The organism is Saccharothrix sp. AJ9571 (genome assembly GCF_021725495.1).
In the GTDB taxonomy this organism is placed as follows: Bacteria; Actinomycetota; Actinomycetes; order Mycobacteriales; family Pseudonocardiaceae; genus Amycolatopsis; species Amycolatopsis magusensis.
Window position 1 is genome coordinate 7,212,443 of record NZ_CP091382.1, and the last position, 230,686, is coordinate 7,443,128.

At 69.0% G+C, this 230,686-nt stretch carries 179 protein-coding genes, 4 tRNA genes and 10 pseudogenes (2 of these 193 cut by a window edge); 108 read left to right on the forward strand and 85 right to left on the reverse strand.

The annotated features are described in order from the left end of the window. The 4 genes and pseudogenes from L3Q67_RS32575 to L3Q67_RS32590 all read left to right on the forward strand — a co-directional run. A pseudogene (locus L3Q67_RS32575) lies at positions 1–1,816 on the forward strand (SDR family NAD(P)-dependent oxidoreductase); its annotated part reaches 3,691 nt to the left of the window's first position; the annotation flags it as partial. Between the two features lie 91 nt (positions 1,817–1,907). Further along, positions 1,908–6,749: pseudogene (locus L3Q67_RS32580) on the forward strand (type I polyketide synthase); the annotation flags it as partial. A gap of 59 nt (positions 6,750–6,808) precedes the next feature. Next, positions 6,809–17,026 (forward strand): annotated as a pseudogene (locus L3Q67_RS32585) (SDR family NAD(P)-dependent oxidoreductase); the annotation flags it as partial. A 1-nt stretch (position 17,027) separates the two neighbouring features. Continuing rightward, entirely contained in the window at positions 17,028–17,804 is a 777-nt protein-coding gene (locus L3Q67_RS32590; protein ID WP_499185259.1) for an arylamine N-acetyltransferase family protein, read from the forward strand. Here the strand turns inward: L3Q67_RS32590 and cynS are convergent. Together cynS and L3Q67_RS32600 are read right to left on the reverse strand one after the other, a co-directional pair. After that, entirely contained in the window at positions 17,801–18,247 is a 447-nt protein-coding gene (gene cynS / locus L3Q67_RS32595) for a cyanase (protein WP_499185260.1), read from the reverse strand. The genes L3Q67_RS32590 and cynS overlap by 4 nt on opposite strands. Positions 18,248–19,322: 1,075 nt before the next feature. Then, positions 19,323–20,603: an MFS transporter gene (locus tag L3Q67_RS32600; protein WP_499185261.1), complete on the reverse strand. Its 1,281-nt coding sequence runs from the start codon at positions 20,601–20,603 to the stop codon at positions 19,323–19,325. 585 nt (positions 20,604–21,188) lie between these two features. Between L3Q67_RS32600 and L3Q67_RS32605 the strand changes: the two genes are divergently transcribed. The 8 genes from L3Q67_RS32605 to L3Q67_RS32640 are packed head-to-tail and all read left to right on the forward strand — an operon-like array spanning position 21,189 to position 36,796. Next, complete coding sequence (locus L3Q67_RS32605) at positions 21,189–21,413, forward strand: MbtH family protein (protein ID WP_499185262.1); 225 nt, start codon at positions 21,189–21,191, stop codon at positions 21,411–21,413. Positions 21,414–21,428: 15 nt separating this feature from the next. Beyond that, positions 21,429–26,519, forward strand: coding sequence for a non-ribosomal peptide synthetase (locus L3Q67_RS32610; RefSeq protein WP_499185263.1), 5,091 nt, complete (start codon positions 21,429–21,431; stop codon positions 26,517–26,519). Beyond that, entirely contained in the window at positions 26,516–30,976 is a 4,461-nt protein-coding gene (locus L3Q67_RS32615; RefSeq protein ID WP_499185264.1) for a MupA/Atu3671 family FMN-dependent luciferase-like monooxygenase, read from the forward strand. The genes L3Q67_RS32610 and L3Q67_RS32615 overlap by 4 nt, the downstream gene beginning before the upstream one ends. 26 nt (positions 30,977–31,002) lie before the next feature. Further along, positions 31,003–33,450 carry a type I polyketide synthase gene (locus L3Q67_RS32620; protein ID WP_499185265.1) on the forward strand — a complete coding sequence of 816 codons (2,448 nt, stop codon included), beginning with the start codon at positions 31,003–31,005 and terminating at the stop codon, positions 33,448–33,450. Beyond that, positions 33,450–34,304 (forward strand): 3-hydroxyacyl-CoA dehydrogenase family protein, encoded by an 855-nt coding sequence (locus L3Q67_RS32625; RefSeq protein WP_499185266.1) that lies wholly within the window; start codon positions 33,450–33,452, stop codon positions 34,302–34,304. The genes L3Q67_RS32620 and L3Q67_RS32625 overlap by 1 nt, the downstream gene beginning before the upstream one ends. Next, positions 34,301–34,597: an acyl carrier protein gene (locus tag L3Q67_RS32630; protein WP_499185267.1), complete on the forward strand. Its 297-nt coding sequence runs from the start codon at positions 34,301–34,303 to the stop codon at positions 34,595–34,597. Before L3Q67_RS32625 ends, L3Q67_RS32630 begins: the two co-directional genes overlap by 4 nt. Then, positions 34,590–35,723: an acyl-CoA dehydrogenase family protein gene (locus L3Q67_RS32635; RefSeq protein WP_499185268.1), complete on the forward strand. Its 1,134-nt coding sequence runs from the start codon at positions 34,590–34,592 to the stop codon at positions 35,721–35,723. Before L3Q67_RS32630 ends, L3Q67_RS32635 begins: the two co-directional genes overlap by 8 nt. Further along, positions 35,720–36,796: an HAD-IIIC family phosphatase gene (locus L3Q67_RS32640; protein WP_499185269.1), complete on the forward strand. Its 1,077-nt coding sequence runs from the start codon at positions 35,720–35,722 to the stop codon at positions 36,794–36,796. The genes L3Q67_RS32635 and L3Q67_RS32640 overlap by 4 nt, the downstream gene beginning before the upstream one ends. 5 nt (positions 36,797–36,801) lie before the next feature. Here L3Q67_RS32640 and L3Q67_RS32645 read toward each other — a convergent pair whose 3' ends face one another. Further along, entirely contained in the window at positions 36,802–37,461 is a 660-nt protein-coding gene (locus L3Q67_RS32645; RefSeq protein ID WP_499185270.1) for an O-methyltransferase, read from the reverse strand. 90 nt (positions 37,462–37,551) lie between these two features. Here L3Q67_RS32645 and L3Q67_RS32650 point away from each other — a divergent pair, with 90 nt between their 5' ends. The 5 genes from L3Q67_RS32650 (at position 37,552) to cysC (L3Q67_RS32670) (ending at position 40,269) form a co-directional block, all read left to right on the forward strand. After that, positions 37,552–38,229, forward strand: a complete 678-nt coding sequence (locus L3Q67_RS32650) for a sulfotransferase family protein (RefSeq protein WP_499185271.1) — start codon at positions 37,552–37,554, stop codon at positions 38,227–38,229. Between the two features lie 71 nt (positions 38,230–38,300). Continuing rightward, a complete protein-coding gene (locus L3Q67_RS32655) occupies positions 38,301–38,432 on the forward strand; it encodes a hypothetical protein (RefSeq protein ID WP_499185272.1) in 132 nt (43 codons plus the stop codon). Between the two features lie 69 nt (positions 38,433–38,501). Beyond that, positions 38,502–39,227 (forward strand): 3'(2'),5'-bisphosphate nucleotidase CysQ, encoded by a 726-nt coding sequence (locus tag L3Q67_RS32660; protein WP_499185273.1) that lies wholly within the window; start codon positions 38,502–38,504, stop codon positions 39,225–39,227. Beyond that, the gene (locus tag L3Q67_RS32665) at positions 39,224–39,388 is read left to right on the forward strand and encodes a sulfotransferase (protein WP_499185274.1); all 165 of its coding nucleotides are present in this window, start codon (positions 39,224–39,226) and stop codon (positions 39,386–39,388) included. Before L3Q67_RS32660 ends, L3Q67_RS32665 begins: the two co-directional genes overlap by 4 nt. Before the next feature lie 218 nt (positions 39,389–39,606). Next, positions 39,607–40,269 (forward strand): adenylyl-sulfate kinase, encoded by a 663-nt coding sequence (gene cysC / locus L3Q67_RS32670; RefSeq protein WP_499185275.1) that lies wholly within the window; start codon positions 39,607–39,609, stop codon positions 40,267–40,269. 529 nt (positions 40,270–40,798) lie between these two features. On the opposite strand, the gene L3Q67_RS32675 is transcribed toward cysC (L3Q67_RS32670), so the two are convergent. Continuing rightward, positions 40,799–40,966 (reverse strand): hypothetical protein, encoded by a 168-nt coding sequence (locus tag L3Q67_RS32675; RefSeq protein WP_499185276.1) that lies wholly within the window; start codon positions 40,964–40,966, stop codon positions 40,799–40,801. Between the two features lie 603 nt (positions 40,967–41,569). Next, a complete protein-coding gene (locus L3Q67_RS32680; RefSeq protein WP_499185277.1) occupies positions 41,570–42,226 on the reverse strand; it encodes a response regulator transcription factor in 657 nt (218 codons plus the stop codon). Between the two features lie 138 nt (positions 42,227–42,364). Between L3Q67_RS32680 and L3Q67_RS32685 the strand changes: the two genes are divergently transcribed. From L3Q67_RS32685 to cysC (L3Q67_RS32715), 7 genes and pseudogenes are all read left to right on the forward strand, one after another. After that, entirely contained in the window at positions 42,365–46,255 is a 3,891-nt protein-coding gene (locus L3Q67_RS32685; RefSeq protein ID WP_499185278.1) for an nSTAND1 domain-containing NTPase, read from the forward strand. 760 nt (positions 46,256–47,015) lie between these two features. Then, positions 47,016–47,966, forward strand: a complete 951-nt coding sequence (locus tag L3Q67_RS32690) for a sulfotransferase family protein (protein WP_499185279.1) — start codon at positions 47,016–47,018, stop codon at positions 47,964–47,966. Positions 47,967–48,019: 53 nt separating this feature from the next. After that, positions 48,020–48,490 carry an SET domain-containing protein gene (locus L3Q67_RS32695; RefSeq protein ID WP_499185280.1) on the forward strand — a complete coding sequence of 157 codons (471 nt, stop codon included), beginning with the start codon at positions 48,020–48,022 and terminating at the stop codon, positions 48,488–48,490. Then, entirely contained in the window at positions 48,490–49,719 is a 1,230-nt protein-coding gene (locus L3Q67_RS32700) for an ATP-grasp domain-containing protein (protein ID WP_499185281.1), read from the forward strand. Before L3Q67_RS32695 ends, L3Q67_RS32700 begins: the two co-directional genes overlap by 1 nt. Next, positions 49,716–50,912, forward strand: a complete 1,197-nt coding sequence (locus tag L3Q67_RS32705) for an MFS transporter (RefSeq protein WP_499185282.1) — start codon at positions 49,716–49,718, stop codon at positions 50,910–50,912. Before L3Q67_RS32700 ends, L3Q67_RS32705 begins: the two co-directional genes overlap by 4 nt. Further along, a complete protein-coding gene (locus L3Q67_RS32710; protein ID WP_499185283.1) occupies positions 50,909–51,985 on the forward strand; it encodes a GNAT family N-acetyltransferase in 1,077 nt (358 codons plus the stop codon). Before L3Q67_RS32705 ends, L3Q67_RS32710 begins: the two co-directional genes overlap by 4 nt. Before the next feature lie 2 nt (positions 51,986–51,987). After that, a pseudogene (gene cysC, locus L3Q67_RS32715) lies at positions 51,988–52,542 on the forward strand (adenylyl-sulfate kinase); the annotation flags it as partial. 340 nt (positions 52,543–52,882) lie between these two features. On the opposite strand, the gene L3Q67_RS32720 reads toward cysC (L3Q67_RS32715), so the two are convergent. The 7 genes from L3Q67_RS32720 to L3Q67_RS32750 form a co-directional block, all read right to left on the reverse strand. Continuing rightward, a complete protein-coding gene (locus L3Q67_RS32720; RefSeq protein WP_499185284.1) occupies positions 52,883–53,155 on the reverse strand; it encodes a hypothetical protein in 273 nt (90 codons plus the stop codon). A 29-nt stretch (positions 53,156–53,184) separates the two neighbouring features. Beyond that, on the reverse strand, positions 53,185–53,424 hold the full coding sequence (locus L3Q67_RS32725; protein WP_499185285.1) for a hypothetical protein: 240 nt from the start codon (positions 53,422–53,424) through the stop codon (positions 53,185–53,187). A 235-nt stretch (positions 53,425–53,659) separates the two neighbouring features. Next, positions 53,660–54,541 carry a sulfite exporter TauE/SafE family protein gene (locus tag L3Q67_RS32730; RefSeq protein ID WP_499185286.1) on the reverse strand — a complete coding sequence of 294 codons (882 nt, stop codon included), beginning with the start codon at positions 54,539–54,541 and terminating at the stop codon, positions 53,660–53,662. Positions 54,542–54,544: 3 nt separating this feature from the next. Continuing rightward, positions 54,545–55,921 (reverse strand): bifunctional sulfate adenylyltransferase/adenylylsulfate kinase, encoded by a 1,377-nt coding sequence (locus tag L3Q67_RS32735; protein ID WP_499185287.1) that lies wholly within the window; start codon positions 55,919–55,921, stop codon positions 54,545–54,547. Beyond that, positions 55,911–57,149, reverse strand: a complete 1,239-nt coding sequence (locus L3Q67_RS32740) for a sulfate adenylyltransferase subunit 1 (RefSeq protein WP_499191697.1) — start codon at positions 57,147–57,149, stop codon at positions 55,911–55,913. The genes L3Q67_RS32735 and L3Q67_RS32740 overlap by 11 nt, the downstream gene beginning before the upstream one ends. Positions 57,150–57,157: 8 nt before the next feature. Beyond that, complete coding sequence (gene cysD / locus L3Q67_RS32745) at positions 57,158–58,057, reverse strand: sulfate adenylyltransferase subunit CysD (protein ID WP_499185288.1); 900 nt, start codon at positions 58,055–58,057, stop codon at positions 57,158–57,160. Further along, positions 58,054–58,869 (reverse strand): 3'(2'),5'-bisphosphate nucleotidase CysQ, encoded by an 816-nt coding sequence (locus L3Q67_RS32750; protein WP_499185289.1) that lies wholly within the window; start codon positions 58,867–58,869, stop codon positions 58,054–58,056. The genes cysD and L3Q67_RS32750 overlap by 4 nt, the downstream gene beginning before the upstream one ends. Before the next feature lie 637 nt (positions 58,870–59,506). Between L3Q67_RS32750 and L3Q67_RS32755 the strand changes: the two genes are divergently transcribed. From L3Q67_RS32755 to L3Q67_RS32825, 15 genes are all read left to right on the forward strand, one after another. Beyond that, complete coding sequence (locus L3Q67_RS32755; RefSeq protein WP_499185290.1) at positions 59,507–61,759, forward strand: CarB family protein; 2,253 nt, start codon at positions 59,507–59,509, stop codon at positions 61,757–61,759. 3 nt (positions 61,760–61,762) lie between these two features. Beyond that, the gene (locus tag L3Q67_RS32760) at positions 61,763–63,484 is read left to right on the forward strand and encodes a carbamoyltransferase N-terminal domain-containing protein (RefSeq protein ID WP_499185291.1); all 1,722 of its coding nucleotides are present in this window, start codon (positions 61,763–61,765) and stop codon (positions 63,482–63,484) included. A 76-nt stretch (positions 63,485–63,560) separates the two neighbouring features. Further along, complete coding sequence (locus tag L3Q67_RS32765; protein WP_499185292.1) at positions 63,561–64,841, forward strand: MFS transporter; 1,281 nt, start codon at positions 63,561–63,563, stop codon at positions 64,839–64,841. Then, positions 64,838–65,995, forward strand: coding sequence for a GNAT family N-acetyltransferase (locus L3Q67_RS32770; RefSeq protein WP_499185293.1), 1,158 nt, complete (start codon positions 64,838–64,840; stop codon positions 65,993–65,995). Before L3Q67_RS32765 ends, L3Q67_RS32770 begins: the two co-directional genes overlap by 4 nt. 32 nt (positions 65,996–66,027) lie before the next feature. Beyond that, the gene (locus tag L3Q67_RS32775; RefSeq protein ID WP_499185294.1) at positions 66,028–66,993 is read left to right on the forward strand and encodes a sulfotransferase family protein; all 966 of its coding nucleotides are present in this window, start codon (positions 66,028–66,030) and stop codon (positions 66,991–66,993) included. Further along, positions 66,990–68,309 carry an ATP-grasp domain-containing protein gene (locus L3Q67_RS32780; protein WP_499185295.1) on the forward strand — a complete coding sequence of 440 codons (1,320 nt, stop codon included), beginning with the start codon at positions 66,990–66,992 and terminating at the stop codon, positions 68,307–68,309. Before L3Q67_RS32775 ends, L3Q67_RS32780 begins: the two co-directional genes overlap by 4 nt. 9 nt (positions 68,310–68,318) lie before the next feature. Further along, a complete protein-coding gene (locus L3Q67_RS32785; protein WP_499185296.1) occupies positions 68,319–68,579 on the forward strand; it encodes a YciI family protein in 261 nt (86 codons plus the stop codon). Between the two features lie 184 nt (positions 68,580–68,763). Beyond that, positions 68,764–69,999: an MFS transporter gene (locus L3Q67_RS32790; RefSeq protein ID WP_499185297.1), complete on the forward strand. Its 1,236-nt coding sequence runs from the start codon at positions 68,764–68,766 to the stop codon at positions 69,997–69,999. Then, positions 69,996–72,848, forward strand: a complete 2,853-nt coding sequence (locus tag L3Q67_RS32795) for a type I polyketide synthase (protein WP_499185298.1) — start codon at positions 69,996–69,998, stop codon at positions 72,846–72,848. Before L3Q67_RS32790 ends, L3Q67_RS32795 begins: the two co-directional genes overlap by 4 nt. Then, on the forward strand, positions 72,845–77,689 hold the full coding sequence (locus L3Q67_RS32800; protein WP_499185299.1) for a non-ribosomal peptide synthetase: 4,845 nt from the start codon (positions 72,845–72,847) through the stop codon (positions 77,687–77,689). The genes L3Q67_RS32795 and L3Q67_RS32800 overlap by 4 nt, the downstream gene beginning before the upstream one ends. Before the next feature lie 10 nt (positions 77,690–77,699). After that, a complete protein-coding gene (locus tag L3Q67_RS32805) occupies positions 77,700–78,707 on the forward strand; it encodes an LLM class oxidoreductase (protein ID WP_499185300.1) in 1,008 nt (335 codons plus the stop codon). A 21-nt stretch (positions 78,708–78,728) separates the two neighbouring features. Further along, on the forward strand, positions 78,729–78,932 hold the full coding sequence (locus L3Q67_RS32810) for an MbtH family protein (RefSeq protein WP_499185301.1): 204 nt from the start codon (positions 78,729–78,731) through the stop codon (positions 78,930–78,932). Then, on the forward strand, positions 78,911–82,744 hold the full coding sequence (locus tag L3Q67_RS32815; protein WP_499185302.1) for a non-ribosomal peptide synthetase: 3,834 nt from the start codon (positions 78,911–78,913) through the stop codon (positions 82,742–82,744). Before L3Q67_RS32810 ends, L3Q67_RS32815 begins: the two co-directional genes overlap by 22 nt. A 58-nt stretch (positions 82,745–82,802) precedes the next feature. Beyond that, positions 82,803–82,931, forward strand: coding sequence for a hypothetical protein (locus L3Q67_RS32820; RefSeq protein ID WP_499185303.1), 129 nt, complete (start codon positions 82,803–82,805; stop codon positions 82,929–82,931). Positions 82,932–83,124: 193 nt separating this feature from the next. Next, positions 83,125–83,247 carry a hypothetical protein gene (locus L3Q67_RS32825; protein ID WP_499185304.1) on the forward strand — a complete coding sequence of 41 codons (123 nt, stop codon included), beginning with the start codon at positions 83,125–83,127 and terminating at the stop codon, positions 83,245–83,247. Positions 83,248–83,511: 264 nt separating this feature from the next. On the opposite strand, the gene L3Q67_RS32830 is transcribed toward L3Q67_RS32825, so the two are convergent. Together L3Q67_RS32830 and L3Q67_RS32835 are read right to left on the reverse strand one after the other, a co-directional pair. After that, complete coding sequence (locus L3Q67_RS32830; RefSeq protein WP_499191803.1) at positions 83,512–83,745, reverse strand: SRPBCC family protein; 234 nt, start codon at positions 83,743–83,745, stop codon at positions 83,512–83,514. A 175-nt stretch (positions 83,746–83,920) separates the two neighbouring features. Next, positions 83,921–84,007 (reverse strand): annotated as a pseudogene (locus L3Q67_RS32835) (hypothetical protein); the annotation flags it as partial. 56 nt (positions 84,008–84,063) lie between these two features. Between L3Q67_RS32835 and L3Q67_RS32840 the strand changes: the two are divergent. Next, positions 84,064–84,324 (forward strand): hypothetical protein, encoded by a 261-nt coding sequence (locus L3Q67_RS32840; protein WP_499185305.1) that lies wholly within the window; start codon positions 84,064–84,066, stop codon positions 84,322–84,324. A gap of 189 nt (positions 84,325–84,513) precedes the next feature. On the opposite strand, the gene L3Q67_RS32845 is transcribed toward L3Q67_RS32840, so the two are convergent. Beyond that, on the reverse strand, positions 84,514–84,672 hold the full coding sequence (locus tag L3Q67_RS32845) for a hypothetical protein (protein ID WP_499185306.1): 159 nt from the start codon (positions 84,670–84,672) through the stop codon (positions 84,514–84,516). A gap of 29 nt (positions 84,673–84,701) precedes the next feature. Between L3Q67_RS32845 and L3Q67_RS32850 the strand changes: the two genes are divergently transcribed. After that, entirely contained in the window at positions 84,702–86,456 is a 1,755-nt protein-coding gene (locus L3Q67_RS32850) for a hypothetical protein (protein WP_499185307.1), read from the forward strand. Between the two features lie 593 nt (positions 86,457–87,049). Here the strand turns inward: L3Q67_RS32850 and L3Q67_RS32855 are convergent. Then, entirely contained in the window at positions 87,050–87,550 is a 501-nt protein-coding gene (locus L3Q67_RS32855; RefSeq protein WP_499185308.1) for a DUF3558 domain-containing protein, read from the reverse strand. Between the two features lie 641 nt (positions 87,551–88,191). Further along, positions 88,192–89,284: pseudogene (locus tag L3Q67_RS32860) on the reverse strand (IS630 family transposase). Positions 89,285–89,833: 549 nt separating this feature from the next. Here L3Q67_RS32860 and L3Q67_RS32865 point away from each other — a divergent pair. The 5 genes and pseudogenes from L3Q67_RS32865 (at position 89,834) to L3Q67_RS32885 (ending at position 92,603) form a co-directional block, all read left to right on the forward strand. Then, complete coding sequence (locus tag L3Q67_RS32865) at positions 89,834–89,962, forward strand: hypothetical protein (RefSeq protein WP_499185309.1); 129 nt, start codon at positions 89,834–89,836, stop codon at positions 89,960–89,962. A 103-nt stretch (positions 89,963–90,065) separates the two neighbouring features. Next, positions 90,066–91,211 carry a hypothetical protein gene (locus L3Q67_RS32870; protein WP_499185310.1) on the forward strand — a complete coding sequence of 382 codons (1,146 nt, stop codon included), beginning with the start codon at positions 90,066–90,068 and terminating at the stop codon, positions 91,209–91,211. Positions 91,212–91,472: 261 nt separating this feature from the next. Next, on the forward strand, positions 91,473–91,931 hold the full coding sequence (locus L3Q67_RS32875; RefSeq protein ID WP_499191698.1) for a helix-turn-helix domain-containing protein: 459 nt from the start codon (positions 91,473–91,475) through the stop codon (positions 91,929–91,931). 110 nt (positions 91,932–92,041) lie between these two features. After that, positions 92,042–92,245 (forward strand): annotated as a pseudogene (locus tag L3Q67_RS32880) (hypothetical protein); the annotation flags it as partial. A gap of 115 nt (positions 92,246–92,360) precedes the next feature. Continuing rightward, positions 92,361–92,603 (forward strand): hypothetical protein, encoded by a 243-nt coding sequence (locus L3Q67_RS32885; protein ID WP_499191699.1) that lies wholly within the window; start codon positions 92,361–92,363, stop codon positions 92,601–92,603. A 521-nt stretch (positions 92,604–93,124) separates the two neighbouring features. Here L3Q67_RS32885 and L3Q67_RS32890 read toward each other — a convergent pair. After that, positions 93,125–93,382 carry a hypothetical protein gene (locus L3Q67_RS32890; protein WP_499185311.1) on the reverse strand — a complete coding sequence of 86 codons (258 nt, stop codon included), beginning with the start codon at positions 93,380–93,382 and terminating at the stop codon, positions 93,125–93,127. A 198-nt stretch (positions 93,383–93,580) separates the two neighbouring features. Next, positions 93,581–94,189 (reverse strand): TetR/AcrR family transcriptional regulator, encoded by a 609-nt coding sequence (locus tag L3Q67_RS32895; protein WP_499185312.1) that lies wholly within the window; start codon positions 94,187–94,189, stop codon positions 93,581–93,583. A gap of 89 nt (positions 94,190–94,278) precedes the next feature. On the opposite strand from L3Q67_RS32895, the gene L3Q67_RS32900 reads away from it, so the two are divergent. The 3 genes from L3Q67_RS32900 (at position 94,279) to L3Q67_RS32910 (ending at position 96,910) form a co-directional block, all read left to right on the forward strand. Beyond that, a complete protein-coding gene (locus tag L3Q67_RS32900; RefSeq protein ID WP_499185313.1) occupies positions 94,279–95,532 on the forward strand; it encodes a cytochrome P450 family protein in 1,254 nt (417 codons plus the stop codon). A 28-nt stretch (positions 95,533–95,560) separates the two neighbouring features. Continuing rightward, complete coding sequence (locus L3Q67_RS32905; RefSeq protein ID WP_499185314.1) at positions 95,561–95,920, forward strand: helix-turn-helix domain-containing protein; 360 nt, start codon at positions 95,561–95,563, stop codon at positions 95,918–95,920. 351 nt (positions 95,921–96,271) lie between these two features. Beyond that, on the forward strand, positions 96,272–96,910 hold the full coding sequence (locus L3Q67_RS32910; protein ID WP_499185315.1) for a class I SAM-dependent methyltransferase: 639 nt from the start codon (positions 96,272–96,274) through the stop codon (positions 96,908–96,910). Here L3Q67_RS32910 and L3Q67_RS32915 read toward each other — a convergent pair. Together L3Q67_RS32915 and L3Q67_RS32920 are read right to left on the reverse strand one after the other, a co-directional pair. After that, positions 96,885–97,172: a hypothetical protein gene (locus L3Q67_RS32915; protein WP_499185316.1), complete on the reverse strand. Its 288-nt coding sequence runs from the start codon at positions 97,170–97,172 to the stop codon at positions 96,885–96,887. The two genes, L3Q67_RS32910 and L3Q67_RS32915, sit on opposite strands and share 26 nt — an antisense overlap. Then, a complete protein-coding gene (locus tag L3Q67_RS32920; protein WP_499185317.1) occupies positions 97,139–97,792 on the reverse strand; it encodes an ArsR/SmtB family transcription factor in 654 nt (217 codons plus the stop codon). Before L3Q67_RS32920 ends, L3Q67_RS32915 begins: the two co-directional genes overlap by 34 nt. A gap of 82 nt (positions 97,793–97,874) precedes the next feature. Here L3Q67_RS32920 and L3Q67_RS32925 point away from each other — a divergent pair, with 82 nt between their 5' ends. The 7 genes from L3Q67_RS32925 to ccsB all read left to right on the forward strand — a co-directional run bounded on the left by L3Q67_RS32925 (position 97,875) and on the right by ccsB (position 104,981). Then, positions 97,875–99,233: an MBL fold metallo-hydrolase gene (locus tag L3Q67_RS32925; RefSeq protein ID WP_499185318.1), complete on the forward strand. Its 1,359-nt coding sequence runs from the start codon at positions 97,875–97,877 to the stop codon at positions 99,231–99,233. Beyond that, on the forward strand, positions 99,230–100,534 hold the full coding sequence (locus tag L3Q67_RS32930) for an MFS transporter (RefSeq protein WP_499185319.1): 1,305 nt from the start codon (positions 99,230–99,232) through the stop codon (positions 100,532–100,534). The genes L3Q67_RS32925 and L3Q67_RS32930 overlap by 4 nt, the downstream gene beginning before the upstream one ends. Then, positions 100,531–101,694 (forward strand): cysteine desulfurase family protein, encoded by a 1,164-nt coding sequence (locus L3Q67_RS32935; protein ID WP_499185320.1) that lies wholly within the window; start codon positions 100,531–100,533, stop codon positions 101,692–101,694. The genes L3Q67_RS32930 and L3Q67_RS32935 overlap by 4 nt, the downstream gene beginning before the upstream one ends. Further along, the gene (locus tag L3Q67_RS32940; RefSeq protein WP_499185321.1) at positions 101,694–102,929 is read left to right on the forward strand and encodes a trans-sulfuration enzyme family protein; all 1,236 of its coding nucleotides are present in this window, start codon (positions 101,694–101,696) and stop codon (positions 102,927–102,929) included. The genes L3Q67_RS32935 and L3Q67_RS32940 overlap by 1 nt, the downstream gene beginning before the upstream one ends. Positions 102,930–103,319: 390 nt before the next feature. Continuing rightward, on the forward strand, positions 103,320–103,712 hold the full coding sequence (locus tag L3Q67_RS32945) for a hypothetical protein (protein WP_499185322.1): 393 nt from the start codon (positions 103,320–103,322) through the stop codon (positions 103,710–103,712). After that, complete coding sequence (locus L3Q67_RS32950; protein WP_499185323.1) at positions 103,705–104,109, forward strand: hypothetical protein; 405 nt, start codon at positions 103,705–103,707, stop codon at positions 104,107–104,109. Before L3Q67_RS32945 ends, L3Q67_RS32950 begins: the two co-directional genes overlap by 8 nt. Next, positions 104,106–104,981, forward strand: coding sequence for a cytochrome C assembly family protein (gene ccsB, locus L3Q67_RS32955; RefSeq protein WP_499185324.1), 876 nt, complete (start codon positions 104,106–104,108; stop codon positions 104,979–104,981). Before L3Q67_RS32950 ends, ccsB begins: the two co-directional genes overlap by 4 nt. Here the strand turns inward: ccsB and L3Q67_RS32960 are convergent. Beyond that, positions 104,935–105,600 carry an alpha/beta fold hydrolase gene (locus L3Q67_RS32960; RefSeq protein WP_499191700.1) on the reverse strand — a complete coding sequence of 222 codons (666 nt, stop codon included), beginning with the start codon at positions 105,598–105,600 and terminating at the stop codon, positions 104,935–104,937. The two genes, ccsB and L3Q67_RS32960, sit on opposite strands and share 47 nt — an antisense overlap. 368 nt (positions 105,601–105,968) lie before the next feature. On the opposite strand from L3Q67_RS32960, the gene L3Q67_RS32965 reads away from it, so the two are divergent. Together L3Q67_RS32965 and arsB are read left to right on the forward strand one after the other, a co-directional pair. After that, entirely contained in the window at positions 105,969–106,172 is a 204-nt protein-coding gene (locus L3Q67_RS32965) for an ArsR/SmtB family transcription factor (protein ID WP_499185325.1), read from the forward strand. After that, a complete protein-coding gene (arsB, locus tag L3Q67_RS32970) occupies positions 106,163–107,248 on the forward strand; it encodes an ACR3 family arsenite efflux transporter (protein ID WP_499191701.1) in 1,086 nt (361 codons plus the stop codon). The genes L3Q67_RS32965 and arsB overlap by 10 nt, the downstream gene beginning before the upstream one ends. A gap of 690 nt (positions 107,249–107,938) precedes the next feature. Here the strand turns inward: arsB and L3Q67_RS32975 are convergent. Genes L3Q67_RS32975 through L3Q67_RS32995 form a run of 5 tightly spaced genes read right to left on the reverse strand, consistent with a single transcriptional unit; the run spans position 107,939 to position 110,255 of the window. Continuing rightward, positions 107,939–108,220 carry a metal-sensitive transcriptional regulator gene (locus L3Q67_RS32975; protein WP_499185326.1) on the reverse strand — a complete coding sequence of 94 codons (282 nt, stop codon included), beginning with the start codon at positions 108,218–108,220 and terminating at the stop codon, positions 107,939–107,941. A 49-nt stretch (positions 108,221–108,269) separates the two neighbouring features. Further along, positions 108,270–109,202, reverse strand: a complete 933-nt coding sequence (locus L3Q67_RS32980) for a M56 family metallopeptidase (protein ID WP_499185327.1) — start codon at positions 109,200–109,202, stop codon at positions 108,270–108,272. Next, positions 109,199–109,561: a BlaI/MecI/CopY family transcriptional regulator gene (locus L3Q67_RS32985; RefSeq protein ID WP_499185328.1), complete on the reverse strand. Its 363-nt coding sequence runs from the start codon at positions 109,559–109,561 to the stop codon at positions 109,199–109,201. Before L3Q67_RS32985 ends, L3Q67_RS32980 begins: the two co-directional genes overlap by 4 nt. Before the next feature lie 20 nt (positions 109,562–109,581). Then, complete coding sequence (locus L3Q67_RS32990) at positions 109,582–110,052, reverse strand: DUF2269 domain-containing protein (RefSeq protein ID WP_499185329.1); 471 nt, start codon at positions 110,050–110,052, stop codon at positions 109,582–109,584. Between the two features lie 44 nt (positions 110,053–110,096). Further along, complete coding sequence (locus tag L3Q67_RS32995; RefSeq protein ID WP_499185330.1) at positions 110,097–110,255, reverse strand: hypothetical protein; 159 nt, start codon at positions 110,253–110,255, stop codon at positions 110,097–110,099. 115 nt (positions 110,256–110,370) lie between these two features. On the opposite strand from L3Q67_RS32995, the gene L3Q67_RS33000 reads away from it, so the two are divergent. Then, complete coding sequence (locus L3Q67_RS33000) at positions 110,371–110,952, forward strand: TetR/AcrR family transcriptional regulator (protein WP_499185331.1); 582 nt, start codon at positions 110,371–110,373, stop codon at positions 110,950–110,952. Here the strand turns inward: L3Q67_RS33000 and L3Q67_RS33005 are convergent, their stop codons facing one another. Next, a complete protein-coding gene (locus L3Q67_RS33005; protein ID WP_499185332.1) occupies positions 110,953–111,531 on the reverse strand; it encodes a class I SAM-dependent methyltransferase in 579 nt (192 codons plus the stop codon). It lies immediately after the preceding gene. A 71-nt stretch (positions 111,532–111,602) separates the two neighbouring features. Here L3Q67_RS33005 and L3Q67_RS33010 point away from each other — a divergent pair, with 71 nt between their 5' ends. Next, on the forward strand, positions 111,603–112,052 hold the full coding sequence (locus tag L3Q67_RS33010; RefSeq protein WP_499185333.1) for a MarR family winged helix-turn-helix transcriptional regulator: 450 nt from the start codon (positions 111,603–111,605) through the stop codon (positions 112,050–112,052). Positions 112,053–112,103: 51 nt separating this feature from the next. On the opposite strand, the gene L3Q67_RS33015 is transcribed toward L3Q67_RS33010, so the two are convergent. The 4 genes from L3Q67_RS33015 to L3Q67_RS33030 all read right to left on the reverse strand — a co-directional run bounded on the left by L3Q67_RS33015 (position 112,104) and on the right by L3Q67_RS33030 (position 115,861). Further along, a complete protein-coding gene (locus L3Q67_RS33015; protein WP_499191702.1) occupies positions 112,104–112,772 on the reverse strand; it encodes a DUF305 domain-containing protein in 669 nt (222 codons plus the stop codon). Between the two features lie 54 nt (positions 112,773–112,826). Beyond that, on the reverse strand, positions 112,827–113,231 hold the full coding sequence (locus tag L3Q67_RS33020; RefSeq protein WP_499191703.1) for a DUF6153 family protein: 405 nt from the start codon (positions 113,229–113,231) through the stop codon (positions 112,827–112,829). Positions 113,232–113,450: 219 nt separating this feature from the next. Beyond that, complete coding sequence (locus L3Q67_RS33025; RefSeq protein ID WP_499185334.1) at positions 113,451–114,725, reverse strand: MFS transporter; 1,275 nt, start codon at positions 114,723–114,725, stop codon at positions 113,451–113,453. Continuing rightward, complete coding sequence (locus tag L3Q67_RS33030) at positions 114,722–115,861, reverse strand: PLP-dependent cysteine synthase family protein (RefSeq protein WP_499185335.1); 1,140 nt, start codon at positions 115,859–115,861, stop codon at positions 114,722–114,724. The genes L3Q67_RS33025 and L3Q67_RS33030 overlap by 4 nt, the downstream gene beginning before the upstream one ends. A 756-nt stretch (positions 115,862–116,617) precedes the next feature. Between L3Q67_RS33030 and L3Q67_RS33035 the strand changes: the two genes are divergently transcribed. Beyond that, positions 116,618–117,733 carry a serine hydrolase domain-containing protein gene (locus tag L3Q67_RS33035; RefSeq protein WP_499185336.1) on the forward strand — a complete coding sequence of 372 codons (1,116 nt, stop codon included), beginning with the start codon at positions 116,618–116,620 and terminating at the stop codon, positions 117,731–117,733. Between the two features lie 97 nt (positions 117,734–117,830). Here the strand turns inward: L3Q67_RS33035 and L3Q67_RS33040 are convergent, their stop codons facing one another. The 8 genes from L3Q67_RS33040 to L3Q67_RS33075 form a co-directional block, all read right to left on the reverse strand. Continuing rightward, positions 117,831–118,355: a carboxymuconolactone decarboxylase family protein gene (locus L3Q67_RS33040; RefSeq protein ID WP_499185337.1), complete on the reverse strand. Its 525-nt coding sequence runs from the start codon at positions 118,353–118,355 to the stop codon at positions 117,831–117,833. A 29-nt stretch (positions 118,356–118,384) separates the two neighbouring features. Then, a complete protein-coding gene (locus tag L3Q67_RS33045) occupies positions 118,385–119,752 on the reverse strand; it encodes an MFS transporter (RefSeq protein ID WP_499191704.1) in 1,368 nt (455 codons plus the stop codon). A gap of 379 nt (positions 119,753–120,131) precedes the next feature. Beyond that, positions 120,132–121,307 (reverse strand): MFS transporter, encoded by a 1,176-nt coding sequence (locus L3Q67_RS33050; protein WP_499185338.1) that lies wholly within the window; start codon positions 121,305–121,307, stop codon positions 120,132–120,134. Beyond that, entirely contained in the window at positions 121,288–122,724 is a 1,437-nt protein-coding gene (locus L3Q67_RS33055; protein ID WP_499185339.1) for an MFS transporter, read from the reverse strand. Before L3Q67_RS33055 ends, L3Q67_RS33050 begins: the two co-directional genes overlap by 20 nt. A gap of 87 nt (positions 122,725–122,811) precedes the next feature. Next, entirely contained in the window at positions 122,812–123,528 is a 717-nt protein-coding gene (locus tag L3Q67_RS33060) for a TetR/AcrR family transcriptional regulator (RefSeq protein ID WP_499185340.1), read from the reverse strand. Positions 123,529–123,629: 101 nt separating this feature from the next. Beyond that, positions 123,630–123,794, reverse strand: a complete 165-nt coding sequence (locus L3Q67_RS33065) for a CDGSH iron-sulfur domain-containing protein (protein WP_499185341.1) — start codon at positions 123,792–123,794, stop codon at positions 123,630–123,632. A gap of 74 nt (positions 123,795–123,868) precedes the next feature. Further along, a complete protein-coding gene (locus L3Q67_RS33070; protein ID WP_499185342.1) occupies positions 123,869–124,075 on the reverse strand; it encodes a heavy-metal-associated domain-containing protein in 207 nt (68 codons plus the stop codon). A 217-nt stretch (positions 124,076–124,292) separates the two neighbouring features. Continuing rightward, on the reverse strand, positions 124,293–124,799 hold the full coding sequence (locus L3Q67_RS33075) for a DUF4396 domain-containing protein (RefSeq protein ID WP_499185343.1): 507 nt from the start codon (positions 124,797–124,799) through the stop codon (positions 124,293–124,295). Between the two features lie 306 nt (positions 124,800–125,105). Between L3Q67_RS33075 and L3Q67_RS33080 the strand changes: the two genes are divergently transcribed. Genes L3Q67_RS33080 through L3Q67_RS33095 form a run of 4 tightly spaced genes read left to right on the forward strand, consistent with a single transcriptional unit; the run spans position 125,106 to position 128,905 of the window. Next, complete coding sequence (locus tag L3Q67_RS33080; RefSeq protein ID WP_499191705.1) at positions 125,106–125,387, forward strand: metal-sensitive transcriptional regulator; 282 nt, start codon at positions 125,106–125,108, stop codon at positions 125,385–125,387. Positions 125,388–125,420: 33 nt separating this feature from the next. Beyond that, positions 125,421–125,627, forward strand: a complete 207-nt coding sequence (locus L3Q67_RS33085) for a heavy-metal-associated domain-containing protein (protein WP_499185344.1) — start codon at positions 125,421–125,423, stop codon at positions 125,625–125,627. Positions 125,628–125,654: 27 nt separating this feature from the next. Continuing rightward, a complete protein-coding gene (locus tag L3Q67_RS33090; protein WP_499185345.1) occupies positions 125,655–126,614 on the forward strand; it encodes a DUF8832 domain-containing protein in 960 nt (319 codons plus the stop codon). A 20-nt stretch (positions 126,615–126,634) separates the two neighbouring features. Further along, entirely contained in the window at positions 126,635–128,905 is a 2,271-nt protein-coding gene (locus L3Q67_RS33095; protein ID WP_499185346.1) for a heavy metal translocating P-type ATPase, read from the forward strand. A 56-nt stretch (positions 128,906–128,961) separates the two neighbouring features. Here L3Q67_RS33095 and L3Q67_RS33100 read toward each other — a convergent pair whose 3' ends face one another. After that, a complete protein-coding gene (locus L3Q67_RS33100) occupies positions 128,962–129,228 on the reverse strand; it encodes a C40 family peptidase (RefSeq protein WP_499185347.1) in 267 nt (88 codons plus the stop codon). Positions 129,229–130,217: 989 nt separating this feature from the next. Between L3Q67_RS33100 and L3Q67_RS33105 the strand changes: the two genes are divergently transcribed. Further along, positions 130,218–130,739 carry a MarR family winged helix-turn-helix transcriptional regulator gene (locus tag L3Q67_RS33105; RefSeq protein WP_499185348.1) on the forward strand — a complete coding sequence of 174 codons (522 nt, stop codon included), beginning with the start codon at positions 130,218–130,220 and terminating at the stop codon, positions 130,737–130,739. A gap of 50 nt (positions 130,740–130,789) precedes the next feature. On the opposite strand, the pseudogene L3Q67_RS33110 reads toward L3Q67_RS33105, so the two are convergent. From L3Q67_RS33110 to L3Q67_RS33125, 4 genes and pseudogenes are all read right to left on the reverse strand, one after another. Further along, a pseudogene (locus tag L3Q67_RS33110) lies at positions 130,790–130,994 on the reverse strand (transposase); the annotation flags it as partial. A 132-nt stretch (positions 130,995–131,126) separates the two neighbouring features. Next, positions 131,127–132,002, reverse strand: a complete 876-nt coding sequence (locus L3Q67_RS33115; protein ID WP_499185349.1) for an IS1380 family transposase — start codon at positions 132,000–132,002, stop codon at positions 131,127–131,129. Positions 132,003–132,035: 33 nt separating this feature from the next. Next, entirely contained in the window at positions 132,036–132,158 is a 123-nt protein-coding gene (locus tag L3Q67_RS33120) for a hypothetical protein (RefSeq protein ID WP_499185350.1), read from the reverse strand. Then, positions 132,148–133,029: a hypothetical protein gene (locus L3Q67_RS33125; protein WP_499185351.1), complete on the reverse strand. Its 882-nt coding sequence runs from the start codon at positions 133,027–133,029 to the stop codon at positions 132,148–132,150. Before L3Q67_RS33125 ends, L3Q67_RS33120 begins: the two co-directional genes overlap by 11 nt. A 367-nt stretch (positions 133,030–133,396) precedes the next feature. Here L3Q67_RS33125 and L3Q67_RS33130 point away from each other — a divergent pair, with 367 nt between their 5' ends. Next, positions 133,397–134,221, forward strand: a complete 825-nt coding sequence (locus tag L3Q67_RS33130; RefSeq protein WP_499185352.1) for a hypothetical protein — start codon at positions 133,397–133,399, stop codon at positions 134,219–134,221. Between the two features lie 26 nt (positions 134,222–134,247). After that, positions 134,248–135,102: a TRM11 family methyltransferase gene (locus tag L3Q67_RS33135; protein ID WP_499185353.1), complete on the forward strand. Its 855-nt coding sequence runs from the start codon at positions 134,248–134,250 to the stop codon at positions 135,100–135,102. 22 nt (positions 135,103–135,124) lie between these two features. Here the strand turns inward: L3Q67_RS33135 and L3Q67_RS33140 are convergent, their stop codons facing one another. After that, on the reverse strand, positions 135,125–135,769 hold the full coding sequence (locus L3Q67_RS33140; protein ID WP_499185354.1) for a class I SAM-dependent DNA methyltransferase: 645 nt from the start codon (positions 135,767–135,769) through the stop codon (positions 135,125–135,127). A gap of 149 nt (positions 135,770–135,918) precedes the next feature. On the opposite strand from L3Q67_RS33140, the gene L3Q67_RS33145 reads away from it, so the two are divergent. After that, positions 135,919–136,719 carry a DNA cytosine methyltransferase gene (locus L3Q67_RS33145; protein ID WP_499185355.1) on the forward strand — a complete coding sequence of 267 codons (801 nt, stop codon included), beginning with the start codon at positions 135,919–135,921 and terminating at the stop codon, positions 136,717–136,719. 6 nt (positions 136,720–136,725) lie between these two features. Here L3Q67_RS33145 and L3Q67_RS33150 read toward each other — a convergent pair whose 3' ends face one another. Beyond that, positions 136,726–136,890 carry a hypothetical protein gene (locus L3Q67_RS33150; RefSeq protein ID WP_499185356.1) on the reverse strand — a complete coding sequence of 55 codons (165 nt, stop codon included), beginning with the start codon at positions 136,888–136,890 and terminating at the stop codon, positions 136,726–136,728. A gap of 311 nt (positions 136,891–137,201) precedes the next feature. On the opposite strand from L3Q67_RS33150, the gene L3Q67_RS33155 reads away from it, so the two are divergent. The 3 genes from L3Q67_RS33155 (at position 137,202) to L3Q67_RS33165 (ending at position 141,163) form a co-directional block, all read left to right on the forward strand. Then, the gene (locus tag L3Q67_RS33155) at positions 137,202–137,630 is read left to right on the forward strand and encodes a hypothetical protein (RefSeq protein ID WP_499185357.1); all 429 of its coding nucleotides are present in this window, start codon (positions 137,202–137,204) and stop codon (positions 137,628–137,630) included. A 53-nt stretch (positions 137,631–137,683) separates the two neighbouring features. Further along, on the forward strand, positions 137,684–138,889 hold the full coding sequence (locus L3Q67_RS33160) for a DNA-methyltransferase (protein ID WP_499185358.1): 1,206 nt from the start codon (positions 137,684–137,686) through the stop codon (positions 138,887–138,889). 558 nt (positions 138,890–139,447) lie between these two features. Next, positions 139,448–141,163 (forward strand): recombinase family protein, encoded by a 1,716-nt coding sequence (locus tag L3Q67_RS33165; protein ID WP_499185359.1) that lies wholly within the window; start codon positions 139,448–139,450, stop codon positions 141,161–141,163. A 180-nt stretch (positions 141,164–141,343) separates the two neighbouring features. On the opposite strand, the gene L3Q67_RS33170 is transcribed toward L3Q67_RS33165, so the two are convergent. Further along, positions 141,344–142,549, reverse strand: coding sequence for an IS110 family RNA-guided transposase (locus L3Q67_RS33170; protein ID WP_209663709.1), 1,206 nt, complete (start codon positions 142,547–142,549; stop codon positions 141,344–141,346). A 264-nt stretch (positions 142,550–142,813) separates the two neighbouring features. Here L3Q67_RS33170 and L3Q67_RS33175 point away from each other — a divergent pair, with 264 nt between their 5' ends. After that, positions 142,814–143,947, forward strand: coding sequence for a hypothetical protein (locus L3Q67_RS33175; protein WP_499185360.1), 1,134 nt, complete (start codon positions 142,814–142,816; stop codon positions 143,945–143,947). 347 nt (positions 143,948–144,294) lie between these two features. On the opposite strand, the gene L3Q67_RS33180 is transcribed toward L3Q67_RS33175, so the two are convergent. Further along, positions 144,295–145,218: a PDDEXK family nuclease gene (locus tag L3Q67_RS33180; RefSeq protein WP_499185361.1), complete on the reverse strand. Its 924-nt coding sequence runs from the start codon at positions 145,216–145,218 to the stop codon at positions 144,295–144,297. Positions 145,219–145,454: 236 nt separating this feature from the next. On the opposite strand from L3Q67_RS33180, the gene L3Q67_RS33185 reads away from it, so the two are divergent. Beyond that, positions 145,455–146,279, forward strand: a complete 825-nt coding sequence (locus tag L3Q67_RS33185; protein WP_499185362.1) for a hypothetical protein — start codon at positions 145,455–145,457, stop codon at positions 146,277–146,279. Between the two features lie 554 nt (positions 146,280–146,833). On the opposite strand, the gene L3Q67_RS33190 is transcribed toward L3Q67_RS33185, so the two are convergent. Further along, a complete protein-coding gene (locus L3Q67_RS33190) occupies positions 146,834–147,025 on the reverse strand; it encodes a hypothetical protein (protein WP_499191706.1) in 192 nt (63 codons plus the stop codon). Positions 147,026–147,302: 277 nt separating this feature from the next. Here L3Q67_RS33190 and L3Q67_RS33195 point away from each other — a divergent pair, with 277 nt between their 5' ends. From L3Q67_RS33195 to L3Q67_RS33205, 3 genes are read left to right on the forward strand one after another with little or no spacing between them, the layout of a single operon-like run. Continuing rightward, positions 147,303–149,411 carry a hypothetical protein gene (locus L3Q67_RS33195; RefSeq protein WP_499185363.1) on the forward strand — a complete coding sequence of 703 codons (2,109 nt, stop codon included), beginning with the start codon at positions 147,303–147,305 and terminating at the stop codon, positions 149,409–149,411. Beyond that, positions 149,401–150,321: a hypothetical protein gene (locus L3Q67_RS33200; RefSeq protein WP_499185364.1), complete on the forward strand. Its 921-nt coding sequence runs from the start codon at positions 149,401–149,403 to the stop codon at positions 150,319–150,321. The genes L3Q67_RS33195 and L3Q67_RS33200 overlap by 11 nt, the downstream gene beginning before the upstream one ends. Before the next feature lie 21 nt (positions 150,322–150,342). Beyond that, positions 150,343–155,829 carry a DEAD/DEAH box helicase family protein gene (locus L3Q67_RS33205; RefSeq protein ID WP_499185365.1) on the forward strand — a complete coding sequence of 1,829 codons (5,487 nt, stop codon included), beginning with the start codon at positions 150,343–150,345 and terminating at the stop codon, positions 155,827–155,829. On the opposite strand, the gene L3Q67_RS33210 is transcribed toward L3Q67_RS33205, so the two are convergent. The 5 genes and pseudogenes from L3Q67_RS33210 to L3Q67_RS33230 form a co-directional block, all read right to left on the reverse strand. After that, positions 155,824–155,958: an IS3 family transposase gene (locus L3Q67_RS33210; RefSeq protein ID WP_499185366.1), complete on the reverse strand. Its 135-nt coding sequence runs from the start codon at positions 155,956–155,958 to the stop codon at positions 155,824–155,826. The genes L3Q67_RS33205 and L3Q67_RS33210 overlap by 6 nt on opposite strands. Before the next feature lie 128 nt (positions 155,959–156,086). After that, positions 156,087–157,019, reverse strand: coding sequence for a hypothetical protein (locus tag L3Q67_RS33215; RefSeq protein WP_499185367.1), 933 nt, complete (start codon positions 157,017–157,019; stop codon positions 156,087–156,089). A gap of 2 nt (positions 157,020–157,021) precedes the next feature. Beyond that, entirely contained in the window at positions 157,022–161,386 is a 4,365-nt protein-coding gene (locus L3Q67_RS33220) for an AAA domain-containing protein (protein ID WP_499185368.1), read from the reverse strand. A gap of 509 nt (positions 161,387–161,895) precedes the next feature. Beyond that, positions 161,896–162,322, reverse strand: a pseudogene (locus tag L3Q67_RS33225) (IS701 family transposase); the annotation flags it as partial. Positions 162,323–162,349: 27 nt separating this feature from the next. Then, a complete protein-coding gene (locus L3Q67_RS33230; RefSeq protein WP_499185369.1) occupies positions 162,350–162,619 on the reverse strand; it encodes a hypothetical protein in 270 nt (89 codons plus the stop codon). Between the two features lie 1,002 nt (positions 162,620–163,621). On the opposite strand from L3Q67_RS33230, the gene L3Q67_RS33235 reads away from it, so the two are divergent. Further along, a tRNA-Gln gene (locus L3Q67_RS33235) sits at positions 163,622–163,695 on the forward strand. Between the two features lie 200 nt (positions 163,696–163,895). Here the strand turns inward: L3Q67_RS33235 and L3Q67_RS33240 are convergent. Further along, complete coding sequence (locus L3Q67_RS33240) at positions 163,896–164,087, reverse strand: hypothetical protein (protein WP_499185370.1); 192 nt, start codon at positions 164,085–164,087, stop codon at positions 163,896–163,898. A 300-nt stretch (positions 164,088–164,387) separates the two neighbouring features. Here L3Q67_RS33240 and L3Q67_RS33245 point away from each other — a divergent pair. Both L3Q67_RS33245 and L3Q67_RS33250 read left to right on the forward strand, forming a co-directional pair. After that, positions 164,388–164,862, forward strand: a pseudogene (locus tag L3Q67_RS33245) (transposase family protein); the annotation flags it as partial. A gap of 290 nt (positions 164,863–165,152) precedes the next feature. Continuing rightward, positions 165,153–166,505 carry a recombinase family protein gene (locus L3Q67_RS33250; RefSeq protein ID WP_499185371.1) on the forward strand — a complete coding sequence of 451 codons (1,353 nt, stop codon included), beginning with the start codon at positions 165,153–165,155 and terminating at the stop codon, positions 166,503–166,505. A 31-nt stretch (positions 166,506–166,536) separates the two neighbouring features. Here the strand turns inward: L3Q67_RS33250 and L3Q67_RS33255 are convergent. After that, positions 166,537–166,620, reverse strand: a tRNA-Leu gene (locus L3Q67_RS33255). Positions 166,621–166,733: 113 nt separating this feature from the next. On the opposite strand from L3Q67_RS33255, the gene L3Q67_RS33260 reads away from it, so the two are divergent. Further along, positions 166,734–168,056 carry a M20/M25/M40 family metallo-hydrolase gene (locus L3Q67_RS33260; RefSeq protein WP_423575213.1) on the forward strand — a complete coding sequence of 441 codons (1,323 nt, stop codon included), beginning with the start codon at positions 166,734–166,736 and terminating at the stop codon, positions 168,054–168,056. Here L3Q67_RS33260 and L3Q67_RS33265 read toward each other — a convergent pair. The 6 genes from L3Q67_RS33265 to L3Q67_RS33290 form a co-directional block, all read right to left on the reverse strand. Further along, a complete protein-coding gene (locus L3Q67_RS33265; RefSeq protein WP_499185372.1) occupies positions 168,053–168,931 on the reverse strand; it encodes a Rossmann-fold NAD(P)-binding domain-containing protein in 879 nt (292 codons plus the stop codon). The two genes, L3Q67_RS33260 and L3Q67_RS33265, sit on opposite strands and share 4 nt — an antisense overlap. A gap of 137 nt (positions 168,932–169,068) precedes the next feature. Continuing rightward, complete coding sequence (locus tag L3Q67_RS33270; RefSeq protein WP_499185373.1) at positions 169,069–170,112, reverse strand: LLM class oxidoreductase; 1,044 nt, start codon at positions 170,110–170,112, stop codon at positions 169,069–169,071. After that, positions 170,112–170,615, reverse strand: coding sequence for an SRPBCC family protein (locus L3Q67_RS33275; protein WP_499185374.1), 504 nt, complete (start codon positions 170,613–170,615; stop codon positions 170,112–170,114). The genes L3Q67_RS33270 and L3Q67_RS33275 overlap by 1 nt, the downstream gene beginning before the upstream one ends. Before the next feature lie 58 nt (positions 170,616–170,673). Next, positions 170,674–171,180 (reverse strand): winged helix-turn-helix transcriptional regulator, encoded by a 507-nt coding sequence (locus L3Q67_RS33280; protein WP_499185375.1) that lies wholly within the window; start codon positions 171,178–171,180, stop codon positions 170,674–170,676. Positions 171,181–171,200: 20 nt separating this feature from the next. After that, positions 171,201–172,415: an SGNH/GDSL hydrolase family protein gene (locus L3Q67_RS33285; protein ID WP_499185376.1), complete on the reverse strand. Its 1,215-nt coding sequence runs from the start codon at positions 172,413–172,415 to the stop codon at positions 171,201–171,203. A gap of 69 nt (positions 172,416–172,484) precedes the next feature. Beyond that, positions 172,485–174,056, reverse strand: coding sequence for a PucR family transcriptional regulator (locus tag L3Q67_RS33290; RefSeq protein ID WP_499185377.1), 1,572 nt, complete (start codon positions 174,054–174,056; stop codon positions 172,485–172,487). Positions 174,057–174,145: 89 nt separating this feature from the next. Between L3Q67_RS33290 and pruA the strand changes: the two genes are divergently transcribed. Both pruA and L3Q67_RS33300 read left to right on the forward strand, forming a co-directional pair. Continuing rightward, positions 174,146–175,777 carry an L-glutamate gamma-semialdehyde dehydrogenase gene (gene pruA, locus L3Q67_RS33295; protein ID WP_499185378.1) on the forward strand — a complete coding sequence of 544 codons (1,632 nt, stop codon included), beginning with the start codon at positions 174,146–174,148 and terminating at the stop codon, positions 175,775–175,777. Positions 175,778–175,780: 3 nt separating this feature from the next. Continuing rightward, positions 175,781–176,707 (forward strand): proline dehydrogenase family protein, encoded by a 927-nt coding sequence (locus L3Q67_RS33300; RefSeq protein WP_499185379.1) that lies wholly within the window; start codon positions 175,781–175,783, stop codon positions 176,705–176,707. A gap of 272 nt (positions 176,708–176,979) precedes the next feature. Here the strand turns inward: L3Q67_RS33300 and L3Q67_RS33305 are convergent, their stop codons facing one another. The 3 genes from L3Q67_RS33305 to L3Q67_RS33315 form a co-directional block, all read right to left on the reverse strand. Further along, complete coding sequence (locus L3Q67_RS33305; RefSeq protein ID WP_499185380.1) at positions 176,980–177,198, reverse strand: DUF5703 family protein; 219 nt, start codon at positions 177,196–177,198, stop codon at positions 176,980–176,982. Then, a complete protein-coding gene (locus L3Q67_RS33310) occupies positions 177,195–178,190 on the reverse strand; it encodes a YncE family protein (protein ID WP_499185381.1) in 996 nt (331 codons plus the stop codon). The genes L3Q67_RS33305 and L3Q67_RS33310 overlap by 4 nt, the downstream gene beginning before the upstream one ends. 96 nt (positions 178,191–178,286) lie before the next feature. Then, entirely contained in the window at positions 178,287–179,252 is a 966-nt protein-coding gene (locus L3Q67_RS33315; protein ID WP_499185382.1) for an aldo/keto reductase, read from the reverse strand. A gap of 85 nt (positions 179,253–179,337) precedes the next feature. Here L3Q67_RS33315 and L3Q67_RS33320 point away from each other — a divergent pair, with 85 nt between their 5' ends. From L3Q67_RS33320 to L3Q67_RS33335, 4 genes are all read left to right on the forward strand, one after another. Further along, positions 179,338–180,381 (forward strand): LLM class oxidoreductase, encoded by a 1,044-nt coding sequence (locus L3Q67_RS33320; RefSeq protein WP_499185383.1) that lies wholly within the window; start codon positions 179,338–179,340, stop codon positions 180,379–180,381. Between the two features lies 1 nt (position 180,382). After that, positions 180,383–181,222: an undecaprenyl-diphosphate phosphatase gene (locus tag L3Q67_RS33325; RefSeq protein WP_209667002.1), complete on the forward strand. Its 840-nt coding sequence runs from the start codon at positions 180,383–180,385 to the stop codon at positions 181,220–181,222. 81 nt (positions 181,223–181,303) lie between these two features. After that, entirely contained in the window at positions 181,304–182,020 is a 717-nt protein-coding gene (locus tag L3Q67_RS33330; RefSeq protein WP_209667003.1) for a histidine phosphatase family protein, read from the forward strand. Beyond that, positions 182,017–184,068 carry a M3 family metallopeptidase gene (locus tag L3Q67_RS33335; protein WP_499185384.1) on the forward strand — a complete coding sequence of 684 codons (2,052 nt, stop codon included), beginning with the start codon at positions 182,017–182,019 and terminating at the stop codon, positions 184,066–184,068. Before L3Q67_RS33330 ends, L3Q67_RS33335 begins: the two co-directional genes overlap by 4 nt. Before the next feature lie 49 nt (positions 184,069–184,117). Here the strand turns inward: L3Q67_RS33335 and L3Q67_RS33340 are convergent, their stop codons facing one another. From L3Q67_RS33340 to L3Q67_RS33370, 7 genes are all read right to left on the reverse strand, one after another. Further along, positions 184,118–184,270: a hypothetical protein gene (locus tag L3Q67_RS33340; protein ID WP_499185385.1), complete on the reverse strand. Its 153-nt coding sequence runs from the start codon at positions 184,268–184,270 to the stop codon at positions 184,118–184,120. Between the two features lie 205 nt (positions 184,271–184,475). Continuing rightward, on the reverse strand, positions 184,476–185,465 hold the full coding sequence (locus L3Q67_RS33345; protein ID WP_499185386.1) for a malate dehydrogenase: 990 nt from the start codon (positions 185,463–185,465) through the stop codon (positions 184,476–184,478). A 49-nt stretch (positions 185,466–185,514) separates the two neighbouring features. Then, positions 185,515–187,632: an FUSC family protein gene (locus L3Q67_RS33350; protein WP_499185387.1), complete on the reverse strand. Its 2,118-nt coding sequence runs from the start codon at positions 187,630–187,632 to the stop codon at positions 185,515–185,517. Next, the gene (locus L3Q67_RS33355; RefSeq protein WP_499185388.1) at positions 187,629–190,877 is read right to left on the reverse strand and encodes a GH92 family glycosyl hydrolase; all 3,249 of its coding nucleotides are present in this window, start codon (positions 190,875–190,877) and stop codon (positions 187,629–187,631) included. Before L3Q67_RS33355 ends, L3Q67_RS33350 begins: the two co-directional genes overlap by 4 nt. 69 nt (positions 190,878–190,946) lie before the next feature. Further along, positions 190,947–195,257, reverse strand: a complete 4,311-nt coding sequence (locus tag L3Q67_RS33360) for a GH92 family glycosyl hydrolase (RefSeq protein WP_499185389.1) — start codon at positions 195,255–195,257, stop codon at positions 190,947–190,949. 212 nt (positions 195,258–195,469) lie between these two features. Further along, positions 195,470–196,777: a M20/M25/M40 family metallo-hydrolase gene (locus tag L3Q67_RS33365; protein ID WP_499185390.1), complete on the reverse strand. Its 1,308-nt coding sequence runs from the start codon at positions 196,775–196,777 to the stop codon at positions 195,470–195,472. Next, entirely contained in the window at positions 196,770–197,597 is an 828-nt protein-coding gene (locus L3Q67_RS33370) for a M55 family metallopeptidase (RefSeq protein ID WP_499185391.1), read from the reverse strand. Before L3Q67_RS33370 ends, L3Q67_RS33365 begins: the two co-directional genes overlap by 8 nt. Positions 197,598–197,810: 213 nt before the next feature. On the opposite strand from L3Q67_RS33370, the gene L3Q67_RS33375 reads away from it, so the two are divergent. From L3Q67_RS33375 to mptB, 5 genes are read left to right on the forward strand one after another with little or no spacing between them, the layout of a single operon-like run. Further along, positions 197,811–199,640 carry an ABC transporter substrate-binding protein gene (locus tag L3Q67_RS33375; RefSeq protein ID WP_499185392.1) on the forward strand — a complete coding sequence of 610 codons (1,830 nt, stop codon included), beginning with the start codon at positions 197,811–197,813 and terminating at the stop codon, positions 199,638–199,640. A 12-nt stretch (positions 199,641–199,652) separates the two neighbouring features. Next, the gene (locus L3Q67_RS33380; RefSeq protein WP_499185393.1) at positions 199,653–200,681 is read left to right on the forward strand and encodes an ABC transporter permease; all 1,029 of its coding nucleotides are present in this window, start codon (positions 199,653–199,655) and stop codon (positions 200,679–200,681) included. After that, positions 200,678–201,583: an ABC transporter permease gene (locus L3Q67_RS33385; protein WP_499185394.1), complete on the forward strand. Its 906-nt coding sequence runs from the start codon at positions 200,678–200,680 to the stop codon at positions 201,581–201,583. Before L3Q67_RS33380 ends, L3Q67_RS33385 begins: the two co-directional genes overlap by 4 nt. After that, entirely contained in the window at positions 201,580–203,259 is a 1,680-nt protein-coding gene (locus L3Q67_RS33390; protein WP_499185395.1) for an ABC transporter ATP-binding protein, read from the forward strand. Before L3Q67_RS33385 ends, L3Q67_RS33390 begins: the two co-directional genes overlap by 4 nt. 14 nt (positions 203,260–203,273) lie before the next feature. Continuing rightward, the gene (gene mptB / locus L3Q67_RS33395) at positions 203,274–204,794 is read left to right on the forward strand and encodes a putative hexosyltransferase (protein ID WP_499185396.1); all 1,521 of its coding nucleotides are present in this window, start codon (positions 203,274–203,276) and stop codon (positions 204,792–204,794) included. A 106-nt stretch (positions 204,795–204,900) separates the two neighbouring features. On the opposite strand, the gene L3Q67_RS33400 is transcribed toward mptB, so the two are convergent. Then, positions 204,901–205,308, reverse strand: coding sequence for a PNPOx family protein (locus L3Q67_RS33400; protein WP_499185397.1), 408 nt, complete (start codon positions 205,306–205,308; stop codon positions 204,901–204,903). After that, positions 205,292–205,888, reverse strand: coding sequence for a pyridoxamine 5'-phosphate oxidase family protein (locus L3Q67_RS33405; RefSeq protein ID WP_499185398.1), 597 nt, complete (start codon positions 205,886–205,888; stop codon positions 205,292–205,294). The genes L3Q67_RS33400 and L3Q67_RS33405 overlap by 17 nt, the downstream gene beginning before the upstream one ends. A gap of 29 nt (positions 205,889–205,917) precedes the next feature. On the opposite strand from L3Q67_RS33405, the gene L3Q67_RS33410 reads away from it, so the two are divergent. After that, positions 205,918–206,877: a prenyltransferase/squalene oxidase repeat-containing protein gene (locus tag L3Q67_RS33410; RefSeq protein ID WP_499185399.1), complete on the forward strand. Its 960-nt coding sequence runs from the start codon at positions 205,918–205,920 to the stop codon at positions 206,875–206,877. On the opposite strand, the gene L3Q67_RS33415 is transcribed toward L3Q67_RS33410, so the two are convergent. Beyond that, complete coding sequence (locus tag L3Q67_RS33415; protein WP_499191707.1) at positions 206,874–207,791, reverse strand: S66 peptidase family protein; 918 nt, start codon at positions 207,789–207,791, stop codon at positions 206,874–206,876. The genes L3Q67_RS33410 and L3Q67_RS33415 overlap by 4 nt on opposite strands. Beyond that, positions 207,791–209,740 carry an alpha/beta hydrolase gene (locus L3Q67_RS33420; RefSeq protein ID WP_499185400.1) on the reverse strand — a complete coding sequence of 650 codons (1,950 nt, stop codon included), beginning with the start codon at positions 209,738–209,740 and terminating at the stop codon, positions 207,791–207,793. The genes L3Q67_RS33415 and L3Q67_RS33420 overlap by 1 nt, the downstream gene beginning before the upstream one ends. A gap of 164 nt (positions 209,741–209,904) precedes the next feature. On the opposite strand from L3Q67_RS33420, the gene L3Q67_RS33425 reads away from it, so the two are divergent. Together L3Q67_RS33425 and L3Q67_RS33430 are read left to right on the forward strand one after the other, a co-directional pair. After that, positions 209,905–210,480, forward strand: coding sequence for a DUF3090 domain-containing protein (locus tag L3Q67_RS33425; RefSeq protein ID WP_209667021.1), 576 nt, complete (start codon positions 209,905–209,907; stop codon positions 210,478–210,480). Between the two features lies 1 nt (position 210,481). Next, complete coding sequence (locus tag L3Q67_RS33430) at positions 210,482–211,282, forward strand: SCO1664 family protein (RefSeq protein ID WP_499185401.1); 801 nt, start codon at positions 210,482–210,484, stop codon at positions 211,280–211,282. Here the strand turns inward: L3Q67_RS33430 and L3Q67_RS33435 are convergent. Further along, positions 211,185–212,216 carry a DMT family transporter gene (locus L3Q67_RS33435; RefSeq protein ID WP_499185402.1) on the reverse strand — a complete coding sequence of 344 codons (1,032 nt, stop codon included), beginning with the start codon at positions 212,214–212,216 and terminating at the stop codon, positions 211,185–211,187. The genes L3Q67_RS33430 and L3Q67_RS33435 overlap by 98 nt on opposite strands. A gap of 9 nt (positions 212,217–212,225) precedes the next feature. Here L3Q67_RS33435 and L3Q67_RS33440 point away from each other — a divergent pair, with 9 nt between their 5' ends. After that, complete coding sequence (locus tag L3Q67_RS33440; RefSeq protein WP_499185403.1) at positions 212,226–213,080, forward strand: helix-turn-helix domain-containing protein; 855 nt, start codon at positions 212,226–212,228, stop codon at positions 213,078–213,080. Between the two features lie 4 nt (positions 213,081–213,084). Here L3Q67_RS33440 and L3Q67_RS33445 read toward each other — a convergent pair whose 3' ends face one another. Then, positions 213,085–213,894, reverse strand: coding sequence for a Rossmann-fold NAD(P)-binding domain-containing protein (locus tag L3Q67_RS33445; RefSeq protein WP_499185404.1), 810 nt, complete (start codon positions 213,892–213,894; stop codon positions 213,085–213,087). A gap of 83 nt (positions 213,895–213,977) precedes the next feature. On the opposite strand from L3Q67_RS33445, the gene L3Q67_RS33450 reads away from it, so the two are divergent. The 4 genes from L3Q67_RS33450 to L3Q67_RS33465 all read left to right on the forward strand — a co-directional run bounded on the left by L3Q67_RS33450 (position 213,978) and on the right by L3Q67_RS33465 (position 217,329). Next, positions 213,978–214,511, forward strand: coding sequence for a TetR/AcrR family transcriptional regulator (locus L3Q67_RS33450; RefSeq protein WP_499191708.1), 534 nt, complete (start codon positions 213,978–213,980; stop codon positions 214,509–214,511). A 51-nt stretch (positions 214,512–214,562) separates the two neighbouring features. Then, positions 214,563–215,366 (forward strand): DUF3097 domain-containing protein, encoded by an 804-nt coding sequence (locus L3Q67_RS33455; RefSeq protein ID WP_499185405.1) that lies wholly within the window; start codon positions 214,563–214,565, stop codon positions 215,364–215,366. Positions 215,367–215,442: 76 nt separating this feature from the next. Beyond that, a complete protein-coding gene (locus L3Q67_RS33460; protein WP_209667027.1) occupies positions 215,443–215,871 on the forward strand; it encodes an NfeD family protein in 429 nt (142 codons plus the stop codon). A 72-nt stretch (positions 215,872–215,943) separates the two neighbouring features. Continuing rightward, the gene (locus L3Q67_RS33465) at positions 215,944–217,329 is read left to right on the forward strand and encodes an SPFH domain-containing protein (RefSeq protein WP_499185406.1); all 1,386 of its coding nucleotides are present in this window, start codon (positions 215,944–215,946) and stop codon (positions 217,327–217,329) included. 50 nt (positions 217,330–217,379) lie between these two features. On the opposite strand, the gene L3Q67_RS33470 is transcribed toward L3Q67_RS33465, so the two are convergent. Beyond that, on the reverse strand, positions 217,380–218,135 hold the full coding sequence (locus tag L3Q67_RS33470; RefSeq protein ID WP_499185407.1) for an SGNH/GDSL hydrolase family protein: 756 nt from the start codon (positions 218,133–218,135) through the stop codon (positions 217,380–217,382). A gap of 272 nt (positions 218,136–218,407) precedes the next feature. Between L3Q67_RS33470 and L3Q67_RS33475 the strand changes: the two genes are divergently transcribed. Further along, a tRNA-Arg gene (locus L3Q67_RS33475) sits at positions 218,408–218,480 on the forward strand. A 15-nt stretch (positions 218,481–218,495) separates the two neighbouring features. Beyond that, positions 218,496–218,567, forward strand: a tRNA-Arg gene (locus L3Q67_RS33480). 1 nt (position 218,568) lies between these two features. Here L3Q67_RS33480 and L3Q67_RS33485 read toward each other — a convergent pair. Further along, a complete protein-coding gene (locus L3Q67_RS33485; RefSeq protein ID WP_499185408.1) occupies positions 218,569–219,087 on the reverse strand; it encodes a CGNR zinc finger domain-containing protein in 519 nt (172 codons plus the stop codon). 224 nt (positions 219,088–219,311) lie between these two features. Here L3Q67_RS33485 and L3Q67_RS33490 point away from each other — a divergent pair, with 224 nt between their 5' ends. Next, complete coding sequence (locus L3Q67_RS33490) at positions 219,312–220,862, forward strand: MFS transporter (protein ID WP_499185409.1); 1,551 nt, start codon at positions 219,312–219,314, stop codon at positions 220,860–220,862. 40 nt (positions 220,863–220,902) lie between these two features. Then, positions 220,903–221,442 carry an NADPH-dependent FMN reductase gene (locus L3Q67_RS33495; protein ID WP_499185410.1) on the forward strand — a complete coding sequence of 180 codons (540 nt, stop codon included), beginning with the start codon at positions 220,903–220,905 and terminating at the stop codon, positions 221,440–221,442. Here the strand turns inward: L3Q67_RS33495 and L3Q67_RS33500 are convergent. Beyond that, entirely contained in the window at positions 221,430–222,248 is an 819-nt protein-coding gene (locus tag L3Q67_RS33500) for a TetR/AcrR family transcriptional regulator (RefSeq protein ID WP_499185411.1), read from the reverse strand. The genes L3Q67_RS33495 and L3Q67_RS33500 overlap by 13 nt on opposite strands. Positions 222,249–222,322: 74 nt before the next feature. On the opposite strand from L3Q67_RS33500, the gene L3Q67_RS33505 reads away from it, so the two are divergent. Then, positions 222,323–223,159, forward strand: coding sequence for a Rossmann-fold NAD(P)-binding domain-containing protein (locus L3Q67_RS33505; RefSeq protein WP_499185412.1), 837 nt, complete (start codon positions 222,323–222,325; stop codon positions 223,157–223,159). Further along, positions 223,159–225,414, forward strand: coding sequence for an excinuclease ABC subunit UvrA (locus L3Q67_RS33510; protein WP_499185413.1), 2,256 nt, complete (start codon positions 223,159–223,161; stop codon positions 225,412–225,414). The genes L3Q67_RS33505 and L3Q67_RS33510 overlap by 1 nt, the downstream gene beginning before the upstream one ends. Before the next feature lie 57 nt (positions 225,415–225,471). Here L3Q67_RS33510 and L3Q67_RS33515 read toward each other — a convergent pair whose 3' ends face one another. After that, positions 225,472–226,449, reverse strand: a complete 978-nt coding sequence (locus L3Q67_RS33515; RefSeq protein WP_499185414.1) for a hypothetical protein — start codon at positions 226,447–226,449, stop codon at positions 225,472–225,474. 182 nt (positions 226,450–226,631) lie between these two features. On the opposite strand from L3Q67_RS33515, the gene L3Q67_RS33520 reads away from it, so the two are divergent. Then, entirely contained in the window at positions 226,632–227,636 is a 1,005-nt protein-coding gene (locus L3Q67_RS33520) for a helix-turn-helix transcriptional regulator (RefSeq protein WP_499185415.1), read from the forward strand. Next, complete coding sequence (locus L3Q67_RS33525) at positions 227,636–228,910, forward strand: RNA polymerase sigma factor (RefSeq protein ID WP_499185416.1); 1,275 nt, start codon at positions 227,636–227,638, stop codon at positions 228,908–228,910. Before L3Q67_RS33520 ends, L3Q67_RS33525 begins: the two co-directional genes overlap by 1 nt. Here L3Q67_RS33525 and L3Q67_RS33530 read toward each other — a convergent pair. Together L3Q67_RS33530 and L3Q67_RS33535 are read right to left on the reverse strand one after the other, a co-directional pair. Continuing rightward, the gene (locus L3Q67_RS33530; RefSeq protein ID WP_499185417.1) at positions 228,907–229,926 is read right to left on the reverse strand and encodes an aldo/keto reductase; all 1,020 of its coding nucleotides are present in this window, start codon (positions 229,924–229,926) and stop codon (positions 228,907–228,909) included. The two genes, L3Q67_RS33525 and L3Q67_RS33530, sit on opposite strands and share 4 nt — an antisense overlap. Positions 229,927–229,947: 21 nt before the next feature. Continuing rightward, a protein-coding gene (locus L3Q67_RS33535; protein WP_499185418.1) for a helix-turn-helix transcriptional regulator crosses the window boundary here: on the reverse strand, positions 229,948–230,686 show its 3' portion. It continues 212 nt past the right edge of the window; 739 of the gene's 951 nt are visible here — the last part of the coding sequence; its start codon lies beyond the right edge, outside the window; its stop codon occupies positions 229,948–229,950.

Below are 230,686 nucleotides of genomic sequence, written 5' to 3' on the forward strand. Positions count from 1 at the left end.
CACCGTCGAATCCCTCGCGGTCCGCCCGCTGAAGTCCGCCACGGTCACCGACTCGCTGTATCGAGTCGACTGGATCCCTTGCCCGGCAACCGGATCCGGCCGAGTCGAACTGCTGGCCGTGGTGGGGCCGACGCCCAGGCTGACCGCCTCCTTGACCGATGCCGTCGTCCACCCCGATCTCCGGTCGCTTGCCGAATCCGTTTCCGCGGGCGCGCCGGTACCCGACCTGGTGATGGTGGAACTCGACGGCGACGCGCGTGCGGTGGCGCACCAAGCCCTGGAGCTGTACCAGGCCTGGCTTACGGAATCCAGCCTGGCATCGGCACGCCTGGTGGTCCTGACCAAGGACGCCGGCGCGCGTGCAATGGGCCGTTCTGTGCAGTGGGAGCGGCCGGACCGGATCGTGCTCGTCGACCTCGACGACCAGGAAAGCTCGCTGCACGCCCTGCCCGCTGTGCTCGCGACCGGGGAACCGGAACTGGCGATCCGATCGGGTGAACTGCTGGTCCCGAGGCTGGCGCGTGCCGGTGCCGGTGGATCAGCGCGTCCGCTCGACCCGGACGGCACGGTGCTGATCACCGGTGGCACGGGTGCGGTGGGCAGTGCTGTCGCCCGGCACCTCGTGGCCGAGCACGGCGTGCGGCACCTCGTGCTGGCAGGCCGTCGCGGGCCCACCGCGGACAGCGCCACCGGCCTGGCCGCGCTCGACGCGGACGTGCGGATCGAGGCGTGCGACGTCGCCGATCGTGACGCGACGGAGAAGCTGCTGGCCGGAATCCCGGAGGCACACCCGCTGAGCGCGGTGTTCCACATCGCGGGTGTGCTGGACGACTGCTCGATCGATGAACTCACGCCGGATCGCCTGGACGCGGTGCTCCGCCCGAAGGTGGACGGGGCGCTGAACCTGCACGAGCTGACCCGCGATCTAAAGCCCGCGGCTTTTGTCCTGTTCTCCGCGGCCGCCGGTATCGCCGGTCACCCGGGGCAAAGCGCGTTCGCCGCGGCCAACGCCTCTCTTGACGCGCTGGCACGGCAGCGGCGGGCACAAGGCCTGCCCTCTGTTTCAGTGGCTTGGAGCCCGTGGTCGCCGAACGGCAACGGCGCCCGGCCGATGACGGCGTCCGAGGGCATGCGCTTGTTGGACGTGGCACTCGGACACGACGAGCCGGTGCTGATGGCCGCCAAGCTGGACTTCGCCGGTCTGCGTGCGCAGGCGGTGTCCGGATCGGTGCCGCCGTTGCTGCGTGGCCTGGTGCGTCAGGGGAGGCGGGCGGCGCAGGCCGTGGCCGCGTCGCTGGTCCAGCGCCTTGGCGGGCTTCCTGCCGCCGACCAGGAACGGGAACTGCTGAACCTGGTGCGGGCCGAAGCCTCGGCCGTGCTCGGTTATGCCGCCGGGTCGGTGGTGCCCGCCGAACGGGCGTTCAACGAGATGGGCTTCGATTCGCTGACCGCCGTCCAGTTGCGCAACCGCATGACGGCAGCCACCGGGGTGAGCCTGCCGGCGACCCTGATCTTCGACTATCCGACCTCGGCCGCGCTCGCTCGCCTGCTGCGCACCGAACTGTTCGCCTCCGGCGGCGGCTCCACCCTGGCGGAACTGGACAAGGTGGCGGAACACCTGACGAGCATTCCGCCGGGCAGCGAACTGGAGAACGAGGTCGTCGTACGACTACAGGCCATGCTGTCGCGCTGGAAGGAACGGTCGGCGGCGGGCGAGAGCACCGAGGTGGCGGACAAGCTGCGGTCCGCGTCGACGGCCGCGCTTTTCGAGTTCATCGACAACGAACTCGGCGGCGGAAAGACAGGGGAGCGGTAGGGGGGCGGCAAAGGGGCTCGAGCCCGCGCCGCCGGACGAGAATCGGTGTCAGGTTCATTACGGAGAAGGTTGCCCTGACATGACGGAAGAAGAGAAGCTCGTCGATTACCTCAAGCGGGTAACCGTCGATCTGCACCAGACTCGATCGCGTGCCGCCGAACTCGAGGCCGCCGCCCGTGAACCGATCGCCATCGTGGGAATGGGCTGCCGTTTTCCCGGCGGGGTGCGCTCGCCGGAAGACCTGTGGCGGCTGGTTTCCGACGGCGTCGACGCGATTTCCCCGTTTCCGGAGGACCGCGGCTGGGATGTGCGGAACCTTTTCGATCCGGACCGCACCCGCTACGGGAAATCGTATGTGCGCGAAGGCGGCTTTGTGCACGACGCCGCGGATTTCGACGCCGGGTTCTTCGGGATCAGCCCGCGCGAGGCCGTGACGATGGATCCGCAGCAGCGGTTGCTGCTGGAGACCGCGTGGGAGACGTTCGAGCGAGCCGGGATCGCTCCGTCCGCTGTGCACGGCGGCAGCGTCGGTGTGTTCGCGGGCATGGCCTACCACGATTACGCGATGCGGCTGAACAAGGTCGCGGACGAGTACGAAGGCTATCTCGGCGCGGGCAGCGCCGGGAGTATCGCCTCGGGCCGGATTTCCTACACCTTCGGTTTCGAAGGCCCGGCACTGACGCTGGACACGGCGTGTTCGTCGTCATTGGTGGCGATTCACCTCGCTGTGCAGGCGTTGCGCCGTGGTGAGTGCTCGATGGCGCTGGCCGGTGGGGTGACGATCCTGTCGGCGTCCGGCACCTTTGTCGAGTTCAGCCGCCAGGGCGCGTTGTCGCCGGACGGCCGTTCGAAGTCCTTCTCCGCTACGGCCGATGGCGCCGGATGGGGCGAGGGCGTCGGCTTGGTGTTGCTGGAGCGGTTGTCCGAAGCACACCGACTGGGGCACCGGGTGCTGGGTGTGGTGCGTGGCAGTGCGGTGAACCAGGATGGTGCGTCGAACGGGTTGACCGCGCCGAATGGTCCGTCGCAGCAGCGGGTGATTCGTGCCGCGCTGGCGGATGCGGGTCTTGCTTCGTCCGAAGTGGACGCGGTGGAAGCGCACGGCACGGGCACCAGCCTTGGTGATCCCATCGAAGCGCAGGCGCTTCTGGCCACCTACGGGCAGGGTCGAGGTCGGCCGTTGTGGCTGGGTTCGGTGAAGTCGAACATCGGCCACACGCAGGGCGCCGCGGGTGTCGCGGGTGTGATCAAGATGGTCGAGGCGATGCGGCACGGGGTGCTCCCGAAGACCCTGCACGTGGACGAGCCCACGCCCGAGGTCGACTGGTCCGCGGGCGCGGTCGAGTTGCTGACCGAGCCGAAGGACTGGCCGGAGGCCGATCATCCCCGCCGGGCGGCGGTGTCTTCGTTCGGTATCAGTGGCACCAACGCGCACGTGATCGTGGAGCAGGCACCTGAGCCGGAACCGGTTGACGAAGGTGTTGCCGAATTCGGTGTGGTGCCGTTGGTGGTATCCGGTCGTGGTGTGCCTGGCCTGCGTGGTCAGGCGGCCCGGTTGAAGTCCTTGGTGGATGACGCCCAGCTGCCGGATATCGGGTTCTCGTTGGTGACGTCGCGGTCGGTGCTGGCCGATCGCGGTGTGGTGCTGGCGGCAGACCAGGAGGAAGCGCTCGCCGGACTGGGTGCGCTGGCTGAGGGCGCTTCGGCGGCTGGCGTGCTTTCCGGGGTCGCCGATGTCGAGGGCAAGACGGTGTTTGTTTTCCCTGGTCAGGGTGCCCAGTGGTGGGGGATGGGAGTGGAGTTGCTGGATGCTTCGCCGGTGTTCGCGGCCCGGTTCGCCGAGTGTGAGCAGGCGCTGGCTCCGTTGTTGGGCTGGTCGGTGGCCGATGCGCTGCGGGGCAGCCTGGACCAGGTCGACGTGGTGCAGCCGGTGTCGTTCGCGGTGATGGTCGCTCTGGCAGAGGTGTGGCGGTCGCTGGGCGTTGAACCGGATGCGGTGGTGGGCCATTCGCAGGGTGAGATCGCGGCGGCTTGCGTGGCGGGCGCGTTGTCCCTGGAGGACGCGGCCTGTGTTGTGGTTCTGCGCAGCCAGGCGATCGCGCGTGGCGTGGCTGGCCGGGGCGGGATGATGTCGATCGCGTCCTCGGCCGAGGAAGTCGCCAGCCGGGTGCAGCCAGGGGTTGAGGTGGCGGTGGTCAACGGCCCGTCATCCGTGGTGGTGGCCGGTGATCCGGAGGCCTTGGCGAAGTTGCAAGCGGAGTGCGAATCCGATGGACTCCGGGCCAGGATCATTCCGGTGGATTACGCCTCGCACACCGCACATGTCGAAGCGATCGAAGCCGAGCTGTTGGACGTGCTTGCCGAGGTCAAGGGCGCTCCGGTGAGCGTGCCGATGTGGTCCACCGTCACCCAGCAATGGCTGGAAGGCACCGAGCTGGGTGCCGAGTACTGGTATCGGAACCTGCGCAGCCAGGTCGGCTTCGCACCGGCCATCGAGGCTCTGCTGGAACAGGGACACCATGCGTTCATCGAGGTCAGCTCGCATCCGGTGCTCACCACCAGTATTCAGGACGTCCTCGATCAGGCACCCACCGTCGTGGTGGGAACGCTGCGTCGCGACGACGGCGGGATGCGCCGAGTCCTGACGAGTCTCGCCGAACTGCATGTCCGCGGGATCTCCGTGGACTGGGAAGCGTGCTTCACCGGCGGCAGGCGTGTTGACCTGCCGACGTATGCCTTCCAGCGTGAGCGCTACTGGCTGGAAGAGCTTCCCGCCGATGACGCGCCTCAGCAAGGAAGCGCGATCGACAAGGAATTCTGGACGGCGATCGAGCACGAGGACTTCGACGCTCTCGCCAACACCCTGTCCCTTGAATCCCCCGAACAGCAGTCCTCGCTCCGCGCGCTGGCGCCGATCCTGTCCTCGTGGCACCGGCAGCGCCGTTCGGAGTCCACTGTGGATGACTGGCGGTATCACGTCGGCTGGAAGCCGTTGGACGAACTGGCGCCGCCCGAATTCGCGGGTACCTGGATCGTGGTCGTGCCCGAGGGTGACGACGAGGCAGCGGTCGCGGTGTCCGACGGGCTCGCCGCGCGAGGTGCCTGGGTGGCGCGCCTGGTGCTCGACCCGACCGGCACCGATCGTGCCGGACTGGCCGAGCGGATCCAGGAGATCGTCACCGAGATCGGTGATGTGCGGGGCGTCGTGTCGTTCCTCGGGCTCGCTTCTGGGGCGCATCCGGAGCTGCCGGTCCTGCCCGCCGGAGTCGCCGGTGCGGTGACGCTGGTGCAGGCGATGGGCGACGCCGAACTGGACGCACCGCTGTGGTTCCTCACCAGGGGAGCCGTGTCGGTGGACAGCGCCGATCCGCCGAGCAGCCCCGCCCAGGCGATGGTCTGGGGAATGGGGCGCGTGGCGGCGCTGGAACATCCCGGCCGCTGGGCCGGGCTCGTGGACCTTCCCGCCGAAGTGGACGAGACCGCGGTAGACCGCGTTCTCGGCGTACTCGGCGGAGGGAGTGGTGAAGATCAGGTGGCGGTGCGGCCCTCCGGGGTCCTCGGGCGGCGGCTGCTGCCCGCGCCACCTGCGGACAGCCCCCTGGCGTGGACACCACGAGGCACCGTTCTGGTGACCGGTGGCCTCAGTGGTGTCGGCGCTCAGGTGGCCCGCTGGCTGGCAGCCCGTGGTGCCGAGCACCTGCTGCTGGCAGGCAGGCGTGGGATGACCACGGCGGGCGCACAGGAACTCGTGGACGAACTCACGAAGCTGGGCGCCCGGACCACCGTGGCCGCTTGCGACATCGCGGATCGCGAAGCGTTGCAGCGGATGCTCGACGGCGTGCCAAGGGAGACCCCACTGGCCGCTGTCGTGCACGCCGCCGGCGTCGCCACCACCGGAGCGCTGCAGGACACCACGCTGCCGGAGTTCGCCGAGGTGCTGTCCGGGAAGGTCGCGGGCGCGGCACACCTCGACGAACTGCTCGACGGCTACGACCTGGACGCCTTTGTGCTGTTCTCGTCGAACGCCGCGGTGTGGGGCAGCGGAGGCCAGGGCGCCTATGCCGCCGCCAACGCCTTCCTGGACGCGCTCGCCGAACAGCGACGCTCCCGTGGACTGGTCGCCACGTCGATCGCGTGGGGGGCTTGGGGTGGCGGCGGAATGTCGTCCGACTCGGCCGAGGTCGAAGAGCAGTTGCGCCGTACCGGCCTGCTGGCCATGGACCCCGAGCTGGCGTTGATCGCGCTCGCGCGGGCGGTCGAACACGGAGAGACGCATCTTGTGGTCACCGACATGGAGTGGGACCGGTTCGCCCCGGGATTCACCGCCCGGCGTTCCAGTGCGCTCCTCAGCGATCTGGCCGAGGTGCGCACCGCGCTGGGCAGCGACGACGACGATGCGGGCGGGGCTGACGACGAGTCGGTCTCGGCACTGGGTCAGCGGCTCGCCGGACTGTCCGATGAGGACCAGAACCGGGCGCTCGTCGAAGTGGTGCGGACCGAGGCCGCGGTGGTGCTCGGTTTCTCCACACCGGACGGCATCGATCCTGGCCAGGCGTTCCGCGACGTCGGTTTCGATTCGCTGACGGCGGTCGAACTCCGCAACCGCCTGGTCACCGCGACCGGTCTGCGGCTGCCGCCCGCGCTGGTGTTCGATTACCCCACCCCGGCCGCGGTGGCCGAATTCCTCCGGTCGCGACTGCCTTCGGACTCGTCCCCGTCGATCCTGCAGGAGCTGGAGCGACTTGAGACGGCCTACGCGGCGGCGTCGGCGGATCGCGCGACGCGAGCGAAGGTGACCACCCGGATGCGCGCGCTCGCCGCCGTCTGGGAGAAGGCGGGCGACGAGCCCGCCGATGACGAAGAGCTGGACCTCGACCTGGTGACCGACGACCAGATGTTCGAGCTGATCGACAACGAGTTCGGCACCTCCTGAGCCTTTCCGGAGCCATCAGGACGCGAACTTTCTCGAGCTAGGCAAGGAGCCAGGCTGCCATGCCCCAAGACGACAAGCTGCGCGACTACCTCAAGCGCGTGGTCGCCGACGCCCGACGCACCCAGAAGCGGTTGCGGGACATCGAGTCGGAGCCGATCGCGATCGTCGGCATGGGGTGCCGCTATCCCGGCGGCGTCGCCTCGCCAGAGGACCTCTGGCGGCTGGTCGCGGACGGCATGGACGCGGTCGGCGAGTTCCCGGACAACCGCGGCTGGGACCTGGCGGCGATGCGGGACCCCGAGCGCGACGGAACGTCCTATGTGGAGGAGAGCGCCTTCCTGCACGACATGGCGGACTTCGACGCGGGCTTCTTCGGGATCAGCCCGCGCGAGGCCGTGGCGATGGACCCGCAACAGCGGTTGTTGTTGGAAACCTCGTGGGAGACCTTCGAACACGCGGGCATCGACCCGATCTCCTTGCGGGGTAGCGACGTCGGTGTGTACGCGGGCCTGTTCTACCACGAGTACGCCGAGTTCCTCGGCAAGGTGCCGGAGGCGGGCCAGGGCTACATGGGCACCGGTACCGCCGGGGCCGTCGCGTCCGGCCGCGTGTCGTATTCGCTGGGCTTCGAAGGCCCGGCGCTGACGGTGGACACGGCGTGTTCCTCGTCGCTGGTGGCGATGCACCTCGCTGTGCAGGCGTTGCGCCGTGGTGAATGCTCGATGGCGCTGGCTGGTGGGGTCACGGTCATGGTACTGCCGGGCGCGTTCGTCGATTTCAGCCGTCAGCGCGGGCTGGCGCGCGACGGCCGTTGCAAGGTTTTTGCCGGTGCCGCGGATGGCACCAGCTTCAGCGAGGGCGTCGGCCTGGTGTTGCTGGAGCGTCTTTCGGATGCTCGCCGCCTGGGGCATCAGGTGCTGGGTGTGGTGCGTGGCAGTGCGGTGAACCAGGATGGCGCGTCGAATGGACTCACCGCGCCGAATGGTCCTTCTCAGCAGCGGGTGATCCGTGCCGCGCTGGCGAACGCGGGCCTTGCCGCAGCCGATGTGGACGTGGTGGAGGCGCACGGCACCGGGACGACACTGGGCGACCCCATCGAAGCGCAGGCCCTGCTGGCGACCTACGGGCAGGGCAGGCCGGAGGACCGGCCGCTGTGGCTGGGGTCGGTGAAGTCGAACATCGGGCACACGCAGACCGCCGCCGGGGTCGCCGGCGTGATCAAGATGGTCCAGGCGATGCGGCACGGGATGCTGCCGAAGACGTTGCACGTGGACGAGCCCACGCCCAAGGTCGACTGGGACGCGGGTGCGGTGGAGTTGCTCACCGAACCGCAGGAGTGGCCGGAGGTGGAGCGTCCGCGCCGGGCGGGGGTGTCGTCCTTCGGGCTGAGCGGGACCAACGCGCACGTGATCCTGGAGCAGGCACCGGAGCCCGAGCCCGCCGGTGAGGGCGATGCCGCGTTCGGTGTGGTGCCGCTGCTGGTGTCGGGCCGTGGGGTGAGCGGCCTGCGCGGTCAGGCCGCGTCCATCCGGTCCTTTGTGGACGACGACACGGAGCCGCTGGCGGATACGGGCTTCTCCTTGGTGACCACCCGGTCGATGCTGGCCGATCGTGGTGTGGTGCTGGCGGCGGACCGGGACGAAGCGATAGCCGGGCTGGACGCGGTGGCCGCGGGAGCGCCGGGTGTCGGCGTGGTGTCCGGACTCGCGGACGTCGAAGGCAAACGGGTCTTCGTTTTCCCCGGTCAGGGTGCCCAGTGGCTGGGCATGGGACTGGACTTGCTGGACGTCTCGCCGGTGTTCGCGGCCCGGCTGGCCGAGTGCGAGCGGGCGCTTGCGCCGTTGCTGGGCTGGTCCGTGCTGGACGTGCTGCGGGGCGAGGAAGGCGCGCCGAGCCTGGACCGGCTCGATGTGGTGCAGCCGGTGTCGTTCGCGGTGATGGTGTCGCTCGCCGCGTTGTGGCGATCGCTGGGTGTGGAGCCGGACGCGGTCGTGGGCCATTCGCAGGGTGAGATCGCGGCGGCCTGCGTGGCCGGCGCGTTGTCGCTGGAGGACGCCGCTCGTGTGGTGGTGATGCGCAGCCAGGTGATGGACCGGCGGCTGACCGGCCGGGGCGGGATCATGTCGCTCGCGGTTTCCGCCGAGGAAGCCACGCGGCGTGCGCAGGCGTGGGCGGGACGGATCGACATCGCGGCGGTGAACGGGCCGTCGTCGGTGGTGGTGGCCGGTGATCCGGAGGCACTGGCGGAACTGCACGCGGCCTGTGAGGCCGACGGCGTTCGCGCGCGGTTGATCCCGGCGGGCGTGGCCTCGCACACCGCGCGTGTGGAAGAGATCCGTGACGAACTGCTGGAGGCGCTCGCGGGGATCGAAGCGGTGGCCGGACAGGTGCCGATGTGGTCCACCGTGACCCAGGAATGGCTGGCCGGCCCGGAACTCGGCGCCGAGTACTGGTACCGGAACACCCGTCACCAGGTCGGCTTCGGCCCCGCCGTCGAAGGGCTGTTGGAGCAGGGGCATCGGGTTTTTGTCGAGGTCAGCTCCCATCCGGTGCTGACCACCAGCGTGCAGGACACGATCGAGGCGCGCGAGCAGGTACCCACGGTCGTGGTGGGCACGCTACGCCGAGACGACGGCGGTATGCCGCGGGTGCTGGCCAACCTCGCCGAGCTGCACGTCCGTGGTGTCTCCGTGGACTGGGCGCCGTGCTTCACCGGCGGCAGGCGGGTCGAGCTGCCGACATATGCCTTCCAGCGTGAGCGTTTCTGGCTCGACATCCCCGTGCAGACGGGGGACGTGACGGCGGCGGGCTTGTGGTCGCCGGAGCACCCGCTGCTGGGTGCGGCGACGAGCCTGGCCGCCGGTGACGGGGTGCTGTTCACCAGCCTGCTGTCGTTGCGATCGCATCCGTGGCTGGCCGACCACGCGATGTCGGGCGTGGTGCTGGTCCCTGGCACGGCGTTGGTGGAGCTGGCGATCCGCGCCGGTGACGCGGTGGGCTGCCCGGTGGTCGAGGAACTGGTCATCGAGGCCCCGCTGGTGCTCCCGGCGCAAGGAGCCGTGGCGATCCAGGTCGTGGCCGGTGATCCGGACGAGACCGGCAGGCGGCCGGTGAGTGTCTACGGGCGGGACGACACCGAGGACGGCGTGTGGATCCGGCACGCCGCCGGGACGCTCACCGCTACCGAGCCGGTGGCGGACTTCGATCTGGCGGTGTGGCCCCCGGCGGAGGCCGAACCGGTGGACCTCACCGGCTTCTACGAATCGCTGGCCGAGGCGGGGTACGAGTACGGGCCGATGTTCCAGGGGCTGCAGAAGGTGTGGACCCTGGGCGGGGAGGTCTACGCCGAGGTCGCTGCGACCGGAACCGCCGACACGACCGGGTTCGGGCTCCACCCGGCACTGCTGGACGCCGCCCTGCACAGCATGAACTTCACCGCGCTCGCCGAGACGGCCGGGCAGCGGAAGCTGCTGCCGTTCGCCTGGAGTGGGGTCGCCTTGTACGCCTCGGGCGCGTCCGACTTACGAGTCCGTGCGACGCACCTCGGCGGCGACAGCCTCTCCCTCGCCGTAGCCGACCAGACCGGTGCTCCGGTCGCCGCCATCGGCTCGCTGACCCTGCGGTCCGCGACGACCAGCGGCGTCACCGCCAGCTCCCTGTTCGAAGTCAACTGGACGACCGCGCAGCTCGCACTCCCGGAAGACCAGGGGAACTGGGACATCGTGGAGGTGGCGACGGAGCCCGGCGACCCGGCCGGGGTTCGCGCCACCACCGGCCGCGTGCTCGCGACCGTGCAGAACTGGCTCGCCGAAGAAAAGCCGGAAGACGCGCGGCTGGTCATCCTGACGCGGAACGCGGTCGCGGTGCACCGTCCGGACGAGGTGCGTGACCTGGCCGCGGCCGCCGCCTGGGGGCTGATCCGGTCCGCGCAGTCCGAACACCCGGACCGGATCGTGGTGATCGATCTCGACGACCACGACGAGTCGCGCGCGGTGGTGCCCGCCGTCGTCGCGTCCGGCGAACCGCAGGCGGCGATTCGTTCGGGAATGATCTCGGTACCGCGGCTGGCACGGACCGTCGCGGCCGACAACCCGCCGGTGGAATTGGCTCCCGAGGGCACGGTGCTGATCACCGGTGGCACCGGGACGCTGGGCGCCGTGCTGGCCCGGCACCTGGTGACCGAACACGGCGTGCGGAACCTGCTGCTGGTGAGCAGGCGCGGACCGGCGGCGGATGGCGCGGCCGACCTCACGGCCGAGCTGGCCGCGCTCGGTGCGCAGACGCGTATCGCGGCGTGTGACGCGGCCGATCGGGACGCGCTGGCGGAACTGCTGGCGACCATTCCGGCGGAGCAGCCGCTGACCGCGGTGGTGCACGCCGCGGCGACCTTGGACGACGGTGTGGTGTCCGCGCTGACCCCGGACCGCCTGGACACCGTGCTCCGCCCGAAGGTCGACGCGGCCGTGAACCTCCATGCGCTGACCGAGAAACTGGACCTCGCCGCCTTTGTGCTCTTCTCCTCGGGGGCCGGCGTGCTGGGCAATCCCGGTCAGGCGAACTACGCCGCCGCGAACGCGTTCCTCGACGCGCTCGCACAGCAGCGGCGGGCGCGGAACCTGCCCGCGGTGTCGCTGGCCTGGGGCCTGTGGGAACAGGTCACCGGGCTGACCCAGGGCCTCGAACAGACCGATCACGGCAGGCTGGCAGGCGGTGGCCTGAAGGCGCTGACCTCCGAAGAAGGCATGGCGCTCTTCGACGCGGGCCTGCGCGGCGACGAGGCCGTGCTGGTGCCCATGCACCTCGACTTCGCGGCGATCCGAGCCCAGCGGGGGCCGGTTCCGGCGTTGCTCCGGACCTCGGCAGGGCGCCAGGGCAGGCGAGCCGTGCAGGAGGCCGCCGCCGAGGCCGACTCGCTGGTCCAGCGGCTGGCCGGGATGCCGGAGAAGGAGCAGAACCGGGTTCTGCTGGACCTGGTCCGTGCGGAGGCCGCGGTGGTGCTCCGGCACCCGACCGCCGACCTGATCGAGCCGGACCGGGCGTTCAACGAGGTCGGCTACGACTCGCTGACCTCGGTCGAACTGCGCAACCGGCTGACCGCGGCGAGCGGCATCCGCCTGCCGGCCACGCTGCTGTTCGACCACCCGACACCCTCGGCCGTTGCCGCGTACCTGAAGGAAGAGCTGTCGGGCAAGCGCGTGGCCGTGGCTCCGGTGGCGTTCGCGGCTCCGGTGGACGACCCGATCGCGATCGTGTCGATGTCGTGCCGGTTGCCGGGTGGCGTCGCCTCGCCGGAGGACCTGTGGGAACTGGTGTCGTCCGAGGTCGACGCGATCACGGGCTTCCCTGCCGATCGCGGCTGGGATCTCGACCGGTTGTACGACCCGGACCAGGACCACCGCGGCACGAGCTATGTCCGCGAGGGCGGATTCCTCGATGGCGCCACGGAGTTCGACGCGGGGTTCTTCGGGATCAGTCCGCGTGAGGCACTGGCGATGGATCCGCAGCAGCGGTTGTTGCTGGAGTCGTCGTGGGAGGCGCTGGAGCGGGCGGGCATCGATCCGGCTTCGTTGCGGGGCAGCGATGTCGGCGTGTTCGCGGGCGTGATGTACCAGGGCTACCTGCCGGACGCGGGTTCGGCGCCGGAGGAGATCGAGGGCTACATCGGCACCGGCAACTCGGCCAGCGTGGTGTCCGGCCGGGTGTCGTATTCGCTGGGCTTCGAGGGTCCGGCGCTGACGATCGACACGGCGTGTTCGTCGTCGTTGGTGGCGATCCATCTTGCCGCGCAGGCTTTGCGCCGAGGTGAGTGTTCGATGGCGCTGGCCGGTGGGGTCACGGTGATGGCTACGCCGAGTTTGTTCGTCGATTTCAGCCGTCAGCGCGGGCTCGCGGCGGATGCCCGGTGCAAGGCTTTCGCCGGTTCGGCGGATGGCACCAGCTTCGGCGAAGGCGTTGGCCTGGTCCTGCTCGAGCGTCTTTCGGATGCTCGCCGGTCGGGGCATCGGGTGCTGGGTGTGGTGCGGGGCAGTGCGGTGAACCAGGATGGTGCTTCGAACGGGCTCACCGCGCCGAACGGTCCCTCGCAGCAGCGGGTGATCCGGGCCGCGCTGGCGAATGCGGGCCTTACGGCGTCCGATGTGGACGCGGTGGAAGCACACGGCACGGGCACCAGCCTGGGCGATCCGATCGAGGCACAAGCTGTGCTGGCCACCTATGGGCAGGATCGGGATCGGCCGTTGTGGTTGGGTTCGGTGAAGTCGAATATCGGCCACACCCAGGGTGCTGCTGGTGTCACCGGTGTGATCAAGATGGTCGAGGCGATGCGTCGTGGTGTGCTGCCCCGGACGTTGCACGTGGACGAGCCGACGCCTCAGGTCGACTGGTCCGAGGGTGCCGTGGAGGTGCTCACCGAAGCGCAGGAGTGGCCGGAACTCGAACGTCCCCGTCGAGTCGGCGTGTCTTCGTTCGGCATCAGCGGCACCAACGCGCACGTGATCCTGGAGCAGGTGCCCGAGTCGCGGGTCGATGAGACTGCTTCCGAGGTCGATGTGGTGCCGCTGATGGTGTCAGCGCGCGGTGCAACGGCCCTGCGGGCGCAGGCCGCCCGGCTGCGGTCCGTTGTGGACGATGGTCCGTTGGCGGACATCGGCTTCTCGCTGGCGACGACGCGTTCGATGCTGACTGATCGCGGTGTGGTGCTGGCGGGGGACCGGGACGAGGCGGTCGCCGGATTGCGTGCGCTGGCTGAGGGAACACCGGCGCCCGGTGTGGTGTCGGGGGCTCCTGTCTCCGGTGGCGTGGCGATGGTGTTCTCCGGTCAGGGGAGCCAGCGGGCAAGCATGGGGCGGGAGCTGTACGAGTCCTTCCCGGTGTTCGCGGACGCGGTGGACGAGGTGTGCGCCGAACTGGGCCGCTGGATGGACGGTGGCGCGGTGCGCCGGGTGATGTTCGACGGCGGTGGCGTACTGGACGAGACGGGATGGGCGCAGCCTGCGCTTTTTGTTTTCGAGATTGCGCTGTTCCGGCTCCTGGAGTCCTGGGGTGTTCGGCCGGATGTGGTGGGCGGGCACTCGATCGGTGAGGTGACGGCCGCCTGTGTGGCGGGAGTCCTGGAGGTGGCGGACGCGGCTCAGCTGGTGGCGGCGCGAGCCGAGTTGATGCAGGCGTTGCCGCCGGGTGGCGTGATGGTGGCGGTGGCCGCCGGTGAAGAGCGCGTGCGCGAACTGCTGGACGACCGGATGTCGGTGGCCGCGGTGAACGGCCCGGAGTCCGTGGTGATCTCCGGTGCGCAGGACGCAGTGCTCGCGGTCGCCGAGGTGTTGCGGGGTGAAGGGCGCCGGGTGCGCCAGTTGCGAGTCTCACACGCGTTCCACTCGCCGCTGATGGAGCCGATGCTCGAGGAGTTCCGCCAGGTGGTGGCGAAGATCGAGTTCTCGCCGCCGCTGATCCCGATGCTGTCGAACGTGTCCGGTGGGGTAGCCGACCCCGAAGTCGTGACCACGCCCGAGTACTGGGTGGAGCACGTGCGTTCCGCGGTGCGGTTCGCCGACGGCGTTGCTGCGTTGCCGGGGTTGTCGGTGTCGACAGTGCTGGAAGTCGGGCCGGGCGGAACCCTGACCGGTCTGGGCCCGGACTGCCTGCCCGCGGACACCCGGATCGGGTTCGTGGCGGGCGCTCGCGGTGGCGTGTCGGAGCCTCGTGCGGTGCTGACCGCGTTGGCCGAGCTACACGTTCGCGGGGTCGAGATCGACTGGCCCGCCTACTTCGCCGGTGGCAGGCGGGTGGATCTGCCGACGTATGCCTTCCAGCGTGAGCGTTTCTGGATCGAAGTCCCGGCCAAGACCGGGGACGTGACAGCGTCCGGGCTGGGCTCGGCCGGGCATCCGCTGCTCGGCGCGGTGTTGCAGGTGGCGGACGGCGACGGTGTGGTGCTGAGCGGCCGGGTGTCGCTGCGCTCGCATCCCTGGCTGGCCGATCACGCCGTGTCGGGTGTGGTTCTGGTGCCGGGAACGGCGTTCGTCGAGCTGGCCGTGCGTGCCGGTGACGAGACCGACTGCCCGGTCGTCGAGGAACTGCTGGTCGAGGCACCATTGGTGCTCGGTGACCAGGACGAGATCGCGATCCAGGTGGTGGTGGGCGACGCGGACCCGGCCGGGCGCCGTTCCGTGCGTGTCTACGGCCGCGACTCCGCTGGGGAAGGCGCGTGGACCCGGCACGCGACGGGAACGGTGACCGGACAGGAACCCGAGGCCGGATTCGATTTCACCACCTGGCCCCCGAGCGACGCGGAACCGGTGGATGTCACCGGCTTCTATGAGCTCCTGGCTGGTGGCGGCTATGCCTACGGCCCCGTCTTCCGGGGTTTGCAGCGGGCGTGGACGCGTGGCGACGAGGTGTACGCCGAGGTCGCCTTGCCTGCCGAGGTCACCGACGCGAGCGGATACGGATTGCACCCCGCGCTGCTGGACGCCGCACTGCACACCAACGCGTTCAACCCGCACGTCAATTCGGGAGGCAGCTCTCAACCGGCGAAACTGCCGTTCGCCTGGAACGGCGTCACCCTGCACGCCTCCGGAGCGACCAGCGTGCGGGTGCGGATGACGCCGACCGGACCCAGCAGCCTCGCGCTGCACCTGGCCGACCCGACCGGTGCGCCCGTCGCCACCGTCGAATCCCTCGCCCTCCGCCCGCTGAACCCCGGCCAGCTGCGGCCAGGCCGCGGAGCCGTGCGGGATCTGATGTTCCGGGTCGACTGGGTGCCGGTGTCCCCGCCGGAAGCCGCCATCGACACCGCACAGTGGACTGTTCTCGACTGCACGGAAGACGCCGCGGACGCCACGGAAGCCGCCACCGTCACCTCCGACCTGCTCGAACAGGTGCAGAGCTGGCTCGACGAACCGCAGGCCGACGCGGCGCGGCTCGTGGTACTGACCAGCGGCGCGGTCGCGGAGAACGGCCCGGTCGCCCCGGCCGCCGCCGCGCTGTGGGGGCTGGTTCGTTCCGCGCAGTCGGAGAACCCCGACCGGATCGTGCTGGTGGACGTCGACAACGCCGACTCCGCGCGGACGGCGATCGCCGCCGTGGTGGCCTCCGGTGAACCCCAGGCCGCTGTCCGGGCAGGGGCGGTGACCGTGCCGAGGCTCGTCCGCTCCACTGTGGACGGCTCGGAGCGTGCGTTGAGCCCGGGCGGAACGGTGCTCATCACCGGTGGCACCGGGGGTCTCGGCGGGCTGGTGGCTTGCCATCTGGTGGCGGAACACGGGATCCGGCACCTGCTGTTGACCAGCCGGCGGGGGCCCGAGGCCGACGGAGCGGCCGAGTTGGCCGCCGGTCTGACCGATCAGGGCGCGCAGGTGACGATCGCGGCCTGCGATGTGTCCGAGCGCGAGGCGGTCGAGTCGCTGCTCGCACTGGTGCCCGCCGAACACCCCCTCACCGCGGTGGTGCACGCGGCCGGTGTGCTCGACGACGGCATCGTTCCCGCGCTGACGGCCAAGCGGGTCGAAACCGTCTTCGCGCCCAAGGCCGACGCGGCTTGGCACCTCCACGAGCTGACCAAGGGCATCGACCTGGACGCGTTTGTGCTCTTCTCCTCCGCCGCGGGTGTCGTCGGAAGTCCTGGCCAGGCCAACTACGCGGCGGCGAACGCGTTCCTCGACGGGCTGGCGTTCCGGCGGCGCGCTGAGGGACTGCCTGCCGTGTCACTGGCGTGGGGCGCGTGGAAGCAGGCCAACGGCATGGCCGACCGCGTCCAGGAGACCGACCTCAGCCGCATGGCACGCAAGGGTTTCCGCGCGCTGTCCGCGGCGGAGGGGCTGGCCCTGTTCGATGCCGGGCTGGAATCACCGCATCCCGCGCTGGTGCCTATGCACCTGACCACGTCGCCGGGCGACGCGGTGCCACCACTGCTGCGCGCGCTGATCAGGCGAACCCGGCGGGGCGTGGAAAGCGCGACCGTGGACACCGAGTCGTTCACCGTGCGGTTGGCGGGACGCGCACCGATCGAACAGCGGAAGATCGTCCTGGGCCTGGTGCTGGAGGCCTCGGCAGCGGTGCTCGGCCACGCGGACGCGGGCTCGATCGACCCCGGTCAGGACCTCTGGCAGGTGGGTTTCGACTCGCTGACCGCCGTCGAACTGCGCAACCAGCTGGGCGCGGCCACCGGGGTGCGGCTGACCGCCGCCGCGGTGTTCGACTACCCGACCCCGGCGGCGCTCGCCGACCACCTGCTCGCCGGGATCGAAGACGCCCGCGTGGCGTGGGAAAGGAACGGATGAGATGTTCGATACGGACGCCTACCTCGACCGCCTCGGTTACTCGGGTGCGTGTGCGGTCACCGCGGAGACGCTGCGAAGGCTGCACAAACTGCACCTCAACGCCATTCCGTACGACAACACGAAGTTCGCGCCGGCCGGTGCCGAGCCGGTGCGCAACATCGCGGACATCGACTTCGACGCGACCTTCGACAAGATCGTGCTCAACGGTGCCGGAGGTATCTGCTTCGAGCTGAATCCGCTGTTCAACCGGCTGCTGACCGAACTCGGCTTCGACACCATGACGATCTCGGCCGGAGTGCGGCAGGAGGACGGCTCGTTCTCACCCGACCTGTCGCACCTGTTCACCGGCGTCCTGCTGGGAGACGACCTCTGGCTGGCGGACGTCGGCTTCTCCGGGCCCTCGTATCTGGAGCCGTTGCGCCTGAACTCCGAGGTGCAGCACCAGTTCGGTTGCCGCTACAAGGTGGTCGAGCAGGCGGGCTGGCAGACCCTGCACCGCCGCAGCCGGACCGGGCAGTGGCGGGCGGTCTACCGCTTCAAAACGGTCGGCCGCCGCGTCGAGGACTGGCATGGCTTCGCCGAGAAGATGCGGGACTACACCGAAGGCACGGTGCTCGCGACCGCGACCATCCGCGCGCGGTCCTCCGCCAACGGGCACATGCTGCTCGTCGGCAAGCGCTACCTGACCGTCGAAGACGGCCACGAGCAGGTGACCGCGCTGGTCGATCCCACCGAACTGGACCGGGCGCTGAGCCGCATCCTCTCGGGAAGCCGCTAGCCCCACTGGTACTTGAGGAACTTCCCGTCCATGGTGACCACGACGCGTTCGCCGCCCGGGTCTTCGCGGCGGTCCACGTCGAGCTTGAAGTTGATGGCGCTCATGATGCCGTCACCGAACTTCTCGTGGATGAGTTCCTTGATGGTGGGTCCGTAGACCTGGAGGACTTCGTAGAAGCGGTAGATGGTGGGGTCGGTCGGCACGGCGTCTTCGAGCGCGCCACGGGTGGGCTGGGCCTGCAACGCGGTGATCGCGTCGGCGTCCAGTTCGAGGATCGCGGCGAGTGTTTCGGCTTGGTCCTGGGGGATCGGGTGCTGGCCGAGCAGGGCGGCGGTGGTCCAGGCGAGCGGGGCGTCGATGGCTTCTGCGAGCGCTGCCCAGCTCAGGCCGAGCCGGGTCTTGGCCTCGAGCACAACCTGACCGGTTTCCTTCTTCGAGATCATGTCCCGACGGTATGCACCGCACGAGCGCGGGTAAAGCCGCGCGACCTGCCTCACTCAGTGAGCACCTCCGTGGACAGCACGTTCTCCCGGCCGCGTCCGCCGTCACGGTAGCGGCGTGCTGGATCTCCTTCCCACGAGATCTCCTCAGCGAACGGCCGAGGATGGAGCTGCTGGCGGGCTCGTGCACGAACATCGCACCCAACTCAACGTCCGGAAAGAGGCGGGACCGATCGGCTGACCGCCTGCTCGAGCCGCCATCGAGCACGCCGCCGCAGCTTCCCCGGTCGGTTCCTTCCGGCAGAGGTCGCGGAACTCCAGTTCGGCGGAGCGCCCTCCGGTGCGTCGGCGTGCACGGCGGGCGGGTTGTCGTTGAGCAAGTTGTGCACGGTGCCGATGGAGACCTTGGTGGGGCGTGCGATGGTCGACAGTTACTCAGGTCGGGGTCGAGCAGGACGGCTCCGGTGAGATCGAGGTTCACGGCGGGCCAGAAGGTATCGGCCGGGTGCTCCGGGCCGGAGGTGGGTGGCGAGGAAGGTCCGCGCGGTGAGTCGGACCTCCCGTTCCTGGATCGACTCGCGGTACTCCTCGCGTGTGGCTTTCTCCGCATCGGCCGCCGGGCACGTCGAAGGGACCGCGCAGGTAGGCGCAGAAGACGTTGACCACGATCTGGCGCAGAGTCGGGTGGCCTTGGGCCGAGTCGTTCGAGGTGGCGAAGAGACCGCCATGGCGGACGGGAGCCTTATCGGATCCGAGCTGCTCCACCGACTTCGCGTAGAGGTCGGTGATTCGCCGGGCCTCGGCATCGCGTTTCATGATCCACTCGCTTCGGCCGCCCTCCCGCAGGGACTCGCGATCATGACCGGCAGACCGCCCCCGCCCGCTGCGCCTAGTCCGAACGCCATCGACGATCGGTTATGCCACCCGAAGCGACTGGTCAGGCCGTTGCCTGCATGAAATGGAGCGGGCAAGACCACCATACGCCGTCCCGAAACTTGACTAAAACGTTCAGAATCCTGACCCCCACGCTCTAGTCGAGGTCTGTCGACGCCCACCGCCTGTCGAGGACGAGAACGTGTCAGCTAGTGGCTTCCGACCGCTTGCCGTCCGGCGGTGAGACGGTCGACGCCTCCGGAGGTAGTTCCCGTAGTGCGCGTAGCGGCGAGACGAAGACCGGCAGCCAGGACAGGGCGAGCCCGAAGGCGGCTACCCACAGCGCAGCGCGCGGCGTCGCGAGTTCCCCGATCAGTCCGCCCAGCAAGGCGCCGATCGGGAGCGTGCCCCATACGAGGAACCGAATCGTCGCGTTCATCCGCCCGAGCAGTCGCTCCGGCGTAACTCGCTGCCGCAGGCTGACCTGGGTGATGTTGTACCAGGCGATGGCGATCCCGGACAGCCCGAGCGACAGGCCACCCAGCCACAGCTGCCAACCCGACTCCACCAGCGGCACCAGGAATGCGAATGGTGCCGCGGCAACCATGGGGATCCAGATCGCCCGTCCGGGGTCCAGCCGGTCGGCGAACCGTCCAGCCGTCACCGCGCCAAGCAGACCGCCAATCCCCAGGAAGGACATCACCAGCCCGATCATGCCCGCTGGCAGACGAAGCTGCCCGGCCAGCACCACGATCAGCATCGGGTTCCGCATGTTGGCGAAGAGGTTGAACGTCGCCGTCGCGACCGCGATCGGCCGCAGAAGCGGATGCCCGAACACGTATCGGATACCCTCGGCTACCTCGCGGCCAAGGTGCCGACCGGGCGCGCGCTCGGGCCTCGGCTCCCGCTTCCGCACGGCCAGCACACACCCCGCCGAGAACAGGTAGCTGAGCGCGTCCACCACGATTGCCACCGGGGCGGTCAGGAGCTGGATCAGGTAACCAGCCAGTGCGGGGCCGCCGGCCCGTGCCGTCGAATCCACGGCCGTGACCCTGGAGTTGCCCTCCACCAACCGGTCACGGCCAACCAGGTGCGGCAGGTAGCTCTGGTGAGCCACGTCGAAGAACACGGTCAATGCCCCAGTCAGTAGCGCAACCACATAAAGCTGGACCATGCCCAGCACGCCGAGCCACCATGCCACCGGGATCGATGCGAGCAGCACGAACCGGCCCAGGTCACTCACGATCAGCACCTGCCGCCGCCGGGCCCGATCCACCCAGGCCCCGACCGGCAGCCCGATCAGAAGAAATGCCGCCGTCTGAGCCGAGGTCAGCAACCCCACCTGCAGTGGCGTCGCCTGTAGCGCCACGGCTGCGATCAGCGGCAGCGCCAACATCGTGACCTGGGTCCCGAGTTTGCTGGCTGTGTCCGCGCCGAACAGAAGCCGGAAGTCTCGGTCGGCGAACAGGCTCTTCCTCGCGCTCATGGTGTAAAGCTTTGGTCCACTCCGGGAACACTGTCAACCACGCACATCCTGTTGTTTTCTTCAGGTTGTGCATACACCAGGTGGAACAGTGCCAATACGCCGAACGCGCTAAGCATACTTACCTCCTTAGTGTTCCGTGCGGCCGTTGCAAACTGCCGGCTATCCGCCTGGATTGCTTGCATCGGCGAGTGGGGCAATCCATCTGAGTCCAGTGACCTTTTTGCCTGGAGCTCTAACCGTGAGAATTATCGTCCCAGGTCAGAGTTCACTTGCTTGTTCTCGGCTACGGCGGCCACATTTCTCATCCGGGCAACGTCGGTCCGTTTGCGAACTTGCACCCTAGCATCTCGTGCAACCCCTTCTTGATATTTCCATGAGTCGTGAGCTCATACACGCAGGCAGGCTCTCTCGCTGTCCGGTGAACACCCGACAGCGACACCGACATCTCCATGGGATCCTCGATTCGCTAACGGACAGCACCTGGGGTGATGCAAATAGCAGTGGCTGTGACCTCTCGTCGTAGAGGGACCGTGTCGCGGTGCTGGGCACGGTGTCCCACCACTTCCCGCTGAAACGGAGGAATCCATGGACGACGACACCCAGGTCTTTGTGGTTGTGCTCAACGATGAGGAGCAGTACTCGATCTGGCCTGCGGAACGCGCTCTGCCGCTCGGCTGGCGTGGCGACGGCGTCAGCGGTTCCAAGGAGGAATGCCTGGCCCACATTGGCGAAGTGTGGACAGACATGCGTCCGCTTAGTCTGCGTCGGGCCTTGGCGCAGGCTGGATTGCCGGACCCACTCTCACAGTGAAGGAAAACTTGCGAGATGGTGCTCGATGACTTCCTCGCCCGTGTGGCCGAGGCGCCGGACGCGGTCGCGGTGCAGGACGGCGACCTGCGGCTGACCTACCGGAGCCTTGCTGCACACGCGTCCGGTCTCGCGACCAAGCTCACCGAGCGAGGGGTGGGCCAGGAGAGCGTCGTGGCCGTCTACGCCAACCGGTCAGCGGAGTTGGTGGTCGGCGAACTGGCCGCCCTGCTGGCGGGCGCGGCCTACCTGCCGCTGGACCCGGCCCAGCCGGCCGCGCGGATCCGTCAACTGCTGGAACTCTCCGGCGCCGATACGGTCCTCAGCACCGGACCGCTGGTGTCTGGTGGGGCGCCGCTCGGGGATGACGTCCTGGTGGTGGACCTGACCGAGGAACCACCTGACGCGACCATCATGGAACCTCCCCGGCTGGATGGCGCGGCGCTGGCCTATGTGATCTACACGTCGGGTTCCACCGGCCGGCCGAGGGGCGTCGCGGTGACCCACGCGAGTCTGGCCAACCTGATGCGCTGGCACCACAGGACCTACCGGACGCGGCGGGAGGACCGGTCGACTCTGGTGTGCAGTCCCGGCTTCGACGTGTCCGTCCAGGACATCTGGTTCACCCTGACCGCCGGGGCCACCCTGGTGGTGCCACCTGCCGAGGTGCGCAGCTCACCATCCGAGCTCGCCGTCTGGCTGGCCGACGAGCAGATCACCGTGACCTTCCTGCCCACACCGTTGGCCGAGGCCATCCTCGACGAGGACTGGCCGGCGCACACGGTGCTCCGGTTCCTGCACACCGGTGGCTCGGCGATGCAGCGCGATGTGCCGGAAGGGCTGCCGTTCTCCGTGATCAACCTCTACGGGCCGACCGAAGCCACGGTGAAGGTGACTGCCGGCGAGGTGGTGCCGGGTGGACCACTGCCGCCGCCGATCGGGGTGCCCGTCGACGGCGTGCGCTGCTATGTGCTCGACGGGATCGACCCGGTGCCCGATGGCGAAGCCGGCGAGATGTGTCTGGCCGGTGAGTGCGTGGCGCGCGGATACCTGAACGACCCGGTGAACACGGCGGCGTCGTTCGTTCCGGACATCAACGTCCCCGGGCAGCGGATGTACCGGACCGGCGACAAGGTCCGCCGCCGGCCCGACGGGGTCTTCGAGTACATCGGCCGGTACGACGACCAGGTCAAAATCCGTGGGTTCCGGATCGAACCCGGCGAGGTGGCCACGGTCCTCAAGCAGCACCCGGCGGTACTGGACGCCTTCGTGGCGGCCGAACGTTCTAATCGTCCGGACGCGCGCCTGGTCGCCTATGTCGTCTCCGGCGTCGCGCCGGCCGAGCTGACCGAGTTCGTCGCGGCTCGGCTGCCCCACTACATGGTGCCGGCCGCGATCGTCGAGCTGCCCCAGCTGCCGCTGACGCCCAACGGCAAGGTCGACCGCGCCGCGCTGCCTGCTCCCGACCGGGTGGCGGCCGGCCTTGCCGACGTCGTCGTGCCGCCGAGCACCCCGACCGAGACGGCATTGGCCGGGATCGTGGCCGGGTTGCTCGGCACCGCGGAGGTCGGCGCGCATGACGACTTCTTCGCGCTGGGCGGGAACTCGTTGCTCGTCGCGCGGCTGGCGGCCCAGATCGCGGCGGAGCTGAACACCGTGGTGAGCGTGCCCGAGCTGTTCAACGCGCGTACCGTGGCCACCCTCGCGGCGATCATCGACCAGCGTGCCGCCGCGACCGAGGGCAACGGGCACGATCCCGTCGCCGCGGCAGTCGCGCCGGTCCCGCCGCCACTGCGCCGGTACGACCGGGACCGACCGATCCCGCTGTCCCTGCCGCAGGAACGGGTCTGGTTCTTCGAGCAGCTGTCGCCGGGCAACCTGGCCTACAATTTCCAGGCCACGGTGTCGTTGCACGGCTGGGTGGACGTCGACGCCCTACGCGCGTCGCTGGACGAGATCGTGCGCAGGCACGAGATCCTGCGGACCGCCTTCGTCGCGGTCGACGGGGTGGGGCAACAGCGACCGATGGCGGAAGCCAAGGCGCCGCTGAAGGTGCTCGACGTCCCGGCCGAGGACGCCGACGGGGTAGTCGCCGCGGAAGTGCGCCAGCCGTTCGACCTGACCAAGCCACCGCTGGCCCGCTGGGTGCTGCTGCGGCACGAGAACGAGCAAAACACTTTTTTGCACGTGGAGCACCACTTTGTCCACGATGGATGGTCGCTCTCGGTGTTCCTGTCCGAGTTGCGCACCCTCTACCCGGCCTTCGCCGCCGGGCTGCCCTCACCGTTGCCCGAACTGGCCGTCCAATACGCCGACTACGCGTGCTGGCAGCGGGACTGGATGCGTGGCGAGGTGCTGCGTGCGCACGTCGACCACTGGACCGCCCGGCTGTCCGGCGCGCCGGACACGTTGGAGCTGCCCACCGACCGGCCGCGGCCGCCGGTGACGACCTTCCGCGGCAGGGCGCCGCGCATCCTGGTCCCGGCCGAGCTGGCCCGGGAACTGCGGGCCTTCAGCCGAGAGCACCACGTGTCGTTGTTCTCCACGATGTACGCGGGCTTCGCGGCGCTGCTGTTCCGGTACACCGGGCAGCGGGACATGCTCGTCGGGACCGGCGCGGCGAACCGGAACATCCCCGAGCTCGGGCCGTTGCTCGGCATGCTCGTCAACACACTGGTACTGCGCACCAAGGTGTCGGCCGACCAGCCGTTCAGTGACCTGCTCGAGCAGGTGCGGCAGACGGTCGCTGAGACGCTGGCCTGGTCGGACACCCCGGTGGACGCGGTGATCGACGCGATCGATCCGTCCCGCGACCCATCGCGAAACCCGCTGTTCCAGGTCATGTTCAGCTTCCACGACTCCGCCGTGCCGGACATCGACTTCGGCGGGCTCTCCGGCAGGGTCACCGAACGCTCGAACCGCTCGGCCAAGTCCGACCTCAACGTGATCGTGATACCGCGCGCCGAGCAGCGCCTCGGCCGGGAGGCCAGTCCCGAGGACGACGATCTTGCCATTGTCTGGGAGCACTCGTCGGACCTGTTCGACGAGTCGACCATGTCGCGGATGGTCACGCACTACCTGACCCTGCTCGCCGACGCGGTTGCCAGGCCAGGGACCCGGGTGGGGGCACTGCGCCTGCTTCCGGACGAGGAGGCGGACCAACTCGAGTGCTGGAGCCGCGGACCCGAGGTGGCCGGCGCCGGTCCGGTGACCGAGCTGATCGCCGAGCAAGCCCGTACGCGACCGGACGCGGTTGCCGTGCGTTGGCAGGACGGGCAGCTCAGCTATCGGCAGCTATGGCAACGCGCCGACCGACTGGCCAGCAGGCTTCGCGAGACCGGCATTACCGCTGAGGAACCAGTAGCAGTGTGCGCCGACCGCTCCGCTGAGCTGGTGGTCGGCGAACTCGCCGTGCTCATCGCCGGCGGATGCTTCCTACCCGTGGATCCGAGCTATCCAACCGAGCGAACCACCTTCATGCTCCACGACGCCGGAGTACGGAAAGTTCTTGCCACACCCCAGATGCGGGCACAGTTGCCGGCGTCCAGCACTGGTCTCACCGTATTCGAGATGGACGGTGCCACCGCGGCTCGGCCGCTGTCTGCCGTCGGACCCCGAGAGCAGGTCGGCCCGAAGCGCCTCGCCTACGTCATCTACACGTCGGGCTCCACCGGCCGGCCCAAGGGTGTCGCGGTGGAGCACCGCGGGCTCGCAAACCTGATCGGCTGGCATGTGGCCGAACACGCGCTGGCCCCGGCGGACAAGACCACACTGTTCGCGAGCCCGGGGTTCGACGCCTCGATGCTGGAGATCTGGCCCACCTTGGCGGCGGGTGCCACCCTGTGTATTCCCCCGCGGGAGATCCGGGCGGCGCCGGCCGAGTTGGTGCGCTGGCTTGACGACGAGCGGATCACCGTGGCATTCCTACCCACCCCGGTCGCCGCGGCCGTGCTGACCGAACCGTGGCCAGCTGGCATCGCATTGCGTGCGCTGCTGACCGGTGGCGATGCGTTGCCGGGACCACCTCCGGACGGGTTACCGTTCCAGCTGTTCGACCACTACGGACCGGCTGAGAACACGGTGGTGACAACCGTAGGCCGTATCCCACCGGACCTGGCTGGACGGCGACCGCCGATCGGCCCGCCCATCAGCGGTGTCAACGCCTACGTGCTGGACCCTGAGCGGCAGCCGGTCCCCATCGGAATCTGGGGTGAGCTCTACCTGAGTGGCGTCGCGGTGGGCCGCGGCTACGTGAATCGTCCGGGACTTACGGCTGAGTGTTTCGTCCCCGATTCGTTCTCAGGTCACCCCGGCGGGCGTATGTACCGCACCGGTGACCTGGTCCGATGGCGGCCCGACGGCCAACTGGAGTTCCTCGGCCGTACCGACGAGCAGGTGCAGATCCGCGGGTTCCGGATCGAACCTGGAGAGGTGGCCGCATCGCTCCGGGAACATCCACAGGTGCGGGAGGCCGTAGTTACCGCCCGCCCGCCCACACCGCGAGCAGAGCCTTCGCTCGTGGCTTATGTCTGCCGTGAGAACGGCCATGAAACAAGCGCTGGCGCCGCCTTCGACGAGGAGTTGCTGGCGTTCCTGCGCGACCGGCTACCCGGCTATATGGTGCCGGCCGACGTCGTGGTGCTACCTGTTCTGCCACTGACCCAACACGGCAAGGTGGACCGTAGCGCGCTGGCCGGCCTGGCGCCGCGAACTCCGGTCGTACAACCGGCCGAGCAGCGCCCGCGGTCGGCGACGGAACAGCGCGTCGCGCAGATGGCTTCGGCGTTGCTCCACGGCCGGTCAGTGGGACGCGACGACGACTTTTTCCGCATCGGAGGCCACTCCCTGCTGGCGGCCCAACTGGTGGCCCAGGTGAACGACGCCTTCGGCGTACAGGTACCGACCGCGCTGTTCCTCCAGCGACCCACCGTGGCGAGCCTGGCGACCGCGGTGACCGCTGCGGCGGCAGGACGAGAGGTGGGACCCGGTCCGGTCGGGCCGAGCGGTCGCCGGACGGCCACACGACTGCTGGCCGGGCTCGACCGGCTCAGTGACGAGGAAGTCGAGTCGCTGTTGCGTGACATAGAGGGAACCGAGGTGGAGGAGTGAGCGCGGGGCAGATCACGCCTGGCACCGGATCGGTGCCCGACGAGCGGCGGGCGCTGCTTGCCGACTTGCTGCGGCGCCGGTCCGAGCAGGAGTCCGAGTACCCGCTGTCGTATGCGCAGCGGCGGCTGTGGTTTCTTGACCAGCTGCAGCCGGGGAGCGCGGTGTACAACGTCCCGCTCGGCTACGACATCACCGGCCCGCTGGACGTCACGGCGCTCGAACGGGCGATGACCGAAGTGGTTCGGCGCCACGAGATTCTGCGAACCGCCTTCCGCTCCTCGGGCGGCACGCCCTATCAGGTGGTCTTGCCGCCGGCCCCGGTGACGGTTGCCGTGGTCGACCTGACCGCACCCGGCCGCTCGGTGGACGAGGTGACGCGACTCGCCGATGACGAGGCCGGTGCCGCGTTCGACCTGGCAGCCGGACCGATGATCCGGGCCCTCCTGCTGCGTTTGAGCGATCACGTGCACCGGCTGCTGATCACCGTGCACCACCTCGCCTGTGACGCCTGGTCGGTGCGGGTGCTGGGGACCGAGCTCGAAGCCAGGTACCGTGCCGCCCTGACCGGTCAGGTTGGGCTGGAGCCCGATCTGACCATGCAGTACGCCGACTACGCCGAATGGCAGCTGAGCACGCTGGCCGGGTCCGAGCTCGACCGGCTGCTGGCGTACTGGAGGGCCAGGCTCGCCGGTATGCCCACGCGCCACCTGCCCACCGACCACCCTCGCCCGCCCGTGCAGAGCTATCGTGGCGCCGCGCTCGGGTTCGAGCTGCCGACTGCTTCGGTCCGGCGACTTGACGAGCTGGCCAGGGCGGAAGGCGTCACGCTCTTCAGCGTCCTGCTCGCTGCCTTCGCGGTGCTGTTACGTGCCCACATCGGCGAAGACGAAGTAGTGGTCGGTACCCCGGTCTCCGGTCGGGAACGACCAGAGCTGGCCGGGCTCATCGGGTTCTTCACCAACACCTTGGTGCTCCGCTGTGACCTCGCGTCCCGCCCCACCTTCCGCCAGCTCACCCGGCGGCTGTGGACCGAGGTCAAAGACGCGCTCGCGCACCAGGACCTGCCGTTCGAGAAGCTCGTCGAAGAGTTGCACCCCAACCGTGACCTCGCCCAGAACCCGTTGTTCCAGGTGCTGTTCAGCTACCGGCACGAAGAGGAGGAGGCGGGGCTTCGCCTGGATGACTGCCAGGTACGCCAGGTGCTGGGCGACACCGGCACGGCGCGGTTCGACCTCACACTGAGCCTGGCGCGCACACCCTCCGGCGTGTCCGGTCGGCTGGAGTACAGCACGGACCTCTTCGAGGCAGCCACCGCCGAACGGATCGCGGCTCGTTACGTCAGTGTGGTGAACGCCGCCGCGCAGGCACCGGACCGGTCCGTCGTCGAGCTGGACGTGCTGCCGGCGGCCGAGCTCACCACCTTGGGTGCTTGGCAAACCGGTGACAGGGCCGAGACCGCTGACGTTCTCGTGCACCGGCTGGTGGAGCAACGGGCCGCCGCGGCACCTGAGGATGTCGCCGTGGTCGCCGCTGACGCCACGTTCACCTATCGCGAGCTCGACCGGCTCGCCGACGGGATGGCCCGGCGCCTGCGTGAGCTGGGCGTGACACTCGACGAACCGGTAGGCGTCCACCTCGGCCGCTCGGCACAACTGGTGGTGGCCCTGCTCGGGATACTCAAGGCAGGGGCGGCGTATCTGCCGCTCGATCCGGACTACCCGCACGATCGGCTGTCGTTCATGGTCAGCGACGCCGGGGTGCGGGTGATCGTGGCGGACTCCCGGTCCGCCGCAACGGCTCGACGGCTCGGTGCCGCCGAGGTGGTGGTGCCAAACTCACTCGCGGAGGATGTCGACCCGGCCGCTGCCGACACGGCCGAGGCACCGGATGTCTCGCCCGTGGCGCCTACCGCCGACAACCTGGCGTACGTGATCTACACCTCCGGGTCCACCGGGCGACCGAAGGGTGTCATGGTCTCCCACCGGAGCGTGGTCAACCTCTTCGCGGGCATGGACGGCGTCCTCGGTGCTGACGAGCCCGGCAGCTGGCTTGCGGTAACGAGTGTCTCCTTCGACATCTCCGTGGTCGAGTTGCTGTGGACGTTGGCACGTGGCTACCGGGTCGTGGTGCGCGGTGACCCGCCCCGTCCGGCGTCGGCGACTGTCGCGCGGGCAGCCGAGGTCGACGCGGCACGCACCCGCCCGATCGACTTCGGCCTGTTCTACTTCGGTAGCGACTCGGAGGGCAGCCCGGGCGACCGATACCGGCTGCTGCTCGACGGTGCGAGGTTCGCCGACCGCCACGGCTTCACGGCGGTGTGGACTCCCGAGCGCCACTTCCACCAGTTCGGCGGGCTGTACCCGAATCCCTCCGTGACCGCAGCAGCCGTCGCCGGGCTCACCGAACGGATCCAGGTGCGCGCGGGCAGCGTGGTGTTGCCGTTGCACGACCCGCTGCGGGTGGCCGAGGAATGGTCCGTTGTGGACAATCTCTCGGGCGGTCGGGTCGGCATCTCCCTCGCATCCGGTTGGCACGCCAACGACTTCGCCCTCGCGCCGGACCGGTACGAGAAGCGCAAGCAGCTGATGATGGACGGTCTCGCGGAGGTACGGCGGCTGTGGCAGGGCGAGAAGGTGTCGCGGCGCAACGGCGTGGGCGCCGAGGTCGACGTCGGCGTCTTTCCCCGGCCGGTCCAGCCGGTGCTCCCGGTGTGGCTGACCAGTGCTCGACATCCGTCGACCTTCCAGATGGCCGGCGAGGCCGGCACCGGAGTTCTCACCCACCTCCTCGGCCACAGCCTGGACGAGTTGGCCGACAAGATCGCGCTGTACCGCAAGGCGTGGCGGGAACACGGGCACGGACCCGGAGAGGGCCATGTGGCGGTCATGGTCCACACGTTCGTCGGCCAGGACATCGACGAGGTGCGGGAACTGGTCCGGGAGCCGTTGAGCAAGTATCTGGAGACCTCCTTCGACCTGATCACGACGCTCGGCGAGACCACCGGAAGCGCCGCTGACCTGGCCGCGCTGCCGTCATCGGAGCTGCGGGAGCTGGTCGATCGTGCGTTCGACAGGTTCTTCGGCACCGCCGGCCTGTTCGGCACACCGGAGGTCTGCGCCGACATGGTGGACCGGATGAAAGAGGTCGGCGTCGACGAGGTCGCCTGCCTGATCGACTTCGGGGTCGACGAGGACGCGGTGCTCGCCGCGTTGACGCACCTGGCGGCCGTTCGGGACATCACCGAGGAACGCAGGAAGGCCGCGCTTGCCGTGGCTGAGCAGGCCGAGGAGCCGATCGCCGAGCAACTACGCAGGCACGAGGTGACGCATCTACAGTGCACGCCGTCAATGGCCCGCCTCCTGCTCGCGGACCCGGATGCGCGTGCGGAGCTGCACCGGCTCCGCCGGTTGCTTGTCGGCGGCGAGGCCCTGCCCGCAGACCTGGCTCGCGAGCTCACCAGTGTCGTCGGAGGCACGGTACACAACATGTACGGGCCGACCGAGGCGGCGGTCTGGGCGACGTCGTCCCAGGTTCCGCCGGCGGGAGGCCCGGTGTCCATCGGGCGGCCGCTGGCGAACGTGCGGGCCTACGTGGTCGATCGGCAGGCACGGCCGTGCCCGGCGGGCGTACCTGGTGAGCTGTGGCTCGGCGGACCCGGTGTGGCCCGGGGGTACCTGGACCGCTCCGAACTGACCAGCCGGCGCTTCCGGCCCGATCCGTTCGCCGCCGAGCCGGGCGCCCGGATCTATCGGACCGGTGACCTGGCGCGCTGGACGCCAAGCGGCGTACTGGAGTTTCTCGGGCGGTTCGATGACCAGGTGAAGTTGCACGGGCACCGGATCGAGCTCGGCGAGATCGAGTCCGCGCTCGCCGAACACCCGAATGTGGCGTCGGCGGTCGCCGTCGTCCGAGGTGAAGGCGCTGATCAGCGGATCGTTGGCTACTGTGTGCCGGCCGCCGGTCAGCCACCGGCCGGCCACGAGCTACGCGCCTTCCTCACCCTGCGGCTGCCGGGCTACATGGTGCCGAGCACCTTCCAGGTCATCGACGCCGTGCCGTTGACCCCGAACGGGAAGGTCGACCGCGGTGCGTTGCCCGACTCACCGGGTGCGCGACCGGAGGTTTCACCGGCATATGCGCCGCCGACGAGCGCGACCGAGCAGGTGGTCGCCGAGGTATGGCGGGAGATGCTCGGGGTGGATCGAGTGGGTGTGAACGACAGCTTCTTCGAGCTTGGCGGGAACTCGCTGCTCGTGGTGAAGACCAGGGCACGGTTGCTCGAACACGGCGGTCACGGGCTGTCGCTTGTGGACATGTTCCGGTACCCGACCGTCCGAGCACTCGCCGGTGCCATCGATCGCATCCCCGGCGAACAGTCCGATGTGGGTGCCGCCAGGGGAGTCGCGCGCCGCCGTGCGGCGCGAGGCACCGCCAGGCGAGCGGGTACAGCCCAGTGATACAGGGTGACCTTCCGGATGACGGCGTGGAGCCGATCGCCGTCGTCGGGCTCGCCGGACGGCTCCCGGGGGCAGCCACCATCGAGGAGTTCTGGCGCAACCAGCTGGCCGGCGTCGAGTCGGTGACTTCGTTCAGCGTGGAGGAGTTGGTCGACGCCGGGTGGCCCTCACAGATGGTGACCAAACCCGGCTACGTGCCAGCGTCAGCCGTGATCGAGGACGCGGACCACTTTGACGCGGACTTCTTCGGGTACAGCTCCAAGGAGGCGGAGATCAGCGATCCACAGCACCGGATCTTCGTCGAGTCCGCCTGGCACGCGCTCGAGGACAGCGGTCACGACCCGTCGCGATTCGACGGCGCCGTGGGTGTGTATGCCGGCTGCTTCGCCAACAAGTACTACCCACTGAACCTCCTGGCGAACACGAGCTTTCGGCGCTCCTCGCTGGCGTTCTCCGCGCGTCCTTACAACGACAAGGATTTTCTCGCTACCCGGGCGGCGTACCTGTGTAACCTCCGAGGCCCCGCGATCACCGTGCAGACGGCCTGTTCCACCTCACTCGTGGCGGTCCACCTCGCCTGCCAGGCCCTGCTGGGCTACGAGTGCGACATGGCACTGGCAGGAGGGGTGGCGCTGCCCGTCCCCCTGGCCGGTGGCTATGTCGTCCCGGAGGGCGGCCTGTTCGCCCCGGATGGCCATTGCCGGCCGTTCGATGCCGCCGCGGCCGGAACCGTTCCCGGGTACGGCGTCGCGATCGTGGTGCTCCGCAGACTGCGCGACGCACTCGCGGACGGCGACACCATTCGCGCCCTGATCCTGGGTACGGCGGTCAACAACGACGGCTCAGTGAAGTTCGGGTACAACGCCCCGAGCGTTCAGGCACAGGCTGAGGTGATCTCCACCGCCCATTCGGTCGCGGCGGTGGCGCCGGAGACCATCGGCTATGTCGAGGCGCACGGCACGGCCACCCCGTTCGGCGACCCGATCGAGGTGGCCGGGCTCACCCAGGCGTTCGCCACCGAACGACGCGGGTTCTGCGCACTGGGTTCGGTCAAGGCCAACATCGGCCATCTGGACGCCGCCGCCGGCGTGGCCGGCCTGGTGCGGGCGGTGCTGGCGCTTGAGCACGGCGAAATCCCGCCGAGCAACAACTTCGAAACGCCCAACCCGGCGCTGCGGCTGGACCACACACCGTTCTACGTACCGACAACCGCCCGTCCCTGGCCACGTGGCTCGACGCCGCGGCGCGCCGGCGTCAGCTCATTCGGGGTCGGCGGCACCAATGCTCATGTGGTGCTGCAGGAAGCGCCGGCGCCCGAGCCGGCCGCGTCCGACCGACGTGGATGGCAGCTGCTCGTACTGTCCGCGCGTACCGGGAAGGCCCTGGCGGACGCGGCCGCGAACCTCGCCGGGCACCTGGAAGGCCATGACAACCCGAACATGGCAGAGGTCGCCTATACCCTGCAGGCCGGCCGGCGTCGGTTCCCGCACCGCCGGCACCTCGTATGCCGCGACCGGACCGAGGCGGTAGCCGCCCTCCAGACAGACGACCCGCTGGGGGAGACGCACGACACGGGTGAGGCGGAAGCCCGGCAGGTGGTCTTCATGTTCCCAGGCAGCGCTTCGCACCACCCGGATGCGGGATCGGAGATATACCGCTCCGAACCAGTCTTCGCCGAGCAAGTGGACCGCTGTGCGGCACTGGTGCGGCCACGGCTCGGGTACGACCTGCGTGCGCTTCTCTTCCCGTCGACCTGGCAAGGATCCGACAGGAGCCATTCCGACGCCGACCCGCGCGGTGTGGCGGCGGCGGCCTTCGGTCTGCAGTGGGCCCTCGCGCGGCTGTGGCAATCCTGGGGCGTGCGGCCCATCGCGCTGATCGGCCATGGCGACGGTGAGTACGTGGCGGCTTGCCTGGCGGGCGTGATCGAGTTGGATCACGCCCTCGACGTCGCGGTGAGCGGATTCCCCGGCGTCGACCACTCCGAGCTCGCTCGGGTCGTCGCGCGCTACGAGTGCAAGCCGCCACAGGTGCCCTACATCTCCGCGGTGACTGGTTCCTGGATCAGCCCTGAAGAGACCATGGACCCGGTCCACTGGGCACGCCACCTCAGCGAGCCGACACGGTTCGTCGACGGACTGCGGAAGGTGCTCGGTGAGCCGGGCCGGGTCGTGCTCGAGGTGGGGCCGGGCAACACGCTGACCTCGCTCGCGGTGGCGCAGAACGGGCAGGCGCCGCAGCCGGTGGCGCTGTCCTCGCTGCCACCTTTCCAGGAGTCCCGGTCCGACCTGGCCCATCTGCTCGGCACCGTGGGCAGGTTGTGGCAGGCCGGCGTGGAGATCGACTGGGACGCCTTCCACGGCGCGCCGCGACCGCGGCGAACTCCACTGCCGGGTTATCCGTTCCAGCGGCGTCGTTACTGGGTGGAGCCCGACTCCGGTCGCTACGAGCCAATGGGTCAGGAGGAGGCGTGATGGACGATGCGGTCATCGCCGTCGTCGGCGCGGGTGTCATGGGTACCGGGATCTCGACGCTTGTCACCGGGCACGGCCTACCCGTTGTGTTGGTGGACGTCGACGAGGTCGAGTTGGAGCGCGCCCGGGTCGCCGTCGCCAACGGGCTGCGACATGCACAGCTGCTGGGGGCGCTGCCGGCCGAGTGTGCTCCAGCCGGGCTGAGCACGACCCTTTCGTTGGATGACGTCGCACCGGCCGCAGCGGTCATCGAAGCGGTCACCGAGCTGCCCGAGCGGAAGGCGGAGGTGCTCACCAGGATATCGGCCCTGGTCCGGCCCGGAACTCCGTTGATCTCCAACACTTCCGGGATACCCATCGACGAACTGGCGGCGTCGGTGCGACGGCCGGGTGAGCTCCTCGGTACCCACTTCATGAATCCCGCGTACCTGATCTCGATGGTCGAGGTGATCCGTGGTCCACGCACCACTGACAAGGTCGTCGAGTCAGTGCTTTCGTTGCTGGCTCGGCTCGCCCGACGCGCGGTGGTGGTACGTGACGCGCCGGGTTTCGTGACGAGCCGGCTCCTGCATCCGATGATCAACGACGCCGCGCGGGTGGTCAGCGAGGGCACGGCAACGGCCGAGGAAGTGGACACCCTGATGCAGGGCTGCCTCGGTCACCCAACGGGCCCACTGCGCACCGCGGATCTGATCGGCATCGACAACTTGGTCGACGCCTTGGCGGTATTGCACGTCCGGACCGGAGACGAACGGTGTCGCCCCGCCGAACTTCTCGCCGAGATGGTCCGGCGCGGCGAACTCGGACGCAAGAGCGGCCGTGGTTTCTACGTCTACCGAGAGGAGCCAACATGAGCTCGAAAGAACAGACCGAGCCGACCCCCATCAGAACAGGCGCCATCGAAGACGAGATCGCCGGCTTCGTGGCAGACGAGACCGGGACCAGGCCGGAGATCGGCCAGGACCTCTTCGCCACCGGGCTCGCCAACTCCATGTTCGCGATGAAGTTGGTCGTGTTCCTGGAAAAGACATACTCCGTGACGGTCGGCGGGGCGGACCTGCAGCTAACCAACTTCCGAACCGTCTGGAGCATGGCCGCACTCGTCGGCCGGCTCCGTGCCGAGGCTGCCGCGGGCAGGGATGTCTGACGGGCTCGCCGCCGAGCGGGTCACTCTGAGGCGCCTCGTCGGGGACGCCGCCGGCGCCTGGGACCTCGCCGGTGAGCTCCCGCGTGACGTTCTACAGGAGCTCGGCGCAGCAGGCGTGCTCTGCGCGGAGGCGCCGAAGGAGTACGGCGGGCGCGGTGTGGGGAGCCAGGAGAGCGGGGAGTTCACCGCCTACGTCGGGAGCCTGTGCAGCTCCTTGCGCAGCGTGATGACCTCACACGGCATGGCGGCATGGACCGTGCTGCGCCTTGGCAGCCGCGATCAGCGGACCGCGTTCCTGCCCAAGCTGGTCGGTGGCCAGTTGGCGGCCGTGGCTTTCAGCGAGCCTGACGCGGGTAGCGATCTCGGCGCGATGGGTACCGAACTGCGTTTCGTGGACGACACGGTGATCGTCGATGGCTCCAAGACGTGGATTACCGCTGCGGCCTATGCTGACCTGATCGTCGTCTTCGGCAGGACCGGCGACAACGCGGCGGCGGTCGTCGTGCCGGCCGACGCCGCCGGCGTCCACATCGAGAAGGTTCCGCACCCGCTTGGATGCCGCGCGGCCGGCCACGCGCATGTCCGGCTCGACGGCGTACGCGTGCCGGCCGCGAATGTCCTGGGCGGAACCGGACAGTCACTGCCGTTTCTGGTCACGACGGCTCTGGCCTATGGCCGGATGTCGGTGGCCTGGGGCTGCGTCGGCATTCTGCGCGCCTGCCTTGGCGCGGTGACCGGACACGCGCGATCGCGGGTGCAGTTCGGCAAGCCGATTGCAGAGCACCAGTTGGTGTCTCGTTTGGTCACTGAGATTTTCATCGCAGAGCAAGTCGCCACCAGGATGTGCCGGCACGCCAGCGAGTGCTGGGAGTCAGGTTCGCCGGACCTCGTCGTCGCGACCGTGCTCGCGAAGCACGTCAGTGCAACCCAGGCCAGGCATGGTGCCACGTGCGCCATGCAGGTCATGGCCTCGGCGGGCGCCTCCGATGGCCATGTGGTCGCCCGCGCCTACCGAGATTCGAAGCTGATGGAGATCATCGAGGGTAGTAGCGAGATATGTCAGCTCGAACTCGCACAGCACGCCCTGGCAACCGCGGGCGTCGTCAGCCGGCAGGTGCACCAGTGAGACATCCGATCGCGACCGTCAAATGCGTCGTCTGGGACCTGGACAACACGTTGTGGAGGGGAATCCTCCTCGAAGACGGCGACGTGGTCCTCGACGAGCATGTACGCGAGACCATCGCGGGGCTCGACTCCCGAGGCATCCTGCAGACCGTCGCCAGCAAGAACGACCACGACCTCGCGTGGGAGCGCCTGGAGGCCCTTGGCATCGCCGAGTACTTCGTGCTCGCCAGAATCGGGTGGCAGCCGAAGTCAGAGTCGGTCCGGGAGATCGCAGACCAGCTGAACTTCGCCCATGACACGATCGCCTTTGTCGACGACCAGCCAGCGGAACGTGCGGAGGTCATGTTCCATCTGCCGCAGGTGCGCTGTTATCCAGCCGAGCGCATCCCGGAGTTGCTGACACTGCCGGAGTACATCCCGACGACACAGACGGTCGACTCGCGCCGTCGTCGCCACATGTACAAGGCGAATCTGCGCCGCCGGGCCGAGCAGGAATCGTTCACCGGGCTGTCGGAGGAGTTCCTGCGCTCGCTAGATCTCGTCATGGAGATCAACCGGGCCACAGCTGACGACCTGTCGCGTGTGGAAGAGCTGACACTGCGCACGAGTCAGATGAATGCGACCGGTGTCCACTACTCCGATTCCGACCTGCGTGCACTCCTGGACGACCCCCGCCACGAGGTCCTCACGGTAACGATGAGCGATCGGTTTGGCCCGCACGGTGCGGTCGGCGTCGTACTCCTCCATCGCGACCTGGCGGTGTGGCATCTGAAGCTGCTGGCCACGTCGTGCCGGGTTGTTTCCTTCGGAGCTGGCGCCACCATCCTGAACTGGTTGATAGGCGAGGGGGCGGCCTCCGGCCGCCATCTGGTCGCCGACTTTCGGCCGACTTCGCGAAACAGGATCATGGAAATCGCCTACCGGTTCGCCGGATTCAGCGAGGAGCGCTGCGCATGCCTCACCACACTACCGGCCGCCGACGACGGGGATACGCAGCGACTGCACCTTTTGCCGCAACCGAGGCCCGCGTCCGCCACGACGCGCCTCACCGCCGTCCGGCTGACTGCGCCATGACGCGGCTACTTCTTGCGTGCGAGGGTTATGCCGTCGGCCATCGCGAGCAGCGAAATATCCACCCGCGGATCGTCGCGCAGCGACGCGTTGAGCGTTCGGATCGCAACAGTGTCCGGATCTTCGATGGCTGGATCAGCTACACGGCCGAAGAACAACGTGTTATCTATAACGATGAGACCCGCCGGCCGGACGAGGGTGAGCGCGGCCTCGTAATAAGCGCAGTAGTTGGTCTTGTCCGCATCGATGAACACGAAGTCGAAACTGTCGCGACCCCGCTCGTCGGTGAGGGTGGCGAGTGTCTGCCTCGCGTCGCCGATGCGAACGTCTATGCGGCTGGCCACTCCGGCGCGCTTCCAGTAGTCGACGGCGATCGCGGGCCACCGTTCACTGATGTCACAGGTGACGACTGTGCCGCCCGGTGGAAGTGCACGTGCCATGCACAGCGTGCTGTAGCCGGTAAAGGTGCCGATTTCCAGTACCGAGGTCGCGCCGGACAATCTCACGAGGAGCTCCAGCAGTTGGCCCTCCTCCGCCATGACCTGCATGGCGCCACCCGGCAGGTTCGTCGTCAGTTCCCGAAGCTCAGCCAGGACCGGATCGTCTCGAAGGGAAACATGGCGAACATAGTCGAGGATTTCTGGAGTCGCTGTGATCTGATCTGCCACGATGCGATCATATCGCTACTTCGACTCCGCCGGCCAGCAACGCTGGCTCTGCTCACATCTGTCCAATAAGAATGAGGAGTGTGAACGGGCGTGAAGGTAATCGGCGTCGGGGTCGCGCGTACCGGCACGGTGTCACTCAAGGCCGCGCTGGAACGGCTGGGGTTTGGCCCCTGCTTCCATAGCCGCTATGTGCTCGACCACCCTGAACGGCTTCGGTCATGGCACGCCGCTGCGGACGGCGACGCGATCGACGTGGGTACGCTTTTCGCCGGTTACGGGTCCAGTGTGGCTTGGCCGGGCGCGGCATTCTGGCGGGAGCTCTTGTCGTACTACCCGGAGGCGAAGGCGATCCTGACCGAGCGTGATCCGCAGCAATGGTACGACAGTGTGCGGAACACCATCTACGAGCTGACCGGCGGCAACGCCGGCAACGAGCTCGTCGAGGCGGCGCGCGAGCACGTTTCCAGTGTCAGAGCGATGCACGAATTCAATCGCAAGCTGATCTGGGAGAGGTTCTTCGGTGGACGTTTCACCGACCGCGCACACGCCCTGCGTGCCTACGCCGAGCACAACGCCGCCGTTCGCCGAGAAGTGCCGGCCGACCGGCTGCTCGTGTACTCGGTCACCGAGGGCTGGGAGCCGTTGTGTAGTTTCCTCGGCGTACCGGTGCCGGCCGAGCCGTTCCCCCGCCTCAACGATTCCGACGCCTTCTGGGGGCAGGTTCGCCACCGCCTGCACGAGAACACCGCCGCTCCAGAAGCGACGTGATCCTGACACGCTCACAGACGTGATCCTGACACGCTCACAGTCGTGTCTTCCACGCCGGTGAACTGGCGCCGGTGGCCACGGTCGCGAAGAACGGTCTCGAGACCGCGATCCCGCTCGCCCAGCGCGCGGACTATGTCGCCGTGCAGGCCCTGAGCGACACGGACACGGTGCTGGGCACTTCACCGGCCGCGCACCTCGGATGACATCGTCTCGACCACGAAAGAGTAAGCCAGATGCCGGAATCGAACCCTTCGGACGATGAGGACCTCGCCGTGCGGTTGGCGACCGCGGCGGGGAAGGTGCTGCTGGATCTGCGTACCGAGATCGGTTTCGACGATCCCGCCGCACTGCGGGCGCTCGGCGACCGGCGATCCCACGAATACCTGACCGCCGCGCTCGGACGGCAGCGCCCGGGAGACGCGATCCTTTCCGAGGAGGGGATCGACGACGCTACGCACCTCACCCGGCCGCGCGTCTGGATCATCGATCCGCTCGACGGGACGAGGGAGTTCGGCGAGTCCGGCCGGACTGACTGGGCGGTTCACGTGGCGCTGTGGGAATGTGGCCGACTCGTTGCCGGCGCCGTGGCGATACCGGCACGGGACACCGTGCTGAGCACCACGGATCAGAAGCTCGAAACGTGCCGGACCGGCGGTCTGCGCCTGGCCGTGAGCCGAACCCGGCCGCCTGCGCTCACCCGGCGGCTGGCGACCCTGCTGGGCGCCGACGTCGTCCCCATGGGCTCGGCCGGGGTCAAGATCGCTGCCGTTGTGCTCGGTGAGGTGGACGCTTACGTCCACGGTGGCGGGCAGTACGAGTGGGACTCCGCCGCGCCTGTGGCAGTGGCAGCGACGGCCGGGTGCCACGTTTCCCGGCTCGACGGCGCACCGCTGGTGTACAACCGCCCCGGGGCCTGGCTATCGGACCTCGTGGTGTGCCGGCCAGAACATCGGGATCTCATGCTCGCGGCGATCAGGGGAGCGGAGCACGTGTCATGAAGGTCATTGGCGCAGGTTTCGGCCGCACCGGGACGTTGTCGGTGAAGGCCGCGTTGGAGATGCCCGGTTTCGGGCCCTGCTATCACCTGCTCACGGCCTTCGAGTTACTGGTACTTCGGGCAGCCCCCACCCGGGACGCGAAACGTGCTCTACGTCGGTGAGGTTCCCGATCCGCTGCGCGGAAGCTGCGCCAGACGCGAACTGGTGGGGTCCTTCATGGACCCGAAGGACGACAACCCCGCGTCGAACAGGCAGCCCGTCACGCGGGTCCACCAGTGCTCGGATCTGACCGCGGAGCTGCCTGATCTGTGGCCACCACTGTTCCATCTGGACTTCCGGTCGATCGAACAGCCATCACCGGACGGAGGGGGAAGCTCACGTGGGGACGCGAGAACACCGTGGTGATTGTCAGTACCTGTCGAATACGCCGATCTCCTCGGACATCCACTGGCAGCGGGCGACCGTCGACAAGCCGGCGCGGGTACGGCTGATCGGGCACGGCCCGATGATCATCTGGTTCACGGGACTGTCCGGTGCCGGCAAGTCTGCCATTGCCGACCAGTTGGAAAAGCGCCTGCACGAGCAGGGCACGCACACCTACCTGCTGGACGGCGACAACATCCGGCACGGGCTGAGTCGAGACCTGGGCTTCAGCGACGCCGAGCGTCAGGAGAACATCCGGCGGGTCGCCGAGGTCGCGGCGCTCATGGCCGACGCGGGACTCGTTGTGTTGGTGTCGTTCATCTCACCCTTCGCCGCCGAACGTGAGTTCGCGCGAGGTTTGGTCGAAGAAGGCGAGTTCTGCGAGGTCTTCGTCGACACGCCTCTGGCGGTAGCCGAGGCCCGCGACCCGAAAGGGCTCTACCGCAAGGCGCGCAGCGGCGATCTGAAGGACTTCACCGGAATCGACTCACCCTATGAGCCACCCGCGCGTCCGGAGGTTCGGGTCGACACCACGGTGCGCACAGTCCGGGAAGCCACCGAGGAGATCCTGGCCCAGCTGCGGGACATGGGCGTCGTGACGCCGAGACGTCGGTCCTGAAGGACAGCAGCAGCGACACAGCTCCTAGCGCATGAAGTGGTCGTCGACGGCGAGGGCAATGCCTGGACAGCCACGCCAGCCGTGCCTCCGTCGCCGTGACGGGCATCTCGGAGAAGCTGTGGATGTTGATCGCCAGATCGATTCGCGGGGTGCCGAGTGTGTCGATCCGGTCCAGGGGGAGGGCGGTCGCCCGCTGGGACACGCCACGGTGGGCCAGGTAGTAGGAGCACACGAAGGTTGACTCCGGTACCGCGTCGACACAGTATTACTGCTCGACGTCGACCGGTGCCTTGAGGTGGTGGCCCTTGGCCAGGCCGTCGCGCTGATCCCCAAGTCCTTGGCGGAGGCGCACTCTCGGCCGCACATCGTCTTCCGACCGGTCGTCGAGGCCACCCCCTACAGTCTCCATCGCCTGGGCCGAAGGTGCCAGGGCGCCGCACCTCGCCCAGTTCGTGCGCACCGCCACCGATGTCCACCAGCCCCAGACCATCGCGAGCTGACCGCTGGTCGCCGGATCTGTTTCGGACGGTCACCGCGGGCTGAAGGCGTAGAAGGTGTCGTTGTCGACGCCTTCCGGGTAGTAGTAGCCGGATCCCCAGTAGACGGTGCCGTTGACGACGGCGGCGCCGGCGATGACGGTGCCGCCGCTGGGGTAGCGCCATCGGATGGTTCCGGTGGCGGCGTCGAGGGCGTACATGTTCTCGCCGTCGGGAGCCTGGGAGCCTGGGAGCCTGGGAGCTGGCGTAGACGATGCCGTTGGCGGTGGTGACGAAGCCGGCGTCGCCCGCGCCTTGTGGGTCGGCGGTCTGCCAGGGGATCCGGCCTGTGCTGGGGTCGAGTGCCCAGTACCGGCCGCTCTTCTGGCCGATGCCGAGTAGTTGGCGGCCGCTGGGTGTGGTGTAGAAGTTGGAGCCGAAGTCGTAGTCGGGACCGGTGGGGTCGCTGGCGTTGTATGCGTCCGCAGTCAGGGGCTTACGTGCCCACGCCACCGTGCCGGTCCGCTGGTCGAGGGCGAGGACGGCGTCGATGTAGTTGTCGTCGGCGGGTTCGGCGCATCCGGTCTCGATCGGTGTCTTGCACACCCCGTCCGGCACGGTGAACCGCGCCGGGTTCGGTAGAGACTCGTTACTGGGGGCAGGCGACCAGACTGGTCAGGTCGCCTAGCTCGTACAGGGTCTCGAACTCGGTCGGTGGCCGATAGCCACAGGCCTCATGAAGCCGTCGATTGTTGTACTTTCATTTGCCGGACGGCTTTCCCCGCTATCGAGCTACAGGATGCCCGGCCCGACCTCTGCGCGCCTCACAAGGCGGCCTGGTTGAGTTCGGACAGGGTGATGACGCCGTCGTCGAGTGCCCGGGAGATGAGGTCGCTCTTGGTGCGGGCGGGGCGCCCGGCCCTGGCGTACTTCTCCCGTGCCCTCATGATGTGCGTATCGACGGTCTTGACGGTGATGTGGAGCTGCGCGGCGACGAGCTGCTTGGACATCGAGGCGAACCAGGCACGCAGGACCTCCACCTCGCGCGGGGACAACCGCGGCCCGGGCGCGTCGCCCCCGCCGGACAGTGGCGGGGCGGTGTAGGGTAGGCCTCGCGCGGCCGCGCGGATGGCAGGCACGAAGTGCTCCGGCCCTTCTTGCTTCGACAGGTACGCGAGCGCGCCGATGCGGACGCACTTGATCGCGGTGGCGTGGTCGGCGTGCGGCGCGTACACCACCACCCGGCGTCCACTGTCGACCAGCCGGCGAAGCTCCCCGAACTCCGGCCTTCCCGGCAGTAGCTCCAGATCGAAGATCACCACGTCCGCGGCGGCGCCCGGCCCGGTCCACACGACGGCCAGCCGCGCCCCGGCGTCGATGAGCCGGATCGGCGGTTCGGCCCGCTCACACCAGTACCGCACGCCCGCCGCGATCGCCGCGTGGTCGTCCACAATCACCGCGGTGATCGATTCGGCTGTCACGAGGGCTTCCTCCCATGAGAGTGCGGTGCGGCGAACGCTACGACGCGGAGCCGGGTGCGCGGTGCCCCTGCGGCGCATCAGCGCAGGTCAGGCGATAAAGTCGGTTGTCCGGTCCGGCCGGGTGGAGAGGGTGCGGGGTTGACCGAACACGAACACGAGGCCCGTGAGTTGTTCACCGATCGGTTCACCTTGTTGCTGGCCACCGCCGGTGACCCGCCGCTGCGCCGGGTCGCGCAGTGGGTGGCGAGTTCACGCGTGACCGACGACCGGCGCCAGCCGGTGGTCGTCCCCGCACAGCGCATCAGCGATTGGCGTCGCGGTCGCAACGTGCCTGCCCGGTTCAGGCAACTGGCCGCCGTGCTGGTGCCGTTGATCCGGAAGGCCTCGTCGGCCACGCCGCGGCCGCCGGTGGACGGCTTGTACGACCTGCGGGCGTGGAAAGACTGGTGGCAGGCGGCCGCGTCGAGCCGGGTGAAGACGCCGGAACCCGGTGCGGCGCCGGAAGAGCCGCTGTGCCCTTACCGCGGTCTGGCTTCTTTCCGGCCGGAGGACGCCGGTTGGTTCTTCGGCAGAGAGAAGGCCACGGCGGAACTGACGGCACGCCTGGAGGAGGGCGCGGACACCGGCGGGCTGGTGATGGTCATCGGTGCTTCCGGCGTCGGCAAGTCCTCGTTGCTGCAAGCCGGTCTGGCTTCCGCCGCGGCCGGTGACCGGCGGGTCACCACCGTGGTGCCGGGCGCGGAGCCGCTGGCGGAGTTGACCCGCCGGATTCCCGAACTCCGCAGCGTCGTTTCGCGGGAGGGGCACGAAGCCGGGGCAGTGCGTGCCGCGGCCGTCGTACACGTGCGGCAAGCGGGTGCCGCGCGGCTGGTGCTGATCATGGACCAGTTCGAGGAGGTCTTCACCGAGTGCGAGGACGAGGACGAGGTGCGGGCCTTCGTCCAGGTGCTGCACGTCTTGTCCGGGAGCGGGGTCGTGCTGGTCGTCCTCGGCGTTCGCGCGGACTTCTACGCGCACTGCCTGGAGTACCCCGAACTCGCGGAGGCACTGCAGAACCGGTCGATGGCGCTGGGGCCGATGACAGTGTCGGAACTGCGTGACGCGATCACCCGGCCGGCCAGGAAGGTCGGCTTGAAGATGGAGCAGGGCCTGGTCGACCTCCTACTCCAGGACCTCGGTGTGAGCGGGGGCCGGCGCCAGGCCACCTACACCGCGGGCGCGCTGCCCCTGCTGTCCCACGCGCTGCTGGCCACGTGGCAACGCAGGCAGGGCGGCAAGCTGACGATTTCCGGGTATCGCGCCACCGGCGGTATCCGTGGGGCGATCGCGTCCACCGCGGAGCGGGCTTGGGCCGAGCTGGACGACACCGAGCGTGAAGCCGCGCGTTCGGTGTTCCTCCGGCTGGTGCACGTGGGCTCGGACACCAACGACACCCGCAGACGCGCCACCAGGGACGAACTCGTGGAGATCTCTCCGGACCGGGCGGCACGCGTCCTGGAGGTCCTGGCGCGCTCGCGACTGGTCACGCTGGACTCGAAAACTGTCGAGATCACCCACGAGGCACTGCTGCGGGCCTGGCCGCGGCTGTGTGAGTGGATCGACCACGACCGGGAGGGCAACCTGGTGCGCCAGCGCATCGAGAGCGACGCGCGGAGCTGGGACGGCCAGGGACGCGATGCGTCATCGCTGTACCGGGGCGCCCGGCTGGAAAGCTCGGTGCAGTGGACGGAATCGGTGGAACTGACCCGCACCGCCAGGGACTTCCTGGCGGTGTCGGCGAAGCATTGGCGAAGGAACACGTGGAGGGCGCGCGCCGCGGTGGCCGTCGTTTGCGTGTTCGCGCTGATCGCGGCGACCGCGGCGGTCGTGGCGTTCAACCAGCGCAACGATGCCGAGTTCCGCCAGCTCGTCGCCGATGCCGACCGGCTACGGGCCACGGACCCCTCGCTCGCCGCTCAGCTCGACTTGGTGGCCCACCAGCTGCGGCCGGCGGACGAGCAGGTTCGATCGAGACTGCTGGCCAGCCAGAACACCCCGCTCTCGACACCGCTGAAAGGCCACACCGGGGACGTCTATCAGACCACGTTCAGCCCGGACGGCCGGCTGCTCGCGACCGCGAGCCAGGACCACACGGTCCGGTTGTGGGATGTGCACGACCGCAGCCGCCCCCGTCCGCTCGGCGCGCCGCTCACGGGCCATCGCGGCTGGGTGTCCACGGCGGTGTTCAGCCCGGACGGGCGCACGCTGATCACCGCGGGCGACGACGAGACCCTGAGACTGTGGGACGTCTCCGATCCCCGGAACCCCGAGCCGCTCGGCGCACCCGTCGACGGCCGGGGCGGCACGATCTATCAAGTCGCCTTCAGCGCCGACGGCCACACTGTCGCCACCGCGAACGAGGACGCGACGGTCCGCCTGTGGGACATCCACGACCGCGCCAACCCGGCACCGGCCGGCGAACCGCTCACCGGAGCCGCGGGCCCGGTGCGAACGGTGGCCTTCGGCCCCGACTCCACGAAGGTCGTCGCCGGGAGCGACGACGGGACGGTGAGGTTGTGGACCCTCGGCGAAGCGGGCCGGCCGGTGTCGCCCGCCCTGGTGGCCCAGGCGCACAGCGCGACGGTGCACTCCGTCGCGTTCAGCCCGGACGGGCGCCTGGTGGCCAGCGGCGGGGACAAGGTGATCCGGCTGTGGCGGGCCGGGAACGACCAGGCGCTCGAAGAAGCAGGCCAAGCCCTCGTCGGCCACACGGCGTCGGTGTGGCAGGCGGTCTTCAGCTCGGACGGGCGGCTGCTCGCCAGTGCGGCATACGACGGCAGCGTTCGGTTGTGGAACGTCTCGGACCCCACCCGGGCGAGCCAGGTCGGGCAGCCACTCACCCAGCACGTCGGCGGGAACTTCTCGGTCGGGTTCAGCCCCGACGGCCGGTCACTCGCCACCGGCACCACCGACAACACCACCAACCTGTGGTCGCTGCCACCGGGGCTGCTGGTCGGGCACTACTCCTCCGTGAACGCACTCGGGCTCAGCCTCGACGGCCGGGTGCTGGCCAGCGCCTCGTCCGACACCACGGTCAGGCTGTGGAACCTGACCGGCTCGCGGCACCCGGAGCCGTTCGGCGGTCCGATCACCGCCCACACCAGCTACGTCAGCCACGTCGCGATCGACGCGCCGGGACGCACCTTGGTGACGGTGTCCGGTGACCGGACCACGAGGCTGTGGAACGTCGCCAACCCGGGACACCCCGCCGCGCTGGGCTCACTCCCCGTGGCGATCCGCTATGCCGGCGCGGTCGCCTTCCAGCCGGAGGGCACCCTCCTCGCCACCGGGAACGACGACTACTCGACCGTGCTCTGGGACCTGTCCAACCCGGCGAACCCACGACAGCTCCAGCCCGTGCTGGACGGCCACACGGACTACGTCCGCGGAACCGCGTTCAGCCGGGACGGCGGTCTCCTCGCCACGGCGAGTGCCGACAAGACCGTGCAGCTCTGGCATATCCGGTCGTCGGGAGCCGAACGCGCACAGACGATCCGAGGTCACACCGATGGGGTGCTGTCGGTGGCGTTCAGCCCCGCCGACACGGTGTTGGCGACGGCTTCCGACGACCGTACCGTCCAGCTGTGGGACGTCCGGGACCCGGACCGCGTCGTAGGACTCGGTGCCCCATTGGGGGGATTCCAGGCGTCGGTGACGTCGGTGGCGTTCAGCGCGGACGGCCGCACGCTGGCGACCGGAAGCGCCGACGGGGCGGTCCGCCTGTGGGACGTGCGGGAGCCGAGCAGCCCGGCCCTGCTCGCTGACCCGCTCACCACCACGAGCGAAGCACCCGTCCAGGTCGTCTTCGATCCCGTGAATCACCAGCTGGCCACGGGATCGGGCGATGGTGTCGTTCGCCTGTGGGACCTGGACGTCGCCCACGCAGCAGACCGCATCTGCGCCACGACGCGCGCGGTGCTGGACGCGGAGCTGTGGAAGTCGTACGTCCCCCAGTTCGACTACGCCCCACCCTGCCCGGCCGACGGGTAGCTTGCGCGGCGGCACACACCTCGTGAGGTGCGACGATACAAGGAAAGCTCGTCGAGCGGATGCTGAGCCTTTTCCCGGCAGGTGTGATCAGGTGACGCCTCAGGCGGGGGTGATGGTCGATATTGGGATCGGCTTCCCGGATTTTCGTACCGCTTCGCCGAAGTCTTGGGCCCACACGACCGATTATTCGGCGACCGGTGGACTCTCGATTTGTACGTGCCCATGGCATCCCAGCTCCAGAACACGATCTATCTGCTGCGTCAGGCTAAAAGCACCTACCAGGCGTGCTCTCCTGTTCCTGACGGCGGACACAGTCGCGGCCGGGCAGAAGCGCGACGTCGTGGCGGTCGGGGTCGGTGAAGATTTCGGTGAGGTAGTCCGTTGTTATATGAACTGTCAAGCTGTCGCAGCTGTGTGCATGTCGTAGCACGGCAGTGCCGCGCGGCGGCGAGCCTACGCACAACGGAACCGGCCCGCGAGCCGGGCACTCCTCGCCCAGCAACGGCCGCCACAGCACGGGGTCGACGCTGGCAGCGGCGGCCACCATACGATCTTGAATTGTCCCCGCAAACACCCATGATCACTGTCGTGGCCGTGCCGGGTTTCGGCTCACCCGACCAGCCACGTGACGAACTGCAGCTGGACTATTTGGCCGATGTGTGGTGACGAAGACCACCTGTCTGGCGGATTGTCTGCGCGGCGCGGCCACCGAAAGAATTGTCAGCAAAGGGTGGGGATTATCTAGGTCAGGGGAGAGGCCATGAGGCCGGAGCGTGATTCGGGGGCCGCAAGCCGTGTCATCGTCGTTGCACTGATGAAGTCGGGCACACATCTGATCCAAGAACTCATGATCGCGTTGGGGTATCAACTTTACGGGCAATCCCGGATTCCTGACGAGTTCCGTCCTGCGCTTTCCGCCGGGGAACGTCGGCGGATCGCACGGCTGGTCTACGGAGATGATCGCCACGACAATGCGGCCGACGACGCCTGGGAGGCACTGGGCTGGGCATGGCAGTCCCGGCTCGGCATGCCGTTGGTCAGCCGCTACGGATCGCAGCTCGTCAACAAGGAATTGATAGTTCAGGCGTTACGCTGTACGGCTTCGACGTCTTTCAGTGAAACCCCGGAGAATACGTGCTGGATCCTACCTGAACTGGATGTTACCCGGGTCGACGGTGCATTCCTCAAAGAGTGGCATGAGACCGGCTGCCCGAAAATAGTCTTCATGTACCGGGATCCCCGCGACGCTACTTTGTCGATGGTCAATTTCTTGCTCGGTAAGACGTCGAAAGGGTACGGGAAGTTCAGCGATTTCACCATGTTCCACGAGATCCTGGCGTCGAAGAAAACCCTGGCCGAACAGGTCAGCTACGCGCTCTCGGACCCGTCCTTCCCGGGTATTAATGATCACGAGCGTATGCTCTGGCTGCTGCATCACCCCAGGGTATGCACGGTTTCATTCGAGGATCTGATTGGCCCCTCCGGCAGCGGGTCGGCGTCGGCTCAGGAGGCGTCGGTGGCCAGGATCTTGGAATTCCTCGGTCGCGACGACGATCCGGAAAAGCTATGCACGTCGCTGTACCGGCGCGACTCCTTCACCTTCTACAAGGGCCAGATCGGGTCTTGGCGCGAGGAATACACGCCGGAGAACCGAGCGACCGCAGCCGCCCGCTTCGCCGATGTCCTCACATCATACGGATACGACCGCTAACTGATCGAAAGATGCCGAAACGCGAGCGTTCATCATGAATAAGGGGAGAGATCATGGAGTTCGCTGTGCTCACCGGACGGAACGCTGGTAATGGCCTAGCCGTCGGTTCGCCGGCAGCCGCATTTGACATCATAGCCGACCTGAGAGAATGTGAACTAAAGACGACAGTAACTAAGTACAGTATCTCGGTCGGAAACGGTCTTCACATCGACGAGCCGCCCTACTCCTATCTGAACCACTCCTGCGAGCCGAATATCTTCATCGACACGACGTCGATGCAGGTGCGAGCCATCCGGCCGCTGATCGGCGGTGAGGAGGTCGTGTTCTTCTACCCGTCCACCGAATGGGAGATGGTGACGCCGTTCGCCTGCGGATGTCAGTCGCCCAGGTGTATTCGCCTGGTGGCTGGCGCGGCGTTCGTTCCGGACATGCTGTTGGCTCAGTATGAGTTGAACGCGCACATCCGGGAACGGCTCCGCAGCGGGGTTCGCCCGGCGTTCTCAGCGTCTCCGGCGAGTGTCTGATGGCTGAGCGGCCGACGCTGCTCGTGCTGGTCGGCGGCCAGCGAGAGTACCGCGAGTACATGCTGATGCGGCTGTCGGCCCGCTACCGGCTGACGTTGCTCAGCCCGTGGCCGGTGACCTGGGAGAAGCGCTATATCGCCGACCACGCACTAATCGAACCGGACGAGCCCGAGCGGATCTTCGCCGCCGCCAGCAGGATCGCCGAGCGGCACTCGGTGTCTGGAGTACTGACGTACTACGAACCGTGCGTCGTGCTCGCGTCCGAGGTCGCGCAGCGGCTCGGGCTCCCCCAGTGTCCGCCGGAGGCCGCGCGCCGCTGTCGCGACAAGTACGCGACGCGGGCGGCTCTTGCCGAGGCGGGTGTACCGTCCGCCCGCTTCGCGCACATCACCTCGACCGAGCAGGGGCTCAAGGCCGCCGCGGAGATCGGGTATCCGGTTGTTGTGAAGCCACGGTCGCTATCGGCCAGCTTCGGCGTGTCGCTGGCTGCCGACCCCGGTGAGCTGGACCTGGCGATCGGCCGCGCCCAGGCCAACCACCTGACCGAGCCGTGGGAGCACCAGGCCGGGATCATGGTCGAGAAGTACCTGGACGGGCCGGAGATCAGCGTCGACAGCGTCGTCACCGGCGGTGTTGTCACCCCGCTCGTGTACGCGAAAAAGCTCAGCGGGTTCCCGCCGGCATTCGAGGAGCTCGGGCACGTCGTTGCTGCCCCGGAGCTGATTGTGTCGGACCCGGACGCAGTTCGCGAACTCCTCGTGCAGGCGCATGCCGCGCTGGGTATCGACAACGCCGTCACGCACACCGAGGTCCGGTTGACCAGCTCGGGCCCCCGCATCGTGGAGGTCAACGGTCGCTCTGGCGGCGACCTGATCCCTCAGCTCGCCGAGTTGGCAACCGGGGTGGACATCGCCCTGGCCTCCGGAGACGTCGCCGCCGGACGGACACCCGAGCTCGCGGCGACCCACTCCGGCGTCGCGGGTGTGCGGTTCTTCTACCCGGGCGGCCCCGGCACGGTCGTCTCCGTCGGCTGGCGTGCTGGGTTCGGCGAGCCGGAGTGGTTGCGGGACACGGCGTGGCTCCTCGAGCCCGGCGCCGAGGTGCACGCGCAGCCCGGACGGTTGTACCTCGACCGCTTCGGCTACGGCGTCGCGACGGCGCGCAGCGTGGAGGATTGCGTGTCGCGGCTGGAGACTCTCGCGCGTGAGGCCCGGGTCGAGCTGGCATGAAGATCACGATGCGGAGCACCGAACTCCCCGGCCGGGCCGCGGCGCTTTCCTGCGCGTTCTTCGCGCTCAGCACTGGGTATTTCATGATCGTGCCGCTGCTGGCCGTCTACCTGTCCTCCGCGCTGGATAACTCGCCGCAGCGGATCGGCCTTATCCTCGCCGTGTTCACCGTATCCAGCCAGGGTTCGCAGGTGTTCGCGGGAATCGTCGCCGACCGGTGGAGCGACCGTGGCGTCCTGGTCGCCGGTGTGATGCTCTCCTGCTGGGGATTCGTGGGGTTCGCCGTGACGACGGCGACCGCCGCGCACGTCCTCAACGCGCTGGCGCTTGGCTTCGGCAACGCGATTCTCACCGTCGTGGGCAAAGCGGTTCTCGCGGCGGTTTCCGGTGAGCGCCGGGTAGCCGCGTTCGCGTTGCGCAGCATGGCGGTGAATCTCGGCTCGGCTATTGGGCCGATGATCGGCGGGTTGCTGTTCGGCAGATTCGCCGTCGCGTTGTACGGGGCGGCGGCGATGTATCTTGCGCTCGGCGCGATACTCATCTGGCTGGCACAGCCCCGGGATGTCCGGGAGAACGCGGACGCGGGAGTCGGAAAGCAGTTTCGTGCACTGGCCGGTAACCGAACGCTCGTCGGACTGGCCGCGGTTAGCGCCGGATTCTGGTTCCTGTTTACCCAGTTCATGTTCACTTTCCCGCTATATGCCAACGACGAATACGGGCTGAAGGGCAAGGTCGGCTTCCTGTTCGCGGTCAACGCTGTGGTCGGCGTCGTGTTGCAGTATTCGCTGGTCACGAGCCTCCATCGGCGGCTGGACAGCTGGCGCATGCTCGCCGCCGGGACCGGGCTCGTCGGCGTGTCGTTCTTGCTACTCGGCCTGGGTGGCACGCTGTGGTGGCTGGTGCTGTTCGTCATCGTCTTCAGCTTCGGCGAGATTCTCGTCGTTCCGATGATAGACGTGGTGGCTGCCGAGGCGGCCCCGTCGGCAGGTTTGGCTGGTGCGCTCGGTTTCGCCTCGCTAGGCTGGACTGTCGGCGGCGTACTGGGCAACCTCGGCGGCGGCTTCCTTTATGCGGAGGCCAGCAGCCACGACTCGATGGGGCTGTTCTGGACGCTAAACCTCGTCGTCGGAATGGTGGCGGCGATGTGCTTTTTGCGCATCCGCCGCCAAGTCAGACGGGAGGCGGTGGCGTGAACGGCGACATCACCACAGTGAACTGCATGGCCGAGGTGTCTCCGGGCGACTGGAACGGGTTGTCCGGGGCCACTTCATTCTATCTCTCCCATGAGTGGTTGTCGTTTGTCGAACGGGACACCAGTGCCACCGCGAAATACCTGCTGCTTTCCGGCGGCAGTCGTCTGCTGGCGGCCCTTCCGCTTTACGCCGTGGAGAACGAAACCAACAGGTACTATCGCGTCGCACCGGATTATCTCATAGCGGGCACTAGGCAGGCGTACGTCAACGACGTGCTCGTGGACCCGAGTCTTTCCGATACGGACCGGGTATCCGCGTTGACCGCGCTGTTGGAGACGGCTGAGAAAGACTGCTTGGCCTTCCTCTATCTGAGTAGCTCCGGCGCGGAAGAACTCCGGCGGATGCGGCCGCAAGCGCAGCCGACGCTGCTAGCGATGGACGCCCGGATATCGCTGGTCGGAGACACTTTCGCCGACTACTTGGCGCACCTGGGGGCGCGGCGTTCGTACGCGGTGCGCAAGGAGCTGCGGCGGTTTGCCGAGACCGGACACGAGGTGGCCGTCGAACGGCTGAGCGACTGCTGGTACGAGGCAGGACCACTGGTGGCGAACGTGCAGCGGAAGTACGGCCACTCCGATACAGCGGAGACATGCAGGAAGGGGCTGTCCGCACAGGCAGACGCGCTGGACCCATTCACCAGGGTCTTCACTCTGCGCGTACGGGGCAAGCTGCGCGCATGCGCGTTGTTCTACAGTTGGCGCGACACGCTCTACGGCCGCATCGTCGGGTTCGACTACGCCAACGTAGGTGGCGCAGGCGAGTACTTCTCGCTCTACATGTACGAGCCGCTGCGATACGCCTACGACAACGGGTACCGGAGCCTGCATCTCGGGCGCGAGTCGTACACCGCGAAGGTGCGCCGCGGCGCGACGCTGCGGACGTTGTGGGGCCTCAATCTTCCCCCGGACAGTTCCGAGGGCTGGCGGGGCCGGAACGCGAGCGTCCTGCGCGACTGGCAGCGGGAGTACTCGATAGGGCAGTTGGACGTCCCGCCCGGCTGGGTTGAACCGTGACCGCCCCGAACGTGGTGTGGCACGAGTCGGCCGTCACCCGCGCCGAGCGCGCTACCCAGGGCATGACGGTGTGGCTGACCGGCCTGTCAGCTTCCGGGAAGTCCACCGTCGGCGCCGAGTTGGAGCGCCAACTGGTCGCCTCCGGACGTCCGGCGTACTTGCTCGACGGCGACAACCTGAGGCACGGGATCAACGCCGGTCTCGGCTTCACCGCTGCGGACCGCGCGGAGAACGTGCGGCGTACGGCCGAGGTCGCCCGCATGTTCGCCGATGCCGGGCTGGTTGCGGTCGTGTCCCTGATCAGCCCGTATCGAGCGGACCGGGACAACGCCCGCGCCATCCACGCGGCCGCCGGGTTGCGCTTCGTGGAGGTGTTCGTCGATACGCCATTGGAGGTGTGTGCCAAGCGCGACCCGAAGGGCATGTACGCCAAGGCCCGGCGTGGCGAGATCACCGGGTTCACCGGCGTGGATGACCCGTACGAGGCGCCCCACAGCCCCGACTTGGTGCTGCGGCCCGGCGACGGCGATCCGGCCGACCACGCCGCGATCCTTCTCGACGGGCTCGTCACAGACGGCAGACGAAGAGTTGACCGCAGACCTGGCCGAACGGGTGGGACGGTCGCTGCTGAACGCGCGCAACGGCGCTTCCCCTGACGCCGACCTGCGCGCCGAGGGCGACGTGTGCTCCAACGAGGTGCGATCCGCTCGACGGCACCGCGCGCTCGGGCTGCACGGACTGGGCGATCCACTCGGCGCTGTGGGAACGCGGCGCCCATATCACCGTGGCGGCCGTCGCCCGGCCGTGCTCAGCAGCGTCCATTCCACGGTGGAGACCAGGGCCCGCGAGGCCGGCCGGCCCCGTGCATCCTCGTCAGCGGGGTCCGACCGCCGGCGTTCACCAGGCCGTGGCCGGCGAACTGGGTGCGGATCTCGCCGACATGGGTCCGCCGGAGCGAAGGCGACGGCTGCGCTCCGTGGCGAGGCCGAAGTGCACCCAGATCAGCGCCAGAATCCGGGTGTGGTCGCGCAGGCCGCGTTCCACCGCACCGACGATCTCCTCCACGGTGGCCCGCCGCAGGCCCTCGTACAGCCGGATCGTCCGGTGCGCCGCACCGCTGGCCTCCGCCTTGAACCGCAGCAGCTCTGAGGCCGACCGCGCCGGAACCACTTGCTCATCGAGGATTCACCTCCCGGTGATCACCATGGCGGCTCGCCCGCCACTATAGGGCCTCGGCGAGCACGGCTCGATCTTTCCCGCCCACGGCCGGTGCCGCACCGGACTACGGCCGCCGCGTCCGCTGCGGTGAGCGCCTCCAACTGTCGCGCCGGTGCCGCGGTGGTGGCAGCGGCATAGCGGGCGGCGCGGCCGGCACCGATGTCGGGCTCGAAGCCAGCCGCGGCCTTGATCTGCTCGACCTCGGTCAGCCAGATCTTCAAGTTAACCCTGACTTGCCGCGACTCCAGCTGAGATCGATTCGGAATCGAGATCGAACTAGACCCCCCATGAACTCCAGCCGAAGCCGGTTGCTGAACGACGGCAGCACGCCCTTGGCGGCGCCAACGGTGCCCGCCGCCCGTCGACCTCGTGGGTTTCTCGTTACTCGTCATCGACTTAGTCCTGTGCGGCTGCGGTCCCAGCACCCTTTCCACCAGGACCCTCCTTAATGGACGGTCATGCCGGCGGCGGTTCGCTCGCCGTGGCCGGCTCGGGGGCGGCTTTCCGGGCGCGGGTGGTCCGGTAGACGGCGAGTGCCGCAGTGGCCGCACCGGCCGAGAGGATGATCGGCAGGTGGGCGGTGAGCAGGGACGTACCGGTCGAGGCGAGTAGGACGGCCAGCGAGTTCCGCAGCAACCGGGCGGGCAGGCGCGGGGCGAGCATGCTCCCGGCGATCACCGCCGGCACGCCGCCGAGCAGCAACGGCCAGGTGATGGGGAGGTGGAAGTCGCCGAGGACGGCGTGGCCGACCGCGGCGGTGAAGACCATCGGCAGCGCCTGCACGATGTCGGTGGCGACGAGGGCGGACATCCGCAGCGCGGGGTAGAGCAGCAGCAGACTCGCGGCCACGATCGAACCGGAACCGACCGAGGTGAAGCCGACCAGCAGGCCGGTGACCGCGCCGAGCGCCACCGTCCTGGCGCGCCGGACCGCCACCAGATCCGGCCGCCGGGCGCCGCCGGGCCGCCAGCGGTGCACCGCGAGCACGGTCACCAGCGCGACCACGAGCAGCACCACCCCGATGGTCGTCTTCAGTGCCGAGTGCAGCGCCGGGGCGGGGCCGATCAGCTTGGTAACCACCGGTCCGACCAGGGCCGCGGGCACGCTGCCCGCCGAAAGCCACAGCACGATCGGCCAGTGCACGTCGCCCCTGGCCTGGTGCACCGCGCCGCCGGTGAGCTTGAGCCCGAGCGCGACCAGCAGGTCGCTGGACACCGCGGCGGTCGGCGGCAGGCCGAAGACCAGCACGAGCAGCGGCGTGAGCAGGGCGCCGCCGCCGATCCCGGTCAACCCGACGAGCAGCCCGACCACCGCACCGGCGCAGATTAGCGACAGCACGGGTCAGCCGTCCGCTTCCCAGGCACCCCGGCGCACCCACCCGCGCTGGAGGAGCGGGTCCAGCACCCGCTCGACGGCGTTCTCCCCGGGTTCGGCGCCGACCACCACGTCCGGGTCGAATGGCACTTCGTACGGATCGTCCACCCCGGTCAGCCCGCGCAACTGCCCGGCGGCCGCGGCGGCGTAGAGCCCTTTGGGGTCTCGCCGCGCGCATTCCGAGACCGGCGTCGCGACGTGGACCAGCAGGAAGTTCGCCACCTGGGTGACCGTACGGCGGAACAGTTCACGGCCTTCCTCGTGCGGTGCGACTGGTGCGCAGACCACCACACCGCCGTGCCGGGCGCATTCGGCCGCGACGGTGGCCAGCCGGGTGAGGTTGCGCAGCCGATCGGCGCGGGAGAACGACAGATCGGGCGAGAGCGTGTTCCGCACGATGTCCCCGTCGAGCAGAGTGACCGTGCGGGAGGTCGAGCTGGTCAGCCAGTCGCGCAGGCCACGGGCCAGCGTCGACTTCCCCGACGCGGGCAGACCGGTGAGCAGCACGACCAGACCAGCGCTGTCGTCCGGTGGGCGGGAAGCGGCCGACACCGCTTCGAGGGCACTCCGCAGAGCCGGGTCCGGGTCCGGACCCTCCGGACAACGGCGCACCGCCGCCGCCATCGCATCGCCGGACGCGGTTACGGTGGGCCCACCGGTCAGCAGGACCTCGGCGCCGAACCGGTGTGCGGCCTTCGCGGTGAGCCAGCGCAGTTCCGGGGTCCGGGACCAACTCGGCGGCAACGGCAGCCCGGCGATCTCGACCTCGTCACCGAGCAGTTCGGCGGACGCGCGCACCGCGCGCACGGCGGCGACGGTCGCGGGGGAGACCCCGGTGCCTTCAGTGCCCAGTAACGGCATCAGCAGCAATGGACTGCCGCTCTCGGCTGCCTCGCGAAGCGCACCACGGACCACCGCGGGCTCGAGCGGTCCGTCCACCGCGAGCGCGACCCTGCCGGATCGTGGTGCGTTGTCCGGCGGGCGGCGCAGTGCCTGGAACGCGCCGGTACGCGGCACCGCGTCGAGCAGGATCGCGCCGGAGATCAGGTGCCCGTTCTCGGCGGCCCAGCATTCGGCGACCTCGACCGTGCCGAGGCGTTGTCCTTCGGGCTCGAGCAACGTGATCGCCGAGCCCTCCGGCACCGCGGCCTCGGAGCGCAACCGCCACGGCCAGCGCCACGGCGTGCCGTCGGCCAGCTGGCCGCTCCGGCGGACCTGCGCCAGGTTCCGCCGGGAGAGATAGCCCGGCAACGGGTCCAGGGCGCCCCAGGCGAACAGCTCGTGGACATCGCAGTCCATTGTGGACAGTTGGATCGGCACCTTCGTGCCCGGTTCAGCGAGCATCGTCAACCATGCCGGCACCCGCCGTCGCGGCGGTGGTCTCGTCGATGAGCACGAAGCTGCCGGTCACCCGGTTGCGGGCGTAGCGGTCGGCGAAGACCGGTTCGGACAGCTTCAGCACCACCGCGCCGATGTCGTTGAGGTCCAGATGGTCCGCGGGCACTTCGGTCAGCGCGGGCAGTTCCAGCCGGTGCTCGACGCGCTCCACGACCGCGCGCACCCACCGGCTGGTGTGGCGCAGCGCGTAGACCGCGCCCGGTTTCAGCGGCTGCTCGTCGAGCCAGCACACCGCGGCCCGCAGTTCGCCTGCCACCACGGGGCCTTCGTCCGCGGCGGCCAGCATGCCACCGCGCGAGAGGTCCACGTCGTCGGTCAGCGTCACCGCCACCGAGGTGCCGGTGTCCGCCGTGGCCACCTCGCCACCGCCGTCGCGCACCGCGGTGACCGTGGTGCGCGAGCCACCGGGCAGCACCCGCACCGGCGTGCCCCGGTGCACCTCGCCCGCCGCGAGCCGCCCGGCGTACCACCGCTCGATGCGGCCGTTTTCCTTCTGCTGCAACACGGTCTGCACCGGGAGACGCAGTGCGCTGCGGCTGCCGGACTCGCCGGTGCCCACCGTTTCGAGATAGTCGAGCAGGACCGGCCCGTCGTACCACGGGGTCCGCGCGGACCGTTCGACGACGTTGTCCCCGTGGCGCGCGGACAACGGCACGACCACCGGGACGGGCATGCCCAGCCGCCGGGCGGTCGCTTCGAGGGCGTTGCGCATTCGTTCGAAGGGCTCGCGGGCGTACCCGGCGAGATCGATCTTGTTCGCGCAGACGACCAGCCTGGGCACCCGCATGGTGGCAAGTACGGCCAGATGGCGCGCGGTCTGGGTGGTCAGTCCGGCGGACAGGTCGGTGAGCAGCAGTGCCGCGTCCGCGGTGGACGCCGCGGTGACCATATTGCGCGTGTACTGCTCGTGCCCGGGGGCGTCGGCGAAGACGAACGCCCGCCGGGCGGTGCGGAAGTAGCGGTGGGCGACGTCGATGGTGATGCCCTGTTCACGTTCGGCCCGCAGGCCGTCGGTGAGCAGGGCCAGGTCCGGCTCGGCCTGACCGCGCCCGGCCGCGGCGGCCCGGAGTTCGTCGAGGTGGTCGTCGGCCACCGAATCGGTGTCCAGCAGCAGGCGGCCCACCAGCGTGCTCTTCCCGTCGTCGACCGAACCCGCGGTGACGACGCGCAACATCTCCCCCACTAGAAGTAGCCCTCCTTCTTCCGGTCCTCCATGGCAGCGTCGCCGACCCGGTCGTCGGCCCTGGTCGCGCCGCGCTCGGTGATCCGGGCCGCGAGCACCTCCTCCAGCACCTCGGCGACGGTGCGCGAGGTGGAGAGCACGGCGCCGGTGCAGGTCATGTCGCCCACCGTGCGATAGCGCACCGACCGCACCACCGGGGCCGGGTCGTGCTCGCGTCGGGCGGGTGTGCCGGCGTCGAGCAGGATGCCGTCGCGCTCGAACACCGCGCGCTCGTGCGCGAAGTACAGCGGCGGCAGCGGTACGTCCCTGGCGGCGATGTAGGTCCACACGTCGAGTTCGGTCCAGTTCGACAGCGGGAACACCCGCATGTTCTGGCCGGGCGCGAGCCGGGTGTTCGGCACCTCCCAGAGCTCCGGCCGCTGGGCGCGCGGATCCCAGCGGCCGAAGGTGTCGCGCAGAGAGAAGACCCGTTCCTTCGCGCGCGCCTTCTCTTCGTCCCGCCGGGCGCCGCCGAGTAGCGCGTCGAACCCGTGCTGCCCGATGGTGTGCAGCAGCACCTTCGACTGGAACTTGTTGCGGCTTTCGCCGCCGAGCGCGGCGGCGGGCAGGACCCCGTCACGCACCGCGTCTTCGACCGAGGCCACCAGCAGCCGGGCACGGTGGCGGGTGGCGGTCGCGTCGCGGTAGCCGAGGACCTCGGGAAAGTTGTGCCCGGTGTCGATGTGCAGCAACGGGAACGGTAGCGGGGCCGGGGCGAAGGCCCGGCAGGCGAGTTCCAGCAGCACCGCGGAGTCCTTACCGCCGGAGAACAGCAACGCGGGCCTGCGGAACCCGGTGACCTCGCGGATGATCGCGATCGCCTCGGATTCCAACTGCCGCAGGCGCCGCCCGGGGGTCACCGCCGCTCCCCGGCACGCAGTTCGTCGAGCGCGGCCCACAACTCGTCCGCCGAGGACGGGCGGCAGATGACGATGTCCGGCATGGCCGGGTCCGGGTGGTTGTACCGCGGGGCCGAGCCGTCGAGGCGCCGCACGCGCAGGCCGTGCGCCAGCGCCACGGCGACCGGCGCGGCGGAGTCCCATTCGTACTGGCCGCCGGTGTGCACGTAGGCGGTACCGGCACCCTGGAGCACCGCCGCGGCCTTCGCGCCGGCCGAACCCATCGAGCGCACGGTCGCGCCCCACCGCTCGGCCAGCGGCACGGTCAGGTGCGGCGGGCGGCTGCGGCTGACCAGCAGCACGCGCGGATCCGGGTCCGGCGGCGGGGGCTGCGTCCGCCAGGTGGAGAAGACCCGGTCCTGCGCGGGAAGCGCCACCGCGCCGGCGATCAGCACGCCGTCACCCCAGAGCGCGACGTGCACCGCCCAGTCCGCCCGGCCGGGCTGGCCGAACTCTCGCGTGCCGTCGAGCGGGTCGATGATCCAGACCCGGTCGGCGTCCAGCCGCGCGTGGTCGTCGGCGGATTCCTCGGACAGCACGGCGTCGGACGGGCGCCGGTCGGCGAGGCGGTGCTGGAGGAACTCGTCGGCGCGGCGGTCGCCCTCGGCGCCGAGCGCGGAACCGGAGCCGGTGGCGCGCAGTTCGAGCAGCAGTTCGCCCGCTCCCCGCGCGAGGTCGTGGGCCAGCCAATGGTCGTCGGAGTCCGGCGCGGCCCGGTACGCCGGCCCCGCCGACGAGGTCGGCCAGCGGCCTGCCGAGGTTCTGATCATCATTCCCCAAAGTGCGGTTGCCGTTCTCGCGAAATGCGAAAACGGGACGGGAGAACGGGCCCTGCGGTGCCCGCGCGTGCCGTGTCTTGCTTTGGAATCCCCAGTGCGCGGCCGAACGGCCCTCGATGGGAGTCACCGTACTCGCAACTCGGCAGATATTCACGGACGTGGCCGCGATCTGTGCATATGTGCGCATTTTGCCGGGAAATTACCCCGTTTGCCAGGACAGGGTCGTGGGTTCGGCGGTGGCGGTACTCCAATCCGGTGTTCACGGGTGGAGTAGGGGCGGCGCCGGTGCTGCACCGGGTGCAAGTCAGCTGTCCGATAGTCTGGGTTCCTAAGCATCGTCAGCCTGCGGTCCTTCCGCTGTCCAGAAAGGCTTTCGTTGCGCTGGAGAGGTGAGCGGCCGGGTTCCGCGGCCCGTCGCGACCGCGTTCGGCCCCCGGATCGGGGCGTTGACAGATCACGAACAGATGGCGATAGTGGGCAAGTCCGCGAGTGGTCCGCGGCCAATTCGGGCTCAAGCCTACGTTTCACGCTACCTGGGGGTATTGCGTGTTTTTATACTGCAGTCTTTCTCTCAATCAGGAGTCACCGGTGTCCGGTGATCAATTCGAGTCGGGCTCGTGGAGGCCGAGTTGTGTCGCGTCGCGCTGATTTCGGGACGGCGCTGGTAATCGGCGCCGGCGGCGCGGAAATGGGCGGCGGGAACTGGGTCGGCCCGGTTTGCCGCGCGCTGCAGGCCGAGGGTTTCCGGGTGGTCCTCGCGGAGTCCGATCCCGAGCTGATCCCCGGCTGCCGCGAGGTGGCCGACGAGTGGTACGCCGGTGCGCTGGACGCTCCGGCTGTCCGCGCGATCACCGACCGGGTCCGCCCGCGGCTGGTCATGGCCGTGAACGGGTTGCACCGCGGGCTCGGGCCCACGGGCGTCCCCGTCGCTCCGGCGTGGGACGGCGAACTGGTGCTCTGCTACGAAAGCGGAGACGTGCTGGTCGCCGGAACCGCCGAGTACCTGGGCCCGGAACGGCTGCTCGCCGCACCGGCACCGTCACTCGACGAGCGCGGCCTGGAACGGCTGAAGTCGCTCGGCGCGACGGCGTTGCGCGAGGCGGGTGTCCCGCCGGGCGGGTACGCGATCGGCTTCGACCGCGACCCCGCCGGTGCGCCGGTCTTCCGCGGTATCGCCAGGCTGAACCCGAGATCCGCCGAGCTCGCCGCCGTGGCAGCGGGGTTCCCGCTGGTCGAGGTGGTGACCGGGCTGGTGCTCGGGCATCGGCTGAGCGACCTGCGCGAGCGGCTGTCGCCGCCGGTGGACTCCCCGGCGCGCACGCTCGTCCGGCTGGGCGAAGTGATCGCCGCCGGGCACGATCTGGAGTCGGCCCGCCGCCGGGTCGTGCGAGGCAGGACCGCGGCTCACGAGCGCGCGGGGGAGCTGACCGCGGAAGTGTTACGTGAAGCCAAAAAATCCGGAATGTCCGATGACGAGGTCGCGCACCGGCACGGACTCCGCGCGGAGACGGTGCGCGAACTCCGCCACGCCTGGGGCAACCGGCCCGGATTCCCGGCGCTCGGTGGCGGACTCCGCCACCTGTGCTACGGCGACGGGTCCACCCCTGACCCGCGAGTGAAAGCCGCGCTGCTGGTGGTCGGTGCCCAGCCCTCGGCGATCCCGCGGCTGCCGGACCTGGAAACGGTGGCGATCGGCTCCTCACCGGGACTCTTGCAGGCGAGCGCGGCCGACCGGCGGTACCTCGTGTCCGATGCGGTGGAAGACGTGCTCGCGGTCGTGCGCGCCGAAGCCGCGGCCGGACCGCTGGCCGGGGTGTTGCTCCGGAGCAGCGCGGAGAAGGCATGGGAAACGACCGTCGCGTTGCGCGAGGCCGGGTTCGAAGTCCTTGGCGCGCCCCGGGTTCCGCCCCTGGAGCAAGCGGGGCACGCGCCGCTCGGAGCGGTCGAAGTCGAGGTCGACGCGCTGTACGACGGCACCGAGGTCTTCGTCGGCGCGGTCACCGAATACCTGGACAAGGCTGCCGCCCGGCGCGGGCCCCGATCGCTCGGGTTCCCGGCGTTGACGCTGAGCGGAGACGACCTCCGCCGCGTGCGCGAGGCGGTTACCGACCTGGCGAGACGGCTGGACGTGCGCGGGCTGGTGCACGCGCGCTTCGCCCTCGTGGTCGAAGGCGTGCGCACCCTCGCCGTCGAAACCGGTGCGTCCCACACGCTCGCCTTCGCGGCGTCGTGCACCGGACTTCCGTTGGCCGAAGCGGCGGCGCGCACTGCGCTGGGGGAGAAGATCGCCCAGCTGCGTGCCGAAGCGTGGCTGCCGGAGACCGGTGACGCCCCGGCGTCCGGTCCGGTCGCCGTGCTGCGCCCCGACGCGCATTCGGGACGGCGCGTGGTGGGCGTCTCGGCGCACTTCGGCGGCGCGTTCGCCGAAGCCATGGCCGCCGCGCGCAGCCCGCTACCCGCGACGGGCCGGGTGCTCGTGTCGCAAGTGGACGGTGATCGGCGGGAGCTGGCGCTGCCGCTGCACGTGCTGGCGGAAACCGGCTTCGCCGTGCTGGCCACCGAACTGCCGGCGGCGATCCTGCGAAGACACGGCCTCGCCGTGCGCGAAGTCCCCGACAGCGCGGTCACCGGGTTGCTCACCCGTGGGCTCGTCCACCTCCTCGCCGACGTCCGTGCGGAGTCTCGTGACACCGCCGCCGAGCACGGAATCCCCTGCGTCACCACCATCTGCGAACTCATCGCCGCCGTGCGGGCCGTGCAGGCCCAGAACGCACGCGGAGCAGTCCGGCCGATCACTGAGTTCCCCGCCACCGGGAGGTCGCCGTGTGCCGACGGCGCCCCCCGGCGGCCCCAGCGCGTCATTGCTGACGCTACAAGGAGGTAGTCGATGATCACTGGTGGGCTCAAGCTCACGCAGAGCGGCGGTCTCGCTCTGCTCAACGACGGCAAGCTCGAGTTCAACATCGAAATCCAGAAGCTCGACAACAACAGACGCTACAGCAACGTCGATGACGTCGAAATCCTCGTCCAGATACTGGGAGACTACGGGTACGAGCTGGGCGACGTCGACGAATGGGTGCTGGACGGCTGGGACGGCGCGGTCAACGGGCACGTCTCCACGCTGAACCACGGTGTGCCGATGGACGTCACCGTCGCGCCGTACCGCGAGACCGACAAGGTGCCGAACCCGCTCCAGCCGGGGCACGTCGGCGAGTTCCGCATCGGTTCGGCGGCCAAGCCCTACCGCAGCTACGTGCACGTGGGCAGTCACCTCGCCGCCGCCTACTGCACCAGCCCGTTCGCCAGGCGGGGTGAGCCCTCGTTCGTGATGGTCTGGGACGGCGGCTGCTTCCCCCGGTTGTACTTCGTCGACGAGACGGGCCGGATCGAGCCGGGCGGGGAGGCCTTCCCGCTGATCGGCCACACCTATTCGATGGCGTCGCAGCACTGGGGCCCGTTCCGCCGCGACACCAAGTCGCAGAACGTCGACGACCTCGCGGTGGCGGGGAAGCTCATGGCCTACATCGCCCTCGGCGCGGTCAAGCCGGACATCAAGGAGGTGCTACACGAACTGTTCCGCAAGCACTTCACCGCGGACAGCCCGAGCGTGCGCGCCTACCGCGAGAAGATCATCGGCTGCGGCAGCACCGGTGAGCCTTCGCACGGCTACGTGCACGCGTTCCTGAACGAGGCGCGTGAACGGCTGGAGCAGATGGGAGCTTCGGACGACGACGTGCTCACCAGCTTCCACGAGTTCGTCGAGGAACTGCTGCTCGAACACGTCACCGCGAAGATCAGGGCGTGGAAGGGCGACGGCCCGTGGAACCTGTGCTTCGCCGGCGGGTGCGCGCTGAACATCAAGTGGAACAGCGCACTGCGCGCCCACCCGGCGATCAAGGCCATGTGGGTGCCGCCGTTCCCGGACGACTCCGGTTCGGCGATCGGCACCGCGGCGCTGCACTTCGGCAACGCGGCGGGCGGGCTGCAGGCGATCGAGTGGGACACGCGGATGGGGCCCGACCTGCTGCGCACCCCGCACACACCGGCCGGCTGGACGGTGGAACCCTGCCGTCCCGAGGAACTGGCGCGCCTGCTGCACCGCAGCGGCAAACCGGCGGTCCTGCTGCGCGGTCGCGCGGAACTGGGGCCGCGCGCGCTCGGCGGCCGCAGCATCATCGCCCCGGCGGTCGACCCGCGGATGAAGGCGGTGCTCAACGACGCGAAGCAGCGCGAGCACTACCGCCCGGTGGCGCCGATCTGCCTGACCGAGCACGCGCCGGAGATCTTCGACCCCGGCACCCCCGACCCGCACATGCTCTTCGAGCACCGGGTGCGCCCGGAGTGGGTCGACCGCATCCCGGCCGTGCTGCACCTCGACGGCACCGCGCGCCTGCAGACGGTGAGCAACGAGGACGACCCGAACCTGACCGCGATCCTCCGCGAGTACCACAAGTGGAGCGGGGTGCCGGTGCTGTGCAACACCAGCGCCAACTACAACGGCCGCAGCTTCTTCCCGGACGCGGCCTCGGCGATGGAGTGGGGTCAGGTCGACCTGGTCTGGAGCGACGGGGTGCTCTACCGCCGCGTCCGCCACGACGGCGAGGGCTGAGGCCCCGCCCGGCCGGTGGTGGACACGCCCGCCGGCCGGGCGGCCCATCCGGTTCACCATCAGGGAAAGGAGCACGGTGGCAGAAGGGACCCTCGCGCCGGCACCGGTCCGGCACCCGGCCAACTTCGGCGTGCTGTGGACGGCTGACCTCGGTGCCCGGTTCGGTTATCAGATCAGCGTCTTCCTGCTGCCGTTGATCGTGGTGACCGTGCTCGACGGCAGCGGTACCAGCGTCGGGCTGGTGTCGGCCTCGCAGTTCGTGCCGATCCTCGTGCTGTCGCTGGCGGTCGGGGCGTGGACGCACCGGCTGTCGCTGCGGCGGCTGCTGGCGGTGAGCAACCTGGTGCGCGGGCTGGCTTTCCTGTGCCTGGGCGCGCTGCACGCGGCCGGTGGGCTGGTGTACTGGGAACTGCTGGTGATCGCGGTGGTGATCGGTGCGGTCACGGTCTTCTACGACATCGGCCTCCAGGTCGCCGTGCCGCGCTTCTTCAGCGGTTCCCGACTGGTCTCGGTCAACGGTTTCCTGCAGGCGACCACGTCGGTGAGCCAGATGGCCGGGCCCGCGGTGGCCGGGTTCCTCGCGCAGCGCGCGGGAATCTCCGCCGCGGGCTTCATCACCGGCGGGGTGCTCTGCGCCGCCGCGGTGCTGTTCACCTGCCTGCGGGCGGAAAGCCGCGACACCGGACCGGCGCAGCGCATCGGCACGACCATCCGCACCGGGCTGCGGTTCACCTGGCGGTGCCGGCCGATCCGGGACCTGTGCACCCAGTCGGCGCTGTTCAACCTGCACGAGCAGGCCTTCCTCACCGTGTTCCTGATCTTTGGGGTGCGCACCCTCGGCCTGTCCGGCGGCCTGGTCGGCACGCTGATCGGGCTGGGCAGCATCGGCGCGATCGCGGGTTCGCTGCTGGCCGGGCGCATCGGGCGGCGACTGCACCTCGGGATCACCCTGACGGTATCGATCTTCGTCGCCGCCATGGGCCTGCTGCTGGTCCCGGTGTTCGCGGCCACCGCGGGCGGGACCACGTGGCTGCTCGGTGCCGGTTTCGTGGTGAACGGGCTGGCGCTGGCCGGGTACAACGTCCTGGCCATCACGCTGCGCCAGGAGATCCCGCCGCCGGAACTGCTCGGCTCGGTGACGGCCAGCTACCGGATCGCCGCCTTCGGCACGATGCCGCTCGGCGCGCTGGCCGGTGGGCTGCTGGTCGACGGGGTCGGCGCGGGGACCGCGCTGTGGATGGTCTCGTGCTCGCTCACGGCCGCGTCCCTGCTGCTGTTCTTCTCGCCGCTGCGGCGTGCTCGCGATCTCGAGCACGCCCGCGCGCTGACAGCCCCTTCGCGCACGGAGGACACATGACCCTGCACCGGAGCATCACCGAAGTGTCCTCCGCGGACTGGAACCGGCTCGCGGCGGCGCGGCTGCCGGATCTGAGCCACGAGTACCTGGCCTTCCGCGAGCAGCGGGAGCCGGGCGCGCCGGTGGTCGCCGCGCTGCGGGACGCTTGCGGGCTGACCGGCGCGGTGCACGGCACCCGCGCCACGGCGGCGAGCGGCCTGTTCAGCCACCCGTGGAAGATGCTGACCGGCGACCAGTTCCGCCGGGACAGCGGGGACGACTCGCGGCGAGAGCACGAGCGGCTGATCGAGGGAGCCGGCGCGGCGCGAGCGGCCTTGGCCGACGCGCTCGTCGTGCGTGCCTACGACACCAGCGATCTGCTGCTCTCCGGCGACGCGCCGGAGAACGAGCGGGCGCGGACGGCCCTCGCGCTGCTCGACGCGCTGCGGGACGGCGAGGCCAGCGCCGTGGTGTTCCCGTTCGTGCGGCCGCAGGACGAGCTGCTGCGCACCGCGCTCGCGGAACGCGGCTTCCACTCCGGCTGCCTGACCGCGGCCTCCACAGTGGACACCGGTGGGGCCGCTGACTACGCGGCGTTCCTGGCCTCACTGCCGAGCCAGGTGCGCCGGCACTACGCCAAGGCGGAACGCGAACTGCCCGGCGGCGTGACGGTGACCGAAGTGCCGCTGCTGCCGAACCTCGACCGGATCGCGGACCTGGAGACGCAGACCCTGGCCAAGAACGGGGGCCCGGCAGACTTCGAGGCCGTCCGTGCGGCACGCCGGCGGCAGGCGGAGCTGATGCCGGGGCAGCTGCGCGTCGCCGGCGCCGTCCGCGACGGCGAGATCCTGGCCTGCGCAGTGCAGCTCATCGGTCCCGGTGGCTGCTGCGTACTGGCCTACGGCTGCGACTACACCGCGGGCGAGGGCAGCATCGCCTACCACCACCTGATGTTCAACGAACCGGTGGCGCGGTGCGTGGCGCAGGGCGTGGCCGCGTACCGGCTCGGGTTCGAAGCCTTCCAGCCCAAGCGGCAGCGCGGTGCCAGGGTGGAACGCCGCGAAATGTGGCTCTGGCTGCCGGACACCGCGGCGATGGCCGGCGCCGCCCGGCTGCTCGACTTCCTCACCGGCCTGAATTCCGACCACCTCGGGACGTTCGGCGCGACCGCCTGAGCGTCCCACCACCGCAGGGAATGGAGTGATCGATGGCAAAGGCGCCGCGCGCGATGGTGATCTCGCTGCAGAAGGCGGGCACGCACCTGATGCAGGGGCTCATGGTGGAACTGGGATACAAGATGGCGGGAGTGCCGCGGCCCGATCCGGGCAACGTACCCGTCTTCGACGACGAGCAGCGGCGCCGGATCGCCGCGCTCACCCTGTCCAAACTGGACTACGACGAACTACTGGCGTGCCAGGGCACGCCGGAGTTCGCCGAACGGACGCAGGCGGCGTGGGCGGCGCTGGGCTGGAGCTGGCAGAACCGGCTGGGCCAGCGGGTGGTCACCCGGTACGGCCAGACCCGGCAGGACCACGCGGAAAACCTGATCACCAATCCGGACATCGCCTACAGCCGGTTCTCCGAAACCCCGCCCGGCCTGTGCTGGATCTTCCACGAGCTCGACGTGAACAAGGTCGACGGCAACTTCCTCAGCGAATGGGCGGACACCGGCAACCCCCGGCTGGTGTTCAACTACCGCGACCCCAGGGACACCCTGGTGTCGATGATCAACTTTCTGGAGGGGCGCACCAGGGCGGGGTACGGCAACTTCTACGAGTTCGACATCTTCAGCCGGATCCTGGCGAGCAAGCCGACCTGGGAGGAGAAGATCGACTACGCCATCGCGGACGAGTCGTTCCTCGGCTGGGACCAGTACCGGAAGTCGCTCTGGCTGCTCCACCACCCGGACGTGTGCAAGGTCAGCTACGAGGACCTGGTCGGCCCGGACGGCGGCGGCTCGCGGGAGCGGCAGGTCGGCGCCCTCGACCGCCTGCTCCGGCACATCGACTCGCCGCTGGACGCCGAGGAGGTCGCCGCGAAGGTGTACAACCCGGATTCGTGGAGCTTCTTCCGCGGCAAGACCGGCACCTGGCGCGAGCGGTTCACCGACCGGAACCTCGCGCACTTCAACGAGGTCTTCGGTGACACGCTGGCCCAGTTCGGGTACGAGTGAGCGCCGGGAAGCCGCCGGCGTTCGTCCTGCTCGGCGGGTTGCGGGTGATCGTGCGCAACTGGCGCTACCTGACCGAGCTGGACCGTCGCGGGCTGAAGATCCTGGTGCTCACCTCGTCGGGCTGGCGGGCGGAGACCCTGGCCTGCCTGGCGGCGACCGAGGGGGCCGGTGCGCTGATCCACGACGCCGGTTTCGTCGAGGGCAAGGTCGAACTCGACGGGAGTTTCACCGCGGGCGTGATCGCCCAGGTGCACCGGTGGCAGGATCGGTACCGGATCGAGGGCGTGTTCGCGGCGGGGGAGATGCTCGTCGAGCAGACCGGGCTCGTGGCCGACGCGCTCGGCCTGCCCGCGCCCGGCCTCCGCGCCGCGCGGGTGTGCCGGAACAAGTACCTGCAGCGGTTCTACCTGCGCGACCTCGGCCCGGCGGTAACGGTGGTGCCGCCGGGCGAACGGGCTTCGCTGGAGGCCGCCGCGCTCAAGTACCCGGTGGTGCTCAAGCCGTCCGGCCGCCGGTCGAGCTCCGGGGTGCGGCAGATCGCCGACGCCGAGGAGCTCCACCGGCACCTCGGCGACTACCTCGACGGCGAGACGCTGCTGGTGGAGACGCGGGTCACCGGGCCGGAGTACTCGGTGGAAGCGCTGGTGCAGCACGGGCGGATCGTGTTCGAGTCGCTCACCCTCAAGCACACCAACGAGGCGAGCGCGGAGTCCTTCGTGGAACTCGGGCACAGCGTGCCGGCCCCGGAAGCGCACGGCAACGCCGCGCTGCTGGCCGCGAACCGCGAAGTGGTGGCCCGGCTCGGGTTCACCGACGGCGTCGTCCACAGTGAACTGCGGCTCGGCGACGACGGCGCGGTGACGTTGATGGAGGTGGCCGCGCGCACCCCCGGCGACGGCATCCTGCCGCTGTACCAGCTGGCCACCGGCAGCCCGATGGAACCGGCGATCGTGCGGATCGCGCTGGGCGAACCGGCGGACTACCCGGCGCCGCGCCGGTTCGCCAGGCAGGTGTACGTCGAGCACGAACCCGGGATGCTGCGCTCGGTGCGCCTCGACTGGGACGGGGTGGAACCGGTCTGGGTCGGCAAGGGCGAGTTCTGGCCGGAGCTGACCCCCGGCGAACCCGACGATCCGCCGGCCCTGCGGGCGGTGCTCGTGCTCAAGGAGGAGGGCAGCCCGCTCGGCCCGCTGCGGGAGTCCGACGACCGCGCGGTCACCTTCCTGATCGACGCGCCGACGGTGGCCGAGCTGGACGAACTGGAAGCGCGGGTGCGGGAGCGGATCGAGATTGTGGTGGATCGGGGTGCTCACTAATCTGGGGCGATGTTCGTTTTAGAGCTGGAATTCGACGACGATGAACGGCGGCTCGCCGCCCGGCCCGCGCACCGCGACCGATTGCGGCAGTTGCACGCCGAAGGTTTGCTGAAACTGGCTGGTCCGTGGGCCGACGATTCCGGTGCACTGCTGGTTTTCGATACCGACGAAGCCGGTGTCCGCCGCATCATGGAGGAGGATCCGTACTATTCGGTGGCCGGAGTGAAGGTCGCTTCGCTCCGGGAATGGCAGCCCATCGCCGGGAATTGATTCCGGCACCGGGCCGGATTCGTCGCGCCCTCAGTCCTTCGTGGACTGAGGGCGCGTTTTTGTCACCTGTACGGACGATGTTCGCCGCCGCGGTGCGAGTGGTTGAATTCCTGGCGGGTCCCAATTTGCCCGAATCCACTTTTTCCGCACTGGCTCCGGCCGTGGGAAACATCGAGGTGAGGCGTTGACAGGTATCGACGCGGATTCGCGGAGCGGCTCGGCCTATCGGGAGTTCTTCGCCGGGGCCGGGGTGCGGGGGTTGTTCGCGCTCGGGGTGCTCGGCCGGGTCCCGATGGGCATGATCGTGCTGCTGCTCGTGCTCGTCCTGCAGGAGACCACCGGCGGGTACACCCTCGCCGGGCAGGTCAGCGGGGCGCTCGCGCTGGGGCTGGGCGTGCTCACCCCGCTGCGGGCCCGCTTGGTCGACCGGCGCGGGGCCCGCCCGGTCCTGCTCTCCAGCGGGATCTCCCACGCGCTCGCGCTGGCGCTGCTGTGGCCGCTGGCCGCGGCGGGCGCGCCGGTGCTGCTCCTGGTCTTCACCGGTCTGGTCACCGGCGCGACCATGCCCCCGACCGGGGTGGTGCTGCGCTCGGCGTGGAGCAGGTTGCTGCCGGACGAGCGGCGCCGCCGGGCGGCGTTCGCCGCGGAGTCGCTGGCGGTGCAGAGCACGCTGCTGGCCGGTCCGCTGCTGGTCTCGGCGCTGACGCTGACCGTCGGCCCGGGGGCGGGCCTGCTGTGCTGCTCCGGGCTGGCGCTGATCAGCGCGCTGGCGCTGGCGTTCTCACGGCGGCTGACCCAGGTCATGCGCCCGGTGCCGGACCAGGAGCGGGCGCACTGGGCCGGTGCCCTGCGCGTCCGCGCGGTCCGGTTGTCCCTGCCGGGCGGGTTCGCCCTGTTCGCCGCGATCACCGCGCTGGAGATCGCCGCGGCCGGGCAGGCGGTGGAGCACGGCGCCGCGTGGGCGGCCGGCTGGCTGATCGCCGGGTTCGCCGTCGGCGGCATCGGCGGCGGGCTGGTCTGGGGCTGGCGAGACTGGCCGGGAAGGCTGAGCTGGCAGCTGGCGGCCATGCACGCCTTCTTCGCCGTGCTGATGGTGGTGCTCGCACTCGAACTGCCGCTGCTCGCGGTGGCGGCGCTGATGTTCGTGGCCGGGGTGATGGCCCCGCCGGCGATGACGGCGCAGTTCAGCGTGCTCGACGCGGTGGTGCCGCGCGCCGTGCTGACTGAGTCCTTCGGCTGGCTCAGCTCCGCGCGGCAGGCCGGGTCGGCGGTCGCCGCCGCGGTGACCGGGGTGGCCATCGACGCACTGGGCCCGCGTGGTGGCTGGCTGGTCGCGCTGGCCGCCGCGGTGGTGGCCACGGTCGCGTCCATCGCCCTGCGCGGCACGGAAAGTCCGGCTCGGGAAGGAGCACGCGGATGACCGACCTGGAGGACGCGATCGCCGTCGTCGGATTCGCCGGGAGCTTTCCCGGCGCGGACTCGGTGGCGGAGTTCTGGGAGAACCTGAAGGCGGGCCGCAGCTCGCTGACCCGGTTCACCGAGGAAGAACTGGTGGCGGCCGGTGTGCCGCAGGAAACCGTGCGGGACGAGCACTACGTCCCGGTGCGCGGGGTGCTCCGCGAGATCGAAGGATTCGACGCGGACCTCTTCGGCCTGACCCCGCGAGAAGCCGGCCTGACCGATCCGCAGCAGCGGCTGATGCTCGAATGTGCCCGCACCGCACTGGAATCGGCGGGCTACCCGCCCGAGTCGTGCCCGGTGCGGGTGGGCGTCTACCTCGGCGGTTCCGCGAGCACCTACCTGAGCCACCACGTGCTCCCGGCCGGGATCGCCGCCGAGGTCGGCGAACTGGCCGTGCGACTGGGCAACGACACCGCCTTCCTCGCCACGCGGGTCGCCTACCTGCTCGATCTCCACGGCCCGGCGCTGACCGTGCAGACCGCCTGCTCCACTTCGCTGGTGGCGGTGCACATGGCCGGGCAGGCGCTGTTGTGCGGCGAGGCCGAGCTGGCCATCGCGGGCGGCGTCTCGATCACCGTGCCGCAGGTTTCCGGCCAGCCCCACACGCCGAACGGGATCATCTCCGCCGACGGGCGCCTGCGCAGTTTCGACGCCGCGGCCAACGGCACGGTCGGCGGCAACGGCGGCGCGGTGGTGCTGCTCAAGCGCGCCGAGGCGGCGCTGGCCGACGGCGATCCGATCCACGCGCTGATCCGCGGCTCGGCGGTGAACAACGACGGCGGCGCCAAGGTCGGCTTCACCGCTCCGGCCGCCGCGGGACAGGCGGAGGTCATCGCCCTGGCGCACCGGATCGCGGGCGTCGGTCCCGACGACATCAGTTACGTCGAAGCCCACGCCACCGGCACCGAACTGGGCGATCCGGTGGAGGTGGCCGCGCTGGCCGACGTGTTCCGGCGCGGCACCGGGCGAACCGAGCCCTGCGCGCTCGGTTCGGTGAAGCCCAACATCGGCCACCTCGACGCCGCCGCCGGCGTGGCCGGGCTGCTCAAGGCGGTGCTGGCGCTGCGGGAGGAGGTGATCCCGCCGACCATCGAGTTCGACCGGATCAACCCGCACATCCCGCTCGCCGGATCCCCGTTCGCGGTGACCACGAAGCTGACGCCGTGGCCGCGGGTGCCGGGCGCGCCGCGCCGGTGCGGGGTCAGCTCGTTCGGCATCGGCGGCACGAACGCCCACATGGTGCTCGAAGAAGCCCCGGTCCCGGCGGAGCGGCCGGTCGCCGGGCGGCCGGTGATCCTGCCGCTGTCCGCGCGGACCGAACGGGCGCTCGGCGCGCTCGCCAAGGCCACCACCGCGACGCTGCCCCCGTTGCCGGACGCGGCGCACACCCTGCAGACCGGCCGGACGGAGTTCGGCCACCGGGCCGCCGTGGTGGCCGACCCCGCCGACACCCCGGCGGAGCTGCACGCCCGGCTGATCAGCGCCGCCCGCTCCCCGCGATCCGCCGACGAGGTGGTGTTCCTCTTCCCCGGCCAGGGCACCTTCCGGCCCGGCCTGCTCGCCGAGTTGTCCACCAGATCGGCCGCGGTGCGTTCACTGGTCGACGAAAGCGCGGACGTGCTGCGGGAGCCCGTGCTCGCGGAACTGCTCCGGGACGAAACCACGACGGCCGAGCCGTGGCTGGCCCAGACCGCCCTGTTCGTCACCGGGTGCGCGCTCGCCCGGCTGTTCGAGGACGGCGGGATCCGGCCGTCGGCGGTACTGGGGCACAGTCTCGGGGAGTACGCCGCCGCCTGCGTCGCGGGCGCGGCGCCCTTCGACGAGATGCTCGCCCTGGTGGCCCGGCGGGCACAGGCCATGACGGCCACCCCGCCCGGCGCGATGCTCGCCGTCGCCGCTGCCGATCGCCGGGTCCGCGCCCTGCCGGCCGAGGGTGTGTGGATCAGCGGGGTGCACGGCCCGGAAGCCGTGGTGGTGGCGGGGACACCGGCCTCGGTGCGCGCGCTGGCCGGACGGCTCGCCGCCGAAGGCATCGCCACGGTGGACCTCAAGGTCGAGCACGCCTACCACACTCCGCTGATCGAACCCGCGCTCGCCGAGCTGCGCGAAGCGGCGACGGCGATCGACTGGCAGCCGCTGAAGGTTCCCCTGTACGCCAACGCGAGCGGGCAGCCGGTGCGGTCGGTGGACGCCGAGCACTGGGTCACCCAGGCGGCGTCGCCGGTCCGGCTGGCCGACGCCGTCGCGGGCGTGCTCGCCCTGCCCTCGCCGGTGCTGCTCGAACTGGGGCCGGGGCAGGTGCTGACCGACGTGGTGCGGCGACTGGGCGGTGCCGGTGATCCCGCCGTGTTCCCGGTCGGCCGCCGAACGCGTTCGGGCCGGGTGCGCGAGCGCGACGTGCTCGGGGTGGTGGCGGGCTACTGGACCGCGGGCGGGCGGGTCGACTGGACCGCGTTCCGCACCGAGGAGGGCCGCCGGGTCCCGATGGCCACGTATCCGTACCAGCGCGAACGTCATTGGCTCGAACCGCGTCCCGTCGCGCCGGCCGCCGTGGCGAGTTCGGAAGCGGCCGTGGTCGTGGGCGAACCGGACGAGGTGACCGCCGCAGTCCGGCGGATCTGGGTCGAGCTGATCGGGCACGACCGCTTCTCCCCGGACGACAACTTCCTCGACCTCGGCGGCAACTCGCTGACCGCGGTGCAGATGCTGACGCGGCTGCGGGACCGCTTCGGCGTGAAGCTCTCGCTGCACTCGCTGTTCGACCACCCGACCGTCAACGGCATCGCCGGACTGGTGGCGGCCGGATGAGCGGGCCGCCGCACACCGTGCACGCGCTGGTGGCCGCCCAGGCGGCGCGGGTCCCCGGCAAGGTCGCGGTGTCCTGCGGCCGGAACCGGATGACCTACCGCGAACTGGACGAGACGGCCGGGCGGATCGCCGGCGCGCTGCGGCGGCGCGGGGTGGGGCCGGACGACCTCGTCGGCACCTGCCTCGGCAGATCGGCCGAGGCACCGGCGGTCCTGTTCGGCGTGCTCCGCGCCGGGGCCGCCTACCTGCCACTCGATCCGGCGCAGCCGGCCGAACGGCTGCGGCTGCTGCTCGACGGCGCCCGGCCCAAGCTGGTGCTCAGCACGGAGTCGGTGCGCCGGGTGGTGCCCGCGGCCGAGGTGCTTTCGCTGGAGGAGATCGACGGGGAGGCCGCGGAACCGGTCGAGGTGCCCGGCGAGGCACTCGCCTACGTCATGCACACCTCCGGTTCCACCGGCAGGCCGCACGGCGTCGGCGTCCCGCACCGTGCCGTGGTGAACCTGGTGCTGGGCGACTGCGCCCGGTTCGGCGAGGACGAGGTGTTCCTGCACGCCGCGCCACCGGCCTTCGACGCCGCCACCTTCGAGATCTGGGGCGCGCTGGCGCACGGCGCCCGGCTGGTCGTACTGCCGCAGGGCGGCACCGGACCGGCGGAGCTGGCGGAGCTGATCCGCGCCGAAGGGGTCACCACGGCCTGGCTGACCGCGAGCCTGTTCCACCTGGTGGTCCGGGAACGACCGGACGCGCTCCGCCCGCTGCGGCAGCTGCTGGCCGGTGGGGATGTGCTTTCCCCGTCGGCGGTGCGCCGGGCGTTGCGGGCGTTGCCGTCGGGCAGGCTGGTGAACGGCTACGGGCCCACCGAGGCGACCACGTTCAGCACCACGCAACCGCTGGCCGAGCCGGTCACCGGCCCGGTGCCCATCGGCAGGCCGATCGCCGGGGTGAGGGCGTACGTGCTCGACGGGTCGTTCGGACGCTGTCCGCCCGGCGTCGCCGGTGAGCTGTTCGTGGCCGGTGCGGGACTGGCTCGTGGCTATCACGGTGAACCCGCGCTGTCCGCCCGCCGCTTCCTGCCCGACCCGTTCGCCACGCGGCCCGGTGCGCGCATGTACCGCACCGGGGACCGGGTCCGGCAGCGCGAGGACGGTGCCTTCGACTTCCTCGGCAGGTTCGACGACCAGGTCAAGATCCGCGGCTTCCGCATCGAGACCGCCGCGGTCGCGGCCGTGCTGCAAGCGCACCACGAGGTCGACGAGGCCGTGGTGACCACGGTCGCGGACCCGGCCGGTGACCGCCGCCTGGCCGGTTACGTCACGCTCCGCCCCGGCGGCCGGGCCACCGGGATCGCGTTCCGGCGGTACCTGGCCGGCCGGTTGCCGGAGTTCGAGGTGCCCGCCACCGTCACCGTGCTCGACCGGTTCCCGATGACCGCGAACGGCAAGGTGGACCGCCTGGCGCTGCCCGCGCCCCCGGCCGCCACCGGCCGGGCGCCGCGCACGGCAGCCGAGCGCCGCGTGGTCGCGCTCGGCCGGGAGACCGGCCTCGAACTGTCCGGGATGGACGACGGGTTCTTCGTGCTGGGCGTCGATTCGGTGCAGTTGATGCGACTCGCCGCCCGGCTCGGGGTGCCCGCGCGGACGGTGTTCACCGCCGGAACTCCGGCTGCGCTGGCGTGCCGACTCCGCGAGAACGACCCTGCGGGGCCGATTCCGCGGACCGGACCCGGTTCCGCCAGGCTCTCCGCGGCACAGGAACGCTTGTGGTTCCTCGATCAGCTGGGCCAGGCCACGGCGTACGTGGTCCCGATGGTTCATCGGCTCCGCGGCCCGGTCGACGCCGGTGCGCTGGCGTGGGCCTTCACCGAACTCGTGCGCCGGCACGAGGCCCTGCGGACGGTTTTCCAGGCAGAGCAGGGGATTCCGGTGCAGCGGGCGAAGGAACCGCCGGCCGTGGTGCTTCGCGAGCGGGACCTCTCGGCGTTGCCCGATGACGAGCGGGCTCGCCGGTGCGCCGAACTGGTCGACGAAGTGGCCGGCACGCCGTTCGACCTGGCCGCGGGCCCGCCGTTTCGCGCGGTGCTGGTGCGGCTCGCCCCGGACGAGCACGTGCTGGCCTGCGCGGCCCACCACATCGTGATCGACGGCTGGTCCCTGGGCGTGCTCTACCGCGAACTCGGCGAGCTCTACCGCGCCCGTGCCGAAGACCGCCCGCCGCGATTGCCCGCGCTTCCGGTGAGGTATCGGGACTTCGCCGAATGGCAGTACTTGGACGGGGCACGGCTGGCGGCGCTCACCGGCTACTGGCGGTCCGACCTCGACGGCCTGCCCGAACTGGTGCTGCCCACCGACCACCCCCGGCCGGCCGTGCTCGGCCAAGGCGGCGGCGTGTTCGAAGCCGGACTGCGGGCCGAGCTGTCCACCGGCCTGCGTCACCTCGCGGTGGACCACGGCGTCACGGTCTTCCTCGTGGCGCTGGCCGCGTTCCAGGTGTTGCTCGCGCGTTACAGCGGGCAGCGCGACTTCGCCGTCGGTGTCCCGGTGGCCGGTCGCGAGCGCGCGGAACTGGACGACGTGATCGGTTTCTTCGTCAACACCGTGGTCTTCCGCGCCCGCCTCGGCGGTGACCCGGCGTTCAGCGAGGTGCTGTCACGGGTGAAGGACCAGGCGCAGGGCGTGTTCGCGCACCAGGACCTGCCGTTCGAGCGGCTCGTGGACGCGCTCGCCGTGTCCCGCGGGCCGGATCGGCACCCGCTGGTGCAGGTGTTCTTCGCCGGGCAGAACACCCCGCCGGGGGAGCTGGACCTGCCCGGTGCGCGGGTGTCGCGGCTGCGCCCGCCGACCACCGGTGGCAAGTTTGATCTCGCGCTGTCGCTGGAGCACACCTCGGACGGGGGGCTGGCGGTGGTGGCCGAGTACCACGCCGACCTGTTCGAGCCGGCGACCGCCGAGGAGTTCACCGCCCAGTACCTGGCGGTGCTGGACGCGGTGGTGCGAGAGCCGTCCACCCCGCTTTCCCGGATACCGCTGCGCGGAGCCGCCGGGCAGACCGGCCCGGTGGTGTCGCTGCCCGGTGCCGATGTGCCCGGGGTCGTCGGGCGGCAAGCGGCCACGGCGGTCGCGCTGTCGTGCCGCGAGCACCAGGTGACCTACGGCGAACTGGATGCCATGGCCACCCACCTGGCCAAGTCGTTGGTCCGGCTCGGCGCCGGGCCCGAGCGGCTGGTTGGGGTGTGCGCCGAACGCGGGATGGACCTGCCGGTGCTCCTGCTCGCCGTGCTGAAGACGGGCGGCGCCTACCTGCCGCTGGACCCGGCCCTGCCACCGGCCCGGCTGGCCGGGATCGTCGAGGACGCCGGTCCGGTGGCGGTGTTGGCAATCCGGGCGACGGCGGAGCGCGTGCCCGGCGCGGTGGTGTTCGAGGACCTGCGCGCGGAGCCCGCCCCGGAGGTCCCGCTGCCGCGCGGCGGGCATCCGGACGCGCTGGCGTACGTCATGTACACCTCTGGGTCGACCGGCAGGCCGAAGGGCGTCGCGATCACCCATCGCGGGATCCTCCGGCTCGTCGCGGACCGGTCGTGGGCGGCGCTCGGTCCCGGTGAGGTGCTGTGCCAGCTTTCCCCGCCGTCCTTCGACATCGCCACGCTGGAGATCTGGGGTGCGCTGACCAACGGCGCGCGCCTGGCGATCCTGCCGCCCGGCATCGATCCGGTGGCGGACGCGCCGGCCGAGATCGAGCGCGCGGGGGTGACCGCGCTGGTCCTGGCGACCCCGTTGTTCCACGAGTTCGCCCAGCGGGGAATCGACCGCCTTCACCGGGTGCGCAGGCTGATGGTCGGCGGTGACGTGCTCGACGCCGCCCGTGCCCGGCACGCCGTGGCCGCGTTACCGCAATGCCGGATCTTCAACGGTTACGGCCCGACCGAGGGCACCACTCTGTCCACTGTGTACCAGGTCGGTCCGGAGGTTTCGGCGCCGGTGCCGATCGGCGTCCCGGTGGCGGGCAGCGCGGTCCACGTGCTCGACGACCGGTTCGCCCCGGTCCCGCGCGGGGTTCCCGGTGAGCTGTTCCTCGGCGGGCCCGCCCTCGCCAGGGGTTACCTCGGCGCGCCCGGCGTGACGGCCGCGCGGTTCGTGCCCGACCCGTTCGGTGCCCCGGGAGGCCGGTTGTACCGGACCGGGGATCGCGTGCGGGTCCGTTCCGACGGGAACCTGGAGTTCCTGGGGCGCCGGGATCACCAGGTGAAGATCCGCGGTTTCCGCGTGGAACTCGAGGAGATCGAGGCGGTGCTTCGGGAGGACGAGCAGGTCCACGAGGCCGTGGTGACCCTGCTCGGCGACGACTCCGCGACGCGGCGCCTGGTCGCCTCGGTGATCGGCGGCGCGGACGGCCTGCGCACCCGCCTCGCCGAGCGGCTGCCCGCGCACATGGTGCCCGCGCGGATCACCGCGGTGCCGGACTTCCCCCGGACCATCGCCGGAAAACCGGACCGCCGGGCCATCGCCGCCCTGGAGGCGGCCGCGGTCGAACCCGCTCCGCAGCGTCGCTTGGACGAGGTGGAGGCGGGGGTGGCGCAGGTGTGGGCGGAGGTGCTCGACGAGGCACCCGCCGGAACCGAGGTCAACTTCTTCGAAGCGGGTGGCAATTCGCTGCTGCTGACCAGGGTGCGCGGCCTGCTGCACGAGCGGTTCGGCCGGGACGTGCCACTGGTCGACCTGCTCGGCCACCCCACGATCGCCGCTCTTGCCCGCCTCCTTCGCGGCGGTGCGGTCGAACGGGCCGCCCCGGGACCGGCCGGTGCGCGTTCGCGGATGCGGCGCCGGCGCGCGCTCCGCTCGGACTGAAAGGATCGCGATGAAGTTCAGCCTGTTCTACTTCGCCGACGACGCGAGCGCCGAGCGCGACCGCTACCGGCTGCTCCTCGAGGGCGCCCGGTTCGCCGACGAACACGACTTCGCCGCGGTGTGGACCCCGGAGCGGCACTTCGACTCCTTCGGCGGCGCCTATCCGAACCCCGCGGTGGCCGGGGCCGCGCTCGCGGCGGTGACGAAACGGGTGGGCATCCGGGCAGGCAGCGTGGTCGCCCCGCTCCACCCCGCGATCCGGATCGCCGAGGATTGGGCTGTGGTCGACAACCTGTCGGCCGGCCGCGCCGGGATCGCGCTCGCTTCGGGCTGGCACGCCGTCGACTTCGCCATCCGGCCCGAGGCGTACGCGGACCGGCGGGACGCGCTGAGCGAGACCATCGAGACGGTGCGGCGGCTCTGGCGCCTCGACGAGGTCGACGTGGTCGACGGCACGGACAAACCGGTGCGTGTGCGCATCTTCCCGGCCCCGGTGCAGGCCGAACTGCCGATGTGGCTGAGCACCGCGGGCAACGTGGAGAGCTTCCGGCTGGCCGGGCGGCTCGGCGTGGGGGTGTTGACCACGCTGATCGGGCACGACATCGCGGAACTGCGCACCAAGATCGAGGCCTACCGGGAAGCTCGTGGAGCCCGGGGGCACGTGGTGGTGATGGCCCACACCTGCCTCGGTGCCGACCGCGCCGCCGTCCGCGACCTCGTGCGCGAGCCGTTCACCGACTACCTGGCGAAGTCGGCCTCCCTGGTGATGCGCGGCATCGACCTGGCCGGACTGGACGAGGACGACCTCGCCTTCCTGGCCACCCGCGCGTTCGAGCGCTACTTCGACGACGCGGGACTGTTCGGCACGGTGGCCGACGCCTCACGCGTGGTCGCCGCACTGGCCGAAGCCGGGGTCGACGAGATCGCCTGCCTGATCGACTTCCTCGGCGACGCCGACGCCGCACTGGACGGCCTCACCCACCTCGATCAGCTCCGGCTGGCCTGGCAGGACCGCTGACCCCGCGACGAAGGAGCCCCCATGGCCGATCCCGAGAGCATCTACCAGGTCGTGCTCAACGACGAGGAGCAGTACTCGATCTGGCCGGTGTCCGCGCCGGTGCCGCCCGGCTGGCACCCGGAGGGCACCACCGGCCCGGAACAGCTGTGCCTGGACCGGATCGAGCAGGTCTGGACGGACATGCGCCCGCTCAGTCTGCGCCGGTGGCTGGACGGCGAGCGGTGACCGCCTCGCCGTTGTCCCACGCCCAGGAGCGGTTGTGGTTCCTCGACCAGCTGGAACCCGGTGGCCTGCAGTACCTGGTCCCGTGGGCGTGGCGGCTCACCGGACCGCTGGACGTGGACCTGCTCACCACCGCCCTGCGCTGCGTGGTGACCAGGCACGAGATCCTGCGCACCCGGTTCGCCGAATCCGGCGGCGTGCCGGTCCAGGTGGTCGAGGACCGGGTCGAGGTGGTGATCCCGGTCGTGGAGACGGCTGCCTGGCGCATCGACGAGCACGCCGCCGAACTGCTGGCCGAGCCGTTCGACCTCGAAGTGGCGCCGTTGTGGCGGGCACTCGTGCTGCGGCTGGGCCCGGCGGACCACGTGCTCATCACGGTGTGGCACCACGCGGTGATCGACGCGTGGTCGGCCGGGGTGCTGCTCCGCGAGATGAGCACCGCCTACCGCGCGGCCGCCGCCGGGGTGCCTCCCGAGCTGCCGCCACTCGCGTCCCAGTACCGCGATTTCGCGGTGTCGCAACGGGATCGCCTCGCCGGTCCGCGCTCGGCGGAGCAACTCGGCTACTGGCGGCGGCAGCTGGCCGGGGTGCCGCCGCTCGACCTCCCGGCGGACCGCCCGCGCGCGCGAGTGCGCTCGACTTCAGGGGCCGCGGTGCCGTTCACCGTGCCGCCGGTCGTCGTCGAAGGGCTGCTCGACCTGGCTCGCGAGCGCCGGGTCACCCTGTTCATGGTGCTGCTGGCCTGCTTCCAGGTGCTGCTCGCCCGCTACACCGGGCAGCACGACATCGCGGTGGGCACGCCGCTGGCCAACCGGAACCGGGCCGAAACCGAGCCGCTGATCGGGTTCTTCCTCAACACCCTCGTGCTGCGCGGCGATCTCTCCGGCGATCCGACCTTCGCCGAACTGCTGCAGCGGGTCAGGGAGACCACACTGGCCGCCTATGACCACGAGGACCTGCCGTTCGAGCAACTGGTGGAGGAGCTGGCCCCGGAGCGGGACCTGGCCAGGACCCCGTTGTTCCAGGCGATGTTCCTGGTCAACAACGTGCGGGAGCTGGAATGGGACCTGCCCGGCATCGAGGCCGGGGAACACCCGCTGCTGGCGGGCCGGGCCAAGTTCGACCTCACCCTGGCCTTCCGGGAAGGGGAGGAGCGCCTCGACGGGTTCATCCGCTACAGCACCGCGTTGTTCGACCGCGACCGGATCGAGCGGATGGCCGGGCACCTGGGCGGCCTGCTCGCCGCGGTGGTGGTGGACGCGGACCTCCCGCTGTCGCGGTTGCCGCTGCTCGGGTCGGCCGAACGACAGCAGGTACTCGAGGAGTGGAACGACACCGCGACCGGCGCGGCGCCCGCCGAAGCGGTGCACGAACTCGTCGAAGCCCGGGCGGCCGAACGGCCGGACGCGATAGCCGTCGTCGAGGCGGACGGCACGAGCCTGACCTACGGCGAGCTGAACGCCTGGGCGAACCGGATCGCGTGGCACCTCGGCGCTCGCGGCGCCGGACCGGAGGTAATCGTCGGCGTCCTGCTGCCCGCCTCGATCCGCGCGATCGTCACGCTGCTCGGGGTGCTGAAGTCGGGAGCGGCCTACGTCGCGCTCGATCCGGACCTGCCCGCGGCCCGCCGCCGGTTCCTGCTGGAGGACACCGGCGCCGCGCTCGTGGTCGCCGAGCCCGGCGCGGACCTGCCGGACGGCTGGGAGGACCGGGTCGTCGAATTCGGGGACCACGCCACCGAACCCGCGCACGACCCGGGCAAGGCGGTGCACCCCGACGGGCTGGCGTACATCGCGTACACCTCGGGTTCGTCCGGGATGCCGAAGGGCGTGCAGGCGACCCATGGCGCGGTCGCCACGCACCTGCGGTTCCTGCGCGGGGAGTACGCGTTCGGCCCGGACGACGTCGCGACCGCGCTCGCCGGGCTCGGCTTCGACGCTTCGGTGCGGGAGATCTTCGGGACGCTGACGGCCGGGGCGCGGCTGGTCCTGCCCGGGGACCGCGATCCGGCCGCGATCGTGCGGTTGCTGGAATCCGCGCGCGTGACGGTGGTGCCCGGTGTCGTGCCCTCGCTGCTCTACGAACTCGCGGCGGTGCCGGTGCCCGACGGTGCGCTGGACCGGGTGCGGCTGGTGCTGTGCGCGGGGGAGCGGCTGAGCGCGGACCGCCTGCGCGACTGCGCCTGGACGCGGGGCAAGGTGGTCAACCAGTTCGGGCCGACCGAAACGACGATGACCGCGACGCGGTGGCCGTTGCCGGAGGCGGATCCGGTCGCCTACCTGGTCGGCACGCCCGCCGACGACGTCCGGGTGCACGTGGTGGACGCGGCGATGAACCCCTGCCCGGCCGGGGTGCCGGGCGAACTGCTGATCGGTGGTGCCGGGCTCGCGCGCGGGTATCGCGGGCGCCCGGCGGCGACCGCCGCCGCCTTCGTGCCCGACCCGTTCGGCTCGGGCACGCGGCTGTACCGGACGGGTGACCGGTGCCGCTGGTCCGCCGACGGTGTGCTGGAGTTCCTCGGCCGGGCCGACCACCAGGTGAAGATCCGCGGGATCAGAGTGGAGCCGGGTGAGGTCGAAGCACGGCTGGCCGCGCACCCCGGGGTCGCAGAAGCGGTTGTGGTGGCCGGGGATGCCGGGCTCACCGCGTACGTGGTTCCTCGAGGTGACCGGCCTGCCGTCGCCGAACTGCGGTCGTGGCTCGGTGAAGCGCTTCCCGCGCAGTTCGTGCCGGGGCCGTTCGTGTTCCTCGAAGCGATTTCCCGTACGCGCAACGGGAAAGCGGATCGGGCGGCGCTGCCCGGCGTGGCTGGGCACCGCGTGACGGACGTGGAGTTCGTGGCACCCCGGTCGGCCACCGAGGCGACCATCGCCGAGGTGTGGCAGCGGCACCTGCCCAGCGACCGCATCGGCGTGTTCGACAATTTCTTCGAGTTGGGCGGGCATTCGCTGCTGGCCGGGCGGGTGGTGGCGGACCTGGCCGAAGCCGGGGTCCGGGTGCCGCTGCGGGCGTTGTTCGAGTCGCCCACCGTCGCCGGGGTCGCCGCGCGGGCCATCGGCGGGCCCCTCGTGCCGGGGCTCGTCGCGCTCGGTGCTGCGCGCGGTCCGTCCACTTTGTACTGCCTGCACGACGGTGCCGGCGAACTCGCCGCGTATTCGGAGCTGGTCAAGGCAGTGGAGCCGAGTCACGAGGTGCTCGGCGTCACCTGGGATGCCGCCGCGTGCGGGGGCGACGATCCGATCAGGACACTCGCCGAGCGGTACGCCGACCGCGTCCGGGAGCACCGGCCGGGGCCGTACACCCTCTGCGGCTGGTCACTGGGCGGGCTGCTCGCCCACGCGGTGGCGGTCCGGTTGCGGCGGCTGGGGGAGTGGGTGTCGGCCGTCGTGCTGATCGACACCCCGGTGCCCGACCCGGACGCCGACGCGCAGCGGGAGGTGGACCGGCTGCTGGCGGAACTGGCCGAGTGGGACGCGCTCGGTGCTCCAGCCGATGCCGCTATCCGGGCGAAACTGCGCGACGCCGGGATCGGGGAGCAGGCCGCTTTTCTGGCTGCCGCGGACCTGCGCGTGCTGTTGGCCCGGGTGACCGAGTTGCAGCGGGCGAAACGCCGCCACCGGCCCGAAGCGGCTGATCTCCCGTTGCTCGTCGTGCGTGCGCAGGACGGGCACTGGCCACTCGCGCAGTTCGACCGGTGGCGTTCGTCGTCCCCGGGCGCCGAGGTGCTCCACCTGCCCGGTGACCACCGGTCCGTCCTGGACTCGAACGGCGCGCGCGCCATCGCGGACCGGATCGCGGCTTTCGAACGGGGTTGAACCATCCCGGTGGGAACTCGGGTGCGGGAGGTCCGGGCGTCGCCGTACGCTCCCGCTCATGACCGCGTTCGTTCCTGACGGTTTCGTGCCGCCGACCTCGTTCGTCATTGGTAAGAAGTGGTCCCACCCGGGCAGCGGTACCTGCGCGGCTGATCATCAGGGTGCGGCCGTGTGCCGCAGGACGTGATCGTCCAGACGCTGCAGGTCGCCCGCTCGAACAACCGAGTGTTCGACACGGCTCGCCGACCTCGAAGCACAGTTCCTCGTCGGCGAAGGCAACCCGCTCTGAGTCCGACTGCCGACAGGGCGGCTCGGCTCGGCGCCGACACACTCCGCGCTCCACTTCGATGCAGAGGGTCGACGCCGCTAGCGTCCTACACATGGACAGGATCGTCGTCATCGGTTGCGGCGGCTCGGGCAAGACCTACCTGGCCGCCCAGGTCGCGGCCATCCTCGACCTGCCGCTGACCCACCTGGACGGCATCTATTACGACGCTGATTGAGACGAGTTGGACCAGCAGAAGTTCGCCGAAGCGGCGGAAGTCGGGATCGCGGAACGGGGTCGGCGCGGGGAGCTCGGTCGCGGTGGCGGGCGATGGGCGATGGGCGGGAAGCTCCCAGATCGGCATGTTCCCACCCTGCCAGCCCAGCCGGCCACGGCCCGGTCCACGCCGATCCCACAGCGCCTTCTGGGCCGAGGGACACGAGTGAATCGTCATGCCGTCCCCTTGACGAGTTTTGCGGCTCACCGCCTCTTTCGCCACCGATCAGCGCGCGGACTCGGCGACCGTCTTGATCCGCTGCACCCAGTCGCGCAGACCCGCGTCAAGAGCGGCCTGTTTTCCCGGGACATCGGCGTCGACCGGAGGACCCGCCCAGGACTCCTCGGTGGTGACCAGCACTCCGCCCCGGACCGGCTTGAAGGTCCAGAGGTGGACGTCGTCGATCCCGTTCACCGGGGCGGCCCACGCGAGGCACCGGAACGGTCTGACCTTGGTCACCGTCGAGGTGACCTTCCTGTTCTGCGGGGACCCCTCGAACACCGACCCCGTACGACAACGCCGACTGCGGCAAGGCACTGGGCAACGCCGCGGCGGTGACCGGCAGGATCGCCGGGGACCTTCCCTGGAAGTAGTGGTTAGCGCCCTGGGAAAGCCGTACGCCGCTTTGGTCAGTTGGGAGGACCCGCGGCAATTGGCTTGTGCGATGCCCGAAGGTGAATCCTTGCGAGTAGTTCACCCGCAGACTCAGCTGGCAGTTCATCCGGGATTCGGCCGGACTGGAACCGGTGCCCGTCTTCGCCCGGGGACCTGGCGGAGGTGGCGGTGCGCTTTTTTTGGGGGCTGTCGGGAGCCATCGCGACCGCGGATGCCCGAGCTGGACAACCCGATCCGTTCACCGTGATGCGGCTGATCGTCACCTGGTCCGGTGAGACCTCCGCCGGTGCCGCGGATCTGGGAATGGTTATTGCCGACAGGGCAATGGCACTGGCAGTCCGCACAGTGAAGGCACCCAACGCGTCCATCGTCCGACGCACTTCAGGTCTCTGGCTCCACCGGATGGACAGCCGGGTGCTGTAAGTCAGGCCATTGGGTCGACCAGGCCATCTCGGCGCGGGAAAGCAAGGCCGAGCGCAAGATGCGCGACGCGCTCGCTGAGCGCGGCAAGGCCGGGCGAGGATCGGCAGGTGTTGAACACGCGCCGATCACATACGCGTCATTGCCAGTAGGGGGACCCCGTGTCCTCGGCGGCGATCACGTCGGCGGTGCTCAGCGCCGTGACCAGGCGGGCCGGGCGTCACCGGAATCGCCGAGCGGGGCTGCGGCCAGCACCAGGCCGGCCGGGAAGTCGTGGGCCACGGCCCGAACCTGCCGGCCGCCGCCGGATGTACCGCTGCTGTACCGGCCCGACTTAGCCTCGCCGGACATGACGTTTCAGATTACCGAGGGGGCGCACGATGCGAGATAGCAGGGTCGACCTACGCCGGCTGCTGGGCCACGCCGCGGCGGGTGGGTTCATTACCGTCGCCTTCGGGCTCATCGGGGCAGGCGCCGCGCACGCCGGGCCGCGGATCGCCATCCCCGGTGACGAGGACGGCGCGGCCGGTGCGGCCGCGGTCCCAGGGATGATCGGCACACCCCAGCCGGTGGCGAAACCGGAACAGAATGACGGCGACAAAGCGAAGTCCGCGGGCTTCAAAGGCGCCGACGAGAGCGGCGCCCGCGAAGTCGTGCTCGGCAATGTGAGCGCGAAGGGCAAGGGCGCCGACAACAACTCCGGGGGCGATTCCGACAAGGGCTCCAACGACTCCGGAAAGAAAAACGACGATTCAGGCGGCCACGATTTCGAGAGGCCCGACGAGAGCGGCGCCCGCGAGGTCGTGCTCGGCAACGCGGGCACCAAGGACGACGAGGACGAATCCGGCGATCGGAAGAACGATTCCGGCGACCGGGGCGACGGGAATTCGAAGCGCGACGACGGCCGCGTTCGTGACCACATCGATTCCCCCGCCGACATCCTCTCGGACGACGAGGACGAACCTCCGCTGAGCAGTCCCGCCGCCATCCTGCGCGATCGATTCAATCGCGACGAAACCCGGGAAGCCACCGACGCCGCCCGAGCTCCGTCGAGGGCGGAACGCTCCGGCGGCGACGCGGGCGCCCTCGTCCACCGCCTCACCGGCGGCCCCAGCGACCACGGTTCGCCCGCCGGCTACGACGCCGACCACGTCGAGGACGTGCTGGCCGCGAACCCGGAGAACAAGTTCCCGCTCTACGGCAAGGAACCGGCCACCACCCACCACGCGACGAGCACCCATGAGGAACCCGCGCCCGACGACGTCCACGACCTGCTGGACTACCTGAGTTTGGCCCCGGTGGCTGGTGAGGTCGCCAATGCGGTGAACTCGGGGATCTACCTGGCCGAGGGCGACCCCGGCGCGGCGCTGCTGACGATGCCCGTGGTGGGCAAGGTCAAGGTGGTGCAGGGTGTCGGCGACGCGATCATGGGTTCGGAACCCGACATGGTGGTGGTCGAGGACGGCACGACCCGCTACCGACTGCCGGTGGTGACGACCCCGCTGCCGCCACCGACCGAGGCCGAGGTGGAACAGGAGGCGGGCGACTACGAGGCGAGCCAGCTCAAATCCGGGAGCTCACCCTACCTGCCCGGTAGCCGGCCACCCGCCGACGTCACCCCGGATCAGTTCGAGAAATACCTGGACGACTGGGTGGACCTGCGCCCGGCCCCGGAGAATTTCAAGGGCGGGCCCGTGGTGTGGCGGCGGATCCAGGCCGGGAACCTGTTCAACTGGATGCGCAGCGAATCCTACGACTACAACGAGGTCCGGACCGAACGCCGGAAGTACATCGATTCCTACAACCCGGATGAGAAGATCGTCGAACGGAAGTACACCAATATCCAGAACGTCCTGCCGAGCACCGTGAACGGCTATCTCGGCGCCACCGCGAGCAAGTATCAGATCGGCGACATCGTCAGCAGCACCAAGGAGAACCAGGCCAAGGAACGCCGAAACGCCACCACGACCACCCCGAAACCGATCGTCGGCCGACCGATCGGCGGCAGACACACCCTGGAAGTGCCCGAACAGGACCTGACCAAGGTGCCCGCAGTGGTGCGCGCCCGGGCGAAGGTTCTGCACATCGACATCTGCGACACCGGCGGCGAATGCCTGTACGCCGTCCCGAAATGAACCGTTCGGCCCGGACCGGCGGATCCGGTCTGGGCCCGGGCTCAGGCGCCCGCGCCCTCGGCCCCTTCACAGCGACCAGCCTTGACCGCCTGGCCATTGCCGGTCAATCAGGGTGAGGTCCTGAGGACGGGCGGGTGGTCCGAGGCGTACTGAGCGAGTGTGGCGCCGGTGGTGTGGTGGCCGGTCCGGGCGGGGTACAGGGAGGGCGTCGATGCGCCGCAGATGAGCGCTGATCTTTCGATGCGGGCGAGCCGCGCTGCCCCTCGCCGGGACCATCCGGGCGCACTGCTCTCTCGTACCGGGCCCGATGACGGGCGCCGATTTCGACAGCGTGGCGCCAGACCAGCACCCGGCTGTGAAGCATGCCAGGCAATCGCCTGTCCTGGAGGATGGCGTGAGTGCGGATGCGTTCTCACGACAAGCGCTTCTTCCCGGGCCGGCCGCTGCAGTTCCTCGCGGGTCAAGGCCCGCTTGGCCGGCTCGGCCTACATGTCGGCCGCGTGCGCCGTGCTATCGCGCTCTAACATTCCGTGGCCGAATAGGCGCGGCGGGCACCCGCCTGGTCGCTCCCCTGCGGTGCAGCGTCTGCGCGCTTAACGGGTTGGAAGTTGGGGCTCGACGGCTTGCGCGATGGAGAACGCGTCCGCGCAGGCCTGGTCTGTGCTTCCTTGGGTGCCCAAGGTTAACGACACCATCGCCCGAGCCTTCGCGGTGACCTCGAGCAAAACGAGGCAGGTCGCCTCGTCGCCATCGATTTCCCGCACTTGGCGGATACGGCGCCCGTTGATTTTGCCGTCATGCGCCTTGCCGGGGTCGGCATCGAGATAATTAATCCCTTGCCTGTCGTCAAGGTTCAACGAGGTCGCCGAGCCGAACTTGCTGGCGCTACAGCCGTTGGCGCTGCCGACGTTGTCGGCCTTGCCTGGGGGAAATCCACGACCCTGCAGTGCCTTGTCCAACACCGCGCAGGCCTTGAGGTCGTGGGAGCCCTGAGGCGACCCTGTGACCTCTGAGGAGGCTGGCGCCTCCTGCCGGGTCGACACCGGCTGCGCCTGTCCTCCTTGCACGCTTGAACACCCGGCCAGAAAGGCCACTGCCGACACTATGACACCGACTGCTGTGGCAGCCCCCACAATAGTTTCCCCTCACTCTTTCGCGGTCGCAGGCCGCGGCGCGCCGAGCGTCACTCGGATTGCCGCTGACGTGGACGTACCACCTCAGGCTGAGGGAGTATGGCCACCGGGTGACCCGCTTCCGCTCGCCTTCCGCAGTTCTGCATCGCGAGCGTAGTCCTCATACGGTGACAGCATAAGGGTGCGTTTCGAGTGCCATGCTGTTCTGATGCGTCATCCACGCGTCACGTTCCTGTCGGCAACGCGCGATCAAATCAGCCGCATTTTCTTTGATCGATGCGCATTCCCAGCAACAGCCCCCAGGAGGACCGCTCTCCCTCGCGAGATGGTCCCGGACATCGTCGGCCGAGACGACTCCGTCGCGGATCTGGTCCAGCAGCCAGAGAACGACCGGAAGTTCAATCGACCAGTCATCGCGATCGGGTTCGACTTCTGGCCGCTCATGTTCTGGGTAGTGCGTGCCGCGCTATCTGGCCCGCCGAGGATGTGCCGCGCACCAGGATGGTGGTGTCCGAGTCCCTGGTAAAGAGTCGCGAACTGGTAATGCTGCTCTCCCACCGCTATGTGCATGTAGTGCGTCCGCATGCTTCCTACGGTAGTGCCTAGTGTCCTGAGTCGTTGATTCGTTGACAGTATCGGGCGAGGTTGTCGAGGATCTCGTCGGCGGTCTTGGTCCAGACGAAGGGTTTCGGGTCGTCGTTCCAGGCGTCGATCCAGGCTTCGACATCGGCTTCGAGTTCGGCGATACCGCGGTGGGCGCTGCGGCGGAGTTTGCGGTTGGTCAGCTCGGCGAACCAGCGCTCGACCAGGTTGAGCCAGGACGATCCGGTCGGGGTGAAGTGCAGGTGGAACCGGGGATGGCGGACCAGCCAGGTCTTGATCTCCGGGGTCTTGTGGGTGGCGTAGTTGTCGCACACCAGGTGCAGATCCACATCGGGCGGGGTGTCGGCGTCGATGGTCTTGAGGAACCGCAGGAACTCCTGGTGGCGGTGGCGGCGCTGGTGCCGGCCGATGACTTTGCCTGTGGCGACGTCCAGGGCGGCGAACAGGCTGGTGGTGCCGTGCCGGACGTAGTCGTGCGTGCGGCGGGCCGGAGTGGTGGGCATGATCGGCAGCGTCGGGGCGGTGCGGTCCAGCGCCTGCATCCCGGACTTCTCGTCCACGCACAGGACGAGCCCCTTGGCGGGCGGGTCGAGGTAGAGACCGACGACGTCACGGACCTTGTCGATGAACAGCGGATCGGTGGACAGCTTCCAAGTCTGCACCAGGTGTGGTTTGAGCTCGAAGGCCCGCCAGATCCGGGAGATCGCAGTCTGCGACATGCCGGTGGCCCGCGCCATCGACCGGGTCGACCAGTGCGAGTCGTTGCTGGGCGGCGCCTGTTCGAGTGTCGTCACCACGACGTGCTCGACCTGGGCATCGGTGATCTTCCTCGCGGCGCCGGGCCGAGGCTCGTCGGACAATCCGTCCAGGCGGTGCTCGACGAACCGGCGCCGCCACTTGTTCACCGTCGGCGGCGACACACCCAACCGCCGCACCACGTCCATATTGGACACCCTCGGCGCACGCCAGCACGATCCGCGACCGCAACGCCAACGCCTGCGCCGTCGACCGACGACGCACCCACCCCTCCAGCGTCCGACGCTCGATCTCAGTCAACACCAACTCGGGTAACGCCGGTCCACGACGAGCCATCGCAACAACCTACAACGAATCAACGACTCAGGACACTAGGACGCTGTTCTTCCTCCCGGGGCGGCCGAGCACCGCCGCCCGTGGTTTACAGAGATGCTTGTCGCGCCGTCCGGGACGATCGCGACGACTACGGCCGGATCGCGGGTGAAGGCTAGAGTGCTTTCTCCTGCGCCGGAGCCGATAATGCCGCGTGGGCGGGATCTCTGAGAGTCCTCCAGGCTCCAGATTCGAGCGCCACCAGGCGCCGCCGTGGCGACCAATCTCCCGTCGGCGCTGAGCGCGACTGAGGTAGGTGCCACGCTGGGTTCACCCGGCGTCGCGGGCAGGTCGACCTGGTTCAGTTGGGTCAGGGTCCCGTCCGGCTCTGGCCGGAAGAGCACTGCCATGCCGCCGAGCGACTGGGCTGACGCGGCAAAAGCCACCGGCAACCGCGTATGCCGGGCTGAACGGGCGTCCTTGTTCACCGTGCTCCTGTGCCGAGCAGATCGGCTATCTTCCAGAGGCGAAGCCCTCTGTCCGCGCCGCCCCCAGCCAGCAGGTCCTGCCGTCGTGGCTGAAGGCGGCGCCGCCGGTGCCTGCGACGGTCAGGGTTTCGCGAGCGCGGGTGGGCTGTCGGGCGGAAAGTTCGACCCGACAGCAGCGATGGTGATCCCGATCTGGCCGGAGACGGCGACGTGACGGCCATCCGAGCTTACCGCAAGTTGCCCGTGCCGAAGACAGCTCGGCCAATACCCCCGTCGTCGGCCCCAACACGATGAGGCAGAGGGTAAAGTCTTCGATCATGTCACGAATGTCGCGCCTTGCGCTCGGCGTCATCTGTCTCGCGCTCCTGTGCCCGTTGACAGCATGTGAGAGTCCGGTCTCCGGCGGAGTAGCGGCCGACGGGCAGCGCACTGAGCAACCGACCATCCCTCTCCATGAGACCTGCAACCTCAAAGGCAATCCGTGGGCATGGACAGCCCCCACTGCCATCGGGGACATCGTCGAAACCGGGCGCTCGGAAACCGGCTCCGGCACGTACGTCTCCTACGGGTCCGGCTCCGCGGTCTTCACCGTGTCAGAGAGGGAAGCCGTGCTGTCCTCTGCTGCGCCGGAAACCGATACCGATCTGACTGCGAGCGAATACCAGAGCGCGAAGGAAAAAATCGTCAAATCGGGCAGGAGTCCGGAGGTTCGGGACGGGCAGGACTACAACATCCCGGCGACCGAGAACAACCGGGTGGCCTTCAAGACCATCGACAGCCGCGATACGCAACTCGAGCATGCCCGGGTTACCAGAACAGCCGTCAGGGTCTGTAACGGTCAGGCGTTGACACTCGACTACACCGACACAGACAAGACGTGGTCGGAACAAACGTGGCAGCGGTTCGTCGGCGCTCTCACACTCGGTGTCAACGAGGTTGAGGGTGGCGGCGAGACCTACGTGACGCACGACGTATACGGGTACTACCGCGTCTGCAATGGAGTCCCGGTCATCAACGCCGCCGGTCTTGACATGTCCAAAAAGCCATTGAAGACGGCCCCTCTGGCAACCTATGAGAACCTGGACCCTGCTCGCGCCAACAACGCGCATTGGACGAGGACCAGCCTGGAATACGGCCCGTACAGTGCGGAGTCATCCGAGTACGCGCAGGTCGCCGTCGTGGCCTGCTTCACGGCGGTCGCCGGCACCGAGAAGCAGGTCAGCACCTGCGAGGTGGCCCAGCACGACGGCCGATCCGTGTTGGCGCCCTACTATCACGTCGACTACGAGCTGACGTTCTACGAAGCAAAGACCGCGAAGAAGCTCGACGCCGGAGAAAAACGAGTGCCGGGGACAAAGGATGATTGCCATACCGACCCGCACCTGAACCCGAACGACCCCAAGATTTACTCCTTTCCCGACAGGAATGCAGCGAGCGAAGCGGTGGAAGCGTTCGCCGGATAACCGACATGAAGACCGCTGGTGCGCCGCCGTCTCGGCGGCGTCCCACCGCCGCTCGATCTCGTCAGCTTCGCGCGGAGACCGTGGCGTGGATGGACGCCTGTGCGAGGGTCACGGCCGTCCATGGGTCTGCTGGTCGCGAGCCCATGTTCGTTGAATTCCAGCTAGTAGCGTGTCGCTGCTTAGTGTTGGTGGGTGTGGCTGGGAGGCTGTTGTCCGGCGGGTCCTGCATCCCGCCGGACGAGGATGGCTGTGGTGTCGGAGATGAAGCGGCCGGTCACATTGACCGCGCGGGATCGTGAAGAGCTGCGTCGACTGACCGTCACGGGTGTGCATCCGGCGTCGGCGATCAGGCGGGCTCGGGTGCTGCTCGCGTTGGACACTTCGGTGGGCGAGCCTGATCCGAAGGAGGTGATCGCGGCCCGGCTCGAGGTCTCGGGCGAGATGCTGCGGCTGGTCGCGAAGCGGTTCGCTGAGACCGGCGGTGATGTCCACGCCACGATCTCGCGCAGGAAACGGGACCTTCCGCCGGTGCCGTCTCCGGTGACCGGTGAGGTCGAGGCCCGGCTGATCGCGCTGGCGTGCTCGCAGCCGCCGGCCGGGCATGCCCGGTGGTCGTTGCGGCTGCTGGAAAAACACGTCGAACTCACCGAGGACATCCCGAACCTGGACCACTCGACCATCGGCCGGGTCCTAAAAAAACGGAACTGCGCCCTCATCTGAGAAAGTGCTGGAACATCCCGCCACGGGCAAACGCGGAGTTCGCGGCCCGCATGGAAGACGTGCTGGCCGTCTATGCCCGGCCGCACAACCCCGCCCGCCCGGTCGTGTGCATGGACGAGAAGCCCTTCCAGCTACTCGGCCAGGTCCGCGACCCGTCACCGGCCCGGCCGGGCCGCGATGCCCGTGAGGACAGCGAATATGTCCGGTGCGGCACCTGTTCGATCTTCGTGTGGACCGAGCCCCTGCAAGGGTGGCGCCGTGTCTGCGCCCTGGCCCAGCGAACCAAAATCGACTGGGCCAGGCAAGTCAAACAACTCCTGACCGTGGACTACCCCGACGCCGAGACCGTGGTGCTGGTCATGGACAACCTCGGGCACCCACAGCATCGCCTCGCTCTACGAGGCCTTCGAACCCGACGAGGCCTTCGCCCTGGCCCAGCGCCTGCAGATCCACCACACCCCCAAACACGGATCCTGGCTCAACATCGCCGAGATCGAACTCTCCGCACTCAGTCGCCAGTGCCTCGACCGCCGCATCAGCGACATCGACACCCTCAACACCGAACTCGCCGCCTGGCAACACGCCATCAACGCCGAGCAACGCCAAATCCGCTGGCAGTTCACCACCGACAACGCACGCGTCAAACTCCGCCACCTCTACCCCACGAGTTAGCCGCGACACTCTACTAGCCGCAGTGGCGCTCGCTTCGCTCGCCCGGCAGTGCGTTGCAACCTGGGACTGCCCGCGGGCGGGCTCCGCGTCATCCAGCTCGTCCGATAGGGCACCCGGCGTGTCGCCACGCCGCTGCGGCATCACCATCGTCGGTTTGCTCTTCTGCAGCAGGCGACAGGGGTAAGCCGCTCGTCGAGAGGTCGCGATCGGACGAGCCGCTACGCCGGAGGGAGCTGCGGGTCGGCGCGGCGACCTCGCGAGAGCTGGTGAGAGTAGTTTCCAGTCCGGGCGCGGGACGCGCAGTTCGATGATCGAGCGTTCGAGCCGGTCGCGGTGCTGGCTGGTGACGGTGGCGAGCAGGCCGGCCTTAAGTGACGTGCCCTTGCCGTAGCCGCGTCGAGGTCCGCTGACCTGTTCCCAGAGTGCGGCGAACGGCATGTCGTGCAGGCCCGCCAGCCGGGCCAGATAGGAGACGGCGAGTTCGTTGCGGGCGGGCCGGACGGTGATCGGCAGGCGAGAGGTCACCGGGCGCGGGCCTTGCGTGCGGCGGGCGTGCGCTGGCCAGAGGTGCGTTGGGCAGGGCGTTGCGGTGCGCGGGTGGCGGCGAAGTCGACCGGGACGAGGTCGAGCAGGTCGCGGGTGAGGTGTTCGCTGCCGTCGTCGATGGCCAGGATCGCGCCGCCGCGAACGAGCTGGGAGAGGCTGCCGATCATGCCGCCGGTGCGGTCATAGAGGTAGTCGGCCAGGCCGACGAGCGTGCCGTCGGCGTGCTGCTGCAAGCGCAGCGTGGACTCCAGCGTGGCGACCAGCGCGCGCCAGGCTTCGCGTTGCTTGGTGCTGCCGTAGGAGAACGGCGTGGAGCCGATCAGCGTGAACCGCCCGGCGATCTGCCGTCCCCGGACCTAGGCAGTCTGGCAACGTGCCGCGATCGAGCGCGAACGCGCGGTGAGGCAGTTGTTGGACGGTCCACTGTGTGTTCAGCCGGTCTGAGCAGCTTGGATCACGCCCTGGATAGCCTGTCCGATGCGGTTGGCGGCGTGGTCGGGGTCGGGTTGGCCGGTGTCGAGCCAGGCGATGACGGCTTCGAGGGTGAGGGTGGGGATCAGTCGTGCTGCCCAGTCCTGCCAGGGGCCGTCCGGGATCGCGTCGGCGAGATGGCGGTAGGCGATTTCGGTCGAGGCCAACCGGATCCGGTCGATCACATCGCGGAACTCTGACTCCCTGACCGCATGGCGGAACAGCAGCCGGAATCCTTCAGGGTCGGCCGCGGCGGCGCGTAGCAGCGCGGGAATGCTGCCCTCGTCGTAGGTCTCGGTCCCGACGGCGTCGCCGAGTCGGGTGCAGGCGCGGTCCAGCACCGCTCGGTACAGGTCGTTCTTCGACGCGAAGTGCCGGTAGAGGATCACATGCGTGACGCCGGCCTCCGCTGCGATGTCGTCGAGGCCGGTGGCGGTGAACCCGGTGCGGGCGAACGCGCGGGTGGCCGCGTCGAGGATCTGCTCGCGCCGCTCCGCGCGGGGCATACGCCGGACACGCTCGGGCTGGCTTTCCGACGCGGGCTGCGTGGATTGCCGGGCGGCTGCCATCGCACCAACCTCCTCTTGTTAAAGACAGACTATACAAGTACGTTGTTGAAGTAATCTTGTACAAGTGGTGTGTAATGATGGAGGTCGCGATGAGCGCTCCGGTTCAGTTGCCGTTCGAGCAGGTAGATCCGTTGCGGGTGGCGCCCCGGCTGCGTGAGTTGCAGTCCCAGGGTCCGGTTCACCGGGTTCGCACTGCCGTGGGTGATGAGGCATGGCTGGTCACCGGTCATGCGCAGGTGCGGCGGCTGCTGGACGACGACCGGCTGGGCCGCGCCCATCCGGCGCCGGAGACCGCGGCGCGGACCGGGGAGTCGGCGTTGTTCGGCGGACCGCTGGGCAACTTCGCCACCGAGAAGAGCGACCACACCCGGATGCGGTCGCTGCTGCAGCCGCACTTCTCGCCCAAGCACCTGCGTGCCCTGCGCCCCAGGGTCGAGGCCCTGACCGCGCTACTGCTGGACGAGTTGGCCGAGCAGGGGCCTGTCGCGGACCTGCACACCGCGGTGGCGGTGCCGCTGCCGATCCTGGTGATCTGCGAACTGCTCGGCGTGCCCTACGAGGACCGTGACCAGTTCCGCGCCTGGACCGCCGACGCCGCCAACATCCGCGATCGCGCCCGCTCGGAACAGGGATTGGGTGAGCTGTTCGCGTACGGCCAGAAGCTGGTCGCCCGCAAGCGGACCGATCCCGGCGACGACGTCATCTCCCGACTGTGCGCGACCGAGGGCGTCTCCGACGTGGAGGCCGCGGGAATGTCCATGGCGTTGCTGTTCGCCGGGCACGAGACCACGGTGGTCCAGATCGGCCTTGGTGCACTGGCGTTGCTGATCAACCCAGACCAATGGCAGAGCTTGGTGAACGACCCGACCTTGGTGCCGAACGCGGTCGAGGAGATGCTGCGCGGGCCGGGCAAGGGCGGCGGTGGCATTCCCCGCTACGCCCGGACCGACCTGGAGATCGACGGCGTCCCTGTGCGGGCCGGCGAGTTAGTGCTGCTGGACAACGGTGCGGCCAACCACGACCCGGCCGTCTTCGCTGATCCGGACCGGGTGGACATCACCCGCTCGGCCGCCGCGCACCTGACCTTCGGGCACGGCGCCCGCTACTGCATCGGCGCACCGCTGGCCCGCATCGAGCTGCAGGTGGTGTTCTCCCAACTCGCTGCACGGTTCCCGACGTTGCGGCTGGCCGTCGGCGTGGAGGAATTGACCATGCGGCGCGACGTGCTGACCGGCGGCCTGACCGCACTCCCGGTGCAGTGGTGGCCGCATGACAGCACGCCATCCGGCTGGACGATCTATCCAGCCCGAAGCAGCTTCGACCGATATCGATTCGAGCTTTGACTGACCGGGTCGGTCAGTTATCGATGCCATGCCCAAGGTTCGGTCGGCGGAGTTCTTCCCGCGCCTGGTTTCGGCGGCGGCCGAAACATTCATCGCGCAGGGTTTCCAACGCACGCAGATGCAGGATGTCGCGGACCTGTTGGGGGTGGCGAAGGGCACCGTGTACGGATACGTGGAGAGCAGGTCCGCGTTGCTGTCCGCCGCGGTGCGCTACGCCGACGGTGTGGAATCGCTGCCCGAGTTGGCCGAGTTGCCAGTGCCGACCCCCGTGGCGGGCGAAGTGGCGACATTGGTGGCCGATCGGCTCTGCGGTGAGGTGGCCCAACTGCGGCTGGTGAAGGCGGTGGCCGGGCGCCGGCGGGTGTCGCTCGCCGAGGAGCTCACCTAGATTGTCACCGATCTGTATCGGCGGCTGGCGCGGCATCGGTGAGTATCAAGTTAGTCGACCGGTGCGCGCCGGAGCTGCCGGATCTCGGCGAGGTGTGGTTCGGGGTTGGCCGGGCAGGACAGGTCTCCGTGCTGACCGACTATCTGACGCGCCGCGCGGCCAGCCGAGCACTGCGTCTGCTGGGCCAGCGCCTGTTGTGGCCCGGACGATCTTGGAGACCTGCATGTTGTGGGCGGTGCACCTGCACTGGGACCCCGCCGGGTGACCGCGAACAACCGCCACCGGAGGTCGTGGCCGCCACGCTGGCCGGGCTGCTCACCCACGGACTGGTATCGACGAAGGGACAAGGCGATGGGCAAGGCAATGAGCGTTGACCGTTTACGGGAGAAATGGGATAAGTACGCGCCGCGGTATGACCGTGATATCGGGTTCTTCGAGTGGGTGCAGTTCGGTGGCGGCCGGGAGTGGGTGTGCTCGCAGGCCCACGGCGATGTGCTGGACGTGGCGGTGGGCACCGGCCTGAACCTGGCGTTCTACCCGGACGCGGTCCGGTTGACCGGGATCGACTTCAGCCCCGCCATGCTGAAGCTCGCCCGCACTCGCGCAGCCGAGCTGGGCCGCGAGATCGACCTGCGCGAGGGCGACGCGCAGGCGTTGCCGTTCCCGGACGCCTCGTTCGACACCGTGGTGTGCACCCTCGGGCTGTGCGGCTTCCCCGACGAGCGGGCAGCGATCATCGAGATGCACCGGGTCCTACGTCCCAACGGGACGCTGCTGCTGCTCGACCACGTCGGTAGCCACCACCGGCTAATCCGGGCTGGGCAATGGTTGCTGGAGAAGCTGACCGTGCGGATGCTGGGCGACTACCAAACCCGTCGCCCGCTGCCGCTGGTCGAGGAGGCCGGTTTGATCATCCAACGACAGGAGCGGCTCAAGGCCGGCACGGTGGAGCGGGTCGCGGCCGTCAAGCCAGCAGCGGAGAGTAGCTAGCCGTCAAGAATGGTTGCCGCAGCAGGGATTGCTCGATCGAGTGGGCGGTCAGCTCCAGCGCGCGGCGCTCGACGGCCTGGGCCTGCGCGAAGTGGTCGAGCTCGCGCAGCGGCTCGGCGCGGGTGGCGTGGTAGCGGTGACAATGGTCTATCGAGCCATCCGATGTGGACAGTTCACTCAGGAGACGACTGGCACATGCCCGATTCGACACCGCGCCCGAAATCTTGGTCAGGTTGCGACCGGTAGGTCGGCCAAGCGCCATTCGAGCATCCCGTCGGCCAACCGGCGAGCCGGGCGGCCGGCGGCGATGAGCAGGCGGACCGCGTCGTGGGCGAACACGCAGTAGGCACCACGGCAATAGGCGACGATCTCCTGATCGAGGGGGAGTTCAGCCAAGCGCTCGGCGAGGTCCTCCAGCGGAATCGACACCGCGCCGGGGATGTGCCCGGCGGCGTATTCCTCGCGCGGACGCACGTCGATCACGGTGGCGCCGCCCGAACGGACCCGTCGCAGCAACTCCTCGCGGGTGACCTCCTCGGTCTCTGACCCGAGATAGGCGGCGCGTGCGGCCTCCACGTCGGCGAGGTGCTCGACTGCCACGGCCTGGACGAGCGCGTACAGCGCGGCAACGTCATCCCCGGCAAGCCGGTAGTAGATCTTGGTGCCGTCACGACGGGTCGTCACCAAGTTGGCCTGCTTGAGGGTCTGCAGGTGCGCCGAGGCCGTGGTCAGCCCGAGTTCGGCGGCCCGTGCCAGCGACTCGACCGTGCGCTCACCCTGTGCCAGCAGGTCCAACAACTCCAGCCGTTTGCCGCTGCCCAGCGCCTTGCCCACGCGGGCGAACTGGTCGAACAACGCCGTCTTCGCGCCTCGATCACCCATGGTTCTCCAATCATCCTTGGAATAGTGTAGAACAGAACTCATGCGGGGACCCAACCCGTCCGCGAAGCCATGGAGGTGCCAGGTGAGCACGGTCGACATCGTCCCGCTCGTCGACGAGGGACTGGGCAATTCCGCCTACCTGCTCGACCTCGGCGATGGCCGGGCGATGGTGGTCGACGTCAGCCTCGACCTGCGGGAGTCCTCGCGCCTCGCCCGACGCCGCGGGTTGACGGTGGCGTTCGCCGCCGACACCCATCTGCACGCCGACTTCCTTTCCGGCGCCCGCCAGCTATCCGCGACCGAGGGCACACAGGTGCTCGCCTCGGCCGCTGGACACCGCGAGTTCACCCACAGCGGGCTGAGCGACGGTGACGAGGTCGACCTCGGCGGGCTGCGGCTGCGCGCACTGGGCACGCCAGGCCACACCCACGAGCATCTGTCGTTCCTGCTGCTCGACGGCGACAAGCCGATCGGGGTGTTCACCGGCGGCTCGCTGCTCGTCGGCGCGGCGGCCCGCACCGACCTCGTCTCACCCGAGCAGACCGAGGCGCTGGCCCGCGCCCAGTACGCCTCACTGCGGCGGCTTGCCGCACTGCCGGACGACGTGGCGGTGTGGCCCACCCACGGCGCCGGCTCGTTCTGCTCCGCCCCACCCGGCACCGAACGCACCAGCACCATCGGCCGAGAGAAGGCCACCAACCCGCTGCTGCGTGCGGCCGACGAGGACACCTTCGTCACCACGCTGCTCGGCTCGCTGGGCAGCTTCCCGCCGTACTTCCTGCGCCTGGGCGAGATCAACCGCCGCGGCCCCGCCGTGCTCGACCAGCCACCGGCCCTCGCGCCGCTCAGCGCCGCCGAGGTGCGGGCCCTGCTGGCGCAGGGCGCGGTGGCGGTCGACGTGCGGCCGGTCGCCGACTTCGCCGCCGCCCACATACCGGGCGCGGTGTCCATCCCGCTGCGGCCGGTGTTCGCGTCCTGGCTGGGATGGCTGGCCCCACACGACCAGCCGCTGATCATCGTGCGCCGACCTGATCAGGACCCGGCGGAGATCGCGTGGCAGGCCGCCAAGGTCGGCTACAGCAACCTCGCCGGAGACCTCACCGGCGGTCTGGACGCCTGGACCGCCGCCGAACACCCCACCACCAGCACCAGGCTCGTGCGACCCGACCAGGTCGACGCGCCGGTCCTCGACATCCGCCAGGAGCCGGAGTTCGCCGCCGGGCACCTGCCCGGCGCCCAGCACATCGAGCTGGGCGAGCTGGGCGATCACGCGCACGACGTGCCCGGCGAACCGCTGGTGGTGATGTGCGGACACGGGGAGCGAGCAATGAGCGCGGCCAGCGTGCTCGAACGCGCCGGCCACCGCGAACTCGCCGTGCTCACCGGCGGCCCCGACGACTGGGCCACCGTCACCGGCCACCAGCTGGAGACCGGCACATGAGCCGCGCCATCGGAAAACCGCGGCTGGGGATCCGCGCCAACCTCGCCCAGTTCAGCCTGCTCGTCGCCGTCAACGCACTGGTCGGCGGCGTACTCGGGCAGGAACGCACCGTGCTGTCCCCGCTGGCCGAGCAGACCTTTCACCTGACCGGCTACACGTTCCTGCTGACCTACGTGCTGGCCTTCGGCGCCACCAAAGCCGCCACCAACTACTTCGCGGGCACGTGGTCGGACCGGTTCGGCCGTAAACCCGTGCTCGTAGCCGGATGGCTGATCGCGATCCCGGTGCCGCTGATGCTGATCTGGGCACCCTCGTGGGGCTGGGTCGTGGCCGCCAACGTCCTGCTCGGGGTCAACCAGGGGCTGACCTGGTCCACCACCGTGATCATGAAGATCGACCTCGCGGGCCCGTTCCGCCGCGGCTTGGCGATGGGCCTGAACGAGGCCGCCGGCTACCTCGCGGTCGCGGTCACCGCCGTGGCCACCGGCTACCTCGCCGCCCGCTACGGGCTGCGGCCCGCGCCGTTCCTACTCGGCCTGTCCTACGTTGCGCTCGGCCTCGGGCTGTCCGTGCTAGTGGTCCGCGAGACCCGCGAGCACGCCCGCGTGGAAGCCGCCCAGCACACCACCCGCGCCGACGGCCGCCACGACCACCTGCACTCCGAACTGACCAACAGGCAGGTCTTCGCCCACGCCAGCGTGCGCGAACCCGCCCTGTCCGCAGCCAGCCAGGCCGGGATGGTCAACAACCTCAACGACGGCCTCGCATGGGGACTGTTCCCGATCCTGTTCACCGCAGCCGGGCTGTCGGTCGCCCGGATCGGGATCCTCGCCGCGCTCTACCCGGCCGTGTGGGGCCTGGGCCAACTCCTCACCGGTCCGCTGTCGGACCGGTGGGGCCGCAAACACCTCATCACCACCGGCATGCTCGTCCAAGCCGCCGCACTCGGCCTCATCGCACTGGCCGACACATTCACCCTCTGGGCGGTGGCCGCGGTGCTGCTGGGCGCGGGAACCGCGATGGTCTACCCGACGCTGCTGGCCACCATCGGCGACGTGGCCCACCCCGCGTGGCGGGCCCGCGCGGTCGGGGTCTACCGGCTCTGGCGCGACGGCGGGTTCGCCGTCGGCGCCCTGCTCTCCGGGATCGTCGCCGACCTCTGGGGCATCCGCGCCGCCGTGTGGGTGGTCGCCGCGATCACCGCCGCCTCCGGTCTGATCGTCGCGGCACGCATGTACGAGACACACCCGCGCGACCAGCGCGCTGAATCCGTTCCACTACAAGGGAAAGACGCGCCGTGACCATTCCTGGTGGACTTGCCGAGGGCCCGATCTACCTCGACTACAACGCCACCACGCCCGTCGATCCCGCAGTCGTCGAGGCGGTGCTGCCGTACCTGACCGGCGGATTCGGCAACCCCTCCAGCGACCACCACTACGGCACCGCGCCCCGCGCGGCACTGGAGCACGCCCGTGAGCAGGTCGCCGCCCTGATCGGCGCGCCAGGCGGACGAGTCGTGTTCACCGGCTCCGGCTCCGAGGCCGACAACCTCGCTATCCGCGGTGTGGTCTTGGCCGCCGGGACCGACCGGCCGCACGTGATCACCCAGACCACCGAACACCCCGCCGTCCTGCAGGTATGCCAGGCGCTGCGGCGCTGGCATGGCGCCGAGGTGACCTACCTGCCCGTCGACACCGATGGGCTGGTCGTCCCGGCCGCACTGGCCGCCGCGTTCACCGACTGCACCGTGCTGGTGTCGATCATGGCCGCCAACAACGAAACCGGTGCCCTGCAACCGATCGCCGAACTGGCCCGCATCACCCACGACCATGGTGCGGTGTTTCACTGCGACGCCGCCCAAACCGTCGGGAAGATCCCGCTCGACGTGACCGCCCTCGACGTGGACCTGCTCACCGTGGTCGGGCACAAAATGTACGCCCCCAAAGGCATCGCAGCCCTCTACATGCGACCCGGCCTCGTGCTGGAGCCCTTGATATACGGCGGCGGACAGGAACACGGCCTGCGCGCCGGCACCGAGAACGTCGCCCTCGCCGTAGCGCTGGGCACCGCCGCCGACCTTGCCACCGCCGACCTCGCGGCAGGAGGCCACCAGCGCATCCAGACGCTGCGCGACCGGCTCCACGACCAGCTCGCCGCGCGACTACCTGACCGGGTGGAACTCAACGGACCCGTGGCAGCGCGGCTGCCGAACACGCTCAACATCAGCATCCGCGGCGTGACCGGACACGAACTGCTCGCCGCGACACCGGGGATCGCCGCGTCGACCGGCTCCGCGTGCCACGCCGGTGACCACCAACCCTCACCGGTACTGACCGCGATGGGCCTCGACACCGAACGGAGCCTGTCCGCGTTGCGGCTGTCCCTCGGCCGCTGGAGCACCCCCGCCGACATCGACCGCGCCATCGACCTGATCACAACCACGACAGGAAGCAGGGATTGATGAGCGACCCGAAGGCGAACACCCCGCCCGAACAGCGACCCGGCCTGTCCACCCGGTGCGTGCACGCCGGAGACGTCCGCGACCCGCAAGGCGCCATCCACCCGCCGCTCTACGGGCACTCCACCTTCGCCTTCGACTCCACCGCCGACCTGCTCGACGTCGTCGAAGGCCGACGCGAGGGCAACCTCTACACCCGCTACGGCCTCAACCCCACCATCCGCTCCCTGGAACGCAAACTCGCTGACCTCGAAGACGCCGAGACCGCGCTCGCGTTCGGATCCGGCATGGCCGCCGAAGCCGCGACCTTCCTGTCCCACATCAAGACCGGCGAGCACATCGTGTGCCTGGGCGACGTCTACGGCGGCACATTCGAACTACTCGGCGAGAACCTGCCCCGGCTCGGAATCGAGACCACCTTCCTCACCGCCGGCGAAGCCGACCAGTTCCCGGACGTACTCACCGACCGCACGCGGATCGTGTTCTTCGAAACCCCGTCCAACCCCAACCTCGACATCTTTGACATCGCCGCGATCACCGGCCACGCCCACAAAGCCGGGGCCCTGGTCGTGGTGGACAACACCTTCGCCACCCCGGTCAACCAAAACCCGCTCCACCACGGCGCCGACCTGGTCATCCACTCCGACACCAAATACCTCGGCGGCCACAGCGACCTCACCGCCGGAGCCGTCGCCGGCCCCGCCGAACTGCTCGCCCCGATCGCCGCGTGGCGCAAGAACCTCGGCCAAGTCATCGCCCCCGAGATCGCATCACTGCTCGCCCGCAGCATCCGCACCCTCGTCGTCCGGGTCCGTGCCCAGAACACCACCGCCACCGCCGTCGCCGCATACCTGGCCGAGCACCCCCGCGTGACCAAGGTCAACTACCCCGGCCTGGCCACCGGCGATCAGGCCACCATCGTCAAAACCCAGATGCGCGGCCACGGCGGCATGCTCAGCTTCCTCGTCGACGGTGACGCCAACGCCAACGCCAACGCCACCGCGGCCGCGGCCGCGGTCGACCGGCTACGTGTGTTCAGCATCGCCGCCAGCCTCGGCGGCGCGGAAAGCCTTGTCACGCAACCCGTTACCACCACTCACCACGGCCTCGATCCCGCCGACCGATCCCGCCGCGGCATCGCCGACAGCATGGTCCGCCTCTCCGTCGGACTCGAAGACGCCGACGACCTCGTCGCGGACCTGGACCAAGCTCTGACGCTCTCGACCGGTACAGTCTGATCGCCCGAGTTCAGCAGAGATGACCGCCACCAGCACGAGCCCGGTGGCCATCATGCGTCCTGTTATCAGCCCATCCCTGAGATGCCACCGGGGAGCACTGTCAGCTTGCCGACTAGCTCCGGTGCAGCTGTTGTCATCTGGTGTGGGCTGTCGTCCGTTCGATGTGGGCTGCGCTCGGCACACTCGCCATCGGCAGCCTGCTCGGCACCCGCGCGGCCCTCTGGGGCGTCGCCGCCCTTTTCCTTCTGTACGGGGTCGTCCTGTTCGCCAGCCCACTGCGTTCGATGCGCGATCTCCCGGCCGCGGCAAAGCCGCGAACCGGGCCCGGTTGACACAGCGCCACCCCACTCCTGAATACTACGGCTCGTAGTCCTACGTCACGTAGTAGAAATGGGGTGGACGGTGCTCGACCTGTTCGCCGACGGCCTGACCTTTCTGGCCCTCGGCGCCGCGGCCTGGGCGGTGCTGCTGATGGTGCTCAACCGGCCCGTGCTGGCCGGGCACCCGCTCAGCGCGGGCCTGCTCGTCGCCGTCGGCCTGCTCGAACTCGGCCTGCTCGCGCGGGCGGTAGCCGGCGGCATCCTCCTGGCGAGCACGGAGCGCACGCTCGACACGTTCTCGTTCCTGGCTTACCTGGCCGGCCCGGTGCTCATCGTGCCGCTGGCCACCGCGTGGTCGATGGCCGAACGCTCCCGCTGGGGTCCCGGCGTACTGGTGGTCGGCTGCCTCGCGATCCCGGTGATGGCCGTGCGCCTGCAGCAGATCTGGGCCAGGCATGGCTGACACCCGGTCCGGGCCGGGCCGGTTACTCATCGCCGTGTACGCGATCTTCGCGATCGCGGCGTGCTCCCGGTCGATGGTCCAACTGCTCACGCGGTTCGACCGCGCACCACTGGCCTATCTGCTCTCGGTGGCTGCCGCGGTGGTCTACCTGATCGCCACCGCCTGCCTGGCCCGGGGCAGCGGCGCTTCCCGCGTGATCGCCCGCGCCGCCTGCCTCATCGAACTCGCCGGAGTCCTTACCGCCGGGACCTTCAGTGTCGTTGTGCCGCACTGGTTTCCCGACGCCACGGTCTGGTCCCACTTCGGTTCCGGCTACCTGTTCATCCCGCTCGTCCTGCCCATCGCCGGCTTGTGGTGGCTGCACCACACCGCTCAGCCCACTGTGGAGCAGCCGTGAACATCGCGGCCACGAGCAACGCACTCTTTCTCAGCGCAGCCGGGATCTACACCCTGGCCGCCCTGCTGTCCGCCGCCGAATACAGCCTCACTCGGTACCCCGCCCGGACCCGCGGCACCGGCCGGATCGCCTTCGCCGAACGGGACCTCGCCGACCGGTTCGGCCGCCTCGGCGTGGCGATCACCGTGCTGGGCGCGCTGCTGCACCTCGGCTCGATCGTGCTGCGCGGCGTCGCCACCGCGCGCCCGCCCTGGGGCAACATGTTCGAGTACATCTCCGTCGTCGGCTTCATCGCGGTCACCGCGTGGCTCTACGTCATCGCCAAGCACCGGATCCGCCGCGCCGCGGTGTTCGTGCTCCTGCCCACCGCGCTGTTGCTGTTCCTCGCTGGAAACCTGCTCTACGCCGAAGTCGCCCCGCTGCAACCGTCGCTGCGCTCGTACTGGATCGTCGTCCACGTCTTCGCTGCGATCATGGCCAGCGGGGTGTTCCTCGTCTCCGGTATCGCCAGCGCCCTGCACCTCGTCGCGATCCACCGTCCGGCTCGTCGGCTGCCACCCCCGATCGATCTGGACAAGGTCGCCTACCGCACCGGCGTTTTCGGCTTCCTCACCATGACCGTCGCGGTCCTCGCCGGCGCAGTCTGGGCCGAAGCCGCCTGGGGCCGCTACTGGGGCTGGGACCCGAAGGAGACCACCGCGTTCATCTCGTGGATCTGCTACGCCGCCTACCTCCACGCCCGCTCCACCGCAGGCTGGCGCCACCGCCGCGCCGCCTGGGTCAACGTCATCGGCCTGCTCGCCGTGCTGTTCAACCTCTTCTTCGTCAACCTCGTCGCCTCCGGACTGCACTCCTACACCGGAATCGAGTAATCAAGCGCACGTCGTACTGGGCTACGTCAGCCTCTGGCAGCGCCGGAAGTGAAAAAATCCAGAGCGCCAACACTCCAGTCGAAGCAGCCGTAGGCGCTGGTAGAGGCACTCTTCGGCCGAGAGTTCGCACGATCTGGGCGAGACCACCGAAGTCCGGTGTGGTGATCGCACCGGTTTCCGTTGCCAGCGCGGGTAAAGCCCGCCGTTCGGTCGGATCGTTCGCCGTCCGCGCCCACCGGCCCTCCTCGCGAGCCGCATCAGCTCGGCGTGGCTGCTCCGTTGTCGTCCGGGGTGCCAGCGGTGTGTCATTGAGGAAATGAGGCGCCACCAGCACCAGGCCCGCGATTCGATCGGGATGCGCTGCGGCGTAACGTAGTGCTGGGGCCGCGGCGACCGAATGCGCGACCAGGATCGGCCTGCTCCGGGCTGGAGCGAGCATCTCGCCGAGCCAGTCCTCCGGCTTGCCCGTGGTCGGGGCCGACCGGCCCAGCCCTGGCGGATCAGTCACCAGCACCGACCCGGGCACGCCCTGCTCTGCTTGGCTGGTGAACGGAATTCCATGCAGTAGTACGACTTCCGGTGTGCTCCGATCTCCTGCGACGTAGGTCAGGTCGAGCACCGTGGCCAGATAGAGCCAGCCCGCCTCGGTGTGCAGGTAGGTGATGTCCCCGACCAGGCGCTGCGGCGCCGTCGCGTGGATCTGCAAGAACAGTTCCGCCGAACACCTCATCGCGGTGCTGCACGGCGTCTGCGCCGGTGAAGCCCACTTCCCGCCGGATCTGCTCGGGGTCGGTGCTGCCCCAGCTGCGTGCCGACGGCCTGCGCGGGCACAAATCCGTCTCCGCTCGACCTGCTGCCCACGCGCGAGCACGACGTGCTGCTCGGCATGGTCGAGGGCAAACGAAGCCCCCAGATCGCCGTGCCTCGCGTTTCCGGCCGTGACCGGAAGAGGCGGGGCACGGGTGATCACTGTGCACCACGCACCTGGTGGAGGAGACCGGCGCGGGCCAGACCAACGTGTCCAACCACCTCAAGCTGCTGCGGGAGGCCGGTCTGGTCACCACCGAGCCGTGTGGCCGCTACACCTACTACACGCTGCGACCCGCGGTCCTGCGCACCTTGGGTGCGACGTTCACCGCACTCGCCGACACCGCCGAAGCCAACGTCGAGAGCAAGAGGGCCTGTCCGTGACCCAGACCGCCGAACCGGACGTGCTGCGAAAACTGTCCTTCCTGGACCGCTTCCTGCCGGTGTGGATCATCGCCGCCATGGGCGCCGGGCTCCTGCTCGGCACCGTCGTGCCCGGCCTGCAAGGGGTACTGGAGGCGGTGAAGATCGGCAGCGTCTCCGTGCCGATCGCCCTCGGGCTGCTGCTGATGATGTACCCGGTCCTGGCCAAGGTGCGCTATGACCGTCTCGACACCGTCACCCGCGACCGCAAGACCCTCGTGCTGTCGCTGGTGCTGAACTGGCTCATCGGCCCGGCGCTGATGTTCGCCCTGGCCTGGCTGCTGCTGCCCGACCTGCCCGAGTACCGCACCGGACTGATCATCGTCGGCCTCGCGCGCTGCATCGCCATGGTGATCATCTGGAACGACCTGGCCTGCGGCGACCGCGAAGCCGCCGCCGTGCTGGTCGCGCTGAACTCGGTGTTCCAGGTGCTCATGTTCGGCGTGCTGGGCTGGTTCTACCTCGACCTGCTCCCCGGCTGGCTCGGGCTGCACAGCGAAGCCGTGCAGTTCTCGTTCTGGGAGATCGTGCTCAACGTCGTGGTCTTCCTGGGCATCCCGCTGCTGGCCGGTTACCTGACCCGCCGCTTCGGCGAGAAGACCAAGGGCCGCACCTGGTACGAGGGCAAATTCCTGCCCCGCATCGGCCCGGTCGCGTTGTACGGCCTGTTGTTCACCATCGTCGTGCTCTTCGCACTGCAGGGCGAAACCATCACCTCCCAGCCCCTCGACGTGGTCCGCATCGCCCTGCCGCTGCTGGTGTACTTCGCCGTGATGTGGGCGGGCTCGTACGCGCTCGGCAAAGCGGCCGGGCTGAGCTACGAGCGCACCACCACGCTCGCGTTCACCGCCGCGGGCAACAACTTCGAACTCGCCATCGCCGTCGCCATCGGCGTCTTCGGCGTGACGTCCGGACAGGCGCTGGCCGGGGTGGTGGGTCCGCTGATCGAGGTGCCCATGCTCGTCGCGCTGGTCTACGTCAGCCTCTGGCTGCGCAAACGCTGGGTAGGCGACATCTCAGCCACGAAAGCTGGATAGTGCGGGCTACCGACGACATGCCGAGGCGCTGCCGTCGGAGCCAGCCTGAACTAACCAACAGGCCAAACCGTGCCCAGAAGTCCACTTCGGCTCGAACGCCCACTCACGCCCGGCCCGACTGACCGGCACCCCCGCATTGGCTGAGCCAACACCACCTCCACCGGAGGACGCGGAACAGCCGTCAGCTGGCCGGTGTGCAAGAACCGGCCCACCAGCCGTATGGAGCGCACAAAGCACTGGCGAACGTGACAGGATCTCCGCCCGATACACCTTGTACTTGCAGAACCGCAAAGAGACCTCATCATCAAGGTCTACTTCTTCGGGCGGCTCACCCCGGAAGGGCGGTTGAGTCAAGCGCACATGCTCACGCGCACGGTCCCCGCCGATGCCGATGCCGATGTCGATGCCGCGGAACAGGCGCCATGGAAGTCCAGGGAGCAGGCATTGAGAGCACGTACATCGTCAGCACAACGACCTTCGGACACTGCGCGGATTTCGTCATTGAGGAGATAGAACGCATCACCGGTGTCACCCGCCGTGCCATTCACATCGAGTCCGGCACGGTCACGATGACCAGTGACAGGGTCTCGATATCGCGGACCTACGTGCCGCAGTCGACGAGGCGGGCTACGAACTCACCACCGTGCACCGTTAGCGTCGATGTTACCGCCCCTGCGGGAGGCTGCCGAACTACGACCGGACGAGTCTGGCGATGGCCTCGGACGCTTCTCGCAGTTTGGTCTCCGCTTCCTTGCCGCCCGCGGCTGCCGCGTCGACGACGCAGGTGGAGAGGTGCTCGTCGAGCAGGCCGAGCGAGAACGACTGCAGCGCTTTGGTCACTGCGGACACCTGGGTCAGGATGTCGATGCAGTACTTGTCCTGTTCCACCATGCGCTGTAGGCCCCTGACCTGTCCCTCGATGCGGCGGAGCCGCTTGAGGTAGGCGTCTTTGTCCTCGCTGTAGCTGTGCATGGCGTGGTCTCCGTCTGTGATCGCGCTGTCGGTGGTGTGGTTGGGCCGGTCAGGGGCACCAGATGAGGCTGCCGGCCAGCAGGAGGAGTGCGGAGGAGATGGCGGGGGTGAGCGCCGCGACCACTCCGGTGGTCAGTGACCGGAGACGTGGACACCGGGTGGCGGGCCGGTTCAACTGGCGGAGCCGGATCGGGGTGTCGCTGCCTGCCATGGCCAGGGCGGGTGGGGGCGGTGGCGGTGCGCTGGTCATCGCGAGGAGGGCGGACCGGACCGGGGCGATGCCGCATTCGGCGACGGCCGCGCGGTCGGCCGCGAGTTCGACGAGCAGTCGGAGGGCGGCCGGTGCCTCTCGCATCAGGGGGATGAAGCCGAGGGCGTTTCCCGCGGTGCTCGCGAGCCCGACGAGGCGATGGTGTTTGCCGCGCAGGTGGGCGTGTTCGTGGGCCAGGACCGCCTGTATTTCCTGGTCGGAGAGGCGGTTCGCCAGGCCGTTGGTTGCCACGACGAGCGCGGGTGGGCCATCGAGGCTGTAAGCCATCGGTTCGTCGTGGGCCAGCCATAGCGTGGGGTATGACCCGGCGTGTGCTGGGCGCAGAATTCTGAGTGCCGCCTCGTGCTGTCCGCGGATCCGCTCGCGATGGCGCCGTCGCCGCCGGGCCACCCGGCCCACGTTGCCGGCGACTGCGGAGAGGACCACGACCGCCGAAAGTCCGGCGATCGGATCGAGCTGGGGGAGCCCGGCGTGGCTGAGGGTGGACCAGCAGTCGTGGAGTATCGCGGTGATGGCATCGGCGGGCCCGTGTCCGGGCAACACCAAAAGCACGACGCCCGCGACGACGCTGAGAAGCACGCCGGTGATGCTCGCCAGCCACGCCGAGATGGCGGCCCCGGGCGGAGCGGTCAGTGTCAGCCGCTGGAGCAGGCGCGGTGCGTGCCAGCCGATCAGGGCGGCACCGAGGAAGAGCGCGGCGGCGAGGATCATCGGTTCTTCGGCCGGCGGCGCAGAGCCTTGCGCAGCGCGTCGGACTCGCTGTCGGTCACCGACTTGGCGAAGTGCAGCAACACCGATTCCGGGTCCCCGGTGGCGTCCAGGACGTCGCGCAAGGCTTGCGCGGCGGCTTCCTCGCGGCTGATCGCGGGCTGGTACCGGTAGGCGCGGCCTTCGCGCTCACGGGTGACCCAGTCCTTGCGGTAAAGGTTGTCGAGCACGGTCATCACCGTGGTGTAAGCCAGGTCGCGGTGGCGATTCAGCTCGTCGAGCACAGCACGGACCAGCATCGGCTCCGGCGCGCTCCACAGCACGTCCATCACCGAAGTTTCCAATTCGCCCAGCCGTCGCATGACACCTCCGGCCGGTAAGCCTACTGGCTGGTTGGTGCCAGCGATGCACGCTGGCGACCTCGGCCGAGCGGGGTGGTGCCTCGGGGCTTGTACATGCCGAGTGCTGTGGCACCGATCAACAGGAGCAGCGCGAGTGCGGCGTGCACGACTGCGGTGGGCGTGCGCAGTGGGGCGAGGTTCTCGCCAGCGGAGGCGATGTCGGCGAGAAGGCTCAACGTTCTGGTGTACATCACCAAGACGGCGACCGCGCCGACGTTGATCAGCAACTTGATCAGCACCCAGTAGTGCCGCAGCACACCCCATTTGGTGCCCAGCGATTGCACCAGCCCGCTGAGCAGCGCGGCGAACGCCAGGGGAACGAGGACGAACTGCGCGGTGGGCTCCATCATCACGTAGCTGGCGCGCACCAGGGCCAGGTCGGAACTGACCATCCCCAGGATGGCCAGCACCAGCACGGTTGCGACTGCGCCCAGCCAGCCGACCGAGGTCACCACGTGCAGGGTGAGGGCGAACCGGCGCAATCGCGGTCCCATCTTCATCGGCTGCCCCCGAGTTTGACCTCGGCCGTCTGCGTGCTGGCCGCCGTATGGCGTCCGGGGCCGTGTTCGCCACCGATCCCGCTGATCAGGAGCACCGCGATCAGCACTGCGAGGACAAGCACCGTAATCCCGAGCACCTTGATCCAGGTGGGCACTCCCTGAGTTGGTTCTCGATCTGCCATGACTCGAAGTCCCCTCCGCGCTTTTGCGAGACACTGTGTCGCGACAGAGTCATAGTGTCAAGAAGTCGGCGCGAAGTACACTTCGGCTGTGCCCAGGTTGTGGAGCGAAACGATCGAGACGCACCGCCGCGAAGTGCGCGACGCCGTGCTGGACGCCACCGCGGCACTGGTGGCCGAACGCGGCCTGCTGGCCGTGACGATGTCGGAGGTTGCCGGCCGCGCTCAGATCGGGCGCGCCACCCTGTACAAGTACTTCCCGGACGTGGCGGCGATCTTGGCCGCGTGGCACGAACGCCAGGTGGCGAGTCATCTCGAGCACCTCGAAGCTGTCCGGGACGGCGCAGCGGATCCGGTGGCGCGCCTTGAATCCGTGCTCGCGGGCTATGCGCACATCTGCCGCATGGCGCGACGCCATCAGGGCAGCGACCTCGCCGCCGCGCTGCACGAAGGTGGGCAGATCGCCGAAGCCCGGCAGCGGCTCCTCGGCCTGGTGCGGGATCTGCTGGTTGACGCCAGGGACGCGGCGGTCGTCCGTGACGATGTGGTGCCGGAGGAGTTGGCGAGCTACTGCCTGCACGCCTTGGCCGCAGCCGGCGAAGTAGATGGTGACGAGGCGGTGGACCGGCTCGTCGCGATCACCTTGGCGGGACTGCGGCCTGTCACAGCGTAATCAGATGCGAGCCTGCGCCGGTTTAGGCCGGGTCGAAAGTCGCACGACATAGCGCAGCCAGCCTCGGCCCAGCACCGTGCGTTCCGGCGGCGTGCCGGTGATGGCTTCCAGCGCCCCGGTGAAGGCCGGGTACCTGCCCGGCCTCGCGTCGTAGATCCAGAGCTGCCCGCTCGGCCGCAGGACGCGGTACAGCTCGCGGGCGGCCAAGGCGGGCCTGCTCCAGTGGTGCAGGGCGGCGGTCGACACCACGAGGTCGAAGCTGTCCTCCGGGAAGGGAAGCGCGGCCACGTCGCCGACCTCGAACGTGACGCTGCGGACTCCTGCCGAGTTCTGCCGCGCGCGGTCGATCATCGACGGGGACAAGTCGATTCCCGTGACGGCGAGGTCATGCCCGGCCAGAGCTATCGCCAGCCGTCCGGGGCCGGTGCTCGCGTCCAATACGGATGCTTCGGACGGCAGCCCAAGCCGGGCGACGTCGTCGACGACGCGCTCGTGGAGTTCACGGGCGAGCGGGCTGGCGAACCTGTCGTAGATCTTCCCGCCGTGGTTGAAAGCGCGCTGGCTCAACAGTTTCCACATGACTACCTCGCAGTTGTGTCATACAACCCTTGTGTCCATCACGGTAGCCACGAGGGTTGTATGATGCAACCATGGTCGGTGTGCACGATGATCTCATCGGTGACGTGATGCTGCAGTTGCTGCGAGTGGTCGGGCTGCATCGTCCGCTGGTGGCACCCTCCGGCGAATCGGTGTCGGCCTCTGATGCGATGGCGCTGTCGGAACTGGCGCAGCACGATCGTCTGTCCCAGGCCGAGCTGGCCGAGCGGCTGAAGCTGGAGAAGAGCACTGTGAGCCGGTTGGCAGCTGGGCTGGAAAGGCGCGGATTGCTCGTCCGGCAACGCAATTCCGCCAACCGCCGCTATCAGGCGGTGGAGCTGACTTCGCGCGGTCGCGCCCTCGTCGACGAGCTGACCGCGATGATGCAGGAACGGCACCGCCGGATTCTGCGATTGCTCAGCTCCGAGGAGCAATGTGCGTTGCGGACTGGGGTATCCGGCCTGGTCCGCGCGTTGCGCACGTTGGAAAGCGGACACGCCTGAAGTCATCAGGGTTGGCGGTGCCGGAGGCGACCACCTCCGGCACCGCACCTATCAGCCCTGCTTCAGCAAATTCTCCATCTCGCTGATCTCGGCCTGCTGGGCGTCGATGATCTGCTGAGCCAGTGCCTTGGCATCGGCGTTGCTGCCGGTGCCGAGTTCGGTTCTCGCCATCTCGACGGCGCCCTGGTGGTGCTTGATCATCAGTTCCAGCCACAGCCGGTCGAACTCCGCGGCCTTGGCCTGCTCGAGCTGGGTCATCTCCTCGCCGGTCATCATGCCGGGCATCGCTCCGTGGTCCATGCCGGGTGTGGGCGTGCCGCTCGCGTGGGGTATCGAGCCGTGGTCCGTGCCTTGTGCCAATGACGGCGGGGTGGCCGGTGCCGCACCCCATCCGGTCAGCCAGCCTTGCAGCTGCTTGATCTCGGGGTCCTGCGCCTTTTCGATGCGGCCGGCCAGGTCTAGGACCTTCGGATTGCTGCTGCGAGAAGGAACCAGCTTCGCCATGTCCAGCGCCTGGGTGTGGTGCTGGATCATCTCCTGGGCGAAAGTGATGTCCTGCTGGTTGTGCGCGGCTTGCTGTCCCGTGGGTGCCGCGGCGGGCGGGGCGGTCGAACTCGACGCGTGGCCCATGTCTGACATGTCGTCGTTGCCGCTGCAACCTGCGAGGAGTGCGCCGGTGGCGGCCATGGCGATTCCGGCCATGGCAAGGGACTTCTTCATGATTCGTGCTTCCTCTGATCGACTGGATCGGGTGAACAAGGCACTGCCTTGGGATCACAGTCGATGAATGCAGAGCGCGGTGAGCAGTGAACGGCCAGATCTTTCGGGTGGGCGCCACTTCGTCCAGAGAACTTGTAGCCCAGGTCTCGGCGGCGCCGTTGTCAAGGCGGTGCGCAGCCAGGTCATTGCCAGGAGTAGCAAACCGAAGCTCAGGCTGCACAGGACGGCGAAGCACAGGTGCAGCACGTCGTGTGATCCGGCAGGACTGCTGGGTGGGTGATGGCCGTGCTGAGGAGCAGTTTCCGTGGCCATGTCGTGGACTGCGGGTGCCGTGGCAATGGTGTCCTGGCCGGAACCGTGGTGTGAGCTTGGGGCGGTCAGCAGGTGATGCATGCCCACCACGGCGAACGTGAGCGCGCACAACAGCATGAACTGCTGTACCCGTGCAATCACATCCACCTTCAAGCCTTCACCGTACCCGGCGTCGTCTGTTCCACTAAGAGTGATAGTAGCTGCGGATGCGGACCGCGGTGGCTTACGCCCTGAGCCGGTGTCCGCACTGGCTTCCTACTATTTCAGATAGTAGGGTATCGCTATGGGTGCGGTTCCCTGAACCGTGCCGCTACGCAGCCGGGTGAGGCCCTCCTCCCCCTCGTTGGCCTCACCCGGCGCGATAGCTCAGCTTGCCTCAGCGGCGGCCGGTTCGAGCCTGCCGGAGCGTCCCAGCGCGAAGACGCCCAGTGCGCAAGCGCCGCCGATCAGCATCAGCGCCGCCCACGGTGCCCAGGCGACCCCGCTGGTCCGGGCCAGGTCCAAGGCCGCTCCCGTGCCGAGATTGCCGATCGCGATCCCGACGCCGCAGATGGTGTTGTAAAGCCCGTAATGCGTCGCGACCAGCCGATCTCGGGCGAGGGAGACGATCGTGTCCATCTCAAACGGGAACACGACGACGGTGCCGAGGGTCAGCAGTGCGACGGACACGAGCAAGGGGCCGAAGGTGAGCAAGCCGCCCAGCGAAAGGTCCCCGGCCGGTGGGCTGGCCGCTGTCAGCAGGGGGGCTGCGAAGGCCAGTGCCATCAACGTCAGCCCGGCGGTCAGGCACTGGCCGTGGCTCCACCGTGCTCGGCACCAGGCCGTGACCCGCAGCTGCCCGACGATCGCGATGATCCCGGAGACGGCGAAGAGCACGCCGACCTCGATCGTGCCAGCGGCTTCGGTGGGGGCCAGTCGCCGGGTCTCCAGCGGCAGGGCCAGGTACACCTGAAATGACAAGACGTAGGAACCGATCATCGCCGCCGAGAAGGCTAGGAACCGCCGGTTCCGCAATACAACTGACCAGCCCGCGAGCAGGGATACAACCGGGCCGTCGGGCTTGGCCGATCGGCGAGCGGGCAGCGAGCGGATCTGCAGGACAGTTAGTGCCGCGAACACGATCGCCGCGACCAGGCAGGTGAGTTGGAACGCCACCCCGGTGAGCAGCAAGCCGATCAGTGGGCCGAGCAGGATCCCAGCCTGGTAGAAGACGTTGAACAGTGCGAACGCCTCGACTCGGCGGTCACCGGCGTCCTTGGCCACGTAGGCGCGCACGGCGGGGTTGAACAATGCCCCGGCGAATCCCGTAGCGGCGGAGGCGATGATCAGCGCCGGGACGGAATCGACCACGCCGAGCAGGGCGAATCCGGCGGTGCGCAGCGCGCATCCGGCGACGATGAGGGGCTTGTACCCGAACCGGTCAGCCAGCGCGCCGCCAAGCAGGAACATGCCTTGCTGGGAGAAGTTGCGCACCCCCAGGATCAAGCCGACCAGCCACCCCGCCAAGCCCAGGCCGAGCGAGAGGTGGGCGGCGAGGTAGGGCATCAGCATGTAGAAGCCGATGTTGATGGTGAACTGGTTGATCGCCAGCAGCCGGACCGGCCGGTCGAACGAACGGAACTGCTGTGCCACACCGGTCATCGGCGCTCACCGACTCCGGTCGCGGCGAGGCGGGCAGCCACTGGATCGACCACGGTGGCGCAGCGGGTCCACCGCGCCACCTCTTGCTCGTCGGGGTGTCCGATTGTCTCCGGGGCCGTGGGCAGGGCGACGTCGAGGAGGCCGTGTTCGGCGCAGAACTGGTCGTTGTAGACGGTGTCGAAGTAGCGTTGCGGTCCGTCGGGGAAGATCGCCGCGATGCGGGTCGACGCCGGAGATGTCCGCGCGAGCCAGCCGGCCACCAGGGCCACGGCGCCCACGCTCCAGCCACCCGAGGCGTATTGCGCCGCGGCCAGCCGACGGCAGGTGGACACTGCCTCGGCGGCGCTGACCCAGTGCACCTCGTCGAAGGCGGTGTAGTCGACGTTGCGGGGGTAGATGCTGGAGCCCAGGCCGCGCATGAGCCGGGTGCGTGCGGGCTGGCCGAAGATCGTCGAGCCGACGGTGTCCACCCCGACAAGCTGCATATCCGGGAAGAAACGACGTAGCGCCCGGGAGACTCCGGCCGAGTGACCACCGGTGCCCACTGAGCACACCAGTACGTCGACCCGGCCCAGCTGGGACACGAGTTCGGTGGCCAGCGGCTCGTAGGCGGCCACGTTGTCGGGATTGTGGTACTGGTCGGGGCAGAAGGAACCGGGGTGCTCGGCAAGCAACTCCGCGACCTTCTGTCGCCGGGCTTCCTGCCAGCCGCCGACCGGGTGAGGTCGGTCCACGATCTCCACGCGGGTCCCGTAGGCCAGCAGGAGGCGGTGCACGATCGGCTCCATGCCCGGGTCGGCGACCAGGGCGACGGGGTGGCCGTAAACGATCCCGGCCAGAGCCAACCCCAAGCCGAGCGTGCCACTGGTCGATTCGACGATGAGTCCACCCGGCTGCAGGTCGCTGCGTTCGAGAGCGCGGGCGACCATGTGCAAGGCGGGGCGGTCCTTCATCCCGCCCGGGTTCTGGCCTTCAAGCTTGGCCCAAAAGCCTTTGCCGTCCGTGGTGAACGGCCGGTCGATCCAGGCCACGGGGGTGTTCCCGACGGCGCCGGCGGTATGAGTGCCGGCGGTCCCGGATGTGGCCGGGCGGATGCTGGCGGGCACCGGCGGGCGCGCGAAATCGTATGAGGGCATGACTGAGTCCGTCCTGTTGCGCTGAGCAAGGGGTAGGCAGAAGCCGACTCGCCAGGCGAGTCAGTGGACTGCTTTCAGCGCCGCAGCACGCACAGAGCGCACAGAATGTCTTGACCGCCGCCGCTGGGCCGGTGTGGCGAGCCACGTACCGGGCCAGGAGGCCGAGGTCGGGCTCTCCCGCCAACAGGGATCAAAATGCCGAGACACAACGCCCACGACGATGGCGCGCTGCCCGGATGGTCCGAAATCCGTGGCACGGCCAGGCAATTTGGATGGTCCGGCTGATGTGGCCGATCATGCGTGCCGCAGTCCGTGTCCGACGAATGTCCGTGCTCATGGACGTCGGCCGTCATCAAGTGGACCGACGTGGCATCGGAATGAGCGGAGTCGACATGACCAGCCATGCACGGAAGCGCATGGAATGCCAGATAGACGACGAAGAGCCCGGCCACAACGAGAAGAGGGTTGAGCACTCGCACACACTGAGCTTGCGCTTGGCCTCTCACAGTTACCCGAGGCTACCGATCCCGTGTCGGGTCGAGGTGAATTGGCTACCGGCTCCGGCCTCTTGTGGCGCCTTTCACCCATTCGAGGCGGATGAGGTTCGGTGCACCAGCCACGAGGGGCACGGTTGGCTCACCGTCCTGTCCAGTCAGCCAACTCGCCCTGCCGGATCGCGGGAGGTCGACACGAGGAGCTTGGTCGATACACTATGGGGGTAGAGGGTATCGCACCTGCTGCAGCGCCGGAGGGCCAATGAGTGTCAGAGGAACCGTCGAGGATGGCTATGAGCCGGTCCGTGAGGTGTTCACGAAGCTGGTGGACGAGGGCAGGGAGACCGGGGCCGCGGTGTCGGTGTGGGCCTCCGGTCGCGAGGTGGTTCGTTTGAGCGGTGGCTGGTCCGACGCTGCCCGCAGCCGGCCGTGGACCGACGACACGCTGGTGACCACCTATTCGACGTCGAAACCGTTCGCCGCGCTGACCGCTTTGGTCGCCGTGGCCGAGGGTGCGCTGGAGCTGGATGGGCCGGTCGCCCGTTACTGGACGGACTACGCCACTGCGGGCAAGGAAAGCACGACGCTGCGCGAGATACTCACCCATCGCTCGGGCCTTCCGGCGTTCCCGCCGGAAGCCCGGGAGATCGACCTGCTCGACGACGCGGCCTTGCGGCGTGCGCTGGCTGCTGCCACGCCCGAGTTCGAGCCCGGCTCGGCTCTGGCCGAGCAGGCGTTGACCCACGGCCACCTCCTCGATGGGGTGCTGCGCGCCGCGACCGGCCGCTCGCTGGGCGAGATCTACGCCGAGACGGTCCGGCCCGCGCTGGGGATCGATGCCTGGTTCGGCGTGCCCGAGCACGAGCTGGCTCGGGTGGCGGAACTCGAACTGGGTATCGACGGCACCACCGAGCAACTCGTGGCCGAGGTCGCTCCCACCTACAGCCCGGCGCTGGCACTTCCTGCCGGTGCTCTGGATCCGGCCCGCTTGAACACGCCTGCCTGGCAACGATCGGTGTTCGGTGCAAGCGGCCTGCACGCGTCGGCGACCGCGTTGGCCGGTTTCTACGCCGGGCTGACCGCCCTGGATGGGCCGGTCGCGCGGTTGCTGGGGCCGGAGTTGCACGCCGACTTCCTCGGCGGTCAGGTCTGCGGTTACGACGAAGTGGTGGGCACGACCGTTCGCTGGACGCTCGGCCCGTTCCGCACCGACAACTTCCTCGGCCTGGGTGGCTTCGGCGGCTCGGCGGCCTGGTGGTCGTTGCGGCACGGGCACGCGGTCGCCTATGTGACGCGGCGGCTGCACGACCACGCCCGCGTCGCCGAGATCGCGGCCGTGCTGGACGACGACATCCGGCTGGAGGTCACCTGCCCCTGACCCTGGAATTTGTGTGGGCCGGTGGACCTCACAGGTGAGCTCCACCGGCCCGCGGTTCCGGTTCCTGCTGGCCGCGCTCCGGATCATGATCGCGGTGTCACTCGGCGGCAGGTGGTTCCAAGCCCGCGACCAGGTTGAAGGCGCCGGTCAGGAGATTGAGCGACACCAGGCCGACGACCTCGGCGATCACGCGGTCGCTCCAGCCGTGTTCGCGCAGCTCGGCCACGTCGTCGTCGGTGATCGAGGCAGGTTCAGCAAGCACCCGCACGGCGTAGGCCAGCAATGCGGCTTCGCGTGCGTCGGTGGCTGTGCCCTGCCTAGCGAGCGTGATGTCGGACTCGCTCACCCCTGCCGCACGGGCGGCCTTGGTGTGCGCGTCGAGGCATAGTGCGCAGCCGATCCATTCCTGTGCCGCGAGGGAGATCTTCTCGCTCAGCGCGCGGGGGAGTTTGACTCGCTTGATCGCGCGGGAGAGGTCGAGGTAGCCCTGTAGCAGTGCGGGGGAGTGGGCCATGGTGGCGACCATGGGCCCGACGGTGCCGCGGCGGCCGTTGAGTTCCTCGAGCAGGGCCCGGGACTTCTCGTGGAGTTCGTCCTGCGGCGGGGGCGTGATGCGGGTCATCGGCTGCTTCTTTCACCGTTGAGTGGTGGTCAGATGGTGGGCGCGCCGACCTTGTCGGCCTTGAGGGTCCGGCGCGACGAGCGATTCAAGGTGCCTGCCGCGAGGAGTGCTCCCGCGAACGCGACGGCCGCGGCACCGAGGAACGATGCCGACAACCCATCGGTCAGAGCGTGCGTGTCGGCGAGCTGGCCGGCGCCGAACGAGCTGGCCAGCGCGGTCATCGCGGCCAAGCCCAAAGCCGAGCCGATCTGGTAGCTGGTGTTGACGATGCCGGACGCGATCCCGCCTTCTTCGGGACGTGCACTGGAGATCGCCGTTCCCAGCGACGGGACGAAGGCGAGCGCCATGCCCGCGGCGGCGACCAGTGAGGCGGGCAGGACGTCGGCCCAGAAGTTCCCATCGGGACGCACGAACGACAGCCACACCAGTCCGGCTCCCAGGACGGCGAGCCCGGTGACGATCAGCGGTTTGGTGCCGAATCGCGCGGTCAGCCGCGGGGCCAGCGCGATCATCATCACCATGATTGTCAACGTCATCGGCAGCAGCGCGGACCCGCTCGGGAAGGCGCCGAGGCCAAGGACCTGCTGCAGGTAGAGGTTGAGGAAGAACCACATCGGGATCCAGGCCGCGCCGAGCAGGAGCTGGGCCAGGTTGGCCGCGGACAGGTTGGGCGTGCGGAAGATGCTCAGCCGGACGAGCGGAACCTTGCGCGCGCCCTGGATGCCGACGAACGCACCGAGCAGGACGACAGCGACGAGCAGGCCGAGGATCGTTTCGAAGGAAGCCCAGCCGGTCTCCGGTGCCCGCACGATCGAATACACGGCCGCGCCGAGACCCGCGGTGACCGTGATCGCGCCGACAACGTCGATGGAGCCGCGTTGCGGGGTGCCCTTCGGCATCAGCGCCGGGGTCGCGGCCAAGGTGAGTGCGGCGATCGGGATGTTGATGTAGAACACCCACGGCCAGCTGATGTACTCGGTGATCACCCCGCCGAGGAACACCCCCGCGGTGCCGCCGGCCGGGGCCGCGGCCCCGTACAGCGCGAGCGCCTTGGTCAGTTCCTTGGGTTCGCTCCCGAACAGCATCATCAGCAGCGTCAAAGCGGACGGGGCGATCAGGGCCGCGCCGGCGCCCTGGATCGCGCGACCGGCGAGTTCGGTCCACACCTGCCCGGCCAGACCCGCGACGAGTGAACCGGCGAGCAGGACGACCCAGCCGGTGGCGAAGATCCTGCGCGCACCGAGGAGATCGGACAGCCGGCCGCCGAGCAGGAGCAGGCCACCGAAGGCGACGACGTAGGCGTTGAAGACCCACGACAGGTTTTCCTGGGAGAAGCCGAGATCGGCCTGGATGCGGGGCAGGGCCACCCCGATGATCGAGGTGTCCATGATCACCATGAACTGTGCGGCGGCGATGAGCGCGAGTGCCCACCAGCGTCGCTTGCTGCTTGCGGTTTCCACGACTTACTCCTTACCCGTAGTGGGTATGTAAGGTAGCAAGCGTCAACCCGCTGCGCTAGTGGGCTATTCCCTGCGGCGTGAAGAGAATCCGCGACAGATATGGATGAGAGCTTGGTGCGATCGTGCCGGAACTGCTGGGATTAGGTGCACTCGCACGGCGCAGCGATGCGGGAACACGGTGGTCAGGTGGTGCTCGCATCGCTGGCTTCAAGTTCACCGAGGAACTCGTGGCGTCGGCATTGCGCTCGGACGGTGCGGACGTGCGATGGTAAATACGGGGGTAGGGTATCTCTTGATGGCGCTGGCTGATGACAGCTCAGACGGTGGTGCGCAGGCCGGAAGTCATGGTCAGTGCTGCCGCGCCGAGAGCGGCGGATGCGGCGGCCAACGGTCCACCTGCCGGTGAGAGGTGCTCGATGATGGCACCGGTGGCCGCGGAACCCGCGGCGAAGCCGATCCAGTTCGCGGTGACCAGCAGTGAGAACGCCTGGGCCTGCTGGGAAACAGGGGTGTGGGCGCCGAGGATGAGGGCTTCGATCGCGTCGGCCGGTCCGGTGCAGAGGCCGATGAGCAGCAGGATCGAGATCCCGGCAGCTGCGGCAGGCTGGAGGGTGAGCAGGAGTATGGCCAGGCCGTACAGCGAGAGGGCGGTGCCGAGGTGAGCGGCCAGGGAGCCGGGTAGCCGCCAGGCGCCGTAGGCGAGGCTGCTCACCGTGCCGCCGGCCGCCACGCACCCGATCAGCACTCCCGCGCTGAGGGACAGATCGTCGGCGTAGGCGATCACGGTGACCTGCAGGCCGCCGATGGCGAACGCGCCCAGCGCCACGACGCCGTACAACTCGGCCTGGCGAGCCGAGAACCGCATCGGACCGCGCGTGCGGCGAACGCGGGCGACGGTCTTCACCGCCGGTACCATGCGCAGCCACAGCACGCTTGCCGCCGAGATCACGCCGGTGGCGACTACGGCGTTGACCGGGGGCCCGACGAGTACGACCACGCCGACGAGGAGCGGGCCCACCACGAAGACGGTTTCGGCGAAGAGGCCGCTCAGCGAGAACAGCGCTCGCCGGTGCGCTTCGACGGGCTGGTCCATCATGATCCGGCGGCAGATCGCCGACACCGGAGGCGTGGCGGCGCCTGCGGCCATGGCGCAGCCGAGCAGGAGCCAACTCGATGCGTCTGTGATGACCGCGGCCGTGTAGGCCGCGAAGCCGCTGCTCTGTGCGAGGACCGTTGCCAGCAGAACCGGGCGAGGTCCACGGGAGTCGGCCAGGGTGCCCCAGACTGGCGCGGCGGCAGCGAGAGCGACGGCGTAACCCGCGGACACGGCACCTGCGGTGGCGTAGCTGCCGGAGGCGCGCTCCGCGGACAACATCAGCGACAGCCCTGCCATTCCAGACAGCAGATACGCCGCTAACTGGGCGATCACCAGCCGTGCGACGCCGGGCTGGGCCAGCGCCGCACGGTATGGCCTAAGCAGGTTCTTCGGCACGGGCCCTGTCTTTCCGCGCTGCCTGCGAACCCCACGCGGTGAACAGCAATGCGGCGGCGAGCAGAACTGCGGCGCCGAGGAACGCGACGACATACCCGGCGCTCAACGCGGAGCTGCTACGAGGGTCAGGCTGAGTGGCGGTGACCGCGATTGCGACGACGTTGAGCAGGGAGATGCCCGCCGCTCCGCCGATCTCGCGCATGGCGTTGGTCAGCGCGCTGGCGACCCCGGACTGGTCCGGCTCAACGCCGTGCAAGGCCAAGCTGACCACGGTGGTGAGGGTGGCGCCCAGACCGACACCGATGACCAGCTGCGCCGGCAGGATCACGCTCCAGAACGGTACGTCGGCTTCGAGCAGTCCCAGGGAGCACATTCCGGCCAGCGCCACCCCCAAACCGGTACCGGTGACCTGCCAGGGACGCCAGCGCGCCAGCGCACGCCCGGCGGCGGCCGAACCGCCGAGAATGCCGAGACCGATCGGCACGAAAGCCAGACCGGTCGCCAGCGCCGACAGCTCTCGGACCACCTGCAGGTAGTAGGTCAGCAGCAAGTAGCACGCATACGCCGCGGCGTTGACCAGCAGGATGATCGCGAACGCGCTACCCCGTACCCGGCTGACGACCAGGCGCAACGGCATGATCGGCTCGGCCGTCCGTCGCTCGGTGAGCACGAAGACCACGAGCAGCGCCAGCCCGCCGAGCAGCGGACCCAGCGTTGCTGGCGCGAGCCAGCCGCCGTCGGCGACCTGGGCGATGCCGTAGATCAATGCGCCCGAGCCGAGGGTAGCGGTCACCGTGCCGAGCACGTCATAGCCCGCGGGGCGCACCGACTTGCTCTCCAGCAGCACTCGCGAGGCGAAGATCAGCACAGCGACCCCGAGCGGCAGATTGACCAGCAAGCACCAGCGCCACGAGCCGAGCGAGGTCAGCACGCCGCCGAGCACCATGCCGGCGACACCACCACTGCCCACGGCCGCCCCGAAGACTACGAACGCCCGCGCCCTGGCCGGGCCGTCGGGGAACACGGTGGTCAAGATCGCCAGCCCTGCCGGGGCGAGGAACGCGGCCGCGACCCCCTGGGCTGCCCTGGCCATCAGCAGCATCGCTTCGTTCACCGCGAACCCGCCCACCGCGGAAGCGACGGTGAACCCCACCAGGCCGGCCAGAAAAGTCCGCTTCCTTCCCAGTACGTCGGCGACACGGCCACCCAGCAACAGCAAACCGCCGAAGGCGAGTGAGTAGCCCGTGACCACCCACTGCCGGCTCGAATCGGCCATACCCAGCTCGGCCTGAGCGGCCGGCAGCGCGATGTTGACCACCGAGGCGTCCAGGACCACCAGCAACTGGGCCGCGACGATCACCGCCAGGGCGTACCCGGGTCGCTGGCGGGCCGCGCTCGCCGTCCCTACTGCTGCCATGTGTCCTCCCAGAATCACCGACCAACTTAGAGACATAGTGTCACAAAGTGCGCCCGGTGGGGCGGGCGCGACTGCGTGTCAGCTGATTCAGGCGTGTGACCTGGGAATACGTGCGGCTATGCCGTCGAGGAAGAGGGCCAGCTTGCGAGCGAACTGCTCGGCGGGCGGCCGGGAGATAGCCTCAGCGAACGCGGCCCGGAGTCGGGGGTCGTAGTGATCGAGCCAGGGCTGCATCAACTCGGCGCGCCGCTGCCGGGAGCCGTCGACGACGCTGACGGTGTGCGGGCGTTCCTCCTCGGCGGCAGGGGGCGTAGTCGTGACTGGTGGCGAGGTCGAGGCACCGAGGAACGCTTGCGTGACCAGTTCACCGAGCATGTCGACCACCAAGACCGCCTGTTCGGCGGTGAAGCCGAACTCGATCAGAGCCAGCCCGGCTTGGTTCGTGGTGGCGACCAGGGCGCTGGAAGTGGAACGCAGGGTGGAGACCTCCAACGCCAAACCGGGATGGGTCTCGTACAGCGACCAGTAACCCTTCGCCGTCGCCTGGAGAAAGGCATGCCAGCCCTGGTCGTCCGGTGCGGGCCACTCGATGGAGCTGACGGCAAGGTCGATGGCGGCCGATGCCAGCGCGTCACGACTGCCGAAATACCGGTACAGCGTGGAGTGTGAGACGCCGAGCCGCGCGCTGACCGCGGAGACGGTCAGCCGGTCGAAACCGAGGTCGACGGCGGCGCGCACGATCGTGTCGCGGTCGACCAGGGATGGGCGTCCCATTCGTGCTTTGCCCGTTTTGGCCCGGCTCATGCCTGCCCCTGTCTGTGAGATTCCATTCAGGGACAAGCTAACTCAGTGCCAGGAAGGCGACGGTGCGGCTGGGTGGGCGAGTGGCCCCCCCAGCCGCACGGTCAGCCTTCTGTAGCCGACGGGGCGCGTTCGCCGGCGACGAAACGGGATCGAGCGTGTGCTCCGTCGCAGAAGGGTTTCTTCGCTGACTGACCGCAGCGGCAGAGCAGGTGGGTCCGCCTGCCTTCGAGGTCGTAGACGTTATTCTCGTGGTCGACCACGCGCACCGGGCCTTTGACCTGGTACGGGCCGTTGTCGACCGTCTTGATGACGGCCGCAGGCGGCTCGTCGGTGTGCCCGCTCAGCTCGCCACCTCGTAACCGGCGTCCTTGATCGCCGCGCGAACCCGCTCGGTCTCGAGCGGGGCGTCGCTGACCACGGTGAGTTCGCCGGTACTGATGTCGACATCCACGTCGGTGACGCCGTCGACGCCGGTCACCGCGTTGGTCACCTTGGCCATGCAGCCGGAACAGGTCATGCCCTTGACGGTGTACACGCTGGAGTTCATCGGAGAATCCCTGCCTTTCGGGAGTGTCGAGGGTTGCAGTGAGACTACAATACCCCCGTAGGGTAAAGCTAGATGACGGTTGTCTTGCTGACGGGTAGGCGCTTGCTCGGGAGCTTGATGTCCAAGCAGGCCCGTGTCCCCTGTTCCGCTTTTGGGGGCGTTTCCGGCATGTGGATGGCCGGACCTCGTGTGTGGCCCGGCCGGTCGGAGGATGGCGTCAGTGGTGGTAGGCGTGTGCGACGGCGTGGCCCTTGCCACGGCCGATGAGCCACTTGTTCACCGGCATGGTGACCAGGAAGGCGATCAGGAAGGCGAACGCGAGTGCGCCCCAGAACAGCCAGGTGCCCAGGCCGGCGTCCATGGCGCCGGGCACCACGAGCATCACGCCGTTGTCGATGATCTCCATGACGGTGATCGAGATGGTGTCCGCGGCCAGTGCGACCTTCAGTGCCTGCTTGAAGCCGATGCCGGCGCGCAGGACGCCGCGCATGCTCAGCGCGTAACCGAAAACGAAGGCGAGCGCGATCGCCAGCACGATGGTGGGCAGGTTGTGCCAGCCGAGTGCGGTGCCGATGACCATGCCGAGGATCTCGCCGATGGCGCAGCCGGTAAGGCAGTGCAGGGTGGCCGACGCGGCCACGCTCCAGCTCGCGCCGTTTCCGTGATCGTGGTGGCCCTGGTGGCCGGTGCCGTGGTGGGCGGGTTGGCCGGGAGTGTCGGACATGGGTGGACCTTTCTCGTCGCTGCTTTCCTGTTCCTATACCCCGTAAGGGTAGTAAGGCAAGTCCATGACGGGTGACACGCGGACACGGTCGTGTCAGGGTCGGTCGCCAGGGCGCTGGCGGCATCGATGGGGTGAAAGGCTGCTCAACGCCGTCGGCTACCTCGATCTGCGGTGGATTCCGGCGGGACTGGGTCGCAGTCGCCTCTTTGTGGCCGCTGCCTCCGCGTGTCGGTGGTTGCATAGTATACGGGGGTAGGGTATCAATAGGAGTGCCGCTGCGGCGGTGTTGAGGTGAAGGAGATCGACATGCACGGGTACGCCGAGGACAAGGACAACCTGCTCAAGCGGCTGCGTCGGATTGAAGGCCAGGTTCGCGGCCTGCACCGGATGGTCGAAGGTGACGAGTACTGCATCGACATCCTCACGCAGATCTCGGCGGCCACGAAAGCGCTGCAGTCGGTTTCTCTCGCCTTGATGGATGAACACCTCAAGCACTGCGTGACCGAGGCCATCGCCGAGGGCGGCGAGGTCGCCGATCACAAGGTCCGCGAGGCCAGCGACGCCATCGCGCGCCTGGTCCGTTCGTGAACCGGGCGAACACCACCACCGAGGAGGAATCCCATGGCTGACACCAGCTACCACGTCACCGGCATGACCTGCGACCACTGCGTCCGCGCGGTAACCGAGGAGGTCGGCAAGGTCGACGGCGTGACCGGAGTGGTCGTCGACTTGCCCACCGGCACCATCACCGTGACCAGCGCCCAGGAACTGAACACCGACGACGTCCGCGCCGCGGTCGACGAAGCCGGCTACGAACTGACCGCGTAGCGCGGCCGGAGCAGACAAGGAATCCCGATGAACACTGCAGCGAAGATCTCCGCCTACGGTGCGGCAATCGCCCTGGTCGCCGGTGGCGCCTGGGCAGCCGGAACCGCTGTCGGTCCCTTCGCCGGCGAGTCCACCGCAAAGGGTGGCACGGCCGGAACGCCCGGTGGCGAGGACGCCGGGCACGGGGACGCTCACAGCGGCACCGTCGCGGAGACCGCGCCAACCGACCAGCCCGCCGGGCTGGCGTCGTCCAGGGGTGGCTACACCCTCACACCCACCGCGACGACGCTGACCCCGGGACCCGATCAGCCGTTCTCCTTCATCATCAGCGGGCCGGACGGTGCCCCGGTGACGGCCTACGACGTCGAGCACGAGAAGCGGATGCACTTGATCGTGGTGCGCCGCGACACCTCGGGCTTTCAGCACGTGCACCCCGAACTCAGCTCGGATGGCACTTGGACCGTGCCGCTCGATCTGCCCGTCGGCGGCAGTTACCGGGCCTATGCCGACTTCAAGCCCACGGGTGCTCAAGCGACAACGCTCGGCGCCGATCTCGCGGTTCCGGGTGACTTCCAGCCGGCCGCCTACCAGCCGTCCCGCGAAGCGACCATCGATGGCTACCGGGTGCGGCTGGATGGCGATCTGGTGCCAGGGCAGTCGTCGAAGGTGACGCTGATCGTCGAGAAGGACGGCGCGCCGGTCACCGATCTGCAGCCTTACCTGGGCGCCTACGGGCACCTGGTGGCTCTGCGCGGCGGTGACCTGGCCTACCTGCACGTCCACCCCGACGGCGCACCAGGGGACGGCAAGACCGCAGCGGGCCCGGGCGTGACCTTCTACGCCGAGGTGCCCACTGCCGGGGCCTACCGGCTGTTCCTCGACTTTCAGCACGACGGCGTAGTCCGTACCGCGGATTTCACCGTCGCCACAGCGGGTACTCCAGTGGCGGCGCCCGAGCCCCACGCTTCTGACGGCCACGGCCACTGACCGGGGAAGGAGCGACTGAGATGACAACGACAACCCCACCCCGTGACGTCGCCGGCGAAGTCGAACTGGCCATCGGCGGCATGACGTGCGCGTCGTGCGCGATGCGCATCGAGAAGAAGCTGAACAAGCTGGACGGCGTCACCGCCACGGTCAACTACGCGACCGAGAAAGCGAAGGTCAGCTTCCCCGGCGACGTAGACCCCGGACAGCTGATCGCTCAGGTCGAGGCCGCCGGATACACCGCGGAGCTGCCGAAGCCCCGGCAGCCGGAACCGGTCGACGGCGAGATCGCCGAAGAGAATCCGACCCGATCGCTGCGGCAGCGGTTGATCGGCTCGGCCGTGCTGTCCGTGCCCGTGATCGCGCTGGCGATGATCCCGGCACTGCAGTTCACCTACTGGCAGTGGATCTCGCTCACCCTGGCCAGCCCCGTGGTGCTGTGGGCGGCCTGGCCCTTCCACAAGGCGGCGTGGGCCAACCTGCGCCACGGCGCGGCCACCATGGACACGCTGATCTCGATGGGCACGCTCGCCGCGTTCGCCTGGTCGCTGTACGCGCTGCTGTTCGGCAGCGCCGGCGTGCCCGGCATGACCCACCCGTTCGAGCTGACGATCCAGCGCATGAGCGGTGACGGCAACATCTATCTGGAGGTCGCCGCCGGAGTCACCACGTTCATCCTGGCCGGGCGGTACTTCGAGGCGAGGTCCAAGCGCCGGGCCGGGGCCGCGCTGCGCGCCCTGCTCGAACTCGGGGCCAAGGACGTCGCGGTGCTCCGCGACGGCAAGGAAATCCGCATCCCGGTCGAACAACTGCAAGTGGGCGATCGGTTCGTCGTCCGGCCGGGGGAGAAGATCGCCACCGACGGCGTGATCGAGGACGGCACCTCCGCGGTGGACGCGAGCATGCTGACCGGCGAATCCATGCCCGTCGAAGTCGGGCCGGGTGAAGCGGTCGTCGGCGCGACGGTCAACGCGGGCGGGCGCCTGCTGGTGCGCGCGACCCGGGTCGGTGCAGACACCCAGCTGGCGCAGATGGCCAAGTTGGTCGAGGACGCCCAAACCGGCAAGGCGCAGGTACAGCGGCTCGCCGACCGGGTGTCCGCGGTGTTCGTGCCGATCGTGATCGCGCTGGCGGTGGGCACGCTGGCCTTCTGGTTCGGCGCGGGCGGCTCGGCGGCCGCGGCCTTCACCGCGGCGGTCGCGGTGCTGATCATCGCCTGCCCGTGCGCGCTGGGCCTGGCCACGCCGACCGCGCTGATGGTCGGCACCGGCCGCGGCGCGCAGCTGGGCATCCTGATCAAGGGCCCGGAGGTACTGGAGTCCACCCGCCGGATCGACACCGTCGTGCTCGACAAGACCGGCACCGTCACCAGCGGCAAGATGTCGCTCGTCGATGTCCACGTTGCCGAGGGCGTCGAGATCGAGGAGGTGCTGCGCTTGGCCGGTGCGTTGGAAAACGCCTCCGAGCACCCGATCGCGAAGGCGATCGCCCGGGCCGCCGAAGCAAAGGTCGGTGAGCTGCCCGCAGTCGAAGGCTTCACCAACCTCGAAGGCCTCGGCGTGCAAGGGATCGTCGACGGCACCGCGGTGCTCGTCGGGCGGACGGCCTTGTTGGCCGAGTGGAGTCAGCATCTGCCCGATGAGCTGGCCCAGCGGAAGAAGACCGCGGAAGCCGAAGGCAAGACCGCAGTCGCGGTCGGCTGGGACGGCAAGGCACGAGCCGTGCTCGTGGTCGCCGACACCGTCAAGCCGACATCTGCGGAGGCGATACGGCGGCTGCGTGAACTCGGCCTGACACCGGTGCTGCTGACCGGTGACAACGAGGCCGCAGCCAGAGCCATCGCCGCCGAGGTGGGCATCTCCGAGGTGATCGCCGAAGTGCTGCCCGCGGACAAGGTGGACGTGGTCAAGCGGCTGCAGGACGAGGGCAAGGTGGTCGCGATGGCCGGTGACGGGGTCAATGACGCCGCCGCACTGGCGCAGGCCGATCTCGGCTTGGCGATGGGCACGGGCACCGATGTGGCGATCGAAGCGAGTGACCTGACCCTGGTGCGCGGCGACCTGCTGGCCGCCGTCGACGCGATCCGGCTGTCGCGGCGCACGCTCAGCACGATCAAGGGAAACCTCTTCTGGGCGTTCGGCTACAACGTCGCCGCCCTGCCACTGGCGGCCGCCGGGCTGCTGAATCCGATGATCGCCGGGGTGGCGATGGCGTTCAGCTCGGTGTTCGTCGTGACCAACAGCCTGCGGTTGCGCCGCTTCCGCAGCATCGGCCGTGCGGGCACCGCCTGACCGGCACCACCGGCACAGGTCCAGGCTCTCGACGAGCGCCTGGACCTGTTCGGTCTTCACCCCACGATCCGGCGTGCGCCCAGCAGATGGCCATCGCCTTTCATCGAGCGCACGTCAACGAGCTGGCCTTCGGTAGGTGCGTCGACCATCTTGCCGTTGCCGACGAACATGCCGACGTGGTGGATGGCACCGGGATTGCCCGTTCCGTCGTCGTAGAACAGCAAATCGCCTGGCTGCAGGGCGTTGAGCGCGACCGGTTTGCCCGCGGTGTACTGCTGGCGGCTGGTACGCGGGATGGACACTCCCGCCTGCCGGTAAGCCACGACGTCAACCCAGAGCAGTCGAACTCCCGCGGTCCAGTGGCGCCCCACTCGTACTCGGACCCTCGCTTCGACAGCGCAGCCTGCAACGCGTCATTGGCCGCGCCTGGCGGCCCGAGGTACGACCCGGTGTCCTGCACCTTGCCCAACGCCGCCTTCTCGTCCGCGGGTAGCTGATTCAGCGCTCGACGAACCTCTTTGATCTGCCCATCCAGCGACTTCTTGCGCTCCCGCACCGAATCGGCTGCCTGCTGCGCGAACTCCGCCGCTTCCTGAGCCGTCCGCTGCGCCTCGGAGGCAGAGGTCCGTGCCTGGCTCGCTTCCGCAGTCGCACCACGGTACCGGTCGAGAAACTCGGCCTTATCGCTCGCGAGAACATCCAAAGCGGACATCTGCTCCAAGAACTCCCGTTGAGACTCGCTGGTGAGCAACGCGGACATCCGCGTGATCCCCCCGCCGCGGAACGACGCCGCCGCGAACGTATCCACCTCACCACGGAACTGCTCCTCGGTTCCCTGAACTCGCTCCAATGACTGCGTAGCGACGGAAAGGTCGGCGTCAGCCTGGTCTCGAAATGCCTGTCGACGGCGCAGTTCGTCCTCTGCCTCCAGCAGATCCTCATCTGCTTTCGCAGCCTCGGCGCCGAGCTGTTCGTAACGACGCATGGCCTCAGACGTGTCCGACGGCGGATCCGCGGGTTGAGCACTGGCCGGCGTGACACCGGTCACCAGCACAGCTGCCGAGGTGGCGACGAGCGCTCTGACCATGAACAGCCGGAATCGGTGCGATCTCACTGCTGCTGTCTCTCCAAGCCTGTATCGACGACTGGTGCGGGCCGCCCCGCCGGCCCGGCGGTGACAGTAAGGTAACGACCTCCATCTGTCTACTAAGCTACCTAGTACTAAGCTAGACGTAGAGTGACAGGTGAGTTTCGCCGGGCCACAGGGGGTCCTCGGAGCTGCCGGAACTTCCTTGTCAAAGGACTGGGGGTCGTGACGGATCACGCGGCACCTCGCACAGGCACGGGCCCAGACGGCGGCCCGGAGCCTCGCTGGCTGACGCCGGAGCAGATGCATTCCTGGGTGGCGCTTGCCTCCCTGATGAACTGGCTGCCCGAAGTCGTGGGCTCCCAGCTTCAACGTGACGCGGGTATCACCCGCGCCGAGTACGCAGTGCTGGCCTGGCTATCAATGAGCCCCGACCGCGCCGCCCGCATGAGCGACCTCGCCGCAGGGGCAAAGGTCACCCTCTCGCACCTGTCGCACATCGCCGCACGTCTGGAGAAGAAAGACTGGCTGCGGCGAGTGCCCGATCCCCACAACCGCCGCGCCACCCTGGCCACCCTCACCGAACCCGGCTGGAACAAAGTTGTGGCTACCGCGCCCGGTCACGCCGCAGAAGTCCAGCGCCTCGTCTTCGACAACCTCACCGCCGCCCAAACCCGCCAGCTACGGCGGATCAGCAAGTCCATCCTGCGAGCGGTCCGCCTCGAGCACCGCCTGCGTGCCCCCTGAACCCTTGTGCAAGGGGTCTATCCCGTGATCGGTGTTTCCGGCGTTGTTGATCAATAGGTCTCGACTCCCGGCCAGCGGTCACCGAACGTGATGGCGAAGGCGTTGAGCACGGGCTTCCAAGCGCATCGTCCATCGAGCGCGGCGTGTCCCAGTTGGGTCCAGGCTGCGGGTCACAAGATACAGGCACTTCATCGCGGCCTGCTCGGTCGGGAAATGCCCACGCGCGCGGATCGTCCGCCGATAGAGGGCGTTCAGCCTGGATCCACCGATGTGTTTTGTTGGTGGGTCAGGGTGGTGGTTGTTGATCTTGTGGTGGTGGTTGGGTGTGCGGGGTTGACCGGTCTCGCATCCGGTGTGTCCACTGTGGCCTGGTTGTGGGGTCGGGGGTCAGGGTGTTCGGGTGTGGGTGGCGGTGAACAGGCCCTGGTAGTGGTGTTGCCAGGGCCAGTTCGCTGGTAGTCGCAGGGTGATGCGGTGGGCGGTGCGGGTGATGCGTGCGGGGATGGCGATCAGGTGCCGGCGCAGCGTTGCGGTGCGGGCTTTGGCGTGGAAGACGCTGGTCAGGCAGCCTGCGGCGCGGAGCAGGTTGTGGGTGAGGCAGGCCAGGATCAGCCAGGCGTGGTTGGCGGGGAACCGGCCGGAGGGGAAATGGGCGAGGGCGGTGTCGTTGAGGTCGGCGAAGACCTGCTCGATGATCGCGTGTTTGCGGTGGTGGTCGTCGGCGGTGGGCAGGTCGAAACGGGTGTCGGTGAACACGGTGTGGTAGGTGAAGGTGCGGAACAACTCGCCCTGGTCGTTGGTGGTGAAGCGCGGTGTGCGGCGGACGAGCAGTCGTGCGGTGACCTCGCGGCCGGGGTTCTGGCTGGTGTTGACGAACGCGGTCAGGGTGGTTTCGGCGATCTCGGCGTGCGTGATCCACTGCCCGGTCTCGGGGTCGGGGATCGGGTGCCGGTAGGCGATCGTGGTCCAGGCGTCCTCGCCGATAGCGTTGATCGCGGCCCGGGTGGCCACGTTTTTCTGGGCGGTGATGGAGAAATAGGCGCCTGCCGCGCGGATCGCGGCGATGATCGGGCCGGTGAAGAACGCCGAATCGGCGCGGACCACGATCATCCCGGTCGCCCCGGCGCGGCGGGCCAGCCGGATCGCCTCGGTGATCATCGACGCCGCCCCGCGGCGGGAATCGCAGTTCCCGCCGCGCAGCCGCGCGGTCAGGATCACCGGCGCGCAGACCGGGCTGGACACGGTGGCGATCAGATGGTTCAAGCCCCGGACCCCGTTATAGGCGAATCCGCTGCCCTACTTGCCATGACCGTAGGTTTCCTTGATCTTGGCGTCGATATCGACGAAAGCCAGCCCCGCGACACCGGCCAGCAGCGACGGAACCCGCCCCGCCAGCCGGACCACCGCCTCAGAAGCCACCGACGCGAGCTGCCCGGCATGACCATGGGTGAACCCCCGCAGCCACGACCCGCAGGTCGAGGGCGCCCGCGACCCGGTGAACAACCGCGGCATCGCGCCGTGCGACCACCGCCGCCATCGCGGCGTCGGCGACGGGGTCTTCCGAGTCGGTGTTGGCGACGCGTTCACGCAGCCAGGCCACGAGTCGGTCCTCGGCCCGATCGCGCGCCTTGAAGGCGGTCTTGAGCGCACTGCCGTGCTCGCGCGCCCAGTCGGTCATCGACGTCCCGCCGAGCCGCGTGGCCGAGACCAATTCCGCTTCGACGGGCGTCAGGATCTGCTCACCGACCGCCTGCGCGAGCACCAAATCGGGGTGCCCGTACGGCTGCCGCGGCACCGCCGAGCGATACCCCGAACCGACCGGCAGCGGCGCGTCGAGCGACTCCTCCAAGGCCGCCTGCCCGGCACGCCGGGCCGCGTAGTGCAACCGGACGACGATCCCGGGATCGGCCAGATCCACCGTCGTCAACGCCTGCAGGAACCCGGCGAGCACGGCCGCGTGCACGTCAGCGCGATCGCCGCGATACCGCGCAGCCATCCACCGCGCGCTCGCCGCCAGCGACGGCAACGCCATACCCGCACAAGCGACCGTCCACGCCCCGCCACGGGCCCGCGATTGCAGCACGAGATAGGCCCAGACGTCATCGCGCGTGCGCGCCGGGCACTGCTTGCTCAGCAACCGGTCCCGCAACTCGTCCAACGGCACCGGCCGTCGCGGCAACCCGGTGAATCGAGCACCGTCCACGGCCATCGGCTCCGGCCCGGTCACCAGCCACTGGAAGGCATCGCGCGCTGTGTCCAGCGGCAGCCACTCGTGTCCCTCGTTCGACATTTCCTAGCTCCTGTCCGGTTCGGGTGATCGACCCCGTCAGGACGCCAGAACGGCAACAAGAAAAGACCAATGATGATCTTTTTAATAGAAACTCGGCTTACTAAATCACGCACATCTCGTGGGTTTGAGTGGGTGTGCGAGACATCTACGGATCGCACTGAAAATTGGTTTTAGTCGGAATTTAGTGGGCTTGGGCGGGCGAAGTAGTATTCCTAGCGACTTTGTCGCTGGCAAGGGTGACCGCAATCAGCTTGGACGGGCTGGGTGTTCATGAAATTGTCAATCCGGTGTCGAAAATCGGACCCGATGACCGCCTCTTGAGGTGACTTGGCGAACCACGCCGACCACACCGCGAGGAGAGCCGCCGATGACCTCACCACCACGCCGTCACCGTCCTGCTCGAACGCTGCACCGCCGTACCCACGGACCTCTGCCCGCCGGTCACAACTGGCATCGCGCCGCTGCCAACCGAGGGCTCCGCCCGGCCACTCTGTGGCCCTTCGCCGACGCCGAACTGCTGCCCGGCACCGCCCGCCTCGCCGGCTGGCTCGGCCACGCCATCATCACCCTCGTCACCACCTACACACGACCCGGCGACCGCGTCCTTCTCCTCGCCCCACCCGCACCGATCCGGGCCCGACGCGAACAGCCCTACGCCGGACTCGCTGAGGCCGTCTGGAACATGGCACGGCTCGGCCGCGGCGCCGACACCGCCACCGCTGCAGCCGCCCTGGACTACGCGCCCGGTCTCACCGACCCGCCCAGCATCACCGAAGCCGAGTCGGCGTCGCGACCCCGACTCAGTCGGCCCAACCAGCTCGCCGTGACCCAGTCGGCCGCCGAGTCGGCACACGGCCGCCAGTGCACCGACGGCCGTTTCACCCTGATCGTCACCGCGGTCAACCCGGATTCCGCCGACTGGCTCCACCACACCGATTGGGACACCCTCGTCGCCCACCGCGGACTCATCGCGGCCTTCACACACGGTCACCGACACGGCTCGCGACTGCTGCACCCGCACTCCACGATTGTGAACACCCTGGGTGATCGCGGCTTCCGGATGCACGACCACATCGCCGTGCTCGACGCACCACTTCCTCGGCCTTCCGACGACCCGCACCCGCCAGCCGGCCGGAACCACCACGACCTCCTCTTGCTCACCCGCCCCGCAAAGCACCGCCTCCGCGGGTGAAGCCGCCGACCGGACGGAGAACTCGGATGCCTGAGCCGCTGGTGACCTCGGTGTGGCCCACCGGCACGACCAGCCTGGCCACCCAACTCAACGACGGCGGATACGACCCCGCCACCAACTCCGACAACGCCCTGATGACGCCCGCCATCGCCCGCTACGCCATCACGGCGTTCACCCGCCCCGGCGGCATCGTGCTCGACCCGGACTGCGGAGCCGGGACGACCATCGTCGAAGCGCTGGGCGCCGGGCGGCACGCAATCGGGCTGACCGGCCAGCACCGATGGTGGCGCCTGGCCCGCGCCAACGTCACCGCCACCAAAGCCCGCGGCGCGTTCGCCGACGGCATGGTCCTCGTCCTCGATCGACGCCCCACTACGGCTGCCGCGGCGGTCACAGCAGGACTGACCGGACGCATCGACCTCATCCTGACCACCCTGCGCCCAGCCCGCCCCGGCGACGCGGTGAACCGGCTCGCGACGTTGCTGTCGCAGTACCGCCAGCTCGTCCGCCCCGGCGGCCACGTCGTCATCACCTGCCCGCCACAACGCCACCCCACCCAGCACTTCCTGCTCGACGTTCCCAGCCAGATCATCGACGCCGAAAGCGCCGCAGGGCTGTTGCCGGTAGCGCGCTGCCTCGCCCTCACCGCCGACCTCCGCAGTGGACGCGTGTACACCCACGCCACCCTCACCCAACGACGCGCGGCCACCCGCGCCGAACGCGCACTCGGCCACCCAATCGCACTGCCTGCGCACCACACCGCGCTGGTGTTCCGGACAGAGAGGGAGGCAGGTGATCCGGCGTTGACCCAGCCAATTCCGCCCTTGCCTTCCCTGCACCGGCGAATGCGGACAGCGCGACCCGAACCACTTGCGGCCTAGGGGCCACCAATGGATTCCGGACCTAGGACGGGCAGCGTGCGAAAAGAAATGCTTGCGGCACTTGCTCATCCGGACCGCACAACCACTGGGCTTCGATATCGAACCCAGCGTCACGCAGCCAGGAAGCCACCTTATCCGGCTGACGGCGGTGGACATGGACCGTCATCGGGTGGCCGCCGTAGCCTTCCGTCTTCAGCCGCGAGGTGTCACCGACGTGGAAGCCGAGCTGCAACGGTCCGCCTGGGCGCAGTACTCGGCGGAAGTGCGCAAAGACTGCTGGCACCTCGTCGTCTGGGATGTGGATTAGTGACCACCAGGCGAGCAGGCCGGTCACCGAAGCGTCGCTCAGGTGCAGGTCGGTCATCGAGCCCACTTCGAACCGCAAGCCGGGGTAGTCACGCCGGGCTACGTCGATCATTCCCGGAGAAAGATCGATGCCGAAGGCGTCGATACCGAGCCCATGCAGGTGGGCGGTGACATGTCCGGGGCCGCAGCCGACGTCGGCCACTGGTCCGCCGCCGGCGGCCCGCACATGTTCGGCGAAGACCGCCAGTGCGGCGCGCAGGTGAGGGTCACCGGCGAGGGCGTCGCGCAGTTGGTCGGTATAGCTGACGGCCACTGTGTCGTACGAGGTTCGTGTGTCGGCCAACCAGTCGTCCGTGGTCACGACCGACACGATATTCCATAATCACGATCTTGCCGACTGCCGACGCGAAGAGTCGAGCGCGCTGTCGGCACCGGTTGTGGCGCATCCACCCGAGCTGAGTCGTCTTCCTCGCCTGCTCAAGCCCTGCCTCCAACTCCGAGAAGGTTTCAATGGCCACGCGCGATGACCATGACCACCGCCAGCGCCGAACCGAGCTGGCACACACTGGCAGCCACAGACACTCACCCGACCCGGCTCGACGACAGAAGAACTCGCCCAAGCAGGCCGACCTCCAGCGTGTCAGCACGCCCGATACGTTGCGCTTCGTGGCGACCGAGGGCCCAGTTATCGGGTCGCTGTGCACAGGGGTTGCCGGGTTCGACATCGGCGTCGCCGCGGTACTGGGTGGGCGGATCGTCTGGTACAGCGAAAATGACCCGCACGCGGCCGCAGTTCTCGCGGCACGCCTGCCTGGCGTGCCGAACCTGGGCGATCTGCGTGCCGTCGACTTCGCCGTGGTGGAGCCGGTCGAGGTGCTCACCGCGGGGTTCCCGTGTCAGGACATCTCCGCGGCCGGTCGGCGTGCGGGTATCGAGAAAGGCGCTCGCAGTGGACTGTGGCACACCATCCTGGACGCCATTCGCGTTCTACGACCCCGTCTCGTCGTCGTGGAGAACGTCGGTGCCTTGCGCTGGAGGGGCGGCGGTCTCGACCGTGTACTCGGAGGGTTGGCCGAAGCGGGGTATGACGCGGTCTGGCGTTGCGTACGCGCCGCCGACATCGGCGCTGCCCACCGACGTGAACGCGTGTTCCTGTGTGCCGTCCCCCAGCCGCGATGGGACGCGGATGATGCCCACCCCGCAAGCACGCGACGGCGAACCTCGCGGTCCGGTGGATCCGACGCGGCGGCGCGCCGGCGGTCATCAAGTCAATCTCAACGACGCGGTGAACTCCGTCGTGACGACGCATGAGCCGGCTCAGCCCGTGCGGAACCCAGGGCTGATGTCGGCTGGCTGCGCGATGCTGACCGAATTGAAGTCGCTGCCGACTTCGACGGCCTCGGCCGCGAAGAACTGCGGCTGCACCGCGCACGGCGGCGGACCGTCCCAACCCGAGCTCACCCGCCCGGCGCCGACCGACATGCCGGGCGAAACCTGTTGCGCGGCAACAAAGTTCGGGGGGGGGGGGGGGGGCTTCGTAGCTGTCTTTCCCCGGGCGCGTGGGGCGCTGCTGCCGACACCGACCGCGCACGACGGTTCTTCCAACGGTATCTCCGCTGCCACACGACGGGGAGGACCGTCCCTGCTGGACAGTTTACGTTCCTGCCGACTCCACGCGCGACCGACGGTACGAAGGGCTGCCCCGCGCAACGCGGTTCGAAGGGCGACTTGATGTTGCCACCGGTCGTCATCGCGGTCACCACACCCCGCCCTCGACAAGGACGTGAGCGAGCGTGACCGCGGCCCGAACATCCCGCGGTGAACCGGGCCCGGCCCGGTGGGGCGAGTACGCCGCCGCTGTGCACCGCTGGGAATTGCTCCTGCGACGCCCCGCGCCCCACCCGACACAGCCGGGGCGGCACGGCCGCCCGGTCCTCGCACCCGTCTTCGTCGAGTGGCTGATGGGCCTGCCACCGGGCTGGGTCACCGCCGAGCACCTCGGGCTTCCACGTACCGCACAACTGCGGGCGCTGGGCAACGGCGTCATGCCCGCACAAGCCGCCTACGCGCTCAGTCTGCTCCTCGACGACGTAGCCCACCTGCACCACGTGTCCTGCCACGCGCCGGTCGACCCGCGACACGCCCCGGCCCGGCGAGCCACCTCGACGCGCCGTCGCGAGCCCGGTCGCAGCCGCCGTAGTGGCACTCGCTCGGTTGGCTGACGTGCGGCGCTCTATCCCAGCTCACGACTCAACCGAAATCGAAGGAGGTAGCGATGTCCCAGCCCTATTTCCAGGACGACGGCATCACGCTCTACGCCGGCGATGCCACCACCGTGCTGTCCGACCTGCCCAACCGCTCGGTGCACTGTGTGGTCACCAGCCCGCCGTACTGGGGCCTGCGCGACTACGGCACAGCGCGCTGGACCGGGGGGAATTCTGCCTGCCCACACCTGGCCGTGCTCGACCGCGGTGACAACGCCGCTCGTGCCGAACACTCGAGTCAACAGCGTCCGAACTCGGCGAAGTGCCGCCACTGCGGGGCCCGCCGCGAGGACGAGCAGCACGGCCTGGAACCCTCTCCGCAGGACTACGTCGACCGGCTGCGCGGAGTGTTCCGCGAGTTGTCCCGGGTCCTGGTCGACACCGGAACGGTGTGGCTGAACCTCGGCGACTCCTACTCCGCCGAACCGCCCGGACACGTCGCCGATGGCATGCGCGCGAGCACCCTGTCCGGGCGCGCCGCGGCGGCCACACTGCGCGAATCCGTCCGCCGCGCCGGAGTGCACCGCACCCGGGCACTGCCGAGGAAAAACCTTGTCGGCATGCCCTGGCGCGTCGCGTTCGCACTGCAGAAAGATGGGTGGATCCTGCGCAACGCCATCGTCTGGCACAAGCCCAACGCCATGCCCGAGTCCGTGCGTGACCGCCTGTCGAACCGGTACGAGATGGTGTTCTTGCTGGCCAAGCAGCAGCGTTACCACTTCGACCTCGACCCGATCCGCGAGCCACTCGCCCGCCCCGAGGCACTCGAGGAAGGCAGCGTGATCGGCGGAGCCAACAAAGGACGCCGCGCAGGAGTCGACGCCACCGCCCGCCGCCGCGGGCAAAGTGTGTACGGCAAGTACCACCACCGCGACCCCTTCGTCAGCAAAGAGCACGGCGTGGCGATGGTGCCGACCGGAGCCCGCCACGCTGCGGCGCACCCGCGCGGCAAGAACCCCGGCGACGTCTGGTCGATCACCACCCGCCCGCTACGGGAAGCGCACTTCGCCGCCTTCCCGATCGACCTGCCCCTGCGGTGTATCGCCGCAGGGTGCCCCGACGGCGGAACCGTGCTCGACCCGTTCAGCGGCGCCGCCACGACCGGCCTCGCCGCCCGCCAACTCGGCCGCTCCTACATCGGCATCGAGCTGAGTCCCGAGTTTCACGACATCGGGCTGCGACGCCTCGGCCTCGCTTACAAGAGCAGGGCAGCGTGACGCCGTCGCTGTACCACCAAAGCAAGGACTTGATTTCTACGCGACAGACGCCGAGAGCCGACTCAGTCGCCGCTTCACCGGTATCGATACGAACGTCGCCTATCACCAGATCGTCATGCGGCGCTTCGCGGAATCAATGGTGACCCTATGACTACGAACGTAGCGCACGGGCCCACCCGTTAGGGGCCTCCGTTCCAGGCCGCTTGAGGTTAGGCTTCTGGGCCCCGATTCTCTGAGGAAGGCGGTGACCTGTGACGTCAGGAGATTACGAAGGGAAGCCGGAGTGCATGTCCGGACCCGTCGGCAACGGTCGGTTGCCAGTTCTGGTCAGTGCCCGCCTCGCGGGACCGGGAGTCGATCCGTGACTGACGGACTACCTCAGCGTCTGCCTGGTGGCGAGTTGCGGGTGATCCCACCGGCTGGGCCTCCGCAGTTGCATCCGGGTGCCGCGCGAGCCCTGCTCCGGCTGCTGGTCAATGTGCAGAAGAGCCGGGCAACCGACCAGCGCCGGAACGGAGCACGGGCACTGGCCCAGCACAAGTGGAAGGCGGCCTAGCGGTGAGGTTCGCGTTCTATGGTCGCGTCTCGACCGAGGATCAGCAGGATCCCGAGGCGTCCCGGAACTGGCAGTTGTCGCGTGCGCGGGCGTTGACGGATCGCCACGGTGAGGTCGTGGCCGAGTTCTTCGATGTGGGGGAGTCGCGGTCGATTCCGTGGAAGCGGCGGCCCCAAGCCACGTTGTTGCTGAGCGCGCTGCGCGATCCGAACCGCGGATTCGACGCGGTGGCGATCGGGGAGCCGCAGCGGGCGTTCTACGGCAATCAGTACGGCTTGACCTTTCCGGTGTTCGTGCACTACGGGGTGCAGTTGTGGGTGCCGGAGGTCGGGGGAGCGGTCGATCCGGACTCCGAGGCACACGATCTGGTGATGTCGGTCTTCGGCGGGATGAGCAAGGGGGAGCGCAATCGGATCAAGATCCGGGTGCGCTCCGCGATGGCGGCGCAGGCCAGCGTGGAGGGACGGTTTCTCGGCGGTCGCCCCCCGTACGGGTATCAGCTGGCCGATGCCGGTCCGCATCCAAACCCGGCCAAGGCCGCGGACGGGAAGCGCCTGCGCCGGTTGGAGCGGGACCCGGTCACCGCGCCGGTGGTGTGGCGGATCTTCTCCGAGTACGTGGCCGGTCGGGGCATCTTCGCGATCGCCGAGGCGCTGACCCGGGATGACATTCCCTCGCCCTCGGCGTACGACCCGGCGCGCAACCCACACCGGTCGGGGATCGCCTGGTCCAAGGGCGCGATCCGGACGATCCTGTCGAACCCGCGGTACACCGGTCGGCAGGTGTGGAACAAGCAGCGCAAGGACGAGGTGCTCATCGACGTCGAGGACGTGGCGCTGGGGCATGAGACGAAGTTGCGCTGGAACGAGCGGGACCAGTGGGTGTGGTCGGACGACTTGGTGCACGAAGCGCTGATCGATGTCGAGTTGTTCGAACGCGCGCAGCAGGTGATGGCCGCCAAAGGGGCGGGCCGCAACACCCGCGAGCGGCATCGCACAGTTCACCGATACGTGTTCCGTGGCTTGCTTCACTGCGGGTTATGCGGGCGGCGGATGCAGGGACAGCAGAGCAGGGAGTCGCTGTACTACCGCTGCCGGTTCCCCAACGAGTACGGCCTGGCGAACAAGGTCGAGCACCCGCGCAACGTCTACCTCGCCGAGCGGGAGCTACTCGAGCCGCTGGATCAGTGGCTGTGCACTGCGCTAGCGCCGCACCGGCTGACCGAGGCGATCAACGAGATGTGCGATGCGCAGTCGGACCTCGAGATCGATCCGGCCGCTGTGGCTGCGGCTCGGGCGATCGAGGAGTGCGACCAGAAGCTGATCCGCCACCGAGCGGCGCTGGAGGCGGGCGCGGATCCGCAGCTGGTAACCGGCTGGATGGCTGAAGTTCAAGCCCGCCGCGCCGAGGCGACGGCCCGGTCCAGGACAGCGGGCGGCCGTCGGCGGATGTCCGCTGAGGAGATCCAGGGATTGGTCGAGGCGCTCGGGAGCATCCGGCAGGTGCTGACCGAGGCCGATCCGACGGACAAGGCGGAGGTGTACCGCCAGCTCGGGCTCCGGCTGACCTACCAACCCGGTAAACGAACTGTGCGAGCCGAGGCTACGCTCGACTCGCACAGTTGGGGTTATGGAACGTGTCCGAGGGGCGATTTGCACACTAACCACACGGCTCGCCCTGATGTAGAAGCTGGGAAGCGGCCTCTTCAACAGTTGTAGAAGTCGGCCATGGACTCCAAGCGGTGAGTGGCCGGACCGGTCTGGCAGGCTTACACGGTGTTTGCACGTGATGATAACGGTGTTGAGTTGAACGCTGAGTTCTCCGTGTTCGCCGGCGGCGAGCACCTGAGCTTGGTGCTGGAGAGCGCTGGCGGCCGGGGGGGTGTCCCTATGGGTTTGTCAAGCGGCTGCCGCGGTGTGGGCTGGTTCGGGGTGTCGGTAGTGGGTGCCGGTGCGGAGCATGGCGTAGAGGACGTCGCAGCGGCGTCGGGCGAGGCAGATGAGGGCGGCGTTGTGTTTCTTGCCTTCGGCTCTTTTGCGGTCGTAGTAGGTGCGGCTGGCCGGATCGTGCAGTGCGGCGAAGGCGGCGAGGAAGAACGCGCGTTTGAGTTTGCGGTTGCCGGTGCGGGCGGGGTGTTCGCCTTTGATGCTGGTGCCCGAGGCGCGAGTGACCGGGGCGATGCCGGCGTAGGCGGCCAGGTGTGCGGAGCTGGCGAAGTTGGAGGCGTCGCCGATTTCGAGCAGGATGCGGGCGGCGGTCCTGACCCCGATGCCCGGCATGGAGGTCAGGACCCCGGCAAGAGGGTGCGCATCGAGTATCTCCTCGACCTCGGTGGCGAGCTGTGTGCGTTGCTGGAGCACGGTTTTCAGGCTGTCGGCGAGTCTGGGCAGCACGGTGTCCGCGGCGGTGGTTCCGGGGACGGTGACAGTCTGCTCGCCGAGCGCGGTCATGATCGCCTCGACCAGTTTGTCGCCCATGCGCGGGGCGTGGGCCTTCGCTATCGCGGTGAGTTTGCGGCGCCCGGCCTTGCGGATTCCGGTGGGGCCGCCGCAGCGGGACAGGATTTCCAGGACCGCCGGATGACTGATCTTCGGGCCGATCGCGCGTTCGAGGGCGGGATGGACGCCGGTGAGCAGCCCGCGGATGCGGTTGCCGAGGCGGGTGGCCTCACCGGCCAGGTCGTCGTCGAAGCCGACCAGCACCTCCAGCTCGGCCAGGGTGTCATCACCGACGTCGACCGGGCGCAGCGTGTGGGGCAGCGAGCGGGCCGCATCAGCGATGATGAACGCGTCGCGGGCGTCGGTCTTCGCCCGCCCGGGATAGAGGTCGGCGATCCGGCGCATCGCCAGTCCGGGCAGATAGGCGACCTGGTGCCCGTGGGCTCGTGCGACAGCGACCGGCAGCGCGCCGATCGTCGCGGGCTGATCGACGACCACCAGCAGCGGCCCGTGGCTGGCGAGTTTGTCGAACAGCGCTCGCAGTTTGGGTTCGCTGTTGGGCAAGGGGCCGTCGTGCAGCCTCTTCCCGGCCGGGTCCAGGCCCACCGCGTGGTGGGACTCTTTGCCGACGTCAAGACCGAGGAACACGCCGAAACTGCTGCTCATGCACGCGTCTTTCGTCCGTCGCGGGTGGTCGCCGGTCAGGCATCGATGGCCGGCACCCACGTTACGACGAGACCTACCCGGCGGGGTGGCCGTGTCCCTATCAGCGGTCCCTCGATGCCGCCAGGCCCAGTGACACCACCCCCCGGATCATGGACTCGACTGGGGGCATCAGTCATGCCGAACCTGGCGACCACAGCTCCTTGATCAGGAACTACGAAAAAGGTAACGGGGGGCGGCGGGTCGAGGCCGCGCAACGACCAGTATGTGCCGGCGCTGACGCTGCTGCTTGATCGGCTTCGTGACCGGCAGGCGGTGTTGGTGTCCGGTGTGGTGGCGTCGGCGCGGACCGCGCACTTACCGGAAGAAGACCGCAGTATCGTCCCGGTCCCGGTCGAGTTGGCTGTGCAACGCGACATTGATGAGGTGCGGCTGCAGATCACCCGGGCGCAGGGGCGAGTTGGCCTGCCGGATGGCGCGGCGAAGGAGGGAAACAACCGAAAGCGGATCGAGCTGCGCCTGGCGGTACCTGGCTACGGTCCAGATGACGCCGGGCGGCTCGCGGCAGATCTCGCTGCACCCGCCAAACCGGTCTCGAACACAGTACTGCCGCCGGCGGACGAGTTGCTCCACGATCTCACTGGCGAGACTATCCTGACCGTGGCAGGCCGGCCGAACAAGATCCTCGGAGTCCAGGAAGGAGCGGCGCTTGTGGCGACCGACCGGTCGCCCGAGGGACAGCCGGTCGCGGTCGCCGACGTCCAGCACGGGCTCGACTTGCTCGGCGAGCGTGGCTCGGTCCAGGTTTCGGTCGACGTACTCGGTCACCGAAGCGCTTTCGTAGGGGCCGTACTCGCAACTCTGCCGCACGTTCGTGTCACCCCGTCTCCGGCGACGGTGACGCTGGCCGGCCTGGGTGACGAGCCCGAAGCGGGCGACAGTCACTTCGGGGAACTCGACGTGCTCGCGCAAGTCAAGGTACGGACCGAACAGGCACAATTGCGCCGGCTGCTCGGAGAAGGTCGCGAGTGCGCGCCCTGTGCGTTGTGCGGCGACGAATTCCCGGTGCGATTCCTGGTCGCCGCGCACGTGAAGAAACGCGCAGCCTGCACCGACGCCGAACGACGGAATCTCCGCGACATCGCAATGCTCGCCTGCAGCTTCGGCTGCGACGCTCTGTACGAGTCGGGGTGGGTCACCGTCGACGAAACTGGTCGTATCCAGACTGTAGAACTCGACGAACTTCCAGCCGGGAGTCTGAAACTGCGCCTGGTACATCTGGCTGGTCGCCGTTGCGAGGCCCACCGGCCGGAGTCTGAGCCGTACTTCGCTTGGCACCGCGCGACCACCTTCCGCGGCAACCTCGCCAGCCGCTCCAGACCTTCGACGCCTGCGAGCTAGCCAATAACTTCCAGCCCGTTCTGCGTGGTGTTCGACTTGCGCGGTTCGGAGGGAGAAGGTTCACGCCTCTATGGATCGCGTTGCGCTCACTCTGGAAAGTTGCGCCGACGATCTACGGCGAACCGTTCCCGTCCGCAGGGGACCGCACTTCGTGACCTGCGGCGATACCGCGCGAAACAGCATTTTGCGCGACCAGCTTGGCTTTGCGGGCGGACACCCCCGCGCCGTCCTCGGCGTTGGCTGGACCGCGGCTTCAGGATGGACGATGAGCACGTCCTGCGTCGGATCGACAGCCGCGGCCCGTCGGCCGCGCAGGTGCGCCTCGTTCGACGCCTCGCTCCAGGGCGTCAATCCTTATGCGGGATTTGGGGAGCCGTTGCGGCTGGATCGCTCGGAAGGGCCACGACCCACTTCGTGCCGTTGGCGTCTGTGAAAGTGCCACGGTCGCCGTGATGGGGCTGGTAGGGCACTAGACGCGCACTCACGAACTCGCCGTCCCCGGGAACGGGTAGGCCGAGACCGGCTGCGGCCTTCTGGTGCAGTCCATACTGGCCGAGGACGACGACGCCGCGATCGGCGAGGTCGCGTGCTCCGCCGCCGCTGCGCGCGCGGCGCATGAAGTCAAGCTGCTGCGCGACCGTTCCGACAACGGCCCTTCGGATGATCCGTCCCTGTGCCCGCAGGAACAGCTCCTTGAGCCGCCGTTGTCCCGATGGCTTGCTGAAGATCGCTTCAATGTCCGCGGGCGCCAAGCGCAGCAGGACGTTCTCTGGCAGTGGCGCGTCCTGGAAGAGCCAGCGGATGTTGTCTCGGCCGAGCAGGTTCAGCGTGGCTTTGACGTCACGGTTACGTCCTGCATTGAGGTACTCGTTCCGAGCTCGGACGATGCCAAGGCTCCAGACACCGTCCTGGTCACTGGCCGCGACGACCATGCAGAGCTTGCCAAAAGCTTCCGGCGGGATCATCCAGCTCTTGCCGTGGGAGTACTTGCAGTCGACGTCGATGTCGGCGATCGAGTAATCGAGTTTGTCACCGTCAGTGAAGTTGAACTCGCGTTGCAGGTTGATCTCGACCAGGGTGCCGCAGTGCGTCTTCTCGGTCTTGTGCAGCTGGTCCCAGCGGTACCGGCCAGTGTTCGGGCCGTCCAGCAGCATGTTCAGCGTCCGGCGGATCGCCAGTGCGGCTCGCCTCTTGACGTCTGGCGTGGCCAGCAGTACAGCCTTGACTTTGTCCAGCTCAGGATCGGTGTCTTGAAAGAGCGGTTCAATCACGCCTGGAGGTTATCGGGAGCCTGCTGTCAGCCGCGGCGCGCCGTCTGAACAACAGGCGGATCACGATGGCTTCGTGACTGAGGGAGCGCACGAGACGGGACGCAGGAGCTAGCGGACATGCCTAAAAGCCGCGCGGTACCGCGGCTGTCTGCGCTAGGTTGCCGCAGCACGGATTTACGTCGAGGGGACAAGCGTCAGTGGAAACTAGCGCAGACGAGGTACGGAGCACCTTCCTGGTGACCCCGCAAGCGCGGGAAGCATACTACACGCGCTGGGAGGACAACCCGAAGCGAATCAAGCACGGTGTCGTCGCAGCCATGCGCGATCACACGACCAAGGCGATCTACGACTGTTCGACGGTGACGTTCGATTGGATCAAGCAACACCATAAGCACCCGCTCGGGGATCTGAAGAAGAGCGAGATAAAGCACATCGTCGCCGCACGCGACTGGGAACCCAGTTTCGCGTTCGTGCACTTGTTTCATTTGTTGCTAGAGGATATCGGCCGCCCGCCGCTATGGAGCGAGTTCGACCAATTTGTCTACGGAACCCATCGTGGCAGGGAGATGTTCGGCGACGAACGAGCCGAATGTGAAGCCAAGATCTTCAATGAGGAACTTGCCAGGATCACTAGCAAGCACCGGCGCGTGATAGACCCGGAGAACCGAGCGCGATACCTGGCCAAAGGGTCACTTGACTGGCGGATCGGCAACGCCTACTACGGGTTCATGCGAGAAATGTATACCGCGGTCGCGCTGCGCGAGCGGGGTCTGGACGTCCGGGTGCACCCACTGGCCGACGCCAACTTCCGTGCGGACGGGTGGGTCGGTAACGCCATTCTCAGCGTGTTTGTCATTAACCCAAGGTTCAAGATGGCGGACCAGCAGCGGGCAGAGGTGGTCCAGCGCGGTCGCAAGAAACACGTGGAGGAGCTATTCCCCGGTGGTCAGTTCAGCTTCGCCGCCTTGACTATGGACAGCGCTGAGGAGCACGGGGAGTTTCATTTTCCCACTCCAGCCGAGCTTGACAAGGTCGAACGGCAGTTGCGAGGCAAGGGTTGATCTGATGCTGGAATCCGAGGATGAGTCGGCCGGTGTGGTGAGACGGATCTTCGCGGAATACTTGGACGGCAACGGTGACCGGTCGATTGCGAGCAGGATTAACGGGGTTGGGATCCGCGTCCATCGGCATGACGGCCGGGTCAGAACCGGCACCGGCCGACTGATGGCTGGCAGGGTAGCGCGGTTCGGTCCATTTGGAGAATCGGTACGTTGCTTGCTCGTTCTTCGGGCGGTGACTCGACGAAAGATGCCGCTTGACCCCCGACGATGTGGCTACAGAAAACGTCGCCCGCTTGCGGTGATCCTCAGTGGAGCGTGTCGGTCGGTCTCGGCGGCCAGCGCATCTGGACTTTGCCGGCGCGGAGAATCTCACGCGGGCGCAGTTTAAGTGGATGGCCAAGCGGCTAGCTGCGAAGAATCAGCGGAGAAGCGGCGGTCGGATCGTCTGGCAGGGCGATGGCCCACTCGATGCCACTCGAATTGGTGAAGGTCTTGCGACTGCCGTGGTGGATGTGCTTGCGCACCAGACGCACACGCTCACGAACTCGCCATCGTCAGGAACAAGCACGCCGAGATCGGCGGCCGCCTTCTGGCGCCGCCGCGTGTGAAGACCAGCTGCTGCGAGACGGTGCCCACGGCGGCCCTGGGCGGTCCGTCCCGGGGCTGACGAACAGCTCCTTGAGCTGCCGCTGCCCTGAGGGCTGGTTGAAGATTTTCTCGATATCTGTTGATGGCAAGCACAGCACGACATTTTCTGACAACGGTGCCTTGCGAAACAGCCAGTGGTCGGCCCATGCCGATGATTGATCATCGACTGGCGCCAGCGTGGCCCTGAAGGAAGGCTGACTTCTATGGATTCCTCACGAACTTATCACGGTGCGCACGGTCTGTAACGTCCGGCGAGCAAGCAGCGACAGCCCAGGCACGAGATCGACATGGATGACATCGGCCGTTCATCGCGGCACAACGAGTCACCGGACGAACCGCGGAAGTGATCCGAGGAGAAAGCTGGGGGTGTAGGCCATGAGCACCTCCTGTCACCCAGTCAGGGCGGACGTGCCAGGCAGCCTAGTTGGCTACGCGCGCTGGCAGCAGCTGCTCGCGGCCGCATTCTTTCGACGCGGCGCCCCTTTTATGCTGTTCGTTGACGACGACGAACTGCAGCGGCTGCTTCCTGCAGGCCTTGGAGGAGCGGCTGCATCATTGTCTGCGGCGGTGGCCGAGGAGGTCGACGTCGACCGCGGGAAGCTTATGTTCGACCGGCTAAGCCAGAAGCAGGCTGAGTGGCAGTGCGGCGACCGACGGACGCCGCCGCCGACATTGCCACTTCTCGCGCTCACCGTTCTCGCAGCCACCCGTATGCATCGCGACACCGAGAACGCGGCGAATAACTTCTACGTCCGCCTTGTCCAAGTGCTCGCCCCTGATGCGGACAACCGCGCTCGACAGCGCATCCGGACCGCACTGCGTGAAGACGGTGCATTCACTCAGGTCGTGACGATGTGGCGCACTCTGCACGACTGGCTGACCAGCACCGACGGTGAATTCGGTATCTCGACGATCGTGGACCATCCGGATCTGACACGGATTGGGTTCCCGCTGTCGCAGGCCGTCCTGCGCCGCACTGACCGCGCCGAGCTTACCCGGTTCTTCGCCGCGCTCGACTTGAAGTCCCGCGGCATGCCCGCTCCCGGATCATTGTTGTCCCAGCTGAGACTGTGGATGGCTCGGCCTCGTGGGTTCAGCGAAGCGTTCTGCGAAACGGTCCATGATCCGGTGCGAGCGAAGTTTCTGGAACCGACGATCGTCCGGCTCGCGCAGCATTGGGATGGACGCATCGTCACCAATGAGGGGCTCCGCCGACTGGAAATCAGGCTAGTCCTCGATTTAAGAGGTCAGACCGCCAGGTGGGCTATTACAGCCGCAGATGGCGTCGATACAGACGTCCTGCAAGGCGAGATCGATGACCAGCGGTACGAAGTCGCCATCTCCCGGGACCCCTACGCCACCCTGTGCGTCGTCGACACGGTTATTCCCGCCTCGCCTCAGGCTCTCAGAAAGGGGGTACGCCTGCAGGGCAAGCAGAGTTCCGCCTACTTCCCACCCAGTCCCGTAGTCGTTCTCGCCGAGGACCCTGACGCTGGCGGATGGCTATCCTGCCACTCAGTGGTCCCATACGAACAGCATCTAATCGCTGCGTGCGACGAGTTGGCCTCCCACATCGAGCGGGTACTGCTGCACGCAGCTGACCCTGGGTGGCGGTCTGTACGGCAGGCGCCTGCCCGGCAGTTGTTACCGGGGTGGAGGATTTTCACGGCTGTCACCTTCAGTGACGCGGGCCGCCTGGATCAGGTGTTGAGCGGAACGCCGGTGTTGCGATCCACCTCGGTCCGTCCTGACGTCGTCGCACGGCCTCAGCTAGTGAAGGGACTGCCGCTGGCCAGACACTTGGGCCGTAATTTTTACCTTGATGGCGGGGAACCTGACCTGCTGCTGCCTAGCGGTGAGCTAGCCCGCAAGGTCACCGCCGCACTAGACGGCGTCAGCCAGCAGCCGCCGTTCAGCGGGTCCGGCTTTCCGATCCCGCTGCGCCGTATCGGGCCACTAAGGACCGGGGAGCACAACATCCAGGTCGACGGGGAACGGCTCGTATTTCACATCCTGGACGCCGAGCCCTCCAGCTCCCCCGCCCGATGGGGCGGGATCGGCTGGGACGAGCAGGGGGAACTGACCGATGACCGGACGGTGTATCAGGTGTGTGGAGCGGAGGTGACTGGTCCCGAGGCCCCGGAGCCGTTGCTCGCCCGGCGTGGGCAGGACCAGACCTGGCTGCTGCATCACAACGGCGCCTGTCAGCAGGTACCGGAGCCTGCGGCCGCGTCGGCGGTGTCCAGGGTGCTCGATGCCCCGTCCTACTACTTCGAACTCATCCCAAGTAACACCGCCGCGTGGCTGGCCCAGCGTCGCGGCGACCACTGGCGGATCCAAAAGGTGCGCCCCCACGAGCCTGTGTTCACCCGGCTTGATCCCGAATCCCGGGCGCTGTGGCACCAGTTTGCCAGATACGAACTGTCGGGAGAGCCGCTCTGGGATGAGTATCGCCAGGAGTGGGAGCGGCACCGTGGACGCTGACCTGATGCTGCGCTGGATGAGCGAGACCGGGGCGGGCGGCATCCGTAGCCTGCGCGACCATCTGACATGGCTGGCCCGCACGTCAGACACGGACGCCACGGCCGCCGCGAGCGGGCGCTGGGTACGGGAACTGCTTGCGCTCGGCCACGCAGAAGTGTGGTGGGAGCAGGACCGCTGGGCAACAACTCCCTCTGTGATAGCACGGCTGCCCGTCGCCGACGGCACCGCCGTCGTCACCGGTGCTCGGCCGACCGGGATAGCAGAAAAGCTGCAGGCCAGCGAGGTCGCCTTTCACGTCCACCACACCGAGCCGGCAGATGGCGACCTGCCTATGCCCGCCTCCTGGCTTATCCAGTTCGACGACGTAGCCGTGCTGCGAGAGGTGGCGGCCAACGTCGGAGCCCGGTACGCGGGGTGCGCGGCCATTCGGCTGGCCGCGCATCTGCCAGTAGCCAGCCTTGGCCGTCCCTCGCCACCGCCCGCCCGGGTGACTGACCTGGAGCGACTCAACCCCAGCGGACGGTTCGTCCGCGTAACGGACAAGTCAGAACTCGACGGCCTCTATCGCCTGCGGGCGAACGGCCGCGTAGTCCACCTCTACCGCCACCGAGGCGAGTGGTTGCATACCGATCGGGCCACGGGGACTTTCATCGACCTCGCCCGTCGCGGCACCCGTGTACTGCGCTGGCGCTCCGAGGGCCGCGAAGGACGGACGCACATCGGGACGCTCTTCGTGGACCAGCACGCTATGCCCTTACCGGCGTTGCAAGCCAGGGCTCTGACACTATGCAGCGGCCGCGCACCCGACGTCAGCCACTCCGCGCAGACGAGCAGCTACAGCAACGTGCCCCTCGCGATTGCGAACCAGGTTGCCGAATCGCTACATCAAGTCATCGAGCAGATTCCCTGAGCCGAGGAGGCGCGAACACCTGTGACCGCTCCGCAGAATGAGCCCGGACGCCGCCTCAGCGCGCTCGGAACCTTTGAACGCTTGCGCGACGCCTACCTGCGGTACTACGACACGCCCTTCGGTCTCGAAGACCGCCGCCTGGAAGAGGAACGACGCCTCCTGCTCGACCGGGACGGCGGCATCTACCGGCTCCCGCTGCTCGAGCTGCGGCCCGAGTATGTGGACGTGGGACGTTCCCTGGCCGATTCCATGAGGGCCGCTGGGGCGCCATCGGAACTGGCCGAGTTCGCTTCGGCTGGGCTCGTTCCGCCCGGCCGCCCTCTGTACCAGCACCAGGAGGACGCCCTAAGAGCTGGACTCACCCACGGCCAGAACATGGTGATCACCGCAGGTACAGGATCGGGAAAGACTGAGTCCTTCCTGCTGCCCATGCTAGCGGCGCTGCTGGCCGAATCTGCGACTTGGAAAGGAACGCGCGCGCCGGAGGCCAACCGATGGTGGCGTTCGGACAAGGCGGCGTTTCAGGAGCAGCGGGCTGGCGAAAGCGGCCGAACCAAGGCGGTTCGCGGCCTGATCCTCTACCCAATGAACGCTCTCGTCGACGACCAGCTCACCCGCCTGCGCAAGGCGCTCGACAGCGACGCCGCGCGCAGCTGGCTGGACGCTAATCGTGGCGGGCACCGTTTCTACTTCGGCCGCTATACCGGCGCCACCCCAGTCACAGGTCATCCCGACAACGACCTCGCCGTGAAGGACCTGCGCCGGTACCTGCGGCGAACCGAGGAACGCGGAAGGCAGGCTATAAAGCGGTCCCGGGACGAAGGGCGTGTAGACATCGAGTACTTCGTGCCCCGGCTTGACGGCGCGGAGATGCGATCCCGGTGGGATATGTCGGCCGCGCCGCCGGACATCCTCATCACTAACTACTCGATGCTCAACGTTATGCTGCTGCGTGAGCGGGACGGCCATTTCTTCGACTCGACGCGCGCCTGGCTCGACGAGGCCCCGGAAAATCGCTTCACGCTTGTGGTCGACGAGCTGCACATGTACCGCGGCACCGCGGGAACCGAAGTCGCGTACCTCATCCGTACCCTGAAGAACCGCCTCGGGCTGCACCAGCGACCAGACAAGCTGCGGATCCTCGGCGCCTCGGCGTCCCTCGAGCCGGGCCGTGACGAGAAGTACCTGCAGGAGTTCTTCGGTGTAGGCGCCGACACATTCCGCTTTGTCGCTGGTAAGTTGGTTCAACCGCCCGCAGGAGCGCAGCCAACTGCAGATGAGGTGTCGCGGCTTGAAGTCGCGCCGCCGGAGCAGGTGGCTGACCTGGCGCGCAAACTGGGAGTCCTGAACGCGTTGCGTCGAGCCTTCCACGAGCCAGACGGTAAAGCTGGCACCACTGCTGTGGCGAAACCTGCCGCTGCGCTAGCTAAGAAAGTCTTCCCTGGAGTCCGGCACGAATCCGCAATTCCGGTCTTGCGACGCATCCTCGACAGTATTGCCGCAGTCCCAGCAGCTGGTGATCCCAAGCTGCGAGCCCACCTCTTCTTTCGCAACGTGCCAGGAATGTGGGCATGCACCGACCCGCAGTGTCCCGATATTCCAGGTGGAAGCTACCCCGGACGAACGGTGGGCAAGCTGTACGCCGAGCCCGCAGCGCGTTGCTCCTGCGGAGCAAGAGTTCTGGAATTGTTGTATTGCCAAAACTGCGGCGATGTACTGCTGGGCGGTTTCGCTCCACATGGTGCCACCCAGCGAAGCAGCGTGGACACCATGCTCCTGGCCGACATACCCGAACTGGCGAAACTGCCAGACCAGGTCAAGCTCGAACGCACCGCCGCAAACTATCTCGTCTACTGGCCTCGGCCGGTACCGGCCCTGTCCCAGCTCGATGAGATCAAATGGTCGGTTGATAAGGAATCAGTGGAGTATGGCTTCCGGCGTAGTGTCCTGGATCCGCTAAAGGGTGAACTCAGGAACACGCCGGACCAGTCCACAGGCTGGAGCTTCCATGTGAAATCCAGGCGCACCAAGACGGGTACATTCCGCAGAGAGCCAGAGTCACTCAGCCCATATCCAACCCGCTGTCCCGCGTGCGGTGACGACTGGGAAATTAAGTACGGTCCAAACCCTCTTCCTCATACCGACAAGCGGCGGCAACGCTCACCGATCCGGGGAATGCGAACGGGTTTCGAGAAAATCAATCAGGTCCTCACCACCGAGCTAGCGGGAGACCTCGCCGACGATGAACGTAAGGTCATCGTCTTTACTGACAGTCGCCAGGATGCAGCGAAACTCTCTGCCGGCCTGGGCTTGCGCCACTATCAGGACTTGTTACGCCTGCTGCTCTACACCGAGCTTCAGCAGCATGGTGATCCAGCCGCGGACCTGACCGTCGCGCAAAGTCACTACGCCCGGGCCGAACGCAGTACAGAGTCTTGGGCGGCCGTACGACGGCTAGACGAACGAGATCACGCAACTTTCCGGGAGCTACGCGAGATCTGGGAAGGTGCGCCAGACGCAATCCCGGCCCGGGAGGAGACGCTGATCTCCCAGCTATCCCGGCCGCTCACCCTATCCGAACTGGCTGGCAAAATCGCCACAGAGCTGGCGTCGCTGGGAATCAACCCCGGAGGACCGCGCGCGAGCCTCCAAAACAGAGGAAGCAAGCGGGACGCTACCACGTGGACGACTCTCTATGACTGGAGCACCACGCCACCACGCCTCCGCGGAAACCTCAGCCCCATCCAACAGGGCCTAAGCGCTGATATTCAGGATTCGCTACTCGAAGAAATGCTGAGCGGCCTATTCTCGGGCAGCGGCCGGGACTTCGAGTCCCTGGGACTGGGATGGCTCACCCTTCACGACGACCTCGGACCAGCCGAAGGAACAGCCACGACACCCACCGCCTACGCCAGGGCGGCTCTGCGTGTGCTGGCCGACCAGCGCCGCTTCAACGGGCTTCGCAACGGACGAACCGACCCGACCCCGCGCCTGCGCCGCCTCTGGGAGGAGATCGACCGACACGGTGGTCCGTCAACCGAAGAACTCCGCGACATCGTCTCGGCCCGATGGGGTGATGCCGTCAAGGAGTACGTGATCGACCCGGCCAAAGTGACCTTGCGTGCACCTGCTAATCGCGCATGGACCTGCACCTCGTGCCTGCGGCAACACCTCACCATCGGCTGCGGCCGCTGCACGAAATGCTATGCACCGCTGCCAGATGAGTCGTCCGAATTAAGTGTCGACAGCGACTACTACGCGTGGAAGGCCACGACAGGAAACGGCAAGTTCCGGCTTCACTGCGCCGAGCTTACTGGCCAGACTGATCGCCTCGACGCCCAGTCCAGGCAGGCGCGGTTCCAGGGTGTGTTCCTCGATCAAAACGAGCACGAGTTGCCGGACTCGGTTGACCTGCTCTCCGTGACAACAACCATGGAGGCCGGCGTCGATATCGGTTCACTGTCTGCCGTTGTCCTGGGCAACATGCCGCCTACGCGATTTAACTACCAGCAGCGCGTGGGGCGCGCCGGCCGACGGGAAAGTCCTGTCGCGATCGCGCTGACGGTCTGCCGCGGCCGCAGTCACGATGAATACTACTTCGAACGCCCGCAGGCCATCACGAATGACTCTACGCCCGAGCCATACCTCGCCCTCGGCCGGAAAGAGATTTACCTCCGCTCACTCTGCAGTGAGGTGCTTCGGCTGGCCATGGCTGACATCGCCGCCGACACCGTCTCGCGTGGGAGCGATCTGGACTTCACTACCAACGTGCATGGAGCCTTCGGGCGAACAAGCGAATGGCCGGTAATCCGCCCGCTGCTTGAGGCATGGCTAAACGACAACCGCTACGCTGTGACCCGCACCGCCCGCGCCTTGGGCGGTCACACCCCATTCGCAGACACCGCTGCCGACATGGCGCGCCGCCATATTGGCGAGCTCGTGAGCACCATCAACCGGTCTGTTGACAGTGCATCCGGTCACCACGAGCTGAGCCAACGACTCGCAGGACACGGCGTGCTTCCGATGTTCGGCTTCCCCAGCAGCGTCCGCTACCTCCATCTGCACCGGCCCAAGAGCGCGTACCCGTGGCCACCCAGCGGTGTAATCGACCGCGACCTTGCCATGGCCGTAAGCCAGTTTGCGCCGTTGGGGGAAGTCGTCCGGGACGGCAAGGTACACCCGGTTGTCGGGATTACTGCCTTCCGGCCCCAGCGGCCGGCCCCGCAACCCGAACCGGATCCGCTCGGACCTGCCCGGCTCATCAGCGTGTGCCACTCGTGCTCCTACCTCACAGAAGCACCCGCCGACGGTGGATACGATGAGACCGAGACCTGCCCCCGGTGCGACGCGGCGCCAGGCACTTTCAACACCATGCCGCTGCGTGAGCCACTCGGATTTCGTGCTGGACCTCCTCGTGACTTCGATGGGAACTTCGCATGGTCGCCGATATCAATCTCGTCGCGTGCCCACACCGATCTCAGCACCCTGACACAAGTACAAAACAAAGCGGCAGTTGTATACTCCGGTCCCGGACGGCGTTTCGTCATCAACGATAACAGCGGGCAGCTCTTCACGCTGAAACCCGCTTCAGCCGACCACAACAACTGGGGCGGCTACGTCTCGGTTGATGCGATCGAACGGGGCTTGGTGCGCGCCGACGCTACCTCAGGGGATGTCATGGAGGTGGCCATCGGGGCGGTCCAGCCCACCGACTTCTTGTTCCTCGGGCCGCAACAGTCCGCCTACCCTGACCAGGGCATTAACCTGAGGCTCGTCACGAATATGCCACAGCCATCAGGTGCGCGGGATTACGCCGAAGGACGACGCGGCGCGTGGTTCTCTCTCGCGTTCCTGCTCCGCACCACCGCCGCGGCACTACTTGACGTCAAACCGCTGGAGCTCACCGCAGGCATCTACTCCGGCCATGTCAACGGGGCACCTGCGCCGTTCGCGTTCATTGCCGACACCCTCGAAAACGGCGCAGGGTTCAGTAGCCACCTTGGTGACCCCGCTGTGCTCCCGGACCTCCTCGATCACATTGACGGATACCTCGACGAGCTTCACGATCACGAGCACGCGAGTGCTTGCGACGCGTCGTGCTATCGATGCCTGCGCGACTATGGAAACATGGCCTATCATGCCTTGCTTGACTGGCGTCTTGCACAAGACCTCTTCGGCGTGCTGATGGGACGTGGTCTGCGCCAGGATCTAGCACGGGAGGCGACAGCGCTCCAGAGGTGGGCGGATGGGTACAACGCGACGATGATCGAGGGGACTCCCGCGCCGGCCGCGTACCTTGACACCTTCACTGCAGCAGGTGTGGTGGTAGCCCGCCATCCCTTAGAAGGCTCAAACAGGACGCTGATGGCTTCCCGGCTCGCGAAAACAGCCAAAATCGCCAACAGTCAGCACCCTGGCGTGCCGGTCGTGTTTGTTGACACCTTCACGCTCGACCGAGCTCCGGCCAGGGCGGTGGAGATGTGCGAAGAGGCAGAACAAACATCATGAACCGTCACGGGTAAGCGCCGGTCGGCGTGGCAGGTGTTGAGCGTAATAGGCGGTCTCGTGCTCGGTCGGGGTGAGGTAGTCCAGGCGAGAGTGCAGGCGGGCGTTGTTGTACCAATCGACCCATTCCATCACCGCGTACTCGAGGCGCGGGCGGAGCGAGCAGCGGCCAGACTGATCTCGGCGAGCGAGACGAGACGGGTTTCGGCCAGCAAGCCAGCTTCCGCGGTTCGTCCGAAGCCGCCTGGAACCGGCCGCTCTCAGCTGGACCTGCTTCGGCTTCCCCAAGGGCCAGGTGTGTTGTCGGGCGGAGTTTCGCGGCGTTCGCCTGGCCCGTCGGGCCGGGTCCGCCCGAGGTCGTTGGCGGTACCGACGAATACCGGCCAGTACATGTCCACGGTGTCCTCGTCAGGTGAGCGTCCGACAAGTTTGCGCTGCTCGTTGGGGTGCACGAGATTGCGGAAGCCACGCACCGCGCTGGCAATGCGGTAGGCGTCCGTGTCAATCCACTTGAGGCGGTGCGCCACGTAGATCAGCGCCTGGAGATTCAACTTTTCCGCTGTCTTCGCGGGTCGGATGTTCTCGGCCTTCGCTTCCGGTTCGTCCCAGATCGATGCGGGGATGGGCCGGTTCTCCGCCGCGTCGAGCAGGAGCCCCTCGATCAAGCTGCCCAGCAGGATCATCGCCGCCAGGTAGCAGCCGTTGGCACGGCACTTCTCCAGTTCGACCACCCGTTGCTCGAGGACCGGCACCAGGCGCTGGTCGGTCACGATCTCGGCGATCGAGTACTGCAGCTTCTGCCGGCTGATGTCCACCGGCAGGTCTCGCGGAGCCGCGCGACCGGCACGCACGACCGGGCGCAAATCTACATCGAGCTCGACGTGCAGGTTCTCGACCTCCAGGAGGTAGTTGAGGCGCTCGAGAACTTCGTCGGCGGACTCCCGGTCCTGCTGGTACTCACGAGGATCGGTCATCCGCTTCAGCAACTGCTCGATCGCACCGGCATCATCGCGCCGACGCAGCAGCTGGGCGATCGTCCACGCCTTGCGACTCTCGCCGTCGTACTCGCCCACGTCCCAGCCGGCCCGCCGGAAGAAGCCGACGAGAGCCTTCACACTCCGGTAGTACTGCGTGCCATCGGCGCAGATGAGTTCCGCGACCGCGACCAAGGTCTGTTCGTCGATCGACTCCACGATCACTCCTCACCCGATTCGATGCCGTGTTCGCGCAACGTCTGCCAGACGACGGCCAGTGCCTCGTCCGGGTTCAGGATGAACTGGCTGTGGGCGACCCGGCAGAACGGCCAGCCCGCTCGGCGTAGTTCGCGCAGAGCCTCGTCGTCCATCCGGCGACGTTCGGCCGGAAGCCCGGTGTGTTCATCGCACATCACAGCGACGGACATGTCCCGCCCGCGCACGACGATGTCGAGCTGACGCCCGCCGATGTCAAGCTGGGCGTCGGCGTCGTAACCATGGGTCCGGATGCGCAGGTACACCTGCTGCACAAACAGCGATCTGAACGGATCGACGCGCCGTGCGGCCGGGATCTGATCGGGATCAACATCCCGACGCTCGGGGTCTTCCGGTTCACCGTAGGCGCTCAGCATGCGGTAACGGATGTCGTCGCTGGCCAGCTCAGGGCCTAGGGAGGTGACGAGCCAGAGCTGGTCTCGCGCCCGGCTGACGGCGACGTTCAGATACTGCTCATACCTCAGGTTGCTCCGAATGGCATTTGTCCGCCCGGCGGCCACGGTCGCGACGAGCATGACGTCCCGTTCGTCCCCCTGGAAGTTCTTTGCATCACCGACCCGGATGTCCCGGCTCTCGATCTCCGACGCCGCGATCCGCTTCCCAAGGATCCCCCGGATCATCTCGACCTGGCGAGCGCTCTGCAGAGCGATGATTCCGAATTTCTTCTTTTCGTAAGCCGGATCTTTCAGGCAGTCGTGCAGGATGTCGACGACGCGCTCGGCTTCCGGGCGGTTGGTCAGGTTCTCCGACGTTCCGGTGGTGCGCCCGTTGGTGACGACCTCGATCTGGACGGGCTGCAGACGGTCGGCGCCGTGTGGCCGCAGGGGCACCAGTTGGCCGTCGTAGAACTGCTGCGAAGGCCAGGCGATGATCTCCGGCATGCACCGGAAGTGCTCTCGCAGCCGGATGACGGCCGGGAAGGCGCTGCTGAGGATGTTGTAGAGATTGCCATTCGGCAGCAGCATCTCGCGCACGTGCGGGGGCAGGTCAGGGAAGTCGGCCCGCAAGCGCTCGGTGACCCCGTCCAGGAGCCGCGGGCTGTTGAACGGCGTGCACTGCTTGTCGTCACCGACCACGATGACGCGCGGCGCGAGCCACAGCAGGAACAAGGCGGTCGGTTCGGCTTGGCTCGCTTCGTCGACGATGACAACGTCGAAGCTGTTCGCCTCCGCGGGCAGTAGTTCTGCGACCTGGCCGATGGTCATCACCCAGGCCGGCACAGCCTCCTTGGCGGCGTTCATCGCCGATCGCGCGGACTTCCGGTGTTGCCCGGCGTGCCCACCCTTGCCGTGCTGCCGCTTCGAGAAGAATTCGAAGGACTTCAGCCCGCGCTTCGCACCTTCGCTCATCCCCTGCAGGCAGTGCGACCAGGCCTTGGCCGTCGCGAGTTCGGCGGTGGCGGTGAGCAACCGTGCCTTCGCGTCGGCCAGGTCGGTCTCCCACTGGGCGTCGAGACCCGGCTGGTGCCGGGCGCGCAGGAATCGGTCAGCAATCGCCCACGCCCAGGCCTGGTCGATCGCCGCCAGCCGCTTGGCCCATGGGTCGTCGTGCGCAGTCGTCTCCAGCGAAGCCAGGAGCTGTCCGTGTCCTTCCGCGAGTGGAGTGCGCAGCTGCAGCAACCGCCGGTGTGCCTCGATGGTCCGGCGCGCGTTCTCGACCGCGGCGGCGGCGAGGTCGAACCCGGGGACGTCCCGGCGGTCGAAAACATCCGAAAGGTTCCGCAGCTCCGGCGCTGCATCGGGCAACACGGCGGTATCGGCCAACCAGATGCTCACCTGCGTGAGGTAAGCCTCGCGTGGGGCGGCCTCAATGCGGTGCCAGGCGAGAGCCGTCGCATCCCGGAAGGTGAGCCATTGCTCATGCGTCGTCAAAACCGCGAGAACGCCGTGCTTGCCGAGCGCAGTGCGCAGCTCGAACGTAAGCTGTCCGAGCTCCCGCAGCACAGGGAGGGTGTCTTCGGCTTCGGTGAGCCAACGGAGGCGGTCCGTGGCACGGGTCGCCGGGTCCGGGATCACGGCCACGAAGCTCCACGCGTGCTCGACCTCGGTGAGGGTTACCAGGATGTCCAGCACGTCATGGATGGCAGCAGCGCCTTCTTCGGTCCGTGGCTCACGGTGCCGGTACGTGCATCGCTCCCGCACTGCCTGCGTCTCGCGGCCGAGAATGGTGAGCCGACGGAACCAGGGAGTGCGTACGGCTTGATGGTTTCGCAGTCCGTGTAGCAGTGCCGCTGCCTCGTCACGGAGGTCTCGAAGCGCAGGCTGGTCGTGCTCGGGGAACTGGACGTCTCTCAGCAACGGGTTCCTTGACCGCGCCGAGAGGGCTTCCGCCACGGACGGCCTCGCCATGACGTCTTGCCACGCACTCAAGTTGGTACCGGCGAGCAAGTCGCCGACGGCGCCCTCGAGCCATCGCTGGCTTTCCGAGCTGGCGGCACGCTGGTGGAGATGACGGACAATCTCGGTCACCCGTTCGAGGGAACTGAGCCACCGCTCAAGTTCGGCGGGGGCGACGCGGCCGCAGCGGTCTGCCAGATCACGCGCCTCGTCTCCGACGTCAGGCGGTACCAACTCCGGGAAGAGCTGTGCGGCTTGCTTGACCGCGTCGACCTCCTCGGGCGGCGGGAGGAACTCGGCCGCGCGGATTGGGCCGTCCGGATGCGCTTGGACCAAGACGTGCAGTTCAGCCAGTTCCGAGGAGATCAGCGGGCAGTGCACGGGCGCGTCCGCGTCCAGCGGCGGAAACCAATCGAAGCCGGCGCGTCGTTCTTGAACCAGTGCGGCGATTTCTGCCAGCCGGCCGTCGTACCCGTCGGCGACGGCTGGATGCTTGACGTGCTCGGATTCGCGTAGGTCCGCAAGGGACGCTTCAGCGTCCGCCACCCGCTGCCTAGCCACGGTCCAGCGCTCCTGGGCTGCGTCGACACGCTCGCGCGCTTGGACAGCATTGGTGCCGTTAACGTACTCCGACATCGCCCGAACGCTCGCTTCCAGGTCCCCGGCGCGGCCGTCCTTAGCGCCGGCGAGAGAGACACACAGGTTCTGCATGTCCGGGGGCAGCATCCCGCGGAGCACCCGAAGCGGCTGCTCACGCTGGCTGACGACCAGTATCCGCATCCCTTCGGCCAGCATCGCGGTCAGGAAGTTCGCGATGGTGTGGGTCTTGCCGGTTCCCGGCGGCCCTTGGACGACAGCACCGTTGTCCTGTCGCACCCGGTCGAGAACCAGCCGCTGCTGCCGATTGTGTTCCCGGGAGAAGAGCGGGTCGGTGCTGAGCGTCTTGGCGGTCCCGGCCGCGGCCGTAAGCCACGCCTCTTGCTCGGCTGGCGTCAGGTCGCGGAGGATCTGGACTAAGGCCTGCGGCACCACGACCGCCGGATCGCGCAGCTTGTCCAGCACGTCGTCGAGGAAACCGGCGATGCTGGAGCGGTCTCGCCGCCGGAGGACGATCGCCGGGGCCGCCGACACCGAGAGCCTCCCTGCGCGCTCGCTGTCCGGAGGCCGCGTCGCGTCGCTGTACTGCAGTGACTCCGGGAGCAGTCGCCGGCTCCAATCGGCGAGCCACTTTTCCGCTCCCTCATCGGTAGGCAGCAGATCGGAGTTCTCGACATCACCCCGGATGTCGTCGACCCTGCCCAGCCGTTCCCCCAATACCGGAACGAGGAATCTCCGATCCTCCAGCACCAAGACCGCGTTCTCGTCGACGCCAATGGTCACCCCGGAGTAGCGCTCATCCATCCGGGCGAATAACCGTTTGACCAGCAGGTGGCGGTTGACGCGCCGCCCTGCATCGTCCGTGCCGGAAAGGAGGCCCGCACAGAGGACCAGCTCGAATTCATCATCCTGGTTGGCGAGTTTCTCGGCCACTTGCCGGAACTCTTCGTAGAGCTCACGTCGTGGACGCTCCGCCTCGATCTCGGCCAGCCAGGCGCTCCGCGCAGCCAGCGCCGCGCGATACGCCACAACGAGCGACCCGTCGTCACCGAAATTCTCCACCTGGTCGGCCAACCCAGGCGGCACCCTTGGTTCCAGCACCTCGTGGTCCATCCACTCGCCAGGCGTGACGTAGCCGGTCAGCTGCGACGGCAGTGCCGGAGGTGTCGGCAACGGCACTTGGTCTACGGCGACGAACCCGCCATCGGAACCCGGCTGTGCCCGAAGCACCACGCTGCCGGGCAGGTCCGCCAACCACCAGCTTCGTTCGAAGTTGTCGAGATCGCAGGTGTCGGCCTTGGTCGTGACCGCCATGTCGCGGAGATACTCCACCAGCTTAGTCGCCTCACGGCGGACGTTTGGGTCGTTCGGACGCATCCAGTCCCCATCGCCACACCCGTCCCCTCTCGACGGGCAGTAAGACAGAATCCGACAGCGCCGTGACCAGATCAAGCAAAGATCGGAAACGACCCCGAAATGTACTACCGGCCTTCACGATCGGTAGCCGAGTCACGCTCCGAACCACCTCACCGGACGACTTGCGCGCGGCGAATCTGGAACGGCCGGGCGCACCGCTTACGGTTGTTCAATGCTGGTAACTCCGCGGCCGGGCACCGATCGCCAGAATCTCCTCACGCATCTCCAAAGCCTGCGCGACCAAGCGGCCATTTTGCAGAGTGGCGGCACGGGAGGCGCGTACCAATGGCTGCTCGCGTACCTCAACTGGACGGCGAACGCGGCGAGCGCCCTCGGCGGCCAGGTAAGTGAGGCCGATCTGACTCGCCTCCTTCTCACCAAACGGTATGAGCAACTGCTCAGCGGCGTCGGCACACTGGCCGGCTCGGACACCGTGACTGTCGTCAACCTGCTCGTATCTCTGGAGCTGCGAGAACGCGCTCCCGGTCGATCAGCGCATGCCCACCAGCACCGGCATAGGCCAAAAACGTGCCGATCTGGCAGTTCTCGATCCGTCCGGCGGTTCCGGAGTACTGCCGCTGCACGCCGGCCGAGCGGGTGCCTTTCTTCAGGCACCCGGCGTCGTCGACGATCAGCACCCCCGCCCGGCTCGCCGAGGTGCTCGACCACGTAGTCGCGAACGTCGTCACGGACGCCGTCGATGTCCCAGTCCGCCCAGCGCAGCAGCCGCTGCATCCCGTCCGGGGACACCTCGCCGGCCTGCTCGGCCAGCGTCCACCCGTTCTTCCGCTCCAACCCCGCCACCAGCCCGGACATATACTCCCGCGCCCGGCCCCGCGGCTCCGACCGGGTGAACCGGCCCGCGATCCGCTCATGCACCCGATCCAGCTGATCCATCACCACATCGGCCACCACCAGGACGATCTACCACACGCCACCCGAGTGCCGTTGCAGTACTAGGCCGACGGCCGCGGCCACGGCGGTCAGGTTGTTCAGGAAGATGATCGGGGAGCCGACCACCCCAACGATGCCCAAAATCAAAGAGGCCCACACCAGAGCGGCGAATTTGGCTGGCTTGGTCTGGGGCAAGGGCGCTTGGGCGGGCATGGAGGTCAGACGGCAGCATTCCGGAACAGCGGGCATCCTGGCCATTGGGCCCAAGATCAGCGGATAGTTGCTGACCACGTCAGCCATCACGGTCAGCTTCGTTACGTCCTCTGTATACACCGTGACCTGACTGTCATCCTGACGCCGCAAGGCAGCTCGTGGATACTGTCATCCATCTGTCCAGGGTTGTCAGGTTCTCTGGAATACCAACACTTCGGGCGAGGCGGCGGTCACCCCTTCGCCTCCTTCCGACACGTCTCACTTAGGAAACGGAATGAGCACCCGGCCCGGCAACCGTAACGACATACAACCACCACACGACTTGCTCAGCGTTCAGTTCAACAACTCCAGTTAGGAGGAGTGCATGGACGCCGCTACTTTTTTGGATTGGCCTACTTAGCAGGCGTCTTTGTCAGCTGGGCGGTGTACATGCGCCGTTCCGGCCTGACCGACATCAAGCACGAGCAAGGTGTGACATGGCGGGGATTCCTACTGCCCAATCTGCTTTTCTTCATCTTGACCTGGGCAAAGTCGACCTACTGGCTGCCCACCTTCTTGGTATGGTTGATCTTGTACGCCTTCGGGCTGTCCAGGTGCCCATGGAAGGCGGCAACTTCATTTCAAGGACGACCAGTACGCAAAATATTTCGCATCGGCTACCGGCGCGCTATCCCAGAACTGGGCATACCTGAAGCGGGCGACGAGCCCGCATAACGCGTATCTTTGAAGCACGACTTCAGCTTTTGAGCAAGCTAACTGGCCGGGCAACATCGACAGTCGAGCCCATCGAGGATTTACTACCCAAATGAAAGGCTAGAGCATGGCTGACAACACCGCGCGAGCCCGAGATCAAGTCGAAGGGCACCGAAGGGCTATTCGTGAGCATATCGACAAATGGAAGAGGTACCCTCAGCAGCACGACAAGGATACCGCGCTGAAGACAATCGCAAACGCCCAGGGCCAGATTCAAAAGCTGAAGGATCGGCACCCAACCCTGAAGCGGGACAACTCCTCGGAAGATACATGGCGCCCTCCCCGGTAGGAGCGGTTAAAGAATTATATATTTCCTGCTATAATAGCTAGCAGGAATGCCTTGTAGTCTAACGGTAGGGCGCTCGCCCCTGGAGCGAGAAGTCTTGGTTCGAGTCCAAGCGAGGCAGCCATTTATTCGGGATTAGAAAAATTGGTAAAGTCACCCTGGTTTTGGCCCAGGAGTTTGAGGGTTCAAGTCCTCCCTTCCGGGCCGGTGATACTATCTGACATTCAAGCCCATGTTGATTCCTGGAATTGCAGCGGTGGCGCGAGCAAAGAACTAGCACTGCCCGAACCGAACCCGCCGTACTATACAGCCGTTCTCATGGTACTAGTCGTTCGCCCCCTCGAAGGTGGCGATCATGCTCTTCGCCTCCTCGATCTGCCTACTGTACGTTCCCAGAACCGTTTCTCTCACGCCAGGACTGGCGTCAGCCAATTTAATAACGGCTTCGTCATACTTTTTCTGAGCCTCGGCCAGCATCTGCTTCGAACGTTCAATCTGCTTGTCATATCTTCCCATTTGTTCAACTCCCTCTCCGGGACACTTTCACTCTAATGCGTTGGACAGATTTGTTCGCTGTCACCCTGAACGCACAGCACCTTTCGTCTCTACTGCCGGGGAGTCCTCGTGTAAGACGTTGACGATTATCAATCGTCTTGCGCTGTCGGGCCGTTACAGCGATCGAGATGATGGAGTAGGTGATTTCTTCACAACCTCCGCAACTTGTACCGATACCTCGTCTATCCGCGGCGCTTCGTCTAAGAGGATGTCTCGTAACCCGGTGGGCGACTCGTCGGGCTGATAGTTGATCATGTTGGTGTGGTTCAGGTGATCACAGCGTCGCGGCCGGAGTGGATTGCCCCGTTCACTGGACTGGACCGGGTCAGTTCCGCAAGCTGGTGCGGCTGGTCGCGAAGCGGGGCGGAGACGAGATCGCGGACGGGCGTCCGGGCCGGCAGTGGGCGTTGCCGCTGGCCGACCGGGTGTTGCTGGTCGCGACCTACTGGCGGACGAACCTGACGATGCGCCAGATCGGGCCGCTGTTCGGAGTGTCGCATTCCGCCGCGCACCGGGTGATCGACACGGTCGGGCCGCTGCTGGCGCTGGCGCCAGTCCGTAAACGCCGGGTCGACTCCGTGGCGATCGCGGACGGCACCCTGTCCCGACCCGGGATCACCGGTCGGCGACCCCGTCGAAGAACTACCGGTATTCGACCAACGTGCAGGTCGCGATCGATGCCGAGACCCGGCTGGTGATCGCCACCGGTGACCCGCGGCCGGGCAGCCGCAACGACAGCTGGCACACCGAAGCGGCCCTGGAGAGGTTCCTACCTCGTTAAGGCACGAAAGTGCTCTACGCGGCGTCGGGTCGACGTCACTTGTCGCCTGGAGGACCAGGCCTGGGACGCCGTGATTGTGCAGCACCTGAACCACGCGGCGTTCAGCCGGATAGTCGCGGCTCCGGGTTACCAGCACGTTGTGGCGGGGTCGTTGGTCTTGCCGGGTGATCGCTTGCCGTGGTGTGTCACGCGTCAACGGTTCTCGCGTCGCACCCGTGACAGCCGGCGACGCGAGGGTGGCAAGTATGGAAACTCTTGATCTTCTCAGTGCCTGGGTTCAGGGCGCACGCCAAAGGATTGCTCACCGTCCACAGCGGCGAGCCCGCGGCGCGGTCAGGTTCGCGTTCTACGGTCGGACGTCGACGGTTGAACACCAGGATCCGGTGAGTTCCGCCGCGTGGCAACGCGAGGCAGCCGAAACCTTGATCGCCAGGCGCGGAGTGATCGTGGCGGAGTATTTCGATGCCGGGTGTTCACGGCGGTTGCCGTGGCGCGACCGGCCGGAGGCAGCAGCGTTGCTGGCGGCTCTTCCTGATCCGGATCGCGGGTTCGATGCGATCGTGGTCGGAGAGTACGAACGCGCCTTCGCCGCGAACCAGTTCGAACAGCTGACCCCGACACTCACCCGATACGGTGTGCAGGTCTGGCTCCCGGAGGCCGGCGGACCAGTCGAGGCCGGCAGTCCCCTGCACCGGATGCTCATGACCGTGCTCGGCGCACAATCGCAGCGGGAGGTGCTACGCGCCCGACATCGGACGTTGGCGGCGATGCGCGCCCAGGTACGCATGCAGGGCCGCTACCTGGGAGGGCGGCCACCGTACGGGTACCGCCTGGTCGATGCGGGACCGCATCCGAACCGGACGCACGCCGCCTGGGGGCGCCGACTCCAGCGACTAGATCCGGACCCGGTGACAGCCCCGCATGTGAAATGGATCTTCGCCAAGCGACTTGCCGGCCGCAGCGCTGCGAGTATCGCTCGCGAGCTGAACGAGCGAGGCGTGCCGTGCCCGTCCGCAGCGGATCCGGGCCGCAACCGGCACCGTTCCGGCCGGACGTGGTCACTCCGCACGATCGTCGAGATCCTCCGAAATCCGCGATACACTGGTCGAGAAGTCTGGGACCGCGTCCCGGGCCGTATTCTGCAGGACCCGGAAGCACCGCGTGGCGAGTTGACCATCGCAGCCGGACCTTCTCATCCAGCGCTGGTCAGCGAGCGGGATTTCGTCGCCGTTCAGGCTGTCCGGGTCACTCGGACGGCGTCCGACGGCACGAGACGCGTCTACCAGCTGTCGGGGCTGGTGCAGTGCGGGTCCTGCGGACGCCGGATGGACTCACATTGGGTGAACGGTCGCCCTGGCTATCGCTGCCGACACGGGCGCTCGAGCGCCCAACCCCGGCCAGCGACGGGCGTGAAGAACCTCTATCTACGGGAAACCGATCTTCTCGAACGGATCGCCACGCACCTGCTCCCACAAGGCAGCCGAACCGGCGATGTTGTCGGATACTTGCGCACACAGAAGCTGACGATCAAGTGCGACGCCGCGACACTGACGCTACGATCCGCAGAAGTTCAGCAAACAGAATTGCCCCACAGCTGATCGTGACTCGATCGCCCGTGGGGCAATGATGTGTCCGAGGGGGGACTTGAACCCCCACGCCCGTTAAGGGCACTAGCACCTCAAGCTAGCGCGTCTGCCATTCCGCCACTCGGACTTGCTGAGGAACAGATTACTCGATGCGCCAGAGGCCGTTAACCGGGGGGCCGGGTCTGGGGCGAGGGGGCTGCTGGCAAGATCATCTGGCTCGGCGGGTGGTAGAAACGCGGGGTGACCGAACCGAGCCTGATCGATACAGCCGCCGACGAAGCTGTGGTGCTGACCAGCGAGCTTCTGCGCATCGACTCCACGAACACCGGTGATCCCGAGACCCTCGTCGGCGAGAGGGAAGCTGCGGAGTACGTGGCCGAGAAGCTGACCGAGGTCGGCTACGAGATCGAGTACGTCGAGTCCGGCGGCAAGAACCGGCACAACGTGATCACCCGGCTCGCCGGCGCCGATCCCAGCCGCGGGGCGTTGCTCGTGCACGGTCACCTGGACGTGGTGCCCGCCGACGCCGCCGAGTGGTCGGTGCACCCGTTCTCCGGCGCCATCCAGGACGACTACGTCTGGGGCCGCGGCGCGGTCGACATGAAGGACATGGTCGGCATGACGCTCGCGCTGGCGCGCCACTACAAGCGCAACGGGATCGTCCCGCCCCGCGACCTGATCTTCGCCTTCGTCGCCGACGAGGAAGCGGGCGGCAAGTACGGCGCCCAGTGGCTGGTCGACCACCGGCCCGACCTGTTCGAAGGCGCCACCGAGGCGATCAGCGAGGTCGGCGGCTTCTCCATCACCCTCAAGGACAACGTCCGCGCCTACCTCATCGAGACCGCCGAGAAGGGCATCCGCTGGATGAAGCTGCGGGTCCGCGGCACCGCGGGCCACGGCTCGATGATCCACCGCGACAACGCCGTCACCAAGCTCGCCGAGGCCGTCGCCCGGCTCGGCAACCACCGCTTCCCGCTGGTCATGAGCCCCTCGGTGCGGGAGTTCCTCGACGGGGTCACCGAGATCACCGGCTGGGACTTCCCCGACGACGACATCGAGGGCGCGGTCGCGAAGCTCGGCAACATCTCCCGGATGATCGGCGCCACGCTCCGCGACACCGCCAACCCGACCATGCTCACCGCCGGCTACAAGTCCAACGTGATCCCGTCGGTGGCCGAAGCCGCGGTCGACTGCCGCATCCTGCCCGGCCGCATCGAGGCGTTCAACCGCGAGCTCGACGAGATCCTCGGCCCGGACATCGAGAAGGAGTGGATGGAACTCCCGCCGGTCGAGACCACCTTCGACGGCGCGCTGGTCGACGCGATGACCGCCGCGGTGCTCGCCGAGGACCCCGGCGCCCGGACGCTGCCGTACATGCTCTCCGGCGGCACCGACGCGAAGGCGTTCCAGCAGCTCGGCATCCGCAACTTCGGCTTCGCGCCCCTGCAGTTGCCCGCCGACCTGGACTTCTCCGCCCTCTTCCACGGGGTCGACGAGCGCGTGCCGGTGGAGGCGCTCAAGTTCGGCACCCGGGTGCTGGACCGCTTCCTGCGCGCGTCCTAACGCAGGTACTGCTGGGCCCAGGCGGCCAGTGTGGTCGGCGTCGTGGTGACCACACTGCGCTCGTCCTCGGCGACGAAGCCGTCGCTCAGGCCGGCGGACATCCCGGCGATGCCGTCGACCTGGGCTTCCGGCAAGCCCGCGGACCGCAGCATCGAGCGGAACTCGTCGTCGGGGACGTGCTCGGGCTTCACCTCGTGGCCCAGCACGTCCCCGAGAATCCCGGCGACCTGGGCGAAGGTGAGGTCGGCTGGGCCGTGCACGGCTTGCACCTGCGTGCCCTGCCAGTTCGCGGCGAGCAGTTTGGCGGCGGCCACATCGCCGATGTCACGCGGGTCGACCCAGGCAAGAGCGTGGTCGAGAGGCCAGGGCGTGCGTAGGACGCCTTCGCGCAGCGATTCGGTGTCCATGAGCAGGTTGCTGAAGAAGTAGCCGCAACGCAGGTGCGTCACCGCGGCGCCGGTGGCGTCCAGCTGTTCCTCGGTGCGCGCCAAGCCGTCGATCTCGCCTGCGCCGTGCCGTTTTTCCGCGCCGACGCTGCTCTGGAACACGGTGTGCGCGATGCCGTTCTCCTGCACGGCGAGCGCCGCGTTGGCGCCCAGGCGGGTGTAGTGGGCGACGGGGTCACCGCTGGGCGCCGGCGGATTCACCCAGAAGAGGACGTCCGCGTTCCGCGTCGCGCGGACGACGTACTCGGCGTCGCCTTGATCGCCTTCGACGACGTCGACTCGCGCGCGCGTTTCCGGGTCGAGCTTGCCGCTGTCCCTCAGGAGCAGGGTCGGTCGCACGCCTGCCTGCACCAGCAGTCGCACGACTCGCGAGCCGACCTGTCCGGTGGGGGTGGTGACGACGATTTTCCGATCGGTGGTGATGGTCATGACCCGGACCGTAGCGGGGGTTGTGGTCAGATATTGACCACAATTGCCGCGTATCGCTGATCTCAGGTGGGCGGTGGCTTCATGAAAGGATCAAACGGCCAGGTCGTTCGGGCGAACGGAGGATCGCCTGATCCTGCTCAAGTCAACTCGTTGACCAGCTCCAACGCTCGTCCCAAGGTGTCGAGCCGGGCGCCGAGGGTGTCGCCTGCGGGATACAGCCGGACGGTGTCGACCCCGGCATCACGCCACACCGCCAGTCGCGCACGCACCATTTCCTCGGTGCCGATCAGCGTGGTCCCCAGCACCATTTCGTCGGTGACCAACGCGGCAGCGCCATCGCGGTCGCCGGAAAGCCAGCGTGACCGCACTTCCGCGGCGACTTCCGCCCAGCCTTGCCTGCTGTAGGCGTCGTTGTAGAAATTGCTGCCGGCGGATCCCATGCCGCCGAGGCTGAAGGCCAGTTCCTTTTTGCGACCGGCGATCATCTGCCGGAGTTCATCCTCGTCCGCCGCGAACGCGACCTCGGCGCCTTGGCACACCTCGAGATCCGCGCGGGTGCGCCCGGCTGAGGCCAAGCCCTCGTCGAGGTGGCGGAAGTAGGCCTCGGCGGCGCCTTCGGGCACGAAGCTGGTGCCGAGCCAGCCATCGGCTATTTCCCCGGTGAGGCGAAGCATGCGCGGGGAAAGGGTGGCCAAATGAATGGGGATGGGGTGCTCGGCTTTGACGGAAAGGCGCATCGGGCGGGCCTCGCCGGGCAGCGGGATCGTGAATGCCGAGCCGGAGTGGCGCAGCTTCTCACCGGTGAACGCGGCACGCACGATTTCGACGGTCTCCCGCATCCGGGTGAGCGGGCGGGCGAACGGGACCCCGTGCAGCCCTTCGATGACCTGCGGGCCCGACGGGCCGAGGCCCAGCAGGAACCGCCCGTCCGACATGTTCGACAGGGTGATCGCGGCCTGCGCGATGGCGGTCGGCGTGCGCGTGCCGAGCTGGATGATGCCCGAGCCGAGCTGGATCCGCTCGGTACGCGCCGCCAGGAAGCCCAGGGGAGAGGGTGCGTCGGAGCCCCAGGCTTCGGCGACCCAGCAGATGTCGAGACCCAGCTTTTCGGCTTCCACCACGAAATCGACGGTCTCCGGCCACGACCCGCCCGAGGCCTCGATCGTCGTCGCGGTCCGCATCAGCCTTCGGCCAGCTTCTTGATCGCCTCGAGGTTGGCGAGGATCGCGTTCTCCAGTTCGCGCAACCGCACGAACACGATCTTCTGCTCCTTGTCCGGCATGCTTTCGATGGCGAACGACAGCCCGGACGGGCCCGGCCCCATCTGCATCCACTGGCTCAGCTCGGTGCCGCCGTCCTGGGCTTCGAGGCTGAACCGCCAGCTCGCCGACGGTGTCTTCGGGTCCTGGACCGCCCACGCGAACGTGCGTTCCGGCTCGTACCCGACCACGTACGAAGTGGTCTCCCATTCACCGAACGACGGGTGCTTGTTGCGACCGCGGAATCGGGCGCCGAGCGTGGGACCGCCGTCGTCCAGCCATTCGACCGCCTGCAGTTCGGCGCTGAGCGAGGGCAGCAGACCGATGTCGGAGACCAGCTCCCACACCCGCTGGGGCGGCGCCTCGATCCGGATCCGCTGCTCGATGGTCGGCGTGTCCGCGTACCGCGCGCCCGTCCACTCCACGTCTGCACTCCTCAGCTCTGGGGAACCAGCTCTGAGCACTACAGTTTCGTAATTGGACTTACCCTGTCAAGTCGTCGAAGCGCCGCCGGACGTCGGGCCGGTCCTTGAGGCCCTCGGGATAACCGGGGCCGGTCCGCATGCGGATGCCGGTCGGGTCGAGTGGTTCACCGCAGGCCGCGCACACCACCTCCGCGTGGGTGTCCTGGCCGCAGTCGACGTGGTGCATCCGGACCGGCGGGCCCTCCGGACCGGACAGCCACCGGTCGCCCCAGCGCGACATCACCGCCAGCACGTCGAAGAAGTCGCGGCCCATCTCGGTGAGCACGTAGTCGTAGCGGACCGGCTCGTCCTGGTACGCGCGCTTCTCCAGCAGGCCTTCGTCGACCAGCCGCTTGAGCCGGTCGGCGAGCGTGTTCCTGGGGATGCCCAGTTCCTGCTGGAACTCGTCGAACCGGCGGATGCCGTAGAAGCTCTCGCGCAGCACCAGCGGGCTCCACTGGTCGCCGAACAGGTCCATGGTGCGTGCGATCGAGCACGGCCACCTGGCGAAAGAGGTCCGCTTCATGGCCTGAGCATAGGCACCGGTCAGCGCAGGAGGGCGAGGTCCACGGCGTCGGCCATGGCCTTGAAGCCGGCGTCGTTGGGGTGCAGGTGGTCGCCGCAGTCGTAGGCGGGCAGCATCCGCAGCGGGTCCTGCGGATCCCGGACGGCGGCGTCGAAGTCGATCACGCCGTCGAAGGCACCGCCGTGCCGGACGAACTCGTTCACCGCCAGGCGCGTCGCTTCGAGCGTTTCGTTGTAGACCTGCCAGCCCTTGAACGGGGTCAGCGTGCCGCCGATGACGCGGATGCCGCGCGCGTGTGCCTGGGCGATGAGCTGCCGGTAGGCCGCGATGATCTGCGCCGGATCCGTCTGGTGCGGTGTCTGCTGGATGTCGTTGATGCCTTCGAGCACCACCAGCGTCTTGACCCCGCCGAGGCTCAGCACGTCTTCGTCCAGGCGTGCCAGCGCGTTGCGGCCCGCACCCGAGCCGGGCACGTCGAGCAGCAGGCGGTTCGCGCTGATGCCCGCGTTGAGCACGCCGAGCGGGCGCCCGGCGGCGATCAGCCGGTCGCTGAGGAAGTCCGGCCAGCGCTGGTTCGTGCCCGCGGTGCCGCCGACGCCGTCGGTGATCGAATCGCCCAGCGTGACCACCGAGCCGCGAGCCGGGCCCTGCACGTCGACGCCGGAAACGTAGTGCCAGACCGAGGTCCGTTCGGTGAACGAGGCGCCGGACTCCTCGGCGGCCAGGTCGCCGGCCTTGGTGAAGAACGAGGTCTGCAGCGCGGCCGGGTGGTAGGTGACCGGGCCGGACGGCGTCGGGGTGAACGTGGTGACCAGCAGGTCGCCGTCCTGCGGGACCCGCAGCAGCGCCGGATCGCTGAGCACCTCGGCACCCGCCGGCACGACGGTCGACTCCGTCCCGCCGAAGGTCAGCTTGCGCATCGAGCCCGGAACGGCCTTCGGTGAGTTGGGTTCGGCGGCGACGGCCACGGTCACCTTGCCCAGCGTCAACGGTTTGGTGCCGAAGGCGTTGGACAGCCGGACGCGCACCGAAGCACCGCCGACACTGGTGTGGACCAGGTTGCGGATCGAGTAGTTCGGGTAGCCGCCCTCGGTGCCGGGCACCCCGGCCGCGGGGGAGGCGGCCCAGGAGCCGACCCAGTTCCCGGGGAGTCCGGGGCTCTGGGCGTTGCTCGATGCCGTCACCACGCCGAGGGCCGCGACCACGATCGCCCCGGCAGCCAGGATTCGCCGCATGTGCCCACCTTCCAGTCCCCGTACCGGGTGCAGCGACCGCCGTTCAGGTGACTGGGCGGACAACCGCGGTCAGAACCTGGTGGCGAGCAACAGGTTCAGGTGGCACACCACCCGATGTGCCGGGTCGTCCAGGTCGATGCCGCCGATCGTGCTCGCGCGGCGGACGCGGTGGCGCAAGGTGTTCGGGTGCACATGCAGCCTTTCCGCCGCCGCGCGGACGTCGCCGAGTGCGTCCAGATAGGCCAGTAGCGAGCCCGCCAGTTCGGTCCCGTGCTCGGCGTCGTGCTCCACAAGGGACGCCACGGCCGGATCGTGCAGCTCGGAATGGGCCTCCAGCAAGGAAAGCGTCTCGCCGAGCAGGACCTCGGCGCGGAGGTCGCCAATGGTGCCGACCGCCCGGTCCGGCGTGCGGCTGACCGCGTCGAGCACCCTGTCGGCCTCTGCGCGCGAGGTCACCACCGCGCGCAGCGAGGGTGCTGTGCTGCCGATTCCGGCTTGGACGGTCAGCGCCGTGCGCCGCTTGAGGACATCGACGACGCGCTCGGCGAGCCCGGCCGCGGCGGTGGTCGCCGGGAGCACCGCGTACACGCGGCCGCCGATCGACCCGACCAGCGCGCCACGCCGATGCGCGGTCAGGTGCACGGACACCACGCGCGCCAGTTCGGCCAGGTGCAGTTCGTGCTCCGGCAGGTCCGGCTCGATGGTGCGGGCGGCGAAGGCGAGCACCACCGAGGGTGCGGCCGGGTCCAGGCCGAGCTGCCCGGCCACCAGGTCGGCGCTGACCCGGCCGTCGAGCAGGCCGGTGATCAGCTCGTTCCGCGAGCGCACCCCCGGCAGCCCGCGCTGGGTCAGCATGCTCAACGCGGCCATGCGCGCGGCACCGAGCAGCGCGCTCTCGGCCTGCTCGGCGAACGGCTGCGCACCCTGCTGCACCCAGATCGCCCCGAGGTGCTGGCTCCCGGCCCGGATACCGACCGCGAGCCGCCGCCGGATGCCCAGTTCGGGCCGCTCCTCCAGGTCGACGACCTCTTCGCCGGAACGCAGCCGCTGGTAGACGCCCCATTCGCGGAGCAGTTCGAGGTAGCGTTCCGGTCCCTTCCAGCCGAGGATGGTCAACCGCCGCAGTTCGTCGACCTCGTCATCCGACCGCGAATAGGCGAGGAGCCGGTAGGTGGCGTCCTCGATGCTGACGATGCCGCCGGTCAGCGCCGCGACGGTCTGGGCCAGGGAGAACAGGTCCCGGTCGGACTCGTCGTCCCGCAGTCCGGCGGTCAGCGCCGCGCTGTCGAGCAGTTCGCGGACGAGGGCGGCGAGCTGGTCCCACCGCGCCCGCGGCTGGACCACCAGCAGGCCGATCCCGGCGTCGTCCGCGGCGGCTTCGAGCTGGGCGGTGTCGGGTTCTTCGGACTTCACCGCCACCGCCGCGGCACCCCGGCGGGCCGCCGCGCGCAGGTAGCGCACCGCGTCCCGGCCGCGGGCGCCGATGAGCAGCACCAGCTCACCGCGGTAGGCGCCGGGATCGTCGTCCGGATCGAGGATGGCCAGACCGTGCACGGGCAGATCACCCGGCCCGGCGCGCAGCTGGACCAGGGGTTCGCCGATGGCGGAGACGAGCTGGCGCAGCGAAGGACCGTCGGTCATCAGGCTTGTCCGATCGAACAGAGAAACACGGGCAAGCTTAGCCGCTCGGACAATCCCAGGCCGCCGCCTCGGACCTACCGTTGGCGGCTATGGACGCGATCACCCAGCCGCCCGCACCCCGCAACGAACCCGTTCGCGAGTACGCCCCCGGCTCGCCCGAGCGGAAGTCCCTCGTCGCCAAGCTCGCCGAACTGGAAGCCAGCCAGTTCGAGCTGACCTCGACGATCGACGGTGAGCAGCGGATGGCCAGCGGTGAGCGCATCGACGTGGTGCAGCCGCACAAGCACGCCCACGTGCTCGGCACCACCGCCAACGCCACGCACGCCGACGCGAAGGCCGCCGTCGCCGCCGCGCTCCGCGCCACCGAGGACTGGCGCGCGCTGCCCTTCGACGAGCGCGCCGCCGTGCTGTTGCGTGCCGCCGACCTGCTGTCCGGCCCGTGGCGCGACACGCTCAACGCGGCCACCATGCTCGGCCAGTCGAAGACCGCGGTGCAGGCCGAGATCGACTCCGCCTGCGAGCTGGCCGACTTCTGGCGGTTCAACGTCCACTTCGGCAGGCAGCTGCAGGCCGAGCAGCCGGTCAGCTCGCCGGGGGTGTGGAACCGGCTGGACTACCGCCCGCTCGAGGGCTTCGTCTACGCCATCACCCCGTTCAACTTCACCGCGATCGCCGGCAACCTGCCCACCGCGCCCGCGCTGATGGGCAACACCGTGGTCTGGAAGCCGTCGCCGACGCAGGGCCTGGCCGCGCACCTGACCCTGCGCCTGCTCGAAGAGGCCGGGCTGCCGCCGGGCGTGATCAACCTGGTCACCGGCGACGGGCTGGCCGTCTCCGACGTCGCACTGGCCGACCCGGCGCTGGCCGGCATCCACTTCACCGGCTCCACCCGGACCTTCCAGCACCTGTGGTCGACCGTCGGCGCCAACATCTCCGGCTACCGCACCTACCCGCGCCTGGTCGGTGAGACCGGCGGCAAGGACTTCGTGCTCGCCCACCCGTCGGCCGACGTGGACGTGCTGCGCACCGCGCTGGTCCGCGGCGCCTTCGAGTTCCAGGGCCAGAAGTGCTCGGCGGCTTCGCGTGCGTTCGTGCCGCGCTCGGTGTGGAACCGGCTGCGTGACGACCTGGTGTCCGAAGTGGACGCGCTGAAGATGGGCCCGGTCACCGACCTGTCCAACTTCCTCGGCGCGGTGATCGACCGGCGCGCCTACGACCGGCTGGCCGGCGCACTGAAGCTGGCGCACGAGTCGGACTCGCTGCAGGTCGTCGCCGGTGGCACCGCCGACGACAGCGAGGGCTTCTTCGTCCGCCCGACCGTCGTGGTCGGCGAGGACCCGACGCACGAGGTGTTCAGCACCGAGTACTTCGGCCCGTTCCTGGCGGTGCACGTCTACGAGGACAGCGACTTCGAGACCGTGCTCAAGCAGGTCGACCAGGGCGCGGCCTACGGGCTGACCGGCTCGATCATCGCGAACGACCGCAACGCGGTGGTCAAGGCCTCGGAGGCGCTGCGGTTCGCCGCGGGCAACTTCTACGTCAACGACAAGCCCACCGGCGCGGTCGTCGGGCAGCAGCCCTTCGGCGGCGGCCGGGCGTCGGGCACCAACGACAAGGCGGGCTCGATCTACAACCTGCAGCGCTGGATCAGCCCGCGCACGATCAAGGAAACCTTCGTGCCGCCGACCTCGGTGGGTTACCCGCACCAACTGGAGGACTGAGCCGTGCTTCGTTCCGCGTTGATCGCCGCCTCCCGCTCCTCGTCGTTCCGCACGGTCGCCGAACGCACGCCGGTGATGCGCCCGATCGTCGACCGGTTCGTCGCCGGTGACGAACTCGACCAGGCCATCGCGAACGTGCGGCGGCTGACCGAGGACCGGCTCGTCTCGCTCGACCACCTCGGCGAGGACACCACCGATCGGGCCCAGGCCGAGCGGACCGTCGAGGCCTACCGCGCGCTGCTGCGCACGCTCGGCGAGCAGGGCCTGGCCGAGCGGGCCGAGTTGTCGGTGAAGCTGTCCGCGCTGGGGCAGGCGCTGCCGGTGGACGGCGACAAGATCGCGCTGGAGAACACCCGGCAGATCTGCGCCGCCGCGGCCGCCGTGGGCACCACGGTGACCGTCGACATGGAGGACCACACCACCACGGACTCGACCCTGTCGATCGTGCGGGAGCTGCGCGTGGACTTCCCGCGGACCGGGACCGTGCTGCAGGCCTACCTCAAGCGCACCGAGGCCGACTGCCGCGAGTTCGCCGGTCCGGGGTCGCGGATCCGGCTGTGCAAGGGCGCCTACGACGAGCCAGCCTCGGTCGCCTACCGGGACAAGTCCGAAGTGGACGCTTCGTACGTGCGGTGCCTCAAGGTGCTGATGGCGGGGGAGGGCTACCCGATGGTGGCCACGCACGACCCGCGGCTGGTGGACATCGCGGAGTGGCTGGCCATGCAGCACGACCGGTCGGCAGAGGACTTCGAGTTCCAGATGCTCTACGGGGTGCGGCCGGAAGCGCAGCGCGAGCTGGCGGGGCGCGGGATGCGGCTGCGTGCTTATGTGCCTTACGGGACCGAGTGGTACCCGTACTTCATGCGGAGGCTGGCGGAACGGCCCGCGAATGTGGCGTTCTTTTTGCGGTCGTTTGCGTCGCGGGGGTAGGGGGTTTCGGACGTGGTTTTCCGCCCCGGTTTTTGATTGTGACTACGGCGAAGACCCCGGTGTCAAGGCGGGAAAGATGCCTTGACGTCGGGGTCTTCGCCGTGTTTTTGGCTGTGGACCGGGGTGGGGTGGGGGGCTGGGCGATTGCTCCCGGTGGGTGTCCGGGCGGCGGTTTTGGTGTGGTGGCAGGGGTGCCGTGAATGTGGCTTTCACGGCGGAATGTGCCGTGAAAGCCACATTCACGGCACTGCCACGGGGGATACGGGGGCGAGTTAGAGGCTGGGGCCTGGGACGCCGGCGGTGGCGAGGGAGCGTCGTCGGCGTAGCCAGACTCGGCGGGTGCCGTCGGCGTAGAGGCGGACGTTGGACAGTTCCCAGCCGGAGAATTCTGCCTGGAGTGAGAGCTGGATCGCCGCGGAGAGCCGCGACACGCCGGGTGGCAGTTGCAGCCGGCGATACTCCCAGTCCCCTTCGACCACCGCCTCGGTCACGGTTCGATCACCTGGATCCCTTCTCCCACGGCCGAGCCGACGACCACCGCCGCGCTCGCCGGGTCCACTGACACCGAATTGGGCTGGCGGACGGCGGGAAAGCGGAACTTCTCCACCGGCTCGCCGCCGCCGACGTCGAACGCGGCGACCTCGTTGCGCTCGGTGAGCGTTACCCAGGCGAGATCGCGCTGGGCGTCGTAGGCGATGCCGTAGAGCCCGCCCGGCACCGGGTAGCGCTGCCGCAGCAGCAGGGGACCGGACGAGAACGCCAGCAGTGAGCTCGCCCGCGAGTCGGTGACCAGGACCCGGCCGTAGCGGTCGGTCACCGCGTTCGTGGCGCCGTCACCGGCGCGCAGGCCTTCCTCGACCGTGCCCGCCGCGAGGTCCACTTCGAACAACGCGGTGCGCAGCCGGTCGAGCACCACGGTGGCGTCGCCCGCGGCGAGCACCTTGTCGGCGCTGTAGAGCTGGCCGGTGATGGTCTTGCTCACGCGGTCGCCGTCGAGCACCTCGACCGCCTTGCGATCACGCACGGCGACCAGTGTCTGCGCGCCTCGGGCATCGGCGGCGGCGGGCTGACCGGCGACCGGCACCGTGGTGACCGTGCCGTCGGCCGGGTTCACCCTGGCGAGGGCGCTCGCGCCGGGAAGGCTGGCGAGCAGCCGGTCACCCGCGGGGGTGAGCTGTTCGGCGGGCGCGGGCAGGCTCACCGCGCGTGGTGCCTTGGTCAGATCCGCCAGGTCGTAGAGCTGGAGCGAGGGCGGTTCGGCCAGCGCCACCGCGAGCACCCCGCCGACCACGGCCGTCGTGCCCACCGGCGGCGAAGGCAGGACCCGCCCGGCCGGTTCGGTGGCACGGGCGGGGGAGGGCAGCGCGGTCGCGGCGACCGGGTTCGCCACCAGCTGCAGGTCGTCGGACTGGTCGCTCCCCGTGGTGCAGCCGCTCAACACCAGCGCGACCACCAGGGGCGAAGCGACAAGCAACCGGCGCAATCCGAATCCTCCCGACTATGAGTCCGACAAAGTCCAGCATCCCGTAAGAACCACGTCACGTCACGTGTCTGTCACCTAACAGACACCTCGGCCGCCTCAGCGCGGCCATCGCTCCGGGTAACCGGTCTCGATCGAGCTGACGTCGTCGAGCGCGGACCGGATCGCCGGCGGCAGGGTGATCTCCTCGGCGATCAGCGAACCGGTCAGCTGGCCGGTGTCGCGCGCGCCGACCACCGGCGCCACCACGCCCGGCCGGTCCCGCACCCAGGCCAGCGCCACGGCCAGCGGCGAGGTGCCCAGGCCGTCGGCGGCGGTCACCACGGCCTGCACGATCCGGGCGGCCCGATCGGTGCGGTGTTGCTCCACGTAACCGGCGAAGGTGGGGGAGGCGCCACGGGAGTCGGCCGGGGTGCCGGTGCGGTACTTGCCGGTCAGCACACCGCGGCCGAGCGGGGCCCAGGGCAGGATGCCGATGCCGTGGTGCTGCGCGGCGGGCAGCACCTCGCGCTCGATCCCGCGCTGCAGCAGGGAGTACTCCATCTGCGTGGAGATCAGGCGCACGCCGGACGGCCGCGCGGCCGCGGTGGCCAGCTGCCAGCCCGAGTAGTTGGACACCCCGGCGTAGCGGACCTTGCCGCTGGCGACCGCGAACTCCAAGGTGGACAGGGTTTCCTCGATCGGCACCGCCGGGTCCCAGGCCTGCAACTGCCACAGGTCGATGTGGTCCACGCCGAGCCGGCGCAGCGAGCCGTCGAGCGCGGTGAGCAGCGCGCCGCGCGAGGCGCCGCCGCCGAACGGGCCGTCCCCGCGGCGGGCGACCGCCTTGGTGGCCAGCACGATGTCGGTGCGCGGTACGAGGTCACCGATGAGCGAGCCGAGCACCCGTTCGCTCTCGCCGTCGCCGTAGATGTCGGCGGTGTCGACCAGCGTGCCACCCGCGTCCACGAAGGCCACCAGCTGGTTGGCGGCCTCTTCGGCGTCCGTGCCGGTACCCCACGACATGGTGCCCAGGCCCATCCTGGACACTCTCAGGCCGGACGCGCCGAGCTGCCGGTTCTCCATTCGCGCAGCCTAGCCAACCAGCCGCTCCCGGCCTTTACGAAGGCGCGTGTCGCGGTGATCATCCCCCCGTTTAGGGTCGGGCCCCGTGCGCTTGGGACTGAACCTCGGATATTGGGGCGCCGGCAACGACGCGGCCAACCTCACACTCGCCAAACACGCCGACGAGCTGGGCTACGCCGTCGTCTGGGCGGCCGAAGCCTATGGCTCGGACGCCCCGACGGTGCTGGCCTGGATCGCCGCCCAGACCTCCCGGATCGACGTCGGCAGCGCGGTGCTGCAGATCCCGGCCAGGACGCCGGCCACCACGGCGATGACCGCCGCCACCCTGGACACGCTGTCCGGTGGCCGGTTCCGCCTCGGCCTCGGCGTGTCCGGGCCGCAGGTGTCGGAGGGCTGGCACGGGGTGCGGTTCGCCGCGCCGCTGGGCCGGACCCGGGAGTACGTCGACATCGTGCGGGCGGCGCTGCGCCGCGAGCGCGTCCGGTACGACGGGAAGCACTTCCAGCTGCCGCTGCCGGACGGCCCGGGCAAGGCGCTCGCGCTGACCGTGCACCCGGTGCGCGAGCACATCCCGACCTACCTCGCCGCGATCGGCCCGAAGAACCTCGAGCTGACCGGGGAGATCGCCGACGGCTGGCTGCCGGTCTTCTTCTCCCCGGCCCACGCCGAGGAGCACCTGAAGCACCTGCGGGCCGGTGCGGAGAAGTCCGGCCGCTCGCTCGCCGACCTCGACATCGCGCCGACCGTGCCGCTGGTGGTCGGCGACGACTGGACCGCCTGCGCCGACGCGGTCCGCTCCTACGCCGCGCTCTACATCGGTGGCATGGGCAGCCGGGACAAGAACTTCTACAACCAGCTCGCGTGCCGCATGGGCTTCGAGGCCGAGGCGGCCGAGGTCCAGGAGAAGTACCTGGCCAAGGACTACGCCGGGGCGATGGCCGCGGTGCCGCTGGAGTTCCTCGACGCGACCGCGCTGCTCGGGCCGAAGGAGCGCATCGCCGAGAAGATGGCCGCCTTCGCCGAGGTCGGCGTGACCACGCTCACCGTGGCGCCGTACGACGGGGACGCTGACGCCCGCCGGATCGCGCTGGACACCGCCGCCGAGGCCATCGAGATGGCGGGGAACTGACGTGGGCTGGTTCGAAGCACTGGTGCTCGGCCTGGTCCAGGGCCTGACCGAGTTCCTCCCGATCTCCTCGAGCGCGCACCTGCGGGTCACCGCCGCGCTGGCCGGCTGGGACGACCCGGGCGCCGCGTTCACCGCGGTCACCCAGATCGGCACCGAGCTGGCCGTGGTGCTCTTCTTCGCGAAGAAGATCGGCCGGATCCTCACCGGCTGGTTCTACTCGCTCTACAAGCCGGAGTGGCGTGACGACCCGGACGCCCGGCTCGGCTGGCTGATCATCATCGGCACGCTGCCGATCGGCGTGCTCGGCCTGCTGCTGCAGGACCAGATCGACACCTCGTTCCGCGACCTGCGCATCACCGCGACCATGCTGATCGTGTTCGGCGTGATCCTGTGGCTGGCCGACACCTACGGCAAGAACGAGCGGACGCTGGACCACCTGACGGTCAAGCACGGCCTCGCCTTCGGCTTCGCGCAGGCACTGGCGCTGATCCCGGGCGTCTCGCGCTCGGGCGGCACCACCAGCGCCGGACGGCTGATGGGCTACCAGCGCCCGGAAGCGGCGGAGTACTCCTTCCTGCTCGCGCTGCCCGCGGTGTTCACCTCGGGCCTGTTCAAGCTGAAGGACGTGGGCGGGGAGAACAGCCCCGAGTGGGGGCCGACCATCCTGGCCACCCTGGTCGCCTTCGGCGTGGGCTACGTGGTGATCGCCTGGCTGATGAGCTACATCAAGCGGCGCAGCTTCCTGCCGTTCGTGATCTACCGGATCGTGCTGGGCATCGTGCTGTTCGGGCTGGTCTTCGGCGGCGTGCTCGATCCCAATGCGGGCCCGGCCGGCCACTGACGTCGACCAGGCGCTGTCCAGGACCACCTGGATCACGAAGCCCATCGACCAGATCCGCCGGACAGCGCCTAGGCTGGCGCCGTGGGCACTGTGATCCTCTTGCGGCACGGCCGCTCGACCGCGAACGGGTCGGGTGTGCTGGCCGGGCGCGCGCCGAAGGTCGGACTCGACGAAACCGGCCGGGCGCAGGCCGAAGCACTGGCCGGGCGCCTGGCCGCCATCCCGCTGTCCGGGCTGGTGGTCTCGCCGCTGCTGCGCTGCAAGCAGACCGTCGCGCCGCTGGCCGCCGCGCAGAAGCTGGAGCGCGTGGTCGACGCCCGATTGTCCGAAGTGGACTACGGCGAGTGGACCGGCCGGGCGATCAAGGACCTGGTCTCCGAGCCGCTGTGGCGGGTGGTGCAGGCGCACCCCTCGGCCGCGGTGTTCCCCGGCGGGGAAGGCCTGGCCGCGATGCAGGCCAGGGCGGTCGAGGCGGTCCGCGAGCACGACGCGCGGATCACCGCGGCGCACGGCGACCACGCGGTCTGGCTGCTGTGCAGCCACGGTGACGTGCTCAAGTCGCTGATCGCCGACGCGCTCGGGCAGCACCTGGACTCGTTCCAGCGGATCGTGGTCGACCCCGGGTCGATCTCGGTGGTCACCTACACCGAGACGCGGCCGTTCGTGGTGAAGGTCAACGACAACGGCGGTGACCTGAGCGGGCTCGTGCCGCCGAAGCCGCAGCGGGGTAAGAAGAAGGGTAAGAAGTCCTCCGATGCCGTCATCGGGGGTTCGACTGGTCGAAAGGGCCGCGCATGATCTCCCCGGACAACCCGTTCGCCGGTCCCAGCGAGCTGCCCTACCGGCTGCCGCCGTTCGACCGCATCACCGGTGCGCACTACCGGCCCGCGTTCGAGGCGGGCATCGCCGAGCAGGTCGGTGAGGTGACGGCGATCGCGGACAACCCGGAGCCGCCGACCTTCGAGAACACCGTGGTCGCGCTGGAGCGCTCCGGCGAGCTGCTCGGCCGGGTCTCGATGGTGTTCTTCAACCTGACCTCCTCGGACACCACGCCGGAGCTGCAGCAGCTGCAGGCGGAGATCGCGCCGAAGCTGTCGGCCCACCGGGACGCGATCCACCTGAACAAGAAGCTGTTCGCGCGGATCACCGAGCTGTTCGAGCGGCGCGACTCGCTGGGCCTGGACCCGGAGTCGGCCTGGCTGCTCGAGCGCTACCACGTCGATTTCGTGCGGGCGGGCGCCGCGCTCGGCGAGGCCGAGCAGAACCGGCTGCGCGCGCTGAACGAGGAACTGTCCACGCTGAGCACGCGGTTCCAGGAGAACCTGCTCGCCGAGGGCAACGATCTCGCGGTCGTGGTGGACACGGCCGAAGAGCTGGCCGGGCTCTCGGCGGACACCGTCGCGGCGGCCGCGGAAGCCGCGACCTCACGGGGTCTCGAGGGCAAGTATGTGCTCAAGCTCAGCTTGCCGACGCAGCAGCCCGCGCTGGCGTCGCTGGAGAACCGGGCGGTGCGGGAGCGGCTGCACCGCGCGTCGGTCTCGCGGGGCAAGCGCGGCAACGAGCACGACAACTCCGAGCTGATCATCAAGATCGCGCACCTGCGGGCCGAGCGTGCGGCGCTGATGGGCTACCCGAACCACGCCGCGTACGTGATCTCGGACGAGACCGCGCGCACCGCCGACGCCGCGCAGGGCCTGCTGGAACGGCTCGCGCCGGCGGCGGTGACCAACGCCAACGCCGAGGCGCTGGAGCTGCAGCAGCAGATCGACGCCGAGGGCGGCGAGATCTCGCTGGAGGCGTGGGACTGGGCGTTCTACGCGGAGAAGGTGCGCAAGGCGCGGTTCGACATCGACGAAGCCGCGCTGCGGCCGTACTTCGAGCTGGAACGCGTGCTGATCGACGGCGTGTTCTACGCGGCGTCGCGGCTGTACGGGCTCAGCTTCACCGAGCGGCACGACCTGCCGAAGTACCACCCCGAGGTGCGGATCTTCGAGGTCTTCGACGCCGACGGCACCGGGCTGGGCCTGTTCCTCGGCGACTACTACGCGCGGGACACCAAGCGCGGCGGCGCCTGGATGAACAACTTCGTCGAGCAGGCGGGCCTGCGGGACGAGCGGTCCGTGGTGGTGAACAACCTGAACATCATCCGCCCGCCGGAGGGGGAGCCGACGCTGCTCACCTTCGACGAGGTGGTCACGGCGTTCCACGAGTTCGGGCACGTGCTGCACGGGCTGCTCTCGGACGTGCGGTACCCGAAGTTCTCCGGGCCGAACGTGCCACGGGACTTCGTGGAGTACCCGTCGCAGGTCAACGAGATGTGGATGCTGTGGCCGGAGGTGCTGGCCAACTACGCCAAGCACCACCGGACGGGTGAACCGCTGCCGCAGCACCTGGTGGACAAGCTGCTGGAGTCGCAGCAGTACGGCGAGGGCTACTCGACCACGGAGTACCTCGCGGCTTCGCTGCTGGACCAGGCGTGGCACTCGATCGGGGCCGACGACCGGATCAGCGACGCGGCGGCCTTCGAAGCGGAAGCGCTGCGCAAGGCCGGGGTCTCGCTGCCGACCGTGCCGCCGCGGTACCAGAGCTCGTACTTCGCGCACATCTTCAGCGGCGGGTACAGCGCGGGGTACTACTCGTACATCTGGAGCGAGGTGCTCGACGCGGAAAGCGTGGAGTGGTTCCGGGAGAACGGCGGCCTCACCCGGGAGAACGGCGACCACTTCCGCCGGGAACTCCTAGGCCGGGGCGGCAGCATCGACCCGATGACCGCCTTCCGCAACTTCCGCGGGCGGGACCCGGAGATCGACCCCCTCCTGAAGCGCCGAGGCCTGACGGGCGCCTAGGCGCAGGTGGCTCCCTCGGTCCCCGGGGGAGCCACCTTTTCGTGGTGGGCTACCACTCCCAGCCGTCAGGGGTGATGACCCATTCGTTGCCGTCGCCTCCGCCGTGTTCGACGGCGGTGGCCGCGGATGCCGCTCCGCTCATCGCGAATCCGCCCAGCGCGACCATGCCCGCCAGCAGCAAACCTGTCAGGACCTTCTTCATGCGTACCCCTCTCAGCGATCGGACAACCAACGCCCGCATTCTGTGACACCTGCCCCTGCTCTGTCACAGATTCGCCACCGGCTCACCCCAACGGCCTACGCACGTACCCTGCGCTCAGGTGTTCGCCGGGCCCGAATGCTATGAGTGGGGCATTACTTGCAATGGATGCAAGTAATGCCCCACTCAGAGCAATGGAATCGAGGGGTCAGATGAGGCCGAGCTTTTTGACGGCGTCTCGTTCTTCGGTGAGTTCCTGTACGGAGGCGTCGATGCGGGCGCGCGAGAACTCGTCGATGTCCAGGCCCTGCACGATCTCGTACTTGCCGTTCCGCGCGGTGACCGGGAACGAGGAGATCAGGCCCTCCGGCACGCCGTAGGAGCCGTCCGAGACGACGGCGGCGGAGGTCCAGTCGCCTTCCGGGGTGCCGTTGACCCAGGTGTGCACGTGGTCGATGGCGGCGGAGGCGGCCGAAGCCGCGGACGAGGCACCGCGCGCCTCGATGATGGCGGCGCCGCGCTTGGCGACGGTCGGGATGAAGGTGTCGGCGAGCCAGGCCTGGTCGTTGACGGCCTCGGCGGCGTTCTTGCCCGCGACCTCGGCGTGGAAGATGTCCGGGTACTGGGTGGCCGAGTGGTTGCCCCAGATCGCCAGCTTCTTGATCTCCGACACCGGTACGCCCAGCTTCTTCGACAGCTGCGCCAGCGCGCGGTTGTGGTCGAGGCGGGTCATCGCGGTGAAGCGCTCGGCCGGGACGTCGGGTGCGTGCGCCTGGGCGATCAGCGCGTTGGTGTTGGCCGGGTTGCCCACCACCAGCACCTTGATGTCGTCGGCGGCACCGGCGTTGATCGCCTCGCCCTGCGGCTTGAAGATGCCGCCGTTGGCCTCGAGCAGGTCACCGCGCTCCATCCCCTTGGTGCGCGGGCGGGCGCCGACCAGCAGCGCCACGTTCGCCCCGGCGAAGGCCTGCTTGGCGTCGTCGAAGATGTCCGTGCCGGCGAGCAGCGGGAACGCGCCGTCTTCGAGCTCCAGCGCGGTGCCCTCGGCCGCCTTCACCGCCTGCGGGATTTCCAGCAGCCGCAGTCGCACCGGGGTGTCCGGGCCGAGCAGCTGACCGGAGGCGATGCGGAACAGCAGCGCGTACCCGATCTGGCCGGCCGCGCCGGTGACGGTGACGTTGACAGGGGCTTGGGTCATCTCGTTACTCCTGCAGACAGCGTTGGCTCATGGCTTTGTGCGAGCGATGTTATCCCTCTGCGTAACCGGCGTCGGGGTGCGTCTTGTCACGCCGCATGCCGAAGGTGTTCCCGAGCGCCACGAGCTCGGCGTCGAGCTGGTCCAGACTGGACAGCAGCGACCGCTGGGTGGCGTCCCCGGCGCACTCGCCGGGCGGCAGGCCGGTCTCGCGTTCGAGCCGCCGCTGGGGCGCGGTGGCGGGCTCGCGCACCACTTCCAGCAGGGTGTCCACCTTGCGGGTGATCCCGGCCAGTACCTCGGGGAGCCGGTCGTCACCGGCGAACATGCCCGGCTGGGCGCGGGCGGCGACGTGCCGCGCCCGGAAGGCGATGGACTCCAGCGTGCCCTGCACGTGCCAGCCGAGGTCGCGCCGCGCGGTGCTGACGTTCACCGGGTGGACCAGCGGTTCGATGGTCCGGCGCACCTGGTCGACGTCGCGGTCCAGGGTGCGGGACAGCTCGATGATGTTGTGATTCTCACGTCCGGACAGCAGTTCGTCCGCGCGCTCGACGAACGTCCGCAGGTCCTCCAGCGTGGCCGCGATGTCGTCGAGCATGACCGCGCGCGTGCGCACCGGCACGATCACCACCGCGGCGAGCATGCCCGCCACCGCGCCGACCGCGGTCTCCGCCAGCCGGATCCACAGCACCTCGAAGGTGAACGTGCCGAGCAGGCTGTAGAGCAGGCCGAGCATGGTGGTGATGAAGAAGGCCATGATCGCCTGCGAGACGCGCGAAAAGTAGACCATGCCGAACACGCAGACCAGCAGCAGCACGAGCGTGGCCGGGGAGTTCCCGACCACCAGCAGCGCCGCGAGCACCCCGCCGAAGATGCCGACCAGGGTGCCCACCAGCCGCCGCATGCCCTTGACGAAGGTGGCACCCGCGGTCGCGGAGCCGAGGAACACCACGAAAACCGTGAGCACGGCCCAATACCACCGTTGGGGGGACACCAGTTCGCCGCCGATCACGGCCAGCCCGCCGCCGACCACGGCCTGGATGGCGCCCCGGGTCTGGTTGTCATAGGCGAAGACGGCTTTGCGCTCGGTCTCCTCGGTGTCCGGAGCATCGTCGGGTGGCAGTTCGTCGTTCTCGGCGACCCGCTGCGCGTTCACGTCGGCGATGGCCAGTTCGGCGATGGCGTGCCGCAGTTCGTCACCCGGACGGGCGTGCTCACCGAGCCTGCTGCCCGCCACCAGCATCTGGCTGAACTCGGCCGAATCGCTGATCACCGGCAGCTCACGCGGATCACGGCCGATCAGCCCGCCGAACCGGCGCAGCGCGGCGACCAGGTCGGCGCGCGTGGCCTCGTCGAGGTCCTCGGCGGCGGTGCGGCGCAAGGTGATCACCAGCCATTCGACGGCCAGCTCGACCTCGATCGCCCGGCGCCGCAGCACGCCGACCGCGCGTTCGTCCACCACGTCCGGCGCCACGTCCTCGACCATCAGCACGCATTCGTGCATCCGGTTCGCCGCCGTGCGCAGCTGCTTGTCGTTGCGGCTCCCGGATTCCAGGTACGCCTGCGCGGCCCGGATCACCGCCGCCAGCCGCGCCCGGAACGCCCGGCGCACCCGCAGCAGTTCCTTCGCCGGGCGGCGGGGGAGGACCACCAGCCGGATGAAGGCGTTCACCAGGATCCCGGCCAGCAACGCCCCCAGCAGCGCGGGCACCTGCTTGAGGTGCGTCTGCAGGAACATCGCGAAGAAGAAGAGGAAGAAGGTCGCCGAGCCGAGCGCGATCCCGCGGGGACCCCAGCGCTGCGCGTAGACCGCGACGAAGATCAGCAGCACGAAGACCACGCTGTCCAGCGGCGGCATCGACGCGCCCAGACTGGCCAGGGTGAGCGAAGCGGCGCCCGTCAGCAGCACCAGCGCCAGGGTGACCAGGTCCTGGCGCGTGGTGTCCTCGTGCACGGTGAACGCGCTCATCATCGCGCCGATCGCGCCGACCATCACCACGGTCAGCGGCTGCCCGAACGGCAGCAGCACCAGCACGGTCAGCACGATGCCGAAGATCGCGGACAGTGCGAGGCGCAACCGGACGAAGCCGGGGTCGGAGGCGGCGAAGCGGTCACGCGTCGTCTCGGTGACCTTGATGACCTTGGCGACCTTGGTGAAGCGAACGATCATGCGGTGGTGCTCCCGAGCAGTTCCCATTGGGCCAGGCTGATCCGGCGGTCCGTGCCGCCGGTGATCCGCAGCCGGTAGTGGCGGCAAGCGGCGGGCTCGGACAGGGAGAACGGCCGGGTCTGACGGCGCCAGCGGAACACCTGGCCCTGCCGCTCGTCGAGCGTTCTCCAGGCCTCGCCGTCGTCCGAACCCTCCAGCACCCAGGACGACGGATCGCCCTCGCCGAGCGCGGAAGTGAGGGTGTACAACGACACCGGTCTCGGCGCACCGTCCACGGTGAACTCGACCGTCGGCGTGGCGGTGCCGAAGTTGACCTGCGTGCGGCTGGTGTCGTCGAAGAGCTGGGAGACGTCGTTGTCCGACGAGCGGCCCTGCCCGGGCAGGTCGGTCAGCGGCACGGCAGGCAGGTCGCCGGTGGTCAGTGACGGCGGCAGGTCGTCCTCGCCGGTGCCCCAGTCGCCGGGCTCCTCGGCCAGGTCGAAATCGAGCACCGCACCCTGGACGAGCGTGGCGTGCGGGATGTGGGTCTTCGTGTACGGCTCGCCGTTGACCTTCAGCCCGCGGACGTACTTCGTGGCCGCCGTGTTGCCGGGCGCGTTGATCACCAGGTCTTCGCCGTTCTCCAGGTGCACGGTCGCCTTGGTGAACAGCGGCGCACCGAGCACATAGGACGGACTACCCATGGCGAGCGGGTAGAAACCGAGGGCGGCGAACAGGTACCACGCCGACATCTCGCCGTTGTCCTCGTCGCCGGGATAGCCCTGGCCGATCTCACTGCCGAGGTAGCAGCGCAGCAGCACCTCGCGCACGACGGCCTGGGCCTTCGCCGGGGCACCCGCGTGCAGGTACATCCACGGGATGTGGTGCGAGGGCTGGTTGGAGTGCCCGTACTGGCCGAGGCGGATGTCCCTGGCTTCGGTCATTTCGTGGATGATGCCGCCGTACGAGCCCGGCTTGAGCCCGGTCTCCGGCGTGGCGAAGAAGGTGTCCAGAGTGGACTCGAGCTTCTTGCGGCCACCGAGCAGGTTCACCAGGCCACGGCCGTCGTGCGGCACGGTGAAGGCCATGTTCCAGCCGTTGGTCTCGGTGTAGTCGAAGCCCCAGACCGCCGGGTCGTACTGCTCGGGAGCCCAGCGCCAGCCACCGGCGGCGTCACGGCCCTGGAAGAAACCGATGCGCTTGTCGAAGTGGTGGACGTAGTGCAGCGCGCGGCTGGTGAAGTACCGCGCGTTGTCCAGGTACTCGGCCCGCCGGGGATCGTCTTCGGCGGCGGTCTCATGGAGGGCTCGCGACAGGTTCGCGATGCCGAAATCGTTGATACAGCCTTCCAGCGCCCACGACAGACCTTCCGGTGTGGACGCCGGCGTGTACCCGAGGAAGAGCGACTCGTCCAGGCCTTTGCGGCCCACGCTCTTGTTCGGCGGGGTGACCGTGGCGTTCTTCAGCGCGGCGTCGTAGGCGGCCACCACGTCGAAGTTGTGCACGCCCTTGAGGTAGGCGTCGGCGAAGGCGACGTCGGAACTGGTGCCGGTCATCAGGTTCGCGTAGCCGGGGGAGGACCACCGCGAGATCCAGCCGCCCTCGCGGTACTGCTGCACGAATCCCTCGGCGAGCTGGCCGCAGCGTTCCGGGCTGAACAAGGCGTACGCGGGCCAGGTGGTGCGGTAGGTGTCCCAGAAGCCGTTGTTCACCACCATCGGCCCGTCGAGCACCTTCGCCCCGGTGCGCCGCCCGGTGCTGAGCCGGGTGCTCCGGCTGACCGGGCTCGCGTGCCGGTAGGCGGGCGCCGCGGCGGTGCCGGTGTTCTCGTGCGCCGAGTTCGGGTACAGGTAGAGCCGGTACAGGTTCGAGTAGAAGGTGGTGAGCTGGTCCTCGCTGGCGCCTTCGATCTCGAAGCGGCCCAGGATCTTGCGCCACTCCTCACGAGCGTGGTCGCGCACGGCGTCGAACGTGGTGCCGTCCGGGATCTCCAGTTCCAGGTTGTGCTGGGCCTGCCGGAGGCTGATCAGCGAAGTGGCGATCCGCAGGGTGACCGACTCCTGCTCGCCGACGTCGAAGCTCAGGTGCCCGGTGACCACCCGCCACAACGGGTTCCGCACCTTCTTGGCGGCCTTCGCCGCGCGGTCGAGCTTGCCGTAGACGTACATCCGCCGCGCGCCCACGGACAGCCTGCTGCGGACCCAGGTGTGCCCGGTGACCGTGCCGTCCGCGTGCAGCCGCAGCCCGCCCCGGTTGCCGGCGTTGTCGAAGATCAGGTGCGCTTCCCCGGCGGGGAAGGTGAACCGCAGCATCGCGGCGTGGTCGGCGGGGGCGATCTCGCCGGTGATCCCGTTGTCGAAGCGCACCCGGTAGTGGTACGGCCGGTCCAGCTCGTTCGCGTGGTCGAAGGCCAGTGCCCTGGCCTGCCGGTCCACGGTCAGCTCACCGATCCTCGGCATCACCTGGAAGGTGTGCCGGTCGCCCATCCACGGGCTCGGCTGGTGGCTCAGGCCGAACGCCTCCAGCGCGGGCCGGTTCGCGCCGTTGTTGCGCCGGTGGTACTCGTACACCCAGGTGGTGGAACTCGCGTCGGTCATCGGGGTCCAGAAGTTGAAGCCGTGGGGGAGCGCGGTGGCCGGGATGTTGTTGCCGCGTGAGCGGTTGTTCGCCGAGTGCGTGCCGCGCGTGGTGCGTACGCGGTCGACGGGCTCCACCGGACCGGCGGGTTCACGCTCGGCGATGCGCACGTCGTCGAGCCAGCCGGAGACCTCGCCGTCGCCCTCGGGGACCTCCGTGGTCAGCAGGATCGCCTTGGCGCGCTTGCCCGCGGCCGCGGCGAGCGAACAGCGGACGTGGTTCCACTGGTCCAGGTACAGCTTCTTGGCCAGGCCCTGCGCCTTCGCGGTGACCGCGAAGCCGTGCTGGTCGAGCGCGTTCAGCGAGGCGAGCGTGGTGCCGTCGTCGAACTCAATGTCGATGGCGACGAAGGTGCCGCGCCACGCCGGGTCCGCTTCGGGGAACACCACATAGGACAGTTCGCTGCGCTCGGTGATGGCCAGGTCGGTGCGGAACAACCCGGTGCGTGCCTGGCCGGCCACCCCGGTGCGGTAGTTGAGCGCGTGCAGGCCGCTGAAGCCGGTCTTCGGCTTGGCCGCGGGCGCCTGGGCCGGGCCGTCGCCGACGTGGACGCGGAGCCGGTCACCGGAGCCGGGCGCGGGGTCGCCGGGCTCGAAGGACGAGAAGAACTCGGTCGGCTGCTCGGGCATGGAGCCCACGTTAACGGGCGGCGCCCGGGATCACCCGGACGCCGCCCGTGACGTGCCGACGAGCCGCTACTACAACCCGGCGCACTGACCGGCGACGGCACCCCGCACCGCGTTGGCCAGCGTGTTGTTCACCGGTTGCGTGCCGCCGCCGCAGCTCAGCGGGCCCTGCAGGGTGTTCGCCGCGAGCAGCACCGACGGGCCGGTGTTGCCGTTGAGCGCCACCGGTCCGTACACGGTGGAGTTCTCCAGCGCGACCGTGCCGGTGGTGCCGGTGATCGAGATCGGCCCGGTCACCTTCGTGCGCAGGAACCGCACCGAACCGGCCTTCGCCGCCGAGATCGGGCCGCTGATCGAACCACCGTCGACCACCAGCGAGGCACCCTCGGCCACGGTCACCGGACCGCGGACGTCGACGCCGGCCACGCAGGTCACGCCGCTGGTCACGGCCAGTGCGCCGTGGTGGTCGGCGCCGATGGTCGTGGTGCACACCGGGTCCGGTTTGCCCAGCAGTTCGACCTCGGCCAGTCCGGCCGCACCACCGTTGGTCGCGGTGACTTCCAGCCGGTAGTGCGTGTAGTGGCCGGGGTTGGCCGCTTTGAACGCCCGCGTGTGCTGGCGCCACTTGAAGCTCTGGTCCGTGCGCTGGTCCACCACGGCCCAGGTCTGGCCGTCGTAGGAGCCCTTGAGCACCCAGCTCCGCGGTTCGCCTTCACCCTTCGGGGAGGTCAGCGTGTAGAAGCTGGCCGCCTCCGTGCCCGAGTTGAGCTGGTACTGCACCCAGGAACCGGGCTTCGACTCGGTGGCCGAGCTGTTGTCGAACAGCGTGGCCACGTCACCCGCCTCCGCGGTGGCGGTGCCCTTGCCCGGCCCGGTCAGGTCGTGCAGCGGGTTGGCCACGGCGTCGCCGGTGGTGATCGACGAAGGCGCGTCGGCAGGCCCGGTGCCCCACGCCGACGGCTGCGGGCCCATGGTGAACTCGAGCGTGCCGCCGTTCGCGAGCAGGTCGTGTGGCAGCGAGGTGGACGAGTGGTCCTCGCCGTTGACCTTGAGGCCCTGCACGTAGATGTTCTTCGCGTTGTTCTGCGGCGCGTTGATCACCAGCTTCTTGCCGTTCTCCAGGTTCACCGTGGCCTTGGTGAACAGCGGCGAGCCGACGGCGTAGTCCGGCTTGCCCATCTGCAGCGGGTAGAAGCCCAGCGCGCTGAAGATGTACCAGGCGGACATCTCGCCGTTGTCCTCGTCGCCCGCGTACCCCTGGCCGAGCTCGCCACCCAGGTACAGCCGCGAGAGCACCTCGCGCACCTTCTCCTGCGTCTTCGACGGCTGACCGGCGTAGTTGTACATGTAGGGGATGTGGTGCGAGGGCTGGTTGGAGTGCCCGTACTGACCCATCCGCACGTCCCTGGCCTCGCGCATCTCGTGGATCACGCCGCCGTAGGAACCGGGGAAGGTGGCCGTCTCCGGGGTGGCCCAGAACTCGTCCAGCTTCTTCGCCAGGCCGTCCTTGCCGCCGTAGAGGTTGGCCAGGCCGTTGCCGTCGTGCGGCACGGTGAAGGCCATGTTCCAGCCGTTGGTCTCGGTGTAGTCGTGACCCCATTCGCGGGGCTCGTACTCGCTCGCCGGGACGCGCCAGTCGCCGGTCGGCGACTTGCCCTGGAAGAAGTCGATGCTCGGGTCGAAGGTGTTGACGTAGTTCTGCGCGCGGTTGGTGAAGTACTCGTGGTTCTCCAGGTACTCCTGCTTGCGCGGATCGTCCGGGGCGGCTTCGTCGTAGAGCTTCTTCGACATGTTCGCGATGCCGAAGTCGTTGACGTAACCCTCGATGCCCCACGACATGCCCTCACCGGTGGCGGTCGAGGTGTAGCCGAGGAAGATCGACGTGTCGAGCCCCTTGCGGCCCACGCTCGCGTTCGGCGGGGTCACGCTCGCGTTCTTCAGCGCGGCGTCGTAGGCCGACTGGACGTCGAAGTTCTTCACGCCCTTGAGGTAGGCGTCGGCGAAGGCGACGTCGGAACTGGTGCCGGTCATCAGGTTCGCGTAGCCGGGGGAGGACCAGCGGGAGATCCAGCCGCCGTCGCGGTACTGCTGGGTGAACCCGTCGACCATCTTCCCGGCCATGGTCGGGGTGAGCAGCGCGTACGCCGGCCAGGTGGTGCGGTAGGTGTCCCAGAAGCCGTTGTTGACGAAGATCTCGCCGTCCACCAGCTTCGAGCCGGTGTGCGTCGGCGTGTCCTCGCCGGTCTTCGCCGCGACCGGGCTCGCGTACTGGAGCTTCGGCTGTTCCTTCGTGCCGATGTTCTCGTAGCCCGAGTTGGGGTAGAGGAACAGGCGGTACAGGTTCGAGTAGAGCGTCTGCAGCTGGTCGGCGCTGGCGCCCTCGACCTCGATCACGCTCAGCTTGTCGTCCCAGGCCGCCTGGGCCGCGTCGCGCACCGACTCCAGGGTCGCCCCGGGCGCGATCTCCTGCTGGAGGTTCTTCTTGGCCTGGTCCACGCTGATCAGCGAGGTGGCGATGCGCATCTGCACGGTGTTCGTGCCGCCCGTGTCGAAGCGCAGGTAGCCGCGCACGTTGTCGCGGCCCTCACCGGGCAGCTTGTCGCCCGCGGTGACCGGCTTGTCGAACTCGGCGTAGACGAACAACCGGCCCGCGCCCGCGGAGAGCCCGCTCTTGACGTCGGAGTACCCGCTGAGCGCGCCGGCCGCCTTGTCCAGGGTCAGCCCGCCGTTGTTGTTGACGTTGTCGAAGATCAGGTTCGCGTCGGCGCCGGGGAAGCTGAACCGGAACATCGCCGCGTGATCGGACGGAGCCAGCTCGGTCTTGATGCCGTTCTCGAACTGGACGCCGTAGAAGTGGGCCTTGGCTTCCTCGTTCTCGTGCTTGAAGGCCAGTTCACGGGCGTCGCGGTTGGCGTCGGGCACCCCCGCCGCGAGCGAGGGGTGGACCTGGAAGGTCTGCCGGTCACCCATCCACGGGCTGGGCTCGTGGCTCACGCTGAACGCCTGCGCGGTCGGCAGGTTCTGGGCGTTGTTGCCTTCGTGATAGCGGTATAACCAACTGGTCGAACCGGCGTCGGTCACCGGGGTCCAGAAGTTGAACCCGTGCGGCACGGCGGTGGCCGGGAAGTTGTTGCCGCGGGAGAAGGCCGAGTTCGCGTGCGTGCCGCGGGTGGTCAGCACGTGCTCGCTCGGGCGGGCGTTGGCCGGGGGAGCGGGCGTACCGGCGCCGAGGCGGATGTCGTCGAGCCAGCCCTGCAGCGGCGCGGGTCCGGCGGGGTTGTCGTAGCCGACCAGGATCCGGTCGATGACCTTGCCCTTGGCCACCGTGCCGATCGAGGAGCGGACCGAGTTCCACTGGTTGATCGACAGCGACTTCGCCGCGCCCTGCCCGGCCGGGGAGAGGGCGAAGCCGTACTGGTCGGTGGCACCGAGGTCGCTGAGGTAGCTGCCGTCGGTGAAGGCCAGGTCGACCGCGACGTTGGTGCTCGGGTACTTCAGGTCGTCACCGGAGAACTCGGGGAAGACCTTGTACGACAGCTCGGTGGCGTCGCCGACGGGCACGTCGACGTCGAAGATGTTGTTGTAGGAGAAGCCGCGGCCCTCGACGGTGTGCGTGCCGGAGTAGCGGAACGCGCGGAGACCGGAGTAGCCGACGCGCGACTTGTTCGTGTAGCCACCGGTGGGGCCGCCGTCGGGGAAGCTGCGCATGTTGGGCAGCGCCGGCGGGGCCGGTTCGTCGTTGGCCAGCAGCAACTCGGCCAGCTGGAGCAGCGGGCCGCCGTTGTTCTTGGTGACGTCGAGCCGGAAGTGCTGGAAGGTGGCAGGCGCGGCGAGGCGGTACTCCTTCGGCTGGAAGCGCTCGCCGAACTCCTCCCCGGTCCGGGTGTCGAGGTCGGTCCAGGTGGTGCCGTCGGCCGAGCCCTGCAGCTTCCAGTCCCGCGGGTCGCGCTCGTCGAAGTCGTTCGCCGAGGTCAGGCCGTAGCGGGTGATGGTGACCGGTTCGGTCAGGGTGAACCGCGCCCAGGCGGCGGGCTGCTTGGACAGCCACTTCGACTCGGGCTTGCCGTCGGCCAGGTTCGGCGCGATCTCGCCGCCCTCGGGGTTCTCGCTGCTCGCGGTCGCCTCGGCGAGCTTGCCGCGGACGTCACCGGGGATGGCGGTGCCGTTGGCGCCGTTGACCCCGTTCGCCTTGGGCTTGCCGTCGGGCCCGATGTCCACCGTGTCAGTCCAGTCGGGCGCGGGCTCACCGGGCTCGAAGGAGGAGTAGAAGTCGGGCGGGGGCGCGGGCGCGGCGAGCGCGGGGGAGGGGACCGCGGTCAAGCCAGCCGACAACACGACGGCGGACAGCAGCGCGCAGACCGGTGGTCGGACGCTTCGGGGCATCTTTGCTCCAGGTTCCGGGCGGGGGACGCAGGGGAGCGCCGCGAACGGCGCCCAGCTAAATAAGCGTGCTGTGACATCGTTGTCAAGAACGCGTTGGTTTCCCGTCCGAAAACAGACAACCCAGTCGGGTGTATAACGCCCTATACGGCACCGCTTTGAGGCACAGCATGTTCAGCCAGAAGCACCAAACCCGCTGCGGAAGCGGAGATGGCTCAGCAGTGGGTGAACAGGTGCGCCAGGGCGCGGCTGCCGAAGTGGAGGCCTTCGACCGGGACGCGTTCGTCCACGCCGTGGGCCATCGCGCGGTAGTGGAAGCCCTGCGGCAGCCACAGCGGGGCGAAGCCGTAGCACTGGATGCCGAGCTTGGCGAAGGCCTTCGCGTCGGTGCCGCCGCCCATGCAGTACGGCACCACGACCGCGTCCGGGTCCTGGGCGCGCAGCGCGGCCGCCATGGCGTCGAACCACGGGGAATCCACCGGCGCCTGCACCGGCGGCTGGCGCGCGATGAACTCCCTGGTCACGTCCGGCCCGAGCAGTTCGTCCACTGTGGCCAGCAGGTCGTCCTCGGTGTCCGGCAGGGTCCGGGTGTCCACCTGGGCGTGCGCCACGCTGGGGATCACGTTCACCTTGTACCCGGCTTCGAGCATGGTCGGCGTGGTGCTGGTGCGCACCATCGCCTCGACCAGCGCCGCCGCCGGGCCCAGCCGTGCCAGCGTTCCGTCCACATCGGACAGATCAACGGGGACGTCGAGCGCCTTGCCGGTCTGCTCGATGAACGCGCGCGTGGCCGGGGTCAGGTGCACCGGCCACTGGTGCTTGGCGATCCGGTCGAGCGCGGCGACCAGCCGGACGACGGCGTTCTCGTGGTTGCGCCGCGAACCGTGGCCCGCGCGGCCGCGGGCGGTCAGGCGCAGGTGCGCGGTTCCGCGCTCAGCCGCGCCGACCGGGTAGAGGCGCACGGTCCGGCCGTCGGCGGCGGGCACGTGGTAGGTGTAGCCGCCGGATTCGCTGATCGCCGCGGCGCAACCGTCGAAAAGGGACGGGTGGTGCTCGACCAGCCAGTGCGCGCCGTAGTCGCCGCGGTCTTCCTCGTCGGCGACGAAGGCGAGCACGATGTCCCGGCGGGGTTTGCGTCCTTCGCGCGCGAAGGTGTCCAAAACGGACAGCACCATCGCGCAGAAGTCCTTCATGTCCGTGGCGCCGCGGCCCCAGAGGAAGCCGTCGCGCACCTCGCCGGCGAACGGCGGCACGGCCCAGTCGGCGGCGTCGGCAGGCACCACGTCGAGGTGGCCCTGCACCAGCAGCGCCGGCAGGGACCGGTCACTGCCTTCGACGCGGGCGACGACGTTGGCGCGCCCCGGCGCCGATTCCAGGATCCGCGGGCTCAGGCCCGCGTCGGTGAGCAGCCCGGCCACGTACTCGGCGGCCGCTCGTTCTCCTTCGGCGTCCCCGTTGCCGCGGTTCGTCGTGTCGAACCGGATCAGCTCCGAGCAAACGGAGACGACGTCCAACTCAGCCATACTTCCCCTGCACCGCGCCCGCGGCGATCGCGGTGACCACCTTGAACGCCTTCATCGCTTCGGTCATGTCCGGCGCGTCGAAGCCCACCCGGCGGACCCCGACCTGCTCCACCGTAGGGATGACCGCGGTGGCCTGCGCGAGGTGGCTCGCGTCGAACTCGACCTCGATCCGGTGACCCCGCGACGAGGGTTCTCCGCGACCGGCCCGCGCCATGGCGCGGCGCGCCGCTTCGGTCTGCATTTCAGCCGTTCGTGAAGGGGGCAGGCAGATGGCCGCGTAACGGCTCACGCATTCCTTCACCGCCACGAGTTCCGCGCCGGGCGCGTAGCCGGCGGCGTCTTCGCAGGTCTTGTCGTCGCCGGTGACCAGCAGGACCGGCACGCCGTATTCGGCGGCCAGCGCGGCGTTGAGCCTACCCTCGCTGGCGTGCGTGCCGTCCAGCCACACCCCGGTGATCTGGTTCTCCAGGTAGGTGTGGGAAAGCACGCCGTCCGCGCCGGCCCCGGCGTGGTAGCCGAGGAAGACCACACCGTCCACACCGCTGTCGACGCCCTGCATCATCGACAGCGGCTTGTGCCTGCCGGTGAGCATGCGGGCGCGGGGATCGAGGTCTTCCAGCAGCAGGTTCCGCTGCGACGAGTGCGCCTCGTTCACCAGCAGGTCGGTCGCGCCGGCGTCGGCGAGCCCTGCGGCCACGGCGTTGACGTCCCCGGTGAACAGCCTGCGGAATCGTTGCCACTGCTCGGTTCCGGGGACCACGTCGTCGGTCCAGGTGACCCCCGTGGCACCCTCCATGTCGGCCGAGATCATGATCCGCATGGGGTTCAACCTAGTGGGCGCCACAAGTGACGTTCGTCATCGCCCCCGCCCGGTTGGGTAACGGGTTGGCATGAACGCCCGGCAATCGTTGACTTCCGGTGGCGGTGAATGGTTACTTTTCGGCCTTCGGGGACGGGGCTTGGAGGGCTTCGGGGGTCCGGGGGTCGGCCCCCCGAGCAGACGACGGAGCATGAACGATTGGGGATCGCGAGAATGCGTGCAGTGAGAAGTACCTGGCGACGGCGCGCGGCCGCGCTCGGCGCCACCGCGCTGGTGGCGGCCGCGCCCGTGCTGGCCATCGGGCCCGCCCAGGCGCAGCAGCCGACCGTGCTGCGGGTGGCCCTGGTCCAGTCCATCGACCACCTGAACCCGTTCACCGCGAGTTTCGCCTCCACCGCGATGATCGGCCGGATCTCCTGGGAGTTCCTCACCCTGCCCTCGGCCGAGGACAACCTGCCCACGGCGGGGCTCGCCGAGACGTGGACGCCGTCGCCGGACGGGCTGACCTGGACGTTCAAGATCCGCGAGGCGAAGTGGTCCGACGGCACGCCGCTGACCGCGAAGGACGCCGCGTTCACCTTCAACCGGATGATGAGCGACCCGGCCGCGCGTGAGGCCAACGGCACCTTCGTCGAGCAGTTCCAGACGGTGACCGCGACCGACGACCGCACGCTGACCGTGACGCTGAAGAAGCCGCAGGCTTCGATGACCGCGCTCGACGTGCCGATCGTGCCGGAGCACATCTGGTCGGGCGTGACCGACATGGCCTCGCCGGAGACCGACACCGTGGCCAAGGTGGGTGTGGGCTCGGGCCCGTTCACCATCACCGAGTACCAGACCAACCAGCTGGTCCGGATGAAGGCGAACCCGAACTACTGGCGGGGCGCGCCGAAGGTGGACGAGCTGCAGTTCGTCAAGTTCGACAACGCCGACGCCGCGGTCAACGCGCTGAAGAACGGCGAGGTCGACCTGATCAACCGGCTCACCTCCACCCAGTTCGACGCGCTCAACGGCCAGCCGGGCATCACCACCAACAAGGCGGTCGGCCGCCGCTACGACGAGCTGCTGATCAACCCGGGCGCGCAGAACTTCGACCGCCAGCCGATCGGCGACGGGCACCCGGCGCTCAAGGACGTGCGGGTGCGCAAGGCGATCGCCCGCGCGATCGACCCGGCGACCATCATCGACAAGGTGCTCGGCGGGTACGGCGAGGCGCCGGGCGGCATCGTGCCGCCGATGTTCAAGACCTATCACTACGCGCCGGGCCCGGCCGAGAAGTACACCTTCGACCTGGCCGCCGCGAACGCCGCGCTCGACCAGGCCGGTTACCCGAAGGGGCCGGACGGGATCCGGGTCGCGCCGGACGGGCGCAAGCTCGAGTTCCGGTTCACCGGGCACGCCACCCGCGACTACGACCAGCGCGTGGTCAAGTACGTCGCCGGCTGGCTGGGGGAGATCGGCATCAAGATCACCGAGGTCCTGGTCTCCGACAACGAGGTGGACGAGTCCACTTCGGCGGGCAACTACGACCTCGCGCTCTCGGGCTGGGGCACCAACCCGGACCCGGACTACATCCTGGCCAAGCAGACCTGTTCGGTGCTCCCCGCCACCGCGGGCAGCACGAGCAGCAACGCGTTCTTCTGCGACGCCGAGTACGACCGGCTCTACGCGCTGCAGGCCGCCGAGCCGGACATCGCCAAGCGCGCCGAGTACGCGAAGCAGGCCCAGGCCCGCTACTACGACCAGGTGCCGAGCGTGGTGCTCGACTACAAGAGCGCGCTGGAGGCCTACCGCTCCGACAAGTTCTCGTCGCTGACCAAGCAGCCGGTCGCCGGCGGCGCGCTGATGGAGCAGAGCGGGTACTGGAGCTTCTACGGTGCCGTGCCCGCCGGTGAGGACGCGGCCGCGGCCGGGGACTCGGGTGGCCTGCCGACCGGGGCGTGGATCGCCATCGGGGCGGGCGCGGTGATCCTGGTCGCGCTGATCGGTGTGGTGGTGTCGCGGCGCGGCAAGTCCGCCGGGTCCGCCGACGACAAGGAATAGGAGCAAGGGGCGTTGACCGAAGCGGTCTCGACAGCCACGGGCGCGGAACTGCCCGACCCGGACGAACGACGCGGGGGTACCGGGACCCTTCGGTTTCTCGCAGGCAAGATCGGCGCCGGGCTGGTCAGCCTGCTGCTGGTGGTGGTGCTGGGGTTCCTGCTGTTCCGGATGATCCCCGGCGACCCGGTCACCACGATGACCAGGGACCGGCCCACCAGCCCGCAGCAGCTGGCCGAGCTCCGCGCCCGCCTCGGCGTGGACAAGCCGATGCTGCAGCAGTTCTTCGACTACTTCGGCGGACTGCTGCGCGGTGACCTCGGTACGTCCTACATCTACAACCGGCCGGTGGCGGCGATGATCGGCGAGCGGGTGTGGCCCACCGTCCTGCTCGTCGGCACCGCCACCGTGCTGGCGGTGGTGCTGGGCCTGTGGCTCGGCGTGCGGGCGGCGTGGAAGCGCGGCAGCGGGTTCGACAAGGTGCAGACCGGCGTGGCGCTGACCCTGTGGTCGGTGCCGCAGTTCTGGCTGGGCCTGATGCTGCTGATCGCCACGCAGGGGCTGTTCCCGAGCCGGGGCATGACCTCGCCGGACACCCCGCCGGGCTTCTTCAACGAGGTCCTGGACGTGGCGCACCACCTGACGCTGCCGTGCGTCACGCTGCTCGCGGTGATCTACGCGCAGTACATGCTGGTGATGCGGTCCTCGTTGCTCGAGGAGATGAACGCGGACTACCTCACCACGGCCCGCGCGAAGGGCCTGCGCGACGACCTGGTGCGCCGCAGGCACGCCGTGCCGAACGCGCTGCTGCCCACGGTGACCCTGGTGTTCCTGCAGTTCGGGCTGGTGGTGTCCGGCACGGTCACGGTCGAGGCCGTGTTCTCGTGGCCGGGGCTCGGGCTGCTCACGTTCGAAGCGCTGCGCGGGCCGGACCTGCCGCTGCTGCAAGGAGTGTTCTTGATTCTGGCCGGTTCGGTGGTCGTGATGAACCTGTTCGCCGAGGTGCTCTACCGGGTGCTCGACCCGCGGGTGCGTGCCTCATGAGCGAAGTGACGCAGACGGCGAAGGCGATCGCGTGGCAGCGCCGGTTCGCCGCGGCGGGCAACGTGTGGCGGGAGTTCGCCAAGAACCGCGGCGGGTTGGTCGGGCTGGCCCTGCTGGGGGTGATCGTGGTGCTGGCGGTGCTGGCGCCGGTGATCACCGATCCGGCGGGGCTGGACGTGACCAAGGCGCCGGGCAGGCCGCTGCAGCCGCCGACCGGGGAGTACCTGCTCGGCACCGATGTGGACGGTCGCTCGGTGCTGCTGCTGACCTTCTGGGGCGCGCGGGTGTCGCTGCTGGTCGGGCTGGCCGCGACGGTGCTCTCGGTGCTGATCGGCACCATCGTCGGCATCGCGGCCGGGCACTTCGGCCGGTGGGTGGCGCGGATCCTGCTGCCGTTCACCGACTTCTTCCTGGTGCTGCCCTCGCTGGTGCTGGCGATCGCGTTGTCCAGCGTGCTGCCCAGGGGCATCCCGACGATCATCGTCGCGGTCGGGGTCACCTCGTGGCCGACGACCGCGCGCCTGGTGCGCGCGCAGACGCTGACCGTGGAGAGCCGCCCGTACATCGAGCGGTCGAAGGCGCTGGGCGGCGGGCACCTGCACGTGATCGGCAAGCACGTGCTGCCCGCGGTGATGCCGCTGGTGCTGGCGAACACCACGCTGGTGGTCGGCGGGTCGATCATCGCCGAGTCCACGCTGTCCTTCCTCGGGCTCGGTGACCCGAACAACGTCTCGTGGGGTTCGATGCTGCAGACGGCGCTCAGTTCCGGTGCGGTCAGCGGCGGTGCCTGGTGGTACCTGTTGCCGCCGGGTCTGGCCATCGTGGCGATCGTGCTGTGCTTCACGCTGGTCGGCCGCGCGCTGGAGACCGTGCTCAACCCGCGGCTGAGGGGGGACCGATGAGCGCGCTGCTGGAGCTCAAGGACCTGAACGTCACCTACCCGGCGCCGGGGGAGGACGTGCGCGCGGTGCGTGACGTCAACCTGCGACTGGAGCCGGGGGACACCCTCGGCGTGGCGGGGGAGTCCGGCTCGGGCAAGTCGACCGTGGCGATGAGCGTGCTCCGGCTGCTGCCGAGGTCCGCGAAGATCACCGGCGAGATCCTGCTCGACGGCGAGGACGTCACCACGATGAAGTGGGGGCGCCTGCGCGCGGTGCGCTGGTCGGCGGCCTCGATCGTGTTCCAGGGCGCGATGCACGCGCTGAACCCGGTCCGGCGGATCGGGGAGCAGATCGCCGAACCGATCCGGCTGCACCCGCCCGAGGGCAAGGCGCAGAGCGAGACGGCCGTGCGCAAGCGGGTCGAGGAGCTGCTCGGGCAGGTCGACCTGCCGGTGAGCCGGGCCGGGGCCTATCCGCACGAGCTGTCCGGCGGGCAGAAGCAGCGGGTGATGATCGCCATGGCGCTGGCCTGCCGGCCGCGGCTGGTCATCGCCGACGAGCCGACCACCGCGCTGGACGTGATCGTGCAGGCCCAGGTGCTGGACCTGCTCAGCGGGCTGGTCGCCGAGCAGGGCATCGGGCTGATCATGATCAGCCACGACCTGTCGGTGCTGGCGGCGACCTGCGCGCGGATCGCGGTGATGTACGACGGCGAGATCGTCGAAGAGGGCGACGGCAGGCAGGTGATGGCCTCGCCGCGGCACGCGCACACCCGGGCACTGGCCGCGGCCTTCCCCACGGTGGGTGATCCGGTGTCCCGGTTCGCCCCGGCGACGGCGGGCGAGCTGCCGCCGGAGCCGGAGACGCCGGTGGACACGGGGGAGGGGCCGCTGCTGGTGGCCAAGGACCTGCACGTCCGCTTCCGCGACCGCAAGGGCACCACCATCGACGCGGTCAAGGGGGTGGACCTGGAGGTCCGGCGCAACGAGATCATCGCGCTGGTCGGCCAGTCCGGTTCGGGCAAGACCACGCTGGCCCGCACGCTGATGGGCCTGCAGAAGCCGACTTCGGGCCAGGTGTTGTTCGAAGGCGAGCCGGTGCCGATGACCAGCGCGGGGCTCAAGGCGTACCGGCGGCGGGTGCAGCTGGTGCTGCAGGACCCGACGAGCGCGCTGAACCCGCGCCACAGCGTCTACGAGGCCGTCGCCGAGGGGCCGCGGATCCACGGGTTCTCCGAGCCCGAACTCGACATCGTCACGAAGGCGCTGGAGGCGGCCGAACTCCGGCCCGCGGAACGGTTCCTGCAGCGGCTGCCGCACGAACTGTCGGGCGGGCAGCGCCAGCGCGTGGTGATCGCGGGCGCGCTCGCGCTCGACCCGAAGGTGGTGGTCGCCGACGAGCCGGTGGCCTCGCTGGACGCCTCGGTGCGTGGGGAGATTTTGGCGCTGCTGCTGCGTTTGCGGCGGGAACTGGGCCTGGCGGGCCTGGTGATCACGCACGACCTCGGGCTGGCGTGGAACATCGCCGACCGGGTGGCGGTGATGTACCGCGGTGAGCTGGTCGAGGTGGGGACGGTGGAGGAGGTCCTGCTCTCGCCGCGGCACGAGTACACGAAGTCGTTGCTGGCCGCACTTCCGGGTGGCACGCTCACTCCGGAGGGTGCTGGCGCGGGGCCGGTGGGAGAGGGCGGTGTGTAATCTCCTGTGGTGACATGGCGACCACCACTGATCCCGCCGCGGGAACCGACGCGCTGACCGTCGTGCCGTCGCGCTTCCCGTACCGCACGATCGCGATGGGCACCGTCGGGTCGACGCTGCTGATGCTCGCCGCGCTCGGCGCCGGTGGCATCCTGATCAGCGATCCGGTGCTGGGGCACGGTCCGCTGTCGTGGATCCGCTACGGCCACGGCCGCGCGCTGGCCACGGCGCTGCTGTACCTCGGCTTCGGGCTCGTGGTGTGGGCGTGGGTGCGGCTGGGGCGGTACGTGCTGGACGGCCGGGTCGGCGCCAAGCCGGTGGTGGTCGCGGCGGCCTGCTGGATGGCGCCGCTGCTGGTCTCGCCACCGCTGTTCACCCGTGACGTGTTCTCCTACCTCGGCCAGGGCGCGCAGCTGCTCCACGGCAAGGACCCGTACGCCTTCGGCCCGGCCGAGCTGGACGTGCTGCCGGAGGTGGTGGTCAACGTGCACCAGCTGTGGCAGACCACGCCCGCGCCGTACGGCCCGCTGTTCCTGCTGGTGTCGAAGTGGCTGGTCGGGCTGACCGGCGGCAACATGATCCTCGGGGTGATCCTCACCCGGCTGGTGATCATGGTCGGCCTGGCCGGGGTGCTGTGGTCGATCCCGCGGCTGGTCAAGCACCTCGGCGGGCGGCTGCCGGTCACGCTGTGGCTGGCGGTTGCCAGCCCGATGACGGTGATCCACCTGGTCGGCGGCCCGCACAACGACCTGCTGATGCTCGGGTTCCTCACCACCGGTGTGCTGGCCATGCTGGAACGCCGTCCGGTGCTGTCGGTCTTCCTGGTCACCATCGGCATGCTGATCAAGCCGACCGCGGCGGTGGCGCTGCCGTTCCTGGTCTGGATGTGGGCGGCGCAGCTGCCCAGCGGCGGGCCGGTCAAACGGTTCTTCCGCGCGCTGCTGCCGGCGCTGGGTGTGTTCGGCCCGGTCTTCGTGGTGGGCACCTGGGTGTCGCTGGGCTCGATGAACATCGGCTGGTTCACCGGGATGAGCGCGCCGCAGCTGATCGCCAACTGGCTGAACTTCCCGACCGGCATCGGCGAGATCTTCTACAACATGGCGCACATCATGGTCGACGTGCCGCCGTCCCCGTTCGTCACGGTGTTCCGCTCGGCTGCCTGGGTGGTGCTCGCGATCTTCGTGGTGCGGCAGTGGTGGCTGGCCCGCGCGGGCGGCAACCAGGCCGTGCTGCGGGCCGCGGCCGCGTTGCTGGCTGTGGCGATCCTCGCGCCGCCCACCCTGCCGTGGTACTTGACCTGGGGTTTCGTGCTGGCTTCCGCGTTCCCGTGGGACCGCAAGCATCTGGCCGGGGTGGTGGGCGTGTCGGTGTTCCTGGTGCTCGTCTACTACCCGACGGGGGAGCAGGCGCTCTACGACTGGTGGTTCATCGGGGGAGTGCTGGCGGTGAGCCTGTACGCGGCGGCGTCCCTGCTCAAGCCCGATCCGCTGGGGCTCATCGCGGCCTGGCGGAAGCCGGAATCCTTGGATCGCTGAGCACGGTCGTCACCGACCGTCACTGCGATCTGCTCATTCAAGTGTATAACGCCCTATACGCTACCGCTTTAAGCAAAAATCTTGCCAGCCGCTGAAAAAAACCAGCTCAGACGAAGGACCAGCCTGCCCAGCGGGTGACGGTGGTCCGGACGATCGGGCCTTCCGGGGGAGTGGTCCGGTACTGCGGGTACTTCTCCCGCAGGGCAGCGCTCGCTTCGGGGTGTCCGTCGAGCACGGTGGCGCGGCCGTCGGCTCGCACCCACCACAGCTGGTCCCAGTCGTCTTCGTACCGGTCGGCCAGGAAACTGACCGCCGGGTTCGCCGCGATGTTCCGCAGTCGGCGCAGGTCCTTGGTGCGCTTGGGTTTGTGGTCGATCGCGAAGTAGATGTCGGTTTCCACCAGCGCGAAGGTCACCGGGACGAGGTGCGGGGCCCCGTCCTCGGTGACCGTGCCGAGCCGGGCCACCCGCGCTCCGGCGAACCGGGTACGGCAGTCCTCAGTGGACAGGCGCACGGTCGGCCCGCTCCGGCAGCGGCAACGGGAGCGCGGGCAGGCCGTCGATGCTGGTGACGTTGGTGTCCTTGCGTTCGCAGTAGGCGGCGAACTGCGCGTCGCTCTTGCGGCCGAAGTACTGGGCGTGCTGGGTGCGCTCTTCGCGGTAGTCCATGAACGGCACGGCGAACCCGCAGCTGTCGCTGATCAGTTCGGCGTGCACCAGGATGACCGCGCGCAGGGCCGGTCCGTCGGCGTCGCCGAACCGCGGCACGAGGTCGGTCCAGCGTGGGTCGTCGCGGAAGACGGGTTCGCCGCGGCCGTGCACGCGCAGCACTTTGGGCGGGCCGGTGAAGGCGCACCACATCAGCGTGATGCGGCCGTTCTCGCGCAGGTGCGCGATGGTTTCGGCGTGGCTGCCGCCGAAGTCGAGGTAGGCGACGGTGTGCTCGTCCAGCACGGCGAGCGTGCCGGCGCGGCCCTTCGGTGAGAGGTTGACGTGCCCGTCGCCGCTCAGCGGTGCGGACGCGACGAAGAAGACCGGTTGTGCGTCGATGAAGGCGCGGAGGCGGTCGTCGATGCGTTCGTAAGTCTTGCCCATGCCGCCGAGTATGCCGTTAGAGTCCCGCCATGGTGGGGAACGAGTTGATCAGCTGGCTGCGCGATTCGGATCCGGCGCTGCGCTGGCAGGTCGAACGGGACATCGCGGGCGAACCGCCCGAGGTGTGGGAAACCACGCGGGCGAGGGTGGCCACCGAAGGCTTCGGCGCGCGCCTGCTCGCGCACCAGGACGCGGATGGCCAGTGGGCGGGCGGGGCCTACTACCCGCGCGGGTTCGATCTGGACCAGGAGCCGGGGCAGCCGTGGACGGCGACGACGTACTCGCTGAATTCGTTGCGCGAGTGGGGGCTCGATGCCGCGGTGCTGCGTGCACGCCGCACGGCCGAGTTGCTCGCGGAGAACTGCCGCTGGGAGTACGACGAGCTGCCGTACTGGGGTGGTGAGGTCGACTGCTGCATCAACGCCTGGACGCTGGCGAACGGGGTGTGGCTCGGTGTCGATGTTTCCGGTATCGCCGACTGGTTCGCCGGGCACCGGCTGCCCGATGGCGGCTGGAACTGCTGCTGGGTGGAAGGAGCGGAGCGGTCGTCTGTCCACTCGACACTCAACTCGCTGAAGGGCCTGCTGGCGCACGAGGTCGCGACCGGGGGCACGGAGGCGACGCGTGCGGCCCGGCGTGCCGGTGAGGAGTACCTGCTGGAGCGGCGGTTGTTCCGGCGGCTGTCCACCGGGGAGCCGATCGCGCCGTGGGTGACCCGGTTCGCTTACCCGTTCCGGTGGTTCTACGACGTGCTCAACGCGGCTGAGTACTTCCGCGAGGCTTCCGCGTACGACGGCTCGCCGCGGGATCGGCGCCTGGCCGAGGCGGTGGGGCTGATCCGGGCGGCCAGGCGGCCGGACGGTACCTGGTTGCCGGGGCACCGGCACCCGGGCCGGGTGTGGTTCGAGGTCGATGTCGGACCGGGTGAGCCGTCGAAGTGGCTGACGTTGTCCGGTACCCGGGTGCTGGCGTGGTGGGACGCGGCCTAATCGGCCTGATCGGAGAGTGCGGGTTCGGTGAGGGTGAGGGTGCCCGCGTCGGCGTCGAGTTCGGCGGGCAGGCCCAGTGCGACGGTCGGTGACTCGGGGAGGTGGCCGATGCCCGCTTCCCAGAGCACGGGGACGCCGAGTGGGCCGAGGCGGTCGAGCATGAGGGCTTTGACGGCTTCGGGTGGGCCGCAGTCCACCCAGGATCCGAGCACGATGCCGTGGACGCCGTCGAACCAGCCGGAGCGCAGGAGCTGGGTGAGGATGCGGTCGAGCCGGTAGGCGCTTTCGGTGACGTCTTCGAGCAGGGCGATGGCGCCGGTGGCGGGTCGGTGTTCGGGGGCGCCGATGCTGGATACCAGCAGGCTGGCGTTTCCGCCGATGAGGACGCCGCTCGCGCGGCCGGGTACCAGTGCTTCGGCGCCGGGGCGGGCGAGGTCGCGGGCGGTTGCGGGGTCGAAGAGGGTGCGCCGGAGGTGGTCGGCGGCGCCGGGGGTGAGCAGGGTGCTGCCGACCATGGGGGCGAACAGCGTGCTCAGTCCGAGGTGGACGCCGACGGCTTCGTGGAGTGCGGTGATGTCGCTGGACCCGGTGAGGATCTTGGGTCCGGCTTCGCGCAGGGCGGGCCAAGCGACGAGGTCGAGCATGCGCATGCTGCCGTAGCCGCCGCGGGCGGCGAAGACGGCGCGGGTGGCGGGGTCGAGCCAGGCTTGGGTGAAGTCGGCGGCGCGGTCGGCGTCGGGGGCGGCGAGGTAGGGGACCGATGGGTGCACGCCGCGGGTGTGCGGGCCTTCGCGTACGTCGAGTCCCCAGGATTTGAGTGTGCGGTGGGCGGTGTCGAGCAGTTCGTCGGGTACCGGGCCGGCGGGGGCGACGAGGGCGACGCGGTCGCCGGTGCGGAGTCGGGGTGGGCGGATCACGGGCGGAGGTCCACCGGGGTGATGCCGGGGGTGTCGAAGCCGAAGACCTGGCCGTAGAAGGCGAGTTCGGCTTCGAGTGCGGCGATGATGGTTTCGGCTTTGCGGAAGCCGTGTTGTTCGCCGTCGAAGGTGAGGTAGGCGTGCGGGACTTCGGTGCCGCGCAGGGAGGCGACGAAGCGGTCGGCTTGTTCGGGTGGGCAGATCTGGTCGTCGAGGCCCTGGAGGAAGAGCAGGGGGCCGGTGAGGGTGCCGGTGTTGTTGATCGGGGAGCGGTCGCGGTAGCGGTCGGCGGTTTGGGGGAGTGGGCCGATGAGGCCGTCGAGGTAGCGGGATTCGAAGTCGTGGGTTTCGCCGCCGTCGGCGGTCCAGCGGTGGAGGTCGAGGATGGGGTATTTGACCGTGGCGGCGCGGAAGGCGCGTTGGGTGGTCATGGTGACGGCGGAGGTGTAGCCGCCGGCGCTGCCGCCGCGGATGGCGAGGCGGTCGGGGTCGGCGGTGCCTTCTTCGACGAGCTGGCGGGCGACGGCGACGCAGTCGGCGACGTCGACGACGCCCCATTGTTCGCGCAGGCGTTCGCGGAAGCGCCTGCCGTAGCCGGTGGAGCCGCCGTAGTTGACCGCGACGACGCCGATGCCGCGGCTGGTGAAGTAGCTGAAGTCGAGGTCGAGCACGGGGTGGTTGCGGCCGGTGGGGCCGCCGTGGACGTGGACGAGGTAGGGCGGGAGCTGGTCGGCGGGGCCGGTGTGGCCGGGGTTGGTGGGTGGGTAGACGTAGGCGGGGATGGGTTCGCCGTCGGTGGCGGTGAACACGCGTTCTTCGGGGGTGGGCAGGTAGCGGTGGTCGGGGAGGTGGTGGCTGGAGGGGGCTTCGCCGGGGCGGGGGGTGATTTCGGTGAGGGTGCCGGTGGTGAGGTCGGCGTGCCGGACGGCGGTTTCCTGGCGGGGTCCGGCGGCGAGGCCGGCGATGCCGGCGCCGTAGGGGGCGATGCCGGGGGCCCAGGTGGTTTCGGGGTCGGCGGTGGTGACCTGGGTGGTGTGCTCGTCGAGCACGGCGAGGCGGCCGGAGTTGAGTACGGCGTGTTTGCCGTCGCCGAGTGGGGTGAACCAGGTGAGGCCGAGTTTCCAGAGTGCGCCGCCGAGTTCTTCGGTGACCGGGGCGAGGTTGTGGGTGGTGCCGTCGAGGCCGATGCGGTGCAGGTTCCACCAGCCGTCGGGGTCGAGCAGGGCGAGGAGGGTGGTGGGGGTTTCCCATTCGAGTTGGCAGACGGCGACGCCGGGGCCGCCGGCGAGGACGCGGTGGGGGCCGAAGGTGCCGTCGGGGTGGATTTCGGCGATGGTGAGTTCGGTGGCGTCCCATGGCATGTCGGGGTGGTTCCAGCCAAGCCAGGCGGCGTGGGTGCCGTCGGGGGAGATCTGGGGTGCGGTGAGGAAGTGGTGGCTGGTGGCGAGTTCGCGTTCGGGGGTGCCGGTGAGGGAGATGGCCACGAGTGCGCGGGTGATGTCGGTGCGGCGGGGGCCGGTGCTGGTTTCGCGGACGGCCCAGAGTTCGCCGGGGCGGCCGGGGCGGAGGTCGCTGTAGCGCACGCCCTGGGGGATCTCGGGTTCGGCGGTGAGGGCGGTGACCTCGCCGGTGGCCGGGTCGCGGAGGTGGACGCGCTGGTCGTCCCAGTGGGTGAAGGCGATCTTGCCGTCGATGGCGCGCCAGGGCCTGCCGCCGTATTCGTGGACGCGGTTGCGGGCGTTCCAGGGGGCGGGGAGGAGTTCTTCGACGGTGCCGTCGGGGCCGGCTTTGACCAGTGCGACGCGCCCGCGTTCGCTGGGGCGGGCTTCGGCCCACCAGATTTCGCCATCGACGACGTCCAGCCATTGGGGCTGGTTGCCCGCGGCGGCGACGTCCGCGGCGGTGATGGGGGATGGCCAGGCTCCGTAAGGCGCGATCTCGGGCATCGCGCGAGTTTAGTCACTCGTTCGAGCGTTCCGCGATCTTGTGGTGAACGATTCACCACCTGCTGGGGGAAAGGTCGGGTTTTTCCCCTGGTCCTGTTCGCCCGCGGCGAAACCTGGGGCGGCGGATGCCGATGATCGCCCGGTGGCTTAGGGTCGAGGTTGTCATGGCCCGTGTAATCCACGTCTTCCGTCAGCCCGACCGGTTCATCGCCGGGACCGTCGGGGAACCCGGTGACCGCACTTTCTACCTGCAGGCGTCCGAGGATGTGCGCACGATCAGTGTGACCATCGAGAAGCAGCAGGTGGCGGTGCTCGCGGAGCGGCTCGGTTCGCTGCTCGACGAGGTCGCCACGCGCTTCGGTGCCGAGATCCCGGCGGAGACACCCGATGAGCTCGTCGATGCCGAGCCGCTGACCGTGCCGGTGGAGGAGGAGTTCCGCGTCGGCACGATGGGGCTGGGCTGGGATGCCGAGAGCAGCGCGGTGGTGATCGAGTTGCTGGCGGTGACCGAGGGCGAGGTCGACGAGACGGTGGTGCTCGACGACACCGAGGAGGGGCCTGACGCGGTGCGGGTGTTCCTGAGCCCGGTGGCGGCGCGGGCGTTCGCCGAGCGTGCGGATCGGGTGGTCAACGCGGGGCGGAAGCCGTGCCCGCTGTGTGGTGAGCCGCTGGACCCGGAGGGGCACATCTGCCCGCGGCAGAACGGGTACCGGCGTGACGTGGATGTCATCGAGGAGTGAGTTGGCCGATTCGTCTTCCGATCCCGCGGCGAAGGACCTGGTCGCGCGGGGGCGGATCTCGGTGGAGGGGCGGCTGGTCGACGCGTCGAACGTGACTTTGTTCTGCTCGGTGGAGCTGGACGGGGTCGAGGCGAACGCGGTGTACAAGCCGGTTTCGGGGGAGCGCCCGTTGTGGGATTTCCCTGATGGGACGCTGGCCGGGCGTGAGGTGGCCACGGCGCTGGTGTCGGAGTACACCGGGCTGGGGCGGGTGCCGCCGACGGTGTTGCGGGATGGTCCGTTCGGGCCGGGGATGGTCCAGTTGTGGATCGAGACCGATGAGGATGCGGACTTGATCGACGTGCGGGCGCCCGCGGAGGTGCCGCCGGGGTGGCGGGTGGTGCTGCACGCGCATGATCGGCTGGGTGAGCCGGCGGTGCTGGCGCATGCGGATCATCCGGGTATCCGGGAGCTGGCGGCGCTGGATGTGGTGGTGAACAACACCGATCGCAAGGGCGGGCACGTGCTGGCCGGGGTGGATGGCCGGGTGTACGGGGTGGATCACGGGATTTGCCTGCACACGGAGCCGAAGTTGCGGACGGTGTTGTGGGGTTGGGTCGGTGATGAGCTGCCGGGGGAGATCGCGGAGAAGCTGGCGGCGGTGCCGTCGTTGCTGGAGGGTGTGCTGGGGGCGGAGTTGGCGCCGCACCTGACGCGGGCGGAGATCAGGGCGGTGGGGGTGCGGGCGGCGAAGTTGCTGGCGGATGGGCGGTTCCCGGAGCCGGGTGACGACTGGCGTGCGATTCCGTGGCCGTTGTTCTGAGGGTTTGCTGGGGCTTTGGTTCCACGGTCGGGGGTTCCAAGGTTGGAGTGCGCCGGTGCAGGGTGGCGGCGACGGCGCCGGACAGCAGTACCAGTGCGCCCGCGGCTTGTACCGTGCCCAGGGTTTCGCCGAGGAGCAGGGTGCCGCAGGCGGTGTTGATCACCGGGACGGCGAACATCATCAGTGAGGCGGACGCGGGTCCGACGGCGGCGACGCCGCGGTAGTACAGGAGATTGGCGATGGCGGCCGCGCCCAGTGCCAGGTAGGCCACGTTCAGCCAGGCGCTGGACGGTACGTCGTGCCAGGCCACGTCCGGGATGTCGGGTGCGGCGATCACGGCCAGCAGCAGGGCGCCCGAGCAGGTGGCGAAGGTGGTGGCGCGCAGCGGGTCGATGCCGGTCAGTACCCGGGGTCCGGCGAGTGTGTATGCGGCCCAGCAGGCCGCGCTGAGCAGGAACAGTGCGTCTCCGGCGAGGCGTGATGAGCCTTCCTGTGAGCTGCCGCCCGCGCCGAGGAAGAAGATGACGGCTCCGGACAGTCCCAGTGCGAGGCCGGTCAGGCGTGCTTTCGACGCTCGTTCGCGGCGGGTGATCAGCAGGAACGAGCTGGTGAGCACGGGGCTCATGACGGGGATGAGGATGCCGGCGTCCAGTGAGGGCGCGAGGGAGAGTCCCCAGAAGAAGAATCCGTTGTAGGCGAAGACGCCGAGGATGCCGGCCAGGGCGGCGCGCCCGCCGGTTCGCCGGGTTGCTTTCGCGTGGCCCCGGCCGAAGAGGAGCAGCACTACCAGGAGTGCCAGTGCGGCGCCGCCGAAGCGGAGTACGGCGGCGACGGTGTGCGGGAGGTGTTCCACCACGGACTTGGAGCTGGAGAACGCGGTTCCCCACAGCACCATGGTGATCGACAGCAGCAGGTAGGGGCTCCGTGGTGGCATGGGGTGACCATGGCAGTGGTGGCACCCGGGGGTCTTGAACGCTGGTGCGCGGCCCATACCGCGGTCATGGCCGGTGGCTGGGTGCGGTACTGGCGGGATGGTGGTCGTCCCGTGGAGGCCATGCAGGCGCACTTCTTCGAGCACGTGTATCCGCCGCACAGCCATGAGACCTATTCGTTCGGCATCACCGATGTGGGTGCGCAGCGCTTCCGCTGCCGGGGTGCGGCCCACACCAGTGGTGCCGGGATGGTGATGGCGTTCAACCCCGACGAGGTCCACGATGGCCGGGCGGCGGCGGAGTCGGGTTATCAGTACCGCATCGTGCACATCGGGCCGTCGGTGGTCCGCGAGGTGATCAGTGCGCTGCCGTTGTTCCCGCATCCCGTGCTGAGCGATCACGCGCTCGCCGGTGCCCTCGCCCGGTTGCACGCCGCGCTGGTCGGCGGGGCGGATCCGCTGGTGCGTGACGAACGACTGACCGCGGCTGTGGTGGCGATGGCACGTCGTGGTGCGTCGATCGCGCCTCCGGACCGGGTTTCGACCGACCGCGCGCGGCGTCAGGTGGCCTATCGGGTACGGGCGCTCCTGGATGATCGCTATCTGGAACCGGTATCCGCCGCGGAGCTGGCCGAGGTCGCGGGGTGCAGCCGGTTCGCGCTCTACCGGTCGTTCCGCGCGGAGTTCGGCTTCGCGCCCAGCGACTACCAGAGGCAACTTCGCTTGCGCCACGCGCGTTCCCTGCTCAGGGCCGGTGTCACACCCGCTGATGCGGCCTCGGTGACCGGCTTTGCCGACCAGGCGCACTTCGGCCGCTGGTTCCAGCGGGTGTACGGCGTCACGCCCGGCGCTTTCCGGCGTGCCTGAGCGTTCACCGATCCCGCGGGGAAGGTGCTTCCGGTGCCGTGGGAGGGCTGAGGAGCCGGTCGGTGAGGGTGGTGAGCCGGTGGGCGTCGGCGAGGGTGGTGGCGTCGATGTCCACCGGTAGCCGTTTGCGGCCCTGGTAGGCGCTGAGGTTCTCGGCCGGTGGGTGGTCGATGAGTGCGTCGATCGGTTCGATGGCGCGCTCGGGGGTGGTGCCGGCGACCCGGGCGAGCAGGGAGACGAGGGTGCGGCGGACGCCGGTGAGTGAGCCCTGGTGGCTGGTGCGGACGAAGCCGGGGTTGATCAGCACGTGGGGGACGCCGGTGCGGGCGGCGGCGCGCAGGAAGGTGGCGCGGCGGCTTTGGAGGTTGGCGGCTTTCCAGGTGTAGCCGTGTTCGAAGTTCAGGTCGTCCCAGTTGATCGCGTCGGCGGGGGCGCCGGGCACGGTGGTGTCGATGATGACCGGGTGGGGTGCGGCGCGCAGTTGGTCGTGGAGTCCGTCGGCGAGCAGGTGCCTGCTGAGGTGGTAGAGGGCGAAGTTGTGCTCGATGCCTTCGGCGGTGGTGACGCGGGGGAAGTGGGCGTAGGCGGCGGCGAGCACGAGTGCGTCGATGTGCCGGTCTCGCAGTTCGTCGAGCACGCGCCGGTTTTCGCTGATCAGGGTGAGGTCGGCGCGCAGGAATTCGCCGCCGCCGAGGGTGGCGAACTTCTCGCGGCTGCGGCCGATCACCACCACGGTGTCGCCCGCGGCGAGCCGTTCGCGGGCCAGTGCGTATCCGAGGCCGTCGGTGCCGCCGGTGATCACGATCGTCTTCATGGGTGCCCTCCATTTTCCGGAACTACGGTTCCGGATCGTACGTAACGGAACCTTGGTTCCGCAACGCTAGGATGGGCGGCGTGATGCGCAGGGATGCCGCCCGCAACCGTGAGCTGGTGCTCGCCGCCGCGGCGAAGGAGTTCGACCAGCGCGGGCTCGATGCCGAGATCCGCGACATCGCGAAGGCCGCCGGGGTCGGCGTCGGCACGGTGTACCGGCACTTCCCGACCAAGGACGACCTGGTCGGCGCGGTGCTGGAGAAGGATCTGGGGGAGTGGCCGGGCATCGTCGAGCGCGCGCTGGCCGCCGAGGACGCCTGGGCCGGGCTCGCCGGGTTCCTCGAGCAGACGCTGGCGACCATGGCGCGGCACAAGGCCGTGCTCGACGGGGTGACCAGCGCCGAGGCCTCCGCCGCGGCCGACGCCTGCCGCGGGCACCTGGCCGAGGCGGTCGCGCCGATCGTGCGGCGCGCCCACGAGGAGGGCAGCCTGCGGCCCGAGGTCACCGGGCAGGACCTCGGCCTGCAGATCCTGGCGCTGGGCCGGATCGTGGAACTGGAACCCGGTGGCTGGCGGCGGCAGCTGGGGTTCGTGCTCGAGGGGTTGCGTGCGCGCTGAACCGGCGTGGCGTCCCCCGCTGGGGCGGGCTCGTGGCTACCGTTGCCCGGCGTGCGCTCCCATTCCTATGACGACGTCCTCGCCGGGCCGCGCAAGCGCGTGATCCCCGAGGTGCCCGCCGAACCCGGCCTGGTGGTCGAGGAGCCGGGCGGTTTCTGCGGTGCGGTGGTCCGGCTCGAGCACGGCACGGTGGTGCTCGAAGACCGCCACGGCAAGCACCGCGTGTTCCCGCTCAGCCGCGCCGGGTTCCTGCTGGAGGGCAAACCGGTCACGCTGGTGCCCGCGAAGGCCGGCCCGGCCAAGGCCGCGGCGTCGGCGTCCGGCTCGGTGAAGGTGGCGGGGCTGCGGGCCCGCACCGCCCGCGACTCGCGCATCTGGGTGGAGGGCAAGCACGACGCCGAACTGGTCGAACGCGTGTGGGGTCACGACCTGCGCGTCGAAGGCGTGGTGGTCGAACCACTCGACGGGGTCGACGTGCTCGCCGGGATGATCGAGGAGTTCGGCACCGGCCCGGAGCGGCGCCTCGGCGTGCTGGTCGACCACCTGGTCCCCGGCAGCAAGGAATCCCGTCTGGTGGAAGCGCTCCACGACGAGCACGTGCTGGTCACCGGCCACCCGTACGTCGACATCTGGCAGGCGGTCAAGCCCGCGTCGGTCGGCATCCGCGCCTGGCCGCAGATCCCGAAGGGCCTGCCGTGGAAGGAAGGCATCTGCGAAGCGCTCGGCTGGGGCGAGCCGTACGAGGGCTGGGCCAGGGTGCTCGGCGGGGTCCGCAGTTACCGCGATCTGGAGACGCCGCTGATCGGCGCGGTGGAGCGGCTCATCGACTTCGTCGCGCCACCGCCGGAAGGGTGAATCCGGCAGATCACGCGTAGGTCACGTCCAGTCGCTCACTCAGTGTGAAGCCGATCTATCTGCCAACATGGACGCCATGGCAGCACTCATCTGGTTCGTGGCCGGGTTGGCGCTCATCGCCGCGGAGGTTCTGTCCGGCGATTTCATGCTGCTGATGATCGGCCTCGGCGGGTTGGTCGGCGCCGGTTCGGCACTGCTCACCGACAACGTCTACGTGCAGGTCGCGGTGTTCGCGGTGGCCTCGGTGGGGCTGGTCGGCGTGGTCCGCCCGGCGCTCAAGCGCCGCTTCCTCTCCGGGCCGGACCACAAGACCAACGCCGACGCGCTGATCGGCGCCAAGGCCGTCGTGCTGTCCACTGTGGACATCGAGAGCGGCCAGGTCAAGCTGGGCGGCGACGTCTGGTCGGCCCGCTGCTTCACCGAGGGCCAGGTGCTCGAGCCGGGGACCAGGGTGACCGTGGTCGAGATCTCCGGCGCCACGGCGGTCGTGTCGGCCGAGCTGTGAGAACCGGCGTCGCTAAGGTGAGCCCCGCGGCAGCGGGCTGAGCGCCGCACCAAACGAACAGGGGAGACGAACTTGTCAACCGCAGCGTTAATCGTCGTCGCGATCGTCGTGCTGCTGGTGATCGTCACCGTCGCGAAGGCGGTCATGGTGGTCCCGCAGGCGCAGTCGGCGGTGATCGAGCGACTGGGCAGATTCCGCACCGTGGCCGCGCCCGGCCTGAACTTCCTGGTCCCGTTCCTGGACAAGGTGCGTGCCCGGATCGACCTGCGTGAACAGGTGGTCTCCTTCCCGCCCCAGCCGGTGATCACCCAGGACAACCTGACGGTGTCCATCGACACGGTGGTCTACTTCCAGGTCACCGACTCCCGCGCGGCGGTCTACGAGATCTCCAACTACATCGTCGGTGTCGAGCAGCTGACCACCACCACGCTGCGGAACCTGGTCGGTGGCATGAGCCTGGAAGAGACGCTGACCTCGCGCGACCAGATCAACGGCCAGCTGCGCGGCGTGCTCGACGAGGCCACCGGCCGCTGGGGCATCCGCGTGGCCCGCGTCGAGCTGAAGGCGATCGACCCGCCGCCGTCCATTCAGGACTCGATGGAAAAGCAGATGCGCGCCGACCGGGAGAAGCGCGCGATGATCCTGACCGCCGAAGGGCAGCGGGAGTCCGCGATCAAGACCGCGGAAGGGCAGAAGCAGAGCCAGATCCTCGCCGCCGAGGGCGCCAAGCAGGCGGCGATCCTGGCCGCCGAGGCCGAGCGGCAGTCGCGGATCCTGCGGGCCCAGGGTGAGCGGGCCGCCCGTTACCTGCAGGCGCAGGGGCAGGCCAAGGCGATCGAGAAGGTGTTCGCCGCGATCAAGGCCGGGCGCCCGACGCCCGAGGTGCTGGCGTACCAGTACCTGCAGACGCTGCCGCAGATGGCGCAGGGCGACTCGAACAAGGTCTGGATGGTGCCCAGCGACTACGGCAAGGCACTCGAAGGGTTCGCCCGCTCGCTCGGCGCACCCGGCGACGACGGGGTGTTCCGCTACGAGCCGCCCGCCTACGACGACGCCGAGCGCCCGCCGGTCGAGGACGAGGAAGTGGCCGACTGGTTCGACACCTCCACCGACCCGAGGGTCGCCGAGGCGGTCCGCGCCGCCGAAGCCGTGGCCCGGCAGGAAGTGCCGAGCCCGCTGACCGCGCCGCGCGTCACCCCGCCGGCGCTGGCCGCGCTGCGCGGGGACAACGAGCCGCAGGCCGAGCCGGAGCCGACCGAGCGCCAGCAGCCGCCGACGCCGGAGCAGCCCGCGCAGTTGCCGCCGTCGCAGCAGCAGCGCCCGGCGGCGCGGCCGTTCCCGCAGGCGCAGCCGCCCTACCAGCAGCAGCCGCCTCCGCCGCAGAACCCGCCGAGCGGGCCGTTCCCCGGGCAGGGCCCCGGTAACGGGCCGTACTCGGGTCCGCCGCGACAGCAGTGACCGGCGAGGGTGGCTTCCCCCAGGGGGAGCCACCCTCGTTCGTTTTCCGGTCAGTAAGGGCCCAGGTCCGGGCGCTTGGGCCGCAGGTTGTCCCCGGAGGACTCGCCCCGCACGCGCCTGCCCACCCACGGCAGCGCGTGCTCCCGAGCCCACCGCAGGTTCTCCCGGCGGCGGATCCGCGCGGTGGCGGTCTCCGCCGGTCCCAGCGCGACCCCTTCCAGCGGGTGCGCGGCGCCCAGCGCGTCCAGCACCGCGATCGCGATCTCCTGGTGCCCCAGCGAGTTCAGGTGCAGCCGGTCGGGCGCCCACAGCCGCCGGTCCCGCAGCTGCCGCATCGCCCACATGTCCACCAGCAGCGTGCCGTGGCGCGCGGAGATCTCACGGACGAACTCGTTGTAGATGGCCACCCGCCCGCGCATCTTGCGGAACAACGCGTCCCCGACCCCGTCCACGCCGGTGAACAGCACCACCACCGCGCCGGTCGCGGTCAGCCGCGCGACGGCCTCGTCGTAGAGCGCCATCAGCGCGTCGATGTCCACCTTCGGCCGCATCAGGTCGTTGCCGCCGGCGTAGAGGGTGACCAGGTCGGGTTTGAGGTCCAGCGCGGGCTCGACCTGCTCGGCCAGGATCGGCCGGAGCAACCGGCCACGCACCGCGAGGTTGGCGTACCGGAAGTCCTCGTCCTCGGCCGCGAGCACCTCGGCGACCCGGTCGGCCCACCCCCGCACCCCGTTCGGCGACGCGGGATCGTCGTCCCCGACTCCCTCGGTGAAGGAGTCGCCCACTGCAACTAAGCGCTTGCTCACCTCACCATGGTGCCATCCCGGCCGATCGGGGCGGCGGGCACCGCCGATCACCCGTGGCCGGGATCACCCCGGGAAATCCGGTTGCGCGTTCCGCGCCCGCGGGTCCAGACTGACGTCACCACAGCACGGGAAGGGGGCGGCCATGACCACCACGCGACGGCGAGTCAGGCGCGGTTCCCGAACCCGCCGAGGCTGAGTCCTCGGCTTCTCACGGAACCGCCCCACCGGAACACCGGCCGGGCGGTTCTCTCTTTTCCGGCCTCACCACCACTACCCCCGTAGCTCAGCGGACAGAGCACATGACTACGAATCATGGGGTCGCAGGTTCGATTCCTGCCGGGGGTGCGGCACACCATTTCCGCCCCTGTGGTCCAGCGGAGACGACACCGGCTTCCGGAGCCGGAGACCCGGGTTCGACTCCCGGCGGGGGCGCTCAGCCGGCGCGGCGGCGGTCGCGGTGCTCGGCGACGTACACGCGCGTGGCGCACTTCGTGGTGCAGTAGCGGCGGCGGCCGTTGCGGGAGGTGTCGACGTAGACGGTGCCGCAGCCGGGGCGCGCGCAACTGCCCAGCCGTTCCGGCTCCTCGCAGAGCAGGTGCGCCAGCCCGCCCGCGGTGTAGGCCTGCAACCGCCGGACCGCGCCCGACTGCTCGCTGGCGTAGTGCAGGTGCGCGGCCAGCCCGTCGTGCCGCGAGATGAACGGGCGGCACGCCGAATCCGCGAGCAGTTCGTTCACCACATCCACCCGTTTGTCCACATCGGACTCGGCGAACACCGGGCGCAGCCGGTCGCCCCAGTCCGCCACCGCCGCGGCGTCGGCCGCGCTCAAGCGCCGCAACGACATGCCGTGCGAGCGCATCATCGCCACCAGCTCCGCCGCCGGGGCGTGCCCGAGGTTCACCAGCCCGGCGGCCACCTGGGCCGCGGAACCACCGTAAGGGTTGAAGTGCACTGAACCATTACAGCACGCTGGAGCGGCGAACACCGAACCCTGCCCTCGCTGCGGCCGTCCCGCCGAGGAATCCACACCCGTTTCCCGGCACCGCACGGAGGAGGGCACGCTCAGCTACCGGCGCTGCGCCTGCGGCAGCTGGCTGGTCCGCCTCGGCGAGCACGTCATCGGCGCCACCGGCGGGCATTGACCTCAACTATGGTTTAGGTTCTACCTTCGGCTCCATGAGCCCACACGAGCACGCACCACCCCGAGCGGGCAGGCGGGAGTGGCTGGGGCTGGCCACCCTCGCCCTGCCCACCCTGCTGATCGCGCTGGACATGAACGTCCTCGGGCTGGCCGTCCCGGCACTGAGCGCGGACCTGCGGCCCACCGGCACCCAGTTGCTGTGGATCAACGACATCTACGGCTTCCTGATCGCCGGGTTCCTGATCACCATGGGCACGCTGGGGGACCGGATCGGGCGGCGGAAGCTGCTGCTGATCGGCGGCGCCGCGTTCGGCGTGGCCTCGGTGGTCGCGGCCTTCTCCGTCAGCGCGGAGATGCTGATCCTCGCGCGAGCCGCGCTCGGCATCGCCGGGGCGACCCTGATGCCCTCGACCATGTCGCTGATCCGCAACCTCTTCCACGACCCCGCGCAGCGCACCGTCGCCATCTCCGTGTGGATGACCAGTTTCACCGCGGGCAGCGCGCTCGGCCCACTGCTCGGCGCGGTCCTGCTGGAGAACTTCTGGTGGGGCTCGGTGTTCCTGCTCGGCGTGCCGGTCATGCTGCTCTTGCTGGTCGCCGGCCCGGTACTGCTGCCCGAAAGCCGCAACGACGGCGCCGGCCGGGTCGACCTCGCCAGCGTCGCGCTGTCGCTGAGCGGCATGCTGGCCACGGTCTACGGGCTGAAGAAGTTCGCCGAGAACGGGTTCGACTGGACCGCCGTGCTCGCCTTCACCGGGGGACTGGCGCTGGGCTACACCTTCCTGCGCCGTCAGCGCACCTTGCGCGAACCGTTGCTGGACCTCGGCCTGTTCGCCCACCGCGGCTTCACCGCCTCGATCACCGTGCAGACGCTGGCGGTGTTCGGCATCGCGGGCGGGTTCTTCTTCATCGCCCAGTACCTGCAACTGGTGCTCGGGCTGTCCCCGCTGGAAGCCGGGCTGTGGACGGTTCCGTCCACAGTGGCCGGTGTGGCCGGCACCATGCTGGCCCCGGCCATCGTCCGCCGGGTCCGCGCGTCCCACGTGCTCGGCGGCGGCCTGGTGCTCGCGGTGGCCGGGTTCGTGCTGCTCACCTTCACCGGCCCCGACGCGGGGATCGGTGCCGTGGTCGCCGGATTCGGCCTGCTCTCCTTCGGGTTCGGCCCCGCGATGACCGTCACCACCGACCTGATCATGGGCTCCGCGCCACCCGAGCGCACCGGCGCCGCCTCCGCGCTGTCCGAGACCGGCAGCGAACTCGGCATGGCGCTGGGCATCGCGCTGCTCGGCAGCATCGGCACCGCGGTCTACCGCGCCGGCGTTACCGAAGGCACCCCGGCGGAGGTGCCGCCCGAACTGGCCGCCGTCGCGCACGACACCCTCGGCGGCGCGGTCACCGTGGCCGTCGAACTGCCCGCCGGCACCGCCGGAGAGCTGCTCACCGCCGCCAGAGCCGCGTTCACCGACGGCTTCCACGTCAACTCCTGGATCAGCGCCGCGCTCACCGCCTGCCTGGCCGTCCTCGCCGTCGTCCTGCTCCGGCCCGTCACCGAACCGGCCGCACCCGAGCAGGCCCGTGTCCACTGACCAGCCGAAGAAACCGAAGAACACGCAGAAAGGCCCACTCATGTCCGAGCGCTTCCGGATCGCCGTACTCGTCGCCAGTGTCCGCGAAGGACGGTTCGCCCCGGTGGTGGCGGACTGGTTCACCGGCCAGGCCGCGCTCCACCCGGCGATCTCCGTGGACCTCGTCGACCTGGCGCGGATCCCGTTCCCCGGCGCGGAACTGTCCGCGCGCCTGGCCGCCGCCGACGGACTGGTGATCCTCACCCCCGAGTACAATCACAGCTTCCCCGGCCCGCTGAAGACCGCGCTGGACTCGATCGGCACGGAACTGCGCGGTAAACCGGTCGGGTTCGTCAGCTACGGCGGGCTCTCCGGCGGCCTGCGCGCGGTCGAAGCCCTGCGGGTCGTGCTGGCCGAACTGCACGCGGTCACCGTGCGCGAGACCGTCAGCTTCCACAACGCGGGCGCGCAGTTCACCCCCGACGGCGAACCCAAGGACGCCAAGGCGGTCAACGACGCGGCCGCTGTCCTGCTCGGACAGCTGGTGTGGTGGGCACGGGCGCTGCGCACGGCCCGCGCCGAGCACGCCTACGGCACCTGATCGGCGGCCCGGGGGAGGCCCTCGCCCGGCTTCCCCCGGCCCACCAGCGCCTCGATCCCGTCGAGCAGCCGGTGGAGCCCGAAGTCGTAGGCCTCGGCCGCCGCTTCGCGCACGCCCAGTTCGAAGCCCTCGTTCTCCCACACTTCGACGATGGTCGGATTGGCCTCGGTGTCGAAGTAGTTCTCCCAGAAGGACTGCCGCTGGTGCCACCACGTGTCGGTGCTCTGCCCGGTGACCCGCTCCAGGTAGGCGGTGTCGGCCTCGACCGCGGCGTGGGAGTTCACGAAGGTCGCGACGCTGCTCGCCGCCGCGGCCATCTGCCGGTGCGTCAGCCCGATCCCGGCGAGCGCGGACAGCAGGTACTCCTGGCGGCGCATCATCCCCGGCCCCAGCGCGGGCCGCGTCATCGACACCTGCCGCAGCCACGGGTGGCGCCGGTAGGTCTCCCGCGTGCGCTCGGAGTACAGCTCGACCTGCTCCCGCCAGCACTCTGGCCGCGGCTCGCCCGGACCCGGCAGCGCGTTCTCGCACAGCACCGCGTCGACCATCAGATCGAGCAGTTCGTCCTTCGCCGGCACGTAGGAGTAGAGCGTCATGGTGCCCGCGCCCAGCTCCTTGGCCACCCGGTGCATCGACGCCGCGGTCAGGCCGTCGGCGTCGGCGATCCGGATCGCCGCGGCCACGATCACCTCCAGGCTCAGCCGCGGCCTGCGGCCCCTGGCGGGCTCCGGCTCGGCGTGCCGGTCCCGCCAGAGCAGCCGCAGGCTGCGGTCCGGGTCACCACCACCACTGTGTTCCACCGTCACGAGACTGGATCCTACATTCCCGTATGGTGTACGCTGGTCTTTCTCGTACGGGATACGAAAAGGAGTGGGGCACAGTGACGATTCTGGTCACGGGAGCCACCGGCAGCGTCGGACGCCTGGTCGTCGACGAACTGGTGGCACTGGGGGCGCCGGTACGGGCGTTGACCGTGAACCCGGAGAAGGCGGCGCTGCCGCCCGAAGTGGAGGTGGTCACCGGCTACCTCGGCAGGCCGGCCACCCTGCCCGCCGCGCTGAAGGGGGTCGACGCGGTCTACCTGGCACCGCTGCCGGACACGGTGGAGGACTTCACCGCGCTGGCGCTGGAGGCCGGTGTGGGCCGGGTGGTGGCGCTTTCGGGCAGCAACGCCGACGAAGAGGAACGCGAGGGCTCCAGCGGGGCCCACTACCTCAAGGTCGAGCGCGCGGTGGAGGCGGCGGGCTTCGACTGGACCTTCGTGCGGCCCGGCGTGTTCGCCAACAACACCCTGGGCTGGGCGGACGAGATCAAGGCCAGTGGCACGGTCAGCTCGGCCTACCCGCACGCCGCGCAGACCCCGATCGACCTGCGCGACATCGCCAGGGTCGCGGCGAAGGTGCTCACCGAAAGCGGGCACACCGGCCGCAAGTACCCGCTCAGCGGCCCGGAGTCGATCACCCAGGCCGGGCAGGTCGAGGCCATCGCCACCGCGCTGGGCACCGACATCCGGTTCCACGAGCTGACCAGGGAGGCACACCGCGAGATCTGGCTCGCCTACGGCATCCCCGCCGAGGTGGCCGACTGGCTGCTCGACGGGTTCGCCGAAGCCACCGAACACCCGCAGGTACCCGAACCCGGGTACGAACACCTGATGGGACACCCCGGCACCACCTACGCGCAGTGGGCCGCCGACAACGCCGAGGCCTTCCGCTGATGCCGCAGACCGACCACATCCGGATCACCGGAGCCAGGGAGAACAACCTCAAGAACGTGTCGCTGGACATCCCCAAGCGGCAGATCACCGTGTTCACCGGCGTGTCCGGCTCCGGCAAGTCCTCGATGGTCTTCGACACCATCGCCGCCGAGGCCCAGCGCCAGCTCAACGAAACCTTCACCGCGTTCGCGCGGAACTTCCTGCCCAGCTACGGCCAGCCCGACCTCGACGAGATCGAGAACATCTCGGCCGCGATCATCATCGACCAGAAGCGGCTCGGCGGGAACTCCCGCTCGACCGTGGGCACCATCACCGACATCAACCCGCTGCTGCGCCTGCTGTTCTCCCGGGCAGGGCAGCCGCACGCCGGGTACTCCAACGCCTTCTCCTTCAACGACCCGCAGGGCATGTGCCCGGAGTGCGAAGGCCTCGGCCGGGCCGTGCAACTGGACCTCGACAAGTTCCTCGACCGGTCGAAGTCGCTGAACGAGGGCGCGGTCCAGCACCCCGACTTCGCGGTCGGCGGCTGGGTGCTGGGCACCTACACCGGCTCCGGGCACTTCGACAACGACAAGCCGCTGGCCGACTACGACGACGCCGAGTGGCAGCAGCTCCTGCACGGCGAGGGCAAACTCGTCATGCAGTGGCAGGGCGGATCGATGAACGCCCGGTACGAGGGCCTGGTGGACCGGTTCACCCGGCTCTACATCAAGAAGGACGGCATGTCCGACCGCAACCGCGAGATCTTCCTGCGGTTCGTCACCACCCGGGTGTGCCCGGCGTGCGAGGGCACCCGGCTCAGCCGGGCCGCGCTCGACTGCCGCATCGAGGGCTACAACATCGCCGACTTCACCGCGATGGAAGCCGGTGAGCTGGTCACCGTGCTCGGCAAGCTCGAGGTGCCCACCGCGAAAACCGTGCTGGACAGCCTCGTCGACCGGATCGGCAACCTGGTCGCCATCGGGCTCGGCTACCTCAGCCTGGACCGCGAGACCACCACGCTCTCGGGTGGGGAGTCCCAGCGGATCAAGATGGTCCGGCACCTGTCCAGCAGCCTGATCGAGATGATGTACATCTTCGACGAGCCCAGCGTCGGCCTGCACGCGCGGGACGTGCACCGGCTCAACGAACTGCTGATCAAGCTGCGGGACAAGGGCAACACCGTGCTCGTGGTGGAACACGACCCCGACGTGATCGCCATCGCCGACCACGTGGTGGACATGGGCCCGCACGCCGGAGCACGCGGCGGCGAGGTCGTCTTCGAAGGCAGCGTCGCCGAGCTGGCCCGCGCCGACACGCTGACCGGGCGGTTCCTGCGCGACCGGCTGCCGCTCAAGACCGCGCCGCGGCCGCCGTCGGGCTGGTTCACCGTCGCCGGCGCCACCAGCCACAACCTCAAGAACGTCACGGTCGACTTCCCGGCCGGGGTGCTCACCGTGGTCACCGGGGTGGCGGGCTCGGGCAAGAGCTCGCTGGTCAACGACGCGTTCCTGGCCGAGCACCCGGACGCCATCGTGATCGACCAGGCCGCCGTCGGCACCTCGCGGCGGTCGAACACCGCGACCTACACCGGTCTGCTCGACGGCATCCGCAAGCTGTTCGCCAAGGCCAACGGCGTCAGCCCGTCGCTGTTCAGCGCCAACTCCAAGGGCGCCTGCGAGAACTGCCAGGGCCTCGGGGTGATCTACACCGACCTGGCGTTCATGGACGGGCTGAAGTCGGTGTGCGAGATCTGCGGCGGGCGGCGGTTCTCCGAGGACGTGCTCGAGCACAAACTGCGCGGCCGGTCGATCAGCGACGTGCTGGAGATGACCGCCGCCGAAGCCGTCGAGTTCTTCACCGAGAAGAAGCTGCGGGAGGTGCTGCGCGCGGTCAACGACGTCGGGCTGGACTACCTGATACTGGGGCAGCCGCTGAGCACGCTGTCCGGGGGCGAGTGCCAGCGCATCAAACTCGCCACCGAACTGCACAAGGCGGGCTCGGTGTACGTGATGGACGAGCCGACCACCGGGCTGCACATGTCCGATGTCGGGCACCTGCTGGAGATCATGGAACGGCTGGTGGACCGGGGCAACACGGTGATCGTCATCGAGCACAACCTCGACGTCGTCCGCAACGCCGACTGGATCATCGACCTCGGCCCCGAAGGCGGCAGCGGCGGCGGGACCGTGTTGTTCCAAGGCCCGCCCGCGGACCTTCTGCACACCACCGGCTCCCACACCGCCGAATTCCTGCGGCACGACCTGTCCGCCTGACCGGCTCGATCCCCTCGGCCTGGATCCGCGGATCCAGGCCGAGGCCGGACCGGGTACTCAGGGGCCGCAGCGCCACTGCACCGGGCGCTCGGACATCGACGGACGGTCGTAGGCCGTGCCGCCGAAGATGGTGCCGTCGCTGCTGATCGAGGCCAGGCGCAGCCCACGCAACTGCGGATGCGGGGGCAGTTCCACGGGCTGTCCGTCGATGATCGCCAGCGCGCCGGCATTCGCGCCCTCACCGACCATCCAGCCGCGCTCGTTCACCGCGTCGACCGAGAACTGCAGTTCGTCGACCTTCTCCGCCGTGCCGTCGGGGAGGTTCCAGCGCACCGAACCGCCCGCGTACCCGATCACCCACGGCCCGGTGATCCGTTCGGCACCCGCCTTTTCGGTCGGCGGCACCCCTGCCGGACGCGGCAGCGGACCGTGGGTGCCGTCCGGCCGCCAGGTGTAGGCGTCCACGCCGAGTTCACCGACGATCGTGCCGTCCGCGGCGATGTCCAGTGCCCGGCCGGTCTGCCCGCCCGGCCGCGGCAGATCCGTCATCCCGGTCCCGTCGGCGGCCCAGACCACCGGCACCGCGACCGGCGGACCGTTCGGCGTCGGCTCCAGCCTGCTGCCCACGACCTGCCCGGCCTCGCCGATGGCGGTCGCCACGCCCGCACCCGGCAGTTCCCGGACCACACCGTCCCGGTACACCCAGGAGTGACCGTTGGTGGCACCGACGCCGTCGCCGCGGGAATTCAGGTCGAGCAGGGCGCTGGGCGCGTCCTCGACGGTCCGCGAGATCGCGCCGTCCCGCCAGATCACCGCCGTGCCGTCGACCGGATCGAGGCCGGTGATCGCGAAGCCGGTCAGCGTCCGGCCCTCGGGCGTGGCCCCGTCCACCGTGGCCGCCACCGTTCCCGCCGGAGTGGGCAGTTCCCCGATCTCACACGCGGCGGGCACCGCCTCCGCCGACACGCCGGCGGTCTGGCTGAACACCCCCGCCACGGTCAGCGCGACCACCACGAGGCCACTCGCTCCGGACATCACGGCCCGCTCCTTTCGCCGGCGGGTATCGCTGCCACCACACTAGCCAGCGGGAGACGCCGGACCTGTTCGGTCTTCCACTGCCCGGTAAGGGCTGAAGCGCCTGGTGCGCACCAGGGCCGCCCTGCCTCCGCCGCCAAGTAGGACCGGAGCTGTCCTAGAGCGCTGGCATGCTGGTCGTCATGACCGACGCCAAGCCCGCCACCGCACGGCTGCTCAGCCTGCTCTCGCTGCTGCAGACGCCGCGTGAATGGCCCGGCAGCGAGCTGGCCGGGCGCCTCGGGGTCAGCCCGCGCACCATCCGGCGTGACGTCGACCGGCTGCGCGACCTCGGCTACCCGGTCGAAGCCAGCATGGGCGCCGAAGGCGGCTACCGCCTCGTCGCCGGGGCGGCCATCCCGCCGCTGCTGCTCGACGACGAGGAAGCCGTCGCCATCACCCTCGGCCTGCGCACCGCCGCGGGCGGCGCGATCACCGGCATCGAGGAAGCGTCCGTGCGCGCGCTGACCAAACTCGAACAGGTCCTGCCCTCGCGACTGCGGTACCGCGTGAGCGCGCTCAGCGGCGCCACCGTGCCCGCGCTGACCCCGGGCGCCTCGATGGTCGACCCAGCCGTGCTCACCACCATCGCCGCCGCGATCGCCAACCGCGAACGGCTGCGCTTCGCCTACCTCACCAACGAAGGCGCCGACGGCAAGCGCCACGCCGAGCCACACCGGCTGGTCTCCGCCGGGCGCCGCTGGTACCTGGTCGCCTTCGACCTCGAGCGCGACGACTGGCGCATCTACCGCGCCGACCGCATCCGCGACCCGCTCGCCACCGGTGCCCGCGCCCAGCCCCGCGAACTTCCCGGCGGCGACGCGGCCGAGTTCCTCACCAGCCGGATGTACTCCCTCACGCCCGTCTACGAAGCCGACGCCACCCTGCACCTGCCGATCGAGCAGGCCCGCGCCCGCCTCGGCGACCCCACGAGCACCCTCGAACCGATCGACGAGCACACCTGCCGCCTGCGTGGATACGGCGACACCCTGGAATGGCTCGCCTCCCGGCTGGTGATGCTCGGCTGCGAGTTCGAGGTGCACGGGCCGCCCGAGCTGATCGCGCACCTGCGGGAGATCGCGGCCAGGGTGGGCCGCGCCGGCGGGGTCGCTTGCGACGGCGGCGACGGGGATGCTGTGATTCGGTGATGACGGCTACCGAAACGCACGCCGCGATCGAGGCGGTCTGGCGGATCGAGGCGGCCAGGCTGATCGCCGGGCTGGCCAGGATGGTGCGCGACGTCGGCCTCGCCGAGGAACTGGCCCAGGACGCGCTGGTGGCCGCGCTCGAGCAGTGGCCGGAAAGCGGGGTGCCGCGCAACCCCGGCGCGTGGCTGATGACCATCGCCAAACGCCGCGCCATCGACCAGATCCGGCGCCGCGAAACCCTCGAGCGCAAGATCGAGGTGCTCGGCCACGACATGGAGACCGACGCGCCCAACGCGCCCGAGGACGCCGTGCTCAACGGCGACGACATCGGCGACGACCTGCTGCGCCTGGTGTTCACCGCCTGCCACCCGGTCCTGAGCACCGAAGCCAGGGTCGCGCTCACCCTGCGCATGCTCGGTGGGCTGACCTCCAAGGAGATCGCCCGCGCGTTCCTCTCCTCCGAATCGACCGTGCAGCAGCGGATCGTCCGCGCCAAGCGCACGCTGGCCGAGGCCAAGGTGCCGTTCGAGGTCCCCGAGGAAGCCGAACGCGCCGAACGCCTCGCCTCGGTGCTCGAAGTGATCTACCTGATCTTCAACGAGGGCTACTCGGCCACCGCGGGCGACGACTGGCTGCGGCCCGCCCTGTGCGAGGAAGCGCTGCGGCTCGGCCGGATCCTCGCCGAGCTGACCCCGAAGGAATCCGAGGTGCACGGCCTGGTCGCGCTGATGGAGATCCAGGCCTCCCGCTCCCGCGCGCGCGTCGGCCCCCACGGCGAACCGGTGCTGCTGCTCGACCAGGACCGCACCCGCTGGGACCAGCTGCTCATCCGCCGCGGGCTCGACGCGCTGGAACGAGCCGAAGCGGCGAGCCCCGCGCTCGGCCCGTACGGGCTGCAGGCCGCGATCGTCGCCTGCCACGCCCGCGCCCGCACCGCCGAGGACACCGACTGGCGGCGGATCACCCAGCTCTACGACGACCTCGCCGTCCTGTCCGGCTCCCCGGTGGTGGAACTGAACCGGGCCGTCGCGCACTCGATGGCCTTCGGCCCGGCCGCCGGGCTCGCCCTGGCCGACCCGCTGCTGGCGGAACCGTCGCTGAAGAGCTACCACCTGCTGCCATCGGTCCGCGGGGACTTCCTGGCCAAACTCGGCCGGTTCGACGAGGCCCAGGCCGAATTCGAACGGGCAGCGGACATGACCAGGAACGAACGCGAACGCACCCTGCTCACCGACCGCGCCGCCGCCTGCGCCAAGGGAGAAGCCCCGGCCTAACCCCGGTGGTAGTCCACGACAGCGTCGCCGTGGGCGTACTTCTCACCGTCGAAGTCGTGCGGGAACTCGGGGGAGAGGGCACTGGCCTCGTCGAGGCGCCGCAGCTCCTCCGGTTCGAGGTCGACCAGCCCCAGGTTGTCGGCGAGCTGGGCCTCGTTGCGGATACCGACGATCGGGATCGTCAAGGCACGCGCCTGCTGCGCGCGCAGCCACGCCAGCGCCACCTGGCTCGAACTGGCACCGCGAGCTTCGGCGACGGCGTTGAGCGCGTCGGCGATGGCCAGCTCCCGCTCGGAAATCTCACCGCCCGCGCGGCGCCCGTCGGCCGGGCGTTCGCGGTCCGAGCCGTAGCGGCCGGTCAGCAACCCGCCGCCGAGCGGCGCCCAGCCGGTCACCGCGAGGTCGAGCGCCTTGGCCATCGGCAGCAGCTCCCGCTCGACCGTGCGCTCCACCAGGCTGTAGGGCACCTGGATCGCGGAGAACGGGGTGAGCCCGCGTTCCTCGGCGATCGTCACCGCGCGCGAGACCAGCCACGCGGGCGTGTCGGAGATCCCCAGGTAGAGGACCTTCCCCGAGCGCACGAGCTCGTCGAGGGCGACGACGACCTCTTCGATCGGGGTGTAGCCGTCCCAGATGTGCACCCAGTACAGGTCGATGTAGTCGGTGCCCAGCCGGCGCAGGCTGTCCTCCACCGCGCGGCGCAGGCTCTTGCGGTGCGTGCCACCCGCGTTGGGATCGGCCGGATCGGTGCTCAGGCCGTACTTCGTGCCCAGCACCCAGTAGTCACGCGTCGCCCGGATCAGCTCGCCGACCACCCGCTCGCTCTCACCACCGGCGTAGCGGTTCGCGGTGTCGAGGAAGTTGCCGCCCGCTTCGGCGAACCGCTTGAGCGCGCCGTCCGCCTCACCGGCGGTCGCCACACCCAGGTCGGGGAAGCCGAACATCATCGTGCCCAGGCAGAGCTCGGACACTCGCACGCCGCTGCGGCCGAGCAGGCGGTATCGCATGGTGGTCATGTGGTGATTATTCAAGCTTGACTATTCAAGGTCAAGGGCGCCCCGGGTATAGCGGTCGGCCAGTTGCGCGAAGGCCTCGCTGAGTTCGACCGGGCCGACGACCTGCATACCGGCGTCGAACCGGCCGAAATCGGCCGCCAGCGCCACCCACGACCACGAGCCCAGGACCAGCCGGCAGCGATCCGGCCCGAGTTCTTCGACCACCCCGTCGCGGGAATACGGGATCACTTCGGCGGCCGGAAGCTCCAGGATCACTTCGCCACGGCACGGCCAGTTGCCCGAGCCGTCCGCGCCGTGGAACCGGTTCACCAGGAACGTGGCCACGTCACCGCCGGGCAGTTCACGCGGGGTGAAGCGCGGCCCGGTGGGGGTGCGCGGCGTGAGCCGGTCGACGCGGAAGGTGCGCCAGTCCGCCCGGTCGAGGTCCCAGGCGAGAAGGTACCAGCGGCCGCCCCGGGTGACCAGGTGGTATGGCTCCACCCGCCGCGGCTCGGCCTGCTGGTGGTAGTCGAAGCGCAGCACCTCCCTGGCATGGACGGCGGAGCCGAGCGCAGTCAGCACCCCGCTGTCCACCCCCGGCTCCGCCCTGGCCACCGCGGTGACCTCCAGCGTGTCGATCCGGCGGCGCAGCCGGGCCGGCATCACCTGGCGAACGGTGGTCAGCGCCCGGGCCGCGGCCTCCTCGATCCCGGCGCCACTGGTGGTGGCGATCCGGAGCGCGACGGCCAGCGCCACGGCCTGCTCGTCGTCGAACAGCAGC

What these genes read in the sequence shown, in the direction of transcription:
- L3Q67_RS32590 (WP_499185259.1), top strand. Translation starts at nt 17,028, where the DNA reads ATGTTCGATACGGACGCCTACCTCGACCGCCTCGGTTACTCGGGTGCG.
- cynS (WP_499185260.1), bottom strand. Translation starts at nt 18,247, where the DNA reads ATGATCTCGAAGAAGGAAACCGGTCAGGTTGTGCTCGAGGCCAAGACC.
- L3Q67_RS32600 (WP_499185261.1), bottom strand. Translation starts at nt 20,603, where the DNA reads ATGAGCGCGAGGAAGAGCCTGTTCGCCGACCGAGACTTCCGGCTTCTG.
- L3Q67_RS32605 (WP_499185262.1), top strand. Translation starts at nt 21,189, where the DNA reads ATGGACGACGACACCCAGGTCTTTGTGGTTGTGCTCAACGATGAGGAG.
- L3Q67_RS32610 (WP_499185263.1), top strand. Translation starts at nt 21,429, where the DNA reads ATGGTGCTCGATGACTTCCTCGCCCGTGTGGCCGAGGCGCCGGACGCG.
- L3Q67_RS32625 (WP_499185266.1), top strand. Translation starts at nt 33,450, where the DNA reads ATGGACGATGCGGTCATCGCCGTCGTCGGCGCGGGTGTCATGGGTACC.
- L3Q67_RS32630 (WP_499185267.1), top strand. Translation starts at nt 34,301, where the DNA reads ATGAGCTCGAAAGAACAGACCGAGCCGACCCCCATCAGAACAGGCGCC.
- L3Q67_RS32635 (WP_499185268.1), top strand. Translation starts at nt 34,590, where the DNA reads ATGTCTGACGGGCTCGCCGCCGAGCGGGTCACTCTGAGGCGCCTCGTC.
- L3Q67_RS32665 (WP_499185274.1), top strand. Translation starts at nt 39,224, where the DNA reads ATGAAGGTCATTGGCGCAGGTTTCGGCCGCACCGGGACGTTGTCGGTG.
- L3Q67_RS32675 (WP_499185276.1), bottom strand. Translation starts at nt 40,966, where the DNA reads ATGTACGCCCTCGACGCCGCCACCGGAACCATCCGATGGCGCTACCCC.
- L3Q67_RS32690 (WP_499185279.1), top strand. Translation starts at nt 47,016, where the DNA reads ATGAGGCCGGAGCGTGATTCGGGGGCCGCAAGCCGTGTCATCGTCGTT.
- L3Q67_RS32695 (WP_499185280.1), top strand. Translation starts at nt 48,020, where the DNA reads ATGGAGTTCGCTGTGCTCACCGGACGGAACGCTGGTAATGGCCTAGCC.
- L3Q67_RS32700 (WP_499185281.1), top strand. Translation starts at nt 48,490, where the DNA reads ATGGCTGAGCGGCCGACGCTGCTCGTGCTGGTCGGCGGCCAGCGAGAG.
- L3Q67_RS32705 (WP_499185282.1), top strand. Translation starts at nt 49,716, where the DNA reads ATGAAGATCACGATGCGGAGCACCGAACTCCCCGGCCGGGCCGCGGCG.
- L3Q67_RS32735 (WP_499185287.1), bottom strand. Translation starts at nt 55,921, where the DNA reads ATGCTCGCTGAACCGGGCACGAAGGTGCCGATCCAACTGTCCACAATG.
- L3Q67_RS32740 (WP_499191697.1), bottom strand. Translation starts at nt 57,149, where the DNA reads ATGTTGCGCGTCGTCACCGCGGGTTCGGTCGACGACGGGAAGAGCACG.
- L3Q67_RS32750 (WP_499185289.1), bottom strand. Translation starts at nt 58,869, where the DNA reads ATGATGATCAGAACCTCGGCAGGCCGCTGGCCGACCTCGTCGGCGGGG.
- L3Q67_RS32760 (WP_499185291.1), top strand. Translation starts at nt 61,763, where the DNA reads ATGATCACTGGTGGGCTCAAGCTCACGCAGAGCGGCGGTCTCGCTCTG.
- L3Q67_RS32770 (WP_499185293.1), top strand. Translation starts at nt 64,838, where the DNA reads ATGACCCTGCACCGGAGCATCACCGAAGTGTCCTCCGCGGACTGGAAC.
- L3Q67_RS32775 (WP_499185294.1), top strand. Translation starts at nt 66,028, where the DNA reads ATGGCAAAGGCGCCGCGCGCGATGGTGATCTCGCTGCAGAAGGCGGGC.
- L3Q67_RS32785 (WP_499185296.1), top strand. Translation starts at nt 68,319, where the DNA reads ATGTTCGTTTTAGAGCTGGAATTCGACGACGATGAACGGCGGCTCGCC.
- L3Q67_RS32795 (WP_499185298.1), top strand. Translation starts at nt 69,996, where the DNA reads ATGACCGACCTGGAGGACGCGATCGCCGTCGTCGGATTCGCCGGGAGC.
- L3Q67_RS32800 (WP_499185299.1), top strand. Translation starts at nt 72,845, where the DNA reads ATGAGCGGGCCGCCGCACACCGTGCACGCGCTGGTGGCCGCCCAGGCG.
- L3Q67_RS32805 (WP_499185300.1), top strand. Translation starts at nt 77,700, where the DNA reads ATGAAGTTCAGCCTGTTCTACTTCGCCGACGACGCGAGCGCCGAGCGC.
- L3Q67_RS32810 (WP_499185301.1), top strand. Translation starts at nt 78,729, where the DNA reads ATGGCCGATCCCGAGAGCATCTACCAGGTCGTGCTCAACGACGAGGAG.
- L3Q67_RS32820 (WP_499185303.1), top strand. Translation starts at nt 82,803, where the DNA reads ATGACCGCGTTCGTTCCTGACGGTTTCGTGCCGCCGACCTCGTTCGTC.
- L3Q67_RS32825 (WP_499185304.1), top strand. Translation starts at nt 83,125, where the DNA reads ATGGACAGGATCGTCGTCATCGGTTGCGGCGGCTCGGGCAAGACCTAC.
- L3Q67_RS32845 (WP_499185306.1), bottom strand. Translation starts at nt 84,672, where the DNA reads ATGTCCGGCGAGGCTAAGTCGGGCCGGTACAGCAGCGGTACATCCGGC.
- L3Q67_RS32850 (WP_499185307.1), top strand. Translation starts at nt 84,702, where the DNA reads ATGCGAGATAGCAGGGTCGACCTACGCCGGCTGCTGGGCCACGCCGCG.
- L3Q67_RS32870 (WP_499185310.1), top strand. Translation starts at nt 90,066, where the DNA reads ATGTCACGAATGTCGCGCCTTGCGCTCGGCGTCATCTGTCTCGCGCTC.
- L3Q67_RS32875 (WP_499191698.1), top strand. Translation starts at nt 91,473, where the DNA reads ATGAAGCGGCCGGTCACATTGACCGCGCGGGATCGTGAAGAGCTGCGT.
- L3Q67_RS32895 (WP_499185312.1), bottom strand. Translation starts at nt 94,189, where the DNA reads ATGGCAGCCGCCCGGCAATCCACGCAGCCCGCGTCGGAAAGCCAGCCC.
- L3Q67_RS32900 (WP_499185313.1), top strand. Translation starts at nt 94,279, where the DNA reads ATGAGCGCTCCGGTTCAGTTGCCGTTCGAGCAGGTAGATCCGTTGCGG.
- L3Q67_RS32905 (WP_499185314.1), top strand. Translation starts at nt 95,561, where the DNA reads ATGCCCAAGGTTCGGTCGGCGGAGTTCTTCCCGCGCCTGGTTTCGGCG.
- L3Q67_RS32910 (WP_499185315.1), top strand. Translation starts at nt 96,272, where the DNA reads ATGGGCAAGGCAATGAGCGTTGACCGTTTACGGGAGAAATGGGATAAG.
- L3Q67_RS32915 (WP_499185316.1), bottom strand. Translation starts at nt 97,172, where the DNA reads ATGGCGCTTGGCCGACCTACCGGTCGCAACCTGACCAAGATTTCGGGC.
- L3Q67_RS32920 (WP_499185317.1), bottom strand. Translation starts at nt 97,792, where the DNA reads ATGGGTGATCGAGGCGCGAAGACGGCGTTGTTCGACCAGTTCGCCCGC.
- L3Q67_RS32930 (WP_499185319.1), top strand. Translation starts at nt 99,230, where the DNA reads ATGAGCCGCGCCATCGGAAAACCGCGGCTGGGGATCCGCGCCAACCTC.
- L3Q67_RS32940 (WP_499185321.1), top strand. Translation starts at nt 101,694, where the DNA reads ATGAGCGACCCGAAGGCGAACACCCCGCCCGAACAGCGACCCGGCCTG.
- L3Q67_RS32945 (WP_499185322.1), top strand. Translation starts at nt 103,320, where the DNA reads ATGGGGTGGACGGTGCTCGACCTGTTCGCCGACGGCCTGACCTTTCTG.
- L3Q67_RS32950 (WP_499185323.1), top strand. Translation starts at nt 103,705, where the DNA reads ATGGCTGACACCCGGTCCGGGCCGGGCCGGTTACTCATCGCCGTGTAC.
- L3Q67_RS32975 (WP_499185326.1), bottom strand. Translation starts at nt 108,220, where the DNA reads ATGCACAGCTACAGCGAGGACAAAGACGCCTACCTCAAGCGGCTCCGC.
- L3Q67_RS32980 (WP_499185327.1), bottom strand. Translation starts at nt 109,202, where the DNA reads ATGATCCTCGCCGCCGCGCTCTTCCTCGGTGCCGCCCTGATCGGCTGG.
- L3Q67_RS32985 (WP_499185328.1), bottom strand. Translation starts at nt 109,561, where the DNA reads ATGCGACGGCTGGGCGAATTGGAAACTTCGGTGATGGACGTGCTGTGG.
- L3Q67_RS33005 (WP_499185332.1), bottom strand. Translation starts at nt 111,531, where the DNA reads ATGTGGAAACTGTTGAGCCAGCGCGCTTTCAACCACGGCGGGAAGATC.
- L3Q67_RS33010 (WP_499185333.1), top strand. Translation starts at nt 111,603, where the DNA reads ATGGTCGGTGTGCACGATGATCTCATCGGTGACGTGATGCTGCAGTTG.
- L3Q67_RS33015 (WP_499191702.1), bottom strand. Translation starts at nt 112,772, where the DNA reads ATGAAGAAGTCCCTTGCCATGGCCGGAATCGCCATGGCCGCCACCGGC.
- L3Q67_RS33025 (WP_499185334.1), bottom strand. Translation starts at nt 114,725, where the DNA reads ATGACCGGTGTGGCACAGCAGTTCCGTTCGTTCGACCGGCCGGTCCGG.
- L3Q67_RS33030 (WP_499185335.1), bottom strand. Translation starts at nt 115,861, where the DNA reads ATGCCCTCATACGATTTCGCGCGCCCGCCGGTGCCCGCCAGCATCCGC.
- L3Q67_RS33035 (WP_499185336.1), top strand. Translation starts at nt 116,618, where the DNA reads ATGAGTGTCAGAGGAACCGTCGAGGATGGCTATGAGCCGGTCCGTGAG.
- L3Q67_RS33040 (WP_499185337.1), bottom strand. Translation starts at nt 118,355, where the DNA reads ATGACCCGCATCACGCCCCCGCCGCAGGACGAACTCCACGAGAAGTCC.
- L3Q67_RS33045 (WP_499191704.1), bottom strand. Translation starts at nt 119,752, where the DNA reads ATGGTGATCATGGACACCTCGATCATCGGGGTGGCCCTGCCCCGCATC.
- L3Q67_RS33055 (WP_499185339.1), bottom strand. Translation starts at nt 122,724, where the DNA reads ATGGCAGCAGTAGGGACGGCGAGCGCGGCCCGCCAGCGACCCGGGTAC.
- L3Q67_RS33060 (WP_499185340.1), bottom strand. Translation starts at nt 123,528, where the DNA reads ATGAGCCGGGCCAAAACGGGCAAAGCACGAATGGGACGCCCATCCCTG.
- L3Q67_RS33070 (WP_499185342.1), bottom strand. Translation starts at nt 124,075, where the DNA reads ATGAACTCCAGCGTGTACACCGTCAAGGGCATGACCTGTTCCGGCTGC.
- L3Q67_RS33075 (WP_499185343.1), bottom strand. Translation starts at nt 124,799, where the DNA reads ATGTCCGACACTCCCGGCCAACCCGCCCACCACGGCACCGGCCACCAG.
- L3Q67_RS33080 (WP_499191705.1), top strand. Translation starts at nt 125,106, where the DNA reads ATGCACGGGTACGCCGAGGACAAGGACAACCTGCTCAAGCGGCTGCGT.
- L3Q67_RS33085 (WP_499185344.1), top strand. Translation starts at nt 125,421, where the DNA reads ATGGCTGACACCAGCTACCACGTCACCGGCATGACCTGCGACCACTGC.
- L3Q67_RS33090 (WP_499185345.1), top strand. Translation starts at nt 125,655, where the DNA reads ATGAACACTGCAGCGAAGATCTCCGCCTACGGTGCGGCAATCGCCCTG.
- L3Q67_RS33095 (WP_499185346.1), top strand. Translation starts at nt 126,635, where the DNA reads ATGACAACGACAACCCCACCCCGTGACGTCGCCGGCGAAGTCGAACTG.
- L3Q67_RS33125 (WP_499185351.1), bottom strand. Translation starts at nt 133,029, where the DNA reads ATGTCGAACGAGGGACACGAGTGGCTGCCGCTGGACACAGCGCGCGAT.
- L3Q67_RS33130 (WP_499185352.1), top strand. Translation starts at nt 133,397, where the DNA reads ATGACCTCACCACCACGCCGTCACCGTCCTGCTCGAACGCTGCACCGC.
- L3Q67_RS33135 (WP_499185353.1), top strand. Translation starts at nt 134,248, where the DNA reads ATGCCTGAGCCGCTGGTGACCTCGGTGTGGCCCACCGGCACGACCAGC.
- L3Q67_RS33145 (WP_499185355.1), top strand. Translation starts at nt 135,919, where the DNA reads ATGGCCACGCGCGATGACCATGACCACCGCCAGCGCCGAACCGAGCTG.
- L3Q67_RS33150 (WP_499185356.1), bottom strand. Translation starts at nt 136,890, where the DNA reads ATGTCGGTCGGCGCCGGGCGGGTGAGCTCGGGTTGGGACGGTCCGCCG.
- L3Q67_RS33160 (WP_499185358.1), top strand. Translation starts at nt 137,684, where the DNA reads ATGTCCCAGCCCTATTTCCAGGACGACGGCATCACGCTCTACGCCGGC.
- L3Q67_RS33170 (WP_209663709.1), bottom strand. Translation starts at nt 142,549, where the DNA reads ATGAGCAGCAGTTTCGGCGTGTTCCTCGGTCTTGACGTCGGCAAAGAG.
- L3Q67_RS33195 (WP_499185363.1), top strand. Translation starts at nt 147,303, where the DNA reads ATGAGCACCTCCTGTCACCCAGTCAGGGCGGACGTGCCAGGCAGCCTA.
- L3Q67_RS33210 (WP_499185366.1), bottom strand. Translation starts at nt 155,958, where the DNA reads ATGGAATGGGTCGATTGGTACAACAACGCCCGCCTGCACTCTCGCCTG.
- L3Q67_RS33220 (WP_499185368.1), bottom strand. Translation starts at nt 161,386, where the DNA reads ATGCGTCCGAACGACCCAAACGTCCGCCGTGAGGCGACTAAGCTGGTG.
- L3Q67_RS33230 (WP_499185369.1), bottom strand. Translation starts at nt 162,619, where the DNA reads ATGGCTGACGTGGTCAGCAACTATCCGCTGATCTTGGGCCCAATGGCC.
- L3Q67_RS33240 (WP_499185370.1), bottom strand. Translation starts at nt 164,087, where the DNA reads ATGGGAAGATATGACAAGCAGATTGAACGTTCGAAGCAGATGCTGGCC.
- L3Q67_RS33250 (WP_499185371.1), top strand. Translation starts at nt 165,153, where the DNA reads ATGGAAACTCTTGATCTTCTCAGTGCCTGGGTTCAGGGCGCACGCCAA.
- L3Q67_RS33265 (WP_499185372.1), bottom strand. Translation starts at nt 168,931, where the DNA reads ATGACCATCACCACCGATCGGAAAATCGTCGTCACCACCCCCACCGGA.
- L3Q67_RS33270 (WP_499185373.1), bottom strand. Translation starts at nt 170,112, where the DNA reads ATGCGGACCGCGACGACGATCGAGGCCTCGGGCGGGTCGTGGCCGGAG.
- L3Q67_RS33280 (WP_499185375.1), bottom strand. Translation starts at nt 171,180, where the DNA reads ATGAAGCGGACCTCTTTCGCCAGGTGGCCGTGCTCGATCGCACGCACC.
- L3Q67_RS33285 (WP_499185376.1), bottom strand. Translation starts at nt 172,415, where the DNA reads ATGCGGCGAATCCTGGCTGCCGGGGCGATCGTGGTCGCGGCCCTCGGC.
- L3Q67_RS33290 (WP_499185377.1), bottom strand. Translation starts at nt 174,056, where the DNA reads ATGACCGACGGTCCTTCGCTGCGCCAGCTCGTCTCCGCCATCGGCGAA.
- pruA (WP_499185378.1), top strand. Translation starts at nt 174,146, where the DNA reads ATGGACGCGATCACCCAGCCGCCCGCACCCCGCAACGAACCCGTTCGC.
- L3Q67_RS33315 (WP_499185382.1), bottom strand. Translation starts at nt 179,252, where the DNA reads ATGGAGAACCGGCAGCTCGGCGCGTCCGGCCTGAGAGTGTCCAGGATG.
- L3Q67_RS33335 (WP_499185384.1), top strand. Translation starts at nt 182,017, where the DNA reads ATGATCTCCCCGGACAACCCGTTCGCCGGTCCCAGCGAGCTGCCCTAC.
- L3Q67_RS33340 (WP_499185385.1), bottom strand. Translation starts at nt 184,270, where the DNA reads ATGAAGAAGGTCCTGACAGGTTTGCTGCTGGCGGGCATGGTCGCGCTG.
- L3Q67_RS33345 (WP_499185386.1), bottom strand. Translation starts at nt 185,465, where the DNA reads ATGACCCAAGCCCCTGTCAACGTCACCGTCACCGGCGCGGCCGGCCAG.
- L3Q67_RS33350 (WP_499185387.1), bottom strand. Translation starts at nt 187,632, where the DNA reads ATGATCGTTCGCTTCACCAAGGTCGCCAAGGTCATCAAGGTCACCGAG.
- L3Q67_RS33355 (WP_499185388.1), bottom strand. Translation starts at nt 190,877, where the DNA reads ATGCCCGAGCAGCCGACCGAGTTCTTCTCGTCCTTCGAGCCCGGCGAC.
- L3Q67_RS33360 (WP_499185389.1), bottom strand. Translation starts at nt 195,257, where the DNA reads ATGCCCCGAAGCGTCCGACCACCGGTCTGCGCGCTGCTGTCCGCCGTC.
- L3Q67_RS33365 (WP_499185390.1), bottom strand. Translation starts at nt 196,777, where the DNA reads ATGGCTGAGTTGGACGTCGTCTCCGTTTGCTCGGAGCTGATCCGGTTC.
- L3Q67_RS33370 (WP_499185391.1), bottom strand. Translation starts at nt 197,597, where the DNA reads ATGCGGATCATGATCTCGGCCGACATGGAGGGTGCCACGGGGGTCACC.
- L3Q67_RS33375 (WP_499185392.1), top strand. Translation starts at nt 197,811, where the DNA reads ATGCGTGCAGTGAGAAGTACCTGGCGACGGCGCGCGGCCGCGCTCGGC.
- L3Q67_RS33385 (WP_499185394.1), top strand. Translation starts at nt 200,678, where the DNA reads ATGAGCGAAGTGACGCAGACGGCGAAGGCGATCGCGTGGCAGCGCCGG.
- L3Q67_RS33390 (WP_499185395.1), top strand. Translation starts at nt 201,580, where the DNA reads ATGAGCGCGCTGCTGGAGCTCAAGGACCTGAACGTCACCTACCCGGCG.
- mptB (WP_499185396.1), top strand. Translation starts at nt 203,274, where the DNA reads ATGGCGACCACCACTGATCCCGCCGCGGGAACCGACGCGCTGACCGTC.
- L3Q67_RS33405 (WP_499185398.1), bottom strand. Translation starts at nt 205,888, where the DNA reads ATGGGCAAGACTTACGAACGCATCGACGACCGCCTCCGCGCCTTCATC.
- L3Q67_RS33410 (WP_499185399.1), top strand. Translation starts at nt 205,918, where the DNA reads ATGGTGGGGAACGAGTTGATCAGCTGGCTGCGCGATTCGGATCCGGCG.
- L3Q67_RS33420 (WP_499185400.1), bottom strand. Translation starts at nt 209,740, where the DNA reads ATGCCCGAGATCGCGCCTTACGGAGCCTGGCCATCCCCCATCACCGCC.
- L3Q67_RS33425 (WP_209667021.1), top strand. Translation starts at nt 209,905, where the DNA reads ATGGCCCGTGTAATCCACGTCTTCCGTCAGCCCGACCGGTTCATCGCC.
- L3Q67_RS33435 (WP_499185402.1), bottom strand. Translation starts at nt 212,216, where the DNA reads ATGCCACCACGGAGCCCCTACCTGCTGCTGTCGATCACCATGGTGCTG.
- L3Q67_RS33440 (WP_499185403.1), top strand. Translation starts at nt 212,226, where the DNA reads ATGGCAGTGGTGGCACCCGGGGGTCTTGAACGCTGGTGCGCGGCCCAT.
- L3Q67_RS33445 (WP_499185404.1), bottom strand. Translation starts at nt 213,894, where the DNA reads ATGAAGACGATCGTGATCACCGGCGGCACCGACGGCCTCGGATACGCA.
- L3Q67_RS33450 (WP_499191708.1), top strand. Translation starts at nt 213,978, where the DNA reads ATGCGCAGGGATGCCGCCCGCAACCGTGAGCTGGTGCTCGCCGCCGCG.
- L3Q67_RS33460 (WP_209667027.1), top strand. Translation starts at nt 215,443, where the DNA reads ATGGCAGCACTCATCTGGTTCGTGGCCGGGTTGGCGCTCATCGCCGCG.
- L3Q67_RS33490 (WP_499185409.1), top strand. Translation starts at nt 219,312, where the DNA reads ATGAGCCCACACGAGCACGCACCACCCCGAGCGGGCAGGCGGGAGTGG.
- L3Q67_RS33495 (WP_499185410.1), top strand. Translation starts at nt 220,903, where the DNA reads ATGTCCGAGCGCTTCCGGATCGCCGTACTCGTCGCCAGTGTCCGCGAA.
- L3Q67_RS33510 (WP_499185413.1), top strand. Translation starts at nt 223,159, where the DNA reads ATGCCGCAGACCGACCACATCCGGATCACCGGAGCCAGGGAGAACAAC.
- L3Q67_RS33515 (WP_499185414.1), bottom strand. Translation starts at nt 226,449, where the DNA reads ATGTCCGGAGCGAGTGGCCTCGTGGTGGTCGCGCTGACCGTGGCGGGG.
- L3Q67_RS33520 (WP_499185415.1), top strand. Translation starts at nt 226,632, where the DNA reads ATGACCGACGCCAAGCCCGCCACCGCACGGCTGCTCAGCCTGCTCTCG.
- L3Q67_RS33525 (WP_499185416.1), top strand. Translation starts at nt 227,636, where the DNA reads ATGACGGCTACCGAAACGCACGCCGCGATCGAGGCGGTCTGGCGGATC.
- L3Q67_RS33530 (WP_499185417.1), bottom strand. Translation starts at nt 229,926, where the DNA reads ATGACCACCATGCGATACCGCCTGCTCGGCCGCAGCGGCGTGCGAGTG.